Annotated in this window: 197 protein-coding genes, 1 tRNA gene, 3 rRNA genes, 2 pseudogenes and 1 riboswitch; of the genes and pseudogenes, 63 read left to right on the top strand and 140 right to left on the bottom strand. The window is 43.3% G+C overall.

Annotated elements, in window-relative coordinates:
- Positions 1-340: 340 nt before the first annotated feature.
- The 4 genes from E5260_RS01500 to E5260_RS01485 all read right to left on the bottom strand — a co-directional run bounded on the left by E5260_RS01500 (position 341) and on the right by E5260_RS01485 (position 5,995).
- Positions 341-601: a DUF2187 domain-containing protein gene (locus E5260_RS01500; protein ID WP_024002888.1), complete on the bottom strand. Its 261-nt coding sequence runs from the start codon at positions 599-601 to the stop codon at positions 341-343.
- Positions 602-1,114: 513 nt separating this feature from the next.
- Positions 1,115-1,231, bottom strand: a 5S ribosomal RNA gene (rrf, locus tag E5260_RS01495).
- Between the two features lie 71 nt (positions 1,232-1,302).
- A 23S ribosomal RNA gene (locus E5260_RS01490) occupies positions 1,303-4,223 on the bottom strand.
- Positions 4,224-4,428: 205 nt separating this feature from the next.
- Positions 4,429-5,995: ribosomal RNA gene (locus tag E5260_RS01485) — 16S ribosomal RNA — on the bottom strand.
- The 16S, 23S and 5S rRNA genes sit together here, the layout of an rRNA operon.
- Before the next feature lie 471 nt (positions 5,996-6,466).
- Between E5260_RS01485 and E5260_RS01480 the strand changes: the two genes are divergently transcribed.
- Entirely contained in the window at positions 6,467-6,982 is a 516-nt protein-coding gene (locus E5260_RS01480) for a VanZ family protein (protein ID WP_003642834.1), read from the top strand.
- A gap of 167 nt (positions 6,983-7,149) precedes the next feature.
- On the opposite strand, the gene E5260_RS01475 is transcribed toward E5260_RS01480, so the two are convergent.
- Positions 7,150-8,139, bottom strand: a complete 990-nt coding sequence (locus tag E5260_RS01475) for a serine hydrolase domain-containing protein (RefSeq protein ID WP_003642835.1) — start codon at positions 8,137-8,139, stop codon at positions 7,150-7,152.
- Positions 8,140-8,556: 417 nt separating this feature from the next.
- On the opposite strand from E5260_RS01475, the gene pflB reads away from it, so the two are divergent.
- Together pflB and pflA are read left to right on the top strand one after the other, a co-directional pair.
- Complete coding sequence (gene pflB, locus E5260_RS01470; protein ID WP_003642836.1) at positions 8,557-10,815, top strand: formate C-acetyltransferase; 2,259 nt, start codon at positions 8,557-8,559, stop codon at positions 10,813-10,815.
- Between the two features lie 36 nt (positions 10,816-10,851).
- Entirely contained in the window at positions 10,852-11,673 is an 822-nt protein-coding gene (gene pflA, locus E5260_RS01465; RefSeq protein ID WP_003642837.1) for a pyruvate formate-lyase-activating protein, read from the top strand.
- Positions 11,674-11,897: 224 nt separating this feature from the next.
- Here pflA and E5260_RS01460 read toward each other — a convergent pair whose 3' ends face one another.
- Positions 11,898-12,209 carry a metal-sulfur cluster assembly factor gene (locus E5260_RS01460; protein ID WP_003643490.1) on the bottom strand — a complete coding sequence of 104 codons (312 nt, stop codon included), beginning with the start codon at positions 12,207-12,209 and terminating at the stop codon, positions 11,898-11,900.
- A 1,060-nt stretch (positions 12,210-13,269) separates the two neighbouring features.
- On the opposite strand from E5260_RS01460, the gene E5260_RS01455 reads away from it, so the two are divergent.
- Positions 13,270-14,190 (top strand): aldo/keto reductase, encoded by a 921-nt coding sequence (locus E5260_RS01455; protein ID WP_003642839.1) that lies wholly within the window; start codon positions 13,270-13,272, stop codon positions 14,188-14,190.
- A gap of 169 nt (positions 14,191-14,359) precedes the next feature.
- Positions 14,360-14,884, top strand: coding sequence for an HIT family protein (locus tag E5260_RS01450; RefSeq protein WP_003642840.1), 525 nt, complete (start codon positions 14,360-14,362; stop codon positions 14,882-14,884).
- A gap of 94 nt (positions 14,885-14,978) precedes the next feature.
- Here E5260_RS01450 and E5260_RS01445 read toward each other — a convergent pair whose 3' ends face one another.
- The gene (locus E5260_RS01445) at positions 14,979-15,224 is read right to left on the bottom strand and encodes a YdeI/OmpD-associated family protein (RefSeq protein WP_003642841.1); all 246 of its coding nucleotides are present in this window, start codon (positions 15,222-15,224) and stop codon (positions 14,979-14,981) included.
- 172 nt (positions 15,225-15,396) lie between these two features.
- Here E5260_RS01445 and E5260_RS01440 point away from each other — a divergent pair, with 172 nt between their 5' ends.
- Positions 15,397-15,825 (top strand): hypothetical protein, encoded by a 429-nt coding sequence (locus E5260_RS01440; protein WP_003642842.1) that lies wholly within the window; start codon positions 15,397-15,399, stop codon positions 15,823-15,825.
- Between the two features lie 102 nt (positions 15,826-15,927).
- Here E5260_RS01440 and E5260_RS01435 read toward each other — a convergent pair whose 3' ends face one another.
- On the bottom strand, positions 15,928-16,569 hold the full coding sequence (locus tag E5260_RS01435) for an SGNH/GDSL hydrolase family protein (protein ID WP_003643493.1): 642 nt from the start codon (positions 16,567-16,569) through the stop codon (positions 15,928-15,930).
- Positions 16,570-17,584: 1,015 nt separating this feature from the next.
- Positions 17,585-19,252, bottom strand: coding sequence for a BCCT family transporter (locus E5260_RS01430; protein WP_003642847.1), 1,668 nt, complete (start codon positions 19,250-19,252; stop codon positions 17,585-17,587).
- Positions 19,253-20,022: 770 nt separating this feature from the next.
- Between E5260_RS01430 and E5260_RS01425 the strand changes: the two genes are divergently transcribed.
- Both E5260_RS01425 and E5260_RS01420 read left to right on the top strand, forming a co-directional pair.
- Positions 20,023-21,867, top strand: coding sequence for a heavy metal translocating P-type ATPase (locus E5260_RS01425; protein WP_003642848.1), 1,845 nt, complete (start codon positions 20,023-20,025; stop codon positions 21,865-21,867).
- A gap of 2 nt (positions 21,868-21,869) precedes the next feature.
- A complete protein-coding gene (locus E5260_RS01420; protein WP_003642849.1) occupies positions 21,870-22,049 on the top strand; it encodes a hypothetical protein in 180 nt (59 codons plus the stop codon).
- 143 nt (positions 22,050-22,192) lie between these two features.
- On the opposite strand, the gene E5260_RS01415 is transcribed toward E5260_RS01420, so the two are convergent.
- Entirely contained in the window at positions 22,193-22,861 is a 669-nt protein-coding gene (locus E5260_RS01415; protein WP_024002708.1) for an MmcQ/YjbR family DNA-binding protein, read from the bottom strand.
- A gap of 486 nt (positions 22,862-23,347) precedes the next feature.
- On the opposite strand from E5260_RS01415, the gene E5260_RS01410 reads away from it, so the two are divergent.
- Positions 23,348-24,532: a DUF2325 domain-containing protein gene (locus E5260_RS01410; protein WP_024002709.1), complete on the top strand. Its 1,185-nt coding sequence runs from the start codon at positions 23,348-23,350 to the stop codon at positions 24,530-24,532.
- 163 nt (positions 24,533-24,695) lie between these two features.
- Here the strand turns inward: E5260_RS01410 and ade are convergent, their stop codons facing one another.
- Positions 24,696-26,387 (bottom strand): adenine deaminase, encoded by a 1,692-nt coding sequence (ade, locus tag E5260_RS01405; protein WP_013355992.1) that lies wholly within the window; start codon positions 26,385-26,387, stop codon positions 24,696-24,698.
- Positions 26,388-26,464: 77 nt separating this feature from the next.
- Positions 26,465-26,563, bottom strand: a riboswitch (purine riboswitch).
- 451 nt (positions 26,564-27,014) lie between these two features.
- On the opposite strand from ade, the gene E5260_RS01400 reads away from it, so the two are divergent.
- Positions 27,015-28,115, top strand: coding sequence for an SIS domain-containing protein (locus E5260_RS01400; protein WP_003642853.1), 1,101 nt, complete (start codon positions 27,015-27,017; stop codon positions 28,113-28,115).
- A 173-nt stretch (positions 28,116-28,288) separates the two neighbouring features.
- Positions 28,289-29,941 carry an IS1182 family transposase gene (locus E5260_RS01395; protein ID WP_013355994.1) on the top strand — a complete coding sequence of 551 codons (1,653 nt, stop codon included), beginning with the start codon at positions 28,289-28,291 and terminating at the stop codon, positions 29,939-29,941.
- Here E5260_RS01395 and E5260_RS01390 read toward each other — a convergent pair whose 3' ends face one another.
- From E5260_RS01390 to E5260_RS01375, 4 genes are all read right to left on the bottom strand, one after another.
- Positions 29,942-30,247 (bottom strand): hypothetical protein, encoded by a 306-nt coding sequence (locus tag E5260_RS01390; protein ID WP_003642949.1) that lies wholly within the window; start codon positions 30,245-30,247, stop codon positions 29,942-29,944. It abuts the gene before it with no gap.
- Positions 30,248-30,285: 38 nt separating this feature from the next.
- On the bottom strand, positions 30,286-31,710 hold the full coding sequence (nhaC, locus tag E5260_RS01385) for a Na+/H+ antiporter NhaC (protein WP_003642950.1): 1,425 nt from the start codon (positions 31,708-31,710) through the stop codon (positions 30,286-30,288).
- Between the two features lie 434 nt (positions 31,711-32,144).
- Complete coding sequence (locus E5260_RS01380; RefSeq protein WP_003642951.1) at positions 32,145-33,527, bottom strand: amino acid permease; 1,383 nt, start codon at positions 33,525-33,527, stop codon at positions 32,145-32,147.
- Positions 33,528-33,814: 287 nt separating this feature from the next.
- Positions 33,815-34,729 carry an alpha/beta hydrolase gene (locus E5260_RS01375; RefSeq protein ID WP_003642952.1) on the bottom strand — a complete coding sequence of 305 codons (915 nt, stop codon included), beginning with the start codon at positions 34,727-34,729 and terminating at the stop codon, positions 33,815-33,817.
- Positions 34,730-34,918: 189 nt separating this feature from the next.
- Between E5260_RS01375 and E5260_RS01370 the strand changes: the two genes are divergently transcribed.
- Positions 34,919-35,419 (top strand): phosphatidylglycerophosphatase A family protein, encoded by a 501-nt coding sequence (locus E5260_RS01370; RefSeq protein WP_003642953.1) that lies wholly within the window; start codon positions 34,919-34,921, stop codon positions 35,417-35,419.
- 204 nt (positions 35,420-35,623) lie between these two features.
- Here E5260_RS01370 and E5260_RS01365 read toward each other — a convergent pair whose 3' ends face one another.
- From E5260_RS01365 to E5260_RS01315, 11 genes are all read right to left on the bottom strand, one after another.
- On the bottom strand, positions 35,624-36,484 hold the full coding sequence (locus E5260_RS01365) for an NmrA family NAD(P)-binding protein (RefSeq protein ID WP_003642954.1): 861 nt from the start codon (positions 36,482-36,484) through the stop codon (positions 35,624-35,626).
- A gap of 4 nt (positions 36,485-36,488) precedes the next feature.
- Positions 36,489-36,908, bottom strand: a complete 420-nt coding sequence (locus tag E5260_RS01360; protein ID WP_003643503.1) for a MarR family winged helix-turn-helix transcriptional regulator — start codon at positions 36,906-36,908, stop codon at positions 36,489-36,491.
- Positions 36,909-37,078: 170 nt separating this feature from the next.
- Positions 37,079-37,483: a Spx/MgsR family RNA polymerase-binding regulatory protein gene (locus E5260_RS01355; protein WP_003643504.1), complete on the bottom strand. Its 405-nt coding sequence runs from the start codon at positions 37,481-37,483 to the stop codon at positions 37,079-37,081.
- A gap of 207 nt (positions 37,484-37,690) precedes the next feature.
- Positions 37,691-38,065: a DUF488 domain-containing protein gene (locus E5260_RS01350; RefSeq protein ID WP_021356477.1), complete on the bottom strand. Its 375-nt coding sequence runs from the start codon at positions 38,063-38,065 to the stop codon at positions 37,691-37,693.
- A gap of 269 nt (positions 38,066-38,334) precedes the next feature.
- Positions 38,335-38,658, bottom strand: coding sequence for a hypothetical protein (locus E5260_RS01345; protein ID WP_003642958.1), 324 nt, complete (start codon positions 38,656-38,658; stop codon positions 38,335-38,337).
- A gap of 89 nt (positions 38,659-38,747) precedes the next feature.
- Positions 38,748-39,848, bottom strand: coding sequence for an A/G-specific adenine glycosylase (mutY, locus tag E5260_RS01340; RefSeq protein WP_003642959.1), 1,101 nt, complete (start codon positions 39,846-39,848; stop codon positions 38,748-38,750).
- 67 nt (positions 39,849-39,915) lie between these two features.
- Positions 39,916-40,281 carry a hypothetical protein gene (locus E5260_RS01335; RefSeq protein WP_003642960.1) on the bottom strand — a complete coding sequence of 122 codons (366 nt, stop codon included), beginning with the start codon at positions 40,279-40,281 and terminating at the stop codon, positions 39,916-39,918.
- 34 nt (positions 40,282-40,315) lie between these two features.
- Positions 40,316-40,822, bottom strand: a complete 507-nt coding sequence (locus E5260_RS01330; protein WP_003642961.1) for a putative immunity protein — start codon at positions 40,820-40,822, stop codon at positions 40,316-40,318.
- Positions 40,823-41,054: 232 nt separating this feature from the next.
- Positions 41,055-41,498, bottom strand: coding sequence for an Hsp20/alpha crystallin family protein (locus E5260_RS01325; RefSeq protein ID WP_003642962.1), 444 nt, complete (start codon positions 41,496-41,498; stop codon positions 41,055-41,057).
- 95 nt (positions 41,499-41,593) lie between these two features.
- Complete coding sequence (locus E5260_RS01320; RefSeq protein WP_003642963.1) at positions 41,594-41,950, bottom strand: hypothetical protein; 357 nt, start codon at positions 41,948-41,950, stop codon at positions 41,594-41,596.
- A gap of 211 nt (positions 41,951-42,161) precedes the next feature.
- The gene (locus tag E5260_RS01315; RefSeq protein WP_003642964.1) at positions 42,162-42,305 is read right to left on the bottom strand and encodes a hypothetical protein; all 144 of its coding nucleotides are present in this window, start codon (positions 42,303-42,305) and stop codon (positions 42,162-42,164) included.
- A gap of 164 nt (positions 42,306-42,469) precedes the next feature.
- Between E5260_RS01315 and E5260_RS01310 the strand changes: the two genes are divergently transcribed.
- A complete protein-coding gene (locus tag E5260_RS01310) occupies positions 42,470-43,108 on the top strand; it encodes an SDR family oxidoreductase (RefSeq protein WP_003642965.1) in 639 nt (212 codons plus the stop codon).
- Positions 43,109-43,434: 326 nt separating this feature from the next.
- Positions 43,435-43,893, top strand: a complete 459-nt coding sequence (locus E5260_RS01305; protein ID WP_003642966.1) for a GNAT family N-acetyltransferase — start codon at positions 43,435-43,437, stop codon at positions 43,891-43,893.
- 186 nt (positions 43,894-44,079) lie between these two features.
- Here the strand turns inward: E5260_RS01305 and E5260_RS01300 are convergent, their stop codons facing one another.
- The 7 genes from E5260_RS01300 to E5260_RS01270 form a co-directional block, all read right to left on the bottom strand.
- On the bottom strand, positions 44,080-44,988 hold the full coding sequence (locus tag E5260_RS01300) for a DMT family transporter (RefSeq protein ID WP_011102124.1): 909 nt from the start codon (positions 44,986-44,988) through the stop codon (positions 44,080-44,082).
- A 385-nt stretch (positions 44,989-45,373) separates the two neighbouring features.
- Positions 45,374-46,072, bottom strand: coding sequence for a VIT1/CCC1 transporter family protein (locus E5260_RS01295; RefSeq protein WP_003642968.1), 699 nt, complete (start codon positions 46,070-46,072; stop codon positions 45,374-45,376).
- A 25-nt stretch (positions 46,073-46,097) separates the two neighbouring features.
- On the bottom strand, positions 46,098-46,775 hold the full coding sequence (locus tag E5260_RS01290) for a VIT1/CCC1 transporter family protein (protein ID WP_003642969.1): 678 nt from the start codon (positions 46,773-46,775) through the stop codon (positions 46,098-46,100).
- A 278-nt stretch (positions 46,776-47,053) separates the two neighbouring features.
- A complete protein-coding gene (locus E5260_RS01285) occupies positions 47,054-48,040 on the bottom strand; it encodes a choloylglycine hydrolase family protein (protein WP_003642970.1) in 987 nt (328 codons plus the stop codon).
- A gap of 96 nt (positions 48,041-48,136) precedes the next feature.
- Positions 48,137-50,176: a heavy metal translocating P-type ATPase gene (locus tag E5260_RS01280; protein ID WP_003642971.1), complete on the bottom strand. Its 2,040-nt coding sequence runs from the start codon at positions 50,174-50,176 to the stop codon at positions 48,137-48,139.
- A gap of 319 nt (positions 50,177-50,495) precedes the next feature.
- The gene (locus E5260_RS01275; RefSeq protein ID WP_003645550.1) at positions 50,496-50,924 is read right to left on the bottom strand and encodes a CopY/TcrY family copper transport repressor; all 429 of its coding nucleotides are present in this window, start codon (positions 50,922-50,924) and stop codon (positions 50,496-50,498) included.
- 197 nt (positions 50,925-51,121) lie between these two features.
- Positions 51,122-51,394 (bottom strand): hypothetical protein, encoded by a 273-nt coding sequence (locus tag E5260_RS01270; RefSeq protein ID WP_003642973.1) that lies wholly within the window; start codon positions 51,392-51,394, stop codon positions 51,122-51,124.
- Positions 51,395-51,524: 130 nt separating this feature from the next.
- Between E5260_RS01270 and E5260_RS01265 the strand changes: the two genes are divergently transcribed.
- The 4 genes from E5260_RS01265 to E5260_RS01250 all read left to right on the top strand — a co-directional run bounded on the left by E5260_RS01265 (position 51,525) and on the right by E5260_RS01250 (position 54,470).
- Complete coding sequence (locus tag E5260_RS01265) at positions 51,525-51,941, top strand: hypothetical protein (RefSeq protein WP_003645549.1); 417 nt, start codon at positions 51,525-51,527, stop codon at positions 51,939-51,941.
- A gap of 332 nt (positions 51,942-52,273) precedes the next feature.
- A complete protein-coding gene (locus E5260_RS01260; RefSeq protein WP_003642975.1) occupies positions 52,274-53,707 on the top strand; it encodes a DHA2 family efflux MFS transporter permease subunit in 1,434 nt (477 codons plus the stop codon).
- A 235-nt stretch (positions 53,708-53,942) separates the two neighbouring features.
- Positions 53,943-54,125, top strand: a complete 183-nt coding sequence (locus E5260_RS01255; RefSeq protein WP_003642976.1) for a hypothetical protein — start codon at positions 53,943-53,945, stop codon at positions 54,123-54,125.
- 51 nt (positions 54,126-54,176) lie between these two features.
- Positions 54,177-54,470 (top strand): hypothetical protein, encoded by a 294-nt coding sequence (locus E5260_RS01250; RefSeq protein ID WP_003642977.1) that lies wholly within the window; start codon positions 54,177-54,179, stop codon positions 54,468-54,470.
- Positions 54,471-54,544: 74 nt separating this feature from the next.
- Here E5260_RS01250 and E5260_RS01245 read toward each other — a convergent pair whose 3' ends face one another.
- Complete coding sequence (locus E5260_RS01245) at positions 54,545-54,928, bottom strand: DUF1398 family protein (protein ID WP_003643516.1); 384 nt, start codon at positions 54,926-54,928, stop codon at positions 54,545-54,547.
- 48 nt (positions 54,929-54,976) lie between these two features.
- Positions 54,977-56,350, bottom strand: coding sequence for a cytosine permease (locus E5260_RS01240; RefSeq protein ID WP_025015654.1), 1,374 nt, complete (start codon positions 56,348-56,350; stop codon positions 54,977-54,979).
- 144 nt (positions 56,351-56,494) lie between these two features.
- Here E5260_RS01240 and E5260_RS01235 point away from each other — a divergent pair, with 144 nt between their 5' ends.
- Positions 56,495-57,718 (top strand): MFS transporter, encoded by a 1,224-nt coding sequence (locus tag E5260_RS01235; RefSeq protein WP_003642980.1) that lies wholly within the window; start codon positions 56,495-56,497, stop codon positions 57,716-57,718.
- Positions 57,719-57,888: 170 nt separating this feature from the next.
- On the opposite strand, the gene E5260_RS01230 is transcribed toward E5260_RS01235, so the two are convergent.
- The 3 genes from E5260_RS01230 to E5260_RS01220 all read right to left on the bottom strand — a co-directional run bounded on the left by E5260_RS01230 (position 57,889) and on the right by E5260_RS01220 (position 60,484).
- The gene (locus E5260_RS01230) at positions 57,889-58,827 is read right to left on the bottom strand and encodes an alpha/beta hydrolase (RefSeq protein WP_003643518.1); all 939 of its coding nucleotides are present in this window, start codon (positions 58,825-58,827) and stop codon (positions 57,889-57,891) included.
- Between the two features lie 124 nt (positions 58,828-58,951).
- Positions 58,952-59,422 carry a DUF1836 domain-containing protein gene (locus tag E5260_RS01225; protein ID WP_003642982.1) on the bottom strand — a complete coding sequence of 157 codons (471 nt, stop codon included), beginning with the start codon at positions 59,420-59,422 and terminating at the stop codon, positions 58,952-58,954.
- An 807-nt stretch (positions 59,423-60,229) separates the two neighbouring features.
- On the bottom strand, positions 60,230-60,484 hold the full coding sequence (locus tag E5260_RS01220; protein ID WP_003642985.1) for a hypothetical protein: 255 nt from the start codon (positions 60,482-60,484) through the stop codon (positions 60,230-60,232).
- Positions 60,485-60,511: 27 nt separating this feature from the next.
- On the opposite strand from E5260_RS01220, the gene E5260_RS01215 reads away from it, so the two are divergent.
- Complete coding sequence (locus E5260_RS01215) at positions 60,512-60,985, top strand: nucleoside 2-deoxyribosyltransferase (protein ID WP_003642986.1); 474 nt, start codon at positions 60,512-60,514, stop codon at positions 60,983-60,985.
- Between the two features lie 87 nt (positions 60,986-61,072).
- Here E5260_RS01215 and E5260_RS01210 read toward each other — a convergent pair whose 3' ends face one another.
- Positions 61,073-63,685: a cation-translocating P-type ATPase gene (locus E5260_RS01210; RefSeq protein WP_003642987.1), complete on the bottom strand. Its 2,613-nt coding sequence runs from the start codon at positions 63,683-63,685 to the stop codon at positions 61,073-61,075.
- Between the two features lie 241 nt (positions 63,686-63,926).
- Between E5260_RS01210 and E5260_RS01205 the strand changes: the two genes are divergently transcribed.
- Positions 63,927-65,477 (top strand): bifunctional metallophosphatase/5'-nucleotidase, encoded by a 1,551-nt coding sequence (locus E5260_RS01205; protein ID WP_003642988.1) that lies wholly within the window; start codon positions 63,927-63,929, stop codon positions 65,475-65,477.
- A 201-nt stretch (positions 65,478-65,678) separates the two neighbouring features.
- Here E5260_RS01205 and E5260_RS01200 read toward each other — a convergent pair whose 3' ends face one another.
- The gene (locus tag E5260_RS01200) at positions 65,679-66,611 is read right to left on the bottom strand and encodes an AEC family transporter (protein WP_003642989.1); all 933 of its coding nucleotides are present in this window, start codon (positions 66,609-66,611) and stop codon (positions 65,679-65,681) included.
- A 263-nt stretch (positions 66,612-66,874) separates the two neighbouring features.
- Positions 66,875-67,735, bottom strand: coding sequence for an aldo/keto reductase (locus E5260_RS01195; RefSeq protein ID WP_003643521.1), 861 nt, complete (start codon positions 67,733-67,735; stop codon positions 66,875-66,877).
- A 140-nt stretch (positions 67,736-67,875) separates the two neighbouring features.
- Between E5260_RS01195 and E5260_RS01190 the strand changes: the two genes are divergently transcribed.
- From E5260_RS01190 to E5260_RS01180, 3 genes are all read left to right on the top strand, one after another.
- Positions 67,876-68,628 (top strand): threonine/serine exporter family protein, encoded by a 753-nt coding sequence (locus tag E5260_RS01190; RefSeq protein WP_003642991.1) that lies wholly within the window; start codon positions 67,876-67,878, stop codon positions 68,626-68,628.
- Between the two features lie 12 nt (positions 68,629-68,640).
- Positions 68,641-69,102, top strand: coding sequence for a threonine/serine exporter family protein (locus E5260_RS01185; protein WP_003642992.1), 462 nt, complete (start codon positions 68,641-68,643; stop codon positions 69,100-69,102).
- 444 nt (positions 69,103-69,546) lie between these two features.
- On the top strand, positions 69,547-69,888 hold the full coding sequence (locus E5260_RS01180; RefSeq protein ID WP_003642993.1) for a YxeA family protein: 342 nt from the start codon (positions 69,547-69,549) through the stop codon (positions 69,886-69,888).
- Between the two features lie 181 nt (positions 69,889-70,069).
- On the opposite strand, the gene E5260_RS01175 is transcribed toward E5260_RS01180, so the two are convergent.
- From E5260_RS01175 to E5260_RS01160, 4 genes are all read right to left on the bottom strand, one after another.
- Positions 70,070-70,897 (bottom strand): undecaprenyl-diphosphate phosphatase, encoded by an 828-nt coding sequence (locus E5260_RS01175; RefSeq protein ID WP_003642994.1) that lies wholly within the window; start codon positions 70,895-70,897, stop codon positions 70,070-70,072.
- Between the two features lie 147 nt (positions 70,898-71,044).
- A complete protein-coding gene (locus E5260_RS01170) occupies positions 71,045-71,563 on the bottom strand; it encodes an O-acetyl-ADP-ribose deacetylase (RefSeq protein ID WP_003642995.1) in 519 nt (172 codons plus the stop codon).
- 1 nt (position 71,564) lies between these two features.
- Entirely contained in the window at positions 71,565-72,137 is a 573-nt protein-coding gene (locus tag E5260_RS01165; RefSeq protein ID WP_003642996.1) for a TetR/AcrR family transcriptional regulator, read from the bottom strand.
- A gap of 31 nt (positions 72,138-72,168) precedes the next feature.
- Entirely contained in the window at positions 72,169-72,492 is a 324-nt protein-coding gene (locus tag E5260_RS01160) for a membrane protein (RefSeq protein WP_003642997.1), read from the bottom strand.
- Positions 72,493-72,740: 248 nt separating this feature from the next.
- On the opposite strand from E5260_RS01160, the gene E5260_RS01155 reads away from it, so the two are divergent.
- Complete coding sequence (locus E5260_RS01155) at positions 72,741-73,709, top strand: DUF1002 domain-containing protein (RefSeq protein WP_003642998.1); 969 nt, start codon at positions 72,741-72,743, stop codon at positions 73,707-73,709.
- 96 nt (positions 73,710-73,805) lie between these two features.
- Here the strand turns inward: E5260_RS01155 and E5260_RS01150 are convergent, their stop codons facing one another.
- The 3 genes from E5260_RS01150 to E5260_RS01140 all read right to left on the bottom strand — a co-directional run bounded on the left by E5260_RS01150 (position 73,806) and on the right by E5260_RS01140 (position 79,163).
- Complete coding sequence (locus tag E5260_RS01150; protein ID WP_003642999.1) at positions 73,806-77,213, bottom strand: WxL domain-containing protein; 3,408 nt, start codon at positions 77,211-77,213, stop codon at positions 73,806-73,808.
- A 44-nt stretch (positions 77,214-77,257) separates the two neighbouring features.
- A complete protein-coding gene (locus E5260_RS01145; protein WP_003643000.1) occupies positions 77,258-78,292 on the bottom strand; it encodes a DUF916 and DUF3324 domain-containing protein in 1,035 nt (344 codons plus the stop codon).
- A 61-nt stretch (positions 78,293-78,353) separates the two neighbouring features.
- On the bottom strand, positions 78,354-79,163 hold the full coding sequence (locus tag E5260_RS01140; protein WP_003643001.1) for a WxL domain-containing protein: 810 nt from the start codon (positions 79,161-79,163) through the stop codon (positions 78,354-78,356).
- A 301-nt stretch (positions 79,164-79,464) separates the two neighbouring features.
- Here E5260_RS01140 and E5260_RS01135 point away from each other — a divergent pair, with 301 nt between their 5' ends.
- Entirely contained in the window at positions 79,465-80,202 is a 738-nt protein-coding gene (locus E5260_RS01135; protein ID WP_003643527.1) for a helix-turn-helix transcriptional regulator, read from the top strand.
- Positions 80,203-80,683: 481 nt separating this feature from the next.
- Here the strand turns inward: E5260_RS01135 and E5260_RS01130 are convergent, their stop codons facing one another.
- Complete coding sequence (locus E5260_RS01130) at positions 80,684-81,187, bottom strand: MarR family winged helix-turn-helix transcriptional regulator (protein ID WP_003643003.1); 504 nt, start codon at positions 81,185-81,187, stop codon at positions 80,684-80,686.
- A 160-nt stretch (positions 81,188-81,347) separates the two neighbouring features.
- Positions 81,348-81,986, bottom strand: coding sequence for a TetR/AcrR family transcriptional regulator (locus tag E5260_RS01125; protein WP_003645533.1), 639 nt, complete (start codon positions 81,984-81,986; stop codon positions 81,348-81,350).
- A gap of 337 nt (positions 81,987-82,323) precedes the next feature.
- Between E5260_RS01125 and E5260_RS01120 the strand changes: the two genes are divergently transcribed.
- From E5260_RS01120 to E5260_RS01110, 3 genes are all read left to right on the top strand, one after another.
- Complete coding sequence (locus E5260_RS01120) at positions 82,324-83,985, top strand: phosphoenolpyruvate carboxykinase (ATP) (protein WP_003643005.1); 1,662 nt, start codon at positions 82,324-82,326, stop codon at positions 83,983-83,985.
- 101 nt (positions 83,986-84,086) lie between these two features.
- On the top strand, positions 84,087-84,284 hold the full coding sequence (locus E5260_RS01115) for an LBP_cg2779 family protein (protein ID WP_003643006.1): 198 nt from the start codon (positions 84,087-84,089) through the stop codon (positions 84,282-84,284).
- 172 nt (positions 84,285-84,456) lie between these two features.
- Positions 84,457-85,860, top strand: a complete 1,404-nt coding sequence (locus tag E5260_RS01110) for a glutamate decarboxylase (RefSeq protein WP_024272222.1) — start codon at positions 84,457-84,459, stop codon at positions 85,858-85,860.
- Positions 85,861-85,991: 131 nt separating this feature from the next.
- On the opposite strand, the gene E5260_RS01105 is transcribed toward E5260_RS01110, so the two are convergent.
- Both E5260_RS01105 and E5260_RS01100 read right to left on the bottom strand, forming a co-directional pair.
- Positions 85,992-87,059, bottom strand: coding sequence for a C40 family peptidase (locus E5260_RS01105; protein WP_013356016.1), 1,068 nt, complete (start codon positions 87,057-87,059; stop codon positions 85,992-85,994).
- A 325-nt stretch (positions 87,060-87,384) separates the two neighbouring features.
- Complete coding sequence (locus E5260_RS01100; protein WP_003643009.1) at positions 87,385-87,720, bottom strand: hypothetical protein; 336 nt, start codon at positions 87,718-87,720, stop codon at positions 87,385-87,387.
- Positions 87,721-87,835: 115 nt separating this feature from the next.
- Here E5260_RS01100 and E5260_RS01095 point away from each other — a divergent pair, with 115 nt between their 5' ends.
- Positions 87,836-88,207, top strand: coding sequence for a hypothetical protein (locus E5260_RS01095; protein ID WP_003643010.1), 372 nt, complete (start codon positions 87,836-87,838; stop codon positions 88,205-88,207).
- A gap of 53 nt (positions 88,208-88,260) precedes the next feature.
- Positions 88,261-88,333: transfer RNA gene (locus E5260_RS01090), tRNA-Ala, on the top strand.
- Between the two features lie 203 nt (positions 88,334-88,536).
- On the opposite strand, the gene E5260_RS01085 is transcribed toward E5260_RS01090, so the two are convergent.
- The 3 genes from E5260_RS01085 to E5260_RS01075 are packed head-to-tail and all read right to left on the bottom strand — an operon-like array spanning position 88,537 to position 90,478.
- Positions 88,537-89,130, bottom strand: coding sequence for a nuclear transport factor 2 family protein (locus E5260_RS01085; protein ID WP_003643011.1), 594 nt, complete (start codon positions 89,128-89,130; stop codon positions 88,537-88,539).
- A gap of 21 nt (positions 89,131-89,151) precedes the next feature.
- The gene (locus E5260_RS01080; protein ID WP_003643012.1) at positions 89,152-89,463 is read right to left on the bottom strand and encodes a DUF2316 family protein; all 312 of its coding nucleotides are present in this window, start codon (positions 89,461-89,463) and stop codon (positions 89,152-89,154) included.
- Between the two features lie 13 nt (positions 89,464-89,476).
- Positions 89,477-90,478: an amidohydrolase family protein gene (locus E5260_RS01075; RefSeq protein ID WP_003643013.1), complete on the bottom strand. Its 1,002-nt coding sequence runs from the start codon at positions 90,476-90,478 to the stop codon at positions 89,477-89,479.
- 119 nt (positions 90,479-90,597) lie between these two features.
- Here E5260_RS01075 and E5260_RS01070 point away from each other — a divergent pair, with 119 nt between their 5' ends.
- The 4 genes from E5260_RS01070 to E5260_RS01055 all read left to right on the top strand — a co-directional run bounded on the left by E5260_RS01070 (position 90,598) and on the right by E5260_RS01055 (position 93,933).
- On the top strand, positions 90,598-91,176 hold the full coding sequence (locus tag E5260_RS01070; RefSeq protein ID WP_003643014.1) for a TetR/AcrR family transcriptional regulator: 579 nt from the start codon (positions 90,598-90,600) through the stop codon (positions 91,174-91,176).
- 160 nt (positions 91,177-91,336) lie between these two features.
- A complete protein-coding gene (locus E5260_RS01065; RefSeq protein WP_003643015.1) occupies positions 91,337-92,290 on the top strand; it encodes a Dyp-type peroxidase in 954 nt (317 codons plus the stop codon).
- Positions 92,291-92,523: 233 nt separating this feature from the next.
- Complete coding sequence (locus E5260_RS01060; protein WP_003643016.1) at positions 92,524-93,237, top strand: demethylmenaquinone methyltransferase; 714 nt, start codon at positions 92,524-92,526, stop codon at positions 93,235-93,237.
- Entirely contained in the window at positions 93,238-93,933 is a 696-nt protein-coding gene (locus E5260_RS01055) for a YdcF family protein (RefSeq protein WP_003643017.1), read from the top strand. It begins immediately after the preceding gene.
- 97 nt (positions 93,934-94,030) lie between these two features.
- Here E5260_RS01055 and E5260_RS01050 read toward each other — a convergent pair whose 3' ends face one another.
- Positions 94,031-95,002, bottom strand: a complete 972-nt coding sequence (locus tag E5260_RS01050; protein WP_003643018.1) for an SGNH/GDSL hydrolase family protein — start codon at positions 95,000-95,002, stop codon at positions 94,031-94,033.
- A 949-nt stretch (positions 95,003-95,951) separates the two neighbouring features.
- Here E5260_RS01050 and E5260_RS01045 point away from each other — a divergent pair.
- On the top strand, positions 95,952-97,856 hold the full coding sequence (locus E5260_RS01045; protein WP_003643021.1) for a heavy metal translocating P-type ATPase: 1,905 nt from the start codon (positions 95,952-95,954) through the stop codon (positions 97,854-97,856).
- A gap of 152 nt (positions 97,857-98,008) precedes the next feature.
- Here E5260_RS01045 and E5260_RS01040 read toward each other — a convergent pair whose 3' ends face one another.
- Positions 98,009-98,761, bottom strand: a complete 753-nt coding sequence (locus E5260_RS01040; protein WP_003643022.1) for an MIP/aquaporin family protein — start codon at positions 98,759-98,761, stop codon at positions 98,009-98,011.
- 384 nt (positions 98,762-99,145) lie between these two features.
- On the opposite strand from E5260_RS01040, the gene E5260_RS01035 reads away from it, so the two are divergent.
- Entirely contained in the window at positions 99,146-99,466 is a 321-nt protein-coding gene (locus tag E5260_RS01035; RefSeq protein ID WP_003643543.1) for a thioredoxin family protein, read from the top strand.
- Between the two features lie 23 nt (positions 99,467-99,489).
- Positions 99,490-99,759 carry a metal-sensitive transcriptional regulator gene (locus E5260_RS01030; RefSeq protein WP_003643024.1) on the top strand — a complete coding sequence of 90 codons (270 nt, stop codon included), beginning with the start codon at positions 99,490-99,492 and terminating at the stop codon, positions 99,757-99,759.
- A 99-nt stretch (positions 99,760-99,858) separates the two neighbouring features.
- Here E5260_RS01030 and E5260_RS01025 read toward each other — a convergent pair whose 3' ends face one another.
- The 3 genes from E5260_RS01025 to E5260_RS01015 form a co-directional block, all read right to left on the bottom strand.
- Complete coding sequence (locus E5260_RS01025) at positions 99,859-100,062, bottom strand: hypothetical protein (protein WP_003643025.1); 204 nt, start codon at positions 100,060-100,062, stop codon at positions 99,859-99,861.
- A gap of 128 nt (positions 100,063-100,190) precedes the next feature.
- The gene (locus tag E5260_RS01020; RefSeq protein WP_003643026.1) at positions 100,191-100,742 is read right to left on the bottom strand and encodes a Dps family protein; all 552 of its coding nucleotides are present in this window, start codon (positions 100,740-100,742) and stop codon (positions 100,191-100,193) included.
- A gap of 12 nt (positions 100,743-100,754) precedes the next feature.
- Complete coding sequence (locus tag E5260_RS01015) at positions 100,755-100,976, bottom strand: heavy-metal-associated domain-containing protein (RefSeq protein ID WP_024272221.1); 222 nt, start codon at positions 100,974-100,976, stop codon at positions 100,755-100,757.
- A gap of 200 nt (positions 100,977-101,176) precedes the next feature.
- Between E5260_RS01015 and E5260_RS01010 the strand changes: the two genes are divergently transcribed.
- Together E5260_RS01010 and E5260_RS01005 are read left to right on the top strand one after the other, a co-directional pair.
- Entirely contained in the window at positions 101,177-101,842 is a 666-nt protein-coding gene (locus E5260_RS01010) for a Crp/Fnr family transcriptional regulator (protein WP_003643028.1), read from the top strand.
- 310 nt (positions 101,843-102,152) lie between these two features.
- Positions 102,153-104,069, top strand: coding sequence for a M13 family metallopeptidase (locus E5260_RS01005; RefSeq protein WP_003643029.1), 1,917 nt, complete (start codon positions 102,153-102,155; stop codon positions 104,067-104,069).
- 109 nt (positions 104,070-104,178) lie between these two features.
- Here E5260_RS01005 and E5260_RS01000 read toward each other — a convergent pair whose 3' ends face one another.
- Positions 104,179-104,370, bottom strand: coding sequence for a hypothetical protein (locus tag E5260_RS01000; protein WP_003643030.1), 192 nt, complete (start codon positions 104,368-104,370; stop codon positions 104,179-104,181).
- An 852-nt stretch (positions 104,371-105,222) separates the two neighbouring features.
- Here E5260_RS01000 and E5260_RS00995 point away from each other — a divergent pair.
- The gene (locus E5260_RS00995; RefSeq protein WP_003643547.1) at positions 105,223-105,696 is read left to right on the top strand and encodes a GNAT family N-acetyltransferase; all 474 of its coding nucleotides are present in this window, start codon (positions 105,223-105,225) and stop codon (positions 105,694-105,696) included.
- Positions 105,697-105,754: 58 nt separating this feature from the next.
- Here the strand turns inward: E5260_RS00995 and E5260_RS00990 are convergent, their stop codons facing one another.
- From E5260_RS00990 to E5260_RS00965, 6 genes are all read right to left on the bottom strand, one after another.
- Positions 105,755-107,107: an FAD-dependent oxidoreductase gene (locus tag E5260_RS00990; protein ID WP_003643033.1), complete on the bottom strand. Its 1,353-nt coding sequence runs from the start codon at positions 107,105-107,107 to the stop codon at positions 105,755-105,757.
- A 316-nt stretch (positions 107,108-107,423) separates the two neighbouring features.
- The gene (locus E5260_RS00985) at positions 107,424-109,574 is read right to left on the bottom strand and encodes a lectin-like domain-containing protein (protein WP_003643034.1); all 2,151 of its coding nucleotides are present in this window, start codon (positions 109,572-109,574) and stop codon (positions 107,424-107,426) included.
- A gap of 21 nt (positions 109,575-109,595) precedes the next feature.
- The gene (locus E5260_RS00980; protein WP_003643035.1) at positions 109,596-110,609 is read right to left on the bottom strand and encodes a DUF916 and DUF3324 domain-containing protein; all 1,014 of its coding nucleotides are present in this window, start codon (positions 110,607-110,609) and stop codon (positions 109,596-109,598) included.
- A 97-nt stretch (positions 110,610-110,706) separates the two neighbouring features.
- Positions 110,707-111,399: a WxL domain-containing protein gene (locus tag E5260_RS00975; protein ID WP_003643036.1), complete on the bottom strand. Its 693-nt coding sequence runs from the start codon at positions 111,397-111,399 to the stop codon at positions 110,707-110,709.
- Between the two features lie 37 nt (positions 111,400-111,436).
- Positions 111,437-112,009, bottom strand: a complete 573-nt coding sequence (locus tag E5260_RS00970) for a WxL domain-containing protein (RefSeq protein ID WP_003643037.1) — start codon at positions 112,007-112,009, stop codon at positions 111,437-111,439.
- Positions 112,006-112,284 (bottom strand): hypothetical protein, encoded by a 279-nt coding sequence (locus tag E5260_RS00965; protein WP_003643038.1) that lies wholly within the window; start codon positions 112,282-112,284, stop codon positions 112,006-112,008. The genes E5260_RS00970 and E5260_RS00965 overlap by 4 nt, the downstream gene beginning before the upstream one ends.
- A 661-nt stretch (positions 112,285-112,945) precedes the next feature.
- On the opposite strand from E5260_RS00965, the gene E5260_RS00960 reads away from it, so the two are divergent.
- Positions 112,946-113,533, top strand: a complete 588-nt coding sequence (locus E5260_RS00960) for a TetR/AcrR family transcriptional regulator (protein ID WP_024971634.1) — start codon at positions 112,946-112,948, stop codon at positions 113,531-113,533.
- Between the two features lie 125 nt (positions 113,534-113,658).
- Here E5260_RS00960 and E5260_RS00955 read toward each other — a convergent pair whose 3' ends face one another.
- The 3 genes from E5260_RS00955 to E5260_RS00945 are packed head-to-tail and all read right to left on the bottom strand — an operon-like array spanning position 113,659 to position 116,508.
- Positions 113,659-113,958: a hypothetical protein gene (locus tag E5260_RS00955; RefSeq protein ID WP_003643553.1), complete on the bottom strand. Its 300-nt coding sequence runs from the start codon at positions 113,956-113,958 to the stop codon at positions 113,659-113,661.
- 1 nt (position 113,959) lies between these two features.
- Positions 113,960-115,297, bottom strand: coding sequence for a vWA domain-containing protein (locus E5260_RS00950; protein ID WP_003643042.1), 1,338 nt, complete (start codon positions 115,295-115,297; stop codon positions 113,960-113,962).
- A gap of 17 nt (positions 115,298-115,314) precedes the next feature.
- Positions 115,315-116,508 (bottom strand): ATP-binding protein, encoded by a 1,194-nt coding sequence (locus E5260_RS00945; protein ID WP_003643043.1) that lies wholly within the window; start codon positions 116,506-116,508, stop codon positions 115,315-115,317.
- 385 nt (positions 116,509-116,893) lie between these two features.
- Between E5260_RS00945 and E5260_RS00940 the strand changes: the two genes are divergently transcribed.
- A complete protein-coding gene (locus tag E5260_RS00940) occupies positions 116,894-117,544 on the top strand; it encodes an MIP/aquaporin family protein (RefSeq protein WP_003643044.1) in 651 nt (216 codons plus the stop codon).
- 211 nt (positions 117,545-117,755) lie between these two features.
- Here the strand turns inward: E5260_RS00940 and E5260_RS00935 are convergent, their stop codons facing one another.
- Positions 117,756-119,492: an ABC1 kinase family protein gene (locus E5260_RS00935; RefSeq protein WP_024971788.1), complete on the bottom strand. Its 1,737-nt coding sequence runs from the start codon at positions 119,490-119,492 to the stop codon at positions 117,756-117,758.
- Positions 119,493-119,987: 495 nt separating this feature from the next.
- On the opposite strand from E5260_RS00935, the gene brnQ reads away from it, so the two are divergent.
- Positions 119,988-121,379 carry a branched-chain amino acid transport system II carrier protein gene (brnQ, locus tag E5260_RS00930; protein WP_003643047.1) on the top strand — a complete coding sequence of 464 codons (1,392 nt, stop codon included), beginning with the start codon at positions 119,988-119,990 and terminating at the stop codon, positions 121,377-121,379.
- 143 nt (positions 121,380-121,522) lie between these two features.
- Here brnQ and E5260_RS00925 read toward each other — a convergent pair whose 3' ends face one another.
- Together E5260_RS00925 and E5260_RS00920 are read right to left on the bottom strand one after the other, a co-directional pair.
- Positions 121,523-123,469: a PTS sugar transporter subunit IIA gene (locus E5260_RS00925; protein ID WP_003643048.1), complete on the bottom strand. Its 1,947-nt coding sequence runs from the start codon at positions 123,467-123,469 to the stop codon at positions 121,523-121,525.
- An 18-nt stretch (positions 123,470-123,487) separates the two neighbouring features.
- Positions 123,488-125,539 carry a beta-galactosidase gene (locus E5260_RS00920; RefSeq protein WP_003643049.1) on the bottom strand — a complete coding sequence of 684 codons (2,052 nt, stop codon included), beginning with the start codon at positions 125,537-125,539 and terminating at the stop codon, positions 123,488-123,490.
- Positions 125,540-125,785: 246 nt separating this feature from the next.
- Between E5260_RS00920 and E5260_RS00915 the strand changes: the two genes are divergently transcribed.
- A complete protein-coding gene (locus E5260_RS00915) occupies positions 125,786-126,796 on the top strand; it encodes a LacI family DNA-binding transcriptional regulator (RefSeq protein ID WP_003643050.1) in 1,011 nt (336 codons plus the stop codon).
- Between the two features lie 94 nt (positions 126,797-126,890).
- Here E5260_RS00915 and E5260_RS00910 read toward each other — a convergent pair whose 3' ends face one another.
- The 4 genes from E5260_RS00910 to E5260_RS00895 all read right to left on the bottom strand — a co-directional run bounded on the left by E5260_RS00910 (position 126,891) and on the right by E5260_RS00895 (position 133,105).
- Positions 126,891-128,849: an alpha-L-rhamnosidase-related protein gene (locus tag E5260_RS00910; RefSeq protein ID WP_003643051.1), complete on the bottom strand. Its 1,959-nt coding sequence runs from the start codon at positions 128,847-128,849 to the stop codon at positions 126,891-126,893.
- Positions 128,850-128,925: 76 nt separating this feature from the next.
- Positions 128,926-130,206, bottom strand: a complete 1,281-nt coding sequence (locus E5260_RS00905) for an MFS transporter (protein ID WP_003643052.1) — start codon at positions 130,204-130,206, stop codon at positions 128,926-128,928.
- A gap of 14 nt (positions 130,207-130,220) precedes the next feature.
- On the bottom strand, positions 130,221-131,798 hold the full coding sequence (locus tag E5260_RS00900) for an alpha-L-rhamnosidase-related protein (protein ID WP_003643053.1): 1,578 nt from the start codon (positions 131,796-131,798) through the stop codon (positions 130,221-130,223).
- 29 nt (positions 131,799-131,827) lie between these two features.
- Positions 131,828-133,105, bottom strand: a complete 1,278-nt coding sequence (locus tag E5260_RS00895; protein WP_003643054.1) for an MFS transporter — start codon at positions 133,103-133,105, stop codon at positions 131,828-131,830.
- Between the two features lie 220 nt (positions 133,106-133,325).
- On the opposite strand from E5260_RS00895, the gene E5260_RS00890 reads away from it, so the two are divergent.
- Positions 133,326-134,225: an AraC family transcriptional regulator gene (locus E5260_RS00890; RefSeq protein ID WP_225442961.1), complete on the top strand. Its 900-nt coding sequence runs from the start codon at positions 133,326-133,328 to the stop codon at positions 134,223-134,225.
- 89 nt (positions 134,226-134,314) lie between these two features.
- On the opposite strand, the gene E5260_RS00885 is transcribed toward E5260_RS00890, so the two are convergent.
- The 6 genes from E5260_RS00885 to E5260_RS00860 all read right to left on the bottom strand — a co-directional run bounded on the left by E5260_RS00885 (position 134,315) and on the right by E5260_RS00860 (position 140,469).
- Positions 134,315-134,947 (bottom strand): Fic/DOC family protein, encoded by a 633-nt coding sequence (locus E5260_RS00885; RefSeq protein ID WP_003643056.1) that lies wholly within the window; start codon positions 134,945-134,947, stop codon positions 134,315-134,317.
- Positions 134,944-135,390 carry a helix-turn-helix domain-containing protein gene (locus E5260_RS00880; protein WP_016511055.1) on the bottom strand — a complete coding sequence of 149 codons (447 nt, stop codon included), beginning with the start codon at positions 135,388-135,390 and terminating at the stop codon, positions 134,944-134,946. The genes E5260_RS00885 and E5260_RS00880 overlap by 4 nt, the downstream gene beginning before the upstream one ends.
- 238 nt (positions 135,391-135,628) lie before the next feature.
- Positions 135,629-136,636 (bottom strand): LacI family DNA-binding transcriptional regulator, encoded by a 1,008-nt coding sequence (locus tag E5260_RS00875; RefSeq protein ID WP_003643058.1) that lies wholly within the window; start codon positions 136,634-136,636, stop codon positions 135,629-135,631.
- A 137-nt stretch (positions 136,637-136,773) separates the two neighbouring features.
- Positions 136,774-138,237 carry a UDP-glucose--hexose-1-phosphate uridylyltransferase gene (locus E5260_RS00870; protein ID WP_003643059.1) on the bottom strand — a complete coding sequence of 488 codons (1,464 nt, stop codon included), beginning with the start codon at positions 138,235-138,237 and terminating at the stop codon, positions 136,774-136,776.
- Entirely contained in the window at positions 138,237-139,241 is a 1,005-nt protein-coding gene (gene galE / locus E5260_RS00865; RefSeq protein WP_003643060.1) for a UDP-glucose 4-epimerase GalE, read from the bottom strand. The genes E5260_RS00870 and galE overlap by 1 nt, the downstream gene beginning before the upstream one ends.
- Positions 139,242-139,305: 64 nt before the next feature.
- Positions 139,306-140,469 (bottom strand): galactokinase, encoded by a 1,164-nt coding sequence (locus tag E5260_RS00860; RefSeq protein WP_003643061.1) that lies wholly within the window; start codon positions 140,467-140,469, stop codon positions 139,306-139,308.
- Between the two features lie 283 nt (positions 140,470-140,752).
- On the opposite strand from E5260_RS00860, the gene E5260_RS00855 reads away from it, so the two are divergent.
- Positions 140,753-142,633 carry a glycoside hydrolase family 2 TIM barrel-domain containing protein gene (locus E5260_RS00855; protein ID WP_003643062.1) on the top strand — a complete coding sequence of 627 codons (1,881 nt, stop codon included), beginning with the start codon at positions 140,753-140,755 and terminating at the stop codon, positions 142,631-142,633.
- Positions 142,617-143,576, top strand: coding sequence for a beta-galactosidase small subunit (locus tag E5260_RS00850; RefSeq protein WP_003643063.1), 960 nt, complete (start codon positions 142,617-142,619; stop codon positions 143,574-143,576). The genes E5260_RS00855 and E5260_RS00850 overlap by 17 nt, the downstream gene beginning before the upstream one ends.
- Positions 143,577-143,675: 99 nt before the next feature.
- On the opposite strand, the gene E5260_RS00845 is transcribed toward E5260_RS00850, so the two are convergent.
- The 5 genes from E5260_RS00845 to E5260_RS00825 form a co-directional block, all read right to left on the bottom strand.
- A complete protein-coding gene (locus E5260_RS00845; RefSeq protein WP_003643064.1) occupies positions 143,676-145,892 on the bottom strand; it encodes an alpha-galactosidase in 2,217 nt (738 codons plus the stop codon).
- A 96-nt stretch (positions 145,893-145,988) separates the two neighbouring features.
- Complete coding sequence (locus E5260_RS00840) at positions 145,989-147,947, bottom strand: glycoside-pentoside-hexuronide (GPH):cation symporter (RefSeq protein WP_003643065.1); 1,959 nt, start codon at positions 147,945-147,947, stop codon at positions 145,989-145,991.
- 327 nt (positions 147,948-148,274) lie between these two features.
- Complete coding sequence (locus E5260_RS00835; protein ID WP_003643066.1) at positions 148,275-149,309, bottom strand: aldose epimerase family protein; 1,035 nt, start codon at positions 149,307-149,309, stop codon at positions 148,275-148,277.
- Positions 149,310-149,431: 122 nt separating this feature from the next.
- Complete coding sequence (locus tag E5260_RS00830) at positions 149,432-150,427, bottom strand: LacI family DNA-binding transcriptional regulator (RefSeq protein WP_003643067.1); 996 nt, start codon at positions 150,425-150,427, stop codon at positions 149,432-149,434.
- 325 nt (positions 150,428-150,752) lie between these two features.
- Positions 150,753-151,775 (bottom strand): aldo/keto reductase, encoded by a 1,023-nt coding sequence (locus tag E5260_RS00825; RefSeq protein WP_003643068.1) that lies wholly within the window; start codon positions 151,773-151,775, stop codon positions 150,753-150,755.
- A 183-nt stretch (positions 151,776-151,958) separates the two neighbouring features.
- Here E5260_RS00825 and E5260_RS00820 point away from each other — a divergent pair, with 183 nt between their 5' ends.
- Positions 151,959-152,327, top strand: a complete 369-nt coding sequence (locus E5260_RS00820) for a pyridoxamine 5'-phosphate oxidase family protein (protein ID WP_003643069.1) — start codon at positions 151,959-151,961, stop codon at positions 152,325-152,327.
- A gap of 64 nt (positions 152,328-152,391) precedes the next feature.
- On the opposite strand, the gene E5260_RS00815 is transcribed toward E5260_RS00820, so the two are convergent.
- From E5260_RS00815 to E5260_RS00800, 4 genes are read right to left on the bottom strand one after another with little or no spacing between them, the layout of a single operon-like run.
- Positions 152,392-154,683, bottom strand: coding sequence for an FAD-dependent oxidoreductase (locus E5260_RS00815; RefSeq protein ID WP_003643070.1), 2,292 nt, complete (start codon positions 154,681-154,683; stop codon positions 152,392-152,394).
- Entirely contained in the window at positions 154,676-155,632 is a 957-nt protein-coding gene (locus E5260_RS00810; RefSeq protein WP_003643071.1) for an FAD:protein FMN transferase, read from the bottom strand. The genes E5260_RS00815 and E5260_RS00810 overlap by 8 nt, the downstream gene beginning before the upstream one ends.
- 33 nt (positions 155,633-155,665) lie before the next feature.
- Positions 155,666-156,424 carry a type I 3-dehydroquinate dehydratase gene (gene aroD, locus E5260_RS00805; RefSeq protein WP_003643072.1) on the bottom strand — a complete coding sequence of 253 codons (759 nt, stop codon included), beginning with the start codon at positions 156,422-156,424 and terminating at the stop codon, positions 155,666-155,668.
- 23 nt (positions 156,425-156,447) lie between these two features.
- The gene (locus E5260_RS00800) at positions 156,448-157,332 is read right to left on the bottom strand and encodes a shikimate dehydrogenase (RefSeq protein ID WP_003643073.1); all 885 of its coding nucleotides are present in this window, start codon (positions 157,330-157,332) and stop codon (positions 156,448-156,450) included.
- A 138-nt stretch (positions 157,333-157,470) separates the two neighbouring features.
- Between E5260_RS00800 and E5260_RS00795 the strand changes: the two genes are divergently transcribed.
- On the top strand, positions 157,471-158,400 hold the full coding sequence (locus E5260_RS00795) for a LysR family transcriptional regulator (RefSeq protein ID WP_003643563.1): 930 nt from the start codon (positions 157,471-157,473) through the stop codon (positions 158,398-158,400).
- A gap of 33 nt (positions 158,401-158,433) precedes the next feature.
- On the opposite strand, the gene E5260_RS00790 is transcribed toward E5260_RS00795, so the two are convergent.
- From E5260_RS00790 to E5260_RS00770, 5 genes are all read right to left on the bottom strand, one after another.
- On the bottom strand, positions 158,434-159,675 hold the full coding sequence (locus tag E5260_RS00790; protein ID WP_003643564.1) for an MFS transporter: 1,242 nt from the start codon (positions 159,673-159,675) through the stop codon (positions 158,434-158,436).
- A gap of 1 nt (position 159,676) precedes the next feature.
- Positions 159,677-160,561, bottom strand: a complete 885-nt coding sequence (aroE, locus tag E5260_RS00785) for a shikimate dehydrogenase (protein ID WP_003643076.1) — start codon at positions 160,559-160,561, stop codon at positions 159,677-159,679.
- A 17-nt stretch (positions 160,562-160,578) separates the two neighbouring features.
- Entirely contained in the window at positions 160,579-161,463 is an 885-nt protein-coding gene (locus E5260_RS00780; RefSeq protein ID WP_003643077.1) for a shikimate dehydrogenase, read from the bottom strand.
- 87 nt (positions 161,464-161,550) lie between these two features.
- Positions 161,551-162,390, bottom strand: coding sequence for an SDR family NAD(P)-dependent oxidoreductase (locus E5260_RS00775; protein WP_003643078.1), 840 nt, complete (start codon positions 162,388-162,390; stop codon positions 161,551-161,553).
- Between the two features lie 27 nt (positions 162,391-162,417).
- Positions 162,418-163,269 (bottom strand): sugar phosphate isomerase/epimerase family protein, encoded by an 852-nt coding sequence (locus tag E5260_RS00770; protein WP_024971378.1) that lies wholly within the window; start codon positions 163,267-163,269, stop codon positions 162,418-162,420.
- Positions 163,270-163,492: 223 nt separating this feature from the next.
- Between E5260_RS00770 and E5260_RS00765 the strand changes: the two genes are divergently transcribed.
- On the top strand, positions 163,493-164,398 hold the full coding sequence (locus E5260_RS00765; RefSeq protein ID WP_003643080.1) for a LysR family transcriptional regulator: 906 nt from the start codon (positions 163,493-163,495) through the stop codon (positions 164,396-164,398).
- 267 nt (positions 164,399-164,665) lie between these two features.
- On the top strand, positions 164,666-165,889 hold the full coding sequence (locus tag E5260_RS00760; protein WP_003643081.1) for an MFS transporter: 1,224 nt from the start codon (positions 164,666-164,668) through the stop codon (positions 165,887-165,889).
- A 122-nt stretch (positions 165,890-166,011) separates the two neighbouring features.
- Here the strand turns inward: E5260_RS00760 and E5260_RS00755 are convergent, their stop codons facing one another.
- The 3 genes from E5260_RS00755 to E5260_RS00745 are packed head-to-tail and all read right to left on the bottom strand — an operon-like array spanning position 166,012 to position 167,928.
- Positions 166,012-166,383: a hypothetical protein gene (locus E5260_RS00755; protein ID WP_003643082.1), complete on the bottom strand. Its 372-nt coding sequence runs from the start codon at positions 166,381-166,383 to the stop codon at positions 166,012-166,014.
- Positions 166,376-167,167 carry an alpha/beta hydrolase gene (locus E5260_RS00750; protein WP_003643083.1) on the bottom strand — a complete coding sequence of 264 codons (792 nt, stop codon included), beginning with the start codon at positions 167,165-167,167 and terminating at the stop codon, positions 166,376-166,378. The genes E5260_RS00755 and E5260_RS00750 overlap by 8 nt, the downstream gene beginning before the upstream one ends.
- A 29-nt stretch (positions 167,168-167,196) precedes the next feature.
- Positions 167,197-167,928, bottom strand: a complete 732-nt coding sequence (locus E5260_RS00745; protein WP_003643084.1) for a GntR family transcriptional regulator — start codon at positions 167,926-167,928, stop codon at positions 167,197-167,199.
- A 220-nt stretch (positions 167,929-168,148) separates the two neighbouring features.
- On the opposite strand from E5260_RS00745, the pseudogene E5260_RS00740 reads away from it, so the two are divergent.
- The 4 genes and pseudogenes from E5260_RS00740 to E5260_RS00725 all read left to right on the top strand — a co-directional run bounded on the left by E5260_RS00740 (position 168,149) and on the right by E5260_RS00725 (position 172,600).
- Positions 168,149-169,488: pseudogene (locus E5260_RS00740) on the top strand (PTS sugar transporter subunit IIC).
- Positions 169,489-169,692: 204 nt separating this feature from the next.
- Complete coding sequence (gene murQ, locus E5260_RS00735; protein WP_024971380.1) at positions 169,693-170,595, top strand: N-acetylmuramic acid 6-phosphate etherase; 903 nt, start codon at positions 169,693-169,695, stop codon at positions 170,593-170,595.
- An 11-nt stretch (positions 170,596-170,606) separates the two neighbouring features.
- Positions 170,607-171,515 carry an N-acetylglucosamine kinase gene (locus tag E5260_RS00730; RefSeq protein WP_025015653.1) on the top strand — a complete coding sequence of 303 codons (909 nt, stop codon included), beginning with the start codon at positions 170,607-170,609 and terminating at the stop codon, positions 171,513-171,515.
- Positions 171,512-172,600: a DUF871 domain-containing protein gene (locus E5260_RS00725; RefSeq protein WP_003643089.1), complete on the top strand. Its 1,089-nt coding sequence runs from the start codon at positions 171,512-171,514 to the stop codon at positions 172,598-172,600. Before E5260_RS00730 ends, E5260_RS00725 begins: the two co-directional genes overlap by 4 nt.
- Positions 172,601-172,821: 221 nt before the next feature.
- Here the strand turns inward: E5260_RS00725 and E5260_RS00720 are convergent, their stop codons facing one another.
- The 18 genes and pseudogenes from E5260_RS00720 to E5260_RS00635 all read right to left on the bottom strand — a co-directional run bounded on the left by E5260_RS00720 (position 172,822) and on the right by E5260_RS00635 (position 197,369).
- Complete coding sequence (locus E5260_RS00720; RefSeq protein ID WP_003642875.1) at positions 172,822-174,282, bottom strand: glycoside hydrolase family 1 protein; 1,461 nt, start codon at positions 174,280-174,282, stop codon at positions 172,822-172,824.
- Complete coding sequence (locus tag E5260_RS00715; protein WP_003642876.1) at positions 174,275-176,149, bottom strand: beta-glucoside-specific PTS transporter subunit IIABC; 1,875 nt, start codon at positions 176,147-176,149, stop codon at positions 174,275-174,277. Before E5260_RS00715 ends, E5260_RS00720 begins: the two co-directional genes overlap by 8 nt.
- Positions 176,150-176,273: 124 nt before the next feature.
- Entirely contained in the window at positions 176,274-177,119 is an 846-nt protein-coding gene (locus tag E5260_RS00710) for a PRD domain-containing protein (RefSeq protein ID WP_003642877.1), read from the bottom strand.
- A 246-nt stretch (positions 177,120-177,365) separates the two neighbouring features.
- Positions 177,366-179,114, bottom strand: coding sequence for a putative frv operon regulatory protein (locus E5260_RS00705; protein WP_003642878.1), 1,749 nt, complete (start codon positions 179,112-179,114; stop codon positions 177,366-177,368).
- Positions 179,115-179,117: 3 nt separating this feature from the next.
- On the bottom strand, positions 179,118-180,281 hold the full coding sequence (locus tag E5260_RS00700) for a MalY/PatB family protein (protein ID WP_003642879.1): 1,164 nt from the start codon (positions 180,279-180,281) through the stop codon (positions 179,118-179,120).
- Between the two features lie 91 nt (positions 180,282-180,372).
- Positions 180,373-181,831: pseudogene (locus tag E5260_RS00695) on the bottom strand (PTS fructose-like transporter subunit IIBC).
- A gap of 18 nt (positions 181,832-181,849) precedes the next feature.
- Entirely contained in the window at positions 181,850-182,293 is a 444-nt protein-coding gene (locus E5260_RS00690) for a PTS fructose transporter subunit IIA (RefSeq protein ID WP_003643571.1), read from the bottom strand.
- A gap of 375 nt (positions 182,294-182,668) precedes the next feature.
- The gene (locus E5260_RS00685) at positions 182,669-183,151 is read right to left on the bottom strand and encodes a PTS sugar transporter subunit IIA (RefSeq protein WP_003642883.1); all 483 of its coding nucleotides are present in this window, start codon (positions 183,149-183,151) and stop codon (positions 182,669-182,671) included.
- Positions 183,152-183,217: 66 nt separating this feature from the next.
- Entirely contained in the window at positions 183,218-184,012 is a 795-nt protein-coding gene (locus E5260_RS00680) for a MurR/RpiR family transcriptional regulator (protein ID WP_003642885.1), read from the bottom strand.
- Positions 184,013-184,049: 37 nt separating this feature from the next.
- The gene (locus tag E5260_RS00675) at positions 184,050-185,546 is read right to left on the bottom strand and encodes a PTS transporter subunit EIIC (RefSeq protein ID WP_003642886.1); all 1,497 of its coding nucleotides are present in this window, start codon (positions 185,544-185,546) and stop codon (positions 184,050-184,052) included.
- A gap of 14 nt (positions 185,547-185,560) precedes the next feature.
- On the bottom strand, positions 185,561-186,451 hold the full coding sequence (gene murQ, locus E5260_RS00670) for an N-acetylmuramic acid 6-phosphate etherase (protein ID WP_003642887.1): 891 nt from the start codon (positions 186,449-186,451) through the stop codon (positions 185,561-185,563).
- A complete protein-coding gene (locus E5260_RS00665; protein WP_097567946.1) occupies positions 186,448-187,446 on the bottom strand; it encodes a MupG family TIM beta-alpha barrel fold protein in 999 nt (332 codons plus the stop codon). The genes murQ (E5260_RS00670) and E5260_RS00665 overlap by 4 nt, the downstream gene beginning before the upstream one ends.
- A gap of 241 nt (positions 187,447-187,687) precedes the next feature.
- A complete protein-coding gene (locus E5260_RS00660; RefSeq protein WP_003642889.1) occupies positions 187,688-189,130 on the bottom strand; it encodes a glycoside hydrolase family 1 protein in 1,443 nt (480 codons plus the stop codon).
- A gap of 88 nt (positions 189,131-189,218) precedes the next feature.
- The gene (locus E5260_RS00655; protein ID WP_003642890.1) at positions 189,219-190,682 is read right to left on the bottom strand and encodes a glycoside hydrolase family 1 protein; all 1,464 of its coding nucleotides are present in this window, start codon (positions 190,680-190,682) and stop codon (positions 189,219-189,221) included.
- A 19-nt stretch (positions 190,683-190,701) separates the two neighbouring features.
- On the bottom strand, positions 190,702-192,699 hold the full coding sequence (locus tag E5260_RS00650; RefSeq protein ID WP_003643572.1) for a beta-glucoside-specific PTS transporter subunit IIABC: 1,998 nt from the start codon (positions 192,697-192,699) through the stop codon (positions 190,702-190,704).
- A gap of 170 nt (positions 192,700-192,869) precedes the next feature.
- Positions 192,870-193,718 (bottom strand): PRD domain-containing protein, encoded by an 849-nt coding sequence (locus E5260_RS00645; protein WP_003645673.1) that lies wholly within the window; start codon positions 193,716-193,718, stop codon positions 192,870-192,872.
- A 221-nt stretch (positions 193,719-193,939) separates the two neighbouring features.
- A complete protein-coding gene (locus E5260_RS00640; RefSeq protein WP_025015652.1) occupies positions 193,940-196,144 on the bottom strand; it encodes a glycoside hydrolase family 65 protein in 2,205 nt (734 codons plus the stop codon).
- 247 nt (positions 196,145-196,391) lie between these two features.
- Complete coding sequence (locus E5260_RS00635; protein ID WP_003643574.1) at positions 196,392-197,369, bottom strand: LacI family DNA-binding transcriptional regulator; 978 nt, start codon at positions 197,367-197,369, stop codon at positions 196,392-196,394.
- 169 nt (positions 197,370-197,538) lie between these two features.
- On the opposite strand from E5260_RS00635, the gene E5260_RS00630 reads away from it, so the two are divergent.
- Positions 197,539-198,960, top strand: a complete 1,422-nt coding sequence (locus tag E5260_RS00630) for an SLC45 family MFS transporter (protein ID WP_003642895.1) — start codon at positions 197,539-197,541, stop codon at positions 198,958-198,960.
- A 30-nt stretch (positions 198,961-198,990) separates the two neighbouring features.
- Entirely contained in the window at positions 198,991-201,291 is a 2,301-nt protein-coding gene (locus E5260_RS00625; protein WP_003642896.1) for a glycoside hydrolase family 31 protein, read from the top strand.
- Between the two features lie 91 nt (positions 201,292-201,382).
- Here E5260_RS00625 and E5260_RS00620 read toward each other — a convergent pair whose 3' ends face one another.
- The 8 genes from E5260_RS00620 to E5260_RS00585 form a co-directional block, all read right to left on the bottom strand.
- Complete coding sequence (locus tag E5260_RS00620) at positions 201,383-201,619, bottom strand: hypothetical protein (protein ID WP_003642897.1); 237 nt, start codon at positions 201,617-201,619, stop codon at positions 201,383-201,385.
- Between the two features lie 113 nt (positions 201,620-201,732).
- Positions 201,733-202,707, bottom strand: coding sequence for a choloylglycine hydrolase (bsh, locus tag E5260_RS00615; protein WP_003642898.1), 975 nt, complete (start codon positions 202,705-202,707; stop codon positions 201,733-201,735).
- A 207-nt stretch (positions 202,708-202,914) separates the two neighbouring features.
- A complete protein-coding gene (gene yidA, locus E5260_RS00610) occupies positions 202,915-203,730 on the bottom strand; it encodes a sugar-phosphatase (RefSeq protein WP_003643575.1) in 816 nt (271 codons plus the stop codon).
- 72 nt (positions 203,731-203,802) lie between these two features.
- Positions 203,803-205,800: a transketolase gene (tkt, locus tag E5260_RS00605; protein WP_003642900.1), complete on the bottom strand. Its 1,998-nt coding sequence runs from the start codon at positions 205,798-205,800 to the stop codon at positions 203,803-203,805.
- Between the two features lie 29 nt (positions 205,801-205,829).
- Entirely contained in the window at positions 205,830-206,483 is a 654-nt protein-coding gene (gene fsa / locus E5260_RS00600) for a fructose-6-phosphate aldolase (protein ID WP_003642901.1), read from the bottom strand.
- A 66-nt stretch (positions 206,484-206,549) separates the two neighbouring features.
- Positions 206,550-207,920: a PTS ascorbate transporter subunit IIC gene (locus E5260_RS00595; protein WP_003642902.1), complete on the bottom strand. Its 1,371-nt coding sequence runs from the start codon at positions 207,918-207,920 to the stop codon at positions 206,550-206,552.
- 23 nt (positions 207,921-207,943) lie between these two features.
- Complete coding sequence (locus E5260_RS00590) at positions 207,944-208,240, bottom strand: PTS sugar transporter subunit IIB (RefSeq protein WP_003642903.1); 297 nt, start codon at positions 208,238-208,240, stop codon at positions 207,944-207,946.
- A gap of 12 nt (positions 208,241-208,252) precedes the next feature.
- The gene (locus E5260_RS00585; RefSeq protein WP_003642904.1) at positions 208,253-208,711 is read right to left on the bottom strand and encodes a PTS sugar transporter subunit IIA; all 459 of its coding nucleotides are present in this window, start codon (positions 208,709-208,711) and stop codon (positions 208,253-208,255) included.
- A 170-nt stretch (positions 208,712-208,881) separates the two neighbouring features.
- Here E5260_RS00585 and E5260_RS00580 point away from each other — a divergent pair, with 170 nt between their 5' ends.
- Positions 208,882-210,933, top strand: a complete 2,052-nt coding sequence (locus E5260_RS00580; protein WP_003642905.1) for a BglG family transcription antiterminator — start codon at positions 208,882-208,884, stop codon at positions 210,931-210,933.
- A 139-nt stretch (positions 210,934-211,072) separates the two neighbouring features.
- On the opposite strand, the gene E5260_RS00575 is transcribed toward E5260_RS00580, so the two are convergent.
- From E5260_RS00575 to E5260_RS00555, 5 genes are all read right to left on the bottom strand, one after another.
- A complete protein-coding gene (locus E5260_RS00575; protein WP_003642906.1) occupies positions 211,073-211,696 on the bottom strand; it encodes an HAD family hydrolase in 624 nt (207 codons plus the stop codon).
- A gap of 105 nt (positions 211,697-211,801) precedes the next feature.
- Positions 211,802-212,911 carry a zinc-binding dehydrogenase gene (locus E5260_RS00570; RefSeq protein ID WP_003642907.1) on the bottom strand — a complete coding sequence of 370 codons (1,110 nt, stop codon included), beginning with the start codon at positions 212,909-212,911 and terminating at the stop codon, positions 211,802-211,804.
- Positions 212,912-212,940: 29 nt separating this feature from the next.
- Positions 212,941-214,212 (bottom strand): PTS galactitol transporter subunit IIC, encoded by a 1,272-nt coding sequence (locus E5260_RS00565; RefSeq protein WP_003642908.1) that lies wholly within the window; start codon positions 214,210-214,212, stop codon positions 212,941-212,943.
- Between the two features lie 34 nt (positions 214,213-214,246).
- Positions 214,247-214,543: a PTS sugar transporter subunit IIB gene (locus E5260_RS00560; RefSeq protein WP_003642909.1), complete on the bottom strand. Its 297-nt coding sequence runs from the start codon at positions 214,541-214,543 to the stop codon at positions 214,247-214,249.
- 34 nt (positions 214,544-214,577) lie between these two features.
- Positions 214,578-215,048: a PTS sugar transporter subunit IIA gene (locus E5260_RS00555; protein WP_003642910.1), complete on the bottom strand. Its 471-nt coding sequence runs from the start codon at positions 215,046-215,048 to the stop codon at positions 214,578-214,580.
- A 323-nt stretch (positions 215,049-215,371) separates the two neighbouring features.
- Here E5260_RS00555 and E5260_RS00550 point away from each other — a divergent pair, with 323 nt between their 5' ends.
- Positions 215,372-216,139 carry a DeoR/GlpR family DNA-binding transcription regulator gene (locus E5260_RS00550; RefSeq protein ID WP_003642911.1) on the top strand — a complete coding sequence of 256 codons (768 nt, stop codon included), beginning with the start codon at positions 215,372-215,374 and terminating at the stop codon, positions 216,137-216,139.
- A 168-nt stretch (positions 216,140-216,307) separates the two neighbouring features.
- On the top strand, positions 216,308-218,698 hold the full coding sequence (locus tag E5260_RS00545; RefSeq protein WP_003642912.1) for a phosphoketolase family protein: 2,391 nt from the start codon (positions 216,308-216,310) through the stop codon (positions 218,696-218,698).
- A gap of 79 nt (positions 218,699-218,777) precedes the next feature.
- Here the strand turns inward: E5260_RS00545 and E5260_RS00540 are convergent, their stop codons facing one another.
- The 7 genes from E5260_RS00540 to E5260_RS00510 all read right to left on the bottom strand — a co-directional run bounded on the left by E5260_RS00540 (position 218,778) and on the right by E5260_RS00510 (position 226,510).
- The gene (locus tag E5260_RS00540) at positions 218,778-219,176 is read right to left on the bottom strand and encodes a YueI family protein (RefSeq protein WP_003642913.1); all 399 of its coding nucleotides are present in this window, start codon (positions 219,174-219,176) and stop codon (positions 218,778-218,780) included.
- A gap of 81 nt (positions 219,177-219,257) precedes the next feature.
- On the bottom strand, positions 219,258-219,818 hold the full coding sequence (locus tag E5260_RS00535; RefSeq protein WP_003643578.1) for a sugar O-acetyltransferase: 561 nt from the start codon (positions 219,816-219,818) through the stop codon (positions 219,258-219,260).
- Between the two features lie 80 nt (positions 219,819-219,898).
- Positions 219,899-221,323 (bottom strand): L-arabinose isomerase, encoded by a 1,425-nt coding sequence (gene araA, locus E5260_RS00530; protein WP_003642915.1) that lies wholly within the window; start codon positions 221,321-221,323, stop codon positions 219,899-219,901.
- Positions 221,324-221,374: 51 nt separating this feature from the next.
- A complete protein-coding gene (locus tag E5260_RS00525; protein ID WP_003642916.1) occupies positions 221,375-222,103 on the bottom strand; it encodes an L-ribulose-5-phosphate 4-epimerase in 729 nt (242 codons plus the stop codon).
- A 17-nt stretch (positions 222,104-222,120) separates the two neighbouring features.
- The gene (locus E5260_RS00520) at positions 222,121-223,722 is read right to left on the bottom strand and encodes a xylulokinase (protein WP_003642917.1); all 1,602 of its coding nucleotides are present in this window, start codon (positions 223,720-223,722) and stop codon (positions 222,121-222,123) included.
- A gap of 16 nt (positions 223,723-223,738) precedes the next feature.
- Positions 223,739-225,139 carry a sugar porter family MFS transporter gene (locus E5260_RS00515; RefSeq protein ID WP_003642918.1) on the bottom strand — a complete coding sequence of 467 codons (1,401 nt, stop codon included), beginning with the start codon at positions 225,137-225,139 and terminating at the stop codon, positions 223,739-223,741.
- A gap of 294 nt (positions 225,140-225,433) precedes the next feature.
- A complete protein-coding gene (locus E5260_RS00510; RefSeq protein WP_003642919.1) occupies positions 225,434-226,510 on the bottom strand; it encodes a GntR family transcriptional regulator in 1,077 nt (358 codons plus the stop codon).
- A gap of 402 nt (positions 226,511-226,912) precedes the next feature.
- Between E5260_RS00510 and E5260_RS00505 the strand changes: the two genes are divergently transcribed.
- Positions 226,913-227,599 carry an N-acetylmannosamine-6-phosphate 2-epimerase gene (locus tag E5260_RS00505; protein ID WP_003642920.1) on the top strand — a complete coding sequence of 229 codons (687 nt, stop codon included), beginning with the start codon at positions 226,913-226,915 and terminating at the stop codon, positions 227,597-227,599.
- Positions 227,600-227,737: 138 nt separating this feature from the next.
- Here E5260_RS00505 and E5260_RS00500 read toward each other — a convergent pair whose 3' ends face one another.
- On the bottom strand, positions 227,738-228,943 hold the full coding sequence (locus tag E5260_RS00500) for an NAD(P)/FAD-dependent oxidoreductase (protein ID WP_003642921.1): 1,206 nt from the start codon (positions 228,941-228,943) through the stop codon (positions 227,738-227,740).
- A 467-nt stretch (positions 228,944-229,410) separates the two neighbouring features.
- Here E5260_RS00500 and E5260_RS00495 point away from each other — a divergent pair, with 467 nt between their 5' ends.
- Complete coding sequence (locus E5260_RS00495; RefSeq protein ID WP_003642922.1) at positions 229,411-229,782, top strand: TIGR02328 family protein; 372 nt, start codon at positions 229,411-229,413, stop codon at positions 229,780-229,782.
- A gap of 195 nt (positions 229,783-229,977) precedes the next feature.
- On the opposite strand, the gene E5260_RS00490 is transcribed toward E5260_RS00495, so the two are convergent.
- A complete protein-coding gene (locus tag E5260_RS00490; RefSeq protein WP_003642923.1) occupies positions 229,978-230,526 on the bottom strand; it encodes a folate family ECF transporter S component in 549 nt (182 codons plus the stop codon).
- Between the last annotated feature and the right edge of the window lie 160 nt (positions 230,527-230,686).

The following is a 230,686-nucleotide window of genomic DNA, read 5'->3' as shown; positions in this document are numbered from 1 at the left end:
TTAGAACAGTTATCAACTACTAATATCCATTGTACCATTGAAACCAATGATGTACAGGCTAAAAGTCAGATTGCCAACAAAAAAGTTTGCTACACCGAATAAAGAGACGTGCACAATTAGCTTGTAACAACACCCGCGTGAATGATTGTTAAATATCCAATCTGTTAAAGCTCTAACGGACAGATTCATTAAGTCAGTTGGCCTCTAATCATCATAAAATCAGTCCCAACCAGGGCACTCCATCACACCGAAAAGCTTTGCAGCCAAACTAAAAATGGGTTGTTCAAGAATCAAATTCTTGAACAACCCATTACCTACATGTTGCATCGATATTCTTAATTTATTCAGCTAACATGGCCGCACTAACTGCCTGTAGCTGCTTCGCTTCACCAGTAGTCGGTTTAGCGGGTTTCATCTTCTTTAAGGCGATCACTGCCCGATATTGAAGTTCTGCCACATTAATATCATCCCGCAAATCATAATGAGTAATTGTGACGAAGGCGGAGTTCTCGTAAATTTTTTCAACTTTAGCATAAAAATCATAATCGGTATTGCCGTTCTTTTGACATTTAACCCGATCCCCCACAGAAATCTGAGCCATAACTATCACTCCACTTCATAAAATATGATAATAACATAGCACGTAACTGCTAGAATAACAATTATTGCTCCCGAATTTACATGATTTTTACATGGTTATGACGGATACTGTCCAAATTAAATGACATTAGGCCCACGAGCCCGTATTAGCGGTTAGTAATGGCCAAGTTCGTAAACCAATACCTAGTACCTTAGACTGAGCTGAATCACTTTATCGCTTGAAACTAGCATCGATTTTTCTAACCAACCAAACGTACGCCATTTACGCCTGACTCTCAAAATCCGAACGCTACTGTCTCTCGTTTTGACAGCTCCCCCATCACTGCCAGCTACCCCCAATAAGTAGATCGTGCCGGTGATTAATAGTATGGGTTGAATTCCAAATGCGCTGATGGGTACCGGGATTCCTAATAATCCGACCCGCCGTTTGAATTTCAAAATTTAGTCTTAGTTCGCCCAGTAGGCTAATTTTTGGCAACAAAAAAAAGGAATCGAATTAACGATTCCTTAGGTTGCATGGCAACGTCCTACCCTCGCAGGGAGCGATCCCCCAACTACTCTCGGCGCTAAGAAGCTTAACTTCTGTGTTCGACATGGGAACAGGTGTATCCTTCTCGCCATCGTCACCACACTATTGAGAAACTTGTGCTCTCAAAACTAGCTAATATCAAATATCTTCATATGAACCGGAACACCAATTACTTGGTTAAGTCCTCGACCGATTAGTATTAGTCCGCTTCATGCGTCACCGCACTGCCACTTCTAACCTATCTACCTGATCATCTTTCAGGGGTCTTACTTCCATAAAGGAATGGGAAATCTCATCTCGAGGTGTGTTTCACACTTAGATGCTTTCAGCGTTTATCACATCCATACGTAGCTACCCAGCGATGCGCCTGGCGGCACAACTGGTACACCAGAGGTATGTCCATCCCGGTCCTCTCGTACTAAGGACAGGTCCTCTCAAATTTCCTACGCCCGCGACGGATAGGGACCGAACTGTCTCACGACGTTCTGAACCCAGCTCGCGTACCGCTTTAATGGGCGAACAGCCCAACCCTTGGGACCGACTACAGCCCCAGGATGCGATGAGCCGACATCGAGGTGCCAAACCTCCCCGTCGATGTGGACTCTTGGGGGAGATAAGCCTGTTATCCCCAGGGTAGCTTTTATCCGTTGAGCGATGGCCCTTCCATACGGTACCACCGGATCACTAAGCCCGACTTTCGTCCCTGCTCGACCTGTCTGTCTCGCAGTCAAGCTCCCTTGTGCCTTTACACTCTACGAATGATTTCCAACCATTCTGAGGGAACCTTTGGGCGCCTCCGTTACTTTTTAGGAGGCGACCGCCCCAGTCAAACTGCCCACCTGACACTGTCTCCCACCACGATTAGTGGTGCGGGTTAGAGTGGTCATACAGCGAGGGTAGTATCCCACCAACGCCTCCACCGAAACTAGCGTTCCGGTTTCTATGGCTCCTACCTATCCTGTACAAGCTGTACAAACACTCAATATCAAGCTACAGTAAAGCTCCATGGGGTCTTTCCGTCCTGTCGCGGGTAGTCCGCATCTTCACGGACAATATAATTTCACCGAGTCTCTCGTTGAGACAGTGCCCAGATCGTTACGCCTTTCGTGCGGGTCGGAACTTACCCGACAAGGAATTTCGCTACCTTAGGACCGTTATAGTTACGGCCGCCGTTTACTGGGGCTTCAATTCTGAGCTTCGCCGAAGCTAACCCATCCTTTTAACCTTCCAGCACCGGGCAGGCGTCAGCCCCTATACGTCATCTTACGATTTTGCAGAGACCTGTGTTTTTGATAAACAGTCGCCTGGGCCTATTCACTGCGGCTGATCTTGCGATCAGCACCCCTTCTCCCGAAGTTACGGGGTCATTTTGCCGAGTTCCTTAACGAGAGTTCACTCGCTCACCTTAGGATTCTCTCCTCGACTACCTGTGTCGGTTTGCGGTACGGGTAGTTAAGTACTCACTAGAAGCTTTTCTCGGCAGTGTGACATCAGACGCTTCGCTACTAAATTTCGCTCCCCATCACAGCTTGTCCTTAAAGTGAAAAGCATTTGACTCTTCACAAGACTTACTGCTTGGACATTCTAATCCAACAGAATGCACATCTTAGCCTCCTGCGTCCCTCCATTGCTCAAACGCACTTAACTAGTACAGGAATCTCAACCTGTTATCCATCGTCTACGCCTCTCGGCCTCGACTTAGGTCCCGACTAACCCTGGGAGGACGAGCCTTCCCCAGGAAACCTTAGTCATTCGGTGGATAGGATTCTCACCTATCTTTCGCTACTCATACCGGCATTCTCACTTCTAAGCGCTCCACAAGTCCTCACGATCTTGCTTCACCGCCCTTAGAACGCTCTCCTATCACGCGACCTAATGGTCGCATCCATGGTTTCGGTAGTATGCTTAGCCCCGGTACATTTTCGGCGCAGGATCACTCGACTAGTGAGCTATTACGCACTCTTTAAATGGTGGCTGCTTCTGAGCCAACATCCTAGTTGTCTATGCAACTCCACATCCTTTTCCACTTAGCATACATTTAGGGACCTTAACTGATGGTCTGGGCTGTTCCCCTTTCGACGGTGGATCTTATCACTCATCGTCTGACTCCCGGATATGAATCAATGGCATTCGGAGTTTATCTGAATTCAGTAACCCAAGACGGGCCCCTAGTCCAAATAGTGCTCTACCTCCATGATCCTAATTCCGAGGCTAGCCCTAAAGCTATTTCGGAGAGAACCAGCTATCTCCAAGTTCGTTTGGAATTTCACCGCTATCCACACCTCATCCCAGCAATTTTCAACTTACACGGGTTCGGTCCTCCAGTGCGTTTTACCGCACCTTCAACCTGGACATGGATAGGTCACCTGGTTTCGGGTCTATAACCTCGTACTCAAAACGCCCATTTCAGACTCGCTTTCGCTACGGCTCCGACTTTTTAGTCTTAACCTTGCACGGGATCATAACTCGCCGGTTCATTCTACAAAAGGCACGCCATCACGCATTAACGCGCTCTGACTTATTGTAGGCACATGGTTTCAGGAACTATTTCACTCCCCTCCCGGGGTGCTTTTCACCTTTCCCTCACGGTACTGGTTCACTATCGGTCACTAGGTAGTATTTAGCCTTGGGAGATGGTCCTCCCGGATTCCGACGGAATTTCACGTGTTCCGCCGTACTCAGGATCCTGAACTGAGAGAATTTGATTTAATCTACTGGGCTATCACCATCTATGGCGGATTTTCCCAAATCCTTCGACTATCAAGTTCTTTGGTAACTCAAATGTTCAGTCCTACAACCCCAAAGTGCAAGCACTTTGGTTTGGGCTGTTCCCCGTTCGCTCGCCGCTACTTAGGGAATCGAAATTTCTTTATATTCCTGCTGCTAATGAGATGTTTCAGTTCACAGCGTTTACCTCCAACTAGACTATGAATTCATCTAGTGGTAACAGTTGATTAAAACTGCTGGGTTGCCCCATTCGGAAATCTCCGGATCATAGCTTACGTACAGCTCCCCGAAGCATATCGGTGTTAGTCCCGTCCTTCATCGGCTCCTAGTGCCAAGGCATTCACCATGCGCCCTTGTTAACTTAACCTCATTTACCTAACGGTAAATGCGATTAATGAGTTTAGCGATAATTAAACTTCAATAAAAAACTCAAAAAACGCGGTGTTCTCGGTTTCATTATGAAAAAATATATTTGATATTATCTAGTTTTCAAAGAACAAGTTTTGAGAGTTAAATCTCTCAAAACTAAACAAAGTTTCGACGCGTGTGTAGGTTTCCGTAATATTCCTTAGAAAGGAGGTGATCCAGCCGCAGGTTCTCCTACGGCTACCTTGTTACGACTTCACCCTAATCATCTGTCCCACCTTAGGCGGCTGGTTCCTAAAAGGTTACCCCACCGACTTTGGGTGTTACAAACTCTCATGGTGTGACGGGCGGTGTGTACAAGGCCCGGGAACGTATTCACCGCGGCATGCTGATCCGCGATTACTAGCGATTCCGACTTCATGTAGGCGAGTTGCAGCCTACAATCCGAACTGAGAATGGCTTTAAGAGATTAGCTTACTCTCGCGAGTTCGCAACTCGTTGTACCATCCATTGTAGCACGTGTGTAGCCCAGGTCATAAGGGGCATGATGATTTGACGTCATCCCCACCTTCCTCCGGTTTGTCACCGGCAGTCTCACCAGAGTGCCCAACTTAATGCTGGCAACTGATAATAAGGGTTGCGCTCGTTGCGGGACTTAACCCAACATCTCACGACACGAGCTGACGACAACCATGCACCACCTGTATCCATGTCCCCGAAGGGAACGTCTAATCTCTTAGATTTGCATAGTATGTCAAGACCTGGTAAGGTTCTTCGCGTAGCTTCGAATTAAACCACATGCTCCACCGCTTGTGCGGGCCCCCGTCAATTCCTTTGAGTTTCAGCCTTGCGGCCGTACTCCCCAGGCGGAATGCTTAATGCGTTAGCTGCAGCACTGAAGGGCGGAAACCCTCCAACACTTAGCATTCATCGTTTACGGTATGGACTACCAGGGTATCTAATCCTGTTTGCTACCCATACTTTCGAGCCTCAGCGTCAGTTACAGACCAGACAGCCGCCTTCGCCACTGGTGTTCTTCCATATATCTACGCATTTCACCGCTACACATGGAGTTCCACTGTCCTCTTCTGCACTCAAGTTTCCCAGTTTCCGATGCACTTCTTCGGTTGAGCCGAAGGCTTTCACATCAGACTTAAAAAACCGCCTGCGCTCGCTTTACGCCCAATAAATCCGGACAACGCTTGCCACCTACGTATTACCGCGGCTGCTGGCACGTAGTTAGCCGTGGCTTTCTGGTTAAATACCGTCAATACCTGAACAGTTACTCTCAGATATGTTCTTCTTTAACAACAGAGTTTTACGAGCCGAAACCCTTCTTCACTCACGCGGCGTTGCTCCATCAGACTTTCGTCCATTGTGGAAGATTCCCTACTGCTGCCTCCCGTAGGAGTTTGGGCCGTGTCTCAGTCCCAATGTGGCCGATTACCCTCTCAGGTCGGCTACGTATCATTGCCATGGTGAGCCGTTACCCCACCATCTAGCTAATACGCCGCGGGACCATCCAAAAGTGATAGCCGAAGCCATCTTTCAAACTCGGACCATGCGGTCCAAGTTGTTATGCGGTATTAGCATCTGTTTCCAGGTGTTATCCCCCGCTTCTGGGCAGGTTTCCCACGTGTTACTCACCAGTTCGCCACTCACTCAAATGTAAATCATGATGCAAGCACCAATCAATACCAGAGTTCGTTCGACTTGCATGTATTAGGCACGCCGCCAGCGTTCGTCCTGAGCCAGGATCAAACTCTCAAATTAATGATGAGTTCTAAAAAGCTCATTTAATGTTGTACTAAAATTTATTTGCTAGCGAATTGACTTCGCAAATGTTTTGCTCTTGATTCAAAATCAAGAGACCCTACACATTTGATTCGTCGAAACTTTGTTCAGTTTTCAAAGATCTAATTCCGTGCGTTAATCGCTTAACACAACTTAATCATCATAACATCTTAATCAATATCTTGTCAACAACTTTTTTTAAGAAGTAACTTGATTAATTTGTCATAGTTGCCGTTGCGACAACAGAAACTATCTTACCAATTACTGAAGAAATTGTCAACAACTAATTTCAATAATTATTTGGTGGTGAGATGCATCTGCCGTAGCAGCAACGTTTACTAATATACCAATTGAAGTAAAAAGTGTCAACACTTTTTCTGAATTTCTTTTTATTAATAGTCAAACCAGCTTTTTTTCTCTATACTATTTAATTAAAGGAGCGACTAAATTATGCTAGCTTGGCTACCATTCTTTTTGATTTCATTAATGTTTATTGTTCTACTATACGCTTGTACGCGATCAGTGCGCACAAATATCCAGCGTTTTAAGCAACTCAGTTTAATTGCCTTTCTCTGGGTCTTAACTGCTTTTTGCTATACACCTACCAGTTACAATTTTGGTACCCAACTCGTTATTCAATATATTCAATGGGGACCCGTTAAGCTGAACGTGATTCCTTTCCAACAACTTGACATTGAATTTTGGCTCAACGTTCTCCTCACTGTTCCATTGGGCGGTTTACTGGCATGGAATTTTCCCGACTTGCCTTGGCGTCGTTTTATTTGGTTGGGATTTCTTACGGGGCTAACACTCGAGCTGGGACAATTCATCCTTGACTGGTTGGTTAACCTCAAACGTTGGGTTGATATCGATGATGTCATCACAAATTGGGCTGGTGTCATTATCGGTGCCGCTGGTTATAAAATTGCACGTCATGTTCCCGGACTTCGCTGGTTGCAAAAATAACGTATATATAGAAGCAAAAAGCAAAATAGCGTTTGCTTAGCACCCACAAGTGCCAAACACTTCAGCGGTCTAGCTGTCATGAAATCGTAATTAAATAAGCGTCGCAGCCTTAAGTGGCTGCGACGCTTATTTAATTTAACTACTAACTATTAATGAAGCTGCCATCATCAGGATTCAAAAAACAGATCGAATACTCGCTTACGATCTTGGTTCCAGACCTGATTGTCACTAGTTGGATAAACTCGATTTGTTAACACAACCAGCCCAATTTGACGATCCAAATCAAAAGCAACTGCCGGGCCAGTAAAACCAGTATGGAAATATTGATGTCGTCCCGCACGTCGTTCCCAACCTAACGTCCGGCCATTTTCGTCATACTCGCCTAACCAGTCAAAGACATTTTCATCCAGCACCCGTTTGCCTTGATATTCACCAAAGTTTAACATCATTTCAATAAATACGGATAAATCCGTCAGCGTTGAGAACAAGCCTGCGTGACCACTCTCACCATTCAACAAAAAGGCTTTATAATCATGCACCTGTCCTTGAATCTGACCCCGCCGCGGATCAAACTCCGTCGGCACAAACCGAATCTTCGGACGATTTAAGTTATAACCCGTATTGGTCATCGCTAGTGGATAGCAAACGTGGTCTTGAATACTCCGAGCCAATGAGCCGTCAACCGCACGAATAATCCATCCCAATAAAATAAATCCCAGGTCTGAATAGACATACGTTGTCCCTGGTGCCGTGACGAGTGGCGCATCATAAACCGCTTTGATCAGATCTTCACGTTGCATCTTATCCAGGTTATCAATATCTGCCGGTAGCCCACTATTATGAAGTAACAAGTTTTTAATCGTTATTTCAGGATGAGTGAACCCAGGTAAAAACCGGGCAACCGAGTCCGTTAAATGAATCGTGTGGTCCGATAACAACTGAAAAATCCTCGTCGTGGTCCCTACAACCTTAGTTACCGATGCTAGGTCATAAATCATCGCAGGATCTAAGCCCACGGCAAACTCATCGCGGCCCTGCTTACCATGATAGTATTGATTGATACCTTTAGGGGTGATCAAGCTAAACGACGCCCCATAAATGTCGCCAGCTTCAATACAACTGTCAATATATTGTTCAATTTTTTCGAGCATCCGCATTACGCCCACCTTTCACTACATTCACTAGTTTCTGCTTATCTTCTTTATGATAACGAACTTCCTCATAAAATCAACGGCAAACGCTTTTAACACCCTCCACACCTCGTTGCACTTTTTATTAATTAACTAGTTAAACACTTGTTACATTATGGACAATATTCCACTTATATATCAAAACGAGTCTTGTTTTTAGCCGTTTTCTAAATATAATTAAGTGAATTACCAATGCCTATCTAGCTATGTAAGTACTGTTATATCAACGTTAATAGTCAACTTTTCAATAATAGATTGCAAAAAAATAACCCAAACGTGAAATAAATCACCTGAAAGCGGTTACAAATCCAGCAAAAAATGTTATGATTCAAATATAGAATTTTATCAATCATTTGATTGGATTCAAATTATGGAGGCGAGAAAATGATTACATCAGAAAAGACAACAAAACCAGCAGCTTGGAAAGGTTTCAAAGGCGGGCACTGGCAGGAAGAAATCAACATTCGTGATTTTATTCAAAATAACTTCACACAGTACAATGGCGACGAAAGCTTCCTGGCCGGACCAACAGCCGCTACTAAGACCTTGAATGACAAAGTCTTAGAATTAAAGAAACAAGAACGTGCCGCTGGTGGTGTGTTGGATGCTGATACTAAAGTCGTTGCAACGATTACTTCACACGGCCCTGGTTATATTCAAAAAGATCTCGAAAAGATTGTTGGTCTCCAGACTGACAAGCCTTTGAAGCGGGCCTTCATGCCATTTGGTGGTATTCGAATGGCTGATGACGCTTTGAAATCATACGGTTATACCCCTGATGAAGAAAACGACAAGATTTTCACTGAATATCGCAAGACTCATAACCAAGGCGTCTTCGATGTTTATACTCCTGACATGCGGAAAGCACGTCACTACAAGATCATCACCGGACTACCAGATGCATACGCACGTGGCCGTCTCATTCCTGATCTTCCACGGGTCGCTGTTTATGGGATCGATCGTTTAATGGAAGACAAAGCTAATGACTTTGCCCACATTGGTGATGGTGAATTGACTGATGATGTTATTCGCCTCCGTGAAGAAGTTCAAGATCAATACCGTGCTTTAGCAGATATGAAGAAGATGGCTGCCAGTTATGGCTACGATATTAGCAAGCCTGCAACTAATGCTCAAGAAGCTATTCAATGGATGTACTTCGCTTACTTAGCTGCTATCAAGACCCAAAACGGCGCTGCAATGTCCGTTGGCCGGATTGATACAACGATGGACATCTTCATCCAACGTGACTTGGACAATGGTGTTCTGGACGAAAGCCAAGCTCAAGAATTAATTGATCAATTCGTCATGAAACTACGGATGGTTCGGTTCATCCGTACTGAAGAATACAATTCTCTCTTCTCTGGTGACCCAATCTGGGCAACCTTATCAATGTGTGGTTTAGGCGTCGACGGTCAACACCATGTGACTAAGACTGCTTTCCGGATTTTAAAGACTTTGGACAACATGGGCGCCGCACCAGAACCAAACATCACGATTTTATGGTCAGACCGCTTACCAGAAGACTTCAAACGTTACGCAACTGAAGTTTCAATCGACAGTTCAACCATTCAGTATGAAAATGATGACTTGATGCGGGTACAATGGGGTACCGATTATTATGGCATTGCTTGCTGTGTTTCCGCACAACCAATTGCTGATGGAATCCAGTACTTCGGTGCCCGGGCAAACTTAGCCAAAGCGATTCTTTATGCCATCAATGGTGGCCGCGACGAAATTGCTGGAGATCAAGTTGGCCCTGCTTACGAACCAATTACTTCAGAATACATCGATTACGACGAATTCATGAAGAAATTAGACAAGCAAATGGATTGGTTAGCTGACACTTACGTTAACTCACTGAATGCAATTCATTATATGCATGATAAGTACTACTATGAAGCTGCCCAATTAGCTTTGAAGAATACTGATCTTGATCGGACCTTTGCAACTGGGATTTCTGGCTTATCACATGCCGCGGATTCAATCTCAGCTATCAAGTATGGTCACGTTAAAGTAATTCGTGACGAACGTGGTATTGCCGTTGACTTCAAAGCCGACAATGACTACCCACGTTATGGGAACAATGACGATCGCGCTGATGACATTGCTAAATGGTTAGTCAAAGAATTATACAGCAAGATGAACACGCATCACCTCTATCGGAATGCCAAACTTTCAACTTCTGTTTTGACGATTACCTCCAACGTTGTTTATGGTAAGAACACTGGTACCACACCAAATGGCCGTCAAAAAGGCGAACCATTCTCACCAGGTGCTAACCCTGCATACGGTGCTGAAAAGAGTGGTGCATTAGCTTCACTTCTTTCAACTGCCAAATTACCATACCGTTACGCAACTGACGGGATTTCCAACACGTTCGGCGTTACCCCTAACACGTTAGGCCATGACCTCGAATCACGGAAAGACACGTTAGTAAACATGTTAGACGGTTACATGAAGAACGATGGGATGCACTTGAACATCAACGTCTTCAATAAAGACACTTTGATTGATGCTCAGAAACACCCTGAAGAATACCCAACATTAACGGTTCGGGTTTCTGGCTACTGTGTCTACTTCGCAGATTTAACCAAGGAACAACAAGATGACGTTATTTCACGGACATTCTTCGAATCAATGTAACATTTAATCTTTAATAGTTAAGAAGGCGAAAGGCTCATGGAAAACAAACAAGTTTCAACAACGCAAGCGGCGGCAAAGGAGCCTTTGATAGGCTACGTTCACTCCATCGAAACGTTTGGCTCCGTTGACGGACCAGGTATCCGTTACGTGGCATTCCTTCAAGGATGCCACATGCGTTGCCAATACTGTCACAACCCTGATACTTGGAAACTCAACGTTGGCGATCAAATGACGGCCGACGAGATTCTCGAAGACGCGGCTAAATACCGGGCTTTCTGGGGCAAGACGGGTGGCATCACAGTCAGTGGTGGTGAATCACTGGTACAAATCGACTTCATCTTGGACTTATTCGAAAAAGCCAAGGCGATGAATATCAGTACTTGTCTGGATACCTCTGGACAGCCTTTTACCCGAGAACAACCTTTCTTTGACAAGTTCGAACGTCTAATGAAGGTCACGGACATTTCGTTGGTCGACATTAAGCACATCGATTCTGCCAAACACAAGCAGTTGACCCAGTATGGGAACGAAAATATCTTGGATATGATTCAGTACATGGCCCAACACCACGATGATATGTGGATTCGTCACGTCCTGGTTCCCCAACGGACTGATTACGATGAAGACTTGAAGAAACTCGGCGATTACATTGCTAAAATTCCAAACGACGTCGTTCAAAAAGTCGAAGTATTGCCGTACCATACTTTGGGCGTTAAAAAATATCATGAAATGAAGATCAAGTACCGGCTTGAAGGAATCGAGTCTCCAACCCAAGATCGGGTGGCAAATGCCGAAAAGCTACTGCACACTGCTGATTACAACGGGTACAAGACATGGATGCCATTGCCAAAACTTTAAATCGGCATTTCTAGCATGACTAAAACACCAGCGATACAATCGTCTACGGATGGTTGTGTCACTGGTGTTTTTTTGCTGGCTCGACGCATACACGTATTGCTGGCTGGAATTAGTACAGCGGCACGCAAAAAAGGCGCCGCGAGCCTAAACCAGCAACGTCTTTCCTTAATCATGCCCTATCCAATGACCGTCAGCCCTTGGACTGGCTGCGAACAGGCCGGCCACTAACTATGAATGCCTAGTTCCATTCGAGCTTCGCGGGACATCATACTTTCGTTCCAAGCAGGTTCCCACACAATCTCAATCTCGATATTGTTAACTTCTGGTAATTTGATCAGTTCATCGTGAATGTCCTTAGCCAACCATTCGGTCAAAGGACAGCCCGCAATGGTCAACGTCATGGTAATTTCAGCGGTCCCCTCCGCCGTCAATTGTGCATCATAGATCAACCCCAAGTTAACTAGATCAATTCCTAATTCAGGGTCAATGACATGTCCTAGCGCCTCGAAGGCCCGGTCTTTAAACGTTGTTGTCATCGTATCTCGTCCTTCCATACCAGCTTGAATTCACTGATTAATCACGCCAACGTTTCGCGGTATAAGTGCCACCACACTTGATACACGTCATCGTTATATAAAGCGCTTTCTTGTCTACTTCTATTGTACCGTATGTCAGCCCATATTCAATCAATTATTAGCGCTAATTAACCGACTTTTCAAACGGTCGGTCAATCAGCAAATTATGCGACTATTTCTCGAAAAAAATTCACTATAATCCCCGATATAGCAGCGTTTTGAGTCACTATTGATTTTTATTGCGAATTCACGGTTGTTTTTGTTGTAAGCGTTTGCGGTTTATGCTATTATACTAAGTGAGGAAAGGAATTAATCCTCGATTAGCAAAGCTTCTCAAAAGAGTTTGGCTGTCGCTGTAATGTTAGACAGCTAGTATCACAGTTTGGGTCGTTATCGAAACCGTTTTAAGCGCCGTGAAGCGTTATCGGTCTAGCGAGTGTCGTGAGATTTACGTTGGATGACTGAACGTTGACCCTTAGATAAACGATAACCGCAAAGAATTAATTGGCATTAGAATGACGAACAGATTTTAACTAAGTTTTAGTTGGAAACAGGTGTCTCCGATGACCAGTTGTTAGTTCCACATTACCAGTTCCATTTGTAGACTCAGGTATTACAAAGTTTAAACGGAGGTGCATGTCTGTTACGAAGACATTCCCAAGTTTTAAACGCGAGTTTGACTTTCGTTAAAACCCGTCTAACGAGTCGCAATCAAGTAACAACCTTACTTTAGATCGACTATAGCAGATAGTTACAATAAATACGGGTTAGTCCGTTAGAAGTTGGACACGCGTAAAATTGAATAGCATGAAGGTGTATCATATTAACACTGAACAATTTTTCATTGCTAATCAGGATTATTCCTCATAAGTAGAACTCAAGCAGAGAAGCCTTGGGTTCTATTTTTTTGCTCTAAAATCAGATTTACCAACAGTCGGCACCAGACGTAACCGTTTACATCCTCTTACGAAAACCGTATACTGAATTTAAATCAAGTTGCACATTGAGGAGGACTTTAGTTTTGAAAACGATTAATTTAGGTCACAGCAATATTCAAGCTTCCAGCGTGGCGCTTGGCATCATGCGCATGGACGCCTTGGATGTCGCTCAAGCCACCAAGGTTATCGATACCGCTGCTGATTTAGGCATCAATTACGTTGATTCAGCTGATATCTACGGTGGTGGTCAATCATCGACCATCTTCGGTCAAGCACTCAAGCAGGCTCACGTATCGCGTGATCAGCTCTATATTCAGTCAAAAGGCGGCATTGTTCCTGGCAAGCGTTACGACTTTTCCAAACAGCACATACTGGCAGCCGTGGATGGCGAGCTTCAACGCTTAGGTGTTGATTATCTCGACACCTTCCTCCTCCATCGACCGGACGCCCTGATGGAACCCGAAGAAGTTGCTGCCGCTTTTGACAAGTTGCAAACTAGCGGCAAGGTGCGCCACTTTGGCGTCTCTAACTTCAATCCCATGCAAGTTGACATGCTTCAAGCGGCACTAAACCAACGGCTCATCATCAACCAACTCCAATTTGGTATCATGCATACCGGTGCGATCGACTTTGGCTTGCACACGAACATGCAGGACGAACGTAGTCTTAACCACGACGGCGAGATGATCGAATACTCACGGCTCCATAAGATGACGATTCAAGCTTGGTCGCCTTATCAATACGGTAACTTCGCGGGTATCTTCTTAGACAATCCGAAGTTTCCAGAACTTAATAATGCCATGCAAGCACTCGCCGATGAGAAACAGGTCACTAAATCAGCTATTGCGACCGCATGGATTCTCCGGCACCCAGCCCACTTCCAAGTCGTCCTTGGTACGATGAATCCGGAACATCTAGCTCAAAATGCTGCTGGAGCAGACGTTACGCTTTCTCGGCAAGAATGGTACGACATTTACTTTGCAGCTGGCAACGATTTACCTTAATCACGATCGACCTAACAGAATTGACGATTAGTTTTTACAATCAAAACGACGACCCCAAATCAGGATTGATTTTCAGGTCGTCGTTTTTTAGACGTTTCACTAACATTTTTGATGTACTCACCACATCTACGCGTATACTTAATCTTATCAAGACTCAGGAGGCGAGCGAATGACATCCACTTGCACGATCTGTGAACGAATCAAACTAATTCAGGCACATCAGAATCCTTATTTCGTTTACGAACTCACAACGGGCTACGTGGTCCTTGCTGATAGCCAGTACTTTGAAGGCTACACGCTCTTTTTAGCCAAACATCACGTTACCGAATTACATCATTTACCGGCACACGAGAAGTTACGATACCTTGAAGAGATGAGTATCGTCCAGGAAGCTTGTGCGCAGGCCTTTCATGCAGACAAAATGAACATTGAACTACTCGGGAATGGTGACGCGCATGTTCATTGGCACTTATTTCCTCGCCATAACGGTGATACGCTCAACCCCGGTCCCGTCTGGTGGACACCGCTGGAAACAATTTATGGTGATGATGTCAGTCTAGACATTCCCCGTTTAAGCCGGTTGAAGCGCACGCTCAGCGTAGCAATTGAGGCCACGCTTAATGCTCGGGAAGCAGAATTGCAGGCTTTAGAGGCACTCACAAGGCCTGCTAGCCACAGAATTGACAGCAATTAGACCAAATCAGGACCCAGACCCGCTTAGATCTTGGTGGCTACACCCCAATTCTTAATCGCAATCCGTCACCGTATTTCAAATTGCCAAAATCCACCTATTTATCCGGCCGACTATCATACGCTCGCTTAGATTTATAGCCAGCTCGAAAAACCGTCTTCATAACTTCAATGTGCCGTTCCTTAGTTGCTTGTGCCTTAGTTCCAAAAATAAAGCGGGCCCATTCGCGCTGATAACCAGGTGTCAAAGCCACAAAGAACGTTTGCAATTCAGCATCAACCGCTAACAATTCGGTTACCGCCGGAATATTTTTTTCAAATGAACTGAGGGGTGCTGTACTCATAATCAAACCTCCGATTAGTTTTACTTAAATTTACTGTAAGAAAGGGAAAATCCCTAATTTTCAGGTTTTTATATTTCGAATTTTCATAAAATTGCGCTATCATTATAGTATAAGTATTATTATTTGACTACTATAATTAACCATACTGCTATTCACCAAGGGGAGCCCTGCTATGCCAAAATTTGATATCACCCTCATCAGTCCCGAACGCGCTAAAGCGATGTTGACTGAATATAAAGAACAACGTAAGAACTCTGTCCCACATCTGGCCCATCCTGGCCGCTATATCTTGCCGGATTACAAATTAACTCGTCGCCGGGCCGCATTCAAAATTGTTAAACATACCTTTTTAACGCCCCACTACAAGTCTTACGTTGCCATGGACTCTGACAACGGCCACACACTCTGGTTTCATAATTTCGGTTCCCTAACCGAAGCTTTATTCTGGTTAGAAACCGGCCTTAAAATCAGCGATACCGACTCCCATTCTAACTACAAGGAATGGATGGCTAAGCACACTACGGAAATCGAAACCTTCAAAGACTTGCTGCGCGAGCAGAAGCATAAACAAGGGCCCAAGACTAAGAAAAAAGCCAAGTAGCCCGTTTTGACACCTAGATTCAGATAAGCAGCAGTACGCTCATTAGCGTGCTGCTGCTTTTATTTACGATCAACTGTGCCATTCATTACTGACTAGGCCAACCTAAAAGTGGCTATCCAAAAACGACTGCAGCTTGCGTGCAATCACGCGATGACCGGCATTGTTCGGATGCAAAGTATCCACCGAATAAATGGCCGCTTGAGTGGGAATCGCAAACGTCATTCCCGCATCACGGTACAAGCTCAAATGTGGGACGCCATAGTCCGCAGTCATCTGGGCAATCGCTGCTTCATAATCTGACTGACGATACCCGAGACCATTAGTCACCGCACTAAAACTGCCGCCAAAATCAGAGCCAATATGAATTGCTGAAATAAATAACTTCGGCACGGTCGGCCAATTCGTCTGTAATCCCGTCAGTAACACCATTAACGCGCCATAAAATGTCGTCATATCGCAATCACCGTATTGCCCTAACGGCTGATTCCGACCATAGTCATTGACGCCCCCAAAGACAGCAATAAAATCAGCATCTTCAGGAATAGCTTGATAGCGCGCCGCCATCGCATCGTAGCGACTCCCAATCGTTGAACCAGAGATTCCCAAATTATCGCTCCGCTCGACATCCCAATCAGCCGCCAAAATATCATGATAATGCACCGTCGTCAACCCATTATTCGCCGTAATCGAATCTCCCAACCACGCCGGCCGCTTAAAACTAACGTGCCCATTACTAATCGCCATAGCCAATCCTCCCTTTACTATCATCGCTACCATTCTAATCCATCCCATCTGAATTATGGTAGAAAGATGCCTTTTAGGGTTGGTTTTCTGTTCGTCAGCCGGTGAGCGTCCTATTCCGACCTCCGGGGCTGGGTGACAATTGCTGGAACGCAGCCGACATCGATTTGAGCTAACGCATAACCCGCGTCATCTCAAATACGAGTCTTATTCTAAGCCGGAAGGAAATCACTTCCGACTAAGAATAATTTGGCTACTGAGCATTGTCACCCAGCCCCTCCAGTCTCAAGCCACGGGTTGAAGCCGAGCATTGTCTAGCCAACGGATTAATGCGGTTTGGGCATTTGTCCGTTGGCATAGCAAGCACAGACTTTAGTGGCACCGAACACGTTTCAGGAAGCCGCTCGAATGGCTGATGAACGGCCACTTAACTCGGCACAATTGGTCGTTGGTTATTTTGATACAGGAACTTTAAACGAGACGTTAGGGTTACCCTAACCACTTTGTTGAGGTGTTCTATTATTACTATAGTAATTCCGAAATAGCGAGCTATCCCAATATCTTTTCGACCTAACAGTTGATTAACAAAATTACTGTTTATGGAGAACAATGACAAATTCATCAAAAGTTGGGTACATCTTCGTCCGCCATTCGAATACTGTCCCGACTGGAAGGCGTTTCGGCCAATGCTCAGCGGTGAAATTCCACTTAGCAAGCGTCCTTGGCTTGGTTAGTGGAAGACCAGTATTTAAGACGTGGTCTTCGGCTTAAATCTGTGTCCACCGCGTTCCAGCAATTGGCAGAAATGCCTGGAGGGCGGCGTAGGACGAACGAACTAAGCAGGTTTACGCTAACCGGAACTGTTTCCAGCGGGCCTAAGCTGGTGGCTGTTGACTTTAAATAAAGGCATCTTTCTACCATTATTTCAAACAGGTGGGCCAATCTTAAAAGGCTCGTATTATGGAAATCCATAATACGAGCCTAGTTTAATTGATATATTTAGTTCAACTGAGTAGCGCTAATCGGCTTCCGTTTCACGTTTCCGTGCAGTACGCCGTTCGCGTGCGTAGTCAGTTTTAGTTGTGATTTCAACGTCACGTGCTAGCCGTTTCCGGCGTGCTAATTCAGCTGCTTTGGCATTGGCTTTCGCAGCTTCCTTGACTGGATCAGTCGTTAAGTCGTGATGGATCGAGTACAGTAAGACGAGCGCGACAATCGTTAATGGGAAGCCAGACATCGCACAGATGGACTGAATCGATTCAAAGCCACCGACCGTGACAAGCCCCAATGAGAAGACTAGGAAGATAACGACCCAGCTCATCCGATTGAAACGACTTGGTTGTTCCCCCGCGGCCAACTTTTTACTAGTAAATGACGAGGTAATGAAGGCAAATGAAGATACCGTCGTTGCTAAGAAAATAAAGCAAGATAGGCAGTACAAAGCCAGCATAATCATCTTCAATGGTAAGGTCGACAATACTGCTGCAATCACAGCGGCTTGTCCTTGCGTATTTAAGATATGAACTAAGTTAACGATGCCCATCCGTTGCAAGTATAAGGCATAACCACCCAAGATGGCGTAGAAACTGACACAACCTAATGAGCCCCATAGCAACATACCACCGAGTACCTGACGAATCGTCCGGCCCCGAGAAATCCGGGCAATGAATAAGCCCATGACTGGCATAAAGGATAACCACCAGCCCCAGTAGAAGATCGTCTGCCGTTGCATGGCCGTTGCGTGACCATTTGGTGCAGTATTCGTGCTCAACGTAATAAACTTATTGACAAACAAGCCAATACTATTAGTTTCTGAGTTTAAAATATACAAAGTTGGGCCAACAATTAAAACAACGATTAGGAAGCCAATCGCTAACCAAACATGGGCAGCACTTAGCCGACCGATTCCCTTCTTCAAACCATTAAAAACAGCCATGGCGAAAATTACGAATAATAAGGCAAATAACCCTAACTTTAAAGTCATCGTATCGGCAATCCCGGTAACGGCACTCAAAACTTTTGAAATGACGGGGATTTCCATCCCGACTGAAGTACCAACACCACCCATAATCCCAATAATAACGAGAAAATCAATCGTGTTCCGGGCAATTTGCTTACCCTTACCAGGACCTTGTAGTACTGAAATTGCGGCACTGAGCCGCTGAACCTTGATGTGTTTAACATACATTGCATAGGCAATTGCAATCGTGGCTGGCGCAAACATCATCCACGCCATTGGTCCCCAATTAAATTGTCCCAGCATGTGCGCATAATTATATGCAGAAGTTGAAAACGGCTTGACGCCGAATGAAGGGCTTTGGAGGTACCGTAACGGGTCAACCATGCTCAACATTAAGATGCTGGCATCGATCCCGGTCGCGTAAACCATACTGCCCCAGTGATACGTTGAAAATTCTGGTTTGTCATCAGGATCACCAAGTTTGGTTTTCCCTAACTTACTAAACCCTAAGTAAATGAAAAAGATAAAAGTGATCACATATACCGACATATAAAGCCAGCTCATGTTATTTGTGAGCCAGTTCAAGATGCCACTTAAACTCGTCTCCAGCGAATGGCCCCCCATTAATAAAACAACGGAAGCCGCCGCAAAGAGCCCAATTGTTGGTAAATAGACCCACCAATCAATATTCTTACTTTTTAAAATAATAAACCTGCTACTGAGCATATACTCTCTATATTTAGATCAAATTCGTGGTTCTTCCTACCAGCAATGGTAGTCCCCACGCGTAAATTTCCGACTAGCAATCGGTACACCCCTCCGAGTTAATCCTCGGAGCACTCAGCACCCTGACTGTATCAGGTTTGACCGGCATTGTCATCCGCATTCTGTTTGTGCTAACTCAAAATCAGTAGCAGAATTTCCTTCTTTCCGTTGGTTGAATCCGGACAACGCCATACTGACAAATGATTTTTAATTGCTTAATCGACGTTGGTGTTCATCTTGTTTAGCTAGTGTTTCTATTACCATCGTGCCTTTAGCACACGACCGTCGTCACACCACGTAACGATTAATGGTTACACTGCTCTTGCTAATAGATAACCCCCTTGAATCACCAGATAAGCCCACCGCACAACTGTTAGATTAATTGCTTGGTGCACCAAAAAAGCGCTTAGTACCGGGTAACAAGTTACCACCTGCACAGCGCACGTTGGCTTATACAAATGCTGATTTCAGTATTTTCTGATATCTGATGTTCGTTTATAAGTATACTAGTATTAAATCAGAAGTAAAATCAACCATTTTGAGCCGTCGAGGCCTAACCCGTCAAGGATTAGACGAGTTTTGCACCCATATTTTTTCTGAAACTTTTTAAAAGTTTTCGTAATAATTAGTTTTTTAGTTTAGAATCATTCTTATCTGTTTCAATTAAACCGATTTCATGTTATTCTTGTAACAAGTAAAAAAACGTTATCATCTAAAAGGAGGGGAACTGCATGCGGCACTACTATAAATTAATTTTAACGGTCAGCGTCGGTATCATTGCGGTTATTTTACAGTTTGGTTTGCACTACCAATTGGCAGCACAAATCATCATTACATTAATGGGGTCACTTATGGCCTTATCAATGTTAGTTGAGATGATCAAAACCTTACGTTCAGGTAAGTACGGGGTTGATTTATTAGCAATTACGGCGATTGTGGCAACACTAGCTGTCGGCGAATATTGGGCTAGCCTTGTCGTTCTAATTATGCTCACTGGGGGTGACTCGTTAGAAGATTATGCGGCCAAACGAGCGAATACCGAATTGAAAGCCTTGCTCGATAATTCACCACGTATTGCCCACCGCTCAGTCGCCGGCCAATTAACAGATATTGCCGTTGAAGATGTCCAAATTGGTGATCAGCTAGTCGTCAAACCTGGTGAGCTAGTTCCAGTAGACGGTCACCTTATTCAAGGAACGGCACTCTTTGATGAATCTTCATTGACGGGTGAATCTAAGCCAGTCGACAAGCACGTTGGCGATGACATTATGTCTGGTGCGGTCAACGGCGATAGTGCTGTTACAATGGTTGTTGATAAATTAGCCATTGATAGTCAATACCAACAGTTAGTCAAATTGGTTAAAGAATCCGAATCACGACCAGCCAAATTCGTACGGCTGGCCGATCGCTATGCAGTCCCATTCACCTTGGTAGCATACGTCATTGCCGGAGTAGCTTGGGCATTCAGCGGTGATCCCCACCGATTTGCAGAAGTCCTCGTAGTGGCTTCACCTTGCCCGCTGATTCTCGCCGCACCCGTTGCACTCGTCTCAGGGATGAGCCGAACTAGTCGGAACGGAATCGTGGTCAAGACTGGGGACATGTTGGAGAAGTTATCTACGGCTAAGTCCGCCGCGTTTGATAAGACGGGGACCATTACCAGTGGTCAATTAACAGTCAACCAAATTGTTCCTCAGCCTGGTTTTACTGCCGAACAAATCTTGCACCTCGCAGCGAGCGCTGAACAAAACTCAAGTCATATTCTGGCCCGCTCACTCGTCAAGTATGCGAGTGCCACTAGCCTCAGCCCGGCAACACAATTAGCAGAAGTAACGGGTAATGGGGTCACGGCAACGATTGAGCAGCAACAGGTCAAAGTGGGCAAACTTAAATTCGTCGCACCGACTACAACCGCCAAGCCACTTGCTACCACTGCTATCTACGTCGGCATTGATGACCAGTACGCGGGTTACATCACGTTTATCGACAATGTCCGCCCCGAAGCAGCCGCCACGCTTCAAGCACTCCACGCTGAGGGCGTTCAAAACGTCATGATGCTTACTGGTGACCAACAGGCAATTGCTGATCATATTGCCGCCGATGTCGGTATCGATACCGTTGCTGCCGACCTCCTACCCGCAGATAAAATTGCCCACTTAAAGGCTGTACCAGCGGGCGAACGCCCCGTTATCATGGTTGGCGATGGTGTTAACGACGCGCCTTCCCTGGCTGTTGCTGACGTCGGCATCGCCATGGGCGCCCATGGCTCAACTGCTGCTAGTGAATCGGCCGACGTCGTCATCTTAAAAGACGATCTTAGTCGCGTGGTCACGGCGGTGCGCATTGCTAAAGATACCATGCAAGTGGCTAAACAAGCCGTTTGGATTGGGATTGCTATCTGTACGATCTTGATGTTGATTGCCAGCACTGGTATCATTCCGGCACTCTTTGGCGCTATGCTTCAAGAAGTTGTTGATACGGTCTCAATTCTTTGGGCGCTACGTGCATTACGGGATCGGCCACAATCATCAGTCTCATCAACAACCACAACTCCCATAACAAAGGATGTGAGCTAACCATGCCAGAATGGCTCTTACGATGGGCACAATCGGCACTGACTTTTGTCGTTGTTTTAACGTTCGTTTCAGTCGTTTTACTCAACGTACCACTAAAAGAAGCAATTCTCGTTGATTTTGCTTACATGCTATTAACGCTCGCCTTCGATTGGTACCGCAGTCGGCACCATGCCTCGCGCTAATTATTCAATCTAATAGTCACTAACGATGGTTTTACCAATCATTAATCAAAAAAATCGTTCCCAGATGTCTTCTTGGGAACGATTTTTTTAGTTAATGCTCAATGCTTCGGTTTAGGGTGAGACCGTCCACTTACATTCAAGCCTTACTTGGCCAACATATAACTAACTTTTACGTCGTCCATAATCGTGGCAAGTGGTACCACATCATCAAGCAAAATTGAATACCAATGTTTCTTATTCATATGATAGCCCGGTAAATAATGTTGTCCATCAATCAGCATAGATAAGTCTTCTGGGCGCGCTCGCAAATCTAATACCGTCACAACATGTGTTGCGCCCGGCAATGCCAGTTTATCGGAAGTTACCGTCAATAATGCGCCATACCATTTGTGCGTGTCTGAGCGTCGCCAAACCGCGTTTTGTGGAAATTTAGGCCACAAGAACTCAAGATCGTCACCATAAGCAGCTTTGACTTGCGCAATCAGCTTACGCTCCGGGGTCGATTGGAAGACGTCATTATCGTAACAATGCTGTTCGATGTTGTATAAAATATCTTGATAGGCCTGCGCTACTTGACCTACAAACTGACCATGGGCTTGGGATGTCATGTGTAAAACATATACTTCACTAGTCGTCGTATCCGTTAATGTCGTGTTCAGACTGCCATCAGTGTTCAACTCGATTATCATTTCAAATTGGCCTTGCATAATTAAAGTTCGGAACTGATACTGACCATTCTGATTGGGTTCAAATCCAAACTGACTGAGTTTGCTCATATTGACCCGTTTATTCTCAAATCTAACTGTTGCCATCTGCTGCGCCTCCAACTTCATTCCCACTTATCCTGAATGTGATGTTCGACTATTGCAATCCACAAACAAGTCAACGCACTCGTTGTCGTTTGATAGCCGCTATATCATTTTATAAGTAATCACCCGTAAAGCCAATTCAATTGACCATTGCTGTGTTAGTAAGCCGACCTTTCACAACAATTACCATTGTTCCAATCAGCCAATACTTGCGCTAAAGCTCAGCTAATCTTGAAAAAACTTCACTAACTCGTTTTTATTGTTTTTTTATACCCGTCCAGCCACAATCTATGGCACAATAGTTGATAAGTACTGGCAATTGATGACCTACTTGGTTCTTTAAACCAGCATAACACAATCATTTTGGCTCGTGGTATTAACACATACATATCGTTGGTTATGACCTGACCCTGTACCAAATATCTTTTTGGTCAGCACAGAACCATGTCTGCGCTGACCAATTTACTAAATAATAACGGAGGTCCTAATTTGAAAAAATATCGCGATTATCGTACCGCCATTGCCCGAACATTGACCATGATTCAACCTACCGATGAAGGCCTCGCCAAGGGTGCCAAAGCGATTCAGGAAATCTTAAACCTGGCGCTTGATCCTGATACCATCGTAGATTCGGATAATGCACGCATAGCTAGACTAGCCACTAGTAACGCACACAATGAGACCAGCGGCCACGCTACGCAAGCAAACGCGGAAGATTCATCATCATCCGTCAAAACAACTTCTGCACAATCCAATGGGCAAACAATCATGCAAGTAAAGCGCGATTTAAAGGGGTTTGATTTAGTCGACCCCAATGATCCGACCGGCACACCACGCTACCACTACGATGAAATTTTGGCCCGACAACTGGTGATTCACCACGATGATCAGGTCCTGTTAGAACAAAATTTACGGCAACATCGACAACCTTATATTGATAAAATCGTTAGTCACGCTACTACAGCGGATCCGATTACTGTCGCAGCATTTTTCGTTGTTCATTATCAAGACACCGATGATACTTATCACATCGAACAAGATTATAACGGCACAACCTTATCGTCGCTCAATCCGGCAATGAACGATGTTACGTTCACTAGTCAAGAAGCGCAGTATCAGCGCATCAGTAATGGTCAATTAGTCGACCTAGCTTGGTATAAGGAGCGGCCTGAGAAGGTGGTTATTCGTTACGTTCATCATAGTTCGAGTCAACCGACCTCGAATAAAGCAGCCAAACCAGCTAAAAAGGCCACTATCCACACAACCACCGTGCCAGTGACGCTGCGCACCTTAGACTTTGATCTGCACGAAAAAACAGTTGCCATCGTCATGGGCGACGTTGGTACGCGCCGAACACAGATCACGCAACTCATTGATGAGCACAACGGGCACACCTTATTGATTGATGCTTTTAAACACAGTAATAGCACCAACTTCTATTACCGGCAAATCGGTCAAGCAGACCTCGTGGTCATGATTCAGAATCAGAATAAACACGCCACTTCCAAAACACTGAATAAAGCTGTCAAGCATTACGGTATTAAAATGACGATTGCTGATGGCGGCGGGCTGCAGCAGATTGAACGAGCCGTTTACCGCGGAATCGCTGATCTTCCCGCTTATGAGAGTGGCAATCCCATTAGCTACCCCCGCATTAATGACGCTTCACAGTAGCAGCCATTTAGCCCATTAAAACCACAGTAAAAGCCCCGCAGCAGCTAACTAAAACGTTTAGCTATTGCGGGGCTTTAAACATATTTCGGCACAAGCCTTAAACTACATCGTTGTTCAGTAGCAGACACATCATAGCCTAATTTCAGTCACCGAACGATTGTACTTAAACTGTTTGGCGCTGGTTATCCTGAATCGCAACTGGAATAAAGTCAAAGGTCGCGTAATCGAATAACCCCCGTGCCGTTAACTTCAACGTTGGAATCACGGGTAATGTCAAAAACGATAGCGTAATGAACGGATCAAAGCTAAGTGGCCGCTCGCTAATGACCTCATACGCTCGTTTAAGTTCGGCCAACTGTTCAGCAACTTTTTGATAGCTCGCTGCAGACAGCAAGCCCCCAATGGCAAGCGGCATGGTCGCTAGCACTTGTTCATCGTCAACGACCGCAATTCCCCCGTTATCTTGGGTAATCTGGGCTACCGCCCGTAAAATTGCAGCATCCGACGTTCCGACCGCAACAATATTATGAGCATCATGCGCCACCGTACCAGCGATAGCTCCCTGTTTAAGTGCGAAGCCATGAACTAAGCCGACGCCCACCTTGCCCGTGTTATGATGGCGCTCGATGACAACCATTTTGAGAATATCACGTTGGCAATCCGCTTCAAAATTCTGCGTTGCATCAATCGGGAGTGTTAAGTGATCCGTCTCGATATGGTTCGGCTGCACACCAATTACATTTGCCAACCCGGTCGCTAGTGGTAATTGGAAGTCGGCTAGTTGTGCATGGTGCTGAACACGCGTTGCAGTAAACGGCAATGGTTTTGTCGTGCTTGGTAATATCCACTGTCCCCGCTTCATCGTCCGCGCAATCCTAACGTGTTCGAGATCATCTAAGACCACTAAATCTGCCAACTGCCCGGCTGACAGACTGCCTCGATCACTTAAACGATGCGCCATCGCGCCGTTGAGACTAGCCAATGTGTAGGCAAGTTCAGGACGCATCCCGCTCTGCATCGCTAGGCGCACGTTATAATCAATCGACCCTTCTGTGAGCAAGTCACTAATCGTCTTATCATCCGTACAAAAAGCAAACCGGCTAGCATTAGCTTCGGTCACTGCACCAATCGTCGGCAAAACATCGCGTTCAACCGTCCCTTCACGCAAGAAAACAGCCATACCAGCCCGCACACGATCCTGTGCTTCCGCCACTGTCATACATTCATGATCAGTATCCAGTCCCGCATTGCGCATCACATTGAGCTGGTGCGCATTCAAACCGGCAGCGTGACCATCCGCATGATAGCCATACGCATAGGCATCACTAATTTTAGCCAGGGTGTCAGTATCACCACGCGCAACGGCCCCATAGTCCATTACTTCCGCCAGTCCCCGAACCTCCGACTGTTGGTAAAGTGGGCGCAAGTCAGCAGCATGTAGCGTTGCCCCGTTATCATCAAAGGGAACACACGGTACCGATGACGGTAGCATAAAACAGACATCTAGTGGTGTTTGGCGCGCATCATCAATTAGGTACTGAATGCCAGCAATACCCGCAACATTGGCAAGTTCATGTGGATCAGTCGCAATTGTCGTGACGCCGTGCTGTAGTAAGACTTTTCCCAACTCGCTAGGTGCCACCATCGAACTCTCCATATGCACATGTGCATCGATCATGCCGGGAACGATCCACTGACCGGTCGCATCGACATGCTGGGCCGCTATGTACGGCTCGTCACGCAAGTTACTAATAATCCGGCCGTGATCGATCCACAAACTGGTGGCTTCAAATTCACGGGTATAAACGTTTAACACTTGTGCACCAGTAATCACCATTTCAACTGTCTTCGTCATCGTTATTTTCTCCTCACTAGTCAGTCTGCCTACGGAGAAAGCAAACGGGTCCACACGGCAAATTAAGCAGTGTAGACCCGTCGACTCAATTCGCTTATAGTCCAGTGTTTACGGCACTGGGTAGAAACTCGCCATCCATATCATGGCATTATATAGGCAATTAGTTGTATTGATAAATTGTTCCTTACTTTACCAGCCTTTTCAGTTACATGCAAGCCCTAATTATCATAAATGATTGGTACAATGAACTTAGAACTAGACATGAATATTCACCTAAATCAATGTCGGGTCTGCCACAAACAGCGCTGGCATTTTAAATGAACGGCATACGATTTGCGACAAGGTCCCTTACTGGTGACGCCATCTAACCAGAATGCTGATTAGGATGTTGTTCTGCGTACATTGAAACGCAACATGTTCCGATAATGGCAAGCCCGTGAATAAAACTGTTGGCCGTTAAGTCGTCTTTTATGATGATTTGCGAGCAGTCGCCTTTGATTTAAAGCGGACCCGCTACGATTAATCAACAGTCATATTTTTAAACATTCTTTTGCTGACTATAAGTTCATTTACGTTTACAATAAAGCTAAATTAATATTAATATACATAACTATTTTTTAGGAGCTGATGATTTTGATGATGATGAATAATCCGACCATGCTCTCATACATTCGTCGGGAACAGCCAGTACTAGAGCGGTTGTTAACCAATTATCCCAAACAGATTACGGCGGCCTTGACTGCCACCCCTGATCATCCACAACACTGGTTGATCCTCGCAACTGGTTCAAGACTCAACGCCGCCAACACCGCCCGCTTATACATGCAAAAGACGGCCGCCCTCCAAGTGACCATTGCTGCGGCCGACCTCTACGTCACTTATGAGGAAGCTGATCCCAGTGTCGATGTTGTTATCGGGATTTCTCTAAAAGATGATGATCCAACCATGCAAGCGGCAATCGAAAAAGCCCACACGGCCAGTCAAGCTCATGTCATTATCGTGACTAATCAAAAATCGACTGCTCTGACCGCAATGGCCGATGCAACTTGTGACTTACTAACTGGCAAAGAATCAGTGCCCTATATTACACTAAGCTTTCAAGCCATCGTGCTCACTTTAATGTTGCTTGCCGTCCGCAGTGCTGCCCTTCAAGCACGGTTAACCGAATTAGCAGTCAATCAAGAATTAGACGAGTTCAGTTTTCTGATTGAAAGCATGAATCCAACTGTTCAACGGGCGAACGACTTCTACCGTAAGTTCACTATTGATTTCACTAACGCCCCTCAATTTACAGCTATCGGTGCTAACGTCCTAGCTGGAACACTAACTGAAATGCAAGCCAAATTCACCGAAATCCTCCGGGTACCAACGCATGGTTACTCATTAGCCTCATTTACCCACGGTGGCTTTATGGGGACGCATGAAGATCACTGTCAGTTCTATCTTGAAATCAATACAGACCCGGCTGTCATGACCCAATTACAGGCCGTCAAGACGTACGAATCGCGATTAACGCCCCACATTTATACCATCAGTCTCACTGGTGACCAACCGACCGTCAATGATGATCAAACCCTCCAGCTCGAAGCCGTTGCTGATCCGTATAAAGCCCCACTACTTGCGATTATCCCGTTCCAAGTCTTAGCTTGGTTCATTGCCAAATCACGCGGGATCAATTTGAACCATCCCATGTACGCAGATTTTCAAGCGGCTACTAAACTCAAGTAAAGATTACTAAATCAACGCAAAATGAGGCTGTGACATAAGTCTCTAGAAACAAAGCAGGTCTGGAAAAATCTTCGGATTTTTCCAGACCTGCTTTTGATATAATAGAAAATAAAAAAAGAGCATCGGTCGCACCCGATACTCTACGAAATTATCCTCGAAAGGACATTCCTAATATGCAAGATTATTATAACATGAATCAAACCACTTTGAGTATTGCCTTGGATTACCAACCAGAAGATCATCATTCTGCTCGTTACATCAACCAGCTTGTTGAGAGTTTAAAACTAAAATATGATTACCAGTTTGGCCGTCCGCGGGAATATAACCTCGGTGCCATGTTAAAACTGGTCCTTTTAGCGTACAGCTATGGCATTTTCAGCAGTCGTAAAATTGAACGGTTTGCCCGTGAAAACAAGCCAGCTGGGTGGTTAATTGCCGACCAAATTCCGTCCTACCGGACGATTTGTCGCTTTAGAATTTCTGATGAACTGGCCACTTTGACAACCGATAGCTTATCACAGCTAACCCAATATCTTCGTCAAAATGGCATGATTGATGATGTTTCATTTATTGATGGAACTAAGATCCTAGCCGACGCCAACAAGTATAGCTTTGTTTGGAAGAAGAATACGATACGATTTGACAAGATGAATCGCGAAAAACTCGTTGACCTGTTAGGCGAGCTTCATGAAGCTAAAATTGTCGGTGAAATTCCGGCAGGATCAGAGCTGACTCCCGAACTATTGGATATCATGATTAGCAAGGTTGAGGATCACTTAGTGGTCCTTAATGAAACCGTGGAAGCAACTAAGCAGGTTTCCCCGAACCCAGCCAAACAGCAACGCCGGACTGTTAAATCACAAAAACGTAAGTTGGATAAACGACGTGATAAAATGCGTGAACACCAAGCACAGCAAGCAATCTATGGTCAGCGTAACAGCTACTCTAAGACGGATCACGATGCCACCTTTATGCGGGTCAAGGAAGATCCGATGCAAAACGGTCAATTAAAACCTGCCTACAACGTTCAAATCGCCACGAGTAATCAGTTCATTACGGGATATCGGCTTTTCCAAAATCCAACCGACACACGAACCTTACAACCGTTTATTGAACATTTAAAGGCCAACAATGTGTTAGGTCACACCATCGTTACCGATGCCGGATACGGTTCCGAAAGTAATTATCGGTACTTGGAAGATGAATTCGGTCAGCATACCGTTTTGATTCCCTACGGCACAATGCTTAAAGAGAATAGTCGAAAATGGCAAAGTGATGACCGTAAGGTTATGAACTGGGACTATCATGAAAAAGATGATTATTTTATCAATCCGCAAAACGTCCGGTTTAATTTTAATGCTTATCGTCGACGGACTGATAAGTATGGTTTTACCCGTGACTTTAAAGAATACATTGCCGAAAAGTATGATGAAAATCATCAACTAATTGCCGCGGCACTAACACCAAAAGGATATCTTAAAAGGATTTCCGTGAACGAAAATTGGGAATATTTCAAATCGAAACAACGAGAATTACTTTCAGCTCCAGAAACTGGTCAGATTTACGCTCAACGTAAGATCGATGTTGAGCCAGTTTTTGGCAAGATGAAGGCTTCTTTACATTTCAATCGATTCTCGGTGCGAGGTTTCGACAAGGTCACCAAGGAAGCCGGAATCGTAATACTGGCGTTAAACATTATGAAACTGGTCACGGTAGGGACCAACTTTAAAAATCAAAGGCGTAAGCAAATGGGACGAGAAACCAAAATTCGGTTTCTCGTCCCATTTGCTTATACAGAGGCTAGTTATGTCACAGCCTCATTTTAATTAATGCTCGTTTTCCGTAACTGCGTAATACCGAATTCTCTTATGTTGACGCTGTGCATAGCCAATTTCTTGCCTAGTCCGCTCACCAATGTAGCCAGCGACATTAATGACCACTACTTCATCTGCCAAGTCGATTTTTTTCAAATGTGTCTGGCGTAAATTCTGAAGTTCAATCGGTGTTAATACTTCATCACTGAAAACTGGCTTTAAAACAATAACACCTTGTTTACTCAGAGCCAGTTCAACCGTTTCAAATACTGCCGCATATTTTCTAGACCCACATAAAGTAACTATTTTAACAGCCATTCGTCAACCTTCCCTAAAGTGAACTGATCGACCAACGATTAAACCTCCGTCGCAGTCACATGCTTAGTTTTCACTGCAGTTCGCTGATTCAAGTGCGCCATACCAACACCAGTGAAACCGCTGATTACCGAGATAACTGGACAAAGTAAACTGAAGAAAACAAACGGTAAGTATTGGACGGTTGGTACTCCCAGCGTCGTCGTCAGGAAGACGCCGCCAACGCCCCACGGGACTAGGTAATTGATCACCGTACCGCCATCTTCAAGGACCCGCCCCAGTGCATTTCCGGATAAGCCACCATCATTGAATGCCTGGCGAAAAGCGCGCCCTGGTAAGATAATCGAAAGAAATTGTTCACCAACAAACACGTTGACACCAATACAAGTTAATACACCCGCCAATACTAACTTGCCATCGCTATTCAAGTGCTTAGCAACCGGGGTCATAATTTGATTGATCAGTCCAAACTTGACCAACAATCCTCCTAAGGATAGCGTAACCACAATTAAAGCGACCATACTCATCATGCTGACGATTCCGCCCCGTGAAAGCAACGTATCAACACTCGTATTCCCCGTCTTCGAAACAAATCCCGTGTTAATAATGGCGGTTAACTTCGCCAGTGATAACTCAGGCTGTTCAAATAGAATCAAGCCCGCCGAAATAAAAATATTTAAAAGCATCGTTGGAATGGCTGGCATTTTAAACCCGGCACAAATGAAGACTAAGACGATTGGTAATAATGCCAAGGCTGAGATACTGAAATGACCATTTAAAACCGCAACTGTTTGATTGATCTTGGCTAAGCTTGTCTCCGTATTACTGTGCCCCAGCATAGCAAACAAGCCTAATGAAATGAGCCCGGCCGGTAGCGTGCTCCATAAGATATGTTTAATGTGCGTAAAAAGATCAGTATCCACTACGGCTGAAGCTAAATTATTGGTTTCTGATAATGGTGATAATTTATCGCCGAAGATTCCACCACTGATAATTGCACCGGCAACTAAGGCTGGATTCAGATTCATGGTCACGCCCATGCCGAAAAAGGCAATTCCGACCGTCGATGTTACCGTAAAGGCACTGCCGATCGCCGCACCGACTAGGGTACAAACAATAAAGACTGATGGCAAAAACCACTGAATATTAATGATTTTGAATCCAATCACCATGAGTGTGGGAATCGTTCCCGCCGCAATCCAAGTTGAAATCATCGCACCAATGAGAATAAAGATGAAGATTGGCACGATTCCTTTATCAATGCCCTCTTTAATCCCGGCATTAACTGCTGACCATGGAAAACCGCGCAACATCGCCCAAGCAGTGACAACGCCCATTGCGAGTAATACGGGAACTTGGGGCGATAATCCCCAACCAATCACACCCGCACTCATAATTCCGAGGACGACCAGTAAGACAATGACTGCTTCTAAGGTACTAATTTGTGGTGCTTTTGTTTTGTTCATAATTTATTACCCCTTCGATTGATAAAATTCCAGTGACGCATATTCATCATCAAAATTTTAATATCGTGCAATCCCACCACAGCGTTGATTTGTCATTATTCTCATCCTCTTCATCAAAAAAATCGTCCCCATTGTTCATATGAACAACAGGGACGATTAGACTAGTCGCGGTACCACCCAGGTTGCGGATTATTGACACTTAATCCACCACTCACTAGAAGATAACGGTTCTAGTTATTATCCGTTCAGTCGAAACTCGGTTACCGTATTTCAATCATAGTAGCTGACCGGTTCGCAGCAACCACCGGCTTCCTGACACCTACCACTATGTCTACTTGATGTAACGTTATCGTACAGTTATTAACTTGTGATTAACAATACCACCATCTTTTATCATCGTCAAGCCATTTTATAATATAATTCTCATTTTAAGATTACGACCGTGTTACAGCTCGCAAGCGCGCTTGGTGGGCAAAAGTGATGCCACCAAATAGTAACGTCCAAATAATCGCACCGATTGCACCGACAATATCAGCTTGAATGAAGAATAGACTGGCAAAAATGAGAACAAAAAAGGCAATCGTCAGTGGGCTCGTGATTCGGTACGCCGGCATCTTAAACCCATCCGCCAGATAGTCATTAGATAGCCGGTACTTCCGGTGGGCCAGCATCGCCAGCGTGTAAACAATCAGGTACATATCACTAGAGATCCCGGTCACGACGGTAAAAACTGCCGTCGTTGCAGCACTTAAACTCATGATGGGGGTCACTAGCACTAGTACCGCGGACAACACGATTGCTGCTGCCGGCACACCACTTTTCGAAATCTGACCAAAGATTTGGTGCATGCGACTCGTAACTGGCATTTCAGTGGCTAGCTGATAGAAGTGACGTCCAGCTGAGAACAAACAACTATTTAGCGATGAGGCTGCCGACGTTAAGACGACAAAGTTAATGATGGCGGCCGCTGCTGGGTATCCTGCCAACTTGAAGACTTGCACAAACGGACTGCTATCGGGTGACAGTGATGTCCACGGAATAATGCCCATAATGACAATTAACGCACCAATATAAAACAACAAAATCCGCAACAAAGTTTCATTGACCGCCTTTTTGATAACGCGGTGAGGGTTCTTGGCCTCACCAATCGTTATACTGACAAATTCAATGCCCTGAAAAGCAAAGAAGACCATTGGAAATGCCGAGATAAAGTTAGCTATCCCATTGGGAAAGACCTGATAATTATGGAACAAATTGCCGATTGAAGCCTGGCCTAATGGGGTTGGGTGATGTCCCACCATCATGAAAATACCAGTGACAATCAGTGCAATGATTGCGACGATCTTAATCATCGCAAACCAGAACTCTGCTTCGCCAAATAACCGTGCAGCCGTTAAATTAACGCCCGCCAAAATTAACAGGAAGCTAATCTCAATTAGCCAGGCGGGGACATTTGGTAACCAAAATTTGACATACGTTGCCGTAGCCGTCAGCTCAGCCATACAGACAAAAATCAAACCGATCCAATAGGTCCACCCTGTAAAATGACCAACACTCGGTCCCAAATAGCGGGAAATAAACGCCACGAATGTGTGTTGGGTAGGATCAGAATAGAACATCTCACCAATTGCCCGCATCATTAAAAAGAAGAAGAAGCCCAACACCAAGTACACCCACATGACTGACGGTCCCGTCTTTGAAATCGTACTCCCTGAACCAAGAAATAATCCTGTCCCAATCGTGCCACCAATTGCAATCATTTGGACATGCCGGTTACTAAGCGCCCGGATTGTGCCATCAGCATTAGTTATTTTCATAAGATCCCTCCACAAATTTTAATGACTTTGTTGTAAAATCTTAATGTTGTGTCATTATAGCACGCTCTAACTTTCACTTAATTGCGATTTTTAACTATTAACCCCTGTTTTTAACGACGAATAGGTCGCAATACTTTGTTTTCTAAAGCTGTCTTCCTTATTGAAAACGTCACCAAAGCTGTAGTTGCTGCGTTTGACCGCCTAATTTGGCGCTACAAAAAAAGCCGCCCGAGTATTTACCCGAACGACCTCATTTATTTAATGCACCCATCCTGACACAATAACACTTACCACAAAAAGGCAATCATCTTGTGAGCGACACTTGGATTCTGATTCAACGCGCAATGCGCCGCCTGTTCCCCACTGTAGAAAGCTTCTTGATACTGTGCTAATTTTCCGCGCAACAAGTACCGAATTGAGCGCGCTGAAGCGACACCCACAAAACCATCATTGTTATACCCCGTGTTTGTATCTCCATAGACATTGAGTAGTTTCACGTTGTCTGGAAAATTGTGGCGATACTTGAGCATTTCTGAAAAATGCTTCGTGAAACGACTTGGTTTAACATCCAAGCGCCGGACCGTTGCTTCCGTCTGCGTGCTCAGAAACCCGGTCAGGCCATCGAACGGTCCGCCAATCGTCACGATTTTATTCAACGTTGGTAAGCGTTTGTCATGCCCATACTTCAATGCCTGATTGACAATATCATTGGCCCCGAGGGAATGACCAACCGCATTATAAGCTTTGACGCCATACTTCGCTTTTAGTTGGACTAAGACTTGGTGTAACCAATAGATCTGGGCTTTTTGTGAGGCGTGATTATCTTGAAAAACAACTTGAACCATCGGATTCTTGATTGACTTTTGCCAATAACCCTTAAAGGCCATCACACCATTCTTGTACACGTGCACCACTAACGCTTTTTGGGCAGCCCCCGCTTTTTCGGCTTTACGAATCAGATAGTTCGTCGAATACGCCCCACCATTGTAGCCATGTAAAAAGACCGTCGCTGTCTTTGACTGGTCATATTGATTCTTTAATATTCGTGCAGAACGCGGTGTCAATTGACTCGTTACTTTCGTAATCTTGGTATCATGATTCCGGGCCCCAACTAAAATCACAGCCGCACCGATAACAAAAACAATCAATAACAATTGAATCACCGTTCGCCAACGTTTCATCAAAATTATCTTACCCTTCATTATGTTTAACAGTCTTATTTTACGCGTTTCAATTAAAATAACCAGTCATCGTTTTCAACAATCGCCTTTTTAACCCGCACCAACGAATATTGAACCCAAATCATATTCTTTAGCCACTCATCTCGTTATAATGGACTTACTAGGTTAAATAACTAACCTACTCAAATTGTTTATTTCTGGAGGGTAACTATGGAAAAACCAACGTTTAAATATCCTGATAAGGCTGCGTATGAGTTCGTCATTCAAGCCTTAGCCGCAAAAGGGATTACTTATCATGAAATTGCGCATATCACTTATAACTTACAAACAAAATACGTCCCTAACTTAACAATCGAAGAGTGCGAAATGGAGACGCAAGAAGTACTGCATAAGCGCGAACTATTGAACAATGCGATGGTTGCGTTAGAACTCGACCGCCTTGCCACAGAAGGCCAGCTAAACGAGCCGCTCCAATCTATCATTGCCAGTGACGCCGGCGTCTTCGGTGTTGATGAAGGCTTAGCACTTAATATGGCGAATATTTACGGCACCATCGGCGTCACTAATTATGGTTACGTGGATAAAGTTAAAGAAGGCGTCATTAAGAAGTTAGATACTGATAAGTCAGGCGTTGTTAACACGTTTATTGATGACCTAGTTGGTGCTATCGCGGCGGCCGTTGCGGCTAAAATTGCACATAAGTATGCCTAAGCATTGTATTTGCTAGTCGTTATCGCTTATAAAAATCAGCAGGCATCCTACTTCAATGCCTGTTTGCTTGAATTAGCTAGTCTGTACTGGATATGTCCGCTAAAAAACAGTTACTTCAAAATGAGGTAACTGTTTTTTTGTTGACCATGCTCACCACTAAATTAACCCACAACTGCCAAATGACATGCCTACTCCTCGACCTAACTACTGTAACTGATCTGCATAATCTCGTAAGTAAGTTGTCATCGTATGCGGGGCGTGACCCAGCACTTTTTCAGCCGTATCGGTCACGCGTTTAGCGTTGCCCAACTGGGTAATCAAATACAGCATTACCATAACATTAACATAGTCCTTCTTGATTCCCCGCTTCAACATCACGCGGCGAAACCGCCATAAGCTCGGTCGATGATACGTTACCGGGTGACCAAAGGATTCAGTCATTAGCGCCGCAATTTGCTGATAAGTCAACGCTTCTGGACCAGTCACAGTCAATTTCTGTTGTAAATATTGTGTATCTAGTAACGCCACGCCCGCAATCTCACCAATATCACGTGTATCAATAAAACTCGTCTTCGACCGCCCGGCTGGGATAAACAAATCGTGATTTTGCTGAATGTCGACGCGATGCGTGGTATTCAAATTTTGCATAAAGAAGCTCGGTCGAATGAATGTGTACGGTAACTGTAACTGTTCGATCATCTGCTCGATTTGATGATGTGGCGTCATTGGATTATGCTCAACACCCATCAACGAAACAAATACGACCTGCTCAATGTGGTGTGCTTGTAAGCATTTTAGGAAGGGCCACATATCTTGCTTGGGTTTAGCAAGTTGTGGTGGCCGCACGAAAAACACCTTTTGGATTCCCCGTAACGCCGCATCAAAGGTCGTCTCGTCTAAAAAATCAAAACGTCGAATTTCGACGTTCGGATACGCAGCCAATAGTTGCTCGTCTTTATGTAAGTTGTGGGCACCAGCAACAACTTGCACCCCCACCTGTTGATCTAGATATTGAATTAACGGTAAGCCAATATTTCCCGTCCCACCTATCACCAGTATTTTCATTTTATTAATTGCTCCCTAGTTTTTTTAACAGTTGTCTTAAAGACTGTTTTTCAGCAGCCGTCAATTTCTGAAGCCCCGTCGCAACAACCTGATCGCTAATACGCTGGCCGGCCTGCAATTCTTGTATGCCAACTTGGGTCAAGCGTAGTAGCTTTGCTCGCTGGTCCGCTGGATTAACTTCCTGTTCAACCAATCGCTTGGCAGCTAAGCGTCGAAGAATTCCTGACATCGTCGGCCGGTCCATATCGAGAACGTGGCACAGCTGGTTGGCAGTCGGCTGTTGCGCCGTTCTTTCGACCCAAAGACTGATTTGTTGCATCACAGCCCATTGTTGAATCGTCAATCCGTTAGCAATTAGCCGTTGATTTAGCTGATAACGTAACTGTTTGGAAAACTGCATTAGTAAATAACCAATATTATCCATTTCATCCTCCACTATTTAGTTAGTATACTAACTAAATAGCTGTAATTTGTCAATTTACACACAAAACAGCACCGCTTAACTGTGCCAATCAGTTTATACTGGCAAGTAAGTAGTACTGTTTTATAATGTTTCGCCCCAAAAACACGGCATCAACTCATAAGCCGATCATTTTAAGCCATCTGATGTTCTGACATTGCTTGCATCTTGAGTACGCGCTGTTCACGTGGAATAAACATCCGAATCTCATCTTGGTTAAAGCCGCACAGAAGTCGGTGATCGTCAAAAATAATTGGCCGCCGCAATAATTGCGGTGTTTGGCTTAATACCCGAACAGCTTCGCTTAATGGCATATCTTCAATCGGTGTCGTCTTACTCAGTTGGTGATAAGCATTGGACTTAGTACTGATCAAATCATCAATGCCATTGTACGTGTACTGTAGCAGGTGCTTGATTTCAGTCTCCGTTAACGGCTGTGCATTCATATTACGTTCATGAAACGGGATCCGGTGTTCGAGTAACCACCGGTGGGCCTTGCGACAACTTGCGGTACTTGGTAACACACATAAGTTTATCATAAAATTATCCCCAATCTTGCTTGCCTAACAATGCAGCCCCCATTATTGTGCACTGTAATAGTTGACGTCATTAATTAACAACATAATCATAGCAAAATTCGCAGCTAATTGCTAGCGTTTTCAAAAAATAATTAAAATAATTTGATGGTCGCAGTTTATTGCAGGTCTAATCCCAATTTCATCTATACCAATATTACGCAATTTATATTAAGCGGTTGGTAATTGACCACTATCCTTCAGGTAATCACGCAGTACCACTGCCTGATTATGTTGTTCGTCCTTGGCACCGAACAATAAGATCACATTCGTCTTCGTCAGTTGTTCAGCAACTTGACTAATAAAGCTGGCCGTCAGGGGATTCTCATCCAATTCAGCCCGGTAACGCTCGACAAATTCGGGATATTTCGCCGGTTCATGATTGAACCACTTACGTAACGTGGTCGACGGGCCAATTTCCTTTACCCAATTGTCCAACTGAGCGTTAACCTTCGAAATACCCCGGGGCCACAAGCGATCTACCAACACCCGATAACCATCCGTATCAACTGGTTTCGTGTAAATCCGTTCTAATTTTAATTGCATAATGAGCACTCCTCCTATCGTACGATGCGGTAAACAATCTATGACCATTTACAATAACCTATCACATTTCATGACCATAAGTTGACTCCATTATAACGCAGGTGCCGGTATCGTTAAATTGAACCAACACTTTCCCGCAACCACATATTGATCAGTCCTCGTGACAGCCACTATCATCAATTCAGCACAAAAAAATCAGGTCCCACGAATGGCCCTGATTTTCATCACAATGAGTTGACTAACATCTTATCATGATTATGACAATCACGTTAGCCTTCACCGATCACAACTTCAACTTGGCCCCTTTTCGGCACAAAATTAATGTTATAAATCGGTTCCCGCAATACCTTTTCATATTCTTCTAAGACATCTTGTGGCAATGGCGTATGGGCGGCCAATGCGCGCATTAAGTCATCGACCGAATAAACATCTTCCATGTTAATAAAGATCCGCATATTTCCCACAACATCATTCAATAATTCTGTCAAAATCGCATTGGGCTTACCGTTACCATCTGTAACAACCACTTGATTACTGTCGACTTCTTTATGGTCTATCTTTGTTAACTTAACGATATCAAATACATTTAACATGCGCGACCCTCCGTCACAATATTGATTTGCTATATTCTACCACAACCATAGCACATCTGAAGGGTGAAAAGTATTTAATGTTGACTGAATTAATCAATTGAATAGCGTGCAAAAATTTTTTCTTGAACCTTAGGCATTGGAAGTTTCTGCCGCTCAATCAACGTAAAAGTCTGACCAGCAAAGTAGGCTAAGTCACTTAAACCAACTTGACCACTCAAACCTTGAATGGTCCACTTCTGATGCGTAAACGTATGGGTCACAGGGCGGCCGGTCAGATAATGGGCCGTTAGCTGGAGCTGATATTCACGTTTAAAATAATTTTCTACCGCCGTAACTAGTTCTTCAGGTTGGTAATCATCATCTAAGTCTAAATCTGCAATCGGAATCAAGGGAACCGTCCATAAATTAGCCAACATCCCGTTACTCGGTCGCTTCGTCATCAACCACTGATCCTGCATCTTAGCTAATACCGCCACGTAAGCAACCGGCTTGGGCCGCGGTTTCTTCGTCTTGACCGGATAGGCTAACTCATCCCCATCCAAATAAGCTTGATTAAAGCGTTTGACCGGCGAATGAGCCGTATCTGGTTGCCGCGCTGTCATGTAGCTTGAACCGAGGTCCATAATCGCCTGGTTAAAATCTCCAGGTCGCTCTTGTGAAATAATCTGACTGATTACCCGTTCAAAAACAGCGCGGGTCTGGGGCTTCGCAATATCCGCATCAATCTTGAGCAACCGGCTAAAGACGCGATAGGCATTACCATCCACAGCTGGAACTGGTTCATTGAACGCAATGCTGGCAATCGCTCCTGCAGTGTACGGGCCAATCCCAATCAACTCCGTCAGCTCAGCGGCAGTTTGAGGCCACTGTGCATCGTAATCGGTTAACAATTGTTTGGCACACCGTTGCATGTTGCGGACACGTGAATAATAACCCAGGCCCTCCCACGCCTTTAACAACTGTGACTCAGGTGCGGCAGCTAGGTCCGCTACCGTTGGAAAAAGTGCCATAAAGCGCTGATAATAAGGAATCACAGTTTGAACCTGCGTCTGCTGTAACATAATTTCAGAGACCCAGACGTGGTAAGGCTCATGGTCATGTCGCCATGGTAAATCGCGGCCTTCGTGATCAAACCAATCTAATAGCGTCGTCTGAAAATCTTTAATTGTTGCCGCATCCCATTCAATCATTACTAACCCTCCAAAAAAGGCCACGAGGCTTCGTCTATCCGAAGTTCGTGACCACCTTATTTACAAATTAATCCAAAGTGTTAGCCAAATCTACGAGTGTTTTTTCGTAGTGATCCGTCACACTTTCATCCTGGAAATCGGCATTGAAAACGGCCAATGTCAAATACTCGGGGTATTTTAAGATGACCGCTGCTAGCCGCTTATTAATATCTGGATATTTTTGATCTTCATTATTCAAAATATCCAGACTCGCTTGGTAACAAACATTGGCTAAAAACAAATAATCCACAAAATAATTAAATCCTGGTTCGTTTTTTAATTCAAAATGCGCCTTCACGTCCACTGTTTCCGAAATATTCGTTAAATACTTCGTTACAATTTCTTGATACTGACGTAACAACTCCGCCTTTGCTTCTGCATGTACCGTTGCCATAAAATATCCCCACCTAATTTAATCTCTGTGAAGATTATAGCATACGGCGTAACCCCTGCTGAATGTTAGCTGCTAATCCAGCTAACTGATCGTACTGCCACTGACGCTCGGCAGTGACCGCAACCATGTCATTTGGTTGCGTTAAATTAACCAATTTAATTGCTTGGTCCGAGGCCCGCAGCGCATTTTCATCCGCATCTGCGGAAGCTACGGCCCAGCGAACGCAGTCCAGTGCCGCCGCGCCAATGGAACTCGTCGTCGTTGCACTTAACTTAGTCAATCTTGTCAGTGCCTGCCGTACCTGGTAGCCACTAACAAGATTAACTTGCCACAATTCATTAGCATCAATTGCGAGTCGCAATTGTCGATCATATTTCTGTTGGTTATCAACATACTGCAAGGCTTTCTTGGCGATAATTAACGCCCATTTAGCCAATTGTTGTTGTGAGAGTTCACCAGTCAAAGCTTCGATTTGAGCCCGTATTCCAGGGTCATCGTCAATCTCAATCTTAGGGTGACTCGGTCTAAAACCTTCCGTCATCACGCATTCCTACTTTCTTACAAATCCGACAACAAACATATCCTATCATTATCAATATTCAGTTCAATTGATATATCGATAGGATTAAATTGTACCAGAAATCCAGCAAAGATGTGAGTATCTGACTCCAGATTTCATCAAAAATTTACAAATTCTTGTAACCGTTTCATCCACTATAAATACAATAAAAAGACGCCCTGCCACCAATCGCGGCAAGTCGTCATATAAACCATTACTGAATTTCAATATGATGGGTATCCGCAGCTGCCTTCTTTGGCAAAGTTAACTGCAACACCCCATTTTCATATCGTGCTTCGATCTTGTCAACATCAACGTCGGGTAAAGAATATTGCCGGCCAAAGCGACCAGTTTGACGTTCGCTCGCGATAATATTACCATCTTTATCGCTTTCATCACTAATACTATCGCGTTTTACAGCAATCGATAATGTGCCATCCCGATACTTCAAGGCAATATTCTGTTTATCGATTCCAGGAACATCGACTTTCATCGTGTACTGATCGTCATTTTCTTTAATATCAGTCTTTAGGACCGACCCATGACTACCAGCATTTAAGAATGTCCGACCGAATCCATTAACCAAATCGTCCATCTTAGTCCAGTCATTCAACCGATCAAATAAATCATTGTGCCAATTCATCATATCGTTAGCCATTATGAAATCACCCTTTCAATTTGTTTACATCATTAATAATAAGCACTTTCATCAAGATTGCAACAATTTAGCACTCTCCGCATCAGAGTGCTAAATCACTCCACTTGATATGCCCGCATATCAACTGGGATCACCCTGACCATTTTATGTGGCGTGATTGTTAGTTGCTGGGTCGTCATCTTCGTAGGCCAGCGAGACTGCGGGCGATCAGCTAATTCCAAACCGACCAACATTCTGATTCGATCCAGAATATCAGGCACCCCAAATACATTATTACCCTGATTAAATGAAGTTTGGAGCATATTAATGGCAACCTGTAAGCGCTGATTATGGAAGCTAAAGGTTACTGGCACGTACACCAGATCAGTAGACGATAATTGCTCTTGTGCCAACGTCTTATCAAGCTGCGCCATAAACGCTGTAAATTGATCCATTTGCGTCACCCCCATCATTAATTACCGCTATTATACTGCAAGACTGATGTGACAGCTATTCAAATGGATGGCTGTCATAGCATTGCTAACAACCGACCATCAGTCTCCGTGCCAACTGCAATTTTGCTCGAACCAGTCAATCATCACCAGGCGATCCCGTGCACTCATTTTGGACAAAATAAAAGGGCGCGACCAATGTCTCGCCCTAACTGAAGAATCACGCTAATTATTAGTTATTAGATAACTTTTTAGCATCTTCATCGATCGTTTCGAAACCGGAAACGCCACTCTTCTTCTTTGGATGCTTTGCACGTTCTTCTTCGGCTTTTTGAATCATAGCCTTTTTTTGTTCCTTGCTAAGCTTTTGTGCCATGATTATCGCCTCTTTTATCTTGGACAGCGAAGTACAACTTCGCTACATGTTTATTATAAGTCTAAATTCAAAAAGTGGCACAAATTTGCTTAACTTTTTTGAAACTGCTTACTTGAATTCTGTAATAATTAAGTTTACAGTTAAGATGTTCAGGAGGGGATTATATGACAAATGTATTGATCTTAGGGGCTGCGGGCCAAATTGCTCGTTTAGCCGAACAGCAATTTTTAGCCAACACAACTGATAATTTGACACTTTACTTACGTAATAGTAGCCGGGTCGCAGACCAACAATCTGACCGGGTGACGATTATCGATGGTGACACGACTGATGAAGCCAAATTAACCCAGGCGATGACGGGACAAGATGTCGTTTATGCTAATTTGGCTGGTCAAAACATCAAACAGCAGGCTGAAACAGTGTTAAAAGCCATGCATACCAGCGGCCTCAAACGGCTCATTTGGATCTCAACTTTAGGGATCTATGACGAAGTTCCCGGCAAGTTCGGTCAATGGAACAACGCAACGTTGGGTAGTTACCTGACGCGCTACTACGCCGCGGCTGAAGTCCTAGAAAATTCCGATCTCGACTACACAATCATTCGCCCTGCGTGGTTGACTAATAAGGACGAAATCGACTACGAAATAACCCAGCGACACGATCCGTTTAAGGGAACTGAAGTTTCTCGTAAGAGCATTGCGGCACTCGTCGTTAAATTAACCCAAGATCCCACAAGTAACATTCGCACGTCTTTAGGTGTTAACAAACCTAATACCGATGGTGACAAACCTGCTTGGTATTAATTAATTACCAGGCCGTCAAAAAAACAATTTAAAGATCAACCAGAATCACCACAATAGGCAATGCGTGGTGGTTCTTTTATTATCCATCAAATTATGAGAAAAATGATAATATCTAGACAGTTAACTAACGATGACTGATAATCAAGCTATCAATTCACTGGTACAACCAGCAATCCGTTCTCATGTTTTTTTCATCAAAAGCAATACCTGTAACCATTGATAAATCGCGGGTCTTTGCAATTGACGGTCAAAAATACAAGTGTTAAATTATAGACTCAATTTGAAAATAACTGGCGATATTCTTCAGTTTTCAAGGAGGCTTTCACTTGAATTTGAAATGGTACGTTAAGCAATTTAATGGTCTAACCACCACCCAACTGCACGATATTTATCAACTTCGTGCCAAGACCTTTATTAAAGAACAAGATCGGTCTTACCAAGACCCTGATGATACTGACTTGGACGCGCGTCACGTCTTCGCCTACGATCAGGGGCAACTCGTCGCTTATGCACGAATTTACGAACATGCTGGGGTCGTTTCGTTCGGCCGGATAACGACTGACAGTTGCTATCGTGGGACGGGCCTTGGCAAGCAACTCATGAATCACGTCATGGCAATTCTTAAAGTGCATTACAGCGCCGCCACCATTGAAATCGATGCCCAAACGCACGCCCAGAAGTTTTACGAGAAGTTCGGATTGATTGCGGAAGGTCAGCCTTATATTGACCTGGGTGCCGAAGTTATTAAAATGCACGCCCCCGCCCGGAAACTGGTGTTGGCGTAGCACAACTTACCAACCATCGTCCCCCAAGATAACTTTAATCTACTCAAATTATGATTAAAGCTGCGCATCAGAATGTTAAAATTCTGACACGCAGCTTTTATTTTTGGTCATTTCACAAATGGTCAAGTCCTGCTGAGCCCTTATTCAAGGGCCCTAACTAAACAAAAATGATAACTATCATTACAACTAATCACTAGCCGGATCACTCCGATACTGCTGCAAGATATAAATCGCGACAATCACCAATAACGAGCCGAGGATTTCGACCCATGTCACTTGTAAGCCTAAGAAAATAATACTTAGTACAAAAGTCACTACTGGTTGGACGGCATCAACAATACTGACCACCGCAGACGGCGCGTACTGTAGACTATGTAGCAACGATAAGAAAGCAAAAATCGTCCCGATTAAAACGATGGCGCCAATTGAAGTCACTAGCGTTGGTGTAATTTTTGGTGCACCGATCCAAATTGGGTGATATAAATTAAATAGGATTCCCGCAATCAATGTCCCCCAACCAAGAATCACGACCGGTGAATTTTCGGCTACAATCTTTCGCGGCAAGACTACGTACAAGGCCGCTGTTACCCCCGAAAGGATTCCCCAGACGAGTGCATCCATCGGAATCGCCAACTCATGAATGTTACCCTTAGTGATTGCTAAAAACACCCCCAACAAGGAGACCGCAAACGCAATTAAATCAGTTCGTAAAGGCAGTTCCCGTTTAAACAGCAACGTTCCTAGTACAATAAACAAAGGACTTAAGTATTGTAAAATAGTGGCGGCAGCGGCTGTTCCGCGCTCAATACTGATGTAAAAAGTATACATATTCGCCATCAATCCCACTGTCGCGTATGCCACTAATTGTCCAACCGACGCCCAAGATCTAAAGACTTTGAAGATTTTGGTACCCTGTTGCACAAATCCAATCGCTAACAGAATGATTCCAGCAGATAACGTCCTTACAGATAAGAACCAATCAGCCGGGATGGCTTGGTTTTGTGATACGAACTGCATCACTGTACCTGAGACTCCCCACAGGGTCGAGGCCAACATCGCCCACATGATGCCCTTCATATAACGGTTAGTTGTCATATTTTTCAATTTCGCTCTACCTCAATTTAATTAATGGCAATATTATACCGAGACTTAATTAAAACTCACTGAAAATCGAGCGTTGTTTTTTAGGAAGATTCAGTAATCTTTATCATAATCAAGTTCTATCATCTATAAGCAACGATAAATCCGAACTTTTATTACTCATTGTGCGCAATTACACGGAAACCGCCCTCAACTAAATAGCACTGGGGCAGGTAACTACAGTAATTGCCCGCCCCAGTGCTATTTAAGTTCGTACCGATCCTAACAATTTGCGCCCATACTGATGCCGTTTCCAGCACACCGTACTTCAAGTGCCGTTTGGTTAGCTATTGTTTCACTGTTGACAATCCCTAGTCCGAACTGACCAGGACAGAAGTACTTAAAAGAGCGTCCCAACGTAGTAGTGAATGAACATCGTCACGATCCCAACGAGCACGTTGCGAATCACCGCCGTCTTCACATTGCCCTTACCTAATACGGCCGATAAATATCCTGTTAAGGCCACGGCAACGGACACCGCGATAATTGTTGCCGGCCACTGCCAATGAGCCGGTGCAAACGTCATCGCGAGCAACGGGAAGACGCCTCCTGCTGACGCTGAGAATAGCGATGCAAACGCTGCATCCCAAGGATTCATATAGTGTCCTAGTTGCATATCATATTTGATGCTGACAACGGTTGCCAATGGTTTTTTAGTTAATAAATCGCGTGCAATCGCCATCGCCGTCTCTTCCGTCACGCCAAGAGTCATATAGTGGCGTTGAACAGCATGCAATTCACCCTCAAAATCCGTCTTCAGCAATTGCCGCTCCTTTTCAACCACGGCTTTTTCAGTGTCCTTCTGCGTGCTGACCGAAGCATATTCTCCTGACGCCATCGAAAAAGCACAGGCTAATAAATCAGATAATCCAGCAATAAAAATCGTGAACTGATTAGTCGTGGCGGCCGCCACACTAAACAGCACCCCCACAACGGTTAAAATACCATCATTAGAACCTAAGACACCTGCTCGTAATGAGTTTAACTTCTCATCCATCGTTTGTTTGGTCTTCTCAGACTTTGTCCTTGTCAGTTGCATAAGCTCGCTCCCCTTGACCCTTTAATTAAGCAAATAAGTGACCAATAAAGTACGTTACGATCATCGTCAATAACCCGGCAACGACGTTACGAACCATTCCACGCCGACGATTAGCATTACCCAGCATCGCCGCTACGTATCCCGTAATCATTAATGCAATTCCGACAGCCAACACCGTTGCTAACACCTTCACCCGTGGTGGGAAAAAGGTGATCGAAACTAATGGCAAAATTGAGCCAGTGGGAAAAGCAATCATCGACGCAATACCAGCCGCATACGGACTGATGAACTGGTTCGGATTGAAACCATAGCGCTCACGCACCGTCGTAGTCAGCGCATCTTCCGCCATCATTTCCCGGGTTGCTTGTTGCGCCAACGGTTTACTGATTCCTTGATTGACATATTTTTGTACGACTAGCGACGCTTCTGCTTCATAATCATCGGCAAGTGCTGCCTTCTGCTTAGTAATCGCCATTTTTTGTGAATCTTTTTGCGTATTCACGGAGACGTATTCACCCATGGCCATTGAAATCGTCCCAGCCAACATCCCGGCTAGTCCAGATATTAAAATCGAAAAACTATTGGTGGTTGCCCCCGCAACGCCAACAACAATGCCGGCAACTGATAGAATTCCATCATTCGCTCCCATGACACTTGCTCGCAAAATATTAACCCGCTGTGCCAAAGACATCCTTTTTTTCATGTTTGCCGCCTCCGTAAATACTTTATAATCATTATTACCTAGTAAATATTATATCTTTCAGAAAGAAAATGCAAGGCTTATTTGTAATCATTATCGAGTATAAGTTATGTATCCCTAAACTATAATATAGTGTACCACCATTTAATTATTAAAGTTAATTTGAATAATTATTATAGGTCATTGAAAGTACTATTCTGCCTAGAATCAAAAAAAGCAGCACCGTTAGCATAAAATGCTAACGGTGCTGCTTTCATATTTTGACCCTAATATATTCCAACTTAGTTTGCTAACCGGAACTGTTGGGTTGTCTTTAATTCAAATTCAGTCGGTTGCGCGGCCGTCATTAAAGCTGGTGTCAATTCGACCCGCGTAATCGTCTGATCCGCGTATGGTTGCATGTAAAATGCTGGTTCATTCATGCTCATATAGGCGCGGTACTGGGTATAATCTGGCGTCCCGTTATCTTGCATCTTAACGCCCTTAGGAATCTCCACTGAGTTCAGCATGTGTGATAATGCGTTGACAGCTTCTGCATCAGTCGTTACTGCATCCGTATGTTCACGCATGAAGACCGTCCGAACGAAGCGTGCAACTGACGTATAGTCACCATGCATTCCCAACGCCCCAGTTCCAGGACCGAAAGGATTCACCGTCATGTCACCGTATTGACGACTAGGATGAGGGCCGGGTTGTAAGTTGACGTAATTACTCAAATTCTTGAGATGCCATTCAAAATCTGGTGTGTTCGTCATGACGCCCACCGGATTCTTCATGTAGTGAACACCGTCATTTTCCAATTCTAAGACGTAAGTAGAACCACTCTTGTCACTAATGATCCAGTGTAGTGGTACCACAATATTCAATAGTGGTGCGGCGGCTTCCATCACGTTCAAGTCAGCAATCCGTTCGCCTAATTCAGCAGTGCTCTTCACGTTTCCTAAAATCCACATTAAAACTTCGTGGGGTGCCAAGTTAACCTTGCCAGCCTTAGTCTGCTGAGTAAAGTGAGCTTGTCCCGAGAAATAGAGTGCAGCAGCACTGACCCCGTGCTCATTGACACCATCGACAAAGATATAGCCATTTAAGTCACGGCCCGTTCCAACAAAGCTATACGGGCTATCAAAACCGTCCGCATTGGTAACACTGTCAAAGTGGTGATTCCGTGGGATTGCCACTGGTCGACCACCAAGTTCAAAAGCAAAGTCCATGGTGCGTGCTAAAAACTGATCACCCGCCGTGGTTTGAATCGTTAAACTAGTACACATGGGTTTCACATCCTTGATTTAAATACTATTATTCTAGCATCTAAACCCATTATAAACACACATTTGCACAAATTAATTTACGCCAATCAGTTTACCTTAGTCTTTTAATCGTAACGTCATCGCATTAATTGCCACGATTACCGTGCTTAATGACATCACTACCGCACCAAACATCGGGTTCAAAATAAAGCCGAGTGGTGCGAGAATACCAGCAGCCAAGGGGATTGTGATGACATTGTATCCAGCACCCCACCATAAATTTTGCGCCATCTTCCGGGTCGTTCGCCGGGCCAGAGCCAAGAAATCGACCACATCATTTGGATTACTCTTAACGAGAACGATATCAGCAGAATCAATAGCAACGTCAGTCCCAGACCCAATGGCAACGCCAATATCTGCCCGGGCCAGACTAGGGGCATCGTTAACACCATCGCCAATCATCATAACGTGGCTACCATCAGCCTGATACTGTTGAACGAGCTTAGCCTTATCTTCGGGCAATAAACCCGCATGCACTTCTGTAATTCCGAGCTGCTTAGCAACGACTTGGGCGCTCTGCGGATTATCACCGGTTAGCATTACTGGGGTAATGTTTTGGGCCTTCAAACTATCGATCAAGTTCTTGGCTTCCGGCTTGATCTGGTCACCCTGAGCGACAAAACCTAAGACTGTCTGCTCCTGAATCAAAAAACTGACTGAGTTACCGGCACTTGCCAGTCGATTGAACGTTTGCTGGTCATAGGCTAAATTTTGTTTATCCAAGTAAGCTGCCGAAACGATCTGATACGTCTGCCCATCAATCGTGCCGCTTAACCCGACACCAGTAATCTGATGAACATCCTGACTAACCTTAGGGGTTAACTGATGTTCCTTAGCGGCAGCAAGAATTCCGACAGCTAAGGGATGACTAGAGCCATTTTCCAAACCGGCCATCATCGCCAAGACTGCGTCCGCAGTTAGCCGGTCGGCGCTACTTTGATAATCAGCGACCTTAAAGTTACCAGCTGTCAATGTCCCGGTCTTATCCATCAACGCGTAGTTCAACTTTTTGACTTGTTCCATCGCATCCCGATTACGAATCAGTAACCCGTGGCTGGCCGCAATCGCCGTACTCCGTGCCACTACCAATGGAATTGCCAATCCTAAAGCGTGAGGACAAGCAATCACGAGCACTGTCACCGCAATTGATAGTGCTAACGCCAGATTGCCCACGAGTAACCAGACGATAAAGGCAACGATTGCAACGGTCAAGGCAGCGTAGAACAAGAGTCCGGCCACTTTATCCGCCATATTTTCTTGCGACGATTTGGCCGCCTGTGCGTCACTGACTAACTTCATGACTTGGGCTAAGTATCCGGATTCACCAGTCCCGGTGACTTTCATCTCAAACGTCCCATCACCATTGACTGAACCACCCACAACTTGATCCTTAGCGCGTTTTTCAACTAACTTAGCTTCACCAGTAACCATCGCTTCATTCACACTAGTCGCACCATTTAACACTGTGCCGTCAGCTGGAATTTGTTCACCAGCCCGGACCTGAACTTGATCACCATTAGCTAGATCAGCAATTGCCACGTCATGGACCTGCCCATCAACTAACTTATGTGCCGTACTTGGTAATAGTTTTGCTAGTTTATCTACCGCCGATCCCGCATTCATGACCGTATTCATCTCGATCCAGTGGCCTAACAACATGATGACGATCAAAGTCGCTAGTTCCCAGAAGAAATCGGTCACCATTGGTTTTGCATTTAACAAGTCATTGGCAACCACAGCATAGATACTGTAAACGTACGCCACACTGATACCCATTGTAATCAACGTCATCATGGCAGGCTTATGATTTTTGACCTCCGCCTTGGCACCGCTGAAAAACGGTTGCCCACCGTATAGAAACAGGATTGTGCCTAAAATTGCGACGATATAATCGGACCATGGCCGAAAAACGATTTGAAATGGTAAATTGACCCCCATCATCGGACTCATAATGATAATCGGAATCGTCAGAACTAACGCTACCCAAAACTTCAACTTGAGATTGCCCATGTGCATCATCTCACCGTTACCCATATCCATATCGCCCATGTCATTTGAATCATGGTGCGCCATGTGTTGCATATCCATGTCTTTCATAATAGCGACCTCCCCTAGTCGGATTGTCTACATCTGTAATTTATGGTTAAAGTTTACAATTGTAGACGATAAAAGTCAAGAAAAACACTTTCTTGACTTTTTGTCGCCATTCATCTGTTTTCTGAGTATCCTATCTTGAAAGTAAGTCCCTTCCATTAGGCGCACTATAACTGATGGTTCCGATTAAGGCCTGCACGAATGCCCCATGTTCAGTTAGCCAAGTATCTTTAAGATCATTTCCCTCAAAAAATGTCATGTTCAGATTAAGAAAATCCAAACATGACATTCAGTGTTATTTCAATATTCGTTTATAACCACATTAACACCGCGTCCCCGGCACACAATCGCAGTCCACCATTTCTGGCGCATCCTTGGCTTTTTCAGCCAATACTGCCTGTAAAGCGGCGATATCCGTTTGACTCAATTCCGTTTGGTTAACAAGGTCCACCAACGTTTGACCAACGCGCATCTGACATAAATGACCGAAGAGGGTGCCCACGGCCTCATCCATCGATGGCTGTTCCTCAACCATTGGATAATAATTGAACGCTCGACCATTCTTTTCAGCACGTAACGCACCTTTTTTGACGAGCCGTCCAAGCAGTGTCTTGACCGTTGCTGTCTTCCATCCCATCTTATCCGCCATGATCTCAGCGACCTGACTACTCGTGACATTGCCCAACGTCCAAGCAACCCGCATGACTTCCCATTCGGCATCACTGATTTCAATTTTAGTTTGTGCTTCCAATGGTTTGACCACCCTTCGAATTAAATTAACTGTAGTTTACAACCGTAAACGTAAAAAAGCAACTATCACTCTCGCATGGTTCACCATCTAGCATAGCGCAATTTTCTTTCTAATAACAACATTGACTGCCATTAACCACTACCCAAATCATCACTAGTTAGGTTAATAACTTGATTGGCGCAAAAAAACGGCCCTAATTACTGAGCCGCAACAAAATGATCTAATAATGATGATAACGCCGCGACGCTATCTGGATAATTGCTCGGATGTTGTAACAGGTAACTCTTGATTTTGCCGTGATACAATACCGTCGTGGCGGCCTGTCCGCTCGTCTGCAATAAACTCCGCCGAAATTCATTGAGCAACAGTTGTAACCCGCTTTGCGCTGCGTCTTGGCGCTCCAACATCAGTGCCGCACGGCTGATAGCATCGAGAACCTGCGTTTGCGTGATTTGTGATTGTGTTGACATGTTTTTCCCTCTATTTACTGTAATATGCTTAAGTATACACCGTTAGTGGCACAAACAGGTATTATTTATCTGTTGAAAAACTATGTTATGCTACTAAATATTAATTATTTTAGTGACGGGGGTTCAGCATTTGAAACCAAACTCAAAACTATTACAGCGACTACGATCATGGATGCGTGGGCGGTACGGTCAAAACGATACGTTAAACCGCTTTTTAAACAATCTCGCTTTACTATTGATCGTCATCAGTTTTTTCATTCGCACCGGGTGGCTACTCTTAATTGCCGTGATGCTCATCGGTATTAGTTACTGGCGTTTGTTCTCTAAAAAGATTTATCAGCAAGTTGCGATCAATCGCGGCTTTCAGCGCTTTTGGTCACCGATTATTCGCCCATTCAGCCGTTTAAAATACCAGGTCAAGCAGCATTGGCAATACCGCTTTTTCCGCTGTTCACAGTGTCACCAACGGATTCGGATTCCGCGTCATCATGGTCGCGTTCGGATAACTTGCCCCCAATGTGGACACCAATTCGAAGCTAAAGTGTAACCATCGTGCTTGGATGAAAACATAACGATTGTTGAACATAACTGATCCGCCTGCAGACCTGATTTTGCTTAGCAACCACCTATAATAGGCCACCTTAGTTTGACACTGAGGTGGCCTATTTACATACAAAAACACTATTTTAACAACCATTACGTGCTACCTTTCTCGCTCAATGAAACTGCCGACAATTGCAGTCACAGACGTACTAGTTGAGTGATGGTTTTCAAACTACCGTAAATCAATCCTCTTTTTTCAGAAAAAACACTTACGAAAAAAATAATTTTCTGGTATGCTAACCCATTGTATTCAGGAAAGTGAGTGTGAACAATATAATGGATTCAGTACAAAGTAGCCCGCAAGCTAAACAACGGGCCCGCGTTCCCGTTGCCCATCCCATGCTAGCCATGATGGGGATGTTAATTGGTGGTTTTGTTGGGATGTTTAGTGAAACATCACTGAACATTGCCCTCCCCCAATTGATGGCTCAGCTACACGTGTCAACGGCAACTGTGCAATGGCTAGTAACCGGTTACATGCTTATGATTGGGATTGTCCTTCCACTTTCAAGCTTAATTACCAAATGGTTTACGACCCGCCAAGTGATTTTATTTGCCCTGATTGACTTCGCCGTTGGTGCGATTATTTCGGCTTCAGCGCCTGGCTTTGGCGTGTTATTATTCGGTCGAATGATTCAAGGTATCGCAACTGGCCTGATCTTACCACTCATGTTTACCGTGGCTATGCAGATTTTTCCACCCTACAAATTAGGGGCAGCTATGGGGATGGTCGGTTTAGTCATCATGTTCGCACCGGCCGTGGGTCCAACGATTGCTGGAGCCATCTTAGGACTAGCTTCATGGCGGTGGATTTTTTGGCTCTTTATCCCATTCTTGATTATTGCCTTTATCTTTGCCGTCACTTCACTTAACAACATTGCGAAAGTAACCCGGCCGAAAGTGGACTTCTTATCCATTTTACTTTCAATGGTTGGCTTTGGTAGCCTTGTTGTTGGCGTTAGTCTTGCTAGTGATCAAGGTTGGGGGTCGCCCGCTGTACTAGGTGCCTTAATTTTGGGACTGGTTATTCTGGCTTGGTATGCCCATCGACAACTCACCATGGAATCGCCAATTCTGAACCTTAAGACATTTGCTATCCCTGGTTTTCGGGTTGGCGCTTGCCTCGTTATGATTAACTTTGGGATTATCTTATCAGCCATGTATTTACTCCCAATGTACATTCAAAAGGGGCTGTTGATTCCCGTTGCCTTGACTGGGGTCATCATGTTACCCGGTGGCTTGATGAACGCAATTGTATCGGCCGTCTCGGGTCGCTTATATGACTCGATTGGCGCCCGCACTCCAGCAATGCTGGGGTTCTTGATTTCAATGGTTGGTGCCCTCATGTTGGCACTGACAACCACGCAGAGTGCAACGTGGTACGTTATTTTGGCCCACGTTATCTTAATGATTGGGGCGCCATTAGCGATGTCCCCTTCACAGACGCATGGTTTAAATTCCTTAACGGGACCAATTGCCGCCGATGGTAGTACAATCATGAACACACTACAGCAAGTCGTTGGTGCCATTTCAACCGCAATTGCAACGAGCTTATTAGGCATTGGCCAAGCTTCTTACTACGCCAATGGGGGTCATCAAGCTTCTAGCGCGTTCGTCAACGGTGCCCATTACGGGTTCTACTTTACGTTTATTTTAGCGCTCGCCGGTTTGTTGCTTGCAACCCGTTTGTCTAAAAAAACGACTAACTAACTGTCATTAATCAAAACTAGCGCTGTTAATCATAAGCAGCCTAGTTTTTTTATTTTACGATCGATTATCATTGAAGTAGTCTTGGGTGGCTTCTCATCAGCAAGCCACCCAAGACTACTCAGTCACCATGCAATGCTTAGCGTTCTTACCACACTAAGAATCCTGATAAATAATTGCACTTTATCGCATTTTAATGCACAATTAAAATGATAATATGAGGAGTCGAAAGTAATTTATGGAATTGACAATTGGTTTAATTATTGGCACCAGCATCATTCTTGCCATACTGTGTGGCATACTCAGTATTTACTACTATCACCACACCAAAAAGCTGAACGGTACGATCTGGGCACTCATTGGTATTGCGCTATTGTGCCTGGCTGGCTTTTTTGTTTGGGTCGTCTGGTTTGGGTTATAAACTAAACTGCGGCTCACCGTTACTAGTAACCAATCCGAGGAGGAATTGCTCATGAACCCAGAAGACATGTTTCAACGTTATCTCAACAAATATCAGATCACGTATCAACATCCTGAACATGGTCTAGTTATGCTGACCTCCCCTGTCTGGCCCCAACATCCCGAGCTCCAGCAGGCCATTCAAAGCGCTTTTCAAGGCCTAAACGGCGTCACTAGTATTACAATCAATAGTCCCGAACAATTAGTCATGCGCTATCACTCTGATCAGTTACGGCGGCTAAGTCCGCTGACTTTACTTAGCTTAGAACGCCAGTTAAGCAAGCAATATCATCAAGCTGGCTATTAAACTTAATGGAACGCAAAAATGCAGGCTACCCGGTTAAAAGTGGTTAGTCTGCATTTTTGCACTTTATTATTGATTTAGAATGTTACAGCTGCCATGATTTTACCTTCATCGCCGCTAAAATCGACGATGTGGCGTTTTAAGTTAGCAGTCCAAGCTTGACACCCAGCCTTGGCAAACTGCTTGACAGCGTCTGCTAGAGCCAGCTGGCCAGCAATATATTGCTTCGCGATTTGTTCAACTGCCGCGGCATCTTCTTCACGAGCGACCCGGACTGCTAAGCCATTCGTCCGCCGTTCCACGAGATAACCGTTCTCACCAAAGTAAGTTGTGGCACCAGTAGCAACATCATATTGAAAATGTTGAACGCCCAAATCGGCTTCTTTTTTGGCAATCGTGGCAAAGTCTGCGTGGTCACCTAAATTATTTAATACGTCATCGATCTCAGTTAATTTAAACATCATGACACCCCTCGTTCTAATTTCGTTTACTTATCTATTGTAATCCAATTAGACACGTTTGGCAGGTAACGGGTAGAAAATTCGCATTAAAGCCACGTAAATGACCCCGATAAGCGCCATGTCAATGAAAGTTGCACCAGTCACCGTCGCAATCCAAACAACGTGCTTCAATAACAAGAAGATGGCCACACCTAGTACCCAACATAATAGCGCAATCCAGTTCACCCCATGATGATACCAATACTGCCCCTTAGAGCTCGCCAGTTCGTTGATATCATAGTGCTGACGATGCCGCCAATAGTAATCGACTAACATCACGCTGATCATCGGTCCAAGCACCATCCCAATATAATCTAGGAACGCCGTGAATGCAGCTAAAAAACTCCCCATGATTAATGGAATCAGTGTGACTAACGTGGCAATGATTGTCACGGCCCACAGTGCTGGTCGTAACCGAATCCGTGGGAAGATATTCGACAGCGCCGAACCAGCCGCCAATAAGTTTACCGCGTTCGCCGTCATACTCGTTAAGACAATCACCAGTAGTGCTAATACCCCCAAGCCTAGTCGACTCGCAATGGTACTCGGGTCAGAGTTATTAGGATCATAAGTTCCAGAAGTAATCGCGATACTGATCGTCGCGGCAAGCCCGATAAAGGCGAACCAGAACAAGCCGGTAAAGGCCCCTAAAAATGGCATGCCAGTCGCGCCACTCTTTTTGCGCGTAAACCGCGTAAAATCAGCACCCGCTGTCACCCAAGACAAATTGAACGCCGCTAGCGTATCCATCCCAGCCCCCGCCGTCATATGTAAATGTGTCGGCGCCTGCCACGTTAACAAATCATGCACTGAGACCGTCTGGAACACGACGACCGTCTCCCCTAAAACAAATAAGATGACAAGAATAATACCTAAACGTTCAATCATCTGAACCGACCGTTGACCGACCGAAACACTCAATAAATGCAACACACTCATGACAATAATTCCGAGGATCAGTCCTTTAGCCCCACCGGGTTTACCATAGACTGGCCAGCCAACTAGATCGTGTAATAAATAGCTGACAGAAGTTGCTGCAATGAACGTGTTTACCGCTGTCCAGCCAATATACTGGGTCAAGTTCACAAAGGACGGAACGTAACTGCCCCGCACACCAAAGGAACCACGAATCAAGCTCATCGTCGCCGCCCCGGTCTTATACCCCATGAAGCCGACTAACGATAAACATAAATACGATAGCGTGGACGATGCTACAATCACTTTAAGCGCCGTCAATAAACCACACGCAGCCAATACACCACCAACGTACCACGTGCCATTATTGGCATTGGCGCCAATCCAAGTTGCAAACATGTCCCAATTAGACATGTGTCGGTGCTTAGGCGCCACCATTTCTATTTGATACTTTGACTCTTGCTGCACATCGTTCACCCTTTCTACAATGTTTTCCATTGTAGTTTTTTTAGTGACGCTTGGTCAAGTCTATTTAACTAAGTTAGTTAATTGCACAAAACTTAAATTCGCATTAAAATAATCTTAATAAGTTAATTAAGGAAGTGACAGATTGTGAAGGGCGCATTGACAGGCTGGCGCCGGAATCTCGCTGTTCTCTGGCTAGGAACATTTATCGCCGGAATGGGATTTTCTGAAGTCATGCCATTCTTATCATTATACGTTGGTCAAATGGGGGATTTCTCCAAAAACGAACTCACGATGTATAGTGGTATTACATACGCAGTGACTTTTTTTGTCGTCGCTGTTGTCTCACCATTATGGGGTAAACTCGCTGACCGGCGTGGTCGCAAAATCATGCTGCTGCGTTCTTCGCTTGGGATGGCCTTTGTTATCGGTGCGATGGGATTTGTCCATAACATTTGGATACTCATTCTACTTCGGTTCTTACAAGGCCTGTGTGCCGGCTACATTCCCAATGCTAGCGCCCTAATCGCCACCGAAACTCCCAAGGAAAGTAGTGGGACCGCAATCGGTATCCTAACAACTGGCTACGTGTCTGGTAACTTGATCGGCCCGATTCTCGGTGGCGTACTCGCCCAAGTTTTCTCTATTCGTTTGACTTTCATTATCACCGGAATTTTGCTACTGATCGTCTTCGTATTGAGTCTGACACTCGTCCACGAAAGCTTTAAACCCAGCGACGCGCCGATTGCTAAACGTGACGGCGGTCTACTCAGCCAATTTAAAAATCCAACGTTGATTATCACACTGCTCGTCTCCACGATGATTATTCAAATGGGGAATAATTCCATCACGCCCATTATTAGTCTATATGTCAAAGAACTGATGCATAACGTCGGCCCAATCACCGTCGTTGCTGGAATCATTGCCGCTCTACCCGGAATTTCGACGCTATTATCGGCGCCGCGACTCGGACGGCTCGGTGATCACCGGGGGGCTGACCGTATCCTTGTCTTTGGTTTCGTCTTTGCCATCCTGATGTACTTTCCACAAGGCTTCGTCTCCAGTGTGTGGACATTAGGGCTATTGCGCTTCATGATTGGGATCTCTGACGGGGCCCTCTTTCCAACGGTGCAAACATTATTATCCAAAAATACACCCCGCGAGTTAACAGGCACTATTTTCAGTTGGAATCAATCTTTCCAAGCGGCTGGCAGCATGCTCGGCTCCTTACTTGGTGGCGCCGTCTCCGGCTGGTTCGATTACAACGGTGTCTTTATCTTCACCGCCTTGTCATTACTGCTTAACTTCATCGGCGTACTGATCTTTATACCAAGTATGCGGCACCCATTTGCAAAACACTCGGTTGATTAACCGCGCTATTTATCAAGTTCAAAAGCTATCAGCTTAGTCCCGGAGATCGGACCAGGACGCGGACCGGCTGACAAACACTAATCCGACTAGCATATTTTAACCATAATAAAGGTCACCAATCAGCAATCGCTGCTTGGTGACCTTTATTAGTTATTCTATTCCGTTAGCTCTTACTTCAAATATTTTGCCATGAACTGGCTTACTTTTTGTTGATATAATTGCGGATAACGCGTGTATGATTCCGCGTGACCAGCTCCTGGAGCCACCCATAATTGCTTTGACTTGACCGTCGTAGCGCGGTAGTTCTGATATACCATCTTCGTGGGGACAAAAGTATCCTTAGCACCATGAATAAAGAAGATTGGCAACTTATTCTTCTTGAGCTGGTTTACTGAACTCGCCGTCATAAAGTTGAAGTGGGCCTTCGCTTGAGCTACCCAGCTTGCCGTATACAGCAGTGGAAACTTCGGTAAGTGATATAGTTGATTCAGCTCATATCCCAATTCATCACCAACACTGGTATAGCCACAATCTTCAATAATCGCTTTAACTTGTGATGGAAGTTTCTCGCCACTCATCATCATGACAGTCGCACCACCCATTGAAACGCCAAAGAGTCCAATCTGACTATTTTGGCCTACGCGGCGAATCACCTGTCGCGTCCACTTTAGATAGTCCAACCGGTCAGGCCAACCAAAACCATAGTAATCCCCCTGACTCTGACCATTGCCACGATCATCCGGTGCCAGCACATTATATCCTTGGCGATGCCACAATCGAATATAGCTCGCCATCTGCTCCTTGTTACCCATGTAACCATGCGCCACAATAATCGTTTTGGTGGTTCGGTGCGCAGCTGGTACATAGTCCGCAACTAACTTCAAATGATCCGTTGCGGACGTCTCATGCCAGGTCTGCTTGTTGACCCGTTTCAGCCACGCTTGGTTCTGCTTCAACTTACTTTTACTCTTACTAGAACTATGGTTCAAAACTTTCGGGGTGGGTTCAAATGCAAAGTGATATAAATAAAAACTACCGCCCGCGACCCCAATGACGATCACGGTCAAGAATGCAATGAGCGCAATTGTCCATTTTTTGCGTGTTGTCATATTCTCTTTCTCTCTTTCATACCTAATCATATCTGCTAAGCCTAATTCGCTTTAATTCGAATACGCTACAAGCAGCCATAGCGATATTATCAAACGCTATTCTCAATTATGTGCCTATCTCAACTCAATCTACCAATTCGTTAAGCGCTCGGATCGTTAATAAATGTGCCGCCACCGTTTGAGCTGCTAATTGAATTGCCCGTGCTAACGGGTCAACCGTCGACAAGACGACCGGTTGTCCAGCAAGCGTAGACTCGAATGCTTGCCGAAATTGCTGGTACCGCGGCTCAATCTGACGCGAATCACGAATTTGCAAAATTGCTTTACTAATTACTGGTAATGAAAAATCAGTCTTCAAAATTGAAACGACTAGTACCGCCACAATCTGATTCCGGGTATACCGATGTCCAACCGGCCGACTGAAAAAATGTTGTTTCACGTAACTATTAATCATCGTCTTCGTTACGGCAGGTAACCCCAGCGGCTGAATTGTTTCATTAACAAGTTGCAACAACTGTTCCATATAAACGGGCACCGCGGGCAACTCTTCCCACGAAAGTAAATAGTTACTAGTTGATCCAAATTCCTCCATCATCCAATCCTCCTCACTACCCTATTTAATTTAGCCCAATTTAGATTTTAATTCAACAATATCTAATCATCACCTTGTTATAAATAGAATTATAATCTATATATCCACTCTGCTAATTATTATTCGCCTCAAAAATTATTAAAAGGTGCTTATTTTTGGATTGCTGTTCGTCAGCAATGATCGTCCTATTCCGACCTCCGGGGCTGGGTGACAATTGCTGGAACGTAAGCCGACGTCGATTTGAGCCCGTGCACAACCCGCCCGGTCTCAAATACGAGTCTTATTCTAAGCCGGAAGCAGACCACTTCCGACTAAGAATAATTTGGCTACTGAGCATTGTCACCCAGCCCCTCCAGTCTCAAGCTTGCGAGGGGCCACGGGTTGAAGCCGAGCATTGCCTGCCAACGGATTAATGCGGTTTTGGCATTAGTCCATTGGCGTAGCAAGCACAGGCTTTAGTGGCACCGAACACGTTTCGGTAAGCCGCTCGAATGGCTGATGAACGGCCACTTAACTTAGCACAATTTATCGTTGACTATTTTGATATTAAACAAAGACAAAGGGTTAGGGTGCACTAGGCACTCTGTCAGGAGTTTGAATCTTACTATGCCGATTCAGGATTAATGAGCTACCTCAATATCATTTTCAGTTTGACAGTTGATTAACAAAATTACTGTTTACAAAAAGCAACGGCAAATTCATCAAAAGTTAAGTACAGCTTCGTCTGCCATTCGAATGCTCTCCCGACTGGAAGGCGTTTCTGACAATGCCCAGTGGTGAAATTTCACTTAGCAAGTGTCCTGTGCTTGGTTATTGAAAGGCCAGTATTTGAGACGTGATTTTTCGGCTCAAGTCTGTGCCCACCACGTTCCGGCAATTGGCAGAAATGCCTGGAAGTCGGTGTAGGACGAACCAACCAAGCATGTTTACGCTGATTCGAACTTTTTCCAGCGGGCCTAAGCTGGCTATTTTTGAACTTTCAAAATAGGCACCTTTTAATAATGATTCACGCCAAATCAAGGCTTGAAAGCCACCCCATATTTCCGCTAAAATAGGCTTATCCAAATTTTGTTATCCAGAAAGGAAATCATTATGAATAACGTTTACCTAGCTGCACCGTTTTTTGACGAGGCTCAGAAGGAACGCATCCAACAAGTGAAGTCGGCGCTGTTGGCTAACCCGACGATCAACCCCGATGGTATCTTCATCCCAGAAGAACATCAATTTGAAGAAGAACCTTTTGGTAGCCGTGCTTGGCAACAATACGTCTACGCATCCGATATGCGTCAAGTTCATCGGGCCGATGTCGTTGTTGCCATTCTTGACTTCGACATGACTAGTGCAACCAATGAGCCAGATTCTGGCACAATGTTTGAAATCGGTGCGGCCGTGGCTGAAAAGACACCCGTCATCATCGTTCAGTTTGATGCGAATAAAGAACTCAATTTAATGATTGCCCAAGGATTAACGGCCTATTTCGATGCTAGTAAAGATGGTCTGAAAGAATTATCTGCCTACAATTGTGATGACTTACGTTCTAAGCCCGCTCACCGGCCAGTATTTTAGGCACACAACTTAATGACACGAAAAAATGCTGCTTGCAAACGAATAACGTTTGTAAGCAGCATTTTAACTAACTTGAATTGATCATCCTTATTCAGCAGTATTCACGACTAATCGTGACTGTCGCCGCGCCTGCCAGCGCTTATTCAATTCCAGCACGAATGTTGGAATCAGCGTAGCTACTAGCACCGTTAACCAGCCTAACGCTGGTAGTGTCACTAAGCTAAAGAAACTACGGAACGGTGGTATCACTGCAATTGCCAAGACCACCAGAATTCCTAACAGCAATCCTCGGTTCAGCATTGGATTACGCATCATGCTTGACCAGCTGAGTGGTCGGCGATCCTTAATTGCATAGATGTCGATCATTGATCCTAATGCCAATACTAGAAAGACCATCGTCATCCCGACTGGGGCTTGACCATTTGTTAAGCCAAAGCGGCCAAACGCGTAAATTCCGAGGGTTAGTACGGTAAAAGTAGCTGCCCGGATAAACAACCGTTGACCAAGGCCCCGAGCTAAAATACTTTCGTCATTGGATACTGGTGGTTGTTGCATAGCTTGGGGTTCACCTGGCTCTTGGCTAATAAAGAATCCTGGAATCCCATCAGCAAGTACGTTAATAATCAGCAATTGTTCTGCTAACAGTGGCGCCCCCCAACCGAAGAGGACTGCACCAACCATCAAGAAGATTTGTGCAAAGTTGACACCTACCAAGAATTCAACGGCTTTAATGATATTCTGATAAACTGTCCGACCTTCCTTAACTGCTGCCATGATCGTCGCAAAATTATCATCCGTTAACACCATGTCAGCGGCTTCTTTAGATACTTCGGTACCCGTAATTCCCATTGCAATGCCAACATCCGCCGCTTTCAATGCCGGCGCATCGTTGACACCATCACCGGTCATCGCAACCGTCTTACCAAGACTTTGCCAAGCCTGAACGATTCTAATTTTGTCACTCGGCGACACTCGGGCGTACACTGCAATCTGATCGATTTGAGCCGTCAATTCTTCATCGCTCAATTGGCGTAACTCATCACCGCTAATTGCTTGCAGCTCAGGGGTTAAAATGCCAATTTCCTCAGCGATAGCCTTCGCAGTAACCAAATGATCTCCCGTGATCATAACTGGAAAAATACCCGCCTGTTTGGCTGCTCGAATGGCCGGAATCACTTCTGGTCGTGGTGGATCAATCAAACCAATCAATCCTGCCAATTGGAGGTCAGCTGTCAGGTCGTCCCAGTCAGTAGTTTGGACATCCGCGGGAATGATGCGATAGCCAACAGCTAAAACGCGAAGCGCCGCCTGCCCAAATTCATCATGGGCCACTTGTCCAGCAGCTAGGCTAGCTTGGTCAGGCTTCAGTGGTAACCGATCCCAAGCCCCTTTGACGATAACTAACCGTCGACCATGCGCTAATTCATGCACCGTCGTCATCATCTTCTTAGTTGAGTCAAACGGGTCTTCCGCAATTCGTGGGGTCTGCGCCTCCAAGCTGGGCCGATCTAAATCATGCTGAGCCAGCCAACGAATAACGGCTAATTCCGTTGCGTCCCCAATGGCTTGTTCTTCACCGTCAACGTGGTTAATCTCGGCATTCGTCGCTAATCCTAAGTAACGCATCAATGTTTGTCCCGCTGATGGCAAGGGCTGTTCGGTCGTCATAATGCCCGTGGTCGGCGTCCAATACTTTGTAATTGTCATTCGATTTTGCGTCAAGGTTCCGGTCTTGTCAGACGCGATTACATCGACACTCCCAATCGTTTCAACGGCACTAACTCGGCGCATGATGGCATTTCTGTCTGCCATCCGTCGAACACCGTGTGAAAGACTAATGGTCACGATGATCGGCAGAGTCTCTGGCACGGCCGCGACCGCTAATGAAACCCCAATCATCAAGCTATCGGCCAAACCTTGGTTTTGCACCCAAACACTCAGCGCAAAAATCGTAATACCACCTAAGACGGCAAATGTCGTTAACCAGCTTGATAGCCGATTAAGCCGCCCCTGTAATGGCGTGGCCCGTTGCTTCGTCTTGTTCAACAAACCTGCAATTTGACCTAACTCTGTGGCCATTCCGGTCGTTAAGACCTGAATCAATGCAGTACCGGCTGTGACGGCCGTTCCCGCATACACTTGACAGTTATCATCCAACTCACCGGTGTCCTGATAAATACTTTTTTCAACAGCTTCACTTTCACCTGTCAAGACTGCCTCATCAACGGCTAAGTTCGTGGCCTCTAACACGACCGCATCGGCTGGAACCTGGTCACCCGCTTTTAGTAGCACTAAATCACCGGGAACGATTTCTGGTGCCGCAATCGTTTGTACCTTCCCATCCCGTCGAACATTAGCTGTGGGTAAACTCATTGACTTCAGTGCCGCCAACGACTTTTCTGCGGAAGCTTCTTGGTACAAACCAATACAGACATTAATAACTAAAATGGCGCCAATCACAATGGTCTTTGTCCAGCCCCCATTCTGGGCAAGAGCCAAGTACGTGGCTAAACCAACTGCAAATAATAACACTAGCGATGAAACGTCGCTCATATGTTGCCAAATTTTACGCCATAACGGTACGGGGCGCGCAGCTACTAATTCATTTTTGCCGAATTTAGTTAGCTGGGTCGTCACCGCTGTGGTCGTTAAACCGGACTCGGGGGTAGGTTTGAATGGTGCATTCTGATAATTCTGCATCGTTTATTCCTCCGTAATTCGATTATCGTTGTCATTCGTCACTATTAATGATAGCGGAAACATTTTGTCGTTTTACGTACAAATTGTGAAAAAGTCGTGAAGATTAGAACGTACAATTAAAGCAGCCATTAAACATTAACCACAGGTCATCATCAAAAAACTGTTCAATTTATGACTAAAATCAAGTTACCAGCCATGAATATTGTTATAATAGAACACAAATATTCCTTGGAGGCACGTTATGAAAATCAAATTAATCTCAACTAGTGATGTGCACGGTTACCTCGCGCCAACTGACTACAGTCGTCGTGATAACATCGCACCATTTAGTCTTAGTCGTGCCGCTACTGTTATTCATCAACTGTCACGTGAAGATACGGCTGATGTCTGGCCAATCGTGATTGATAATGGCGACTACGTACAGGGATCACCGTTGACCTATTTCATTGCTCGCCACCACCAAGAAGCTGCACCGTTATACTCGCGCCTTGCAAATTGCAACCACGTTCAAGCCGGTATTTTCGGTAACCATGAATTCAACTACGGGCTCGACTACCTCGACCTGTGTGAATCAAGCCGCCAATATCCGATGCTGGCCGCTAATATTCATGATGACCTGCACCGCACCTTATTCTCCAAACCATACACAATTCTGGAACGCGCCGGAGTTAAAGTGGCAATTTTGGGTCTAACGACGCAATTCGTTGCCCACTGGGAACAACCACATCACATTGCCGGCCTGCACTTTGAGGACGTGGTTGCAACTGCTAAACATTGGGTGCCCAAATTGCGCCAACTGGCTGACGTCGTTGTCATCGCCTACCACGGTGGTCTTGAACGCGATCCCCAAACTGACCGTCCAACCGAACGCATGAATGGTGAAAACCGAGGTTCCGCACTATTAGCTGAAGTACCCGGCATTGATGCCATGATTACTGGCCACCAGCATCGACAATTAGCCGTTACAGTTCACGGTGTTCCCGTGACACAACCTGGTATGAAAGGTACTAATGTTGCTATGATTACCCTTGAGCTCGACCGCAATCATCAAGTGACGACCAGTCATCCGGAAATCTATCCGGTCGCAGATGCCACCCCCAATACCCAGGTAATGCAACTAGTTGGACCAATCAATGACCAGATGGAAGACTGGTTAGACACACCACTTGGCCAAATTAACGGCAATATGCTCGTACACGATCATCTTCAAGCACGGCTGCATAATCATCCTTACATCGATTTTATTAATCGCGTTGAAATGGCCGCAACCGATACCGATATTGCCGCAACAGCATTATTTAATGACGACGTACCAGGCCTCAAACAACACGTGACGATGCGGGAAGTCATGAACAGTTACGTCTACCCAAACAAACTTGCCGTTGAAGCCATTACTGGTGCTGATTTACGCGCCGCTCTTGAACGTTGTGCGAGTTACTTTCTCCTCCAAGACGGTCACGTTCGGGTCAATCCCGAGTTCATGCACCCTAAGTTGCGCCACTATGTCTATGATATTTACAGTGGCATCGACTATACTTTCGACCTTACCAAACCTTTTGGTCAACGTGTCGTTCAACTCGATTATCATGGGGCCCCAGTCACCGCTGACCAAAAATTAACGGTCACTCTGAATCATTACCGCGCTGGTGGCGGTGGGAATTACCCAATGTATCAAACAGCTAAGATTATCCGGCGCTTACCTACTGATATGACCGTATTAATTGCCGACTACTTTGCGCAACATCCCGTCGTCAACGCAACGCAACCGACTAATTTTCAAGTTCACTATTAAGACTAACGCGACAAACCCGCTCAAATATGCCCTATTTGAGCGGGTTTGTCTATACTGACGTTCACAACGTCTGGCTTAGTATCGTCGTTAAACCGTGCCAATTAACCTTTGTCAATCGGGAATCATAACAGCACTGACCGCAAGTCGTGACCTCCTTTATGGGCGTCTCACAAACCCAGCATGGTAATCAAAATGTGCCCGTCATACGAGCTGCAATCCCCACATTAAGAATCCCATGGTCAGCGGCGCAATGACCGTACTTAACATTTGCGTCGCCACATACTCATCTGGTGCCAAGTGGTTTTGGACGGCCAACATGGTCGCGATGGTTGCAGTGGGGATTGCGAGCGTCAGGACGACTAATTGTTGGTTACTTAATGACACACCTAGACTAGCCATAATCCCCCAAATGAGCACCGGTAAGCCTAAATTTTTCAGTAGCACGTTTAAGACAACCATGCGCGTCAGTCGCCACGGTCTAGTCGTTAACAGAAGTCCCAGCGCAAATAACGCCACGCCCCCAGCTGCTTGTCCCAACTCCGTAAAATTCGTTAGCCAAGCACTGGGCAACCGCAATCCGGCCAAATTTAAGAGAAAAGCACTGATTGGCGCCCACACGACTGGTTGCCGACTCGCACGACACAGTTTCTGCCAACCGGCTCGCCAACGTTGCTCAGGTGTCGAACCGCCCGCTAGCGTTAACAGCAACACGCTCACTGGCACTTGTACCAAATTCATGTACAGGCCGCCTAACGCGACCAATAAAACACTGATTTTACCAAAAACCACCAGTAAAACGGAAACACCCATGAATGGAATTGAAGGACTGGCGATCACTAGCGCTCGTAATGTCCCCGTTTCTAGTTGTTGATGGAAACAGCATTGGCTCACAATGACGATAACCATGCCACCTAGCATGCCTAGCGCCAACCACAGCGCTACCGAGGAGTTTTGAATAATGGTAGCGCGCTTTAATGACAAGATTCCTCCGAAAAGACTTAACGGCAAGGCGTAATGCATGACCAACTGAATCAAAATATCACTGGTCGTTGGCGCAAATTGGTGACGTAGCCCCGCAAACACGCCTAATCCCACCGTCACAACAATTGGTAAAATTGCTAATATCAGTAACATTCACAGGCCCCCAGACTTAATAATTAAAACTGAGTGTACCATAGTCCAATCGCTGTGATAGTCAGGTTGCTAGTCAACAATCGGACATCTTATGACGTTTCATTAGTCTAATTAGGGGCCTACCTCATATTATTAAGCGGCCGCGCCACACTTTTTACGATAACAACGAATTTTCTAATTTAACTAGCTGACTCCCGACAATTAGGTGATTAGCCAAATAAAAAGGATGCTGCCAGTGGCTGCATCCTTAATAACAATGAAACTTAGAAATTAACTTGATCAGGATCATTAGCTAACCCGGCAACACCGTGGAAACCATCAATGACCTTCATATCATCATCGCTGAGTTCGAAATCAAATAATTCCGTATTTTGTTTAATCCGATCCGCATGAACTGATTTTGGTAATGGTAAGAAACCGTGTTGTAATGACCAACGTAGCACAACTTGGGCAACGCTCTTATCATACTTATCAGCCAACGTCTTTAATTCTGGGATACTGAAGATCTTACCAGTACCTAATGGACTATAAGCTTCTGATAAAATGTCATGTTTGCGGTTGTAGGCCACAACTTCATCTTCCATATCACTAGGATTGAGGAAGATTTGGTTAACGGCTGGCACAACCTTGGCTGTCTTAAGCAGCGCGTCTAAATGCTTAGGACGGAAGTTAGAAACCCCGATAGCCCGTGCTTTACGTGCCGTGTAAGCTTCTTCCATTGCCCGCCAAGTATCGGCGTTCAATTGTTCCCAATTGTCGCGCATTGCGGCTGGGTTTGGCCAGTGGATCAAGTAGAGGTCAACATAGTCCAAACCTAACTTAGCCAACGAGGTATCCAGCGCCTTCTTGGCAGCGTCATAGCCATGGTCGGCATTCCATAATTTGGTCGTGACAAATAGGTCTTCACGTGCCACACCACTATCGGCAATAGCTTTACCAACACTTTCCTCGTTACCATAGGCCGCCGCCGTGTCAATGTGCCGGTACCCCGCCTTTAATGCGGCTAATACGGAATCGTAAGCAACCTGACCATCAGGTGTTTGCCACGTTCCAAAACCAACAATCGGAATCTTAGTGCCGTTATTTAACGTGTACGTATCGGTGAGTTTAGTCAATGCAGTCATCAAAAATGCCTCCAAGAATTTATTTGTTAAGATAATTCTACCCATAACCGACCACTTCCGGCAAACATTCTGTTCCAAACTAATGACGATACGCAAAATTCGTGAGAAAATATAAACATTCTGATGTGGGAGGGGTTTTGATGAGCGATACGGCAGTTATGTTAAAAACCACGTTATTGGCCGGCGCCATTTTGCTAGAAAATGGGGCTGAAATCAAACGAGTTGAAGACACGATGCAACGAATTGCAACCAACGCGGGCTACCCTGACGCGCAGGTCTTCGTACTGTTAACAGGGATTACCGTCTCCTTGCCGGAAAATGCCACTAGCGAAGTGCGAGCAATCCATAATCGGGGTATGGACCTCGAAAAAGTGGATCAGGTCAACAGCCTGTCACGGCAGTTTGCTAATCACGATATTGATTTAACTGAATTTGCCGCAGCCCTCGAACGGGTCAATCAAGCCGTACCGACCTTCCCATTCAGCTGGTTATGTCTAGCGGCCGTTGTCGTTAGTGTGCCGTTGATGGTCGCCTTTACTGGACGGACAACTTCTGCCGACTTGATTACTTGTGGGCTAGCCGGGTTGGCTGGTTTTGCTGCCTTTTATTGGATCAATCGGCTGGGGTCAATTCGGTTTCTCAGCGAATTTATGGGCGCTTTTATTATTGGTCTAATTACCCTACTCGGCTTTTATCTCACTAACAGTCATTATCATCCCGACGCCATCATTATTGGCGCTGTGATGCCATTAGTGCCGGGTGTCGCCATTACTAATGCCGTCCGTGACACAATGACGGGTAACTTGCTGAGTGGTCCTGCCCGCGCTGTAGAGGCCGTTTTATCCGCGTGTGCGATTGGTGTTGGTATCGCACTGACTTCATTTTTCTACTAAAGGAGGCGTGACATGCTACATTGGCTCTTAACAACCGGTTTATTTCAAATTATCTTAGCTTACTTAGCTACGGCTGGTTTTGGGGTACTTCTCAATATTCCGCGTCGCGCCGTTAACCTCAGTGGTTGGGTCGGTGCTGCTGGCTGGTTTACGTATGAGATCCTCTATCACATCCTGCCATTAGGAATCGACGCCAAACTTGCGATTGGTAACCTCGTCGCAGCTATCGTGATTGGCGTCGCTAGCGGTATGGCCGCACGCTACAAACGAATGCCGATGATCATCTTTAATATCCCTAGTCTGGTCCCACTGGTTCCTGGTGGCCAGTCTTATCGAGTCGTTCGTAACTTGGTCACTGGTCAACCAGACTTGGCCTACCAGTACTTTGTACAAGTTGTCATTATTGCTGGCGTGATTGCAATTGGCTTTCTCGTCGCTGAATTTATCAATCGCATTACTTTACACTTTGTTTAATCAGGAAAATCAGCTAGTGCATCTTTGTCGGTTAGCAAAATGACACCACGTTATCTTGATTTGCAGCTGTTATACTTCTTAAATGATTAGCAAAAAAATAGATAACGCCTTTTACTAAGTACTTACAATAAAAGTAAGTTAATAGGTCTAATATAGTTCAAATTGTGGGCTTATAAGCCTGCAACATTTACAATAATAATTGTATTTAACCCGAGATTTTCTAACTTGGAGGGAGAAAAGCTCAATTTATTATTTAGATACTGACAAAATAAGCTTAGAGAAAAAGAAAAATACCCTTGGTAAGATTGGCATAAAATTATTACCTTCATTAATATTTTTCAAAACTGAAAATTCAATTAAAATACTGCCTAATTACGATTCTACAGCTGCAATTTCAATGTGGTTGCGAAGCCTTAAAAGGTAGTATACGAGGAGAATACTACAATGAATACTAGGTCTAATCATCTCATCGAATGGCTGCTCACCTTATTATTAATAATCACAATTCTGATAAATGTTGGTTGGTTTATTTTTCGATATGGCGGTCATTACTACTACATGAAAATATCGAGTAGTACCGGAACTTCCCCAATTACACTACCGGTCAATGTCTCAGCTACTGGGTATCAATACCAAGGACTAGCAACTAATTCTAAGGGCGAAAAAAAGTATCTTCATTTTAATACAGTTGCTGCTGATCCAGCCCCATTCAAACGCGGACAAATTGTCAGAATCACATTCAATCAAAGGTACGGCGTAACCAACTATAAATTAGTTCATCGGTAACACGATTACTTCAAAAAAGCCGTCATAACGATTGGTCTATCACTTATCCAATCGTTATGACGGTCCATCCATTACTAGAATGATATAATCTAAAAAGTCAGCAACTAATTTATAGTCGCTGACTTTATTTATTCATGATATTTGCGGCAACAAGCTTAGCCAAAAGTGACGCTTCTAGTATTTAATGAATCAACGTAAAGTAGCCAATCACAAGTACCCCCAGGACAATTCGGTACCAACCGAACGCCTTGAAGTCGTTTTTCTTGATGTAATCCAACAAGAAACGAATCGACAAGTAAGCGACTATGAAGGACACGATCACCCCAACGGCTAAGACTGCTCCTTGCAAACCAGCTAAAGAACCACCGTGAGCAAAGAATTTCACAAGCTTCAGTAATGACGCCCCAAACATTGTTGGAATTGCCATGAAGAATGAAAACTCAGTTGCGACGTAGCGTGAAGTTCCAATCAAGATAGCCCCTAAAATGGTTGCACCGGAACGTGAAGTCCCTGGAATCAACGAGAGCAACTGGAAGCACCCAATGAACAATGCCGTCGTATAAGGTAACGTTTGTAGATTAGCGAAGCGGGGTGTTAAGCGCTTATTATGATTTTCAATCACAATGAATAGGACCCCATAAATAATCAACGTGGCAGAAACGACCGCCCAATTCATTAAATGTTCGTCCATCCAATCATTTAACGGTAGCCCCACGATCACTGATGGAATGACCGCTAATAACACCTTACTCCAGAGAACCCAAGTATTTCGCTTTTCCGTGGTATCCTTGCGTGGTGACAACGGATTTAGTTTATGGAAATACAGGACAACGACCGCCATGATCGCCCCTAATTGAATCACAACGTTGAACATATCCGTAAACTGCGTGGACTGTTGCATCTTGATAAATTCGTCAACTAGGACTAAATGCCCCGTTGAACTAATTGGTAAGAATTCAGTAATCCCTTCAACAATCCCCAAGATTACCGCTTTAAAAATATCTAACACAATGGATTCCTTTCTTGTTGGCAATGATTATCGCTTGATAATCCCAATACATAAAGATTTACGACCATCCCCGATGACCGGTATATCAACATTATAGCAAGCAGCTACTCAAGATAGTAGCGTCCATGTGTATTTTTTTGGTAAAGATTAATTTGTCAGCGCTACCAACGCCGTACTAAATGCATTTTGTGTTTGGTCATCAAAACAAACAATCGTGATTGTCTGAACCGTGTGGGCCGTTGTCTGCGCGGTTGCTTGTAACGTTTTTAACGCTAACGGTGCCGCAATTGATAGCGGAAAGTGATAGACGCCGGTACTGATAGACGGAAAAGCAACCGTTTGACAATGATTCTCAGCGGCCAAATTCAGACTGTTGCGATAACTGTTCGCTAACAATTGTAATTCATTATGCTGGCCACCTTGCCAAACGGGACCCGGCGTGTGAATCACATACTTCGCCGGTAGTCGAAAGCCCGGCGTAATTTTGGCTTCACCAGTTGCACAACCGTGTAATGGGCGACAGGCAGCCAGCAATGCTGGCCCAGCTGCCCGATGAATGGCACCATCGACGCCGCCACCACCAAGCAAACTCGTATTGGCCGCATTAACAATTGCATCAACGGTCATTTTGGTAATATCACCGTGAATGACTTTAATCTCAACCATCTTAAACTGCCCCCATAATCAGATTAACACTCGTTTGGGCCTGTTGTTTTAGCTGTGCCCCACTAGGATCCTGTTTTGCCAATAACTGAATGCCACTGCGAACCTGCATTAAACTTGCTGCAGCCTCAGCGACCGTGGTCGGTAAGGTTTTAGCCTGAGGTGAAAGTAAACCGACGAGTCGGGTCTGTAAATCAGCATAGATCGTTTGCAGTTGGGCCATCAAGGACGCATCCTGCGACCCAATTTCGGCCATCAGGTTCACCATCAAACATCCTGCTGGCCACCGTTCACTCTGAAACGGCAGTCGCAAACAAGCCGCAATTAAAGCGGGCAATGGTGTTTGCCGCGCCCGCTCACGTTGAATCAATTGATCAAGTTGTTCATCTAACGTTATTTGATAGCGTTCAAGTGAACGGCGTAACGCAACCCGCTTACTGTGATACTGGCGATAAAACTGCGTTCGTGACAACTGGCTAACGGTGAGCAAGTCGTCAACTGTCGTTTGATAATAACCACGCTGCCAAAATTGAATCATCATTGCTGTTTCAACCACTGATGCGTCCTTAACAACCATGCTAAACCCTCCTGAACCTAACGCTACTACATTAATCAGCAATTAAATACTGAATTCCGCGAATAATCGACCATAAGTAGCTAGCCACTGCGACTAATCCAAATACCGCTAAAAGAACCACGGCCAACCAGCCACTATTAACGATACTGTCCATATAAATACCGCTAACGCCTAAAATAACGAGCAGTGTAATTCCTAAAATTGTCGGCAACAAATGTAACCAAAAAGCCCGTCCTGCAACCCGATGTGCTTCTGGATTAGTACTCGTCAGCAACCAAACAATTAATGGAAATAAAACTGGTAAGAATAAAATGCTTAAATAGCTCAACGCGTTAATCACCCGATTTTGTGTCATTGTTATAACCTCCCCCGATATTTATTTCGAGTATAGCGAAAGTCTGGTACTTCGGCAAATAATAAACAAATTGTTAAAATACTTAGGACTCTCCCAAGGTTACGCGCCGAATGTTAACTTACGACCACGGTCTGCTATAATAATGACATAACCTAACCTTGCAATCGCTAGTTGCCACTGTACAACCCGGGAGCGAACGGTTCATGTTAGGATTTAGGTGCATTAGTTAAGATGCGGAGGAAAAGAAAATGACGAAACGAATGAGTTTCAAATTTAAATGGGTTGCCCTCGTTGCCACCCTGATCGTTGGGCTTGGCAGCTGGCAAGTCCTTGCGCACGCTGACAGTAGCAGCGATGAACCAATTGTCACATTAGGCAGTAGCCTGACTAGCAGTCAAAAGACTGGGACGATCAACACGTTAACGGCTAGCTTGAACGGTGCCGATTATCAGACGCTAACTGTTAACGGCGATACTCTAGTTAAATACCTCAACCCATCAGGTGAAAGTTTCACAAGTAGCTCAGGTGTGTGGTCCAGTGCGATGATTCAAAAAACAAGTTCTGGTTCTGGAATTAATGTCAAAATTTTAAATTATAATGGTAGTAATAACATCACCACTATTACGGCTAACCAGTATAAAAACGCCGCACTAACGGCTGGGATTACCGATGCTAATATTTACGTCACATCAGCTACTCCAATCGACGGTTCGGGCGCACTAGCCGGTGTTTACGCAGCGTACGCAAAATCTGGTAACAGCTTAAACACGAAGCAAGTAACCGCCGCCCAAGATGAGTTAAGTACTCTCAGTGGCATCACCCAAGCAAATAAGAGCAAGGATGGTTATACTGATTCCCAGTTGAACAACGCTGTGGCTGGTGCCAAAAAGGAAATGGCCCAAAAAGGAAGTAACATCACTAAAAACGAAATCACGACCATTGTCAATCAACAAATTACCAATAACAATTTAACAAATGTCATTACTAATAATCAAAAGACTGAAATTATTAATTTGTTAGTCAAGATCCGTGATTCAGGTGCATTAGATTCTTCAAGCTTTAAGACTCAAGCCAACTCGTTGATGAAGAACATTCAATCAAATGCCAAGGGTGTCTTCAGCAAACTCAATACTAAAGAAAATCAAAACTTGCTCCAAAAAATGTGGAGCGCGATTGTTAACTTCTTCAGCTCTATTTTCAAATCAATCTTTGGCTAATTATTAATCTCGGATACTCAAAATCGGACGACAAAACTGCAATCAGTTTTGTCGTCCAATTCTTTTTAAGCCTTGAAGCATACCATTAAATAACGATCACTGGCTTGGCAAACTATTCAATTGCCAAGTGATAGTTCCAGAATAATTTTTAGCCATCACACGACCACCCTTGACGTGCAACGCAACGTTATTAACATTCCAAATTTGTTGATTAGTCCCGACGCCTTGTTGACTAGTCGTCCCAGCTATTAACGTTTGTTGGGTAGCACCTGGGGTTAACTTAATCACGGCTGGTAAGGTTGCCTGATTTTGGTCAGTTGCCGTAACCCATTTACTAGTACTAGCATTCAAATATTGCGCTGTTCCTGATGTTAACGTCACGTAACTACCCGTCATGGTCGTCCCATCAGTAGCTGTCAACGCTGATAATTGGGCCGTCAATTGCCAACCACTTGGGGTGTCCCGTGTATCAGTCACTTGTGTATACACACTATCCTGCCCATTTTTCTGACCACCAACTGTTGCATACTTCTGTCCATCAGTAGCAGTAGCCAATTGGTCTTCAGCGGCTGATGGTGACAACAATGGGTACGCTGTATCCATTGTTGGAATGCTGTGCTGTCCAAAGTTCAAATGTGTAGGTACAGCGTCCAACGATAATGGGCCCAAATTGTTCGTCCCGCCAGTCCCAGGCTTGCTAGGATCATCAGGATCAATTGGATTGACGATTAAATCCTTAGCTACTGTAAATATCGGTGCTGGTTGGAAAGTCGCATCATGATACTGCTGCCCATTTGGATAACTATTAGGATCAGGATTACGATTTCCTAGACTATCAGCCATATAAATAATAATCTTGTCACCAATTTTTAACGATAATCCGGTTAAGTTCAGTGACCAAGTCCCATTGGCATTGACAACCGTTTTGACATTAGTTTGAATCTGCCCATTCAATGCTAATGTGACCTGCGCACCTGGCTCTCCATTTTGACCACTCACCGTTCCTGTTGAAACTCTAATGGGGTCCGGTGATACCATTGTGGCCGGATTAGGCGGCGTCACATCAACCACCGTCCCGGTAGCCGTGACCGTCGTTCCACTGGTATTGCTAGTCGATGCTGTGACCGTCGTTCCAGCTTTTAAAAAGGTCCCGACATTAGCTGTTGCGTAGCCATTACTATCAGTTTGGGCAGTGATTGTCTTACCATTAACGCTATAACTCACGGTTAATTGCCCTGCACTAGCATACTGTGGAATATAATTAACCGTTCCGTCATCTTGAACACCATTAGTATCAGGAACCATCGCCACAATGACTCGCGTCCGCAGCTTCTGATCCGCATCTGTTAGCTTGGTTGTCCCATCATACGGATTATTAAATGCTAATTGTGGCTTCTGGTTAGTGGCACTAATCCGACGCATTTTAGAAGATAAATAATTACTTTGCAAATTACTATCCGTGGCCGTCACTGCTGAACCCTGTTGTAATAACTGAGATACGTTACTATACGAATAATCCGCACCGCCCGTAACCGATGATGCTAATTTCCACAAGCTAATATTACTATCTTGGATTTCAAAAGTGCCCACATTATCTTGGTTAATCGAACTAGCCGCTGCAGTCGTTCCAGTTGAGCTATTACGTAAATCCAAGTTGTTCGGATTAATAAATCGAACAGTAGCCAAACGCGCGTAATTTCCCGAAATAAGCGGTGCTCCCGTAGCAGCAATTACATAAATATTGGCACCACTACTACTTTGAATCGTCGAAGTTGCATTATCAGAAAAAGAGATTGGCGATTGACTTCTAGCTAGTGACGTTAGATTAACGGTGCTACCAGTATCCGCGTAAAAATTACGATGATATTGTGACCCATAAAAGTACTTGTTAGAGTATGCATTTCCTGGAACGCTAGCATTAAACGTGGCATTTTTACCCACATTAATACTTTCATACGCATCAAAAATAACCGGATAGGTAGTATAGGCGGTTGACGTAGAACTAGCAGGTCGTCGAATACAATTTAGCGTCGCGCCTTCTTCAACATTAACTTGCCGATTACCAGTTCCTTGATAGTCATAAACAAACCAGATAAATGAATTATCATCACCATTGGCTATTTTCGATCCAGTGAATGTCTGTCCAGCAGCTACATCAAGGCCACCACATAAGATGTTTTCTCGAACCGTTGTTACTCGGCAATTGCCGGTAATATTGACTTGGTTCCCTTGCGCACTGACAAATCGCCGACTTGTATTGGTATAACTAGTCCCACTTGGGACCGTAATATTACTAACATTAAATGTCCAATTCAAAGCCCCACCGGCACCATCGCCACCGGTGGATGAGCCAATCAAACCCGCATCATTTCCAAAAGATCCGATTAATGATGCAAAATTCATAAAAGTGGCCGTATACATCGTACCGCTAGTTGCAGTATTATTTCGGGTATGAAAACCAGCCCGACCAATATTCACGCTATGACCATTTCCATTCACAATAATATTACCGGATAATCGTGAATCCAAAGCGCCTGAAGCGGCAGTCGGATTACTAATATCAGCCGTAATATTAATTTCATCAACACTCGCATCCTTCCAAGCATCGACTAATTGAGACCACTGACTAACATCAACCACATTCGAACTCAGCTGAGCTAACCGAGTGACTGGTATTAATGGACTAGATTTGGCACTCGCCGTTGCTTGCTTAGTTGGTGCTGATGAGAACACTTGACTAGCAGTGGATGACGATGAGATGCTGGCCGAACTATCAGTTGTCTCACCCGCAGATTCCGTGACCGCTGACGATTGATTAGCAGCAGTTTCTTGTGAAGGCTCGCTACTGCTAGCACTCGTTTGGTTTACCGCCTGACTTGAAAGCGTCGTTGCAGCTGAACGTGAACTGTCCAAACTTGCTGCTGATGATGTCGCTTGTCGACTTGACGATGCCGTCGAACTATTTGTATCGGTTGCCGCTGAAGAACTAGCTGAACTCGTACTGGCCTGATCAGCCTGCGTTTGTGGTTGCTTAATCTCGACATTCAACGCCGGCCCTTTTTGATCATCGGCTACAGCAACTAACGCCAGTTTTTCTGCTTTAACAGCTGTTAATCTAATTGGTACCTTCGTTTGCGGATATTCATCTGACCACTGAACCGTTATCCTGCGCTTATCAGGATTGTACGCAACTGTCAGATGCTTAGCCGTAATTGTAAAGGCACCATTATCCCCCGTTGTGTACTGACTATCATCGAAAACTCGTTTTATTTGCTTAAACTCCTCTGGCCCATCTAAATTAACCTCGTTCGGTAAATCAATCGTATTTATTTTAGAGGCCGTATCACCAACCTGTAGTTCAACATCAAAATGTTGATTCGTTAAAATATTATCGCTAGCCGTTGATTTTGCAAAAGTTAACTGTGGTAACGTAGCTGCTTGAGCGGTCATATCAGCGCCTAAGCTTACCGTTGCACCAGCGGCTATGACTTGTAACAATACCATCAATATGACAACAATTGCTCTTAGCTTTTTGATAGTATCACCCCTTAGCGCTTATTTTGACGCCGTTTAATTACCCAGAATATGATTAAAGCAATGAGCAATAATACTAACAACACGATACCAATCAACCAACCCCAAGTAGTTGGAGACGTGACGTTAACAGCATCCGTAGCGCCAACTACAAAATCTTGCTTTAGCGACCAGACATGCGGCTTAGCGAACTTTTCATCCGTAGTTCGATACTTGACGTATAGAGTGTAAGTCCCAGGTAAAATGATCCCCCGATTAGTACGCCACTTTAATGGTAAGTCAAAGTTAGAATTAGGAGCCATCGAACTACTTTTTAGATCAGCCACCGCGAGCTTTTTGGTCTGCCCAGCTTTGCTAACGTAGGCAGTGACAGTCCCTTTGCCTAGAATTGAAGCGTGGTAATTTTGAATATTACCGATAACTGTCTTGATGCCACTCCGCTTTTTTAATTGAACATCAGCCAAGCGTAATTTTGGCAATGGATCACGATTTGACGTTAGTTTGATCCCCACATTGTAGGCATATTCGCTAGTTAACGTCGCCCCCTTGGTTTTAAGATGTTGATCTGCAATTTTAACTTGCCAACTTCCTAAAATAATCCCTTTGTTCAATTTCGTTGGCGTTTTTAACTGTGCCCGCACGATCCGTGACTTATTAGCTGGGATCGTCGTTTCCTCATTCGGTACGGTAATAATATCAGCTAGTTTTACTTTTAAACTAGTGTCATCATTCAGATTAGCAGCACCATAATCAATAACACCTTTCGCATTAGTATACGATTGTAGGAATTGATTTTTGACTTTAATTTCATGATTTGAGCGATTATTAACACGCATCGCTAACGAATATGTTCTCTTCGGTTGAATTTTAAAATCCCAATAATAAGCGTCCTTTGATAATTGTTGCTTTTCATTAAGCATTGGCTGAACATCAAAAGTTACCGCATTATTGGCCGTGTCAGCAGCATGGCCAATCACAGTCATACCAGCCAACAAAGTCATTATTAGGGTTAACATCCCTAATAATAGCTTCTTATTCCAGCCGTTCATAAAAGGGCCTCCCTTCAAAAAAACGAGTTAACTATTCAACATAGCCACTCGTTTTCGTTCATTAAGCCGTTGGTGTCGAGTTCAATGTCCAAACAATATTCCCTGAATAATTCTTAGCGGCTGCGTGACCACCTTTAACATGTAATTGCACATTATTAATATTCCAGTATTGTTGGTTGACCCCCATACCTTGACCGTCACCAACTTTAGACCCTGCCGTGGCTGTTGCAACATCGGTTGTCGATGAAGCGCCGGCATTGAGCACAATTGGTGTTGCAACGGTTGCCTGGTTCGCATCCGCCGCAGTGACCCAAGATTGTTGATTAGCTTCCCCTGTCAGATATTGTGGTGTCCCACCACTTAAAACAACTGACGCGTTCGTTAACACTTGGCCGTCAGAAGCCGTAATATCAGAAAGCTGTGCCTTTAATTGCCAGCCAGCACCAGTCCCCCGTGAGTCAGAAACTTGCGTGTAAATGATATCATTACCATTTTTCTTACCACTAGTCGTCACATTTTGGGTCTTATCATCATTAGCTGTCGCAAGGCTCTCCTGACTAGCATCTTTTGAAAGTAAAGTGTAGGCCGTATCAACATTAGGTTGCGTATGCGTCCCAAAATTAAGATACGTTGGTACCGCATCTAACGAAAGTGGCCCGTTGTTCCCAGTACCACCGCCGCCAGGATTATCCGGATTGTCTGGATCAACAGGATTAGTCGAACCACCGTTAGACGTAAACGAAACATCTGCTTGAGACTTTCCAGTTGAAGGCAAGGTGTCAGCGGAAGCTCCTAAATTATTGAATGATAAACAAGCAATACTGGCTACTGAAACCAACATAGCTGCTTTGAGCGTACGTGACTTTGTCATAAGTCAATTCCCCCTAAAATTTAATTAGCATATTAATCTTCTTCATCAATAGCGCGTAATACCTTTTTGTACAAACATATTAATATTTAAATCAATATTATAAATTCATCTTTATTAACAAACTTTTAGCAAACTAATTGACGAAGAATATTTATATGTCTATACTGGATAACTTAAATCAGTCATTATCCTTGAACCAATTAAAGCATACCAATTAAAGTTAATCAAGTACACTATTATGTACGTTTACTATTTGTATAAAATTCACTATTTTTGTAACTTATGGGGGAGGAACTGTCTATTGAATTTTCCAGAGCTCAAACTTTCTCAAACAGAACGCGATTTCAATTTTGATTTTGCTATATTGGAACATGATTTAAGTTATTTTTTCGAAAAGCGTTGTCTTGACTACGCCTTGGAACATATCAATAGATTTAATCACAAAATCAAGGATAACTTATACAACGTCCGCCCACTCATTCTAAAAGAAGCCTTAATTTCACTAACCTGTGATCTAGCAAGTGTCAGCTTTTATCATTATTTGAACATGATCACATTCGTTAACTTAAGAAAGGACATTTTGCATTACCTCACAACAACAACACTAACGAATGATGATTTTATGCCACTTTTAGAGTCAATCGTTAACAATTATTTTAGCAATCTTGATACACTTGATATTCCAATTGATGGTACCCGCCTCTCTAAGCAAGTCGCGCTAGTTGTCTATTATATTGATAATCATTGTGATGAGCCATTAAGAGCAAATACCATCTTAGAGGAACTGACGTTAGATCCTGAATACACTAAGCGTAAATTTCGTAAAGAACTAGGGTTTACCATCAACTTCTACATTCGCCACGCTAAATTACAGCGGGCAAAGCAATTATTAATTAATACCCATCTTCCTATAGGTGAAATTGCAGAAAGAATCAACTTCTACAATAGCGCCGAATTTGCACGCCAGTTTCAAAAAGAATTCGATATTACTCCGAGTAAATATCGCGAGTTAAATCAAATTTTTTATAAAGAAGAATAAATAGGATATTTACTTTGTACAATAAAATATTTTTTTGTGTTTTAAAATTCGCATATAAGTTTAATCACTCTTAAACTTGATATTAATTCTGCAATATCAAGCAAGCTCCTAACCAAACCTTGAACGCGCTATTAGGTTAAAAGGCAACCAAAGTTCATATGAGTAAGACGAGTGTTTGTCCGCTCGTCTTATTTATACAAATCACCCAATCATTGTGACTACTATACAAACAGTAAGCGCTCACTTTTTCCAAAAATAATTACTAATAAGTCTTATTTTAAGTACAAGCACGGATTATATCTGATAGCGCAAACAACCAGCTTGACACCTATTACCATCGAGACTTCATAGCACCTATCGTCTTGATCATTTCCGAATCACGATCAGTGGTCATTAATGATTATAAAAACAACCCTGTTAGCACCAAAAGACGCCAACAGGGTTGTTTTTGTAATTATCTTTAATTATAACTGACACTCAATTAAGCTTCAGCCCGCTTCAAATCAGTATCAGCATACGTTGCCTTTTTAGTTTGCTTGCTAGCATCTTCATTAACAAACTTGTCCATAAACTCTTCAACCAAGTTCAAAGTCTGATATTGTTTAGCTAAACTGAAGCTTTGACGCCATTCCCGGTTGCGTTGAATCAATTCAGTAAAGACTTCATGTTCAATCCGAGCGCCTTCTGGTGTTAACTTTAAAACTTTGTTACGACGGTCATGGTCTTCAGCTTCTTGATATAAGTAATCTTTCCGTAATAAGCGACCAATTAAGCGTGAGATTGCTGAACGCGTCACACCGTGACTTTCGGCAATATCCATCAGACGGATCTTACCTTTTGCTTCAGCAATATCATATAAAATGTAAAATTCATCCAAAGTAATCCCATGTTCCGTTGCAGGTTCAGCAAACATATCTGATAAGTTTTTAAAGCCATGTAAATACATATGGCTAAAGCGATTAAAAAATTCCATATCTTCATTCATTATTCAAGTCTCCCTTTCACTAGTCGAATTATCATTAAATTCCCAATCATAATTCGCCCCATACTTTTTTCATAAATTAGTAAGCGTCGTTTATCATTTCCCCGCTTTAAAGTGTACTAGTATATTTTACGAAATACAAGTAATTTAGATTACTTTAATATTAAATTTTTATTTCAGTACTCAAGTCAAGGGTCGCGTGTTTATGCAGATACGTGATGAATTGCTGATAATAATAGTCAGTATTATACTTGGCTGTGCTCAAATAAATTTGATCAATTTTCTCAGTATTCTCACCTAATAACAAGTAAAACGCTTGGTCGATATTTTCTGCAATCATGCCAACACTAGCTCTTAGAATTTTACGCTTGAAAAAAACAGCCATACCACCAGATAACGCGAAGTTCAACGCGTATCTAATCATAGCAGCTTCACCTTCTACGCCGATAGCTTCTAGCCAGTCTAGTGTCACTAGCACCATTTCAGTCGTCAGTTCCGGACTCTCGAAGATGTCCTGAATAAAGTGTTCCATGGTCGGATTTTCATCTAACATCCGCAAAACAAAGCTCATTTGAATCATTGTTCGCTGATACGAAGACAGCATGGTCAGCTGTTCATTACTATAGATAAAAGCACTAAGCGTCAACTCATTTAACATCGTACTTAATAAAACGATTTTCTTCGGGAAATAGTGTTGTAGCAACGACTTACTGATATCACAGGCAATGGCAATGTCCTTCATCTGAACGTTCGCATACCCCTGCTCGGCAAACAAGCGAAACGCTGTATTAACAATCTCCATTCGCCGTTGCGTGTTCCTTCTTCGTGGCAAGAAAGGTGCCTCCCTATCACTGATTTTCAATCATTCTCTTTTAATAAACTATACTAATATAGCTTTGAACGCAAGTGATAATTTAATTGGAAAGTTAATTAATAACAGCCTCAACTATCAAAATGATCATTACTTATCAATAAAATCCGCGAGTACTTCCAACTACAAGTTAGTTAACAACCACTGCGGCTTAACGTCTTAATCGTCTAAACGCACTAGCAGCTATTCATCAGCCAAAAAAGAAAACGCTTTCTTATGTGAAAGTTTGTGCTAAAATTAACTTATCAACTTGCAGGGAGGCTACAATATGAGCACTAAAAATTCTTATCAATTAGCCGATATCGGTCGCCATAATCCGATCTTTTCACAGATCCGTTCTACCGTCGAAACGGCCTTTTACGGTAATAATATGCACCACGTTGATGATATCGCTGCCGCTTACCACCGCGCTACTAAGGACCCCGGAACCGTTATTACGGACCTCCCAATCTATCGCGCAACGGATTTAGGCTTACCAGCTGATGCAAAAATGTTGATTGCCAATACGGGTAAGGTTGTTGGCCGAACCGCACAAGCGCGCCGGATTCTAGGCAACCCGGGCGTTAGCGAAGCCGATATGGCCGGTCGCCTACGCCAAGCACTATTTGCTAGTGCTCACAAGGACTTCATCACGACGGACGTTCTGGTCGGTTTAGACGAAGACTTCATCGTGCGGGCCCACCTCGCGATTCCGGACGGTTTTGCCAATAATCTACTTTCTTACATGCTTAACTTCCAGCCCATCACCGCTGCTTATCAAGAAATGTTCGATCGGTCCGTTGCTTATCCAGAAGGCGATATTTACATTTACGCTGACCCTACTTACCATGATCCAGATTATCCAGACGGCCTGGCTATTTTTGATCCGCAACATAATACGGCTGCCATTCTAGGAATGCCATACTTTGGTGAGTTGAAGAAATCGACTTTGACCTTAGCTTGGTCGATCGCCCATCGTCACGGCTTCGTTGCTTGTCACGGTGGCTTGAAGGCCTTCCACTTCAAGGACAAGCAAGACCAAGTCTTCGCCATGTTCGGGTTATCAGGTTCCGGTAAGTCAACACTAACCCACGCTAAACACGGCTATAAATACGATATCACCGTTCTCCACGATGACGCCTTTGTCATCAATCGCAAGGATGGTAGTTCCGTGGCCCTCGAGCCTTCTTACTTTGACAAAACCAACGACTATCCGATGACGTCCGATGAGACCAAGTATTTTATGACGATCCAAAACGTCGGCGTCACCTTAGACGATCAGGGTCGCAAGGTCCTTGTCACTGAAGATCTGCGCAACGGTAACGGCCGGACGATCAAGTCACGGTACGCTTCGACTAACCGGGTTGATAAGGAAGCCGCTCCCATCAATGCAATCTTCTGGATTATGAAAGATGATAGCTTACCACCCGTGATTAAAGTAGATGATCCCGTATTAGCAGCGACATTCGGCGCCACTTTAGCGACCAAACGGAGCTCGGCCGAAAATATTATTGGTAATGTCGACCGTAACGCCCTAGTGATCGAACCATTTGCAAACCCATTTAGGGTCTATCCACTATCAGAAGATTACCATGATTTCAAGGCACTCTTCGAAGAACGCCATTTAGATTGTTATCTATTGAATACTGGCTTCTTTGGCGATAAGAAGATTCCTAAGGAAATTACCTTGGGTGCGCTGGAAGCCATTGTCAATGATACGACCGAGTGGGAGTCATTCGCAGGCTTGGAGCACATGCAAAACCTAAAGTTAGCTGATTTCCCAGTTGATTATGCCAATGCAGACTACCGTAACTTGGTCGCCACTCGTTTAGGAATTCGGGCTAACTTCATTGATCAATATCAACACAACAATCATGACCAGCTTCCCCATGAGATTACTGATATTCTAGTCCACCTACAAGATCAATTAAAACAACCAATTACAAAATAGGATGGCATTCGTTCCCCGCTTCAGACCAATTAAGGTTATAATAAAAGTAGCGGGTATATGGCACTGAACTTTTACGAATTCTAAAAATCGGGGTGAGGAGCATGGAACTACCATTAAGTCAATTATCAGAAAAGCTCATCAGTTTTGAACGCGAGCACCATCTTACAGATAACGACCTTGCGTTTGGCAGTCAATTATCAGTTGAACGGATTCACAACATTAAATCTGGTGAAGCAACGCCAACTCAGGAAGAACTGCAACTGTTGAAGAAATTCATGAATAGCAAAGCCAAAGCTTAACTGCTAGTTCAGCGATAAAGCCTAATTGGGGCAAAGATCCTCACTAAAAACTGGTCGTCCATTCGACCAGTTTTTTTGTTACCTACCATCCAGATTGCGTTTTAATTTACCCTGTTATCACCTCGTGCTATACTCGGCACAACTTATAAAGATAAGGGTGACCAACATGGCAATGTTATACGGTAAACACAATCATGAAGCTGAAGAATACTTGGAACCAGTCTTTGGTGCGCCTTCTGAACAACATGATCTTCCTAAGTATCGGTTACCAAAGCATTCATTATCCCCTCGAGAAGCCGATCGCTTAGTTCGTGATGAATTATTAGATGAAGGCAATTCACGACTGAACCTGGCAACTTTTTGTCAGACCTATATGGAACCCGAAGCCGTTGAATTGATGAAGGATACGCTGGCTAAGAATGCCATCGACAAATCTGAGTACCCCCGCACGGCCGAGATTGAAAATCGGTGTGTGAACATTATTGCCAATCTGTGGCACGCACCTGATGACGAACACTTTACGGGTACCTCTACGATTGGCTCCTCTGAAGCTTGTATGTTAGGCGGTTTAGCAATGAAATTCGCCTGGCGTAAACGCGCTCAAGCGGCAGGTTTAGATCTGAATGCCCATCGACCTAACCTCGTTATTTCGGCTGGCTATCAAGTTTGCTGGGAAAAGTTTTGTGTCTACTGGGACGTTGACATGCACGTGGTCCCAATGGATGAGCAACACATGGCCCTTGACGTTAACCACGTCTTAGACTACGTGGACGAATACACAATTGGTATCGTCGGTATCATGGGCATCACTTATACCGGTCAATATGACGACCTAGCCGCACTCGATAAGGTCGTTACTCACTACAATCATCAGCATCCCAAATTACCAGTCTACATTCACGTTGACGCAGCGTCAGGTGGCTTCTATACCCCATTTATTGAGCCGCAACTCATCTGGGACTTCCGGTTGGCTAACGTCGTTTCGATCAACGCCTCCGGGCACAAGTACGGTTTAGTTTATCCCGGGGTCGGCTGGGTCGTTTGGCGTGATCGTCAGTTTTTACCGCCAGAATTAGTCTTCAAAGTTAGTTATTTAGGTGGGGAGTTGCCGACAATGGCGATCAACTTCTCACATAGTGCAGCCCAGCTCATTGGACAATACTATAATTTCATTCGCTTTGGTATGGACGGTTACCGCGAGATTCAAACAAAGACTCACGATGTTGCCCGCTACCTGGCAGCCGCTCTGGATAAAGTTGGTGAGTTTAAGATGATCAATAACGGACACCAACTCCCCCTGATTTGTTACCAACTAGCCCCGCGCGAAGATCGTGAATGGACCCTTTATGATTTATCGGATCGCCTATTAATGAACGGTTGGCAAGTACCAACGTATCCTTTACCTGCTAATCTGGAACAACAAGTCATCCAACGAATCGTCGTTCGGGCTGACTTTGGCATGAATATGGCCCACGATTTCATGGATGACCTGACCAAGGCTGTCCATGACTTAAACCACGCCCACATTGTCTATCATCATGACGCGGCACCTAAGAAATACGGATTCACACACTGAATCATCACGTTATTTTGATAAAATAGTTAAACTTCAGAAAACAATTATTATCACTCGTGTATACAAAAAATAGCACCATCCAGATTCTGACGAACCGGGATGATGCTATTTATCCATTTAAGGGATATTAATTACATGTGGATAGCAAAGCTTGGTGTGTAGTAAGCTGTGCTCTTAATTGAAACAGTTTCACCATAAGTTGGCGAAGCGATGTATTGGCCACCGCCTAAGTAAATCCCAACGTGGTAAGGTGCTGAATCAGAACCCCAGAAAATCAAGTCGCCAGCTTGGGCTTGGCTGAATGATACGTGAGTACCAATCGTAGCTTGAGCATATGTGGTCCGACCGATTGAACGACCAACCTTAGCAAAGGCAGCTTGCGTGAATGCAGAACAATCCATTTGTTCGTAAGGTGTGCCAATGAAGGTCTTAGCAGCAGCAATTACTGAACTGTATGATGCAGTTGAACTAGTCGTTGATGTACTAGTTGATGCTGAAGCACTGTAGGCCGTTGCAGTAGCAGTCGTTGTTGATGAACTAGTCGTGTTACTTGCAGTTGAGCTAGCTTGTGAGCTCGTTGAAGTAGCAGCTGATTGCGTACTAGTTGCAGTCGTGCTAGTAGACGATGCTACTGAAGTTGAGCTTTGTGATGCTTGTGAAGCTGAACTTTGGCTAGCTGAGCTTTGTGAAGTTGCTGAACTAGTTACAGCACTTGAGCTAGCTTGTGAAGCTACTGAACTCGTTGAAGCACTTGAAGTGACACTGCTTGCACTAGCAGTTGAAGTGCTACTTGATTGAGCAGCTACTGAGCTACTTGATACTGCTTGGCTCGTACTACTTGCACTAGTAGTTGATGAGCTGGTAGCAGCAGCGCTAGTAGCTTGTGAACTAGTTGAAGTTGCGGCACTAGTTGACTTAGCACTGCTTGCACTAGCAGTGGTCGTCTTAGTCGTAACCTTTTCACCAGTTTTAACGCCAGGAATATTGATGGTTTTACCAGCAATAATTAAGTTAGGGTTGCTTAAGCCATTAGCTTCAGCAATCTTGTCAACAGAAACATGGTACTTTTGTGCGTACGCCCAAACAGTATCCCCTGCTTTGATTGTCATTGAATCGGCATTGGCAACTGCTTGACTAGTAACTAACATACCAGCTAAAGCAGCAGTTCCTAACATCACTTGTTTAATATTTACTTTCACTTTAATAATGATCACTCCAAAAAGAATGTCACGTATGTACTTCAAGCCAACGTCTATACTACTCAATTTGTGTTACATACCAATACCAGCAAAATAACAATATGTTACGAAAGTTACAAAACCGTAACAATAATTAGCCATCGTAACATTTTCGCGCTGAAACCCTATCATACCGGCATCGTTTTATTACTAAAATTTGAAACTATTTAGCAACTTTGACGAAAAAAAGTTATTTTTATTTTAAAAAGCCGAATTTCCAGTGACAATTCCTGGAAATTCGGTTAAATTTCAATTTAATTACGACCAAACGTTCGGCTAATTTGGACTATTTAGATATTCGTTGGCGATGATGCGTTCGCGGTAATCCTAATAGCCATCGAATATCATTACCCGTAAAGTTCAACTTCAAGAATTCGCCACTTTGTCCCTGTTGATACATGGTCGGTAATACCTGGTCTTGCAACTTGATCACTTGCTGTGCGATCTCTTCGTCAAATAAATATTGCCGTGTCGCGGCAGCAATTTCACCGACCGTAAAAATCTGAGCAGCGTTAGCAAATATCTGCTCTTTGCTCAGCGCCAACTGGGCTTGTTTAAACTGGGCGTAGGACTGATCCAAGACTTGGCCTGCTTGAGTTTCCAATGCGGTTACTGTGGTCATGATGCGCACCTCCTAAATTTATCCCTATTGTAACCGCCACCGCTGACTTTGACCACGCTAAACCATGCTTTTTAAATAAAATTTGCTATACTAAAATGACAAAGGGGAAATTAACTTGACGAATACAGACAATCGTTATTATCAACCAACCGACATCAAAGATGCACTTCAAACAATTCAAAAATTATTTAATACTTATACCGATGCCCCATTAACACCCGAATTAATGACTTACCATCAAAAATTAGTTAATCAGTTAGCTACTAATTTATTACCACTAGCACAACAACAACATGACAAATTACGGATCACCCAAATTAATTCAATGATGGCCGTTATGCAAGATTGGCTAAAATTAAGGCTGAATGGTCAAGTCTTCGGCGGCAAAATGCAACACTTCAAGTTTGTCAGCAACCAAAAAGCACAGTACAAACGACGAGTGCATAAAATTCGTGGCAATCAAAATCATCGTGCTAGTCGCCATTGATGACCAAACTAGACTTGCACGACTAGCATTTTGCGGTATACTAAAAGTGTATTGGGCCCTTAGCTCAGTTGGGAGAGCGCCTGCTTCGCATGCAGGAGGTCGTCGGTTCAAATCCGGTAGGGTCCATTTTAATAGACGTCAAAAACAAGGTGTGTTGCAATCAACTTTCGATTGCAACACACCTTATTTTTTGGATCATCATTTATTTATATTTATCAAAGTAACGGTCTGTTATTTTAACGAATGTACTAAATTATTTTCGTTTTTGGTTACAAGACGCTAAAAGTATTTGATTTTACATGATATCGCTTTTTTTATTTTACCTTCAACTATGCTCCAGCTCGCAACCACGCATTCGTTTCCTTGTACAATCGCTCAACTTCTTCTGGTCGATCCGTCCCTAATAAATCCTGACTAATTTGACCACCGACAGCTTGTCGGACATAGGCTAGGAATTGATACGAGGACCGTAAACCGTTAAAATCTTGAGGTATCACGTGTAAATCCTGTCCCACAATGACTGGTCGTAAATTATCACTTTCGTTAATTGAGGTCAATCGACTAATCTTCCACTTAGTATCACGGCGTTCGACGCGGTAAATCAGTCGCCGATATGATTCTAATTCCGCTAAAGTACCATTGACCATCATGCGCATATGCGTCGTGGTTGGTAGTTCCACGTATGCCTTATCGCCATTCAGATGAACGACAGGCGTACTGACGCTCCCCACAATAACAAAGCGCGGATCAACTTCCTTCGATTCTGCGCCAATAAATGTACTTAGTGGTCCTTGTTGCCAACTAGTTGCCACAGTCGCGTCGGCGTAATAGCAATCTCGGATTTCAGGGTTATGCCGGGCACGAAATAAGCGCTCACGGGCCACTAGTTCACTAATTAGTGCCATATCAGTTCCGTTACTCATTGACGATTTCCTCCAATCATTTTAGCAATCACCGGCCGACATTTCGCGACGATCAATGACAGCGCTATTCAAAAACCAATGACGATGCCAGTCGCCACTTAATGCCGTAAATGGCACCGGCGTCTTCCCGCCTGCTTCCACCTTTTCAATCAAATAATTACGTAAGATCCACGGATCGTTCAAAGATTGTTGTGTTAAGTCAAATAAGTGATCGAGCTTAGTTGAACTAATCCCTAAATCATCAGCTACCTGGGCTTTCGTAAGACCAGTCAACGCAAAGTTAGCTTGTAATTCATCCCGGGTTGCCTGCATTTGTTGTGCGTTTAATGACATTATTTCGTTCCTCCTATAATTTAAATAACGTGGTTGCCGTGCCAAACGCGATTTGAGCTCGTTGTTCATCGGTCAAGTCGGCGATATCCAGGAAACTTCCACTCGTCTCCGGCTGCTTATACGGGTAATCGATCGAATACATCAGGTGATCCGCCCCCATCTCCGCTAACATAAATTGCAACTGAGGCGCACTCAAAATACCACTTGGCGTCACGTACACATTATGCCGATAATAAGTACTAAACGGATACTGTAAGTCTGTATATGTTGTTAACTCATCATCCAAACGTTCCAAAAATAGTGGGACTAGTTCGCCCCAGTGTCCTGAAATGAGCTTCAAGCCAGGCAACTTATCAAAAATACCACTAGCAATCATCCGTATCACTTGAATCCCAACATCCATATGCCAACCATAACCGGCAGATGATAAGATCCCCGTGACAACGTCAGACCATTGGTTACTTTCAAAATAATGACTCGTTACTGCTTGCGGAATAAATGAGGGGTGAAAATACACAGGGACATCAAGCGCCGCAGCTGCTTCAAAGATTGGTAAGAAGAATGGCTCATCAAAAAATTTATTCTGATAATTTCCTTTCAGCAACACACCCCGTAATCCCAGCGTCGTCACCGCTCGGTTTAATTCAGCGACCGCAGCTTGCGGATCACCAACTGGTAGAACGGCTAACCCAGCATAACGATCAGGATGAGCTACCACTGCTTTCGCTAATTCATCATTAGCTAATTGTGAGAGTGGAACTGCTTGTTCCGGCGATAAGTTCTGTGGTGATGAATTACCATAAGATAACACCTGCATATCAATGCCATATTGAGCCATAAATGCCAGACGTTCATGCTGGGTGTCTTGCATAATTGCAGGACTCGGTAAATTGTCCCGCATGTACTGGCGTAGCGCTGGACTAACTGCTGGTAACACAGCGTTACCAACAGCTTGACGCATTGCGGCAGTCACAGCTGCCGATTCAAAATGCTCTTCAACGGTAATTAATTTCATTAGTCCACAATCTCCTTAATTGGTCAGTTATATCTAACTGTGACAGCTATTATAGACGCTTTCATATGCTAAAAAAGGGACGTTTTGAGACATATCGTAATCTGGTGTATCATTAACATATGACAAAATTAATTATGAACAATCAATTGCATATTGATCAGCGAACTCATCAAACTCATCGTAAATTGATTACTGCCCTGCAAGCGAATTTTAAGTCTCAAAAGTCCTTCAACGAGTTGACTGTCAAACAACTTTGTCTGGATGCCCACGTTGGACGTGCCACCTTTTATCGTCATCACCAGGATATTGAAGATATCATTGTGATTGAATACTTAATTGCCTTACAACAGTTAGGACACGCGTTGAATGACTTAACGACCACATCTTACGCGACCATTGCTGGTGCGATCGTCACGACGATTCGTGCACATCTGGGCCTCCCCTTACTCGTGTCATGGGCCCAGTGTCGCGAGCGGGTCATCCCATTAGAGGTTGGCTTTGCCCAACAGCTACTAACTAGCTTAGCCATCCATCCTAAGCAACGGCATTTTATGGCAACCTATCTCGGCAACTGTCTTCATCAGTTAGCTTGGCAACTTGCAACCACACAGACAACACTCAGCAAAATTGAGACTTACCGGCTATTTATTCAATTAATTCCTAATGTCTTACAAGCACCAACGATTCCAACCGACTAGTCCGTTTAGTGATTAGGATACACACCACGTTAGTTTGGCCGCCTACCCCTGATGCTAGCGAATGTCGTCATTATTCACACCCGCCGTTTGCCTTTATTTGACGCTACCCTTACCACCATGTACGCTAACAATATCAAACAATTTATGGAGGAAATATGTCATGCCAATCAATCCAAATCGCGCCCAAGATGTCTGGAAGGATGTCGGTGAACACGTTCAATTTACCGTTCTTCAATTAAATCGGCAGGATCAGCAACACGACCGTGAAGTCTTTCAAGAATTTGCAGATCGGTCACAAGCCATCATTCGCTCATTACGCATCCGGGACGCCAAACCTGAAACTGGCACCCAATTAAAAGTTAGCATCGGCATCAGTAGTGCCGCTTGGGATTACCTGTTTCCTGGCGCACCCAAACCTAAAGAATTAGAAACCTACACCACCTTAAGTGGGCCCAAATACACCATGCCAGCAACACCCGGCGACCTCTTCTTCCACATTCGCGCAAGCAACGAAGCGGTCGTCTACGAATGCCAAACGCAGTTCCAGCGGGTCTTAGCGCCAATTACGACCGTCCTCGATGAGACGAAAGGCTTTCGTTACTTCGAGGGCCGGGCCATCATTGGCTTTATCGACGGTACGGAAGCGCCGGCCGTAGAAGATGCCGCTGATTATGCCTTAGTTGGTGACGAAGACCCCCAGTTCATCAACGGTTCTTACGCCTTTGCACAGAAATGGCAACATGATATGCCCGTGTGGGAACATATGCACACCGAGGATCAGGAAAAAGCCGTGGGCCGCGAAAAATTCAGCGACTTCGAGTTAGAAGACGAAGACAAGTTTAAGAATGCTCACAACGTTGCTTCAAAATTGGAAATTGATGGTGTCGAACAAAAAATCGTTCGGATGAATGTCCCGTACTCCAATCCAGCAGCTGGTAACACAGGGACGTACTTCATTGGTTATGCCCGTCACTGGACGGTTACCAAAGGCATGCTGCAAAACATGGTCGACCAAAGTGACTTTTTACTAACTTTCTCAACTTTACTATCCGGACAAGCGTTCTTCATCCCATCACGTGACCTGTTCGCTCAAATTGCAGATAATGATTTTTAAGCTATTACTAGCGTACTCGTTTTGACGTTAAGGCTTCGACTAGGAACACGCTGTTAAAAAAGGCAGTCTTGATTGGTACTTAATACATACCGATCGAGACTGCCTTTATGTTGTTTTAACTTTAGTTTAACGGTTTATTCACGAACAATATTGATTATCATTCCTTTTCACGGTAACTGGCAACCAACATCTGCTATAGTAGTAAGTAAAGCAACTATCAGGAGGTATCATTTATGGCAAATCGTTATTTACATAATGTCCAAGGTTTGTTCGACACCATCGCGCCGAACTATGATCGGATGAATAACATCATCAGTCTCGGAACGCATCGTCATTGGCGCAAGCAAACGATGGCCCAGATCCATCTAGCGTCTAACGCCCATATTCTCGACCTCTGTTGTGGTACGGGTGATTGGACGATCGCGCTGGCTAAAGAATTACAGGCACCCGGTGAAGTCATCGGATTAGACTTTTCAGCCCCAATGTTAAAACTGGCACAACAAAAAGTGACCCAGCAACAGGTTGCCGATCGGGTCTGGTTGCGCCGCGGCAATGCGATGCATCTTCCGTTTAAGGACAACACCTTTGACCTCGTCACGATTGGCTTCGGACTCCGCAACTTGCCTGATAAAGCCCAAGCTTTAACTGAAATTTATCGCGTACTAAAACCGGGGGCTCGCTTGGTCTGCTTAGAGACGTCTCAACCCGATCAGCCATTGATTAAACCAGTCTGGCAGTGGTATTTCACAAAAGTAGTCCCACTATTCGGGCGCTTATTCGCCCATCAATATCAGGAATATTCCTATTTACAGGAAACCACTCGTCACTTTGCAAGCTACCAACAGTTAGCAACGATGTTTCAGCAAGCAGGCTTTCAAAATGTTCACTTCCAACGGTTCAACTTTGGAGCCGCAGCGGCTCACTTTGGGACTAAGGAGGCCAAGTAATTGGACGAACTGACCGCTTTCAATCAATGTCTGGCTTGGTTGACACACACCACCGCCTTGCCTGAGCACCTCGATGGCCTGGTCCTTTGTGGCAACAGCCTCCCAGCAACAGCCACTGCAGCGGGCCAGTTAGCCCAAGACTATCAATTACCACTACTCATTATTGCGGGCGGCATCGGCCACGCCACTAAGTATTTGCGGCAAAACTTAAACCTGCCAAAATCTCAAGCTAGTGAGGCTGAGTTGATGGCGACGCTTGTTCGAAAGACTGGCTATCAAGGTAGTATCCGCCTCGACAAGACTTCTACCAATACTGGTAGCAATGCCACGCATGCCCGCGCGTTAGCCCCCACCGATTGGCGCCACGTCCTACTCGTACAAGACCCGTTACTCGCGCGGCGGACTACCCTAACGTTCTCAGCCAATTGGCCCAATGCCAACTTTATTCGCTATGCGCCGGCGACCTTGCAATTAAACCGGCTACAACCAATGCAATTTACGCCAAACACAATATTAGCTGGCTGGCAACCCGCTTACTTTACTGAACTCTTACTCGGTGAATTTCAACGCCTAGTGGATACCCCCAACGGTTATGGTCCCCGTGGTCAGGGCTTCATCGCCCATGTGGATATTCCCGAAAAGGTGCTCGCTGCGGCCCGGTATTTACAGTCGCAATCACTACACCGCCAGCGTTAACGTTTATTTTTAAAATCTAGTAGTGCCACCAAAAAATCCCGTTTCACTGCAGCAGAACATCGCTACAGTAAAACGGGATTTTTATAAGATGGGTTGATCACGATTTAAAAACATCTGGATACTGTGTCCGCAACGCTTGTGCTGTTAATTCGCCCGCCATCCGGGAGCCAGCTAAATCTAAATGCACCCCGTCCGTGGTACTGAGTTGCCAAGTAGCCGTTTCAATGAGTTGCAATTGCATAAATTCGGCCACGACCGCGCGAATAATCGCTGCAAAATTCTGATTAAACGGGATCATTACAGCAAGCCGGCTATTCGGGTAAAGCGTCTGCACCTGATTAAGGAAGCGACGCAAAACTACCGTGAACGTCGTATCATCCGTGTGCCGATCATTAGTACCAACATTAATCACAACTAAATCCGTGGGTACTGGTTGCCACGTCGTTTTACTATCCACGGCTGTTAAAACCTCCGGCAGTACCGGTACGCCACCAGTTCCTGGTTTACTGAGACCAACGGCACTATAAGCAATGCGGACATTCCGTGCATTCAACAAGTCACTCGCAACCGCCGCATAGTTGGCTTCCGCGCGATAATCTTCGGCAGGGTACTTACCCATGACCCAGCAACCGGCCGTCAGTGAATCCCCAATCCACGTCACGCTGTGTCGGCCTAACTGAACTGGCTGTAACTCACCATCTGTCGTCAGGGCTTTCACTGCAAAACCTTGATTGCCATCCCACACACGGTCCTCATCAGTATTACCACTCAAAACTACCCGTACCACGTGAGGCCGACCATCCAGTGTCAACCATAGGGGGGCATTCGTCACCGCCTGCCGTTGAAAAGGCAAGCCATCAATCTGAATCGCCACCCAACTCGGTAGCTCATACGCCAACGGCAAGAATGTCAACCTCACAAAACTAGCATCAGTGACTTGAAAATCGATTTCTGCACCCAAATTAGTGCTATACATCACGTCTCGATCCGCAATTTGCTTGACCGCCCAACGCCCCTGAAAGTATGCCGGCATCAAGGGCTGATTGGCCTGCGTTATTTGATAATCCACGTTTTTCCCTCCTATACCTCTTGTTTACTCAAACTTGATCATCCTACCCATTCTTCCGTTAACTTGTCATGAAACATGATTAAAACATGCCATTTAGTTGGCTTACTGTTCGTCAGCCGGTGAGCGTTCTATTCCGACCTCCGGGGCTGGATGACAATTGCTGGAACGCAGCCGACGTCGATTTGAGCTAACGCACAAACCGCGTCATCTCAAATACGAGTCTTATTCTAAGCCGGAAGAAAGGCACTTCCGACTAAGAATAATTTGGCTACTGAGCATTGTCATCCAGCCCCTCCAGTCGGGAAGCCGCTCGAATGGCAGATGAACGGCCACTTAACTTGGTACAATTGGTCGTTGACTATTTTGATAATGGAATTTTAAACGAGACTTTAAGGTTACATTAACCACTTTGTCGAGACGTTCGATTATTACTATAGTGATTTCGAAATAGTGAGCTATCAAAATGTTACCTTCTACCTGACAGTTGCTCGACAAAATTACTGTTTATAAAGAAAAATGATGAGTCCAATAAAAGTTGGGTACATCTCCGTCTGCCATTCGAATACTGTCCCGACTGGAAGGCGTTTCTGACAATGCCCAGTGGTGAAATTTCACTTAGCAAGCGTCCTTTGCTTGGTTAGTGAAAGGCCAGTATTTGAGACGTGTTTTTTCGGCTCAAATCTGTGCCCACCACGTTCCGGCAATTGGCAGAAATGCCTGGAGGTCGGCGTAGGACGAACGAACTAAGCAGGTTTACGCTAACCCGAACTGTTTCCAGTGGGTCTAAGCTGGCTGCTTTTGAATTTAAAAAATGGCATGTTTTAATCATAATCACTGCCAGCAATCCAGAATTAATACTGTTATTTTGCAAAACTTGACGCCTATCAAGTTGCCATCAAGCTGAACTCACTATACTAGGGTCATCAAATCAAATAAGGAGTTGCAAATTATGAAATTCCAATTATTTCTCACTAAACATACGAATCAAATTACATTAGTTACGGGGATTCTGATTGTCCTTGGGATGCTCAGTAAATATCTCTTACAATTTACGCTCGGTTACCAAGTCATTTTAGCAGTTGCTTCAATTATTGCCGTCATTCCGATTGCGGTTCGTGCTTGGAGCGCACTTCGGAACAAAGTTTTCAGTATTGAACTGTTAGTTAGTACCGCAGTGATTGGGGCATTCATTATTGGTGAATTCAACGAATCCGCAATCGTTACTTTCCTCTTCTTGTTTGGCTCCTATCTCGAAAGCAAGACCTTGCAGAAGACGCGGACCGCAATCAAAGGCTTGACTGACATGTCACCAACTACCGCAACTTTAGTTACTGATGATGGCACCGAAGAAGTCGACGTTGATGATGTGGACGAAGGTGACGTTGTCCTAGTTAAAACCGGGAGTCAGGTTCCCGTTGACGGGATTGTTGTTGAAGGTAACGGCTACCTTAACGAAGCCTCAATTACGGGTGAAGCACGCCAAATCAACAAGCAACTCAAGGACTCGGTTTACTCCGGAACAATGGTTGAAAATGGCTATCTGAAGATCAAAGCGACTCAGGTTGGCGACGACACGACTTTTGCAAAAATTATTGAATTGGTTGAAGAAGCTCAAGATACCAAGTCCAAAGCTGAAAAGTTCATCGACCGCTTTGCTCAATATTATACGCCTGCCGTCCTCGTTTTAGCAGTCCTAGTCTTCGCCTTCTCCCATGACTTCCGCTTAGCAATCACTGCACTAGTTCTCGGTTGCCCAGGTGCCTTAGTTATCGGCGCCCCAGTGTCAAACGTTGCCGGAATTGGGAATGGCGCCAAGCGCGGTATCCTAATCAAGGGTGGTGAAGTCGTCGATACTTTTGCCAAAGTCGATACCCTGGTCTTCGATAAGACCGGTACTTTAACGGAAGGTAACACTGCCGTTACAACCATGCACACTTACACAAACAATGCGGATAATCAACTAGCTCTCGCCGCCGCTATTGAGGGGGTTTCCGACCATCCGTTAGGCCAAGCAATCGTCAGTTATGCCGACCAGCAGTCAGCGGGGGGCGCTCCCGTCCTAGATGACACTGAAACCGTTAAGGGCCAAGGAATCTGTGCACAAGTCGGTAAGCAAGAAGTTGTCATTGGTAATCAAAAAATGTTGACGGCTCATAATATCAAACTAAATCCTACCCAACTCAAAGATCTCAATGATTTACAAGCTGGTGGTCAATCAACCGTTATCATGGCAGTCGACGGACAAGTTCAACTCATCTTCGGTATTGCCGATACGATTCGTCCAGGCGTGAAGGATTCCCTCGCCGCATTAAAAGCCCAAGGAATCAAGAAACTCGTTATGTTAACTGGAGACAATGAACTCACTGCCCAAGCCGTTGCCAACGAATTGAACCTAGATGAAGTTCACGCTAACCTCTTGCCAGAAGAAAAAGTCGAATACGTTAAGAAACTAAAAGCAGCCGGTAACACGGTCGCCTTTATTGGAGATGGCATCAACGACAGTCCTTCAATCGCTAACGCCGATATTGGAATCGCAATGGGTAGTGGGACTGATGTTGCCATCGACACATCCGATGTCGTCTTGATGCAATCAAGCTTCCCCGCATTAGTACACGCCCACGGTCTCGCCAAGAAGACTGTCTTGAACACTCGTGAAAACATCTTCATCGCCATTGCCACCGTGGCCTTCCTACTGATTGGGCTAATCTTCGGTTATATCTACATGGCCAGTGGGATGTTTGTCCATGAAGCTAGTATCTTAGTCGTTATCTTCAACGCTATGCGGTTAATCAATTTCCAAACCAAGTTCGACAAACACCAACCAACTAAAACCATTCAAGCAGCCACAGCTTAATCAAGTCTCCCCAACTTGGTTACAGGCCTAGCAACCAATAACGGTCCGCCGACTAGTCTTCCCAGCTAGTCGGCGGACCGTTTTAGCATATTGCAATCAAAAATGATAGACCAATAATAATTTCATAAATACGCTCGGTTAATTAATTGCGATTATAAACCAAAAAAGATCTTATAAATCCAAATTCCAATAACGGCACCAACAATTGGGGCAACCACGGGAACCCAACTATATTCCCAGTGAGAACTACCCTTGTTCGGTACTGGGAATAACGCGTGTACTAGCCGTGGTCCCAAGTCACGGGCCGGATTTAGGGCCGGACCGGTTGGACCGCCTAACGAAATAACCATGGCAGCAATCAAAAGTCCAACGCCAATATTGGCGATATCGATATTTTGATGAAAAAACATCCCGCGATATAATCCCATGGCACCAAAAATCAGGACTGCGGTTCCTACCATTTCCGTAACAAAACCGTTTAACTGACTGTTCGCATGATCACTAGTTGCAAACGTCCCTAAGACCGCCTCATTATCAGTCGTTTGCCGATAATGGGGCCAGTACAGTGCCAAAATCAAGCATTGGCCTGCAATTGCTCCTAGAAATTGCCAGATTAAGTAAGGCGCAACGTGCGCCCAGGGAAAGATTCCAATCACGGCTTGCCCAATCGTAATCGCGGGGTTTAAATGGTTACCAGAAATCGAGCCAAACATCATGGCTGGGAGCATGACCCCCAGTCCATATCCCGATGCAACCAGGAGCCATCCTCCATTGGCGAGTCCTGGATCATCGTTACCAGTCGTGTTCTTCAGGAATGCGTTAGCGACAGCACCATTACCTAGTAGTACTAGGATCAGCGTGCCAAAAAATTCAGCGGCGTAGCGTGCTTCCCATGAACCTGTCATCTGTAAATCCTCCTCGTAAGGTACCGAGCATCTATGATAATTTGAAGATACCAGATAAAACCGTTTATGTAAACGCTTTATTTTGCTTAAATAAGCGGTTTCTAATAATTCAACATAATTCTACCAGATACCCTGGGTTGTATAATTATGAAGCGCTAGTATAACACGCTCGCGTCAACATGAGATCTTCAACGTTAATGCTCGCGATCACAACTAGAAGATTCTCAGGTGACGCTAGCTTCCACAACAAATCGTTAGTATCTAATTACCCAATACATCAGTCCTTTTTAAATCCCTCCACGGCCAGAAGCAGAATACTTGCTTGCGTATACCTATGGGGGTATATTGTTTAGTGACAAATACTTACTAAAGGAGTCAACTAAAATGATTAAAGAAATACATGATCAAGATTTTGCCAAAGAAACAGATACTGGTATCGCCGTTATTGATTTTCGCGCAGACTGGTGCCCACCATGTCGCATGATGGACCCAATTCTTAAGTCCCTTTCTGAAGACCCAGCTTACAAGGATCAGGTCAACTTCGTTTCATTGAACATTGACCATGACCAAGCTACGGCCAGTCAATTCCAAGTTCAAGGAATTCCAACCTTCCTGATTAAGAAAGATGGCCAAGTCGTCAGTCACATGGTCGGAGCACGTCCTAAGCCTGATTTTGAAGCCGAACTCAAAAAAGCACTTGCCTAATTACGAAGGGGGCATCATGAATCATGGCAACTACTGAAGAATATGTCACTAGCAAGCAGATCAAGACCCGACTGAAACGCTCGGCTGGTCAGCTGGACGGCGTTTTACGTATGATGGACGAAAATCGTCCTTGCGAAGATGTCTTGGTTCAACTTTCAGCAGTGAAATCAAGTATCGACAAGGCCATGAAACTCGTCATCGCCCGTAATATTAATAATTGTGTAGATGCGATGACCACGGCTGATGTTCAGAATCTTGAACACTCATTGGATCTACTGCTAAAAACCAAATAACGCCAAAAAAGACGGTGTCGCCAATCTCAGTTGGTTATACCGTCTTTTTAGTGCCAGTTGACGCAGTTAAACATCGTATCTGTCAGGCAACTTATCGAGTCAATCTTTCCAATCGCCCTTTTTCCAGTCATCATGGTTCCAATCATCTTTTTTCCAGTCATCGTCGTCATCACTGTGGGACTGCTCGGCATCCTTGGGCGCTCGTTTTGCTCGCTTCAACAGTACCGCCGTTGAAACCACCGTTACGAACCCAGTCGCAATAATAAAGACAAATGTCCACATCACAATGTCACTAATCGCCATCTCGGGGCCCTCCCATATAATTTAATTGTCGTTAGTATAGCGCAGGCCCGTTGTAATAGCAAAAAAGCCCTGGATAGTTTGCCCACACAATCGCTATCCAGAGCGTTTAATTCTTCTGCGACAACGGCCTAATCGTCATCCTCATCTTCTTCATCCAAACCAGTTCGAGCATCGTTACCAAGATAAACTTGTAATTCCCGAATATTGCGATTGTTACTGCCACGATAAGCAACTAACCAAGCTGCCAGTGCCGGCCGGGTTTCTTTTTCAGCAAGCTTGATAGCCCGGTCAACGAATAGGTTTTCCGTATCAAAATCCTTGATTGTTGCGGCCACGAGTTCATCAGCAGATTGATACTTGAAAGCCCCATTTTCTTCCAACATAGAATACTTGGTTAATTCAGCCGTTGTGGAAGATGGCTTTTGGTTTTCATCTAGGAGTAACTCGCCTAATTCAGCAAACTGACGGACATTCTGATCTAACAAACGTTGATATGCTGTCCGCAATGCCAATGATTGTGGTCCTTTAACGTACCACTTCACTTGGGTCAACTTAACGTAAGCAACCATTAAGTTAGATAAAATGTGATTCGTCATTGCGCCCGCTGTTGGGACATGATGATCAATGTCACTCTGTTTTAATTCCGCTGCGTATTGTTCGTCGATCGTTAGTTCACTCATCGTTTATTCCTCCTACTTAACCTTGACGTTTTCAACTTCGTAACCAAGTCCGGTAACAACTTGTGCCAAATCATCGGCATTCGTCACTTCAGGATCAAAGTTAGCCTTGACCTTGCTGGCATTGAATAGCACCTTAACATTCTCAACGCCGTCATGGTTAGCAACGGCCTTTTCGATCTTAGTCATGCATGATGGGCAAGTCAACGTTCCTAATTGCATAATAATTTTCATAATCAATTACCTCCGTGTCGTTCATTTGATGGTTCTATCATAACCGGATTTGATTGACCAGAACTTGACGGCCGTCAAGAAATTCAAAAAAGTTTTACGCTACAATATAGTTATTAAAATAGCAGGAAATTTAAAACGTCAAACCCTATCTACCAAGCAAAATCTGTTATAGTTAGGGTGAATTTATTCAGGAGGTGGGCCTTATGGCAGAACATGAATGTGTGCAGTTAGTCCCAATTTTTAGCGAACTCGGTAGTGAACAATTAGACACTATCGAATCGATCGTTCGTCACCACCACTATCCAGCCGGCAGCACTTTATTTGGTGCTGACGATCCACTGGATTCACTGATGATTGTTGCCAATGGGCAGGTTAAAGTCTATCAGCTAGCTGCCAATGGTCGCGAGCAGTTACTATATCTATTACAAACTGGTGATATCGATGGCGAAGCTGCCTTATTTGAAAATCAACGGCGAACCTCATTCGGTGAAGCCTTAGTACCGACGGATGTTTGCAGTATTCGCCGTTCAGACTTTCAAGACTTGATGCAAAAATATCCCAGTATCAGCATCAACGTCTTAAACGTCTTTGGCAAACGTCTCAGTCAACTGGAGCGTCAAACAACCAGCACGGCCACTGAATCCGTCGAAGCCCGTTTAGCGAACTATATCACTGAAACAGCGGCAGCGCTCAAAACCGACACGTTTAAACTACCATTAAAGAAAAAGGACCTGGCGACGTTCCTCGGCACCACCCCTGAAAGCATCAGCCGTAAGCTCGCCTTATTCGAGCGTCAAGGCCTAATTACGCAAAAGCCTGGCAAGATCATCGAAATTAACGATGCCGACCAGCTATTATTAACTGAATAATGACTACTAATTAAATTATCCTTAATCCCCCGGATGACTAGCGAAATCACCGTTAGTCATCCGGGGGCTTTTACGTCAACCCTCACGCTGCCTCATAAGGTGATTTACAGGCACTAACAGCTCCTGCATGCCGATAATTCAGAAGTAATCTTGACCTTTACATTAACATTCACAACCCATCAGCTACTGATTCAGGACTATTAAGATGATTAGTATCATTTTTTACTGAGTCGGTACCAGATGATACCACTGAGAATAATCTAAGGTATAATTAACTTAGTATTAGAAAATTTATTAAGGAGTGGATTTAATGGCAACCATTAATCAAGCAGCAGTAAAACAAGATCTCTACGATGCCGTCAACGGCGAGTGGCTCAAAACCGCCGTCATTCCGGATGACCATTCTTCAACCGGGGGCTTTATGGACTTAGTTGATGCCATTGAAAAAACGTTAATGCATGACTTTGATGCAATGGCGGCGGGAACAGTTACCCCCGACGATCCTCAGCTAACCGAATTCATTAAGTTTTACCGCTTAGCTAAAGATTTCGACCAACGCAATGCCAATGGTGCGGAACCAATTCTGCCGTGTCTCAAGCAAATTGATAGTTTAAGCGACTTTGCTGACTTACAACAACGGATGCCCGATTGGATCTACGACGGCCTCCCATTACCATTCAGCTTGGATGTCGACGCTGATATGAAAAATACCAAGGTCAACGCCTTATTTGCCCAAGCACCTGGGACTATCTTGCCAGACAAGACATACTACGACGAAGGCAACCAGGCCGGCCCTAAGTTACTAGCAATTTACGCTAAAATGATGACCGAACTGTTGCAAAAAACTGGTTACGAAAAGGACGAAGCACAAAAAATCGTTGATGACACGCTGCAATTCGATCGTTTGATCGTTCCGTGGATCAAATCCGCTGAAGAGTCGGCTGATTACAGTAAGATGTATAATCCTCGCAAATTCAACGATTTTGTTAACACTAGTCGTTATTTAGACTTAGCCGCCATCACCTACTCCGTCATCGATGGTAATCCCGACCTCGTCATCTTGCCAGAACCCGCCTTCTTCGATCACTTTAACGAAGTAGTCAATCCTGATAACTTCGGTCTGATGAAGAACTGGATGAAAGCTAAACTCGTTCAACGGTACAGTGGTTACCTCAGTGATGAAATGCGGGTATTAGCCACGACTTATTCACGGGCATTGTCTGGTCAAAAAGAACCGCGGAACCAGGCTAAGAGTGCCTACTATCTAGCTACCGGAACTTTTGATCAAGTCGTTGGACTCTATTACGGCCACAAGTATTTTGGTGAAGCGGCCAAAGCGGACGTTCATCAGATGGTCGAAAAGATGATTGCCGTCTACAAACGCCGATTGCAAGCGAACACTTGGCTCAGTGCAGATACGCGTGCTAAAGCCGTGACCAAGCTTGATAAACTCGGCATTCAAGTCGGTTACCCTGATAAACTAGAAACGATTTACACGAAATTCAAGACGCACACGCCCGAACAAGGTGGCAACGTATTGAGCAATGTCCTCCACTTTAACCGTTTGGCACGCCAAGACATGTTCTCAAAGTGGGGCAAAGCCACTGATCGGACCCGCTGGGAAATGAGTGCGGACACCGTCAATGCTTACTACCACCCATTTATGAACATTATTGTCTTTCCAGCTGCTATCCTACAAGCACCTTTCTACAGCTTAGAACAATCTTCTAGCGCTAACTATGGTGGTATTGGTGCAGTTATTGCTCATGAAATCTCGCACGCTTTTGACAACAATGGTGCCCTATTTGATGAATTCGGTAACTTGCATAATTGGTGGACCGAGGAAGATTCTGCCCACTTCAAGGAACTTGCCAAGTCCATGATCAGTGAATTCGATGGCTTAGACTTTGCTGGTGCGAAAGTTAACGGGACGTTGACCGTATCCGAAAACATCGCCGATGCGGGAGGCTTAAGTTGCGCGGAAGAAGCTGCTAAGGGCGAAGATGACGTTGATTTGAGTGCGTTCTTCACTAACTGGGCCATGGTTTGGCGTATGAAGGCCACGACTGAATACATGCAACTCTTACTTTCAATCGACGTCCACGCTCCAGCTAAGCTCCGAGCAAACGTACAACCTAAGAACTTAGATGATTTCTACACAACCTTCGACATTCAACCCGACGATGCCATGTATTTGGCACCAGATAAGCGGGTCAAAATCTGGTAAAAAGCTTTAATCAATGAACACTAAGACCGACTAACAAGCGGTGCGATTGCTTGTTAGTCGGTCTTTTATCTGTTCCATCATTATGGGTCTTATTCATTCAAATTACGCGTTAGTATATTACAATAGAACTGTCGTCTGATGCCGTTACATCGTTATTGGACTGTGACCCAGTCTCAATCACGACTGCACCGCAAATCACACCAGCAGACGCGTTATTAGTCGACTTAACGCCATTTTCAGTGAGGGTCATCAACAAGGCAATCCCAGTCCACTTGACGCTTAAATCAGCATATTTGGACACTGGTAACCATCGAAAACAACTAGCATTAACTATGATTAAAACGTGCCATTTAGTTGGCTTATTGTTCGTCAGCCGGTGAGTGTCCTATTCCGACCTCCGGGGCTGGGTGACAATTGCTGGAACGTAAGCCGACGTCGATTTGAGCTAACGCCCAGCCCGCGTCATCTCAAATACGAGTCTTATTCTAAGCCGGAAGCAACCCACTTCCGACTAAGAATAATTTGGCTACTGAGCATTGTCACCCAACCCCTCCGGTCGGTAAGCCGCTCGAATGGCAGATGAACAGCCACTTAACTTGGTACAATTTGTCGTTGGCTATTTTGATATTGGAACTTTAGGTGAAATATCAGAGTGCCTTCTTCACTTTGCCAAAACGTTCAGTTGTTACTACGGCGATTCAGAATAACGAGCTATCACAATATCATTTTTAGCCTAACAGTTGATTGACAAAATTACTGTTTATAAGAAACAACGACAAAGCCATCAAAAACTGAGTACGCACATGTCCGCCATTCGAATACTGTCCCGACTGGAAGGCGTTTCGGCCAATGCTCAGCGGTGAAATTCCACTTAGCAAGCGTCCTTGGCTTGGTTAGTGGAAGACCAGTATTTAAGACGTGGTCTTCGGCTTAAATCTGTGTCCACTGCGTTCCAGCAATTGGCAGAAATGCCTGGAAGTCGGCGTAGGACGAACTAACTAAGCAAGTTTACGCTAACTCGAACTGTTTCCAGCGAACCTAAACTGGCTGATTTTGAACTCAAAAAATGGCACGTTTTAATCATGATTCATAACAGTTTAACTAGTACAATAGGAATTACTAAATATTCATGACGCATTTTAAAGGAGGCACTATGTCACAATTTGAAAAGTATCATCCCATTCTAACGCCACACTATACGTTCGATTGGTTAACAAAGGTGCGCGTTATCGACGTTTTCAACTTATATCAGACCAGCAATGCGACAGCCACTATGGAAACAACCGCTGCACAAATTAACCACACCATGCGCGAGATTTTTCATGACCACCAGCTTGTTTGGGGCGTAACGGATCGAGACACGAATGCGTTCGTCGGTCAGGTCGGCTTTGCCCCAATCGATACGGCTAAGCATGAAGCAACTCTCAGTGTTGACCTGACTGCTACTTATCAGCAAGTAACTACGCTCAGGGAAATCTTAGAACGGTTGGTGGCATTTGGTACCGTTGAGTTAAAGTTGAACCGACTCACATTGATTTTACCAAAGCACGATGACCTAATGGCACAAATACTGGCTGGCCTTAACTTTAGTACCACCGACCACTTAACATTCAATTATCACCAATAAACAAATAACGCGATGCTACCTTCATGAAGCAAGGTAAGCATCGCGTTATTTTAACTTATTATTCAGTGACAGCTTCGGCCGCATGGGCAATCGCTGCTTGACCAAGTAAGTTCAAATAGTTAAATGGCCGGTCGTAAATTGGTTGGAAGAACATATCTACGAACCCTAAGTCGTCAATGGTATTGTGATTTTGAATCATCACTGAAATCACATTGGCTGATTGCGAAACATCATGTTCACTCATGAATTGTGCACCTAGGATTTCGCGAGTTTCAGGATTGTAAACCAATTGCATTAAAACAGGCTTAGTGGTTGGCATAAATTCTGGCCGGTAGTTGTCTTCAAAAGTGACAGCGGCTGCCGGAACATTTTCGGCCTGTGCATGTTCTAGGGTCATCCCAGATGAAACGATGGTTTGGCCGAACAACATTAACCCAGAAGTTGATTGTGTCCCCATGTACTTCCGCGTTGGCTTGAAGATGTTCAAACCAACTAAGGTTCCTTGGCGAACCGCATTCGTTGCTAATGGGATATAAGCATCTTTCTTAGTTGGGTTATAGTGAACAGCAACCGAGTCACCAGCCCCGTAAATGTCTGGATCAGAAGTTTGCATGTAGTCATTGGTCTTGATCGAGCCATTAGCGTTCATATCGACCTTGCCCTTGAGTAAGCCGGTATTTGGCCGGAAGCCAACACAAAGAATCGCCATGTCGGCTGTGTAGCTGCCCTTGTCAGTCTTGACCGTAACTTCTTTACCATCATCACTGAAGCCTTGCACCATTTGATTCAAAGCCATCTTGATACCGTGATCAACAAAGTCTTGTTCAACCCGGTCAGTGAATTCTTTGTCTAAGTATTTATTTAAAATCCGTGGTAAACCATCAATTAGTGTGACTTCCTTACCTTGCTTCTGGTAAGCTTCAACTAATTCAGTACCGATATAACCGCCACCGATCACAATGACCCGCTTAGCTGGTTTGGCTGCTTCCCATAAATTCTGAGCGTGCGTCCAGTTCTTGCATAAGTAGACATTGGGACTATCGATGCCGTCAATTGGTGGAATAACAGGCCATGAACCAGTAGTGACAACTAACTTGTCATAGTGATCAGTCTTAGATTCACCAGTCTTTAAGTCAGTAACCGTAATTTCATGTTTGTCAGTATTCACATCCGTCACATCATGTTGCATATGAACAGTTGCGCCTAACTTAGCTAACTGTTCAGGACTGGAATAAAATAGGCCTTGAGGATCAGCAACTTGGCCGCCAAGGTAAAGTGCGATCCCACAGGATAGGAACGAGACATTGTCATTTCTTTCATAAATCGTCACTTCAGTATCTGGATTTGATGCTAAAATCTGATTAACGGCAGCAGTGCCGGCATGGGTACAACCAATTACAATAACTTTCATTTTTAAATCGCTCCTTAAATGTGTTTATATTCACAATCATGCTTGTGCAACATGTATTTGGTAACAATTACATTGTACTAAAGTAAAAAGAAAACGCAACCAAAAACACGTAAAAAGTGTAAATACTTCACTAATCACACGATAAACAAATGCCTTGATTACAACGTTCTCAGTCATTCAGGCTGATTATTCATTCACTTAACTGTGGTAATTAAAATTATTATTATCTTTAACCATTATGGCTAATAACTAGAAAGCAAAAGCACTCACAATCTTGCGTGTGAGTGCTTTTGATTCTCTTATACCAACCCGATCATTACTTAGGTGCATCTGTTAACGTCCACGTAATATCCCCCGTGTAAGAACCCGGAGTAGCTCCCGCATTGCTTTGATATAAAATGCCTGACTTATTCGTCCAGTCTGCCAAGACATCATAATCATCGTTATCACTAGTAGCCGTGTGACTGTCAATCACCGTACCCGCAGAATTCAGCGTGGTCGTCTGCTCGCCGTCGCGGAAAATCACGTCGCCCGCCAAATTCTGACCACCGGTTGTTTTAAAATTAGTCGCACTAGCTTGTAGTTGCCAACTAGAGCCCTTACCACGACTATCCCGTACAACTAGTTGCCAATCGTCTTCCCGGTCTGTCGTTTGAGCCGAACCATCTAAAGTAATGGTTTTAAACGTGCTGCTTTTGGCAACCGTCTTAAAACCAAGTTCACCTGCAGTAACAATAATCTGCGCTTTATCAACTGGTGAGACGTTCTCGTAACGGTCAGATGCCCATAGTTCAATCTCATTATCATCACCGACGTGTAAATCCTCTGCTTTGACCTTGTAGTAGAAGTAACCTTGTTCGTCATCATCCGACATTTGAACCGTTGGCATTTCCTTGCCATTAAGCGTTGGGTGTAGTGTCACTTGACCGTTAGTTAATTGTTCCGAATCCTCGGCTGCAACAATCCCTCTGATGATCACGTCTTCCCCATTGGCGACAGTATACGGACTATTACGAATTTTAAGGTATAGCGGCTGATCGACTGTAATCATGTAATCCGGTGCTTCCGTCGTTGTTTCAAACACCTTATTTTTAAATGTCGCCGTCGTTGCAGTTGTCTGTTCATTGACAACGACATTCTCGGCCGTCCCATTGAGCGTGATCGTCGCGGTCGGTTGACTAGCCGATACTGCTTTATCTAGAGTATAGTCAACTTTAGTATCACTACTCGTTGGCGCCGTCAAAGTCTGCTCACTACCATCCGCATACGTTACCTTGGCACTGTCAAACGTAATATGCTGTGGTAGATTGAGTTCAGCCGTAATGTTATCCCAGTCAATTTGACCACCTTGGTAAGTCAATTGATAGTCGTACTGAACTTTATGCTGAGCTTTGAGCTGGCCGCCTGTCTTGATTTCACGATTCTTGGTCTTATCCGTAACCTTAACCGCCGCCTGTACGTCAACTAAATTCGGCGCGCTTTCAATCACGACCATGTTATTACCAGAATTACTACCAGTCGCCCCCATGAATCCCCAGCGAACCAGGCCATCACTACTGTTGAATTGGCTAGTATCTAACACTTCACTCTGAGTAAAGCCGCTACCCGTCGCCGACCCATCTGGATTGATGTCATTATAAGTGTACGTCATCGTTTTAGTCGCCGCATGCCAGTCCATCACCAGGTGGTGCCACTTGCTATCTCCTAATGACATATTCGTCACTAGGTTGGTATGTTTTTGCGTAAAGTAGTACCGGGTTGACCAAATTATCCCGGTAACGTCTAAACTCCTGACAGACTGATTTTCATACTGACTAGCCAGCCCAGGATACCCGGTCGCAATGTGTTGTTTCTTAATACCATCATCAAACGAATCACCCTTACCAGCATTACTATAGCTAGTTGAAGTATTGGTATAGGTATCAAACTCTAAGGCCCAACTATTTTGGATGGCCGTTTTCGCAAATTCTTCGCCGTCCTTCAATTTATTATCCGTATCAACACCCCAAACACCGAGTGTCTCACCAATAATGCTGGACGAACTGACTTGTGCGGATGCGGCAGTACCATTTGGATCATTTTGTAAGACAAAAGCCATCCCATCGCCGGCCTTACTAGTACTCGTGGATGTTCCCAAATACACCCACATTTTAAACGTAGCATCTTTATTTAAATCTAGGCGATTGGCGTCGTTCGACCAAAAGCCACCCACTTGCTTCTTGCCGTTAATAACCTGAACGGCCTGCGTATTTGGCGAGCTTGCATTGGTCACATTCCCAATATTCGCACTATTACTAATGCCACTACTGAATGCCGCTGGTAGCGTAAAGAGTTTATCCAACTGATTCAGGCCAGACGGTGCCGTTGCCAACGTCGCTTCGTCAGCAGCCTGAATTTGGGCGGTCCCGGCCCATAATCCCATTAATGCAGTTAATGCAACTAGTATTTGTTTCGGTCCCTTCCACATGTTGAAAACTCCTCTCGCTAGTTAGTCCTGACGACGGCGGTTTTTCAATAGTAGCCAGATAATTGCGCCTAATAGGACAACAATCAGTGCGCCCAACGCAACAAACCACCAGAAATAGTTCGATTGTTTTTCTGTAACAGCTGTATCATTTAAAGTCTGAGCTTCTTTATCAGTAATGGTAAAGTTCTTTGTAAATTGCCACTTACCCTTATCAGCCGTTGCCGTTAAATGTAAAGTGTACTTGCCCGCCTTCAATTGTTGCGTCCCGTCACCAACTGCAAAGTCAAAATTACTATTCGGCGCCATTGACATGTTTTCCTTAGTCGTCGTCAATAATTTTTTAGACGAACCAGCTTTAGTCACGTAGCTTTTGATCTTTAAGCCATGCATAATAACGGGCTGGTTGTTTTGCAGATTAGCCGTAACGTAATTACGATAGTTACGTTGCTTGGCTTTTACCGCGTGCAACTTCATCACAGGTTTGATCCCGCTTGGATCAGATTCACGTAACTGCAAGCCAATCACGTACGCATATTGATTATTGATGGCCATGCCACTACTAGATTGTTTCGCCTTGGTACTGAGTTCCTGGATGATATTGATTCCACCCAGCGCCACGCCCGCAAACTTTTTCTCGGGTACCGTCAATTTAATAGTGACTTTTTTGCTTGACTTAGCGGGAACGGTCACGACCTGTGACTTTGAAAGTGCTGTCTTGATGTTAAACTTCAAGGAGTCATCGGCCTTAGCCTTTGCTTGGCTGTAATCGATGATACCGTTATTATTTGTAACCGCCAGATTAGGTGATACCGTGTATCGATGTTCTTTACTATCACTATTTTTAATGGTTAAAGTGAGATTTTGCGTTTGACCTGGTGTGACCTTCAAGTCAAAATAGGACACTTTTTGATTAATTTGGTTATCAGGCAAATCAGCCTGGACCGTGTAATTGAGGTCATCCGCTCTAGCAGTCATTGTCAAACCTGCCATAACGATGCTCACAACGGCAATTAACTGCCAAAATATTTTTTTCATAGGCTTTACCCTTCCTTTATTCAACGGTAAGTGACGAGCTATGTATGATTGAAGCTGCCATTCTTTACAAGTAGCAGCTTCACATCAAACCATTTAATTAACTAGGTGCGTTCGTTAATGACCAAGCCAGCGTACCCGTGTAGTCGCCAGCACGCAATTGGCGATCATGGACTTCAAGTTCCGTGGGTACCTGCCCGCGATTCAGAACGACCAGCCAAGTACCTAGACCAGTATTAGGCGGGGCAATCACGACATTATTCGCTAAACCAGCAACTAATTCACCAGTATTAACAACGTTAGGTGCAGTACTAACATTGCCAGCACCTGGCCGTAATTGGACTGCGCCTAATTTTAAAGACGTCGTTAAGGTCTGCTGACCACTTTGCAACCCGCTTGGCGTGACCTGTAACGTCCATCCAGCAGCCGTGGCGCGGCGATCAGTTATTTGAATCATCGCCCGCTCATTCTTGGCAGTCGTCTTAAACGGCCCACCCGCGGTCGTAATTGCATTGAATTTCAAATTACTGACGAAATCAATGGTTAACTTTCCCCGTGAGCCCGTACCAGCGACATTGTCTTCATCGACCGGGTCACCCGGGTATGGTTTACTGGGATCATCAGGGTCGACCGGAGAAACTGCATTGTCATCATCCGAGGGGGTCATTTCTACCTGCACCTGTGACTGTGTCGTTGCAGCTTGCGTTGCGATAAACCAGCCCCAGTTACTAATGATGAGACAACCTATCACAGTCATTAATAACCGACCTGTTACCAACAATCCCTTTTTCATCGGTCACACCTCAGTTCTCCTCTGGCGCATTAACTGGTTAGCTAGGGGCGTTACCTAATGTCCATGTCAAGGTTGAAGTGTAAGCGCCAGCCGCGTTACCAGCAGGGATCAACAGGCTAACTTCATTGGTTGCATACTTACTCGTAAACTTACCGATCCCTTCATTAGCTTCTGCGTCCATGATAATTTGATTTTGGTCAGTGATATCCACCTTATAAGCTTTTGCTTTAGAGATGTTATTAGCATCATCCGCAGTTGCATTAACTTGTGCAAAAGTTAACGCGGCGCCCCGTAATTCACGAGTATCATCTGCATTCATGAACTTCGAACCTTTAACTTGTACTAACCATCCGTCCGTATTCCCAGGGTTGGTCACTTTCAAGTCGCCAGTAACGTTCTTAGCATCATAGGTTTTACTGTCATTAGTGATTTTTTCGGTCCCAAAGCTAACACCAGGTGCTTGATCCAAGGTAATATCTTTATTAGTGTCATCCTGGATTAATTCAACTTCAGCTTTGGTCGTTGTCTCCGTATCTGCAGCTTGGCCAACAAGTGGTAATCCTGCCATTAGTGTCATGCCTGCAACGAGAGTTCCGAGATATTTTTTCATTTTGGCTGCTCCTTTATTGTTTGACGGTTGCGCCACCAGATTAGAATTAATAATATTAATAAACTAAGTCCACATACGCCGATACCGAACAGAATCCATTGCTGGGTCCCATTCATTTGCGGTAATACACCTTGTAGCGGGCTCGCAATTTTATCGGCCGCCGCATTGCCACCTGAATTAGAAGTGATCGTTAAGTGGTAAGTGCCTGATTGCGTATCAGCTACTAGTGGTAACTTGACTAGCTGACTAATACCTAAGTCTTGAAAGCTGCCCATCCAATTAATATGACCACATCCTTTCCAGATATTGACTTAAGCTTAGTATCATTATTAACGCTTAGTACCAATAGTGAATCGTTGTGAGTAACCCTATCAGCAACGAAAATATATCATGGTTTTGGAATCGCTGTCAATTGATGACGCCCCTTAACTATTGATTAAAATTCCTATTTTAACGGACTTCTGAGCCATTTTTAATATTATAGTGATTACAAATATTTTAATATAAACTACTGTAATCAGTTTAACGGCAAGCTTTCCTACTGCTTTCATTTATCCGATTAGGTCCAACTAGTTGGCGTGTTCAACTAAACAAGCCGTCAACATTATATTATCGTTAGACTTTGATGAGGCCACACATAAGTTAAAAATTTTGATAATTATAAATATTGAAATCCTATATATATTTAGAATATCGTTGTAACAGCAAGCTATTACATAAATTATCTTCAATTTATAAAATTATGTAATCGATTTAATGTGGAAATCTTTTATCAATTTTAAAGTGCAACACAATCAACTAATTAAAATCGGCTTTAAAAACAGTAAAAGCCCCCTAATCAAATAATTTCAAACGTTAATATTCATTTACCAAACAATGAAGTGTGCTGTGGTATACTTAAAACACTTATTTTTAACCAGAAAGGCGGTTCGAATCATGCCCGCTAAAAAGACATTTCAAGACGATCAAGTTATCGAAAAAATCATGCACTTATTTTGGCAGCAAGGCTATTATCATACTTCCATGGACGAAATCGTAATAACTAGTGGCGTCAAGAAGCAAAGTTTATATAACGCTATCGGGGACAAGCACACACTTTACCTGCGTGCACTCCAGCGCTATCACCAACAAGCTTTAATGCGTTGTACCCAAGCAATGCAACGCTTAGAGCAAGATGGCGCCGCCCCCTTAGCTATCCTGAGTATGCTCTTTAGCCACGATTTAACGACATCCGAACAACCAGCCGGTGACCTAATGGCTAACGCCGTCGCTGAATTTGGCACTACTGATACTGATGTTCAGCAAGCCGTCAGCTGGTTTTACGACGACTACCTGACCCTCATGGCTGCGGTCATCCTCAAAGGTCAAGCTAACGAGCAAATTATCAATAATCAGTCAAGTATGACACTAGCTCAGGCACTGCTAGAAGCCCGCATTGGCCTTCAAACGCGACTCCGTCAAGGCAGTCAGCCAGATATTCAAGCGCAGCAACAAGCCTGGATGGCTTTTCTAGCACGTCGTTGAACCTAAAGCAGTTAATCAGCGCATAAAATAAGCAAGCTTCTCACGAACACTTTGGGAAAAGCTTGCTTTATTTTTTCATCTATATAAGTCACAGTCATACTTTTGGGTCATAACTAGCGATTGACTTATAAATATTTTTGCACTAACCAGTGCTGTGCTGAACTCGTCAATTGACTACCATAATGTTGTCGCAACCGTTGCACACCCGCGTAATGGTCAAATTCAAATTGACTTGTCAGCGTCTCACTAGCTAGCAACGCCTTAGCAAACTGTAAATCGTCAATCGTAATCTGTTGTCGGTAAGCCAAATCTTCATCGGCTATGATTCGTTGCCACTGATCCGTTAAGATGGCACTGGCCCGCTGATAACGACGGTCATGGGTTAACAAGGATTGCATATCATCTGGATTAAGTGGTGTCCCCATATTATTCATCCTCCAAGTTCAAATTAACTACATGACCGATTGCTGGCTCAATCGACAATCGATCTTCAGCCCGCGCTAACAACCAAATCACATTTGTAAAACGGTGTGACTCAACGTGCCGTTCACCACGGCCATCCGTTAAGATCAGCGCCAAGGTCGTCGCATTCGTCTTATGATGTGTTAGTAAATCATCAAAAATACTTTGATAAACGGTTCCACCACCGCCACGGCGCGTAAAGCGAATCTGCTGTGGCAAACTCACCTGATACGTTTGACCAGGCTGTACGATTGCATCAAACGGCTTAACGGTGATGGTTGCTGCAAATAATCGGGTTAAAGTAGCCACCTGTGCCAGTAATCGTTGCAGCATCAGATCACTGATAGAACCTGAATTATCAACATAAACTTGCAAGTCCAAGCGCGTATCGCCAATTTGACCGGGTATTTCCATCCGCGCGGGTTGCCGTCGATTAAAGCGCGCGTGCGAGGCCTTAGTACCGCTCGGAATCTGACCCAGGCCCCGAACTAGTAATTGTCGCCAATCAAGCTGGGCCGGCTGCGTCATTACAGTGAGCTGAGCTCGAACATTGCCGGCCACTAACCCTCGGCCAGCTTCATTTGTTTGCTGCCAAGCATCTTTCGCCAACTGTTTTAAACGGGCAGTTGCCAAATTGGGATTCGTTAACTGTTCAGAGGCTGACCAGCCACTTGGATCATCGATCAACTGTTGCGACTTTTGGTCGCCAGACCCTTTTGCTGGCTGCCGCTGGTCCTTATTTCGCGAAGTGGCGGTGGGCGCGCCATTCGGCTGAAGTTGCGACCGCGACTGCTGCTGTAATAATTTCAAATAACAGCCAGAATCTGCTCGTCGCGGTAGCTGGGCATCGACTAACGGCTGGACAGTCGTTAAACTGACCGCATCTTTAGGCAGACCGTCGACATACTGGTTAACGGCCAGGTCGGTCGCCAACGTCACTAACTCCGGCTGCTGCTTGACCTGATCACGATACCGAACGGGGTGTTGCCAGACAATGTGTAGTGCCACGTGTTTTAACCCCGCTTGTAAGTAAGAAAACTGTGAAAAAGCTCGAGCAATTACTGTTGGCGCATATTGTAAGACCAACTGATTATTCTGCCAAGCTAAGATAAACGGCGCCGTTAACGTCGTATTTAACTGTCTGGGAAGTCGGGTCAACAACTCGCCATAAAATTGATCGGTGGCTAGTAACTCAATAATGGCCCGATCAATCATGGTCGCACCTGCCTGGATCGTGTCTGCTGTTGGCGTCACTAACATCGCTTGTTGCCAACGTGTGTACTCATTGGCATTGTTAATCATGATGACTCACTGCTTTCTTACTGATTTGACCAACTGGCGACCTGTTGTAAATACTGATACAAAGCGGTCACATACGGACTTTGCTTGGCAACATTTGCTGTATATAATTGCTTTAATAAGTCGCGTTCATGGCCGATTTGTTGAACCAATGCAAACTGACCATCTTGACTGAGTGTTTGTAGGAGTTGCATGAACCGACCAGCGTGCTGATCGTCCGTCAACGGATACGTGGTTGTTAGAGCCAAACAGCTTGCCAAAACCGTTCGCTTTTGAATTTCATTCATCGCCGTAAACTGCTTAAGAATCGGTGCCGGCACCACGGCCCCCACTGGTTGACTGTCATAAATCATCGCTGGTGTCAGATGAATGGCTTGTTGTTCCAAGAATTGCTCGAATAAAAGCCCTAGCTCAGTACCCACATCTCCTTGAAAGATATCCAGTGCCACAGCCGTTTGTTGATGCACAGGAAGTTTTTCAATCTCATATAAATTAGCCGAAACACGCGCCCACGCACGTGGCGTCGCTGTTAAATCAGCCTGGACATCAGCCTGATTAAGCCGCGTTACATCTTCACTAATAAACTGCTGGACGAGTGGATGAATGTTTGGTCGGTTCATGCGCTCATCCACTTGTTTGGCCCAAGCAAGCCAGTCTGCCGCATCTGCTCGCATAACTAGACGCACGGTACGATCTTTGATGGCCGCATCGCCAGCAGTAACACCATACGTACTACTTTCGAATCCAGTCATACTAGCATCTGGATTTTCAGCAATGATCAATTGCACCTGTTCTGGCAATTTCAATGTGTTAATCGTCCGTTGCAAGACCAGATTCATCAATTCACTTTGAACAGCCTGCGTCCCACGATTAAATTCGTCTAAAAACCATAAAATTGGCTGCTGAGGATGCTGCTCAGCATACTGAATAATTTCAATCAACGTGTGTGCATAGCCGAATTGTACGTCAGCCAACTGGCCATAGCGCTTCGTTTGAATAAATGAGTCGCTCGTTAGTGGTGGGACTGGGATCGCTAAATCCCCCTTTTCGGACAGGCTCACAACGGTCGTGTATAATTGCGCCCCCATCCGCTTAGCAACCTCGGCTACCAAGGCCGACTTTCCAATCCCGGCTTCACCGACAATGTTCGGTACGTTCCCCGCTTTTAAAACGACCGGAACTGCTGTTAATAGAGCTTGATATGATAACGCCATTAATTAAACCTTCCTTTACTGTTCCACGTGAAACAAATTTAATTCGTTTTCAAAAACATCAGCTTACTTGTCCTAACCATTATAAAACAGAAGCCACCATTATCGACAATTAGCGTTCACAGTCACGTTAGGTCACACACCAATCATACTGACTACTATCAATAGTGACTATGCAAAAATAAAATTTTTATTTATTATAGTTTTAACAATCCACAACTGCCATAAAACGTTTTTATACCAACGTTTTACCAGTGTCTTATCCATTAATATAATTATAAAAATCTTATCAGAAATATTCACAAATCAAACAAATTCCGTCGTTTTCACGAGCAGGTATTGTAAAATAGGTTAAGTTAGCAATTATTCAAAAAGGGAGTGTGCAACTATGCGCAAGTATCTCGCCGAATTTCTCGGCACATTTATGTTAGTTTTCTTAGGGACTGCAACCGTTGTGATTGCTAAGGGTGACGTCCTCGCTATTGGGTTAGCCTTCGGGTTAGCGATTACCGTTTCGGCCTATGCCTTTGGTGGTATTTCTGGTGGTCACTTTAACCCCGCCGTTACGACTGCGATGTTAATCAACCGTCGAATCGATGCCGCCGATGCCATTGGCTATATCATCGCCCAAATCATTGGGGCCATCGTTGCTTCCGCAGCAGTTAAGTCGTTTGTTAGTGCATTAGGCTTATCCGCAACATCGCTTGGTCAAACCGATTTTCCAAAAATCGGCAGTGGTATGGCCTTCTTTGTAGAAGCACTAGTCACATTCTTATTCTTAATGGTTATTCTGAACGTTACTAGTAATGACCATGGTAACGCAGACTTTGCTGGTTTGACCATTGGGGTGACCTTAGCATTCTTGATTATTGTCGCTCTCAACTTAACGGGCGGTTCTTTGAATCCTGCCCGTTCAATCGGCCCCGCTATTTTTGCTGGTGGTAGCGCCTTATCACATCTATGGGTCTACATCTTAGCACCAGAAGTCGGCGCCATCTTAGCCGCATTCTGTGCTCGGGTTATGGGATCAGAAGACTAGTTAGCAATTGACAGTCGTACCATTAACCACGATCAATTTGATACTGAAACATGATTAATAAAACAGCGGTACCGTGATGATTTTATGGCTTGGAATCATCACGGTACCGCTGTTTTTCGTATGCTTATATTTTAGGCAGTCTCAATTAGACGAATCTACGTTGCCAACTTCTCATGACGCATGGCCCTATAGCCTAACCCTACGCCAAGTTTTACTTGCGTCGCCAATGCGTGTACCAGGAATGGAGCGTTCCAATCAATAGGCCAATAATGACGACAACTGCTGAAACATAGCCAAAAATACCAATGTTTGTAATCCAACTATTATCAGGATGGCTTTGAACTAGTAGTGATGATCCAACAATCAGCGCTGCCAGAATAACGGACAGTACAATCTTATTGACCATCGAATCAATCCGATCAATAAACATCTTGCGGTGTGCAAAGACCAAGTTGACCCGCGTCTGACCATTCTCAAACGTATCTAGAGCTGATAATAAGCGTGACGGAATCTTCGGGGCATCACGCAGGCTTTGAAGGCTAGACAACATGCCATCTTCCAGTTCATTGCGCCAATTAAAATTCTCGCGGATGTACTTGCGCGCAAACGGCCGCGCCACGTCCATCATTGATAAGGTTGGGTCGAGCGTCTCCACAATACCTTCGATCGTTCCAAACGCCTTACCTAACATGGTAACCGCTGGATTCATTTGAATATTATTACTGCGACAAACCTTGACCATTTCAAACAACAAGCCTTGAAAATCAATGTCGCCCAGTCCCGAATTATAATACTGACTTAAAAATGGTGCTAACTCACTAAAGAACGCTTCTTCATCAACCACGCCAGTTCGGTTTGAAATCGCTAAGATTGCTTTGCCGACTTGATGGGTATCTTCGGTTGTCACTGCCACGACAACATTAGCAATTCCTGCCATCAAAGCTGGACTGATCTCACCCATCATGCCAAAATCCAGATAAACTAACCGGTATGGTGGTAACTGCCGTTTGCCAATTTTCCCGCCATGCTTGGGAACCGTATCGTGATACCCAATATCATCTGGTTGCAATTCCCGCAATAAGATATTCCCTGGATGAGGATCAGCGTGAAAAAAGCCATCTTCAAAAACCTGCTTCAAGAAATTTTGCACCAAGACATGGGCCAAATAGCGGCGTTCGTCATCATACTGGTGATTTCCGTCTTCATCGGCCGCAAGCATTTGCGCCATAAAATGCTGAATCGTCGTTCCCGGCATATACTGGTTAACAAGCACTTTTTGCGTACTATACTTCGCATAAACCCGGGGTACCCGAATAATATCGTCCGCATTATTCAATCGGTAAAACCGTAATCCATTTTTTACCTCAATACTGGTATCCAATTCATTGAATAGTGACCGTTTGATTTCACCAACCATTTCGCGCAAATCAACAACTGAAGATTCCGGAATATATCGCAATAGGGGTAACGCCCGCTCAAATAATGAAATATCTAGGGCCACCTCGGCGTCAATACCCGGATGCTGCACCTTCACCACGACCTTCTGCCCATTGAGCAGCGTCGCATGGTGCGTCTGGCCCATTGATGCTGATGCAAACGGTCGCTCGTCAAACTGGGCAAACATTTCATTGATTGGCTTCCCTGTCTGCTGCTCGATCGTTTGCTTGACCACACTAAAATCATCGGCCCGGACATTATTTTGCAATTTCTTGAATTCGTTAGCAAATTCTGGCTTAACGATATCTGTACGTGAAGAAAGAATCTGGCCAATTTTAATAAACGTCGGTCCAAGTTCTTCAAACGCCGCGCGCACTTGATCAGGATTTTTCTGACGTGCAAGGTTGCTCAAAACGTTATAGCGCCGCAAGACACTGACAATCGTCCGAAAACGGGTATGGCGGTTCTGATTCACTTGCCATTGGGGCCTTTCCTCATTGTTGTTGGTCATCAGCGGACCCTCCTCACAAATTTCCTTATTACAGCTATTATCCATCTTTATTTAAGAATCCGCACTAGCTAACTAACTTTTTTTGAAAAAAGATTGACAAATACTAATCGCGGTTGTAAATTAGAACCACATTAAAAATCGATTAACAAACACGCCGATGAACAAAGTAAACCTTCTGGAAATGCCTAGAGAGTGTCAGTTTGGTGCAATGACATCATGACCAGATCGTTGAAAATCAGTTCTGAGTGGCAGTGACGAGCTTGATGTTAGTTGCTGTTGGTTGCTCCCATTATTGAGCCGAAGTATCGCAAGTGGCCGGCCACTTGCCGTACTTTTTAAGGTGATTCGTCGTAAGGCAGTCACAAAGCTAAGGTGGTAACACGTGTTCAAACGTCCTGGTTTCTGAGTCTAACTCAGATATCAGGACGTTTTTTGGTTAATCGCAACTTTTATTTAATGATTATTGTCTCAATCAAATAAGGGAGTGCTGTTGATATGTTAAATCGAGTTCAAAAGCGAAACTTAACCAAACGTGATTACGTCACCTTAAGTTCAATGATTTTCGCCTTATTCTTCGGGGCTGGCAACCTCATTTTTCCACTTCACTTGGGTCAGCTAGCGGGCGGTCACTGGGGGATTGCTGCGGCCGGCTTTCTCATCACGGCGGTTTTATTGCCCTTACTATCGGTTTTAGCCGTCTGTGTCACTAAATCTAAGGGCGTTTATGACATTGGTAAACCACTAGGCGCAACCTTTGCCGTTGTCTTCATGGTTCTCATACACTTTACAATTGGCCCCTTCTTTGGAACACCACGGACAGCCACCGTATCATTCACCGTTGGTCTGGCACCGTTTTTCCCAGCAAAGTATCAATCACTCGCATTACTGCTGTTTTCCGCCGCATTTTTCGGACTCGCCTACTACTTGTCCGTTGAACAGAGCAAAATTATGGCTCGGGTCGGCAAATTATTAAATCCATTATTTTTGCTATTATTAGTCGCCATCTTCGCCGTAGCTTTCAGCAGTCCGCTAGCTCATGCCGGTAGCACCAGTGCAACTGCTGCCTATCAGACCGCAGGCTTTACCAATGGTTTCTTGCAAGGCTACAACACGATGGACGCCTTAGCTGGGTTGGCGTTAGGTGTCACTATCGTCACTGCCGTTAATTTCATGGGCCAAACCGACCCGAACAAAGCCGCGTGGGTGACCGCCCGAGCTGGCTTCTTCTCAATGGCCTTTGAAGGCTTGATTTACGTGCTCTTAATCTTGTTAGGCGCGCAATCGTTAGGTCAATTCAAATTATCCGATAACGGCGGGGTCGCCTTTGACCAAATCGTTAACCACTACATGGGTAATGTCGGACAAGCCATTTTAGCCGTGTTGATCATTACCACTTGTTTGACCACCGCTATCGGGCTCGTCGCCGCCTTCGCTCAGGACTTCCATAAGCACTTCGGTTTCTTGAGTTACAAAGCCTGGTTAAGAATCACGTGCCTCGCCTCATTTTTAACTGCTAATGTGGGATTAAATCAGATCATTGCCTGGTCCACCCCCGTCCTGATGTTCCTTTACCCATTAGCCATGGCACTAATCTTCTTATCGATCCTTTCGCCACTCTTCCACAAGTCAAGTGTCGTCTATGTTTGGGTCGTCGTCTTCACCGTCGTCCCCGCCGTCTTTGATATGGTTGCCGCTTTCCCCGCCGTTGTTAGCCAAAGTACTTTCGGCCAAGCAATGGCGCATGTCCAAAGCTTCTTACCACTTGCCAGCAGCGGAATGGATTGGTTAGTCCCTGCGCTAGTTGGTGCCGTCTTTGGCACGGCCCACTACTTGTTGTTACAGCGGGCAAAGGCCAGCACTGGCATGGAAGTACCGATGAAACGCTAACCGGTACCGTACTTGTTAAACAATTTAACGAATGCCAAATAAGCACTGCCCACTATTTTGTGAGCAGTGCTTATTTGATACCTCAAGTCTAACACGAACAATTATCGCAATGAGTCGGCGTTGTCATGACCGACAACTCCAATCTATTTGAATGTTACTTTCATTGCTGATTGACCATGCTGTACTTCTGTTGACCAATCTTCAGTGTGTGCTGTAACGCGACCAGGTTGCGTAAAGAAAGTAACAACCACATCGTCATAACCACTCTGTTTGATCAGATCACGATCAAAGGTCATCAGTAAATCACCAGCGTGTACGACTTGCCCATCTTGATAATAAGTCGTAAAGCCAGCACCACGGAGGTTAACCGTCCCGATTCCCACGTGAATAATTGTTTCAAGACCGTCAGCTGACACGATTCCTAACGTATGTTTAGTTGAGAACGTAAACCGAATCGTCCCATCGAATGGCGCATAGAGGCGACCATCACTTGGCCTGATGGCGAAACCAACTCCCGGTAAGCCTTGTGGCTGTGCGGCACTTTTGACATCCGCTAATGCGAGCGGTTGACCGCTTACTGGTGCTAAGATTTCAGTGGTCAGAATGTCAGATGCAGGCGTTACCGCAACATCCGCTGCTTCCCCTGTTGCCAATTTGGCCTGTAACTCTTCAACAATTTCGGCATGTTTCTTTTCGGTAATGGTTACTTTGAATGTAAAGACTAACAATGACAAGATTGCACATGCTAACGGCAAGTAAAACGCTAAGAGTTCAAACGTATGAATATTACTTGCAGTCATATCGGCGGCCGTTGCACTACCAGTCATACCAGCAACTAAAGCAATGGCACCGACGATACCGTTGGAAAAGGCACCAGTAATTTTGTCGAGCATCGGCCGAACGGCAAGCACCACCGCTTCATTACGATTGCCATTCTTCAATTGACCGTATTCAATGGCATCGGTCATTGATAGGACCGTGACTAATTGGGCAAAGTTAATATTGAAAAGGACTAATCCGATGATCAATAAGGTCAAATTCGTCTGCGCAACAATAAAGATAATATAGGCTAAAATCATTGAGCATTGACCGAGTGCAAAGAGCACTTTCCGTGGAATAAACCGGTTCAAGATTGGATATAGTGGTGACGTCACAAAACCGATCACAGTTGCGACCGCCCCAGCAATCCAAAATTCACCAGGTTTACCAATCACGAATTTAAAAAGATAGAATAGAACCCCGTTGGTTGTCACGTATGCTAATGAATAGAATAAGTAACCCAGACTGACCCACATAATTTGGTCATTCTTGATAATGCCCATAAAGACACCTTTGATCGTCGTCTTTTGTTTGGCTGCTTCCCGAATCGCATTGTGCTTCTCACTGGTTCCAAAGGCGACAAATAGTGCAGAAATGACTGCCACAATACCGACAATAACGGCAAACGCTAGCCAGCCTTGTGGACCTTGGGTATGCTTACCAGTTGCGATAAAGGTAAAGTACGTGGTAATTGGTACAACGACCATTGTCAGGCCGTTCCAACCGATCGTCCCAGTAAAACTGCCAAGAGCCGTGAAAATTCCCCGGGCATGACTATCTTCACTAATCGCTGGAACCATGCCCCAATACGAGACATCTGTTAACGAATAGAAGACATCCAAGATAATAAATAAAATCACAAAAACAATTGCAAATAAAATCCAGTTTACCTTTGCTAATCCAAAGATTCCTGAGAAAATAACGACTAATAAGACCGAACTGATAATACTCCCAATGACTTGCCAAGGCTTAAACTTACCCCAACGTGTTTCCGTATTATCAACAATATTTCCTAAGATTGGATCGACAACGACTTCCGCTAAACGAATCACCACCACCAGTCCTGTGATTAAACCAATCAACCGATTGGCGATAGCTGGTGCAACGCCGCTAAACATCCCACTAGTGACAAAGACAATAAAATAGGTACTCAACGCACCATAGAATGCCGAGTGTCCTAAGTTACCTAATCCAAAGGCAACACCTTCATTAATTTGATGCCATGATAACTTTTTCTTGGTTACTGGTTGTTGTTCAACATTTTGTGCCATTAATTTCACCCCACTTAATTATTTATTCATCATATAGACTTGAACACCATAGCTGGCTAAGTCTTGCTTGCCACTGACCACTTGATTCTCAAAAATCTGCCGTAACGGCACTTCAAGTGTCACCGTCGTTGGTCGATGACTAAAATTGATCACGAAGTAATAGCGCGTCGTCGCATTCTCTCTAACTTGAATACTTACCTTGGCATTCGCTTTGATCACTGGCAAGGCCGGTTTAAGTGCCAAACTTGTGGCAAGCCGTTCATAGAAAGCATCCAAGAAGTCAGTAGCGGTCCGCGCAGCCAAATAATACGCCGCTCCCTGGCCCAATTGATTGACCGTTACAGCCGGCGTTCCAGCATAAAAGTCTTTTTGATACGTGCCGAGGACTTGTGCTGTTGTCGTCTCAACTACATCACAATAATCATTCACTTGATACGCTTGGTGATAAGCAGTCAGTGCATTATGTTGTTGCGGATATAATGTATCAGTTTCCTGAACTTTAATTCCGTAAGTTGCTTCTAAGTCAGCTAACCCATCACCTTGATAGGCTAAGAAGTCATGATCAACGACGCCCGTAATATAGGTGCCGATCAGATGGCCGCCCTGTTGCACATATGCTTTAAGCTTAGTCGCAAACTGGGCGCTCATCATGAAGTGCATCGGATCAATCACCAAATCATAGGCCATCAAATCATCAGTAGTCGCAATAATTTCAACTGGAATATCATGTTTCCAGAAATACTGGTAATGTTCTTGAATCGTGCGCCAATACTTTTTAGTTTCGTTAGCGTAGTTGCGGGCATCATCTAACCCCCACATGTTGTCATAATCAAAAACAATAGCGACTTTAGCTGCAGTTCTGGTCGTTCCATGCGCGGCCTGTAAGCTTTGTAAGTCCTGACCAACTTTTTGAACGTCCTTAAATGCCCGCGTATTTGAGCCACGATGGTTGGCAATGACGGCGCCATGAAACATTTCAGAAGCTCCTAATGATTGATGTAGTTGGAAATACAAAACTGAGTCGGCGCCATGGGCAACCTGTTGCAAGCTCCCCATTTCGTGCATGCCTGGTCGTTTGGCACGATTATATGGGTGCCAATTAACCTGTGACGGTGTACTTTCCATAATCAAGTAGTTATCATGCTTGAGGCTCCGCATCACGTCATTCATCAAAGCAGTTTTCATGGCCAAGTGGGCCGTACTTTCGTAACCATTACTCCAATTAGGATATGAATCCCAACTCACAATATCGACATGCTTCGCAAACTTCTGATAATCTAAATCATAAAAGACGTGTGATTCTGATGGGTTGCCACCCATAAAATTGGCTGTCACAGGGATATTAGGTGTCAGCGCTCGTAACGGTTTAATTCCATTATCAAAAAAGTCAATCGTCCGGTCTGTTACAAAACGATGCCAATCCAGGTTAAGTCCCATTACATTCGTATCACCCAGCGGCGACGGTGCCTGAACCTGATCCCAACTTGTATAATCGTGACTCCAAAAAGCACCACAGTAAGCATGGTTCAAATTGGCTAACGTTTGATACTTTTTTTGAACCCAATGACGGAAGGCTTGCTGGCACAAATCACAGTAACAAGCACCGCCATATTCATTAGAGATATGCCATAGCAGCAAGCTTGGTCGTTGACCGTAACGTTCCGCCAACTTCTGGTTAATCATCTGAACCTTTTCTCGGTAAACTGGCGATGTGTAACAGTGATTATGTCGCTCGCCGAATTGATTTCGCTGTCCGTGTTCATTGACACGTAACACTTCTGGATATTTCTCAGCTAACCAGCGTGGACGAGCCCCGCTTGGCGTCGACAAAATGATCTTAGTCCCTTGGGCTTCGGCACGATCGAAAATTTGATCTAACCAGCTAAAATCATACTGCCCCTCAGCAGGCTCTAACTTGTCCCAAGCAAAGATTCCCAATGTCACCGTATTTAACTTAGCAGCCTTAAACGCTTTAAAATCCTGCTTAATCACCTCGGGTTGGTCAAGCCACTGGTCTGGATTATAATCACCACCATGCAAAAATTCTGTTGTCTTTAATGGATTGGACATTCAAACGCACCCTCACTTCTATCAACTTAATTACGCTTTAACAGCTCTTATGATAAGCGCTTTCATTTGTGAATGTAACCCGTTTTACTAAAATAATTACTAAATATCGGTAAACACTATTTACGTTTTGTTTATATTCATTACTGCTTTTATTAGCGCTAATAAAAGCGTATTATTATAAGTGAAGCTTTTTAACTCTGGTAATCATCTGTTTAGCAACTTGTTTGTCGAAAGGAGTCTTCCACTGTGCCGACTATTCGTGAAATTGCCGCTAAAGCGGGCTATTCACCGGCAACCGTCTCACGGCTGTTGAATAATGATCCGTCATTTTCAATCTCGGATCACGCTCGCAAAAAAATACTACAAACTGCTCAAAACTTGAATTACGAACAACCAAACACCACTCACGGCCTTGCCTATCAGATAGCTACAATCTTCGCTGTCCAACCAAAACAAGAACTTGAAGATATTTATTTCAGTAATTTGCGTCAGAGTCTCGTTGAACACGGAAAACAGGCTAATTTAAAGCTCACCTTTTATCCGGATATCGACCACATTCCCCACGACATCGACGGTGTGATGGCAGTTGGCGAATTCGATTCTGATGCGCTCCATAAATTGCGCCAGCTAACACCCCACAGAATCTTCGTTGATTCCAATCCAGACCCGCATCACTTCAATTCTGTACAGCCTAACCTCCAAGCAATTACCGAACAAGCCATCGATCAATTGATAGCCGCAGGTGATACGCCCATTGGTCTCATTAACGGCGGCTACTGGAATAAAGATCAACAAGTCACCCATCAACAAGATCCGCGCCAAAAATACTTTGAAAGTCGGCTACGCGAGTTACAACTATTTGATTCGCGGTTTCTATTCATTGGTGGTGAATTCTCCGTTGCAAGTGGCTATCGCTTGGGACAACAAGTCGTGCAATCGTTGAGTAAACAAGCATTGCCCAAAGGGTTCTTAGTCGGTTCAGATCCGTTGGCCGTGGGTGTCTTACAGGCTTTCAATGAAAACAAAATCACAGTCCCCACTGATACCGCAATTATTAGTATTAACGATATCGACATTGCGCGCTACGTTTCACCACCATTGACGACTTTCCACATTGACACAGACGACTTAGCCGCACAGGCTATCACAACATTGAAAGATACGATTATTTTTGACCGTTCACAGAAGCGCATGGTATTAGTTGATGCTAAATTAATTTATCGGAAAAGTTTTGTGAAGCCGACGAATAAATCATAGTTTGACACAAATCAAAGACACTTTTGGTATGCACTTGCTTCAACAAGCGCATACCAAAAGTGTCTTCTAAATTAACCCATTAAAATAATGACGGCTACACTGGGACCACCGCAGTTCTATTAGGTTCCAAAGATTGTCTTTGCCCATCCACAATCAATGTCCCACCAGCTCGGCTAGCAGTGACTGATAGTTGGTGTTGATCTTTTACGACAGTCACGGTACCGCCTTTAATGGGTAACACGGTGTGTAAATGATGAAATTCTGATAACTCAGGCTTGATCTCAAAAGTCTGGTATCCTGGAGCCGTGGGCCGTAATCCTACAAAATGACGACCTAATAAATATATCGGACTGGCTCCCCAGGCATGGCACAGGCTCTTACCATAGGGATCACCATACATGGCATACATATCCTTGCCATGCTGCGACGGATCGAATTCTTCCCAGAAGGTCACGGCCCCGCGATCTAACATGCCGCCCCAATAGTCTAATAAAACTTGGTAAACACGGTGTTGTTCCCCCAGCTTACATAAAGCATCTTGTTCAAAAAACTTAAAATACGGCGTGGTAATTTGAGTAATCGCATTATTCAACAAAACATTCTTTAAAATTAATTGTTGTTTGTTCTCATCAACAACGTCAAACAAAATGGCAAAAATATTAGCATGACGAGTAACGTGCCGCTTACCCGATTCATAACTATCAATAAATGCTCCTTGTTCATCATCCCAAAAGTATTTCATTAAGTTCTTAAACAACTGGTCATACTTCGCTTGGTAGCCCGCCACATCTTTGCCTAAGACCTCACCACAAGTCATAATTGTCTTGTAATCTTCAAGTAATAAGATTTGTTCAGCCGCCACGGTACCCTGTTTATCCATTTCTGACCAATCGACAAAGATCCAGTCATTTTTCCGACCATAAATAAAACCATGCTCATTTGTCTGTTGAATAAAGTATTGCACCATACTCTCTAACTTAGGGTAAATAATTTTGAGAAATTCACGGTCACCCGTCATCTGGTAATGATTTAGAACACCAATCACCCACAACATGGAATAGTCGACAATTGTATTCATATGTTGCTTAATATCATCTTGCCCACGCAACGCTAATAACGTCCGTTTATCAATATCTTCGTTGAAGAAAGAATATTGATTGATAAAATTAGCTTGGTACGCGTCACCAGCCCAAATCCACCGATCACGTTTGATCCCATCGATAAAGAACAAGTCACTGCAAAGGTTTAACGTTTCCGTCGCTACATTCCAAATTTGATTGATCAACTTATTATCAGAGGTAAAACTGGAGGGATTATTTTTAGGAATATATTCGTGCATAGCAGTTAATTCAATGTCACCTAACTGACAATGAGGCACAAAGACATATCGAAACGCACGTTTACGAACCTTTGTTGTAGCTGTAACGTCCGACTGCTTGTAATAACACATCTCAACATCCCGTGCTTCAGTTTCGGACTCCCCGTAACATAGTGTAACTGGCCCATTCGTTTTGACTGTGACAGTTCCATTCACAGCGCGACCAAAATCATATAAAACGCCACCATCAACTGCTTGTTGTGCTTTGGCCACTACTTTTTCTGTCCGATATTCAATCACATTAGGATCCTGGTTACGGTCAGTGTAGAGAATATCGTGACCAGCGGGTAATGTGGTGACAAAATTGCTAGCTAGCCAACCACTATCAGATTTGATAATCTCACCAACAATATAAATTGTCGGCAATCCCTGAACGTTACCAACAAACACTTGAATATCAGTCGCACCCGCATCACAATTAATCGCATGATTTAAGCGATATTTAGTGCCATTAACATCAACATAGCCCGTTCCTTTGGCGAGTACTGTAAATTGTGTGGATTCTTTTAAATCATAGTGCCGTTTAAAATTAACATTACGATTGCAATCATCAATATACCAATAGGCAGGCCAACCCATCCCACGTTCTTCGCGTTTAAAATTTTGTAACATCCCTTGGTGGATTTCAAAATCACCAGGATACCATAACCAAACAGCCTCTTTTGACATGAGCATTATCCTCCTTGATTTTAAATAAATAAGCCCGACAATGCCCGGCTTACATTTTTAATTCTTAGTAATATTAATCAATTTATTCAGAAACCGCTTTCATCATTGGGTCTTTTAAACCGGTCTTCTTAATAATAGCGACAATGATCACTGCACAGGCACCGAATAGCACCGTACATCCAACCATAATCCATAATAAGAGTTGCGGCGAATATCCCATTAATGTTGGCGTTACTAGTGAGAAAGCAGCGGTCAGCACCCGAACTAAGCCATAAGAAAAACCCGTCATCGTTGCCCGTGCATCCACTGGATAGAAAGTCTGACTCCAAATTTTATAAAGGGCCTCACCACATAATACTGTGCTACCAGAGTAGAAAATATAAACAACGGTGAAAATCTGCCAGTCATCACTAAAGATCCCTGCAGTCACAAAGGAAAGCAATGCTACGGCAATACCTAAATACATCACTCGGTAGCGATACCTAGTGTCTGAAACCTTTAAATAGATCAGGTTAACTAACAGACACACGATATTGGCAATTAATGCCACGATTGTCGAATAGGCTTGCGTACGGCCATCAACAGTCACTAAGAAATAGTTAACAAATGACCCCCACGTATTGGCCGGCAAATTCCAAAATAGATAAAAAACAGTTAGTAGAATCATTGGTACTAACAAACCACCTGTTCGCAATAGCTGACCTAATCGATACTTCTTAACCGATTGACCGTTAGATGCACAGTCCACATGTTCATGGTCAACTAAGTCTGTTTCAATCTGTTTAAAACGCTTTGAAAAGACCCGCACGCACCAATTAATAATTGCCACTAATCCAATCCAACCAAATAAGGCTGCCGGGCTTCCCATACCACTGTTAGCAGTTATAAAACCAATAAACTGTGACAACAAAATGCCCATCGTCCAAAAAATCTGAGTTGAAGAAATTGCCCGACCATAAACTTTACTAGACATCCGTTCCGAAATAACCGCCAATGACGTTGGTAAATCAGCACCAGAGGCCAAACCAGCAATCACAACACCAATAATCAATATCGTCGTATTTTGTGCAATCGCAATAATAAACGAGCCAATCGCGACAAAAAAGATATCAGCATTAAACACCGCGACCCGGCCAAATTTATCCGACAGCCAGCCGCCCACAAATGAACCAATTGCAACCGCGACCGTCAGCATAGTACTTAGTAGTCCGACCATCCAGCTATTCAGTGCTAAATATTTTGTCCAGATAGGTAGCGCTACTCCCAGACTAACGAGCAACGCTGCATCCATATAGGAAGCTAGACCAGCAACAATTATTAAGAGTACGTTTGCTTTACTCAGCTTTACTTTTTCGTCAACCATCGCAGACACTCCTCCTAAACGAGGTACTTATTAATCAAGTACACCGGTGTACAGCTCCAAGCATGACAATAACTATTTAAAATGGGACTCCCATACGGCGAATAATCAGGTTGATTAGGATCAAATGCTTCCCAATAAGTATCCGCACCTAGCGTAATCATTTTGCCCCAGTAATCTTTCATTAATTGGACGGCCTCTTGCTTTAAGCCTGCTTCAAATAATGCTTCCGTAATATGGTGATACATATACGGCGTTGCAATACCAGTAATTGGAAACAGTTTCGTGACGGTCGTTTGCATAAGCGCCGTGGTTTGCTCAGGATCCAAAACATGTGCTAGTGTCATCCACACTTGGCTTGCCACATTAACTTCACGCTGATCCCCTGAGACAAATAACCCCGATTGCGAATCAAACAATTGAGTTTTAGCGTACTGGTTTAATTTACGCAGTATCGCTGTATAGGTCTCTAAGCTTGTATCATTAACCAGTTCCGCAAGCGTAATAAATTGTTTTAGCGTATAAATAATAATGGCCTGCCCAGCCGTTTCTTTGTCAAAATCATTTGACCAGTCGATGAAAACCGGATTTTCTTCAGTCAATTTCAATTTACCTTCAGAAGTAACTTGTGCCAACGCCAAATCCATTTGATTTTTAGCAACACGATATAAATCATTCAAAACTGTTTTATCAGAACTAAACGCCTCATAATCAGCCAAAATTGAAATAAAGAATAGACTGTAATCAAACAAGAAGGTGTCATCTGGAACTGCCGTTGGTTTAGTAAAAACATTGGCAGGAATCCGGCCAGCCGTTGTAGGCATCGCACCGAACAAATACAGACACCGCTTGACCAGATCTGTATCTTTGAACGTTGCATAATTGGCCAATGCTTGTAGCCGAAGATCACCAATCCATAATCGCCGATCGCGCTTTGGTCCATCTTCAAAGACATCCTGCATACAATCAGCTAATGTTTTCAAGCCAACCTCATAAATCCGTTGTAATTGTGCATCGGCTAATTTCGGTTGATGCACTGTCGCAGTGTCTACCGCACTTGTCGCCGTGACCACTGGATTGCTAAAAACAGCTCGCCATTTTGGTGACGTATCAACAACTGTGATCTCAGCATAACGAAAACTATAGCGTCGTGGTAACGTCAGCGTGGTTGGCAGCACATCTAAGTGAACAGTTTCTTCTTGAATCCAAGATTTGCTCAACCAACCGTCGTAATCTTCACTCTTGCGTGCTAATTCTGCAGGCATTTCAGCAAACTTAATCTTAAAACATAGTGGTGCATCCATTGGTGAACCAACAGCGTTAATATTAATACTAAATTGACCAACCTGATGATCGCCAAAATCTATGATAATTTGGTCGTCACGTTTCAACTCATAACTTGATAATCGTTCAATAGGTGCAATTTGTTTAACACCCCATCCTTCAAGGTATTGCGTATCACGCTCGAGCGCCACAATCGATGCCGCCTTAACTTGGGTTTCTTTCAGTATTGGCCGATAGCTTGCCGACTTGTCTAATAATGCTTGATTATGCCGAAATTGAACATCATTATTGATTTGAAAAGTAAACGCCATCTCTTCCACTCGCTTTCTAAATACTTTGTTTAAAAGTTATTAATACCATGTTTCTTTTCCAATCGCATCATTGTCAGCCCTGCTACAAAGCTAATAAAGACAATGGCAGCGAACCCAAACATCGTGTTACGAATTGCTGATGGCACAACTAACGCAGGTGTAATTAAGGCAAATAGGCCACAACATACCCGTGAAAAGCCATTAATAAATCCTTGAACTGATGCCCGAACTTCAACTGGAAATGCTTCCTGTGTCCAAACTTTATACATCGCTTCACCAGCAATATTATTCCCAATGTTGTAACAGCCAATCGTGATGACAATTGGCCATAACGAATGACTACTCATTGCTAGTCCGAGCATTGCCAAAAATTGAACGGTAATCCCAACTAAGAAGAACTTATTACGATACTTACCCCCAGCGACTGATGCAAAAGCCATGGTTGCCAACAACGAGATAAAGTTTAGGACTATCCCAGCACCAGTTGCGAAACTTTGACTCGCATGTGCTTGAACCAGCGTAAACGTTTGAAACTGTCCGAACGTATTGGCCAGTAGATTCCAGCAAACATAGAAGATTAAAATACTGAAGAAGAATGCCATAAAGCGTCCCTTGTTGGCACCAGCGAAGACCGTCTTAATCGAGACCTTCTCTGTTGTCTGTGAAGCTGCTTCGCGATCAATACGCCGTTGTTCACCTTCTTCATGAAATGCTCGGAACTTAGTTGAAAAAGTCCGCCATGCCCAAGTAATCAAGGCAAAAATTGCTAAAATCGAAAAAACAATCCGAGCACCGGAAGCACCGGCCATTTTAGAAACAATAAAGGCACAAACATAAGACATGAAAACCCCAATTTGCCAGAAGATTTGCGTCGACGATACTAAACTAGCCGAGGTCTTATCATCCGGTGCATCATGCGAAACTACGGTTAAACTAATTGGTAAATCAGCACCCGAAGCTAACCCGGTAATGATGACGCCAATCAAAAGCATGATATAATTATTCGAGAAAACACAGATCAAGGCGCCAATCGCATAAATCAGGTTTAACCAATTAAACGATTTAACTAGACCAAAAGATTTTGTTATCTGTCCTGCTAATAAGGATCCAATTGCAATTGCAAAAGTTAGTGCACCTGAAATAATACCAACTTGACTGTTAGTAAGACCTAGTCCGTTCTGCCACACTGTAATAGTCGCGGATAAGCCAACGATAATTCCTGATCCTAGAATTGAACCAATTCCTGCAGCTACTGCTAATGGCCGATATTTTTTTACCATTGAAGTTGACGTCTCGCCGTTATTCATATGAAGAACCTCCCTTTATTTATACGAATATTGTAAGCGATTACTGTAAGGGGTACCATATCTCGACTACATGAATGATCGTGCAAAATCACAGGTTCCACTAAACGATAAATATTAAAGAAGGTTAGTATTAATGACTAGTAAATTTCTCAATTACGAATTATTTGCTCTGACACCGGTTGAGCTAAAGCAACGCCAATCACATGGTAACGTTAACTACATGGACTTAGATTATGTGAATAATCCGATTCCCCAGATGCCCCGCTCAGATTTTTTTAAGCACGGTGATATTGCTGTTACCAAAAATAATCGCTTTTCCTATGTTCCAGCTCACACGCATAGCTTTATTGAGCTTAATTATATGTATGCTGGCACTTGTACTCAGTATATTAATGGCGAAAAAGTGACCCTCCATCAGCACAACCTAATTTTGATGGATAAAGACATTGTTCAGCAAATTGAATCAACGGGCAGTAATGATATTTTGATTAACATCTTGCTCAAGAATGACTCAACGATGAACCAACTTTTCGACTATATTGCCGTTTCAACCAATGAAATCACTCAATTTTTATATAATGCATCCCACATCAATACGTTGCACAACAACTTTATTCTGTTTGACTTAACACACCAAGAAGTTGCCATCAATCTAGTTGAAAGTTTAATTATCAAGGGCCTTACAAAGAGCCGCCAACGTAATAAATCAATGGGCCTGCTGCTATCTACATTAATTCTTGAATTATCGCAATCGATTGAGCAAGAATACATTAACTTTTCTGACAATACGGACGACAATCTTTTGCCAATCATTCAGTACATCAATCAGAATTTCGCCAGCGTGACATTACGTGATGTCAGCGCCAAGTTCTCTTATAATACGAATTATCTGGGTAACAAATTAAAAGAAGCGACAGGCAAGACCTTTAAAGAACTTGTTGACCGCCGCCGAATTTCTGCTGCCCAAAACCTGATGATCAAGACTAACTGTACACTCGCTGACATTTGCGACATCATCGGATATCAAAACACCTCATCACTCTTTCGTCTGTTTAAAAAATACCTAAAGACCACCCCATCCGAATATAAACGAAAAGTTAGTGGCCCACTCAAGCAGTAAAATTGACCGCTGCAACAAACGTCATATATCTCACTAAACTAAAACAACAAGTGCACTCAGATTAGAAATTCCCGAGTGCACTTGTTGTTTTACTTTAAGACCATTCTTAGTATCACGACTAACAATAATTGATCTATTTGGTTAGTACTTCCAGGAACACCTGTGCCATCATCTTGAATTAACGCTTGCATGTAAGCATCCTGCTGTGCCTGGGTATAGTTGATGTCAAAACCATGCTGCCAAGCCAAAACCTCAGTAAACAGCCGCGTCGTGCGGCCATTACCTTCCCGAAACGGATGAAACATGTTGATTTCGGTGACAACTTGCCCTAACGCCTGTGCAACTTGTTCCCGGTCATCCGGTAACAGCGCAAAATTATCGAGTTGGCGTTGAATATCTATCTCAGCATTACCAAATAAAGCCACCGGGTGAAAAAACGTCACTACGCCATTCGCGGTCTTGTTGAAATCAACTTCGCGATAGTGACCGGCCCAGTCGTAAATTTCACCGAGCAAAAACCCATTGATCAATTTTAGCTCTCCAATTTGACGTCCTGTCAATTGATGAGAGTCTGGCAGAAGATAGTGATTGCGGGATAATTGCTGTTGCCGTTGCGTACTCACTTTGTACTCATTTTTCTGCAAAGTAGCCGCTTCAGTAATGCCTAAGCGATTTTTCAAAGTACCGTTTGGTTGTAGGTAGTCCGCCCATACCTTTCTCATTCGGCTTTACGATTGGTCGAAGTACGTATTCTTGCTAGCATCTCTTGTGCGCTAATCGGGCCTTCGTCATAGAAACGACGAGCGTCTTGAACATCTTCCTTAGTCGGCTCAAAACCCTCATACATATTGCTGATAATTGCATTCATGGTCGCCCGGTATTCCTCTTGATTCCGAAACTGCACACCCATGATGGTGAACTTCTGATCATCGTGTTCTAAATACATAATCGTATTCTCCTCCTCGAGGTTTGTCAGTGCGGTATACACCGCATCGTCCGTAGCCAAAATCTGAATCAAACGTACCGCGGTGCCACTTGGTTGGTAGTCCGCTTGTTCCCAGTGCTGTACCGTTCTAACCGATGTGTTGAGTAACTTTGCCAGCTTTGCCTGACTAATTTGGTAATGTTGCCGAATCTCCTTAAGGATTGTGGCAGTTGTTTTCATTTTCATCACCTCACTCACAATTATACCCTTGAAGGGTACAATTGTCGTTATTATGGCCTCACACCTTAGCAAAACAGACCAACTAATCAGAAAGTAGTAGCATGACCAATCAACCCATTCACGTGCGCTATTCAATACCAACCAGTGCCCATCAAAGTCATGCACCACTTTTTAACAATCGGGTGGCACATTAATTAATTACGATATTTCTGCCAAATTTCACGAACACTCGATGATTTCATTTGGTGCTTTCACGTTCTACCAACGTCGTTCCCAGTTCAATGCGCTGGGCTGCTTGACGATCATCTTGGAATCGGCTCACCAACAAATCGATGGCCGTCTTTCCCATCAGTTCAGTCTCAACATTGACCGAGCTAATCTCTGGATACACATATTCGGCCAGCGTCGTGTTATTGAAACTAAACAACTTGACCCGCTGTGGCACAGCAATATCAGCTTGCTGTAACGCTTTGAGCGCACCGGCTGCCATCGGATCATTAGCGATAAAGAAAGCGTGTGGTAAGCGGTCACCTAACATTTCAATGGCCCGTTTCATCATCAGATAACCAGATTGACTAGTGTAATCACCAGCTAATACATACTCAGCATGATAGGCATGATGCCGCTGCAACGCCTGTTCAAAGCTTTGCTGACGTTGATTGGGAATCTCCACCTGCTGATCAGTGGACCACTCTTTGCCATAAATCATACCGATATCTCGGATACCACGCCGCCAAAAATAATCAACGACGCGGTTAGTAGCAAACGTAAAATCAGTCACCACACTGCTGAATCCCTGAGCAAAGTGATCGTCATCAACAAAAACAAGCTGGCTTGACAAACGACTCAACTGTTGTACTTGGACAGGGCTAAATTTTCCCACCGCCACGATTGCATCAATATCATCGCCAACCTGATCTAAATTATTCTGGAAGATACTAGTCGTCGTAAAACCACACACTTGAGCTTGATGCTCAATTCCTTTACGAATCGCTAAATAATATAAGTCATCATGTTCTTGAATCTTAGAGTACCACTGAATCACAGCGATATTTTTCCGCATTAGCGCCTTTATATGCTGACGTTTACGCTTACTGTACCGCAGCTCGCCAGCAATCGTAAACACGCGCTTGCGTGTCTGCTCGCTCACTGATAGTGTCTTGTCATAATTTAAGACCCGCGATACCGTCGCCAATGAGACATCTGCTCGTTGCGCAATATCTTTTAACGTTACGGCCATCGTCATTCCTCTTTTCTCTTAATTAATTAGCACTGAATAACAAACGTGGGGCAACTGGGCGTGACACTATTCACCAATCATGACTCATCGGTAAATCGCGTCTGCAACACCCCGTTGCCCCACGTCTTCATTTGATTAACAACTTAATCGTGCATTGCTGCGACAAAACGATCAAAGGCTGCCTCACCAGCGTCATCCCACTTAAAGACCCCAGCATCGGCCAGAACCCGGGCAAAGACGTTGCCGACCGCCGTATCAATGACAGTCGTCACATTGTCAGCGGTGATGGTATTAGTGGCCTTCAATTGATCAGCCCATGCTTGATGCATCGCGACCATTTGATTAGGCTGATCCAACAAGTATTTGCCGACTTCAGCTAATTCGGTCTTCAACCGGGCTGGTAAAATGGCCCGGCCCATCACTTCAATCAAACCAATATTTTCCTTCTTGATATGTTGAACATCCTGATGTGGATGGAAGATGCCATCTGGAAATTCAGCAGACGTCTGATTATCACGCAAAACGATATCTAATACGTAGTCATCGCCAACTTTGCGTGCAATCGGTGTCGTTGTGTGATGACGTGTGCCATCCGTATAAGCACGAACATCCACACTCTCGTCCGAATAATTCTTCCACGTCTCATGAATCTTCACAGCGGCATCCGTTAATGCAACCAAGTCCTGACTCGTCAGCCGAATCGTCGACATTGGCCATTTAACAATCCCAGCCTTAACACCCGCGATACCTAAGTCAATCGTGCGTGCAATTGGCGCTTTCATCATTGGAAATTCGTGCCGACCACCTTGGTAATGCTCGTGTGACAGCATTGAACCACCAACAATTGGCAAGTCCGCATTACTGCCCACAAAGTAATGTGGAAATTGCTGAACAATTTCAAGTAAGTTGGTAAAAGTTTGCCGGTTAATGACCATTGGCCGGTGCTCTTGATCCAAGAAAATCGAGTGTTCATTAAAGTAAGCATATGGAGAATATTGGAAACCCCAAGTATTGCCACCAAGTGTTAACCGAATAATTCGGTGATTGCTCCGTGCTGGGTAACCGAGCCGGCCTAGATAGCCTTCATTCTGCATACATAGTTGGCAAAGTGGATAGCCATCTTGCGGTTGGTTACGCGCTGCCGCAATCGCTTTAGGATCCTTTTCAGGCTTTGATAAGTTGATGGTAATCTCTAAGTCACCAAATGGCGTTTTTGCTGGAAAGACCACGTTTTTCGCAATGGCCCGCGTCTTGATATAATCATTAGCTTTGCTTAAGTTAAAGAAATAGTCGGTTGCCGTTTGCGGACTAACCTGATACTTATCCCAAAAACGTTGGTTTAATACGGATGGTAACGGGGTCACAAGATCCATCAATTGATCCGCTAAGATATCTTCATCCGATTGGGTCGCTTCGATCTTGCCATTTTGAATCGCCGTTTTAACCAAGGCATCGGTTAAACTTGTTAATTGGTCATCGCTTGCCGCAATCGGATCACCCTCGCCGACCAAACCAAGAACCCGGTTATGCACATAGATTCGATCTAATTCAGTATATTGCGAAGGCGACGCGATCACCGCCGTGACAAATTGATCCAAACTCGTCATTATGCTTGGCCTCCCCGATCATCATAGCCGGCCGGATGACTTTCTTTCCAAGTCCAAGCCGTCTTGATAATTTCTTTCACATCATCATACTGAGGTGTCCAACCTAAAACAGTACGTGCCTTGTCGCTAGCTGCAACCAATGTGCTTGGATCACCAGCGCGGCGTGGTGCCATGATTGCTGGAATTGGCTTACCAGTGACTTCACGAGCAGCGTCCAACATTTGTTTGTTGGAGAAGCCAGTTGAAGAACCCAAGTTAAACGCATCACTATCGTGCCCCTGCTTTAGGTATTCCAAGGCTAAGATATGTGCATCAGCTAAATCGACAACGTGAACATAGTCCCGAACATTGGTCCCGTCTGGAGTGGGATAGTCGTCACCGAAGATTTGTAATTGATCCCGTTCACCAGCAGCTACTTGTAAAATAATTGGGACGAGATGCGTTTCTGGTGCGTGATCTTCGCCGATGCTGCCGTCAGGCTTAGCCCCCGCCACGTTGAAGTAACGTAAGGCCACGAACTTAATCCCGTAAGCCACATCTGACCAGTGCATGATCTTTTCCATCGCTAATTTACTTTCGCCGTATGGGTTAGTTGGCACTTGTGGGTCCGATTCCTTGATTGGCACCTGCTTAGGTTCACCATAAGTTGCTGCGGTCGATGAGAAGACGATTTTCTTCACATCGTGCTTAGCCATCACTTCGAGCAACTTAACCATCCCTGCCGTGTTGTTATCAAAGTACTTGAGCGGATCCTTCATCGATTCAGGAACAACTGAGAAAGCTGCAAAATGAATGACACCTTCAACGTTTTCTTGGTCAAACACGGTATTCATGAACACCGTATCCCGGACATCACCTTCATAAAAACGCGCGTGTTCATTGACTGCTGCCCGGTGCCCCGTGACCAAGTTATCAACAACCGCCACGTCATACCCCTTTGCAACCAACCGATCAACTGCGTGTGAACCGATGTAGCCGGCACCACCTAAAACTAAAACTGCCATTCTAATTCCTCCTCAATATTTCTCAATGCTTACTGCTAATTTGTATTTTAAATCAATTCTTTTATTAAAGTTCCTTAGGGCCGTCTGCGATTTCAGCAATGTAGAAATCAGCGTCGTAACCAATCGTGTCGCGATAAACTTTACCGACGTTTTCCTTAAAGGCATCGACTTGGTCCTTATCAACGATGGCAATACCACAGCCACCAAAGCCAGCACCAGTCATCCGCGCACCAAGCACGCCTGGTTGTTTCCAAGCTGTTTCGGCCAACGTATCCAATTCTTTCCCAGTCACTTCATAGTCAAAGTGTAGTGAAACGTGGGAAGCCGTCACTAATTCGCCAAAGGTCGTTAAATCATCGTCAGCCAAGGCCTTAGTTGCGCGAATGGCCCGTTGATTTTCGAAAACGGCATGCCGGGCACGTTTGATTAAGGTTTCATCATTGATTAAGTAGGCCGCTTCGTCAAACTGGTCGTTAGTTAAATCGCCAAGTGATTTGATGTCTAACTTAGTTTGTAATCGGCGTAATGCTTCTTCACATTCGGAGCGGCGTTCATTATATTTTGAATCCGCCAATTCGCGCCGTTTGTTCGTATTCATGATAACGATTACGTTGTTGCCTAACTTTACGGGTGCATAAGAATAGTCCATGGTGTTGGTATCAAGTAAAATTGCTTGGTCCTTTTTACCCATTCCAACAGCAAATTGATCCATGATCCCGGAGTTAACACCAACATAGTTGTTTTCGCACTTTTGACCAATCTTAACAAGATCTAATTGGCTAATACCGAGATTAAAACCAGTGTTTAACATGATTCCAGTTAATAACTCAATTGACGCAGATGATGATAATCCAGCACCATCAGGCATGTTGCCATGGACGTAGAAATCAAAACCATGATCGAATTTAACGCCGGTCTTCGCGATTTCGTCCATCATTCCCTTAGGATAATTTGTCCAACCAGCGGCTTTGTCATATGAAAGGTCGTTGACATCAAACGTGACGATCCCAGCATCTGGAATATTAGCTGAGTACATCCGCACTGTCGTATCTGTCCGGGGTGCATAAACACCATATGTCCCGATTGTAATCGCACATGGGAAAACATGGCCCCCGTTATAATCAGTATGTTCACCGATCAAGTTGATTCGACCAGGTGAGAAAAAGACCCGTTCTGGCTTGGTATCAAAGGCTTCGGTAAACTCCTGTTTTAAGTCGCTAGTATTCATGAAAAATCCCTCCGTAAATAGTTTTACTAAAATTTTATTAGTTTGACTATAATGCTTTTTTTGATTGTTGTCAACACCCCATAAGACCTTTAGAACAAGATTTGGTAACGCTTTACAAATTTATCACGTTATCGATTCAAATTCTTCTTATCGCCCGTTGTCGTTGTCAGTAGTTGTTGTCATTTAGTTAAAATTTAACTAAAACGACATATACAAATTTAATATTTTGTTTTATGATAATTGTAAGCGTTTTTATTTATGTAACTTTGAAAGGATCTTCCTCATGCAAGCTAATCTTCAATGGTTAGATGACCCAGAAGTCTTCCGGGTCAACCAATTACCCGCACATAGTGATCACCATTATTATCACGACACAGCAGAATTCAAAACGGGTAGTCGCTTCATCAAGAGTCTCAATGGCGCTTGGCGTTTTAACTTCGCCAAGACACCGGCTGAACGCCCAGTTGATTTTTATCAACCCGATTTCGATGCAACCGACTTTGATACGATTCAAGTTCCCGGTCATATTGAACTAGCCGGCTATGGTCAAATTCAATACATTAACACGCTATACCCATGGGAAGGTAAAATTTATCGTCGCCCACCGTATACCCTCAATCAAGATCAATTAACACCAGGCCTATTCAGCGACGCTGCGGACAACACCGTCGGCTCGTACCTCAAAACCTTTGATCTCGACGATGCTTTTAAAGGACAACGTATTATCATTCAGTTCCAAGGGGTAGAAGAAGCCCTGTACGTCTGGTTAAATGGCCATTTTATTGGCTACGCTGAAGATAGTTTCACCCCTTCAGAATTTGATTTGACGCCGTATATTCAGGACCAAGGTAATGTTTTAGCGGTTCGGGTCTACAAACGCAGTACTGCTGCCTTTATTGAAGACCAAGATATGTTCCGTTTCTCTGGTATTTTCCGTGACGTCAATATACTGGCGGAGCCTGCTAGCCATATTACTGATTTAGACATCCGACCAGTTCCAAATGCCAATCTCAAAAGCGGTGAGCTCAACATCACTACTAAAGTAACCGGCGAACCAGCCACTTTAGCGCTGACCGTTAAAGACCATGACGGGCGAGTACTGACGAGTCAAACGCAAACCGGTAGTGGCAGTGTAACCTTTGATACCATGTTATTCGACCAACTGCACTTGTGGTCACCACAAACGCCGTATCTCTATCAATTGACAATTGAAGTTTACGATGCTGATCACCAACTCTTGGAAGTCGTCCCATATCAGTTTGGGTTCCGGACGGTCGAGCTGCGCGATGACAAAGTCATTTACGTCAACAATAAACGGTTGGTGATCAACGGGGTTAACCGGCACGAATGGAACGCCCACACCGGTCGCGTTATCAGTATGGCTGATATGCGCGCTGATATCCAAACCATGTTAGCTAACAATATCAATGCCGATCGGACCTGCCATTATCCTGATCAATTACCTTGGTATCAATTATGTGACGAGGCCGGTATCTACCTAATGGCCGAAAACAACCTCGAATCGCACGGGTCATGGCAAAAGATGGGGGCTATCGAGCCTTCTTACAATGTTCCTGGCGATAATCCACACTGGTTAGCAGCGGTGATCGACCGGGCCCGTTCAAACTACGAATGGTTTAAAAACCACCCATCGATCATTTTTTGGTCACTTGGCAATGAATCGTATGCTGGCGAAGATATCGCGGCGATGCAGGCTTTTTATAAAGAACACGATGATTCACGACTCGTCCACTACGAAGGTGTTGTCCACACACCAGAATTAAAAGATCGCATTTCTGATGTTGAAAGTCGGATGTACGAAAAGCCCCAAAATATTGTAGCTTACTTGGAAGATAACCCAACCAAACCTTTCCTAGATTGTGAATATATGCATGACATGGGGAATTCTCTGGGCGGTATGCAATCATATAATGATTTGATCGACAAGTATCCGATGTATCAAGGTGGCTTTATTTGGGACTTTATTGATCAAGCCCTCTTCGTTCATGACCCAATTACCGACCAAGACGTGCTCCGGTATGGCGGTGATTTCGACGAACGCCACTCCGATTATGAATTCTCCGGTGACGGCTTAATGTTTGCCGACCGGACACCAAAACCAGCAATGCAAGAGGTGAAATATTATTATGGCTTACACAAATAATCAACTACACGTTATTTACGGCGACGGGAGTTTAGGACTACAGGGGGCTAATTTCCACTACCTCTTTAGCTACGAACGTGGCGGACTTGAATCACTCGTCGTCAACGATAAAGAGTGGCTCTATCGTACACCCACGCCCATCTTTTGGCGGGCGACAACCGATAATGATCACGGTAGCGGCTTTTCAGTCAAATCCGCACAGTGGTACGCGGCCGATAAGTTCTCAACTTGTCAAGATATCGAATTGACGGTTGACGACCAACCAGTCACACCGTTACCAATCGCGCCACTCAATAACAAATACACGGATCACGAAATCGCCACGAAAGTCTCACTGGCTTACCACTTCGTTACCACGACCGTTCCTAGTACCATCGTCACAGTGACTTATACGGTGACGGCAGACGGTCAGATCAATATCGCCACCCATTATAGCGGTCAGTCTGATTTGCCAGAGCTACCCGCATTTGGTCTGCGGTTTATCATGCCAACTACCGCGACCGGCTTCGACTATACCGGTTTGTCCGGTGAGACTTATCCTGACCGGCTGGCTGGCGCAACGCACGGACAATTCCACGTTGACAGTCTGCCAGTCACACCATACTTGGTCCCACAAGAATGCGGCATGCACATGCAAACTGAACAAGTGACAGTAACGCGATCAACAACACAAAATAACGCTGACCACGACAACACACCGTTCAGTTTGACATTTAGCCAAGCCGATGCACCATTCGCCTTCAGCTGCCTTCCCTATACCGCCGCTGAACTAGAAAACGCAACGCACATGGAAGAATTACCATTAGCACGGCGAACGGTCTTATCAATCTACGGTGCCGTTCGTGGGGTCGGTGGCATTGATAGTTGGGGAACAGACGTAGAATCCCCATATCATATCCCCGCTGATCAAGACATTGACTTCAGCTTTAATATTCATTTCTAAAAGTTATTTTGATTTCAAAAGAACGCTCCGGCGAGTTATTTGCCAGAGCGTTCTTTTAGATTAACGATGATTAAGTTTTAATATGTTTAATGGCTGAGCTTAGTCCTTAGCCTTGAAGTAATGTACCTGCGCCGTAAAGTCACTAGTTTGAACGGGAGTCGTGTAGAGTCCTAGTTGCATCAATTCATCGCCACCGTACATTTTGTTTGTGTCGGTCTCAACGTAGGTCTGCTGAGGGTCTAATCCCGCTAACTTCGTAATATGCGGTTCTGGTTGAACTGCACCTAAAATAACGAAGGTGAGCAGCAAGGCTTCTTTCTGATCCGGACTAACAAACATCCACGCCACCGTATTAGATTCAAACGGGCTCTCTAATCGATAAAAGGTCCCGTATTGAACTAACTCACGGTGCTGCTTATAGAAGGCAACCTGTCTTTTAACGGCCTGCTTGTCCGCATCACTTAGTTGGGCCGCGTCCAGTTCATAGCCCAAGGTACCACTCATTGCCACAGCACCACGCATCTTCATCGACGTCGACCGTCCTAACAATTCATCCGGGCTCGTCCCAACATGGGCGGTAATTGCAGAAATTGGATAAACGAGTGAAGTCCCATATTGAATTTTGAGCCGTTCAATCGGGTCATTATTATCTGATGGCCAACTCTGTGGCATATAATACATTAAACCAGCATCAAAGCGGCCACCACCGCCAGAGCAGCCTTCAAATAAGATCTGTGGATAGCGTTTTGTTAAACGCTCCATCAAGTCATATACACCTAAGATAAAGCGGTGGCTAGTCTCACCTTCATGAGTTGAATCGCTATGTGGCGAATAGACTTCCGTTAAATTGCGGTTCATATCCCACTTGATATAATCAATGGGCACCTTATCAAGAACTGCGGTCATTTGTTCAAAAATATTGTCGACAACATCCGGCTGGCTGAAATCAAGCACGTATTCGTTCCGCGATAACGTTCGGCCACGATCTGGTACGCCTAACACCCAATCAGGATGGGCCCGATAAAGATCGGAATCGGCTGAAATATTTTCTGGCTCGAACCAAAGTCCGAACCGCATCCCTTTATCATGGGTCCGTTTGCTAATATCCGCTAAGCCTCCTGGTAACTTGTTCCGATTAACAAACCAGTCACCTAGCGAACTATTATCATCATTTCGATGACCGAACCAACCGTCATCCAGCACAAACATTTCGATACCCAGTGGTGCTGCAGCATCCAAGATTGATTGAATCTTGTCCGCATCAAAGTCAAAGTAAGTGGCTTCCCAATTGTTGATCAAGATCGGCCGGAGATCGTGCTTGTAACGACTGCGCGCCACGCGATCACGCAATAAATCATGGTAGGTTTGCGACATACCATTAAGCCCCGTCGTCGAGTATACCATTGCAACCTCGGGCGTTTGGAAACTATCACCGGCCGCCAATCGCCAGTCGAAGTTATATTCATTGATTCCCATAGTCAAGCGTGTCTGACCAATTGGGTCCCGTTCTAAACTAATCTGGTGGTTACCTGAATAAATTAGCAATGCACCAAGGACATTGCCTTGAAATTCATTAGTATTCGGATCAGCTAGCGCCACAAAAGGATTCATATGATGAGAACTAGCACCCCGGCGACTTTCAAACTGAGTTACACCTCGATGGAGCCGTTCACGACTAAGCTGGCGCTCACGCGCATAGCTTCCAGGTAACGAAATGGCATCTAATGGTTGGGTTGGCAGGTCCATCTGCATCGAAGCCACTTTTTCTAAGTCGACAGCTTGCTCACTGTGATTAATCAACCGGGCGCTACGCGTGATAACTGGCCGATCCCGATAAATCGTGTAGGCTAATTCGAGTGTCACGCCTAATGTGGCATCTCGCAACGTCACAATCAAAGTTTGGGCTTCATCCTCATCTTCGACATAAGTTTGTGGCAAGCCCTTAAGTTCCGGCTTACCGGCTTCCATCCGGCAGTCTTGATAACGAAAATCAACTGTTCGAGCACCATTGGCCGCGCGAATAATCGCGGCGGGTTGCCGATAATCACCGGTATTATTGCCACCGTATTCCTGTGGCAAATCATCCTTGGAATAGCTTCGATCAGTCGTATTCGGTAAATTTCCTGAGAACCCCCGATCAATCCGGGGATACTGACGCTCGCCATGATAACCCCGAACCCGTGGGCCAAAGTACAAGTGGGCCAACACGTTGCCTGTCTCCACACCTAGAATATACGAGATTTGATCGTTATGCAGGTGAAAGACAAGTTGTTCTTCATCAATGTCAATTAAAGTTTGCTGCAACGTTACTGCCATAGTAAAATCTTCCCTTCGCTATTAGCTTTTTCTATTTCAGTTCACAAAAAGAGCTATTAATGGCTCGCGTCATTAATAGCTCTCCTCGTAAAGAAACTATGCTTGATCCGGTAAGCCGACATTCGATAATTGTAAGACATCTTCATCATCTTGTACGGTGGTTCCTGAATCTTTAAGATACGTAAATTCGGGCATATCTTTATAGTTTGTAATAACGACCATAACGGTATCATCCAAGCCAGCCTTTTCAATTGCTGGTTGCCAGAATTCAATTAATTCTTGCCCTTGTGTGACATGGTCGCCCTTCTCAACGTACTGAACAAATCCAGTCCCACGCATCTTAACGGTACCAATCCCAATATGAATTAGCGTTAAAATACCGGTATCAGAACGTAATCCGATTGCATGGCGAGTCGGGAAGGTTGCAACAACTTCACCATCAAATGGTGCGACAACGCGACCATCCGTTGGTTTAATGGCGAAACCTTTACCCATACTACCGTTTGCGAAGGATTCGTCAGCAACATCTTTCAAACTGATCAGTTCCCCGGCAACAGGATCTTGATAAACCGTCGTCTTGGCATCGGCTTCTGCTTCAACTTCAGCAGGAGTTTCATCGGTTTCCAAGTGAGTTGACCATGTTTTTTCAAGTTCATCAACGATTTGTGCATGCATCTTTTCATCCAACTTAACCTTCTTGAAGAAGATGAATGTCCCAATCAAAATCATAGCAGCAGGTACACCGAACATCATTAACTTGAAGATGGCAGCGCCATGGCTAGTCACATCACCAGCAGTGGCACCAGCTGTCATCCCAGCCCAAACAGCAGTTAAACCAACGACACCGTTAGAAATCGCACCGCCTAATTTATCAAGTAAAGGCCGAACGGATAAGGTTAAAGATTCGTCACGATGACCAAACTTCAACTGCCCATATTCAACAGAATCACTCAAAACCATCAAAACAACTAAGAAAATTAATGGTTGTGGAATGTAGAATAATACGGCCGCTGTTAAGATCATTGGTAATGACTGACCAGCAAAGGCAAACATGATCAGTGAAATCATCATAATAACAACTGCTAAGAAGAACACTTTACGACGACTAAACTTCTTTGCTAATGGTGGGAAGGCCAATACGGCAAAAATCCCAATAATCGCATTTAGCGAACCTAATAGTGTAAACTTCGAGGCGTCACCCAAAATATAGGTGAAGTAGTAAAGTTCTAGTGAGTTCGTAATGGCAATCCCTGCCGTGTAGATCCCATACATCAATGATAACCACATCAATTGATCGTTACGGGCTAACACTTTGAAGACTTCCTTGAAGCTAGTCTTTTCAGTGTTCTTACGCAATTCAGAATCATTTTCTTTGGTTCCAAGTGCAACAACTAAGGCAGAAATCAAAGCGATTGCGGCAATAATGATCCCAAATGCCATCCAACCACGGTTGTCACCTTGACCACTGTTAGACTTAACAGAAAACATTAAGACGATTGGCATAACGATAACCCCAACGATGTTGGCACCAATGTTAGAGCCAACCCGGGCGTATGTCGCCGTCTTTTCACGTTCTGCTGAGTCAAATGAGATTGCTGGAATCATTGACCAAAAACCAACATCTTTAAACGAATAGAAAATATCCATTGTAATGTATAAAATTGCAAAAATAATTAAATATAGAATGGGGTTTGAGGTATTTAATCCGCCTAAACTCGTGAATAAAAGTGCTAAAACGACGGAACCTATAATTCCACCAATGACAATCCATGGTTTAAAGTGGCCCCACCGAGAATTAGTATTATCAATGGCATTCCCGATCAAAGGATCAATTGCTAGTTCCACGAACCGCAAACCTGCAATAATCATGGTGATCCAAGCAATCATTTGTGTTCCTTGAGCCCCACTACTCTTATCGAACAAGTGGGAGGTCACAAACATAATAAAATAAGTTGATAAAGTGGCATAGAAGGCATCGTGCCCAAACGCCCCAAACGAATAAGCAAGTCGCGATGTTATTTTACGACCTTTACTCTGCTTTGTCTCTGCATCCATAATCTCGCCTCACATCTTCCTTGAATAATTTACAAGTTTAAATGTAATCGTTTTCAGAAGTAATGTCAATGATTTTTAGTAAAATTTGTTCAAAAGTTTTATCTATACCGCTTTTGATTAGGACCTGCTAATGCGCCTATCGACACTGATTGCCCGCTTTCCAAGGGCTTAAGCAGTATAGTACTCATTATCTTACCAATGATCATCGTTTTACTAATCACGGTATTAATCAGATGCTCGGGACTTTGTTAACTAAATTAAACATTGTTTACTCATACGTTTACAAAAAAGGCGCCAGGCAGAACTCGCCTGACACCTCAACTAGTATTAATTTAACCGTTCATATTGGTACCGAATCGTATGCGTCACTGGTGCTCCTGGACGTAACACAATATCACCAAAATCAGGATGATTGATTGCATCAGGAAGTGTCTGGGCTTCCGTCGCTAACGCATTATATTGATGCGCGTCTTCCTTATCAGCATCAAACGGATTAGCCGTGAAGATAATAAGACTATTGCGATCTGAATAAATTTTTACTTGGCGCTTATCATCAGTATCCCCAACGATAGCAATTGGTTCTGCCGCACTTGGGGCAACTTCATACGCATCGTCAAATTCAATGCCACCATTCTCAGTCTTCAGCTGGTCTAATGCCTTTTCAACTGGTTGTGCCTGGTTAAAGTCATACGCTGTGCCTTTAACTGCTAATTTCTTACCAGTTGGGACTTTTTCATCATCAAATTCCAAGTGAGCTGCACTCGTAATCTGTAATTTTTGTTGGGCCAAACTGGTCCGATCATCAGTTGTGTTCCAATAAACGTGATTAGTTGGATTAAAGAGGGTTGCTGCATCAGTATCACCGGTAAATGCAATGGATACTTGATCCTGATTATCTAATGTAAACTTGATAGCGACATCCATATTTCCCGGGTAATTATCATCACTGGCGTTGATATGCTTCTTCAAAGTCACACTGACACTATCATTGGTTTGGCTAAAAGCACCTTCAAAGTTCAGCGTGTTAAAACCATGATTCCCGCCGTGTAGCGAATGGGTTTGTTCGTTCATATCAACTTGATAGGATTGATCATCGATTTTGAACTTAGCGCCGCCAATCCGGCCAGCAACCCGACCAATTGATTGACATAGGCAGTATCCCACTCGTTGATAGTCAGTCATGTTATCAAGGCCCCAAATCAAGGGATGTTCAACGCCGTCTTCATTGACGACGAATTCTTGCCACGTCCCACCATAACTAAGGACCGAGATACGAGTTTGATGGTCATTGACCAGCGTATAACGCATTACATCTTGACCATCTAGTTGGTCAAACACCGTTTTTTTAGTTTCCAAAATCATGCACCTCCGTGTTATTTAAACCGCTTTCATTTAGAAGTATACCAGAATTTCTTGAAGTTGAGTAAAACTTTTAGTTAAAATACTAAAAGAACGATCTGGTTTCTATCCCAGATCGCCCTTCACTACTTGGAACTTGCTCGCTCAACCAGATTAGTACCCAGCTCAACCCGTTGTGTCGTTGTTCGCCCTGCTAGTCGACTGATGACCAAATTAACTGCGGTCGCCCCCATTAACTCAGTATCTACGTTAACTGCGCTTAATTCGGGATAAACGAATGTCGCCAGCGAAGTATTGTTAAAGCTAAATAGCTTCACTCGTTCTGGCACCTGGATGCCACTAGCTTGCAACGCTTTAAGCGCACCTGCCGCCATCGGATCATTTGCCACAAAAAAGGCTCCTGGTAGTTGATCTCCCAACTTACGAATGGCTTTTTGCATCATTTTAAACCCAGATTCACTAGTATAATCGCCCTTAAAAACGAACTTAGGATCAAACGCATGCCGTCGTTCCATCGCGGCCCGAAAACCTAGCATGCGTCGATCAACTACCGCTAACTGATGGTCGGTTGTCATTTCTTGACCGTGAATAAAGCCAATATGATGAAAGTTGCGTTGCCAAAAATAATCGACAACTTTTTCTGTGGCCAACCGAAAATCAGTAATGACACTATCAAAACCAGCATCAAACTGATCATCATCTACGAATACTAAGTTGTCAGTTACTGATGCCAAGTCCTTGACTTGTGGCTCGCTGAACTTTCCAACTGCAATCACTGCATCTACGTCTGGTCCCAATTCTTGTAAATTATTTTGGAAGATCCGAGTCACTTCAAACTGATTATCTTGTCCACGACGTTCAATCCCCATCCGGACTGACATATAATACAAATCATCTTGTTCCTTAGATTCCGAATACCATTGAACAATAGCAAGTCGCTTACGCGCCGTCGTGACAGTATGCCGTTTATTTTTTGAATACTGTAATGCTTCTGCTGCATCTAGAATTCGTTGGCGCGTTGTATCACTAACAGACAATGACTGATCTTTGTTTAACACGCGCGATACCGTTGCCAATGATACGCCAACTTTATTTGCAATATCTTTTAGCGTCGCCGCCATGAATTGGCCCCCTTAAATTCAAACTAATTCTTACTACCATCTAAAGTCGCTATCGCATGATTTATTTGCAAATTATTTTAATTTTCAAGTATTGCGCCGAACTTCAACGCATAATCGTGATAACTATCATGTAAAACTTTATCATTAATTGTGAAAATTGGCGAATTTAAACACTAATTTATTTAGTAAAGGCCCCCCTGTGCGTGCAAATCTGCAAAATTATGTTATTATTAACTTAACTATTAGGTACAGAAAGGCCATATCCTCGGATATGGCCCTTTCTTTTGCGGCTCTATAACATTGACTATAGCGAATTGTGCAAACGCTATGATCGACCAGCATTCCAATCAATTGCCGGTTGTTCGGTAAGAATCTGTTCAATCGTTGCTAATTCTGATTCACTAAATTTCAACTTTTCCAATGCAGCAACGTTATTAACCACCTGCTCTGGCCGGCTAGCACCAATCAAGACACTTGCTAAGGCTGGCTGACGTAGGTTCCAAGCCAAAGCCATTTGAGCTAAGCTTTGCTCCCGTTGTTGCGCGACTTCATTTAAGCGCTTTACCGTAGCTAGTGTCTGTTCTACCTGGACTGGACTCAAAAATGGAATTGTTTGCTTATTGGCCCGTGAATCTGTCGTGATTCCGTGCAGATACTTGTCCGTCAATAACCCCTGTGATAGTGAGCTAAAGCCAACCGCCGCCTTATGAGTTGCTTGTAGAACGGGGAACAAGTCCTGTTCCACCTGTCGATTAAACATATTATAGCGTGGTTGGTGAATAATGTATGGGGTTCCTAATGATTCAAATATCTTGGTCATAGCAGCCGTCTGCTTGCCATTATAATTTGAAATGCCTACATACAGTGTCTTACCCTGCCGTACTAGCTGATCAAGCGCAGTGGCCGTCTCCTCCATTGGTGTTTCAGGATCAGGACGGTGACTATAAAAAATATCAAAGTAGTCTAAACCAGTTCGCTGCAGACTCTGATCAGCACTGGCAATAATACTTTTTCGTGACCCCCAATTGCCGTATGGTCCCGGCCACATCACATAGCCCGCTTTACTAGCAATGACCATTTCGTCACGGTATGGCCGCATATCGGTAGCCATAATACGACCAAAATTAGTTTCTGCACTGCCGGGCTCCGGGCCATAGTTATTGGCTAAGTCGTAGTAGGTAATTCCCAAATCAAAAGCTTGATGAATGATTGCCTTTTGATTAGCGATCGGATCAACGCTTCCAAAATTATTCCAAAGACCTAGCCCGATTGCTGACAGCTTCAAACCACTATTGCCTACTCGATTATAAATCATATGGTCATAGCGCTTCTGGCTTGCTTGATACATATTAAACACCCTCTCGTTATTCGTTCCTAGCTAAAGTTACCGCTTTCATTAGTAAAAAGCAACGCCTGGTTTTACCATGCTACCTCCGCTAAGATTATTGAGACATCGAACACTCTCACTTGATAATTTATATATATCAATTACAATATATTATGAGAATATAAACGTAAAGGAGTACTTATTATGGACCCTAAATTTATTGAAGTGATCAAAGACACGACCCCCGCAACCATCGTCACGGTCAACGCCGCACCAGCACACGTCGTCAACACCTGGAGTCATTATATGCAGCTTATTGATGATCATACCCTATTGATCCCATCGGCTGGCATGCACTCAATTGAGGCCGATTTTGCTACCGACAACCACATTACAATTGCTGTCGGTAGTTACAAGATTCCCGGCACAACTGGTACTGGCTGTGGTTTCCACATTCATGGTACCGGCAAGTTTGAAACTAGTGGCGCTTATTTCGATCAAATGCATACTAAGTTTGATTGGATTCGCGCGACCCTGGTTGTCACAATCGACGATGTGGAACAAAAGATTTAACAACTAAAATCTAGACTAAAAGAACGTACACGAGTTGTGTACGTTCTTTTAGTCTAGACAGTAGTTAATTCGTCACTGTCTTCTTAGATGCTAATTCAAGCCCCTCTAAAAAGTGCCCAAAGCACTGCTTCAAGAAGTGTTCACTACCGTCATCATTCAGATGATCGTTCTCATCAAACTTATTGCCGGCTTGAGGTAACATGAACTCGTTACCAGGCATAACTTTGGCATCCACACCGGGTGAGTCCAAAATCTGTCGTAAGTTCATCTGAGCACGTACCGTACCTTGAATACCTAACGAAGTCCCAACAATCATCACTGGTTTGTCTTTGAATGGATGTTCTGCACAGGACAGCCATTCAATGGCACTCTTCAAGGCAGCTGGAATCGAATGATCATATTCTGGCACGCCAAAGACGACACCATCAGCGGCTTCAATCTTAGCGGCTAACGCTTTTACACTTGCCGGTTCCCGATCCATATCATCTTCATTGAATAGCGGTAAATCTTTAATTTCACAAATTTCAAAATTAACTTGCGTTTCAAATAATTCTTTCATGGCATACAACAACTTACGGTTATATGATTTTGAAGCGTTAGTCCCCACAATGGCCACAATATTGGCTTCGTCATCGCCCGCGGTTGCCTGCCGCTGAGCGTTTTCGCTAGCCGCGGCGCCGGCAACGTAACCCGACGAAATCCCCCAAGTATTCATCATACTTGGCATTGAATCATGTCCGTTAGCGCCGCCGATGATTTCCCCCGCACCAAAGTAATTAGCTACCGGTGCATTTTTAGTCGTTACCAATTGCAAGTTATCAGCATCAACACTATAGCCACCTAAAGTCGTCGCAAAGCGATCACGTTGTTCAATGATGTAGAATGTTTCACCTTCAAATTGGTGCAAGTACTTCGGATCACGACCGAAATCATGATCGTGACCATCTTGAACATAGCCTTGATAATTTTTGACCGTTTGGACTAATTCATCAACCACAATTCCGGCCTGCTCAGCAGCACTTTCCAAAGAACCCTTAACAAATACTGGCCGTTTACCCTTATTCTCAAAGAAGCTCTTAATTTCTTCTGGTGTGAAATCATGCAGGATCAGTAGGTCGTAAACTTTCTTCCAAGTCCGTTCATCCATTACTAGGTAAGCAACTTTATCCGCTTGTTTAAGGATGGCATTCCGAAAAGTCGTATAAACATTTGATTCGTTAACGATTCGATCACCCTTAGAGTTAACGTAAATTGCACCCATATCAGTTGCTTGTTTCGACGCGTACGTGGTCAATTTAGCAACGCCTGGTTCCACTTCAACACCATGTGGATACAGCTTGTACCAACCTAAATCGTGCGTTTGCAAATCCAAATCACCATTAAATTGATAGGCATCCCCAGTGGAAGTCATTGGGCCATAATAATCAATGCCTTCGCTTTCAGTACCACGCATCTTTTGGTTAGCGCCATGACCACCTGCAGCAAGCACAACTGAACGTGCCTTGATGTTGACTGTTTGGTCCTTTTGAGCAGCAATCACACCGCGTAACTTTTTATCGTTGTCCAACATAAGCTTCTCGACTCGAGTATCCAACATAATTTGACCACCCGCAGCAGCAAACGCCTTCGAAACTTTTTGAATGAATTCATAGCTACTTGCTGAAGGTAGTTCAATCTGACGGTTAATCGAATGTTCTGGCGTTTGCGTCTGTGCTTTTTGATAATGTAAATCTGCAAACTTACTAATAAAATCAATGGCTGGACCAATGTTATGCACCATTAGGTCGGTCAAAGCTGGATAGTTCGTCTCCAAGCTTTCACGAGCAACATCTTGTGCCAACATTTCTGGCGTATCATGATTATTATCAAAAATTTGCGCAGCAACATCAGACCCGGTACCAACAACGTTAGAACCATTCAGAATCGTCGCACCACCAAGATAGCCGTTCTTTTCAACTAAGATAACCTTCTGACCCATTGTCAACGCTCGACAGCCAGCGACTAAGCCCGCTTCTCCGCCACCAATAATGAGCACGTCGGTCCGCAAGTTTTGCGTCTTGGGGGCTTTTTTCTTAGGAACTGGCTGCACATCAACACCAGCATCGGTTACAGCCTTATCTGCCGACTTAAGTAACGCTTGGGTCATCACCGTTGCACCACTAATTGTGTCAACATTGAATGATTGTTCCGTAATGATATTTTGTTTCAATTTATCAATGACTTGGTTAAAGATCCCCGACGTTTCGGAATGCTTTAATATTTTCAAATCCTCAATCTTATTATCTTGCACGTCAACTTCATAATTGATAATACCGTTGTGGCCCATTGCTTGGCCGGTAATTTGTTTTTTACTCAATAGTAAACACTCCTTTGCGTCGCGGCGTTAAGCCACTGGTAACTGTTACCTGTTGTTCATGATCAATAAAAATTGCTTCCGTATGTGGCAACTGTTCGATTAGTTGACAACCACGGTTTGGCCCTTCAAAGTAGGCCACCGTTGATAACACTTCAGCTAATTCTGACCGTTCAGTTATAATCGACACCTGATCAACTTGATTTTCAACCGGATAACCAGTTCGCGGATCAAGGATATGGTGGTAGCGGTGATTGCCAATTTTAAAATATCGTTCGAAGATACCTGACGTCACTACCGTTCTAGCAGGCGTTTCAACCTGTAGCGCTGGATAGCCACGTGGCGCTTCGGGTGCTTGAATTCCAACTTGCCAACGCCGATTATCGGTTAGCGGATTGGCCCCTAATAGCTTAACGTTACCACCAAGATTAACAATAGCGCTGGTAATGCCAGCCTGCTGTAACTGCTTAACGACCTGATCGGCAAAATACCCCTTGGCAATCGCACCAAGATCTAATTGCATGCCAGATTGACGCAAGTAGATACTCGATTGGGCTTCATCTAGGATAACTTCGTGCGTATCTAATAAGGCTAATCGTTGGCTAATTCCCTTGGCCGCTGGTACTTGATGCCCACCAAAACCAATCTTCCAAAGTTTAACCAACGGTCCAATTAGCACATTAAAACTATCCGCATATTGCTTTGTGTACTTAATAGCATCCGACACTAGTTGAAAGCATTCAGTGCTAACCAAAACTGGATGAATACCGGCATATTGATTGATCGCAGCTAATTCTGAATCGGCACGATTGACAGAAAAGACACCATCCATCCGCTGCAAGTAATCATAGACCGCTTCGACCGCTAACTGATTCGGCTCAAATAATGTCAGCGAGATGACGGTTCCCATCATCGTAAATTGTGAAACATACTTTTTTTGTGTCCCAATCATCACTCTGACCTCACGATTTCTTTCAGTTATGCTTTAATTTAACTTCAGATCTTCCAATTCCGGCCGTAAATTTTCAAGTGCAATTTGCCCAGGTGCCGAAGCCGCCCCGACCGTTGCAAATGATAAACAAGAGCCGAACACTTCACCAGCAAGCCGTGACACTTTTCCTAAGTCACCCATCGACATTGTGATTACTGGCTGTGGTAGTGTTTGGCGTGCAATATTAGTCGCTGTCAGTAATGTTAAGACATCCTCCACCGATTGTGGCATCACAGCCATCTTAGCAACGTCAGCACCATAATCGACCATACTAGTAAGGCGCTTAACGATCTCAGCAACCGCCGGCGTTTTATCAAAATCATGATTACTCATGATCACAACTACTTGATGCTCATGAGCTGCTGCAACAATTTGTTTAACAGCTTGTTCGTCATGGTAACGCTCAACATCTAAGGCATCCGTGAACCCACCATCTAAGACCGTCTCACACAGTTTAAAATACTCAGTATCTGATAGTGCTAATTCGCCGCCTTCACCTTTAGTTCGGAAAGTAGTTAATAAGGCAATATCACCTAAAGCCTGACGAAGTTGCTGACCGGCCGATTTCAACTTTTCTGGATTAATTACATCCTTGAAAAAATCAATTCGCCATTCAACGACATCTGGCTGTGCAGCTAAAATCGGTGTCGTCGCTGCTAAAATATCATTAATCGTCGTTCCTGTGATAGGCACTGCCAACTTAGGTCGACCACTACCAAGTTCAATATTTCGTAGCTTTATCGCTGGTTGCATCTTAACTTGCCTCCTGTCATCAATTATTTATCCTGATCATCACTAAACAGAATCTGATGAATGTAATCAACTGGCATGTCTTCGCCAGTCCACAGCTTAAAGGCTGCTGCACCTTGTTCAAGCATCATACCTAAACCATTGTAAACATGCTTCAATCCTGCTTGACGAGCTACCTTCATTAATTTAGTCGTTCGTGGTGCATATACTGTATCAAACACAATTTGGTCTGAGCTGAACCAACTAGGATCGTCCACAAGCGTCTTATCTTCAAGTGGTTTCATTCCAACACCTGTCGAATCAGTATAGATATAAGAGCTTTGGATTTCCCGTTTGAAATCATCACGATCTTCTAATGAGTGTAAAGTGGCGTGACAGTCGGTCTGCTCATTAATTAGTTTAACGTTCCGTTCGGCATTTGCCCATGTTGCATCGTGCATATTAAAAATAGATATTTCTTTGACACCATCCAATGCAGCCTGCACTGCGATCGCAGTCCCGGCACCACCAGCACCAGCTAGCGTCATTTTATGTTCGCGAATATCCAAGCCTTCATCCGCGAGCGCTTTCATAAATCCGATGCCATCAGTCGTATAACCTGTTAAAACACCATCATCATTAACAATTGTATTAACCGCACCCACCATTTTAGCTGCTGGATCAAGCTTATCAAGCAATGGAATCACTTTTTGCTTGTTTGGCATTGAAATATTGGAGCCACGCATATCAAGTGTTCTGATTGACTCAATTGCACTTGGCAGCGTTTCATTCGTCACTTCAAATGCTAAGTAAGCGTAATTTAGTCCTAATTTAGCAAAAGCATTGTTATGCATAGTTGGGGACATTGAATGACGAATTGGATACGCCATTAAACCAATCAGTAAAGTATGCCCATCAATTCGTTCTGCCATGAAAAACCACTCCTAAATATTATTTTTATCTGTTTGTTACTCAATTCACTTGTTATGTTAGCAAATTAGTTTAATATAATAAATATGGATGAGTTGTTTAAATCATCAAAGTTATCTATGAGTAAAGGAGCATTCCTCATGAATTTAAGACATTTAGTTTTTTTCAAAGAGCTAGCTCGAACACAACATATGGCAAAGGCTGCCGAAAACTTAGGTATCTCACAGCCTTCGTTGAGTTATGCCATCAAAAAACTCGAACACGAATTGGGTGTTCCACTTTTTGAAGCAGATGGCCGTAATATCAAGTTAACATCAATTGGCGGTGTTTATTTGAAATACGTCACTGCTACTTTAAATGATTTATCACAAGGCAACGAACTCGTCAAACAACTTATGGATCCAGATACCGGTCATGTTAAATTAGGATTTACCTACACCCTTGGACAGCAACTAGTTCCTGAGTTACTGTCCCATTTCAAAAATCAAAGCGAAAATCAAGCAATTACTTTTGAGCTTGGTCAAGGAAACTCCGGTGTGCTCCTGCAAGCACTAGCCGATGAAAAATACGACATCGTTCTAGCCTCTAACGTCGATAGACTGGGTGAGCAGCTAACTGCCCATCTCTTTGACTTTATCCCACTAGTTCAACAAGAAATTGTTGCAGTTGTTCCAAATGATCATCCCGCGGTACAAAAAAATCCGCTACACGTTGAAGACCTAGCACCTTATCCAATGATCTTATTTTCACAGAATAGCGGCTTGCGACCATTAATCGACCAAATCCTATCAGCAGCCCACGTTCAGCCCAAGGTAGCTTATGAAGTAGAAGAAGATCATACTATGGCTGGGTTTGTTCGTTACAATATGGGTGTTGCGCTAATGCCCTACTTACCACTTTTAAATCCCGAGCGTGTTCAAATCAAACACTTAGCTGATCAGCCATTACAACATCAAATTTACTTAGTCGTTCGTCGCAGTGGTTTTATTACACCTGCCGTCCACCGTTTCCAAGAGTTTATTCGCAGTTATTGTTGGCAACATTACACTAATCAAGAACGATCAATCTAAAAATTGCGCCTTTATTGAAGGCGCAATTTTTAATTAACTTTCAACACCGGAAGCAGCCGACGTACGTGTTGACCGACCACCATGTTTCACAATCAATGCTAAACCAACCCCAATTAACGTAATCACAATGTTCATTAGAATTATCATCCGTGGCGCATCAGCACCGGTAACTTTTGTCAAGTATGCCGCAGCTGATAATACAGCATAATTAGCCACGCTTGAGGCAATCATTACAAGGGATGTCGCTAGACCTTTACTATCTGGAAAGAAACCAATGGTCGTAGAGGTCGCCAATTGTAGTACCCCACCAGCAGCAGCGTAACCAATAACAAAACTACCAATATAGAGAATGACTGGATTATTAATGAAATAACATAACATTAACATGACGATTGAAATACTTGGATATAGTACTAATACGGTCGTCTCTTTCAGCCCCATATGGATAAACTGAGCAGTTAATAAGACCGCTACCGTTGCACCAACCGCATAAAATGATTGCAGGATACTGGGGTCTTTGATTCCGTAACTAGCTCCTAGCTCTTGATTGCAATTCAACCAAATCATAAACGTCGCTGAACTAGTAAAACCAATTAAAATTGATGCAATCGCAGCTGGTGTGAAACGATGCTTCGGTTTGTCAGTAGTCGTTTTAGCCTCAGCAGTTGCTTTATCTTGCTTAGGAAATGGTAAAACCAGAACTAAGATTGCATCAGCAATCATTAAAATTCCACACCCGATAAAAATGACTCGATATGACATTTGAGCACTAGCAACCAAACCAATAACGAACGGCAATACAAACTGAGCAACCGTTATGGCAAACTTTGTAAATAGATTTGCAATTGAGGCCGATTTAGGAAAGATTTCCATCACACTTGGTGACACACAGGTATCCAAGAACGAATTAGCAATCCCGTTAATAATACCAATAGCATACGCCCACCACATGCTGTGAACTGTGATCATCCCAAAAAAGAATACGGCGTACAACGCAATTCCAATGAAACCACTGATACGACGCCCAATCCTATCAGAGACTGGACCAGCAAATGGGTAAGCAATCAGCCGTCCCAGACCATAGGCAGCAATGACAGAAACTACCATACTAACATCAATGGTTCCGTTAGCCAGCGTGGATGCGCCCCACGCCTTTGCAAACTCAGTTTTATACTGTCCCATTATTGAAGAGGCAATTCCTAAAATAAAGTAAGCAAAGTACAATGCCAATGCTGTTACATAATATTTACGGTTTGAATTTGTGTTACTTGTCATCTTAACGTCCCCCATCATCTGAGAAGAACCGTTGCGTTACTTCTTCAACGGGCATTTCTTGGCCTGTGTACAATTTGAACGCTGCGGCACCTTGCCAAACCAGCATCCCCTTACCGCCAATTGTTTTGCTTCCATGTTCAGCTGCATCTGCTAACATTTTTGTGGTAACAGGATTATAAACAGTATCTGTCACAACTAAATCAGAACGAAAAACGGTCATATCCTTAATATTAGTTTGTTCAACATTCGGTGCCATACCGGCCTTGGTTGCGTTAGCCAAAATATCACTTTGTGCAATTGCTTGTGTCAAGACTTCCTGGTCATTAATATCGCCTACAGTAACTTGGCATGCGGGAACTTTATCCATGATCTTTTGAGCCGTTAACTCAGCATTTTGATAAAACGAGTCCTTAGGATTAAAGATATGAATCGCCTGAGCGCCATCTAGTGCCATTTGAACGGCAATTGCTGTAGCAGCACCACCAGCACCTAACACCGTAAGGCGCTTTCCCTGTGGGTCAACACCATGCTGGCGTAGATTTTCAACATAGCCCGCACCGTCCGTATTATGACCAACTAACACGCCATCATTATTGACAATCGTATTCACAGCACCGATTAATTCTGCAGCTGGTGACAATTCATCAACTAATTCTGCAGCAACCTTTTTACAAGGCATCGTTACGTTAGCACCACGCATATTTAAAACGCGCATTTTAGTTAACGCACTGGCCATTTCATCAGCCTGAATGTCAAAAGCCAGGTATGCATCATTAATACCTGCCTTTTCAAAACTGTAGTTATACATTGCTGGTGAGCCTGAATGGCCAACCGGCGAGCCGAAAAGGCCTAGCATAGTTGTGTGTCCATCAATTCGTGCTTCCATCTTTTTATTGCCCCTTTCTAATGCTGCTTAGCTGCTTGACGTGCCTCGTAGGCTTGATATTCGGCCGTTGGCATAGCCTTACCTGTAAAGAGTGTGTATGCTGCATCACCTTGCCACAATAACATGCCTTTCCCCGGCGCTACCGTGCATCCTAATGCCTCGGCGTCTTCAATTAACTTGGTCTTTAGGGGGTTGTAAACAGTATCCGCAACAACCAAGTCTGAACGTAAATAGCTTGGATCGACTAATGATTGACCGTCCAGCGGCTTCATACCAACAATAGTAGCGTTAACCAGAATATCAGCCTTCTCAATCTCAGCTTTTAACTTGTCTTGGTCTTCTAGATGATAGACGTTAACGTCGACTTCTGGCTTTGCTTCCTTAATCTTCTTTTGAGTGTTTTCGGCATTCGCATAAAAGTCGTCCTCACGGTTAAAAATAGCCAATGATTTAGCACCATCTAATGCACATTGAACTTGTAGCGCCGTAGCAGCACCACCAGCACCAATCACGACTAGCTTTTTACCAGCAATATCTACACCGTTCTCTTTCAGATTGCGTACAAAACCAATGCCATCCGTAATATGACCTGTCAACTTACCATTATCGTTAACAATGACATTAATAGCCCCCACAATCTTTGCGGCCGGTGACAACTCATCAACAAGTGTTGCGGCAACGCCCTTACATGGCATCGTTACGTTGCTACCGCGAACCTTAAATAATCGTAATGCATCAATCGCTTCTGGCATTTGTGCTTTTTTAACATCAAAAGCTAAATATGCATAGTCTAATCCTTGCTCTTGAAAGCTAAAGTTATACATTGCCGGTGAACCTGAATGACCTACTGGAGAACCGAGTAAGGTAAATAAACCAGTGGTACCTGAAATTCGTTTTTCCATAATTGTTATCTCCTCTTAATTAATAAAGAAAGAGACCGAGACAGTCGTCCCAGTCTCATCCACGAGTTCATGTAACTGAATTAATTTCTATTTTTTCGCTGGTTGATGATGATCAATCGCGTATTGACGACGACCACCTGGCTTTGGAATCATGTCAGAAATCATCATATTCAAACCACCATCAACGGTCACTTCACCACCATTAGTGTAGTCAGAACGGTCACTAGCCATGAATAAGACCGTATTAGCAATATCATCCAAAGTCCCAATGCGGCGACTAGCCACTAACCGCTCACGGCCCTCTTCAACTTTAGGATCACTGTAAAAGTTCTCAGATAACGGCGTCTTAACCAGACAAGGTAAGACACAGTTACTCCGAACACCATACTGTCCCCATTCAGCAGCCATTTGCTTAGACATCATATTAACCGCTGCTTTAGTTGTACTATAGGCCCCACTATATGTTTCAGGATAACGTGACGCTACGGTTGAGATGTGTACCATCGCACCATGTTTCTGTTGAATCATGACGCGACCAAACCGTTGTGACATTAAGAAGTAACCCGTTAAGTTAACATTCAAGGCAGCTTGCCATTCATCCAAACGCAAGTCTTCAAGTGGTGAGAAGCGTAAAATAGCAGCCGTATTAACTAGCACATCGACTTCACCAAACTTATCAGTCACGGCCTTAACAGCAGCATCAACTTCCTCTTCGTTAGTCGTATTGCACTTAACGGCCAACGTTTCAACGCCATACTTTTCTGTCAATTTCTTTGCGTACGCTTCGGTTTTATCCGCAATCATATCAATCAAGACAATTTTGGCACCCTGCTTAGCAAACTCTTCACAGAACTTGGTACCCATACCACCAACAGCACCCGTAATTGCAACAACTTTATCCGTTAATCCTAACCAATTATTATTCATTAATAATCACTCCTTATAATCAAATATCTAAGCTTGAACTGGGGCTTTTAAAATTTCAGGCCACGCTTCCTTTAAAACAGACACAGTCTGCTTATAGGTGTAATCCGCAACATAATCAATACCCTTAGCCATGTATTGATCAGAGATTACTTCGACACCAATCACCTTAGGATCAACACCTGCATCTTTTATCATCTTGACAAACCCAGCGGTATCCAAATCACCAGCACCTGGAGCCAACCGATCATGCATTGATTCATCCCGTAAGATAGAATCAGCATATGGCCGAGTATATGCATCATCAATTTGAATTGAAATAACCCGCTTTGCTTGTTCCTCGGTCAACAAGTCATATGGTTGGTTGGCTCGTACCCAATGCCACATATCTAGTAACATATATACATTGTCACAGTTGGCTTTTTGCATAATCTTCCAAGTCTTGTCCAAGTTAGGTAAGCCACTGTAAGGCATTGGTTCCAATGCAATAATTAAATCACCCGCCCGGGCTGCTAATTCTTGTAACTTCTTTGCTGTATAGTCAATATCATAATCTTCCATCAATCCGGTATTAATATGCTTTACACCAAATAATTCACACATATGGAAGCAAGCCTGTTCCTTATATTTTTGTTCGTATGTGCGCGTTGCTTCACACCACTGAACAATATATTCGACTTCGGTGCAACGAATATTATACTTATCCAAAATAGCGAGAATATCATCGTCCGTTAAACCTTCGTTCAAGGCATCCACGTAAGTTTCAGCGCGTAACCCAATGCCATCGTAACCAGCAGCACTAGCCGCTTTGCAACGATCTTCAAATGTACATTGATCACCAAGTGTCCAGGAACTAATTGTAATTGGATGTGATTTTGTCATAATAATTTCCTCCAAATAGTGGATTCGACACATGCATGTTTTGTGATTCACATAATTTATTTTACAAGTTAAATGTAATCGCTATCACTCGACTCGTCCAATTGCTTTTAGTTGGGGCTATCCATAGCCAAAAGTTATTAATTCTGTTATATTAACCGTAGTTGTTAACTTTTGAGTATCAATCGTTACCCGTCAGAATGAACTTCGGGAGGTTATTTCTATCATGAATTTGGATCATTTACGATACTTCGTCGCATTATCAAGAACTGAAAACTATACACAAACTGCCAAGCTGTTACATATTACACAACCAAGTTTAACTAAAGCCATACACTCCTTAGAAGCAGAATTGAACATTGATCTCTTTCAAAAAGCCGGACGTAGTGTTACTTTAACTCCTGCTGGTAAGGTTTTCGCTAGTGATGTCGAATCCGCACTCCTACTACTCGACAAAAGTGTGACTAATATTAAACGTTTTGATCAACAAAAAGCCCCCATTCGTATTGCCGCACTCCGAACACTAAGTATTAAGTGGTTGCCAGATATTGCCCAGCGTTTTCTTCAACTAAGCCCCCATGCCGCTGTCCAATTTCAATTCAACACTGATACTGGCCTGTCCCCAGATATTCTGAACGGTTTACGTAACAACAAATATGATGTTGCTTTTTGCTCAAAGATGGATCACTTTAGCGATATCGAGTTTTTTCCCGTCGCTGAACAAACTATGGTTTGCATCACACCAACTACACACCCACTGGCAAACCGCTCCAGTATCAATTTGGCAGAAACATTAGCCTATCCCCAAATCACTTTTTCGCAACGCAGTGGACTTCATCCAATTATGCAAAAACTATTTAACGACTGTGGCGGTCAACCCATTAGTGCATATGCCGTAGAAGAAGATCAGGCCATCGCCGGTTTAGTGGCCAGCGGTTTTGGAATTGCCGTTGTACCTAATATGTCTATTCTTCAAACCATGCCAGTCAAGATTATTCCATTGTCATTTCCAACATGGCAACGAATTTTGTACATGGGTACCCTTAAGCACCGTACACCTCAACCCGCTGTTGAAGAGTTCATCACCTTCGTTCGTGATCAAAGCAAAACACTCTCTGTTAACAATATTTAACTCTGAACCAATAAAATCGCATTCGATTAATAGCTTCTAGCTATCGATTGAATGCGATTTTGTTATTAGACACTTCTCGAGACCGTGTTAAAATTTGAAGTGAATCAACGATTGTGAATTTAGTATCAATTAAAAATATTAATAATTATAAACCGTTTACTTGATTGATTTTTCAACATTTATATTGGATATTAAAAATGCCATTTTTGTTGCTTATAACGTTTAAAAATGCACACTTTGTGAAAATAAGAATTGGTGGGTGATACTATGGAACTTAAAGAAAAGCAGGATATAACCATGAAACATAAGACATATTTACCATTAGCTGCCGGAATTTACTTAAATTATGCTATTTTAGGAATGGCTACTATTATTGTGTCTCAATACGGGACTCAATTCCAAGCACTATGGCACACTGATGTTAAAGGGCTCTCAACTGTCATTGCAATGATTGGAATTGGCCGCTTATTGACAATTCTCATTGCGGGTTATCTTTCTGATCGCTTGGGGCGTAAGGGAACTATGTTAATCGGTATGGTTGCACAAATTCTATTTCTTATGGGCCTGTTCTTTAGTACTAATCTCATCAGTGCTTGCATCGCTGCACTCTTTATGGGCGCAACCAATTCCTTTGGTGATACAGCTAGTTATCCAGCACTGACAGATGCTTTCCAAGAGCAAGCTGCTAGCATGAATTCGTTAGTAAAAGCGGCCATGTCTCTTGCACAATTCGTCCTGCCGTTCATTGTTGCTGCTCAGCCAAACGCTCAAATCACACTAGTCGTCATGGTAGTTGTGATGGTTTTAGATATCATCTTAATTGGACTTGCCAGCTTCGCACCACAAACATTAACTCAAAAACACACTAAAATTAGCGACGAGCCTAAAACAACCATTAATCCTAGTGGCAATCAGCCTTCGATGTTAATTGATGGTAGTTTGCTAATAATTGTTGGTTTTACACTTTCATTTACGTTTTACATTTTCTCTCAATACGCACCAAACTTCGGTAGTAGCGTCTTAAAGTTGGGGCTAAACAGCTCTAAATCACTAATTTCATGGTATGCAATGGCCTCACTAGTATCCGTTTTTATTACCTCCTCATTAGTAACTCGCATTAAGCCAATCAAGTTGATCTTTGCTTACACTCTGATTTCGTTCCTAGCATTACTCCAAATGGTGGTTATCCCTAGTGCTGACGGTGCTCGGTTAACTGCCATTGCAATTGGCTTCTTCGCAGCCGGAGGTATTTGGCAATTAGGATTAACTTTACTAAGCCAATACTTTCCAGCTGAGAAAGGTAAGGTGACTGGCTACTATAGTTTTGCTACTGCACTGACATTCTTTGTAGGTCCATTAGTCTCTAGCTTCATCATTGATGACACAGCTGTCAGTGTTCTACATGTTTTCGAAATCGATACTGGCGTGACGCTGCTCAGTCTTGTAATCGTTATCATTTTAATGATTCGAAATCGCAAGTTTTCTATGTAAAACAGCACAAAAATTAGTAAAATGGCTATAGTTTGAGGAACTTGATTGCTCAATCTGTAGCCATTTTACTATTCAATAATATCGTTAATCTCATAGTGCCAACTTCACACCTGACAAACCACTCACCGACTAACACTTACCAAGATTTGAACCACCACCATCAAAGTCGCCAAAATATCCAACACCCAGCTGCTCCACACATAGTAGTTCTCCATTGGCCGATATTTTTGGCGGGTTACCTTGAGATTTTTTTCATATAACCGGTTGAAGAAGATAAATAGCCAGATAAAGAACCACAGAATCAGGCAAAAGACGGGATAAATGAAGATATTGCTCTTGATTCCCCACGGCGTCAGACTGGTGACAGCGGTTGGCACGTAGACACGATTAGGTAGCAGTGGATATGCGATAATTGCCAATAATAGCGGTAATAACGCTAATCCCGTCTGCCGCCACAAATTATAGTGGCCGTGCTCATCTTTAACATTAAACATTGCGCCAACCTCCCTTAATTAACCAGTGCATCGCAAATGGTAATTGATGATTCCAGAGCCGCCAATCATGGTGACCCGGTTGTAACTGCCATTCAAACTGGTCTTTAAACACAGCCGCCAACTCTGGCTTGAAGGCTTCATCCATTGACCGTAACATATCTTGATCACCCGTCGCCATTAGAACACGTAACGTCCCCCAGTTTGTCGGTTGCTGTACCAAGTAAGACAAATCCGCTGGCGTCCCTTGCATCTGTGCTGGTGAGAAAGCCAGCTCAAGGTCTGGCATAATTGCCGATTGTTCCACGTGAAACCTTTTGAGATCCGTCACCGGTGATAGTGCCGCGACAGCCGCAAACCGCTGCGGATAGGTAAAGGCATAACGTAATGCCCCATAGCCACCCATGGAGTTCCCCAACAAATAATTGTCTTCCGGTCGTGCCGACAACGGGAAGATATAACGCATTCGTGTTGGTAACTCGTGGGTCAAGTAATCCCAATAGCGTGGACCATGGACCATATTCGTATAAAATCCCCGCCCCGTTTCCGGCATGACGACCGCTACTCGGTATTGCGTTGCCAGTAGTTCGATTTCCGTTCGCCGTAACCACGACGTTGCGTCCCCACCTAAGCCATGCAACAGCCACACAGTTGGAAGTTGCTGTTCACCACTACTGTAGTCTGGTAAAATTTGTCCGACCGCGTTCACTGGTTCCGGCAAGATAACTTGGACTTGCACTGACTGTCGTAACACGTTGGAATAAAAGTTATTGCTATGAATTGACATTGTGTGCCACTCCTCTCTTTATGCATCGATCATCGAATTCGGTTAGGATCTACCGACTTGGAATCACTAGTTAGCGCCAGCCCAAAATAGTTAGGCAACATGTAACTAACGGTATATTCCAGCGTTTCTTCCCCTTGAAATACCCACCGTTCGATCTTAATCACCATCGTATCCAGACTCACGTGCAAATAATCCGCAATTCGTTGATTAGGAACGCAGGTCGCCGCATATTCTTGCTCAAAGGGCTGGCGTGATAAATCAAGCTGCGCATGTTTCCTAATTAGTGCATAAATCGAATGTACGGCCCGTAACTTCTTCATTGCTGTGGCAGGAATCAGCGTCGCCAAATACCACGACTGCGAAAATTCAAATGGTGCGTGTCTAATTTCGCGTAATCGCTCTAAATACCAGGTTGTCGATTCAGCCGTAAACTTAGCCCGTGTTGGTAGTGGCGTCGTCTGATTGGCCACTAAGATTGCAACCTGTTCCTCATCAACATCGTATGTATGGGTATCCGTAATTCGTACCGCAGTCCCCCGATTAAATTTGGAAACAAAGCTGCCCTTACCCTGAATACGATAGATATAACCCTGATCGGCTAACATATTCAGTACCCGCACGACTGTCGTGGAACTGACTTGATACTTCTTCCGTAGCTCACTCTCACTATAAAACGGATCATTCTTTCGAAAATGGTTCGTGTTCAATTCCAGAATCAAGGCGCTTAAAATGGTTTGATAAATTGGTTCTTTACGACTCATGGCTGCCCCCCTTATTATTAACTTAATACATTAAATGTCTATACTTAATCAAAATTTACCCATGTCAATTAACTAACAACAATGAAAGCGTTAACTATACTGTTATATTATGCTATACTCACTCATGAAATCAAGTTAATGTGTTAACTCAAATCAAAAAGGGAGGACTTAATTCAACACTAACTTGTCATTACTAATTTGTTAAGGAGATGAATGAATTATGGATAATTCACGTACGTGGAAAGATAAGACGATTGATGTCATGAGTAAGATCGCAGCCAACCGTTATTTACGTGCTATTCGAGACGGAATGGCCGTCATTATTCCAGTTACCATCGTTGGCTCATTCTTTACGATCGTCACGCAACTACCTATTACTGCTTGGACAAACTTTATTAAACCCTATGCCGCTGGTTTAGCAATTCCAATTAATTTTTCAATGGGGTTTATGGCTATTTACGCCGCGTTTGCCATTGCAGGTCGGTTAGCTGAAGATTATCACTTCGATCATATTTCAACCGGGGTCGTCTCAGTGATGGTCTTTCTATTGTTGGCAGTTAAACCAATTACGACCACCCCAGCAGCTTTCAAAGCGTTAGGACTAAAGGCCGCTGCCACCGTGGTGCCGCTAACACACTTCGGGGCTGCGGGGTTATTTACAGCAATGCTCGCTGGGATTCTAACGGCCGAAGTGACTCGGATCTGCCGCGATCATCACCTCGTCATCACATTACCAGATGGAGTCCCACCGGCTGTTGCAGCTTCATTCTCAGCTTTGATTCCCGCGACTTTTTTAATCGTTGGTGCTTGGGTCATTCACGTTGGTTTGAACTTTGACGTTAATGCTTTCCTACAATGGGTCTTCAGCCCATTAGCCTACTTTGGTCGTGACAATTTACTTTCAGTTATCGTACCAATCCTCTTAACTGATATTGTTTGGCTATTCGGGATTCACGGTGCTGCTTTAGCCACCCCAATCTTCTGGCCATTATGGTATCCAAACCTGAACGATAACTTAGCTGCCATTTCCAAAGGTGCAACTGCTGCAACGGTTCCTCACTTCATGACTGAACAATTTTTCCAATGGTTCGTCTACATTGGTGGTGCTGGGGCAACACTGTCTCTCTGTATCTTATTAGCATTTTTCTCTAAGTCCGCTTACGGTAAAACAATTGGACGGGTTACCATTATCCCAGGAATCTTCAACATCAACGAACCCGTTATCTTTGGTGTTCCAATTGTCATGAACCCATACTTTGCAATCCCATTTGTCCTCGCACCGTTAACCATGGGGATTATCACTTGGGCTGCAACTGTTCTACATCTCGTTAGTCGGACAGTAGCTTTAGTTCCATGGACATTACCAGGACCAATTGGGGCGTTGTGATGACCACTGCTTGGGACTGGCGAGCAGCCGTTCTATGTATTATTAATATTATTGTGGCCACCTTTATCTATTACCCATTCTTCAAGATCTGGGATCGTAACCAATTGAAGGCTGAACAAGACGCTGCTAAAGCCGATGCTGAAAAAGCAGCTCAAGCAGCCGTTGCCGAATAATAGCTTGCACAAAAATCACACGGATTTGTCATTACGGTATGCTTAAACTAACGACTACTTTCAATGAACATGATTGCTTATTTGCTGACAATCGGTCTGACTTTAGCGCCAACCGTAATTAGCCATTATGATCATGATTCTGGGAGGACTGCTGCATTGGCCGCAGTCCTCTTTGTACATATTCTAAGAAACGAGGGAAAACGATTGAAATCTGATATTAACCAACTTACTACTGAGGGTCGTAATCCTGCCAGTAACGACTTAGACGAAATGTCGATCCTGGCAATTGCCCAGTTAATGAATCAAGAAGACGCTAAAGTCAGTCAAAGCATCACACCCGAACTACCACAAATTGCCGCTGCTATTGCCCTTATCGTCACTGCCTTTAAAGCTAACGGCCGCTTAATTTACATGGGCGCTGGTACTAGCGGTCGCCTAGGCGTTTTAGACGCTGCTGAATGTGTCCCAACATTTGGTACTGAACCAGAGATGGTTCAAGGACTCATTGCTGGCGGGGCTCAAGCTATGACGGTCGCCGTTGAAGGTGCTGAGGATAATCCTAATTTAGGCGCACAAGACTTGAAAGATCTGGCCTTAACTGCTAATGATGCCGTGGTCGGCCTGGCAGCAAGTGGTCGCACACCTTACGTTATCGGTGCACTGGACTACGCACAAAAAATCGGTGCGGCAACGATCAGTCTAGCCTGCAATAATCAGGCACTAATCAGTCAACACGCTCGGGTTGCCATCGAAGTAACCCCCGGCCCTGAAGTTCTCGCTGGTTCAACCCGTTTGAAAGCCGGCACAGCAGAAAAGATGGTTCTTAACATGCTATCGACAATTTCGATGGCCAAGATCGGCAAAGTTTACCATAACTTGATGGTGGACGTTAAACCAACTAACGAAAAACTCGTGATTCGCGCGAAACACATGATCGAACTGGCCACCGGCGTTTCTGCCGATGAAGCCAGCGAACTATTCGCTGCAGCTCATCAAAACGTTAAGACAGCGATTGTCATGGACTTGGCTGGCGTCTCTGTCAGCGACGCCGAGCAGCGTTTACAGCGCGCACACGGTGTCGTTCGTGACGCACTCGCACTGCAATGAGGAGGTCTAAAATGACATATTTAATTGGCGTTGACTGTGGTGGCACGCACATCGTTGGCCAAACTTGGACAACAGCCCCCGAGCATCTGGTCCAAAGCGTTACGGGTGGCCCTGGTAACGTTGTCCTAGACTACTCTGCTGCCGTTACTAACTTAACCACTGTCTTAGACCAGCTCACTGCCGCAATTCCAGCTAGTCAGATTGGGTTGATTTTAATCGGAATTGCTGGCATTGAAACTGCTGGCCGGGCTGATCAGGTCCAAAAAACCATCACCCAACGTTACCACGCTAATACCCAGGTCATAAGCGATGCAAAACTGGCCCTACTGAACGGTCTTGCAGGAGCAGACGGCGCCTTAGTGATTGCCGGCACGGGTTCGGTCGTTTATGGCCGCCAAGCCGGGAAATTTCTGCGCGTTGGCGGCTGGGGTTACGTTTTAGGTGACGAAGGCAGTGCCTATGACATTAGCAAGCGGGCACTTAAACAGGTTCTGACCCAGACTGATAACGGTCAGACTAGTCAACTAACAGCTCCCCTATTGGCACAACTTAAAGTTACCGATATTGCTGCCGCCGTCCAGAAATTTTACGCTCAAGATCGACAAACTAACGCTCAATTAGCACAGTTAATCGCCAAACTGGCCGAGCAACAAAATTCTGAAGCCATCACGGTATTAGTCACGTCAGCCCAAGCACTGGCACAACAAGTCGTTACCTTATATCAGCGGTTTGCAGAGTCCCGGCCACAACGGGTCGCCCTCTCTGGTTCCGTTTTACAACACAATCGCCTGGTCCGCGACACGTTAACGACGACAGTGCACCAGTCAATACCAACAATTGCATTTAACGATATTACAACTAACAACGCCCACGCCGTCATCTATTGGCACCGGTGGACTCAGGAGGAAATTAATTCATGACAATGCGTCAACTAGGTTTATCCATTTATCCCGATCATAGCGACTTTGAAGAAAACGCCGCTTATCTCAAATTAGGCCAACACTACGGCTTCACTCGAATTTTTATGAGCATGCTGGAAGTATCTGGTACGGTCGCCGAAACCAAAGCTAAGTACCAGAAAATCATTGACGTTGGAAATCAGTTGGGTTACCAAACGATTTTGGACGTTTCACCACGGATTTTTAAACAACTAGGAATTTCCTATAAAGATCTAAAGTTTTTCGCTGATTTACACGTCGCCGGTATTCGACTAGATGAGGGTTTCGATGGCGCGACCGAGGCGCTGCTCTCGTATAATCCGTACGGCTTGATCATCGAACTTAATATGAGTAATGACGTCGATTATCTGAATAATATTCTCAGCTACCAAGCAAACGTCCCATTTATTTATGGCTGCCATAATTTCTATCCCCAAGTTGGAACCGCACTACCTTACAACTTTTTCGTTAAGTGTAGCGAACGTTTTCGTAAGTTCGGCATTCACTCCGCCGCTTTCGTGGCAAGTCAGGTTGGTACGATGGGGCCATGGAACGTCAACGATGGTCTGCCAACATTGGAAGCTGATCGGCGCTTACCAATCGCCGTCCAGGCCAAGCATCTCTTCGCTTCCGGACTAATCGACGATGTAATTATCGGTAACGCTTATGCGAGTGAAGCCGAACTGGCCGCATTATCAGCAATCAATCGGTACCAAGTACAATTTCACATTGAATTTGAAGCTCAGACGAATGCGATCGAAAGAACCATTGCCTTGACCCCACAACATTTTCGCCGTGGCGATATTAACCCAAATGTCATCCGTTCAACCATGCCCCGTGTGACCTACAAGGAAACGCCCAACAGTCCACACGATAATGATGTGGAATTTCAGCGTGGCGACGTATTAGTAGGCAACGATAACTTCGGCATTTATAAAAATGAATTGCAAATCGTCTTGCAACCCCACTGTGAACCCCGAAAGAATCGGATTGGTCGGATTGCACCTGAGGAACTGTTACTGCTTGACTTTATTAAACCTTGGAGTAAATTCCGGTTTGTGGATTGAATATAGTAAAAAATATGTTACTGATTATAAAAAAGTCTATCTCGAAATTTTAATAATTTCGAGATAGACTTTTTTAGTTTAATCCAACTTATCAAAGCAAATTTCTGAAATTCACATGCTATTTTAAACTGGGTGGATGCTAACAGTATCATTTCCCATCAGTTGATCACACCAGCGGCAAGTCAGTTCTTATACCACGTAAATCCACCGTCATTAACCAATTAAGCTAGATCTTCACCATTAGATTTAATGACCTTCTGATACCAGTAGAATGAATCTTTCTTATAGCGTTTCAGACTTCCTTTGCCGGCATCATCCTGGTCAACATAAATAAAACCATATCGCTTGGACATCTCTGAGGTAGAAAAACTAATCAAATCGATTGGCCCCCACATCGTATAGCCCATTAGTTGTACGCCATCCTGAACTGCAGCTTTCATTTGCGCAATATGTTTACGTAAATAGTCAATTCGATACGTATCATGCACTTGTTGATCAGTTGTTAATTGATCTAGAGCGCCTAGCCCATTTTCAACAACAAATAATGGCTTACGATAGCGATCCCACATCTCATTCAGTGTCACTCGCAACCCCACCGGATCAATTTGCCAACCCCAATCGGATTCCTCAAGGTAAGGATTACGACCACCAGTAGCCATATTACCGTTCACTTGTTCAGGCGCATCAGCTTGAGTTACCGTTGTCATATAGTAACTAAAACTAATAAAGTCAACCGGATACTTCGCTAAAATCTTCTGATCATCTGGTGCCATTTGAAGTTGAATATCATTCTCTGCAAAAAAACGATTCATGAATTCTGGATATTCCCCCCGAGCTTGAACATCCGTGAAGAATAAGTTCTTATCGTCTTCCACTTGAGCAGCCTGAACATCTGCAGGATTAGGTGTCGCTGGGTAAGTTTGCATTCTTGCCAGCATTGACCCAATCTTAGCATCCGGGTCAATAGCATGTAATTGTTTGGTAGCCAGTGCACTAGCGATAAATTGATGGTGCAGCGCTTGGTAACGTAACTGCATCTGATCATGCGCCGAATTCTCAGTATCAACAGCTCCAGTGGCATGAAACCCCCAAGTTCCGGTATTAATTTCATTAAAAGTTAAATAGTACGGAACGCGACCTTTAAAATGTTTAAAAACAACTTCAGTAAACCGATTAAAATCGGCAATGGTTGCCCGGCTGGCCCACCCATTTTGCTTAAGCGTTAATCCAATGGGCATTTCATAATGTGACAGTGTAACTAATGGTTGAATGTGATAGCGTCGTAATTCATCAATGACTCTATCATAGAAAGCAAGTCCGTCTGAATTTGGCTTGAGTTCATCACCTTTTGGAAATAATCGCGACCAAGCAATAGAGAAACGATAAACTTTAAATCCCATCTCAGCAAATAGTTTGATATCTTCTTTGTAATGATGATAAAAATCAACACCTCGACGCTTAGGATACATTGTATCAGTTTGATCATCTAGCGCCGTTTGAATTGAAGATATCGTTACATCATCCATTGACATATGCTTGCGATCCGTCGTTTTTTTCACTACTTCTGCCGTTGTCAGGCCTTTACCTGCTTCATTCCAGGCACCTTCAACTTGATTAGCTGCTGTCGCTCCGCCCCACAAAAAGTCTTTAGGGAACGTTTTAGGATAAGTTGGTTTATACATTAGCTGGTGCTCCTTCCATGATCTCCTTAGGTTGTAATTCTAAAATCCAATTATCACTAGCCTCCGTCGCATCAGTTGGCTTGACCATTTGATAGTCAGCCGTATTCGTAATAATGACCATGACAGTTGTATCGTAACCAGCCGTTTTGATCTTATCCACATCAAATTTAGTTAATAAATCACCACGTTTGACTACTTGGTTTTGCTTAACCATTGTTTCGAAGTATTGACCATTTAATTGAACCGTATTAATACCAATGTGAATCAGAATTTCAGCACCACTATTGGCCGTAATTCCAATCGCATGACCAGTGGGATATACTGCCGTAATTGTCCCATCAACGGGCGCTGTGACCGTCCCTTTATTTGGAACAATGGCTAATCCTTTGCCCATTGCTTCAGACGCAAATACTTCGTCATGAACACTAGTCAATGGAATAATTGTCCCTTCAACCGGAGCCATTACTGTGTTATCACTTTGATCACTTACTACTGAGTGATCAGCCTGCTGTTGACGAGCGAATCCAAAGAAGTACGTTAAGATCGCACCACCTAAGAATGCTACAATCAATCCAATGACTTCACCCATAAACCCATGTCCTAGAAAAGTTGGTACCGCTAATAAGCTAGGGAGTGTAAATGAGCTAGCGTGCGTACCAGCGGCGCCAATAATTGCACCACCAAGGGCACCACCCACAACGGCACAATAGAATGGTCGTTTTAACTTAAGCGTTACCCCGTAAATCGTCGGTTCGGTAATTCCAAACAATGCTGTGACAAAAGAAGACCCTGCTAATGCTTTCATTTTTTGATCTCGTGACTTCAAAAAAACAGCTAACGCAGCACCAGCCTGTGATAATACGGCCGCACTAAGAATTGGTAACAACGGGTCATAACCCATCTTAGCAATATTATTCATCATCAACGGTACGAACGTCCAATGTACACCAAAGATAACAAAGACTTGCCAGAAGGCACCCATGATAACACCAGCACCAATTGGCATGAAGTTATAAATTGCCATAACACCACTTGCTAATCCATTACCAATGAGTCCCCCAATTGGGCCGACAACTAACAGCGTCAATGGCACCATGATAATTAATGAAAAGAGGGGCGTGAAAATATTCCGAATTGCCGCTGGAAATAGCTTGTCCAGTACTGGCTCTAAATACGACAATACCCAAACTGCCAGCAGAATTGGGATAACCGTTGACGTGTATGTTGTTGGAACCACCGGAATACCAAAGAAATGTAGTGTTGTTGAATTCGTCATAACAGTTACTAAAGTTGGGTATAGCAGAGCTGCACCAAGTGACACCGCTACAAATTGGTTAACCTTCAACTGCTTAGCAGCAGTAAATGCTAGAAAAACAGGTAAAAAGTAAAAAATAGCATCACCAGCAGAATACCAAATCTTATAAGCCCCACTAGTCGTTGACATCAAATTAAAAGCAACCGCTAAAGCTAGCAACCCTTTCAAAATACCAGCACCAGCCAAAGCACCTAAAAACGGCGTAAAGATTCCGGAGATAAAAGCAATAAACCGATTAATGATGTTTTGCTTTTCACCCGTATCTTCCGTTGTAGTAGCTGCATCAGCCGCCGTATCAGGATTTGCTAATCCTGCTAAATCTGCTAAAACGGCAAAGACCTGCGCCACAGCATTACCAATAACAACTTGATACTGGCCCGCGCTTTGAACAACCGTAATGACACCATCTAAGTTTTCAATCGCCTCAGTATTCGCTTTGTCCGTTGACTTTAAGTTGAAACGTAGTCTGGTCGCACAGTGCCATGCTTTGCTAATATTATCTTTTCCACCAATATTGGTAAGAATTGATTGTGCTAATTCTGAATAATCCATACACTTTTTCCTCCCTTTATAAAACGACAAAAACCCAAGTAGGCCCGTTATCAACACTAAAAATACAGGTTGACTGGTTGCTACTTGGGTTTTGCCTAATCGAATAGTTACAATCCCAAAAATATTATTGATTCTCGTTCAACATCCGCTGAATGTGCATGATTAAGTAAATACGCTCATTCACCGAAACAGTCTGTTCCGTCGACTTCTTCACAAAAACAGCGATTTTTTGGACACAGGCAAAGGCTCGGGGGTATTGCTTAGATAAATGTTCAAATAAGAAATCATCATCTGCCCCTTGGGATTGATCAGGTCGTTTCAGCGTTAAACGCTCCGCAAAAAAGCGTAGATGAACTAAAAATCGTTGCAAACTAACACTCTCATCTGGCATCGTTAATGACAGCTGATACTTAACAATATTCAAAATATCATTAATCAACTTAGTCATTGCAAGTGTTTGATCAGTGTTAGAGTCAGCCATACTATTCTCAACAAACTTCATTGCAATAAATCCAGCTTCATCTTCCAACAACGTCATATCAAAATGCTTTTTAATCAGTGCCAATGCTTGCATACCGACTTGAAACTCACGGTGATAAATTCGCTTAGTTTCCCACAAGATTTCATTATGAATATCCATCTGATGGTGGTGCCGATAGACAGCAAAGTGAATATGGTCAGTCAATGAAATCAACAAATAAACATTAAAAGTCGTTTGCAATTGTTGTTCTGCCAACTCAATAATTTGCGAAGCAACTTCAAAATATTCCGGTTCAATATCTGCCATCAAGCTTTGGAAATTACTAATCCAATTATCTCCTTCTGGCGTATAAATCTTAGTAATCTGTTGTTGCTCAACATCGTCACCAGTATGCTTTTTGAACCCGATTCCTTTACCAATTAAGACAACTTCCCGTCCATTTTTTTCAGCCAATAGGACGTTATTATTAAAAACCTTTTTGATTCGCATGCGCACGCTCCTCGACTCTCATACCTAAATAAAGAAAAAAACCTAATAACCCACTGCATCCGTGCTATCAATCACGAATACAATCGATTAATTAGGTTTTGCCCACTAGCTAATGTTAGCGGTAACAATCCTTATTTACAATTAGCTAGTATAGCGGTTTCGGAAAACGATTGCAAGCGTTAAATGTCAATTTCTATCATCTCAGCAATGATATATTGCTGTCAGATATCACTAATTGCATTTCAACTACTTCAAATATTTAATTAACGTTTCATACGTATCAACATTTTGTAGCTGCACATTACTGAGCTGTTTAAGCCTAGTGTATAAATAACTGAATACCTGCCCACTATCTGCACGTTTTTCGTTAGCAAGTACTATTAGAATTAAGTAAATGGGGTTACCATCAATTTTCATTATTCCATCAAAAGTAATCGCAAAGACTTTATATGCATCACTCAATTCCGTGGAGGCGTGCGGCAACGAAACATGGTTTAATACTAATTGATTTCCGGCCGCCTCTCGTGCCAGCAAGGCCTTACTCTGATCATTGGTCAACAGTCCCTGTTCTGCAAAGTTCGTTAACCCGGCTTTCAATGTTTGGTTAACGTTTATATATTTAGTAGGAGCATGATAAAAATGACTTTTAGGCAAAAAGCTAGACAAGTTTTTCTGAATATAACTTTCACTACTCAGGCTTTTAAGATGCTCAAGCTCATCGAGACTAATGACACCATTGAATGTACTATCAAAATTAATTGGCAATTGTAAGTCGTTAGGATGAACGCCATTGCCAATAACTAAATTATAATTGATATAATTTAGACGTGATTCTAACTGTTCCTTTGAAAATACCATCTCAATATCAATATTGGAAATTTTCTGGGTAATAATCATTTTATTGATATTTGCTACAGATTGTTGTGTTGCATACATTAATGTACGTACATTTCTCGCAGTTGGCGATTCAATCGCATGTAAAACATACAACGCAATATATTCATCATCAATCTGAACGCTTTCAAAACACTGTTGCAACTTTTTTGATAGATCAAACGCAAAGTCAAAAGCAAACGGATTTTGAACTTTCAAATAACTAATCTGTTCTGACAAAGAGGCAGGTGCAATCGTTGGAAACATTGCGCTACGACAAAGATGTTTAAAAATCTCATTAACAAAGGAATGATTAAACGCTGCAAGTGTATAACGAGATCTGGTCGCTCTAACTGCCAACTGCACTTGACGAATTGTCATATGATTAAGCAATTGCTTCTTAGCATCAAAAAACACTGCCAGTGTGGCTGACTGCAAGTGCGGGACACCGCTTTTGAGCAATACTTTATAAAGCGTGCTTTTCATTATCACAGTATTATCTTTACTAATTAGTGTACAAGCCATAATTTGGGCACTTAGTTGTGAATCAGTTAAATAATCAAACATTTTTTCCGGTATTTGTTGTTTAACAATCATCCTTATCCTAGCAAGATCCTCTGACTGATTAATTAATTTAAACCTTTTTTCTACTAATTGATGATCGTCTGAAATCAAAGCCGCTAGTATGTCAATCTTTGAAATATGATTGACGCTTACAGAAATTCCTATTCGTGGCCGTAATCTGATTTTTAATATCTTTGCATATTGCCGATTTATCTTCTCAATACAGTTCATAATACTTTGTCGCGACATGAATGTTCGCTCAATAAGTTCGCCCATCGTAATATTAGGAGACACTAGAAGATTTAGCAATACTAACACACTCTCATGGTTGGACTGTGTCAGTAATCGATTTAGATTTGCCCTATTTAAAACAAGAAGATGATATTTTTTTACACTTTCAATCGAGCCAATACTTTCACTACGAAGTAAACCATTAATTCTAGCAATATCTCGTACAACCGTTCGACGTGATGTCTCTAAGAGTGCTGCCAAGTCCTCACCAGATAAATCATGCTCTTGTAGTAATAAAATAATTCTTAATTCTCGTGAATTCAACATACCTTACGAACGGATCCCGTACTCCATTCTTTTCAGTCCTTCCTGCAATTTAGAAATAGGACAAGCAATATTCATACGTAAATAATGACTGTCACCATATGTTGTCCCCGACATGATCCCAACTCGACCCGTATTAACAAGTTTATCTTGTAGTTTTTCAGCCGTTAGACCCAATTGCGAGACATCCATCCAAGCCAAATAAGTCGCTTCAGGCTGCTTAAATCTAATCTCTGGTAACTGACTTTTTAAGAAAGTAGATAGATAATCAAAGTTATTTTGCAAATACGTTATGAGTTGTACTAAATAGTCACTTCCAGTATTATAAGCAGCCATCTGAGATTCAATTCCAAGGATGCTAGCTGATGATAAAGCATTTTTTTGCTTTAATTCACATAAAAACATCTCACGTAGTTCAGCCTCAGGCTCAAATAAATATGCGCCAATCAACCCAGGGGTATTAAAAGTTTTAGTAGCTGAACAACATAGGACCACATTCTTAGTTGTAAATTCGGTTACAGGCGTATATGCTGCCTTTTGATACACAATGTCCTTATGAATATCATCTGAAATTATAAAGACATTATATTGTTGACATAGTGCAACTATATGCTTCAATTCATCATCTGAAAAGACCTTCCCGGTAGGATTATGTGGATTAGTCAAAAGTAAAATTTTTGTTGCTGTTTGCTTTAAAACAGCTTTCAAAGTATCCCAATCGATACTATAGTCTTGTTGTGCACTGCCCAGTCTGACCGGCGCTAACACCCGCTGATTATCCTCAATCACATGATAAAAGGCGTCATACATAGGAGTGAAGACCGCTACACTTTCTCCAACGGCTGACTTCATTCGAATAAAGGTGGCAATTGAAAAAACAACACTGGGACTATATAAAATCCAATCTGGGTTTATAGTAACTTGATTTTGAGAGCTAAACCAATTAATAATACTATTTTTGTAATCCTCATTATTCCAGCGTGTATAACCATAAATAGGATGTTTAATACGCTGTTCAAGCGCCTCTTGGACGCCAACGGGAACCGGAAAGTCAGTATCTGAAATTGAAAATGGTAGAATGTCAGAACGACCAAAGCGATCTTGAATATAATCCCACTGAGTACTGTATGTCCCTCTACGATTTATAACCTTATTAAAATCATATTGCATGTTTACCGCTCCTATTTTATACAACAATAAGCAGGTGTGTTAATTATTCACACCTGCTCGTGGTCATTTCACTATGACAGGTGATAATCACTTATTTATCGTCAACCTGTGCTAACTTTTCTTGTTCCTTTTTCTCACGACGACGTAACCAAGCCGTTTTGAAAGTAATAATAAAGAATACGTTCAATACCAGACCAATTATGACAGACAAGTAAAACCAATACCACGGCTTCTCCAAACCAATTAACGGATCAAAAATACCAATTCCAGGTGCCATACGCTCCACATTTAACATTATTGTAATCGCCCCAGTAATCCCACCGGCTAAAGTATTAGCCGCAATCATCGGCAATGGTGCTGCTAACGCATATGGAATTGCCGGTTCGGTGGCAACCGTCATACCAACAAGAAAAGCGCTCCAACTTGCAGCCCGTTCTTGCTTTGTAAAGAGTTTAGGGCGAATCCAAGTTGAAATTGCCGCAGCCATCGGTGGCAACAAAGTTACAACCCCTACAATCCCATACCAGTTATAAATTCCAGAACTGAGTAACGAAAAACTGAAAAACCATGCTGTTTTATTAATTGGCCCCCCCCATATCAAAGGCAAGCATACAACCAACTAGGAAGCCACCACCTATCTTCATCGACGTTGGAATATTCTTCAAAAATGCTAACAGAATACTCATTAACCAGCCCATGAACGGCCCCAGTAGATAATACGTCAGTAGCCCAAAAACTAGTAATGTTACAAAAGGAATAATCATAAAACCTAAAATAGACTGAAAGTTCTTACCAAGACGTACTTTTTTAAAGTATTTAACAAAATACCCAACGGATAGCCCAATTACAATTGCACCTAAGAACCCTGCACCAGACTGAGTACCTAGCAAGTCAGTATCATTAGCCAAAAAAGTTACTAAGAATGCTGGTGCAAAAGCTGGCTTATCCCCGATTGCAAACGCAATATATGCACCCATGATTGGAATCATAAAAGTAAATCCCAGATTCCCAATACTGGTGATCACCCAAGCCAACGACGGTGATACACCTTTAGCTAAAGGTGTATTCGGCATTCCAAATTGAACCATCATGCTGCCAATTGCAATCAATAAGCCACCGCCAATTACAAATGGCAATGCGGCGGATACACCTGCCATGAGATAACTCATGATACCGTCAGTAACCGCATCCTGCTCACTGCCCAGTTTCACTTTTGAAGCCGTAAAGATTTCTGCCCGATCCTCGATATTATCGAATAACGTATCAATCTCTTTTAATGCTTCTGATACGGGAAGTTCAACGACCCTTTTGCCATTAAAACGTTGTTTGTCCTCATCAGTCATTCCTTTACCTAATGCTAAGATGACGTAGTTGGCGGTAGCAATCTGTTCTGGTGTCAGTTTATTTTCAACACCACTGGCTCCCTGAGTTTCAACGTGAACCCCATAACCTAATGATTTAGCCTTTTCTTCGATTGCTTCAGCTACCATGTAAGTATGCGCAATTCCAGCAGGACAATTAGTAACGGCCACAATTTTTAGATTTGCCATATAGATTTACCTACCTTTCTAACTGATTGCTTGATTAATAATTTCCAAAACTTCTCGTGTATCCCCTCGTTTTAAAATCTCTACAAAATCTTGATGCACTAATTTTCGACTTAACTGCGCTAACAGTTTTAAGTGCACATCGCCTTCATTTGCGGGCACAAGCAAACTAATAAACGTATTGACGGGTTTACCGTCTAACGACTGCCATTCAATATCAGTAGTACTACGACCGAATAAAATAGCTGCAGTTTTAACATTATTTGATTTTGCATGTGGTATTGCAATACCATTACCAAATCCAGTAGTTGATTCTTGCTCACGCTCCTGATAATCTTTCACTAAAGAGTCACGATCAACAACTAAATTCAGTGACGTGGCTAACTCCGCTAGACTAACTAAAATTTCTGCTTGCGTATGTCCTTCCAAGCTCATATTCATATTATTAATTGTAAACATTGCCATCTTGATAAAGCCTCCTCTTTCGTTTTCAAATTTATCGTATAAGAAAACGCTTTCTTTATTAATGAACAATATGTCACAATAAAAGTGACACATCTAATACATATCAGTTACTACACGCTCTAGCGCACTTTTATACCACTGTAAGTTAATTTGAATAATGTTCTACACACAAATTAACGGCACCATAAAAGGCACTACCAGTCTATTTATTGGCTGGTAATGCTTTTTAAAAATCTTATGCGTCGTAGTACGCTTAATACTTATTCAAGTTTAAGCTAATAAAAGTTTTGACGATATTATTTCTTAATTAAAAGCGAAAAAGATAGCGCTTTCCGAAAAACGTGTAGAGCTTTTAATAGATCCAAACTATCTCAACTAGCTTAGCGTAATCTTCGCTACTGTATCCATCGCCGTCACATTTTCCGTCGAATTAACTTCTATGTTCGCCACTTTGTCCATATTAGTCACAACTGTAATGACTGTTGCTTTTTTACCAGCAGCACGAATCGCTTCGAGATCCATAGTTACTAGTGGCGTTCCCGCTTTGACTTTGTCACCAATCTTGATTAGGGCATCAAATGGTTTTCCATCTAATTCGACCGTATCTAATCCAAGATGTAACAACAGCTCCAATCCATCTGAAGTTGTCATCATCACTGCATGTTTTGTATCGGCAAGTGTCTTAATTTCACCGTCAGCGGGTGCCGTAATAGTACCTTGCGTTGGCTCAATAGCAAAACCATCACCCATCATTTTCTGTGCAAAAACCTCATCGGGGACCTGCGTAATGGGAACCATTTTCCCACTTGCAATCGCCTTTAAATCAAGACTCACTGGCTTTTTCTTAAACCCAAACAATGAACTCACCTTCTAATTAAAATTTTCTTTAATTGCTTCGCGTGAAGCAACCAGTTGTTTAATATGTCATTCATAATCATTCGTAATAAAAGTATAATAAAGTAAATCCACAACATATAATTGAGCCATTAAAGATGTAGTAGCAGCAGCGCGTGCTGTTTGATTTTCTTCGCTGTCATCATTTATTAAGATTATATCTGCTAACTTACCTAGTGTACTGGTTGCATTTCTACTCAGCACAATCACAGGGATATTAATTGAATGTGCCAAGTTAGCCAGACGAATACTTTCTGATTTTTCACCAGAATTAGAAATTAGTAACAACACAACATTTTGTCGTTGCGTTGTCATACCTACCGCTAACAAATGCGGATCCTGTGAATGAATAACAGCTTTTCCAATACGAATGAACTTTTGTTCAAAATCTGTTGCCACTACATTGGAGGCGCCTAACCCATAAACATAAACACTTGCTTTGTCAGCAATTAATTGACTAGCTGCTTGTAAGGCTGCATCATCCAATGAACGATTAGTTTCATCAATCGTATGTGTGATTCGCAATGCTAGTTTAGATTTAATAGCATCCAAGCTATCTTTGGGGTTAATTTCATCATATAACGTTTGATCAACGGTGCTTTCAGCTGACAACCGTAGTTTCAACGCCGGATACCCACCGTCTGGGATAAGTGTCTTCCCAAATCGCGCCACCGTAGCTGTGCTGACGCCCGTGGCTGCAGCTAATTCAGCGGTACTCATTTTAATCACCGCATTAGTATGGTCTAAAATATAACGGCCAATCTTTTGTTCAGCTTTTGAAAAATTCTCTAGTCTATTATGAATCGTAAATAAGACACTCGTCATATGGTGCCCTCCCAATTACAATTACTCGATTAGTTAGCTATGCCTCGATAACATGGCCTTCCTTATCTTTAGCAATTTTAGCACTACTTGGGATTCCAAAGAAGTAGGTCGCAACAAACCCACCAGCATAGGCTGCTAATAATCCAATCACGTAACCTAACCAATGACCGTTAGCAATCAATGGTATCAAAGCCACGCCAGAAGGACCGATTGCAGTTGCACCAATATTTCCTAGACCACCAATAACGGCACCTCCAATACCACCACCAATACATGCAGTAATAAATGGTCGGCCAAGCGGCAAGGTTACTCCATAGATTAATGGTTCACCAACACCTAACACACCAACCGGTAAAGCACCTTTAATCATATTTGATAGTTGCTTGTTATTGCGACACCGAATCCATAAAGCCAGTGCTGCGCCAACTTGACCGGCTCCAGCCATTGCTAAAATTGGTAGAAGTGGTGTCATTCCTAATTTATTAATCATTTCAATATGAATTGGTGTCAAAATTTGATGTAATCCAAACATAACCATTGGTAAGAAGAGTAAACCTAGGACAAACCCAGAAATAGCGCCACCAACATTCAGGATCCATTCAATCGCACCGACTAAGCTATTCGAAATAACACCAGCAATCGGCATAACTAAGAAGATTGTAAAGACCCCAACAACCAATAACGCAATAGTTGGTGTAATAATGATATCAATTGAATCTGGAATAACCTTGTGTAGCCATTTTTCAACAATCGCCAATACCCAAACAGCAAAGATAACCCCAATAATCCCACCTTGACCAGCAGACAACGCTTGTCCATTGAAGATGTTGTGGATTGGTGCTTGCGGTGTCACACCTGTTAACAACGTAACGGCCCCAATCACGCCGCCTAATCCAGCGGTAGCCCCAAAAACCGTTGCACTATTAATACCAACATAAATAACTAAGTATGAGAACAGTCCACTATTAATTACTTTTAATACTGTTATAAAATCTGTCCAGCTCTTACTAATGTCTCCTGCTAACATCATGTTAGAAAGAATTGAAGCAATCCCAGATATTAACCCAGCACCAACAAACACCGGAATTAATGGAATAAAAATACTAGAAATGGCACTCAACACTTTACGAACTGGTGTTTGTTTGATTTTAGCTTTTTGGGCAGCGTGAACTTCCTTAGCCTTCGCTTCAACCATTTCCTTGTCACGTTGATGTTCAGACTTAGTAGCCGTTGCATCACTAGTAAACGTGCTAGGATCAGGAAATGGCTCCCCGAGTCCAACCCCAACTTGCTTAACCATTACGTCTGCAACCTTATCAACAGTTCCAGGGCCAACAATAACCTGTAAGGTATCTTCTTGGACAACTCCCATCACGCCATCAATAGCCTTTAATCCATCCATATCAACTAATGAGTAATCGCGAATTGTCATCCGAACACGTGTCATGCAATGAATCAACTTCTCAATATTCTGTGGCCCACCTACATGCGCATAGATAGCATTTGCAATCCGAGTATACTTATCTTCAGCCATATGAAACCCCTCCTTTAATTAACTGCTTGTCTTACAAAACCGTTGGCATGATCTAATCGAACACTAGCTTCAGCTTTGCTCATATTGGTCAAAACCATTACAATGGCCAACTTAACGTTCTGATCAGCAGTCATAAAGACTTTCACCGCTGTCTCATCCGAACAGTCCGTAGCTTGAACGATAATTCTTTTAGCACGTTCTACCAACTTTTCATTCGTTGGTTTGACGTCAACCATCAAGTTCTTATAGACCTTACCGATTCCGACCATTGATGCAGTCGATAACATGTTCAAAACTAATTTTTGTGCCGTACCTGATTTCAACCGCGTTGAGCCTGTTAATATTTCCGGTCCAACTTCAACTTCAATCGGAATTTGAGCATGCTGACTAATACTAGCATCAGCGTTACAAGCAATACTTACAGTTGTTGCACCTACTTCGCATGCATAATCTAATCCACCAATCACGTAGGGTGTTCGACCGCTTGCTGCAACCCCAACAACAGTATCATGGGACGTTAAGTGAAGATCAACCAGGTCTTGCTGTCCCAGCTCAATTGAATCTTCGGCACCTTCAACAGCCACCGTCATTGCTGACATTCCACCAGCAATAAGCCCCTGTACCATTTCTGGGCTAGTGCCAAATGTTGGTACGCATTCAGCGGCATCTAGAACACCCAATCGGCCACTAGTCCCCGCTCCCATATAAATTAATCGACCGCCAGCTTTAAAATTAGCTACAATTTTATCAACAGCACATTCAATTTGTGGCAATTCTTTAGACACAGCCACTGGTACTCGTTGATCCTCCTGATTCATTAATTCCAGCATTTCTTTAACCGATAACATATCCAGTGCCATCGTTTTTTGATTACGTGTTTCAGTCGTTAACTTTTCCAAATTCATTGCTTCTCATCCTTTCTAATAAATTGGACCGCTTGATTGCTGCCTATTAATGCCAATAAAGATAAGTCAGTCGTCACCACTTGTCCCACAACATTCACTCGCGGGTCCGCACTCAATGACTGTTTCAAGATTTCTAGCTCACCCATATACCGACCATAACGCGAATTATCTACAGTAATTGTTCCTACCGGGCGTTTTCTTGTCTGCATCGGTGGCATTGTCTTTATTTTTTGTCGCCCTTCGACCAAACGAATTACATCACGGGCGACATCTGGACGATTATGCCAGATATCTTGGTAAAGGCTTGCCATTGAGGTTTGAATGGATAGTTGCAAAATATTATGTTGGAAATACAATCGAAATTGTTCCAGAGCCGCCCTGCTTAAAGCAATGTCGCCGATATAAACTTTATCCGTTGCCAACTTTCCTAATAAATTCAATGTTGAGGCCAGTGGGTGCCGGTAACGATCACCTTCAAGTGTAGGTAACCCAGCAAATACAGGCCCGCGTAATTCCTCATCCCCGGCTACGAATGCCATAGTAGTGAAGCCTTGTTGCTTTAACCAATTATTTTTACTTTGGTACCACTCATAATCCAGTCCAGTCGCGGGACGTGGATAATAATTATGCCAAGCTTCCAAATGTTGAAAATTAGCATCACACTCATGTAATTTAGCAACATCGCTCGCACTGATCGTACTAGCATTTAGTGCGACTGGTAGCTGTCGTGATAATTGTGCAATCTGCGCCGGATTCAAGCCATCATCTACTCGCAGAGCTGTTAGACCAAGATCTGTTAATTGCTGAATGTTATTGATATCAATCGATATTCGTTTCAAGCCATTAGCGGAGACATCAGCAGTAAGTGTCAGCCCCAGCTGACGGCAAACTGTTCCCAACTCTTTCAATCGTGGTACATAACAACTCGCATCATCTTCTGGAATATGCATCGAAGTAAAAACACCTTCGAAGCCGGCATTCCTCATTGCTTTCATCTGTGCAATTCTCTCGTTAGTGAGCGATTCATTTAAATAAACTGAAAATCCCAGCATAACTTCCTCCTGAATGATAGCGTTTTTATCAACAAATAAAATATACCACCTTTGTAATTTAATTACAATAAAATCAGAAAAAATATATTATTAAAGAAACTAAATTACTTTTATTCTGATTTTTGACAAAAAAATATTACCGGCCAGTACTGCCAGTAATATTTTTGTATATCCATTAAATTTTCTATTTCTTTGTCAGCCCATTATGCTTAATCACATCTTGATACCAGTAGAACGACTTCTTGGGATAGCGAGCTAACGTCCCGTGGCCCTGATCATCTAGGTCCACGTAAATAAAGCCATACCGCTTACTCATCTCGCCAGTTGATGCACTAACAAGGTCGATGCAACCCCATGGTGTGTAGCCCATCAAATCGACGCCATCATCAATGGCACCAGCCATCGCTTCAATATGTTGCTTCAAATAATCAATGCGATAATCATCTTCAACATAGAAATTCTTATCAGGTTTATCAATCGCACCTAGGCCATTTTCAACCACAAACAACGGTTTCTGATAGCGATCATATAGCTCATTTAACGCAATCCGTAACCCGGTTGGGTCAATCTGCCAACCCCAGTCACTCGCCTTCAAAAATGGATTCTTGACGCCGCCCATCAGGTTACCAGCAACAGTATCGGTTACACTACCCGTGGTTTCCACCGCGCTCGACATATAATAACTAAACCCAATATAATCAACTGGATATTGTTGTAGTAATGCCAAGTCGCCATCTGTGGTCTCCAGATCATCAAAGGTCAGATTATATTCAGCCAGCAGTCGCTTGGTATAGGTCGGATAAGCTCCACGTACTTGAACATCCGCACAGAAGAAGTTGAAATCTTGATTATGCTGCAAATTAGCCAGCTGGTTAACTGGGTTCGAATCATAAGCATAACTAGTGGCATAGAGAATCATACAGCCAACCTGAATATCGTCTCGCAATTCGTGGGCGATTTTGACTGCCTTAGCACTGGCCACAAACTGATTGTGCCATGCCTGAAAAACGTTCTTTTTGTCATTAGCACCCGTCGATGGCACTAATCCTTGGCCCATCACCGGAAAATGTGCCGCACTATTGATTTCGTTGAAGGTCATCCAATACTTAACCTTTGAAGCATAACGCGTTAAGATGGTCCGCGCGAAAGTTTCGTAGAATTCAATCAAATACCGGTTCTTCCAGCCACCATACCGTTTGGCCAAGTTCAATGGCAATTCATAATGTGAGATTGTAATCACTGGTTCAATATTATTGGCCAAGCATTCGTCAATCACATCATCATAAAACTTTAATCCGGCTTCGTTAGGTTGCGTTTCATCACCGTTTGGAAAAATTCGTGACCATGCAATTGAGAAACGATAACACTTGAAACCCATTTCGGCAAACAGTGCAATATCTTCTTTGTAATGATGATAGAAATCAATACCTTCATGGTTCGGATAGGTGTACTTATCTGTATCGATCGTCCAGTCAAAATCTGGTTGACTAACGATTTTAAATCGGTCTTTGCCACCTGGTAACGCATCCGCAATCGATAAGCCACGACCACCTTCTTGGTAGCCACCTTCTAACTGGTTGGCAGCAGTCGCGCCGCCCCATAGAAATCCTTCTGGGAACTCTGACATTTAATCAACACCCTTTCTAGTTAGCTAATAATGATAGCCCTTACAACAAGTATAATCAATCATTGGTCTGAATATCAATTATTAATAACTATCCCAAATCTTCCCCATTCGAAGCAATTACTTTCTTATACCAGTCAAATGAGTCTTTCTTCATCCGCTTCAAACTACCATTACCTTCATCATCTTGATCGACATAGATGAAGCCATACCGCTTAGACATTTCGGATGTACCGGCACTAATGACATCAATGCAACCCCAGGTCGTGTAGCCCATCAAATCAACACCATCCTTGACTGCTTCTTTCATCTGTTCAATATGTTGACGTAAGTAGTCAATCCGATAATCATCATGAATCTTACCATCGGCGCTGATTTCATCTTCGGCACCCAAGCCGTTCTCAACAACGAATAATGGTACCCGATAGCGATCCCAGAACTCGTTCAAGGTAATCCGTAAACCAACTGGGTCAATCTGCCAGCCCCAGGCACTGGATTTCAAGTATGGATTTTTACCACCCATTGATAAGTTACCACTGGCTTGTTCAACATCATCAGTCGCCGAAGTAATCGTCGTCATATAGTAACTAAAACTTAAGTAATCGACCTTGCCTTCAGCTAACAATTGTTCATCGCCAGCTGCCATCGTTAATTCAATCCCGTTTTCTGCAAAGTACCGGTTCATATATTCTGGATATTCACCACGTACCTGTACGTCAGTAAAGAACAAATTCAATTGATCTTGCAATTGGGCCGCCCGAACATCAGCTGGATTAGGCGTATTGGCATAAGTTTGCATCCGCGCAAGCATTGAGCCAATTTGGGCCTCAGGATCAATCTCGTGACACTGCTTAACTGCAATTGCACTTGCAACAAACTCATGATGTAGCGCTTGGTAGCGTAATTGCATTTGATCATGTAAGCTTAGATCACTATCAATTGCACCAGTACCAGTAAATCCCCAAGTTGAAGCGTTAATTTCATTGAACGTTAGCCAGTACTTCACAACACCCTTATAGCGTTTGAATAGCACTTCAGTATAGCGAGTGAAATCTGCAATTGTCTTGCGACTTGCCCAGCCATTATTCGTTAATGTTAGGTTTAATGGCATTTCATAGTGGGAAATGGTCACTAGGGGCTCAATACCATACTTGTGACATTCAGCAAAAACATTGTCATAAAACTTCAAACCAGCTTCATTAGGTTCAGTTTCATCACCTTTAGGAAAGATCCGAGCCCATGCTAAGGATAGGCGGTATACCTTGAAGCCCATTTCCGCGAATAGCTTAATATCTTCCTTGTAGTGATGATAGAAGTCGACGCCACGGCGCTTAGGATAGAGCTTATCCGTTTGATCATCAATGGCAGCTTGGACACTCTCTTTAGTAACCTCGTTCATCGACATTACTTTGCGGTCAGTAGCCTTCTGAACAACTTCAGCAGTTGTTAGGCCCTTCCCATCAACGTTCCAACCCCCTTCAACTTGGTTGGCAGCAGTCGCGCCGCCCCACAAAAAGTTCTTTGGAAAGCCAGTTGGCATTGTTTTTGAATACATAATTGAAAACTCCCTTTAATTAGTTTAATTGTAATAATGGTTCAGTTGCATTAACTTCCGTAGCAGCTGGAAAAGCCAGTTTAACGTCATGATAGTTCTTAGAATTAGTCACAACCATTGGCGTTGTAACGGGATACCCTGCCGCCTTAATCGCTTCAATATCAAACTTCACTAGCGGCTGACCAGCTTTGACCGTCTCGCCCTTTTGAACTAGCGTTTCAAAACCTTTGCCCTCTAATTCGACAGTATCCATTCCAATATGCATCAAGATTTCAGCACCATCTGTTGTGTTTAAACCAACGGCATGTCCAGTTGGGAACACGAGTGCTACTTCGCCGTCAGCTGGAGCGTATAAGACACCATCAGTTGGTTCGATTGCAACACCTTTGCCCATTGCACCTGATGAGAAGACCTCATCCTTAACTTCACTTAGTGGGATGATTTGGCCCGTTTCGGGGCTACTTAACTTAGTGGCCACATTGTAAGTGACGTTTGGTTCTACTTTAGTTGCTGCACCAGTTGGTGTCGTTTCTACTGAAACACCACCGGCCATGACTGGATCAGCCGTTGCCGCAGTTTCTACGACCTTAGTTTGCTTGTCATTACTATCAACACTCTTGTAACCAAATAACATTTGTAGGGCAAAACCAAGGACTGCAGCAATGGCCATCGCAATAATTAAGCCATATACAGAGCCGTCTACCCCAGTTTTAGAATTAATCGCAGCTGGGATTGAGAATAATCCCATACCGCCCATCATATACATTTTTGTACCTGCAAAACCAATAATACCGCCACCAATTGAAGCGGCCACACAACTCAGAATAAATGGGCGCTTACGTGGCAATGTTAACCCATAAATGGCAGGCTCCGTAACACCGAAAATACCGGAGATAAAGGCTGGTAAAGCAATACCGCGTGTCTTTTGATTTTTCGTTTGTAATAGAATGCCTAATACAACTCCAGTTTGGGCAAACGAAGCGGCTAATGATAATCCTAAAATAGGGTCAAAGCCTTGTGAGGCTAGGTTGGCCATCATAACAGCTACGAACCCCCAGTGAACACCAAAGATAACGAAAACTTGCCAGAAAGCACCCATCACAAGCCCAGCAACGATCGGACTGAAGTTATAGATTGCAACACATACTGTTGAAATACCATCACTTAACCAACTTGCAACTGGTCCAATAATTAAAAAGGTAATCGGCACTGCAATTAATAACGTAATAAATGGGACTAAGAACGTCTTAACTACCGTTGGCACGATTCGTTTTGCAAATGCCTGAACTTTAGATGCAAACCAAACGGCCAAGATAATTGGAATTACTGAAGAAGTATAGCTCATCATCACAACCGGAATACCTAAGAAAGTCGCGTGAATCTGTGATTCAAAGATACTACCACTGAACAACGTGCTTAATACTGTCTTACTGCTGTTCAAAGCGACAATACTTGGATAGCAAAGCGCCATCCCAATCGCCATTCCGACAAATTGATCAACATGAAACTTTTTGGCTGCTGTCAATCCCAAAACAATTGGTAGGAAATAGAAGAAACCATCACCGATCGAGTAGAGAATCTTGTATGTTCCTGAATTCTCTGACAACCAATTGAACGCGACAAACATCGCAACGAACCCTTTGATCATCCCAGCCGCACATAAAACACCTAACATCGGCGTAAAAATACCAGAAATCAAATCGATGAACCGGTCAAAGATACTCATCTTTTCCCCGTCTTCATAATCATCAGGTACACTACCACCATCGGCAAAACCACCGACGCGAATGAGCGTTTCATAAACGTCTGCAACTTCATTTCCAATGACTACTTGGTACTGACCACCGGACTGAACAACTGTAATAACACCATCTGTATCTTTTAATTCATCAGTATGGGTAGCGTTTTCATCTTTGAGCTTAAACCGCAACCGGGTTGTGCAGTGAACCACGCTCTTAACATTATCCTTACCGCCAACTCCGGCGATAATCTTTTTACTTAAATCTTCATAAGCCATCATTGTTCCTCCTCATTTATCTATAAATCAATAATTGCAATTTGAGTAAACAAAAACCCAAATGTCCTTTCTTCAAACCACGCCACTAGGGCCCTAGTGACTGCTGCTCTCAAGAAAAGATATTTGGGTTAATGCCTGCATAACCAGTAACACACCGTTAATAATCTTATTTATTCACTTTTTTGTCGGTGGGTGACGCGCCAGATGTGAAGGGTCAAATAGACTTTGTCATCCGGCTCTAGTCGCCAGCCAGCCTTACTTTGTAAAAATGTATCGATCCGTTCCACTGTTGCATAGGCATGCGCATATTTTACTTGCATCAACTGCAGTAATGACTGATCTAATTCACTGCCAGTTCCATTACTGCGGCTAACGCGTTGCACCATTAGCGCACGTAAATGCGCAATGAAACGATTGTAATTGAAGGACTCTGGGTCCAGATGCATCTGGTATTGATATTGCACGATATCAATGATGCCACTGATCAATTTCGTGATTTTAATCGTTTCCTGCAACTTGGAACCATCTGAACCAGCATTGATGAAATGATAAGTCATAAAAACCACTTCACTTTTAGGAAGGATCACGTCCGCCGTCACATTAATTAAATCGACCGCTTGACTGGCTGCGTGAAACTCCTTAGGAAACAATTTTTTAACTTCCCAACGGACTGTGCCGTTATCGACATCGATTCCATCATTGGCTCGCTTCAACGCAAAGTCAATGTGGTCTGCAAGCACAAAGTACTGATAATCACTAAAACTGACCTTCAACAGCGGCTCCACTAGGTGAACCACCTTTGTTGTAATCACAAACGATTGGGGTTTTAAATCTTGAAAAGCGTCAATATCAACATTCTGTTTCAAAGTTGCCACAAAACGCCGCTGAATTTTCTGATCATCAATCTGATCACCCTGATGCTTACCAAAACCTACGCCATTACCAATTACAATCCATTCAACATCCTGATCGTCCACCACTAAAGCGGCATTATTATTGAAGTTCTTTAGAAATTTCACCACTCACGCCTCCTGGATTTTCAAACAAAAAACCTACTTAAAGAGTATCACATCTCACTGAAGAGACTGTGAATACAGATATGAGTAGGTTTATGCCTGATCGAATCAGTAACACGCTTTAATTTATGTTATTTATACTAGCAACAATTGTAAGCGGTGTCAACCGCATGTGAATATTTTTTTGTCATACTTCCATCTGGTCAATTCGCTATAATCCTTCATCATTCGCTACGGGCACCTTGCAATACATCATATTCTTTTCCAGCCACTACCACTACTAACGGTAAGCCAGTGACAAGCTTAACTTGCGTTTTATCTTGATATAGTTGAACTTCTAGCACTCGACCACGAAAACGCAACCGATAACTAAGATGCGTTATCTGAGTTGGTAAATGATTGGTAATGTGTAACTTACCGTCAGCGACATACATCCCAGCAAATCCATACGTTAATCCCAACCAACTGCCGCCCAGATTTGCTTCATGAAGCCCATCTTTGGCATTGCCTTGTAGATCAACCAAATCCATTAACGATGTATCCATATAATAACTGAACGCCTTATCATGATCACCTAGTCGGCTCGCCAAAATACTGAAAATCGATCGTGATAAAGAGGAATCATGCGTCGTAATTGGTTCATAGTACTCGTAATCTCGCCGCAATTGTTCCAGTGATTGATCTTCTGGAAACAACATTTCCGCTAATAACGTATCTGCCTGCTTGTTGACCCGGTGACGATAAATCATGAGCGGGTGATAATGTAACAACAATGGATATTGCGTTGCCGCCGTCGTCGCAAAAGGCCATACCGGCATCTTTGGTGAATTATCATCTTGTGCAGTGACTTGTTGTTCTTGATCATACGGTAGGTACATGTTCGTACTTGCCTTTGTGAACTGTGCTTGCTCATCAGCATCGCCGTCAATATAATGATTTTCAAGTAACCAAGCTGCAAAAGCCATATTTTCCTTAGCCATCCGATTCGTGTAGTAATTATTATCTACCAAGGCGGTATATTCATCCGGCCCCGTCACCTTGTATAAGCAGAATTGCGACCGGCCATCACGCTGTTGCCAGCTACCAAACTGCAACCAGAAACGTGCGGTTTCCAGGACAACTGCTGCACCTTGTTCTCGCAAGAAGTTCTGATCATTAGTGACATCAAAATATAACTTAACCGTATGCGCAATGTCCGCATTGATGTGATATTGCGCAGTGCCAGCAGGAAAATAGGCACTTGCTTCTTCACCATTAATCGTTCGCCATGCGTACAATGCGCCCCGTGTCACACCCAAGCTCCGCGCCCGCTCTCGAGCTTGCGGCAAGATACTAAACCGATAATGTAACAGTTGCTTGGCAATTTGTGGCTGCGTATAAATGAAGAACGGTAACATATACATCTCGGTATCCCAGAAATAATGGCCCTCATAGCCCGGTCCAGTAATCCCTTTAGCTGCAATGTTCGTTAACCCGTTACGACCAGCTGATTGAAATAACTGGAACAAGTTATATTGAATCCCAGTTTGTAACTTTTTATCACTAATTTGCACTTGCGACTGTTGCCAAAAGTCCGTTAAAATCTGCCGATTACGAGCCACAATATCGTTGGTCCAACCCGTTATCTTATCCGGCAGCGCTTGATTAATTTCACTGATTTGACGCGTAAACGACCAGCTCAGCGTTGTCTGTGCTTCGATGGTACCACTGCCATGAAAACCGGCATGATCGCCATATACTTCAAAGCCTGTCGGAAAGCTGGTCAACCAATCCCGTTGCGTTATTTGTTGGTGTGTTGAAGCTACCAACGTCTGCCACTCTATTTGCTGCTGACGATCAGCTGGTATAAATTGGTTGGTTAACCCAGATTGTCGTTGCGCCACTCGCGGATCGTCCGCGTCCGCCGTCGTCGCAGTTACATCATGAATAATCGGCCGCGTGAACCGCAACGTCCCCGTATAATCAAGCGAAGTCAGTTCGTAGTTCAAGAATAGTTGATGCGAATTATCCAACGCAATCATTGATTTAACGACCAGTTCAAAATGATGGTGGTCGGAGGTAACAATCTGAAACTTTTCCGTTAGTACGCCCGTATCAAAATCAAGCACGGCATCGTCGACCGTCATATCCCAGTCACCAGGAATCTCAGAACTTGTCTTCTCAGTTGCAAAGTCTAAGTACCGCGGGCTTGTTAATGAAATAATCGTTTGATGATTTTTCGCATATCCATAGGCACTTTCTCCATATGTGATTGGATTCGTCGCATAATAGCCATTGATGAGCATCACTGGTAGTGTTGCTTGTTGATTACCTGTAAACGGTACTGAGTCCCGAACACCCATGTGACCATCACCCAAGGCAAAAATCGTCTCCAGATACTGCCGATTCGTCGTTGCCACATCTTTTAATGTTAACTTATCAATTTGCATAGTCTCCCCCACTTTCGACTTCATTTGCTGTAGTATAGCATCCGAAATAAAGCGGTTTCATCGATTTGAGAATCACTTTGCTGCTTTTCGCATAAAACAATCGCTTAGTACCGACAATATACTAACGTTAATGAGAACGTATTTAAAGTGACGGAATAATCTCGTTGTAACCAAAAAGCTTCGCTGACCTGACAATCAAGTTCTCGATTATCAGGTCAGCGAAGCTGAAATTATTTCTCAGTACGCTTTATATAGTTGCAACACTCTCACGTTCAACCAATGTGACTGGGACTAACCGCGTGGCAGATTTGCCAACCAAACAATTAACACTTTCAATACCAATCTGGACAAAATTCTGGGTAACACTTGTCAACGCAGGAGTCGCAATATCGCAGATGAGCGTTCCATCAATGCTGACAACAGAAAGCGCCCCAGGTAGCTTCACATTACTCTCCTGAGCAGCCTTTTGTAGTCCGGCCGCCGTCATATCACTAGCTGCAACAACCCCAGTAATGCCCAGCTCTTGATAAGCATTAAAAACATTATAACCAGCCTGATAACTATAATCTCCGGGTTGCACCCATTCAGCTTGCCCATGAATCGAATAATTTTTTAACGCCGCTTGATACCCAGCAAGCCGTTGACTACCTGTATGATAATGGTCGATTCCGGCTAGGCCAATTGTCCGATGACCATGCGAAATTAAATACTTTGTCGCCAAATAGGCCGCCTGATAATTGTCAGAGCTAACGGATTTGACGCGTTCATCTGCTAGATTGATCGAAACAAAACAAAACGGTGTCTTTGATTCTGTTAATAATTGTAAGTCTGCTTTATCTGGTTCAATCGCCATTAACAAAATACCTGAAACAGTACGTTCCAAGGCGGTCACAATTGCTTGATGTTGTAACTCGGTATTCCGATTACCAGCATATAGAATAATAACCTGTAACCCGATCTCAGTCGCGCGCTGTTGAATACCATCAATAATTCCACTTGAAAAATTCGTCGGCGTGACGTTGACAATAACGGCAATCACGTCCGTCTTCTTTTTAACCAATTCCATGGCTAGTGTATTCTTCCGATAGCCGAGATCCTTAGCAACTTTTAAAATACGCTCCTGAGTCTTGTCGCTATATGTACCCTGTTTTTTCGCCAACACTCGTGACACTGTAGCAATTGAAAAGCCAGTTTTAGCGGCAATATCTTTGATTGTTGGCTTCATTTTTCCAGCTCCCCTCCGATTTAAATTAATTATAGCGCTAAAAGCCGGTAAAATCATTGTCAAAAGCGTAAACGTTTACTTTATTATTAAATCGGTATTGTAAACGTTTACGCCAAGTGCTAGTATTGCCCTGTTGAAAAGTGATTAACTTTTAAGGAGATGGATTCTCATGAACCAACCTGCAGTACACCCGAATAAACCAATCGCTGATGTTTCCAGTAAGCCTAAGACATCCACTATTGCTAATTCGCTGCCCAACCTCCCATTAAAAACCATCTTTGCAATTACCTTTGGTTTTTGTGGGGTTAATATGGCCTTCTCATTACAATCATCACAGATGAGTCGGATTTTCCAAACCATTGGCGCTGATCCGACCAAACTAGGACTCTTCTTCATTCTGCCACCATTGGCTGGATTATTCGTCCAACCACTAGTCGGTAAATACTCTGATCGAACTTGGACGCGCTTTGGTCGTAGAATGCCCTACTTACTATTCAGCGCACCATTAGCGGCGTTGGTCATGGTGTTATTACCAAATGCTGGTTCATTCGGCTTTGGCTACGCTTCAACTGCTGCATTACTATTTGGTGCTATTGCTATTTTATTTATGGATTTATCAAGTAATGTTTGCATGCAACCATTCCGCATGATTATTGGAGATATGGTTAATGAAAATCAGAAGGACAAAGCATGGTCTTGGCAACAAGCTTTCAGTAACCTAGGAGGCGTACTTGCTACTATTCTACCGTTCGTCCTAACTTACTTTGGTGTTGCAAACACGGCGCAAAAAGGCGTTGTCCCTCTTTCTGTAAGAATTGCGTTTTATATTGGTGCCATTATTTTATTAGGCATCTCAGCATATACTATTCATACGGTTAAGGAATATGATCCTGACACGTACGCACTTTATCATCATATCGATCCTGAACAACATAAGCACACCAAACCTATTTGGCAATTAGTAAAAGAAGCCCCGAAAGCTTTCTGGGAAGTTGCCCTCGTTCAACTATTTGCCTGGATTGGTATTCAATATATGTGGACTTATACTACTGGTGCTATCGCCGAAAACGTTTGGCACACAACTAATGCTGCTTCGGCTGGCTATCAAGCTGCCGGTAATTGGTATGGAATCTTGACCTTCATTCAATCAATGGCCGCCGTTCTATATGGTTTCTTAGTTCTTTCACGGACTAATCCATACAAGCGAAAGTTTTGGTATCGCTTTGGCTTAGCTAGCTTCGCAGTTGGCCTCGTTTGGGTATTCTTCATTCACAACCAGTACCTATTAATTGCCCCATTCTGTTTAATCGGTATCGGCTTCTTTACGGTGCATGTCGAGCCCTTTAATATCTTTACTTCTTCACTAGATGGTGCCAATGAAGGCTCATATATTGGAATTTTTAACGGTACGATTTGCTTGCCACAAATTCTCGCATCCGTTGCCAGCTTTATGGTCTTTAAATTCGTTGGTAATTCGATGCCTGGAATGATGCTTATTGCTGGTATCTCAATGTTCATCGCAGTACTTGCCATTAGTATTATTAAGCAAGACAAGCCTCAAGAAGATTTGTCAGAGAATCCAACTAAATAAAAGTCATTTTACTAAGGAGTGTTTTTTAATATGAGTGCATTACCAAGTTACACACAGAACGGCCAAACGATCACGTTTGCTTTCGCCCAACCATTACAATTAACTATTGTTACGTCGGAAATCATCCGCGTCTTTATTAATCGCGGTGAGCAAGGTGAATCCTATGCAATTGAGGGTCATAAAATTCAGGCGACTGATTTCACTATTGAAAGTGCTGGTGATCATTACATTATCCGGACATCAGCTTTAACGATTCACCTCGATTCCGAACGGCATCTTGATACCTTTGATAAAGATGGCAATGCCTTGATTACCGATTATCGTGGCGAACGCATTCACTTGAAAGGCGTCGACAAAGTCCATGAACGATTAGTTGAGGCAGAAGGCCATTCAGTGACTAAGGCACCTACTAAATCTGATCAAGGTTACTACGAAATCATTAAATCGCTAGCACCTGATGAATATCTTTATGGACTTGGTGACAAGACCGGATATCTGAACAAACGTGGTTTTGCCTATGATAATTGGAACGTTGATAACCCCGCTCCCCAGCTGGAGATCCTACCTAATATTTACAAGTCAATCCCAGTGATGTTGGGGCTAAAAAATGGACATCCTTACGGTATCTTCTTCGACAATACCTACCAGAGCCATTTAGATATGGGTAAGGAAAGCAACCATTACTACTTTTATTCAGCTGTCCAAGGTAACCTCGACTACTACATTATTGGTGGTACCACGTTAAAAGACATTGTCACCAATTACACCTACTTAACTGGTCGAACGCCACTACCTCAAAAGTGGACGCTCGGTTACCAACAATCACGGTGGGGTTACAGTGCTAGTCAAGAAGAAGTGCAAGCAATTGCAGATAACCTTGCAAAGTACGACTTACCATGCGATGCGATTCACTTTGACGTCGATTACATGGATGGTTATCGGGTCTTCACCTGGGACAAGGATAAATACCAGGGTAATCCCAAGAAGTTTATTACCAAGTTGAACCAACAGGGTCTCAAGGTCATCCCAATCATCGATCCCGGTGTTAAACAAGATTCTGACTATCACATTTATGCCGAGGGTCTTAAAAAAGGCTATTTCGTTAAATCTGCTGACGGTGATGTCTATATTAACAAAGTATGGCCAGGTAACGCTGCTTTTCCAGACTTCGGTCGTCCAGAAGTTCGTCAGTGGTGGGCTAACAACGGTAAATTTTTAACTGATTTAGGTGTCGCTGGTATTTGGATCGATATGAACGAACCCGCTACGTTCGAAGGTCCGATTCCAGATGACGTGGTCTTTAATGATCAAGACACGCCTTCAACACATAAGAAGATGCATAACGTTTATGGCCATAATATGGCTAAAGCAACCTATGCTGGACTAAAAGAGCAAACTGGCAACCGACCATTTGTCATCACACGGGCAGCTTACGCCGGAACTCAGAAATACTCGACTGTTTGGACCGGTGACAACCGCAGTATGTGGCCACATATCCAAATGATGATCCCACAACTCTGCAATCTAGGATTAAGTGGCTTTAGTTTTACTGGAACTGACATTGGTGGCTTTGCCTCAGACACGACATCTGAATTACTGACACGGTGGATTGAAGGGGCAATTTTCAGTCCACTGTTACGGAACCATGCAGCATTAGGGACTCGCCAACAAGAACCATGGGCATTTGGCGAGCCAACGTTAAACATTTATCGCAAGTATCTCAAATTGCGTTATCGTCTGATTCCTTATCTATACGATTTATTTGCTAAGGAAACCAAAACTGGCTTACCAATCATGCGTCCCGTTGTCTTAAACTACGATCAGGACCCTCGTGTACGCGACTTGAATGACGAATACATGGTTGGTGACGACATACTAGTTGCCCCCGTTGTTCAAAAATCTCAATTTAAGCGGTTAGTTTATTTACCAGCTGGGAACTGGGTTGATTTTTGGAACGGTGCTGAGTATGCCGGTAATCAGGATATTGTAGTCGATACCCCACTCGATAAACTACCATTATTTGTAAAACAAAACACCATTTTGCCATGGGGACCCGCTGTTAGCCACATTAGCGATGAACCGTTGAAAGCGATGACGTTTAGAGTATTTGGTACTCAAGGGACCTACCAACACTATCAAGATAATGGACGTGACTTTAAGTATCAGTCAGGTGAATGGAACAATTACACAATTACCGTTGATCATAACAAGGTTAATGTGCAACTCACTCATCACGGTTATCAACCAGTTTATCAGCAGATCACAGTTGAATTGTCTGATCATGTTGTTAAACTCACTTACGATAATGACAGTAGCTGTTATCGAGAATAGTAGCTTAATATTTTAATCCTTAACTTTAATAAACACCTTAGGATACCAATCACTCCTAAGGTGTTTATTATTTCAATTACTATTGGATATATTAACGTGCTCTTTTCCTAAATAAACTTGTCATTAATATCTTAATGTCTATCCAGTCGCTCAAATTAATCCCCTTATTCAAAACATGATCATATAAAATTTGGTAAAAATGTATTTTAGTAGGTGTTTCAAGCATCTCATAACTATTATGTTTTCTATCAATTAAACCCAACTTACCATCGAGCTTAACATGATAACTTATATCATCTAGTGTCATATTAACAGCAATGCCAGCCATTGGAACTTACTCTGAAAACAGTGATACATAAAAGAGGAAATCAACTGATTAACAAACTGATTAACAAACTGATTTCCTCTTTTAAATAATTTTAACTATTACAGTAGTGGCTTTTAGTTAACTGCATAGTACTGTGCTTCTGATCGTAATGGATAAGAAATTAATTCAGTCGTATCCAAGTGCTCATGGCTTAAATTGACACTGTTAATTTGACTATTGTTATAAGTTCTATAGTAATAAACTCCCTTGTCCATATCACAACAAGAAGAATAGATTGTATATTCGTACTTTCCTTTAGTGACTTCACAAAGCCCTTTTTGTTGTTCTACAGACCCTAGTATATGGAAAAACTGACTAACACTGCCAGTCTCTGTCTGCATCGGCAACGAGTTTAATTTAGTAAAAGCGGCTCTAACAAATCTAGACATTGAGGACAAGTCTCCAGGTAATCCTAGTCCGCCCATTCCTCTACTATAACTATCTAAATCCACTTTTTCTGAAAAACTATTTTGGGGCGTGCTATTTGATAACGCACGATAGTTGTTCAAATTAAATAATTGGTAGTCAAAATTAGGATTGTTTGTTAACACACCTACTGGATTGTCGTAAATTTTTAGTCCTTCTTTAACACTTTCAATAACTATCGATTCCTGTTTATCAGCAACCAACCAATGTAGCGGTGATAATGGTAATTGTTCACTAAAATTAATATTAATCAAGTTTAGTTTTTGTATGTTCTTTTTCACTTCTCTAACACTTGAAAATTGTCCCAATAACCAAGGAATTAATTCAAATGGTGTGATATTAACTTTATCAGCATCATATTTTTTATAATCAGCATAACCTGCAAAATTCAATCCCGCAATACACAATCCTTTTTCATTCATCGCATCGTAGTAAAGTGGGTAGCTTTCTACATCAGCAGTAATTCCAATTATTGCATAATGGTGATCTAAGTTCTCCACCTTACGAAATACTAGTGGATATTTTCTAGGCGTAATCGTAACCATTTCATTGTATGAAATTTCATAATCGAAATTTCTACCGAAGTAATTATTATAAGATTGATAAGTTATGGCAGTACACATAACTAGTAATCCTCCTCGAAAATAATATTTAGATTTGATAAGCCAATAAGCTTACATCTTTTTAGTATAATATCATTGCTGAAAAAATAAAGTTTTTTTCATGAAATCATCTCTAAAATAATTTAATCTATTCCAAACACTTTAAGAGTCAATAATCAATTGTAACCCTTATAGCCGATATAACAATGCTGTTATACCTACTTATCCTTATCTCGTGATTGCTTCAATAGCCTTTGCAACCCCATCATGTTCATTATCGACAGTTATTTCATCAGCCACTTGCTTCACTTCAGGAATAGCGTTGCCCATCGCTACTCCATGTCCTGCAAACTTAATCATGCTCAAATCATTAGCTTCATCACCAATTGCCATCACGTTGGCAGCAGTCAAACTTAACTTTTCACAGAGTACTTGCAAAGCGTTGCCCTTACTAACACCATTAGTGTTGGCCTCGTAATAAAATGGTGCACTTTTCGTGAAAGTAACCTGCTTTTTCAACGGTTCAAATAGTTTTTGCTGTTTAATGGCGGCGTCTAAAACTTCAGGTTCATCAACATACATCGATTTAATCAGTTTAATATTCCGCATCTCTTCTGGCGTCCGATATGAGATACCCATTGAAACGAGATTAGCTTCATAGAGTGTATAATCACCAATATTACGGTCGGCCGTATACAGCCGATCCTCAGATACCGCGTGAAAATGCAAGCGTAACTTACGTGCTAGGGCTTCCAAGTCAATATAATCTTCATAACTAATCGGTCGTTCATCAATCAGTTCGCCACTAGTTGTGTAGGTTGCAGCACCGCCAAAACAAACAACGTATTGATCATCTTGAGCATCGAGTTCCAACTCCTGCAACAATGCTTTAACACCTGTTAATGGCCGTCCCGTGCAGATAACCACTTTAATCTTCTTTTCCTTCGCCATTTTAATCGCTTGCTTGACTCGCAATGTCACCTGCTTTTTTGAATTAACTAGTGTGCCATCGATATCAATCGCAATCATCTTAATATTTTCCATCATAGCCATCCTCATTCTTTATCGAACACGAAATAGAAACCGAGCAACGCCCCGTTTCTATTTCTTCAATAATTATTTTAATTTCAGATAAGTATTCACAACATTAGTTACATTAAAGCCATACTTATCAAGTACCAAGTCACCAGGTGCCGAAGTGCCGAAGCGATCCACACCGATCTTAGCACCATGATCGCCAGCATACTGATCCCAGCCAAATGTTGATCCAGCTTCAATTGTCACCCTTCTTGTGACCGCGCTCGGAAGCACACTAGCGCGATATTCTGGTGATTGTTGCGCAAACCGATCAAAACTCGGAATTGAAACGACCGCGACATCTTGATTATGCTTTGCTAACTGGGCTTTGGCCTCCAATGCTAAGTTAACTTCAGAACCAGTCGCAATTAGTAAACCATCTGGTATTTCTTTTTGAGCAGCACTGACCACATAGCCACCCTTTTCAACGCCAGCAAAGGCCGTATCAACTGATACAGGTAAAGTCTTCAAGGCTTGTCGACTCAATACCAGAACGGTTGGTTTATCAGTTGTTTTCAGTGCTTGCTCCCACGCAGCTGAAGTCTCATTACCATCAGCTGGCCGAATCACTTGTACGTTCGGCATGCATCGTAAACTAGCTAATTGTTCAATCGGTTCGTGGGTCGGCCCATCCTCGCCGACCGCAATTGAATCATGCGTTAAGACGTAGATAACCGGTGCGTGTTGCAGTGCGGACAACCGGACTGCCGCACGTAAGTAATCAGTGAAGACAAAGAATGTTCCCCCGAATACCCGAGTGCCGCCATGTAATACAATTCCGTTCATCGCAGCCGCCATGCCAAATTCACGTACGCCGAACCAAATATTACGACCATCGTAGGATTCTGGTTGAAAGTCTGATGTTTCCGCAATCATTGTTTTGTTCGAACTCGACAAATCGGCTGCGCCACCCCATAAGCTAGGTATTACTTTGGCAGCAGTGTTAATCGCCTTAGCGCTTGCCGCCCGACTAGCCAATGCATCTGTTAATTGATAGTGTGGTAAAGTAGATTTCAAGTCATCAGAAAATTGTCCGTTGAACGCTTGCTTAAAAGACTGCGCCTGATCTGGATACTTCGCCTCATATTCTTCAAATAGCCGTTTCCATTGCTGCTCAGCACGCGCACCATTTTCCTGAATAGTTACTTCAAACCGGTCTGAAACAGCTAACGGCACTTCAAAATCCGAGTAATTCCAGCCATATACTTTTTCAGCTGCTTTAATGCCATCCGCACCAATTGGGTTACCATGAACAGCATTAGTCCCTTGTTTAGGTGCGCCATAACCAATCACCGTTTTCACTTCAATCAAAGAAGGACGATCAGTTGTCTTTTTTGCAAGTTCGATTGCCGCGTCAATTGCATCAAGATCATTCCCATCTTCAACCACCAGATGCTGCCAGCCATAAGCAGTGAACCTGTCACCAACATTTTCAGTAAACGCTTGCGACGTCTTACCATCTAATGAAATGCCGTTCGAATCGTAAAGTGCAATTAACTTTCCCAGCTTAAGATGCCCAGCTAGTGAGCCAGCTTCGTGCGAAATTCCTTCCATTAAGTCGCCATCACCGACAATTGTATAAGTGTAATGATCAACAATTGGAAAATTAGGTCGGTTATATTGGGCAGCTAGATGTGCCTCCGCCATTGCCATTCCAACGGCCATACCGAATCCTTGTCCCAACGGACCAGTAGTTACTTCAACGCCATCGGTATGTCCATACTCTGGATGCCCCGGAGTCCGACTGTCCCACTGCCGAAAATGCTTGAGATCATCAATCGAAACATCATACCCGGCTAAATGTAACAGGCTATATAACATAGCTGAACCATGCCCCGCAGATAGAATAAATCGATCACGATTGACCCAATTCATGTGAGTCTTGGGATTAATATTTAAATGCTTCGTCCATAGTACGTAAGCCATTGGTGCAGCTCCCATTGGTAGTCCTGGATGCCCCGAGTTAGCTTTCTGAATCGCTTCAATACTAAGTGTACGAATCGTGTTAACACCTAATTCATCAACTTTATCAAACATTCCACTTACCTCCTAAGCCGTCATTGCAACTATTTCTGTGCCGCCTGAAATGCTTTCCAATCCGAAGCAAAACTGGCTAAGCCCTTATCAGTCAGTGGATGAGACCATAATTTACCGAATACTGTGGCCGGAATTGTGGCAATATCAGCACCAGCCAACGCAGCTTCTTGAACATGTTGTGGCCCTCGAACACTGGCAGCGATAATTTCCGTCTTGAATCCATAAGTATCTAAAACTTGGCGCAAATCCTTAACTAGCTGAATTCCACTGCCACCAATATCATCAAGACGTCCTAAGAATGGTGAAATATAAGTAGCACCAGCCTTTGCCGCTAATAAGCCTTGCGAAACTGAGAATACAAGGGTCACATTCGTCTTAATTCCTTCTTCACTCAGCACCTTGACTGCTTTTAAGCCTTCTTCCGTCATCGGAATCTTCACCACAATATTTGAAGCCCACTTAACTTCGTTACGAGCCTGGGCAATCATCTCTTCGGCCTTGGTTGCCGTTACCTCAGCGGACACTGGACCTGATACAATCTGCGTAATTTCTTTGATAACGGTTTCAAAATCACGACCTTCACGTGACACCAACGTTGGATTTGTTGTTACCCCATCTACTAAACCAAGTTCCGCGAAATGTTTAATATCTTCAGTATTCGCAGTATCTAAGAAAAATTTCATGATTAGATTTATCTCCTTTATTATTAGTTTTCATAAATTATTGAAAGTAGTACTCATAATTACTGATTACTTAGTTCCATCAGTCATACGTTTAGCACGCCGGGTAAGAAAAATACTGCAAAGAATCACAATAATTGTAAACAAGATAATTCCTGTAATAACTGCTACACTTCCGTAACTCCCTAATTTTCCTAACAAGATTCCTGGAACCAAATAGTCGGTATCTGCAAACGTTGAAGCTGCTAATTTCAAGCTTCCCAAAACTGGTAAAATAAACAATGGCAACCAACTAATCAACAAACTATTTACTGTAGCGCCAATGATTGCACCACGCCGACCACCAGTAGAATTACCATAAATTGCTGCTGCAGCACCACAGAAGAAGTGCCCCACTACACCTGGAATAATAACAGTAGTTCCTAGCGCAATCATGATAAACATACTTAGCGTCCCAACAATGAAACTGACAAAGAATCCTAATAAAACTGCATTTGGTGCGTATGGGAAAATAATTGGAACGTCTAATGCAGGCTTAGAATTAGGAACCAACTTGGTCGCAATACCTTGAAAAGCTGGCACAATTTCGGCCAAAATCATCCGAACACCTTGTAAAACAACCACGAAACCGGCAGCAAATGTTCCTGCTTGTACTAATGCATAAACAATATAATTAGTCCCACCACTCAATTTCGATTCAATGTAAGCTGGACCTGTCACAATCGCCAAAATAATGTAGACAATACTCATCAAAATCGTAATTGAAACTGTCGAATCACGCAGAAAGCCCAAACTCTTAGGGATTTCTAGATCCTCTGTAGACTTTTCTGCATTACCAAACCATTTACCCATCAATCCTGAGAGCGCATAGCCAATGTTACCCGTGTGTCCCATAGCAACATCATCGCCACCCGTGATTTTACGCATAAATGGTTGTGTCAATGCTGGTGTTACCGTTAATAATGTCCCTTCAAATAGACCACCAAGTACAATCGTTTGCCAACCCGTGCCAATGTTAGCGCTTACCAATATAACTGCAGTTAAACAAGAAACATATAACATTGCTTGCCCTGTCAAGAAGATATACTTAAAGCGAGTAAAACGAGCTAATAAAATATTAACAATCATCCCAACTAACATAATTAGTGCTGTTGTTGAGCCGTATTTAACCAGGGCAATTGCAACAACTGCTTCATTACTAGGAACAACTCCTTGCACATGTAACGCAAACTTAAACATGGAAGCAAAGGGTGACAATGCATTTTGAAGAATTCCGGCACCACCAGTTAAGACTAAGAAACCGGCAAAGGTCTTAATAGTTCCTTGAACAACTTCCGTACTTTTCTTTTTTTGAAGTAGTAGCCCTAACATCGCAATTAGCGCTACTAAAATAGACGGTTGGGTCACAATACCAACAAATAAGTTCAAAACAGTCTTCATGTGATTCTCCTCCTTTTCAGCGGCTAATCATGTTCAATATTTTCTTGATCCAGAATTGTATTGACATGGTTCCGGACTTCTTGCTTATCAATCAAGCTTTTTAGTAACACAACCTTATTCTCAGGAATACTTCCTAATGCACTTTGAAGCGTTGATTCAACAAAGAAGTAATCTGCTGAATCAGCGCCAACGCTCCCAACATCAGAATGATCCACTTGGATATCTTCTTTAACATTCTCGTCCTTTAAAATACTCTGAATGTTCATCTGAACCATAAAACTACTTCCCAGACCACTTTGACATACAGCTAAAAATTTCATAATAGTACCCTCCTATTTTTGTAATTCTTGCTCATGTGCAATAACTTCTAAAATATCAACTTCACTAGTTGCATTTAACATAGCTGTCACCGCCGACTCATCGGTTAACAACTCCATTAACTCTTTAATAACGGCTAAATGGCTGTTATTATCTACCGCGGCCAATACGAACCATAAATTGATGGGGTGTTCATCATTAACTAGACTAATGCTATGATTTGTTTTTAAGATAGATAATCCGATTTCATGGACGTTACCCGCTGGTCTAGAATGTGCGAGTGCGATTTGTGGTCCGATATTGATGTACGGGCCTTCTGATTCCACCACATTGAGCATTTCCTTGATGTATCCATCTTCAATCGTCTTATTATTAATCAATGGTTCCGCAGCTAATTCAATTGCTTGCTTCCAATCTAGCCCTGTGCCTTCTGATACTTGCACAGTCTTTTTATTCAATAAATCCAACAGCATTTTTATTCATCCTCCTTTCTTGATATCGCTATTTATCTGACAATGACCAGTATAAACTTGAATAATAGCGCCACAAGTGCAACAATGTTTTTGAGAATAGTGCAACTTTGGCACTTTGGTACCTTAATGCTTTAATTTTTTAGTAGACTTAATACAGGGAGGATACTGAATTGCGTGTAAATTTCAGCAAACGAAAACATGGTAATGAATTATTAGAAATTCTATTGACGTCATCGGGCTACACCACAGCTAACTTCTTACAACAACATCTACATATCTCACGTCGTAGCCTATTCTATCTAATAAATAAAGTAAACGATGAGCTTGATCAGCATGCAGAATTTCCGATTACTAATGTTAAAAAACTAGGATATTACCTTCCAACTGACACGATCAAATTTCTGCATAAAATGACAGAAAAAGAAACTTCTAGCAAGATCATGACCAACAATGCTAAGCAACGCCAACTACTAATTGCATTTAGTATCCTCAACACTAGTGGTTGCTCGTTAGCGGACCTAACTTACCAATTTAATATTTCTAAGAACACAGTTATTAGAGATATCAAAGTACTACACTCACAACTAGCGCTATATCATTTACAAATCACCAATACAGAATCCGGTAAAATAATCACGGGTTCCCCGACAGCAGTTCGCAAATGGGTGTACGATCATGCTACTCAACTGAAGACACTCATTGAACAAACTAGGCGGGCTACCATTAAGCCCACTACCATAAACGACCAGATTAAACTCTTTGAAAGAATAACTGGAAAATATTTAACCGACGATGCAAGTATCACAATTCGACTATTTTTATATTGGTACTTAACTAACATTAGAGACTGTAATAACCAACTAAGTGATGTTATATCCGCACAAACTGACTTAACACTGGATCACATTTGGGCTAAAAGTTTTTTGAACGATTATCATATCGATAACTCTAATGAGGTTGACTACTTAGTCAAGTTGATCAATTCTAGTCAATTTGCTCATGTCAATTGGAATGACGACTTGATTCAAAAGTTAAAACCATTCTCAGTTCGAATGATTTCTAGTTTTAACCACCTCTCCGGCGCACATGTTTCAATCAAGTCGATTAGTGACAGTTTAACGGTTCACTTGCTTTCAACCTACTATCGTGCTCAATATAATATGCCATTTGAATACCCTGACTTAAAAAGTATTCAACAGCATTATCACCACACTTTTGAAATCACTCGTAAAGTTGTCGTACCATTTGAACAATATATTCATCACACACTTTCTGATGATGAAATCGCATTAATTGCCATTTACTTTGGTGGTGCTATTCGTGAGCAAAAAACAAGCACCCCAACACAAAATGAAGTACTTGTCGTTTGTTCTAGTGGCATCGGTACCAGTCGTCTATTACTTCAACAACTAGAAAGCCGTTACCGCGGTATTCATTTTTCTAGTCCAATGAATGTGCTTCAATACGAAAATTCAGATCTAAGTAATGTTCAGCTTGTCATCAGTACAATCAAATTGAACACCCAGCGCAACATACCAATAACTACCGTATCTGCTTTTCCTTCCGAGTTGGAGTGGAAGATCATCGATAATGCTATTATTAAGGCTGGGTTGGCAACTTCTGACACACTCAAGTTATTTAATGTGGATACACTATTGGATATTGTAGGCAACTACGCTATGATAAGAAATCCTATGGGTCTGAAACTCGCACTCAACGACTATTTGACCCAGCTAACTCAGGAACCACTATTAGCCGCACCCCAAGAAAATTTATCAGAATTAATCAAACTACTGCCGCCAGAACATGTTGGTTTTCTAAATCATCAAAAATCTTGGAAGCAGGCGGTGCGTACAGCACTGTCCCCCCTACTTGAAGACTATAGTGTTGAAAAAAATTATATCGATCAGATCATTCATTTAACTGAAAGTAACGGACCATACATGGTTATTGGGTCAGGCGTTATGTTGGCGCACGCTGCTCCACGTGATGGCGTTAATAATCTCGGTGCTACTTTCTTTTTACTTGATAAGCCGCTACCTGTTATGACAAATCAAAAAATGGTCCATGTAATTATTGGTCTAGCCCCCATAGATTACGAGAAGCATCTATCATTTATCAGTGACTTGATGACACAATTACAACAAAAGGATTGGTTAACTAATCTGTATCATTTGAATAATAAAAGGGACTTATTCAGATATTTGTATAAAGATAACTAGCTCGTCTTCATTTCATTTATTAATGTATCTAAAAGCAGAAGCCAAGAAACGAAAGTTGCTATCTTGGCCTCTGCTTTTAGAGTTAAAAAGGATTTTTTATTATTAAATAATGCGCTCTTTCCAGTCTAATCTCATTTACTTACTGAACTATTCCAACGATATCATTCGGGGTCTTAGCTTGATATTTCGCATTATTAAAATCGACATTCGGTAATGCTCCCCATTTAGCAACTACAAAATCAACGCCTGCATTCTTTGAAGCCTGCATATCAAAGATACTATCACCAACATACAACGTCCTTTCACGTGCTAAGTTAAATCTCTCTAATGTGTAGGTAATCGGCTCTCCACTTGGCTTTGGATTTTTAGTTAAATCAGCAGTAGTCACAATTGGCATCTTTGCGATAATCGGAAAATGACTGACTTCTTTATCAAATTGAACACGATCCTTAGATGTAACCACTCCCACTGTGAGATTCATTGCCAATAAATCATCTAACATTTGTTCAACTCCCACAAAATACGTTAGTTCATTCATATTCTCGTTAAATTCAATTAGATATCTGGCTAATACATTCTGCCAATTTTGAACACCAAATTCTCTCAGGATCATCTCACCGGGCTGGCCAATTCTCTTACGATATTCTTCAATTGGCATATCAACACCCTCGCGAACTGCCCCCTCCTTCAATAACTTAGCAATTAAGTCCGCTGAATTAATCAAGGTATTATCAATATCGAACAAGATATTTTGATACTTCATAAAGAACCCCCCCTGCTCCCAAAAAAGAGCACTAAGACAAATATCTCAGCGCTCTAAATTAAGGAGGTTATAATTTTAATATTCTGTCATTCAACTACAATTAGTTTAGTCTGCTAAATCTGGATCATCAGGATTAGAGGCAATCATAACTTTGAGCTCTTTACCGGCCATCATTGCATCAAAAGCGTCACGCCAGTGTTCAAGATCAAAGACCTTCGTAATCATTGCATCTTGGTTAATAGCACCCTTGCTTTCAAGATGTAAAGCAATCGCCCAATCATACGGATTTTGTGACCGTGAGCCACGATACGTAATTTCATGCTGAATAATTGAACGTTCATCTAATTCATTCATCGGCTTTGCAAAAAGACCAACCTGTTGGAAAGTTCCACCCTTACGGATCAATGGTAATGCAGAGTTAACCGCTGGCGTTGCACCTGAACAGTCATAAACCTTGGTAACGCCAACGCCATCTGTCGCATCCATCACGACCTTGGCCAAGTCTTCTTTTTGGGTATCTACAATAATGTCAGCACCTAACTCTTTAGCAATTTGTAAACGATCAGCATCCTTAGTGATCCCAGAAACAATAACAAAGGCACCAATTTCTTTGGCAATCTGCAATGAGAGTAGCCCCATTGGTCCTGGTCCCATAATTAATAAAGTGTCGTGTAACGTGAATGGTGTCTTTTGATACATAGCATGAACACAAGATGCTAAAGGTTCCGACATTGCAGCCATCTTGTAGGAAACGTTATCTGGTAAAATGTGAGCACTTTCCTCACGAGTTAGAACATAATTTGCCATTGAACCATTAGCTTTAGTTCCGATTCCTACACGGTTAGGACATAAATTATATTCTTTATCTTGGCAGTAAACACATGTGCCATCCGTTGCAAAAGTCGTTTCACTAGTCACCCGGTCGCCAGGCTTTAGCGTTTTAACATCTGGTCCCACTTCAACAACTTCACCTGAAAATTCATGGCCCAAAACAAGTGGTGTCACCGCATTGGCATACTGACCCTTAAATGTATGAATATCAGTACCGCAGATCCCAGTGTAGGCCACTTTTAATAAAACTTTGTCTCCTGTTACTTCAGGGATTGGAATTTGCTTCAGTTCCATATTGTCGTAACCAGATTCCGTCTTAACGACAGCCTCCATAGTTTTAGCGCCCTTTAATTCGTCAGTTTTAGTTGTTTTTACAGTATCCATAATCCATTTTCCTTTCTACGGATAATCCTTTAATTAAATAATGGTTGTACTAACTGTGATAGTTTCAAAATTAACCAGTTCAAGATGTTACCACCCGTATCCAAGTTAGTGACCTCTGATGCGCCCTTTGGAAAGGCAACAATACCGTGCATCATTGATGTCAACGTTGGCCCAAAGTCAGTTGCCATCAACAATGCAAATACCATTACGATAGTAGCAGAGAGTACAGAGTGGACGATATTTCCTTTACGACTAGGAACAATCAAGGCAGCAAAGAATGGAATTGTTGCTAAATCACCGAATGGCAATACCCGGTTACCAGGTAAAATAATGGCTAAGAATAACGTAATTGGTACCATTAATAGTCCAGTTGCCAAAGTAGCTGGTGACCCGGTTGAAAGAGCAGCATCCATTCCTAAGTAAATCTTCCGGTTCCCGTACTTCTCTTGAAGTAACTTTTGAGCACCTTCTTGAATTGGAATTAACCCTTCCATTAAGATCTTAACCATACGCGGCATTAAGAACATCACACCACCCATGGACATTCCAAGCTTCAAAATGTTCGGTACGCTGTAACCACCTAAGGCTGCTAGTAACATCCCAATGACAATCCCCATGACCATGGGTTCACCAAAGACCCCAAACCGTTTTTGAATTGTTTGTGGATCCACATCCCATTTTCTGATTCCAGGAATTTTGCTGACAACCCATCCAATTGGAATACCAAGTAGGCCATAAGCCGCAGCAGAACCAGTTGGAAAGCTAATGCCATCCAAGCCATAAAACTCAGCGACCTTTGGCGCAGTTTTATCAGCAATAATTAAGACAGCGATTTCATAGATAATCCCGCAAAGAATTGCAAACCACCAGTTTTTCGTCACCACATAAGCCGTAGCCGCGGCCGCAATCATATGCCAGTAATTCCAAATATCGATATCAAGTGTTTTAGTAAGATTTAACAAAATTAAGCCAACGTTAACGACTAAAATAATTGGAATCATGATAGCTGAGATCGGCTGTGCCCATGTCCCAGCAGAAACGGCAGGCCATCCAGCATCAATAATCGTTAAATGAAACCCAAACCGTTTAACCATCGCCTGCGCAGCAGGACCAACACTAGTTGTCAACAAATTGATGACTAGGTTAATCCCAATCATACCGATACCAACAGTAATCCCAGATGTGAGTGCCTTACCCGGTTTAACCCTAAAGATTAACCCAACAATAAAGATAATAATGGGAAGCATAACGCTGGGGCCGACATTAATGATGCTTTGTACAACATCAGATAATACTTTCATAATGCATCCTCCTGCTTAAAACCCTAGCTCTTAATTATTGTGCTTGAATTTCGCGTGCTTTAGTCAAGATTTCATCCTGCAATTTATCAACACCAAGACCAGTTAAAAAGCCCATTGCTTTAATCGCTGGAATCTTATATTCAGTTGGTAGTACAGTTGTTGAAATCAACATATCCGCGTCATCCTGCTTAGAAGCAGCTTCAGCAATCTTAATTTGAATCAAATTAGCGTCAATATTATTTTCGGCAAACAAATCTTCAACTTTTTTCATAACAACCGTTGAAGTGGCAATTCCGGCACCGCAAGCTACTAATACATTTAATTTTTTCATAATAATCTCTCCTCGTATTTCTTCTATTTATCTTTTATTTGCTTAACAACTGATGAATTTGGTTAAAGTTCTCGGCATTTTCCAATGAATTTACTAATGAATCATCTTGAATAATTCCCATTAATGCTTGCAGCATCTCTAACTGAGCATGTGGTTTATTCAGACCAAGCACAAAAACTAATTTTGCATCAACCTTTTGCTCTGGATCATCCATCCGACTAAAAGCAATTGGAGCATCATTAACAACCACGGCAACAAATTCTTTGTTGATTGTATCCGCGTCAGTATGTGGAATTGCAACACCTCGATGTTCCAGTTGCAAGCCAGTTGGAAAAGTTGATTCTCGCTTGATTATTTTCGGTAAAAATTGATCAGTTACAAACCCATTTTCCTGTGCCTTCGCGTTAATCGCTGTAAATAATTCCTTCGACGTTTTAAAAGAGGTGTGTAGAAAAATAAGTTGGTCTCTCAAATAATCACTTACTTCAACAAGGTTCTCACTCAAAATAAATCGCTCCCTTCGTATTTATATAAATGTAATCGCTTTCAACAGTTCAAATTGTATCATTTTGCAAATCTTTTGCAATACTTTTCTTTAAAAACTTTTTAAAGTGCTCTTTGCAAGCGATACTTTGCAAGGCAATTTACATAAAAAACACCAAATTATTATATTCACAAAGTTTATATAATCAGTATGTTAAGCGCTTACAAATCTGGGACAAAATTAATTATTTCATTCACTTTACTAAAACCAGATGCAAATAAATGCAAAATATATGATATTATTACAAATAGAAAATACTTTTATATTTTAGGGAGGTTAGCCCGATGGAAGTCATGCAACGTCAAAAATATATCCTAGACCAACTAAGGCAACAAGGAACAATCAAAATCACAGATATTAGTAAAGAAATTAGTGTCTCTCGCGAAACTGTTCGTAAAGATATTTACACTTTAGATAAACAGGGGCTAGTCCAAGCCATTCGTGGCGGGGCAACAACGCCACAAAGCGTCAATGAGACCAAGTATGGCAAACGACAGCATGAAGCCGTTGCGGAGAAGAAAGAGATTGCTACCAATGCACTTCGACTTATCCATGACGGCGAATCCATTTTCCTAGATTATGGCACCACGGCATTTCAAGTCGCTGAAAAAATCAAACATAGTCAACTAACTAACTTAACAGTTATTACTAACTCGACTTTCGTTTTAAATTCGTTACAGTTCGTTAAAGACATTCAATTCGTTCTATTAGGCGGCACTATGCGAACTAGCGAAGGGTCTCTATCAGGGCCAATTACATTAGATAACATTGATAATCTCTATGCAGATATCGGATTTTTTGGCTGTGGTGGCGTTGATCTGCAAGCAGGCATTACCAACCACTACATCGAAGAAGTTGAAGTTTCAAAAAAAATGATGTCACATTGTCGGATGAAAGTTATTTTGGCTGATCATACCAAATTCGAAAAAAACGCACTTTATAAAACTACAGACATTAGTAACGTGGACGCCATTATCACCGATGAACAATTAGATAGTCGGCTTGCGAAACAAATTCGGTTGGCTGACATCTCATTGATCAGCGGTAAATAAACAATAGAAGGACAAACAGTCAAGGGTACTTACATACCGCTTCCCTGTTTGTCCTTTGATGTTAAACTGATAGATTTGCCAAATATTGCTTGACTTTACAATTGAAACCGCTATCATAATAACCGTAATGATAAATAAAACAAATATTTGCAAAGGAGTTGCAAAATAATGAGTGAAGCAATTAAATCCAAAACAGTTGATTACTCTTCTGATGAATATCTAAAACGCGTTGATGAATATTGGCGTGCTGCTAACTACATCTCAGTTGGTCAACTCTATCTACTAAATAACCCGTTACTTCGGGAACCACTAAAGGCGACCGACGTGAAAGTTCATCCAATCGGCCATTGGGGCACGATTGCTGGTCAAAACTTTATTTATGCCCATTTAAACCGGGCAATCAATAAGTATGGCTTGAACATGTTCTACATTGAAGGCCCTGGTCATGGTGGTCAAGTAATGGTTTCTAACTCCTACTTAGATGGCACCTATACGGAAACGTATCCTAAAATCACCCAAGACAAAGCTGGGATGAAACGCTTATTCAAGCAATTCTCATTCCCAGGCGGGGTTGCTTCCCATGCCGATCCTAAGACGCCTGGTTCGATCCATGAAGGTGGCGAACTTGGCTACTCAATCCTGCATGGTGCTGGTGCAGTATTAGATAATCCAGGTTTAATTGCCGCTACCGTTGTTGGTGATGGTGAATCTGAAACTGGGCCATTGGCAACTTCTTGGCAAGTTAACAAGTTCCTTAACCCAATTACAGACGGGACAGTCTTACCAATCTTGAACTTAAACGGCTTCAAGATTTCTAATCCAACAGTTCTTTCACGTGAATCACATGAAGAACTTGAAGACTACTTTAAAGGTCTAGGCTGGGATCCACACTTTGTTGAAGGTACAGACCCTGCCAAGATGCACAAAATTATGGCTGAAGAATTGGATAAAGTCATTGAAGAAATCCACGCAATTCGTAAGAACGCCAAGGATAACAATGATGAATCTCGTCCTAAGTGGCCAATGATTGTTTTCCGGGCACCTAAGGGCTGGACCGGTCCTAAGAGTTGGGACGGCGAACCAATTGAAGGTTCATTCCGGGCTCACCAAATTCCAATTCCTGTCGATCGCAATCACATGGAACACGCCGACAAATTAGTTGACTGGCTCAAATCATACAAACCAGAAGAATTATTTGATGAAAATGGTACTTTAAAACCAGAAATTGCCGCAATCATCCCTGAAGGCCAAGCTCGTATGGCTGCTAACCCCGTTACTAACGGCGGTAAGTTAACTAAAGACTTAATTACACCAAATATCGATGATTATGCTTTGGACAACAAGAGTCACGGTAAGGAAGACGGTTCAGACATGACTGAACTTGGTAAGTATATCCGTGATTTAATTGAGTTGAACAAAGACAACAAGAACTTCCGTGGCTGGGGTCCTGACGAAACCTTATCTAACAAACTAGGCGCTGCTTTTGAAGATACCAAACGTCAGTGGATGGAACCAATCCACGAACCTAATGATGCTTTGTTAGCACCTCAAGGCCGGATTATTGACTCCATGTTGTCAGAACACATGGATGAAGGGATGTTGGAAGCTTACAATTTAACCGGACGTTACGGTTTCTTCGCAAGTTATGAATCATTCCTGCGCGTTGTGGATTCAATGTTAACCCAACACTTCAAGTGGTTACGGAATTCTCACGAAGAAACCCCTTGGCGGGCTGATGTACCTTCACTGAATGTGATTGCATCATCAACAGCCTTCCAACAAGATCACAATGGTTACTCTCACCAAGATCCAGGTATCATTTCACACTTGGCTGAAAAGAAGACCGAATACGTTCGTGCCTATCTTCCAGGTGATGCCAATACTTTGATTGCAACCTTTGATAAGGCTATCCAAAGCAAACAATTGATTAATTTAATCATTGCCAGCAAGCACCCTCGTCCACAATGGTTCACAATGGACGAAGCTAAGCGCTTAGTTCGTGATGGCCTTGGTGTTGTTGATTGGGCAAGCACTGATCATGGTGAAGAACCCGACGTTGTCTTCGCAACTGCCGGCTCTGAACCAACGACTGAAAGCTTAGCTGCCGTATCAATCTTGCATGCACGCTTCCCTGAAATGAAGATTCGCTTCATTAACGTTGTTGATCTTCTGAAGCTGAAGAAAGACGACCCTCGTGGTTTATCAGATGCTGAATTTGATGCTTTCTTCACTAAGGACAAACCAGTTATCTTTGCTTATCATGCATACGACGACTTAGTAAAGACCATCTTCTTCGATCGCCATAACCATAACTTACACGTTCATGGTTACCGCGAAGAAGGCGACATTACAACGCCATTCGACATGCGTGTTCGCAACGAACTCGATCGTTTCCACTTAGTCAAAGCTGCCTTATTAGCAACGCCAGCTTATGCCGAAAAAGGTGCCCATGTCATTCAAGAGATGAACAGCATTTTAGACAAGCATCATGACTATATCCGTGCTGAAGGTACCGATATTCCAGAAGTTGAAAACTGGAAATGGACTGCATTGAAGTAGAGTTTTAATCAATAATTCAGCGTAAATTAAAAGCGACTTTCAAATGAGAATTCATTTGAAAGTCGCTTTTTGCACATTATTAGTATTGCGGGTAACGCTTCATAATATCAATTTCTTTGCGATTCAGCGCATGATCAGCACACAAAATGATTGCAGCGCTTTCAGCATTATGCCGATAATGCTGACTATTCTTAATTGCAAATGGCATTGCACATCGATTAGCTAATCTGATATATTGTCCCAAAATCTCCATATCAAGACGACCATTAAATAATAGTTGATAATTACGTTTCTTTTTCATAACCTTCTCAAGAATCGTCGTCCAATCATAACGCATTGCTTCACTAAACGTTATTTTAAGCTCGATCCGCTCATAAAAAGTACCTAAGCAGCGATTTTGTTCATCAGGCTTTAGTAATGGCAGCCCTAAAACTGCATTTTTGACACGAGCGTCAATGTCTAAATCTTTATTTTGCATTTTCTCACCCCAAGAAGATAAGCGACTACACTAAAGATCACATTTCCAAATTACACGTTCAATAATAATCACTAATCCTTCTCATAATTCCCGAATCACCCGCGCTGGATTACCACCAACAACCACGTTATCTCCAAAGGACTTGGTGACCACACTCCCCGCAGCAACAATCACATTATTTCCCAATGTGACCCCTGGACAAATAATCGCGCCACCGCCAACCCATAAATCATCTCCTAGATTCACAGACTTACCAATACCCATGGCACCATTGCGTCGTAACTGAGGGTCATCAGGATGATTCACAGAATAAATTTGTACTTTGGGACCTAATAGACAGTGTTTTCCAATCTTAATCGGGGCCACATCTAAAATCACGCAGTCATAATTAGCAAAGAAATCTTCACCAACGAATAGGTTATACCCGTAATCACAACGAAAGGTAGCATGAACTTCAATTTTATCACCAGTCGCGCCAAATAATCGTTTAATTATTTGTTGGCTTTTATGGGGATTCGTCTCACCGAGCTGATTGAAAGCTTCTACTTGTTGCCGTGCTATGGCTCGCTCACCGACTAGTTCTGGGTCATAAACATTAAACAACTCACCAGCAATCATTTTGGCCTTTTCACTCTTAATCACACTAATCACTCCACTTCTGATTCTGAATAAAAATGGTTATGGCCACAATAAGTAACCACAACCATTTTGTGATATTCACTTTACTTTAAGAATGCCTTAGTCATGCCAACCATGGTTGCATAGTCTTCCATTTGTTCTTCAGTTAACGAGAAGGACAGCATCGTGTGGTGACCACCACCAGCTTGCATCCATTCTAGTGCACCTTTCTTTAAGCCCATCTTTGGGGTCCATAATTGCTTAGCAACTGGTAAATTAGGTGTTTCGGCTTCTGGCTTATTCGCATCTACCGCGTAGCTAATCATCTTGAACCCATCACGGAAATCGGCAACGGTGACATCAATTGCTTCACCTTCTGAACCAGTAAATACTAGGCGAGCAGGATCATCTTTACCCCCAATATCCAATGGATGAACTTCGACCCGTGGTTTATCACTTGCGATAGACGGATCAACTTCCAACATGTGTGAACCTAAGATCGCTTCATGACCATGACGCAAGTCTAACGTGTAGTCTTCCATAAAGGCGGTTTGCTTGTTGTGAGACATAATCTTCATAACCCGTCCTAAAGCAGCCGTCTTCCAGTCACCTTCAGCACCAAAACCATACCCATCACGAATTAATAATTGTGAAGCTAGACCAGGTAATTGCTCCATCCCCCAAAGATCTTCAAAGTTCGTGGTAAAGGCTGTGTAACCGCCTCTTTCTAAGAACCGCTTAATACCCAGATATTGTGCCAATTGAACCCGAACTGAATGTTTATACGTGTCCGCATCGTTATCACCTTGGACCATTTCATACCGAGACTCCAAGTCAGCGTATTCCTTATCAACATCAGCATCCGAAACCTTATTGATCTCTTCAACTAAGTCACCGATACCATAATAGTCAACTGTCCAGCCCATCTTAATTTGAGCCTCAACCTTGTCACCTTCAGTAACGGCCACATTACGCATTGTGTCGCCAAAGCGAGCAACCTTAACTTTAAAGCTCTCATTGTACGCTACGGCGACGTCTTCCCAACGTGCAATCTGCTCTTGCACATCTTCATCGCCCCAATAGCCGTAAACAATCTTATTATGTTTCTGCAACCGGGCGTTAATGTAGGCATACTCGCGGTCGCCATGGGCACTTTGGTTAAGGTTCATGTAATCAAAGTCAATGTCTGCATATGGAATATTATTCAAATATTGCGTTGCTAAGTGTAATAATGGTTTTTGTAACAGTTCAGTTCCACGAATCCAGTTCTTAGCTGGTGAGAATGTGTGCATCCAAGTAATAACACCGGCTACCTTATCATTGTAATTAACTTCTTTCATAAAGTTGGTGATACTTTCAGCCGTCGTCATAACATCCTTAAAGACTACTTTATAAGGTAACTTGCCGCTTGCATTCAATTTATCCGCAATATCTTGCGCATCCTTAGCAACAGACTTCAATTGTTCTTCACCATAAAGGTGTTGTGAACCGGTAACAAACCAAAACTCATAATCAGGTACTGATAACATAATTAAGCACTCCTCGTCTATTTGTATGTTTTTTAATTCAACTAATCCTTATTACTTGCGAACTGCATGATCCTTAGAATGCGCATTATTTTGACCATAATAGGCACTTGCACCATGCTTACGTAAATAATGCTTATCTAATAAATATTGTGGTAATTCGCTACTTGCACGGGTCAATTGCGCAGTATGATAATCTTCTTCGGCAACCACTTCCAACACTTTAGCATTGTAAACGGCTTTAGCTGGCGTTGGTCCCCAAGCAAATGGGCCGTGCTGGCTGACTAATGAGGCTGGTACAGCTTCATAATCGAGGCCCCGTTCTTGGAACGTCTTCACAATGGTTTTACCCGTGTTGCCTTCATAATCTGCTTCAATTTCTTCCTTAGTCAGCGCATCCGCGGCCGGCACGTCACCATAGAACGTATCAGCATGGGTCGTGTTCATAGCTGGCACATCCATTTGGGCAGCTGCATAGGCAACTGCCCATGGCGAATGAGTATGGACAATTCCGCCAATATTAGGAAAAGCGTTATATAACACCGTATGAGTCGGCGTATCACTAGACGGATTTAGTTTACCTTCAACCACTTCACCCTGTAAGTTAACAACGACTAAATCGCTTGGTTTTAATTCACCATAATCAACACCAGATGGCTTGATCACGAATAGGCCTTTTTCCCGGTCAATGCCCGAGACATTGCCCCAGGTAAAAGTAACCAGGCCCAGCTTCGGAAGCTGCATGTTAGCCTCATAAACTTCTTGTTTTAATGCTTCTAGCATTTTATTAACCCTCTTCTCTAATATTTGATTGCTTGCCCAGCCGCTGCTTCAACTGGTAAGCCAGCTTGATAACGTTGAATAAATTCACGATATCCGGCCACCCGTTCCGGTTCTGGACTCAACGTCATACTTTCTGGCTCTTTAAAGACTTCTTGATCTAAGAAATCTTCTAGGTTCATTGCAGTTTGCCGACAAGCAAAGTTGGCTAACACTGCCATCCCCCATGGGCCGCCTTCACCAGCAGTACTCATTACAGTAATCGGAATGTTCAGTGCGTTGGCCAATACTTGTTGGCCAATTACCGGCGTTCGGAACAATCCACCCTGTGCAATCATAACGTCCGTTTGAACATGTTCTTCGTTAACAAGAATATCCATACCAAGTTGGAGGGGTGCGAACGCCGCATATAATTGGGTCAACATAAAGTTCGGTAAACTAAATTTACTGTTTGGTGTCCGTACAAATAGCGGCCGACCAGCTTGAATCTTAGTAATATTCTCACCGGATTGATAACTATAATTAGCCAACCCTCCAGCATCCGCATCAGCGCGAGTTGATTCCAAGAATAACGTTTCATATAATCGATCCGGTTTCAATTCCATTCCCAACCGGGCTGCAAACTCACGAAAAATCGTTGCCCACGCATTAATATCTGATGAACAATTATTAACATGCACCATTGCAACTGGTGACCCATCTGGCGTCATAACAATATCAATATCGCGATAGACTTTAGACAATGGTTTATCTAGAACGTTCATCGAAAATGCTGAGGTTCCCACCGAGATGTTACCCGTGCGTTTACGGACGCTGTTCGTACCGACCATTCCTGTTCCAGCATCCCCTTCTGGCGGTGCAATAACACTGCCAGCGTCGAGCGTGCCGCTCTGATCAAGTAAGCTCGCCCCGGCAGCCGTTAACTTTCCAGCAATGGCTCCCGCTGGTAAAACCCGCGGTAAAATATGCTGGATATCCCATGAATACGGTTTAACTTTGTCAAGTTGGCTAAACTTGGTTAACATCGTCTGATTGTATGTGTCAGTCGTTTCATCAATTGGGAAAACGCCAGACGCATCACCGATTCCTAGAACTTTCTCACCCGACAATTTCCAGGTTACATAGCCAGCCAGCGTTGTTATGAAGTCCACCTGTTTAACGTGCGCTTCATTATTTAAGATTGCCTGGTATAAGTGCGCGATACTCCACCGTTGTGGAATGTTGAAATCAAATAATTCGGTCAATTCATCTGCTGCTTGCCCCGTAATGTTATTACGCCAAGTCCGAAACGGAACTAATAATTTCGCTTGTTGATCAAATGCTAGGTATCCGTGCATCATGGCACTAATGCCAATAGCATTGATATGCTTCAAACTCATGTGATATTTACTGCGGACATCTGCTGATAATTGCGTATAACTTTGTTGAATTCCGGTCCAGACATCTTCAAGTGCGTAAGTCCAAGTACCATCAACAAATTGGTTTTCCCAAACGTAACTTCCCGAAGCAATCGTATTAAAATCGTCCGTGATCAAAACGGCTTTAATTCGAGTTGAGCCAAGCTCAATTCCTAAAGAAACTTTGCCAGTTTTAATCGCTTGGGCTGTTTCAACTAAATTCATCTGACCTGCCTCCTAATTAATGACTCGCTTGTTGTACGGGTACTTGTTTGTGATGATTCGTTCCTGCTGCTTCAATCTCTTCAAGTGAGTGACCACGAGTTTCTGGAACACAGAATCGAACGAATAGCACTCCTAATACACAGATCACACCGAACACCGCAAAAACTGCTTCTTGTGACATTGAAGCCGTCATAATTGGGAATAATAACCCCACAGCCCATGACCCAATCCAATTGAATGAAGAAGCTAAGCCTGATGCCCGACCGCGAACTGCAAGCGGAAAGACTTCACCCACGAGCACCCAAGTCAATGGTGCCCAAGTGAATGAGTAGAAAGCCACGTAAATCGATAAGAAGACAACAATCATCATTGGACTTGCATTTGGCACCAAACTATTAATAACAGCTGGTAGCAGGAATGATAATGCCATGACGGAACCACCCAACATCAATAAAGTCCGCCGATTGAATTTTTCAGCAATCCAAATGTAAAGTAATGATCCTAAAACTAATAAGATGCCTTGAACAATTGGCCACATTAGTGCTGAACTTGCAGCACTACCGGTTGCCTTTTCAACGATTAACGGAATGTAGTAAAAGATTGCATTAGCACCTTGAAATTGTTGAAAAGCTGCAACCCCAACACCTGCCATGACTAAGTACCGATATTTCCCATTGAACAAGGTCGCCCAGGAGGTCTTTTCTAAATTGTTAGCCTCCGTTTGGGCTGTTGATTGAATCGCTTTAACTTCACTGTCAACTTCATCTGGTTTACGAACAAAAGATAAAACTTGACGGGCTTCGTCTAACCGATTGGCTTTAATTAAGAACCGTGGGGATTCCGGCAACTTCAAGACTCCCAGAAAGAGAATAATCGCTGGAACCGCTGCCAATCCTAACATTAGCCGCCATGACATATTCTCGGGTAGATCCTTCAGAATATAATCAACAATGTAAGAAATTAACATCCCCGACACAATCATGGTCTGATTAATCCCAGATAAACTACCGCGCAATCGTGCTGGTGCCATTTCAGACATATATGCAGGTACTAGTGCAGAAGCAGCACCCACGGCTAACCCCAAGAAGATTCGCATGCCAATCAAATAGTAAGTTCCGTTGTTAGGTGAAAAGCCACACAGAATCGAGCCAATTGCAAAAATCAATGATGACATCAAGATCATCCGCCGACGACCTAGTCGATCCGCCAACTGACCGGCAATTGCAGCACCAAAAATTGCGCCAAACATTACTGCTGATGTCACCCACCCAACCAATGTTGCATTAGTCAATGCCCAATCGGTTTTCAGAAACGGTAATGCGCCTGTCATTACCCCAATGTCATACCCAAAGAGAATGCCACCAAACGAACCAAAGAAGAAAATAAATTTACTGGAAACCTTTTTCTGCTTATCCAAAGTTGTTCCTCCTCATATCTGGACTTGTTAATAATTGCAAACCATTTTAGAAAGCCCTTTCAAAAAGAGTTGAATTTTAATTAACAACGTTATTACGATTCACCTTTTGATAAAACGCTTTCATTTTCGAACAACTACAGTCTAATATATTTATACGTATAAATCAACACAAAATTGTTTTATTAGTACAAATTATTTATTTCTTTTTCGATTTGTCACGGCTACTGGCTGTTTCAGGCACAAAAAAACTGTCCTAATCCGTTTTCGATTAAGACAGTTATAAGTTCAATAGGGTTAATTTAAGTCTGCTACTGAAGTGCGAACAATCAGTTTAGGCGTATAGACGATCGACTCTACTGGCTGCTTGTGCAACAACCGTAGCATTTGCCGCCCCGTATCCTCGCCCATCGTCGTCTTCTCATGATTCATCGTGGTAATTCCTGGACTCATGTACCGTGACATATGGTAATCATCAAAGCCAACAATGGATATGTCTGTTGGAATGTTTAATCCCTTCCCTTTGAGATAATCCATCACCCGAATTGCTAGTTGGTCATTGTAACAGGCGATTGCTGTTGGTCGCTCATTATTTTGCAGATAAGTATCCAGCCGATGCGCTAATTTTTCAAAAGGATCACCAGACTGATACATCAAAATATTACTCTTATATGAAATCTCAGGCTGCTCTTGATAAGCTTTCACAAAACCATTCATACGATGAACCCCCTGAGCATCATCCACCTGAAAAATACCCAGAATGCTCTCATGACCCATTTCAAACAAATATTCAATCATCCGCTGTTCGGCCTCTTGATCACTGGTTGTGACGGCTTGAAAGTCCAAATTAGGATAACTTGCATTAATGAATAACACGGGAATACCATTATCCTTAATTTCCTGATACAAGTCCATATTAGGATTGTCCAAAGCACTCTGAGTTGGTTCAATGATTAGCCCCGCAACCTTGCTATTGAGCATATTGATCAAATTTTTACGTTCACGTTGATGATTATTATGCGTATTGCCAAGTAGCAACGAGTAACCACCCTCCGAAATAACTTGATCAATCCCATAAATAATTTGCGGAAAGATATAATCTGCAACATGTGTCGCAATCACACCAATAATTTTACTGTCATGTTCACTCGACCAGTCCTTATGCCAATCTTGAACAAACATTCCCCCGCCTTGAATACGATAAATGAAATGCTCCGTTTCAAGGTCTCCTACAGCTCGTCGAATCGTATATCTTGAGACGGCAAAACGTTTCATCATTTCCGTCTCCGTAGGTAATTTTGCATCAATTGCATATTCTCCCGAAAGAATGGCTTCTTTCAGGGCATCTTTGACTTTTTGATATTTATTTTCCATACACTACTCCACTCAGTACTACCTATTTATTTATTCAAACTCAGGTCTGAATCTTCATGTTGCTCTTAACCACCGAACCAAAGCGCTAATATTATTGCTATCATTAAGCCAATTATCCCACGCCATTTCGTCAGTCAGCAATTATATTTGCTATTACTATTATAACAAACACAATTAATCATATAATTAGTTCTGACTCTATCAATTCAGATACTAGCGCTCCTAATTTATTAGCATTAATTTTATATTTATAAATTGTGCTGATAAATAAACGTGCTCTGGTCAATACACGCTAATTACTAGCGGAATTCCACCACTAAAAGATTAGCCTTGTCATATACGTCCCACTCAATTTATGATAACGTTATCATAAGTACAAATAATACGGGGAGAGACTATCCAATGAAAAATACATTCTTAAATACAGTTAAGGGATCATTAATTATCTCGTGTCAGGCGTTACCCAATGAACCACTGCATAGTTCATTTATTATGTCACGAATGGCCCTTGCCGCTAAGGAAGCTGGGGCCGCGGGTATTCGCGCTAATTCCGTTGTTGATATTCAGGCCATTCAAGACGAAGTTGATCTACCGCTCATTGGTTTAAGCAAAGTCGACTATCCCGACTCACCTGTTTACATCACGCCAACAATCAAAGAGATGCGGGGCGTTGCTGCTACAGGCTGTGCCGTAGTTGCCTGCGATGTCACGGGTCAGCCGCGCCCTAACGGTGAGAAATTGGCGGAGATTGTGACCACCATGCGAACAGAATTCCCTGATACCCTCTTGATGGCTGATACTGATACCATCGAGAACGTCAAAGTAGCGGATAAGTTAGGCTTTGATATTATTGGGACCACGATGCACGGCTACACACCAGCCACGACTGGTGCCAACATTGCTGATAATGACTTTGCCTACTTAAAGGAAGTCCTCCAAGCCACATCACGCCCTGTTATCGCTGAAGGTAAGGTGGATACGCCCGAGAAGATGAAACGTTGCCTTGACTTAGGGTGCCACGCGGTCGTTGTCGGGGGCGCCATCACCCGGCCACTCGAAATCGCACAACGCTTCATTAGCGCCTTATAATTTTAGACATTAAAAATAAAAGCCAGTCGTAAACAAAATAACTTACGGCTGACTTTTCATTTGTTACTGAACCATCGTTAATGATGGTCGATTTGTCCTGACGTATATTCACAATAGCGCAAATGTCTCATCCAGATACTATCCCGCTTGCTCTCTAATGGAACCTACCAAATCATCCGTGGCTGGAGCGTTCGCAAGCAATGCGCGAACATCATCAAGGTTCACCTTAACATTCCAGACTAAAACACCAACTAACTTACCGGCATCTATGAAATAGACAAGCGTTCCATGCGTTCGCCGATCAAAAATCAATTGCAATTTAGGATCAATATTACCGATTGCTTGCCAGGAAATATCAAAAATCATGGAATAGAAGTATGGGGTATGTTGATAGCTCATGTGAGCACCTGCCATATTACGGCCAACTAATTCACCAGAAAGTCGGGCATGGTCCACGTGCTCAATCCGTTGCCGACCCAAGATGTGATCTGGATAAGAGGCAATATCTCCAGCAGACCAGATGGCTGGGTCACTAGTATTGAGATACTCATTAACTTTCACACCACCATCAGCTAAATCCAAACTACTATCTTCAGCCAAACTAATCCGCGGCGTAACACCTAACCCAACAATAATTGTATCGGCTGCGATCACCGTACCGTCCTTTGTCAATAGAGTCAAATGATCACCTTGGCGTTGATATGATTGGACAAACTGACCACTCATCAGTGTGACACCATTACGTTTGAACGTTGCTTCATACTCAGCCCGAATGGACTCAGGAAATTTACCCTCGCCCAGCGCTTTTTCTGGGAAAATCATCGTAACTTTAGTCCCATTTTGAGTCAGTGACGATGCGAGCTCTGTACCAACATATCCACCACCAATGATCACAACTCGCTTGTTCGGACCACTAAATTTACGTAACTTGCGATAATCTGACCACTGTCTAAAGACTAGCACATGTGGATCAGCAGGTCCCTGGATTTGTCGAGGTTCTCCGCCAGTTGCCAGCAATAGCTGTTCATATTTGATTTGCTCACTATCAGTCACTGTAATAACCTTATCTTGCCGATTAATAGCCGTAACCGTTGTCTTGAACTTAAAAGTCACATTAGGATAATTTTCAGCACCAATCCGAATGTTCTCTTCAGTAAACTCATCATCTAGCCATAGCTTTTTACTCAGTGCCGGCCGTTCATACGGAACATCCGCCTCTTGCGAAATAACTAAGATTGCGCCCTCTGGATCTTCCTGTCGAATTCCCTTGATGGCATAGCCAGCAACCATTCCGCCACCAACAATGACGTATCGATAATTGTTTGTCTGATCCAAATCACTCATTTAATCGCCTCCATAACTTTACTTTTTCTAGGACCATTGTAATATAAAAACGCCATGATTCGAAAAATGACGCTCAAGATTATTAATCATTGATTCCTTTTATCAGAACAATAATTTTATTTGCATACCGCCAAACATCTATCAAACACCGCTGTGATCAAAATTTAGAACTGCTGCTAACACAACATAAAATAATGTTATTTTTAATTACTCAACCCAACTTTCAAGGTAAGCATTCTAAGGAATGTTTGATCATATCAGTTGTTGCTATGGCCGTTTTTTTTGATCTTGTACTAAACTATTGATCAATTCGCTATGCTATAATAATTGCGAATATTCACTTTAACTATCCGTCGTTTACAATCATCACCCGTTCAAAAGTATCAGTATATTCGGCATCATAATGATGAGTTGGTCCTTTTAATATTCACCTGTTAATTTTAAAATTCGATAAGGGAGTGTGGCCTATGCGTCTATGGCATGAACAATTAATCCATCAATTACCACGACAACAATTACTAGGTCAACACCGTGAGCTTGCCGCATTGAGAGGCAATGGTTGGGGTAAAAATCATGCAACCGTTAATTATGTTTTCAAATATTCCCCTTACAAGTTGTATCAATTTCATGTATTAGTGATGGATGAAATGCAACTTCGCGGCTATCATCCTAATAAAATATGGTATGATCCAAATTATCGTGGGCAGTTTTGCCCGCCTTATGATCACCTCACTCCTATTGCATTAACAACACCAATCTATCCAGAACACAACGCCAGCTACTTAGCAGAATGTGTCCGCAATTTAGCTGCTAAGGGAATTATCATGCCCACCACATAGCCGCTCTTTTATTTTGCTGGGTACCAACTCAACCATCGATACCCAAATTGTTTTTCCGCAGTCATAATAAGGCCAGTTAATATTAAAAAAGGTTGAACTAGACTTGAAGTGCAATAGAAAAGTTAGACTTATTTGTTTAACGATTGTAGCGCATTTCATACCATGTTCAACCTCTTTTTGTGGCATCCATCGATGTTATCTAAGCCCCATTCTATCAAAAACGTGTCGTTTTTCTAACGCCTTAATGAAGTAAAAAATAGCAATCACCTGTAATGGTATCTGAATGATGACGCGTGCCAATCTTCCCAACAATAACACTTTAAAATTAGTGCCAAATAGTACTGAAATCAGCCATGAGTCCATCATCAGACTAACAAAAATCATTACAAGTATTTGCGTCATCACAACGGATAACCAATTGACTGATTTACGATATAAAAACAAACCGTCAATAAATCCCCCTAAAAATGCAGTTAACAAAAAGGCAATCTGAAACGCGCCGGAACCAAAAATAGTAAAGCTTAATATATCGGAGATCATCTCCAAGAGACCACCCCAAATGGGACCATATAGATAACCAATACAAGCCATAGACAAAAAGCCAAAAGATAATTGAAAATACGCTGGTCCGATAGCAATTTTGTATAAAATAACGTCTAAGGCTAATAAGAAAGCCGATGTAGTCAGCACTAATAAATTCATTTTTGGCAACTGAAAAACATTTTTCGCAATAAGTTTAGACATAGGACAATCCTCTTTTTTTGATTTTAATCATACCCTCATTCTTAATAAAAGTAAATATTACTTTTATTCGATTGAAGGTAGTTTAAAATCGTCGCTCTTGATTTAGTTCCTTGAACTCAATGATATTACTCATACTAAAAGCCACTAACAGGTCAACTAG

It is taken from the genome of Lactiplantibacillus plantarum, from assembly GCF_014131735.1.
GTDB classification, from domain to species: domain Bacteria; phylum Bacillota; class Bacilli; order Lactobacillales; family Lactobacillaceae; genus Lactiplantibacillus; species Lactiplantibacillus plantarum.
This window is presented reverse-complemented; position numbering and strand designations above follow the sequence as displayed.

Coding starts and splice junctions, on each gene's coding strand:
- E5260_RS01500 (WP_024002888.1), bottom strand. CDS start 601: ATGGCTCAGATTTCTGTGGGGGATCGGGTTAAATGTCAAAAGAACGGC.
- E5260_RS01480 (WP_003642834.1), top strand. CDS start 6,467: ATGCTAGCTTGGCTACCATTCTTTTTGATTTCATTAATGTTTATTGTT.
- E5260_RS01475 (WP_003642835.1), bottom strand. CDS start 8,139: ATGCGGATGCTCGAAAAAATTGAACAATATATTGACAGTTGTATTGAA.
- pflB (WP_003642836.1), top strand. CDS start 8,557: ATGATTACATCAGAAAAGACAACAAAACCAGCAGCTTGGAAAGGTTTC.
- pflA (WP_003642837.1), top strand. CDS start 10,852: ATGGAAAACAAACAAGTTTCAACAACGCAAGCGGCGGCAAAGGAGCCT.
- E5260_RS01460 (WP_003643490.1), bottom strand. CDS start 12,209: ATGACAACAACGTTTAAAGACCGGGCCTTCGAGGCGCTAGGACATGTC.
- E5260_RS01450 (WP_003642840.1), top strand. CDS start 14,360: ATGACATCCACTTGCACGATCTGTGAACGAATCAAACTAATTCAGGCA.
- E5260_RS01445 (WP_003642841.1), bottom strand. CDS start 15,224: ATGAGTACAGCACCCCTCAGTTCATTTGAAAAAAATATTCCGGCGGTA.
- E5260_RS01440 (WP_003642842.1), top strand. CDS start 15,397: ATGCCAAAATTTGATATCACCCTCATCAGTCCCGAACGCGCTAAAGCG.
- E5260_RS01435 (WP_003643493.1), bottom strand. CDS start 16,569: ATGGCGATTAGTAATGGGCACGTTAGTTTTAAGCGGCCGGCGTGGTTG.
- E5260_RS01430 (WP_003642847.1), bottom strand. CDS start 19,252: ATGCTCAGTAGCAGGTTTATTATTTTAAAAAGTAAGAATATTGATTGG.
- E5260_RS01425 (WP_003642848.1), top strand. CDS start 20,023: ATGCGGCACTACTATAAATTAATTTTAACGGTCAGCGTCGGTATCATT.
- E5260_RS01420 (WP_003642849.1), top strand. CDS start 21,870: ATGCCAGAATGGCTCTTACGATGGGCACAATCGGCACTGACTTTTGTC.
- E5260_RS01415 (WP_024002708.1), bottom strand. CDS start 22,861: ATGGCAACAGTTAGATTTGAGAATAAACGGGTCAATATGAGCAAACTC.
- ade (WP_013355992.1), bottom strand. CDS start 26,387: ATGACGAAGACAGTTGAAATGGTGATTACTGGTGCACAAGTGTTAAAC.
- E5260_RS01400 (WP_003642853.1), top strand. CDS start 27,015: ATGATTTTGATGATGATGAATAATCCGACCATGCTCTCATACATTCGT.
- E5260_RS01395 (WP_013355994.1), top strand. CDS start 28,289: ATGCAAGATTATTATAACATGAATCAAACCACTTTGAGTATTGCCTTG.
- E5260_RS01390 (WP_003642949.1), bottom strand. CDS start 30,247: ATGGCTGTTAAAATAGTTACTTTATGTGGGTCTAGAAAATATGCGGCA.
- nhaC (WP_003642950.1), bottom strand. CDS start 31,710: ATGAACAAAACAAAAGCACCACAAATTAGTACCTTAGAAGCAGTCATT.
- E5260_RS01380 (WP_003642951.1), bottom strand. CDS start 33,527: ATGAAAATAACTAATGCTGATGGCACAATCCGGGCGCTTAGTAACCGG.
- E5260_RS01375 (WP_003642952.1), bottom strand. CDS start 34,729: ATGAAGGGTAAGATAATTTTGATGAAACGTTGGCGAACGGTGATTCAA.
- E5260_RS01370 (WP_003642953.1), top strand. CDS start 34,919: ATGGAAAAACCAACGTTTAAATATCCTGATAAGGCTGCGTATGAGTTC.
- E5260_RS01365 (WP_003642954.1), bottom strand. CDS start 36,484: ATGAAAATACTGGTGATAGGTGGGACGGGAAATATTGGCTTACCGTTA.
- E5260_RS01360 (WP_003643503.1), bottom strand. CDS start 36,908: ATGGATAATATTGGTTATTTACTAATGCAGTTTTCCAAACAGTTACGT.
- E5260_RS01355 (WP_003643504.1), bottom strand. CDS start 37,483: ATGATAAACTTATGTGTGTTACCAAGTACCGCAAGTTGTCGCAAGGCC.
- E5260_RS01350 (WP_021356477.1), bottom strand. CDS start 38,065: ATGCAATTAAAATTAGAACGGATTTACACGAAACCAGTTGATACGGAT.
- E5260_RS01345 (WP_003642958.1), bottom strand. CDS start 38,658: ATGTTAAATGTATTTGATATCGTTAAGTTAACAAAGATAGACCATAAA.
- mutY (WP_003642959.1), bottom strand. CDS start 39,848: ATGATTGAATGGGATGCGGCAACAATTAAAGATTTTCAGACGACGCTA.
- E5260_RS01335 (WP_003642960.1), bottom strand. CDS start 40,281: ATGGCAACGGTACATGCAGAAGCAAAGGCGGAGTTGTTACGTCAGTAT.
- E5260_RS01330 (WP_003642961.1), bottom strand. CDS start 40,822: ATGACGGAAGGTTTTAGACCGAGTCACCCTAAGATTGAGATTGACGAT.
- E5260_RS01325 (WP_003642962.1), bottom strand. CDS start 41,498: ATGGCTAACGATATGATGAATTGGCACAATGATTTATTTGATCGGTTG.
- E5260_RS01320 (WP_003642963.1), bottom strand. CDS start 41,950: ATGATGGGGGTGACGCAAATGGATCAATTTACAGCGTTTATGGCGCAG.
- E5260_RS01315 (WP_003642964.1), bottom strand. CDS start 42,305: ATGGCACAAAAGCTTAGCAAGGAACAAAAAAAGGCTATGATTCAAAAA.
- E5260_RS01310 (WP_003642965.1), top strand. CDS start 42,470: ATGACAAATGTATTGATCTTAGGGGCTGCGGGCCAAATTGCTCGTTTA.
- E5260_RS01300 (WP_011102124.1), bottom strand. CDS start 44,988: ATGACAACTAACCGTTATATGAAGGGCATCATGTGGGCGATGTTGGCC.
- E5260_RS01295 (WP_003642968.1), bottom strand. CDS start 46,072: ATGCAACTGACAAGGACAAAGTCTGAGAAGACCAAACAAACGATGGAT.
- E5260_RS01290 (WP_003642969.1), bottom strand. CDS start 46,775: ATGAAAAAAAGGATGTCTTTGGCACAGCGGGTTAATATTTTGCGAGCA.
- E5260_RS01285 (WP_003642970.1), bottom strand. CDS start 48,040: ATGTGTACTAGTTTAACGATTCAAACCACGGCGGGTGATCAGTTTTTA.
- E5260_RS01280 (WP_003642971.1), bottom strand. CDS start 50,176: ATGAAAGACATGGATATGCAACACATGGCGCACCATGATTCAAATGAC.
- E5260_RS01270 (WP_003642973.1), bottom strand. CDS start 51,394: ATGTCAACACAATCACAAATCACGCAAACGCAGGTTCTCGATGCTATC.
- E5260_RS01260 (WP_003642975.1), top strand. CDS start 52,274: ATGGATTCAGTACAAAGTAGCCCGCAAGCTAAACAACGGGCCCGCGTT.
- E5260_RS01255 (WP_003642976.1), top strand. CDS start 53,943: ATGGAATTGACAATTGGTTTAATTATTGGCACCAGCATCATTCTTGCC.
- E5260_RS01250 (WP_003642977.1), top strand. CDS start 54,177: ATGAACCCAGAAGACATGTTTCAACGTTATCTCAACAAATATCAGATC.
- E5260_RS01245 (WP_003643516.1), bottom strand. CDS start 54,928: ATGTTTAAATTAACTGAGATCGATGACGTATTAAATAATTTAGGTGAC.
- E5260_RS01230 (WP_003643518.1), bottom strand. CDS start 58,827: ATGACAACACGCAAAAAATGGACAATTGCGCTCATTGCATTCTTGACC.
- E5260_RS01225 (WP_003642982.1), bottom strand. CDS start 59,422: ATGATGGAGGAATTTGGATCAACTAGTAACTATTTACTTTCGTGGGAA.
- E5260_RS01215 (WP_003642986.1), top strand. CDS start 60,512: ATGAATAACGTTTACCTAGCTGCACCGTTTTTTGACGAGGCTCAGAAG.
- E5260_RS01210 (WP_003642987.1), bottom strand. CDS start 63,685: ATGCAGAATTATCAGAATGCACCATTCAAACCTACCCCCGAGTCCGGT.
- E5260_RS01205 (WP_003642988.1), top strand. CDS start 63,927: ATGAAAATCAAATTAATCTCAACTAGTGATGTGCACGGTTACCTCGCG.
- E5260_RS01200 (WP_003642989.1), bottom strand. CDS start 66,611: ATGTTACTGATATTAGCAATTTTACCAATTGTTGTGACGGTGGGATTA.
- E5260_RS01195 (WP_003643521.1), bottom strand. CDS start 67,735: ATGACTGCATTGACTAAACTCACCGATACGTACACGTTAAATAACGGC.
- E5260_RS01190 (WP_003642991.1), top strand. CDS start 67,876: ATGAGCGATACGGCAGTTATGTTAAAAACCACGTTATTGGCCGGCGCC.
- E5260_RS01185 (WP_003642992.1), top strand. CDS start 68,641: ATGCTACATTGGCTCTTAACAACCGGTTTATTTCAAATTATCTTAGCT.
- E5260_RS01180 (WP_003642993.1), top strand. CDS start 69,547: ATGAATACTAGGTCTAATCATCTCATCGAATGGCTGCTCACCTTATTA.
- E5260_RS01170 (WP_003642995.1), bottom strand. CDS start 71,563: ATGGTTGAGATTAAAGTCATTCACGGTGATATTACCAAAATGACCGTT.
- E5260_RS01165 (WP_003642996.1), bottom strand. CDS start 72,137: ATGGTTGTTAAGGACGCATCAGTGGTTGAAACAGCAATGATGATTCAA.
- E5260_RS01160 (WP_003642997.1), bottom strand. CDS start 72,492: ATGACACAAAATCGGGTGATTAACGCGTTGAGCTATTTAAGCATTTTA.
- E5260_RS01155 (WP_003642998.1), top strand. CDS start 72,741: ATGACGAAACGAATGAGTTTCAAATTTAAATGGGTTGCCCTCGTTGCC.
- E5260_RS01150 (WP_003642999.1), bottom strand. CDS start 77,213: ATGGTATTGTTACAAGTCATAGCCGCTGGTGCAACGGTAAGCTTAGGC.
- E5260_RS01145 (WP_003643000.1), bottom strand. CDS start 78,292: ATGAACGGCTGGAATAAGAAGCTATTATTAGGGATGTTAACCCTAATA.
- E5260_RS01140 (WP_003643001.1), bottom strand. CDS start 79,163: ATGACAAAGTCACGTACGCTCAAAGCAGCTATGTTGGTTTCAGTAGCC.
- E5260_RS01130 (WP_003643003.1), bottom strand. CDS start 81,187: ATGAATGAAGATATGGAATTTTTTAATCGCTTTAGCCATATGTATTTA.
- E5260_RS01125 (WP_003645533.1), bottom strand. CDS start 81,986: ATGGAGATTGTTAATACAGCGTTTCGCTTGTTTGCCGAGCAGGGGTAT.
- E5260_RS01120 (WP_003643005.1), top strand. CDS start 82,324: ATGAGCACTAAAAATTCTTATCAATTAGCCGATATCGGTCGCCATAAT.
- E5260_RS01115 (WP_003643006.1), top strand. CDS start 84,087: ATGGAACTACCATTAAGTCAATTATCAGAAAAGCTCATCAGTTTTGAA.
- E5260_RS01110 (WP_024272222.1), top strand. CDS start 84,457: ATGTTATACGGTAAACACAATCATGAAGCTGAAGAATACTTGGAACCA.
- E5260_RS01100 (WP_003643009.1), bottom strand. CDS start 87,720: ATGACCACAGTAACCGCATTGGAAACTCAAGCAGGCCAAGTCTTGGAT.
- E5260_RS01085 (WP_003643011.1), bottom strand. CDS start 89,130: ATGAGTAACGGAACTGATATGGCACTAATTAGTGAACTAGTGGCCCGT.
- E5260_RS01080 (WP_003643012.1), bottom strand. CDS start 89,463: ATGTCATTAAACGCACAACAAATGCAGGCAACCCGGGATGAATTACAA.
- E5260_RS01075 (WP_003643013.1), bottom strand. CDS start 90,478: ATGAAATTAATTACCGTTGAAGAGCATTTTGAATCGGCAGCTGTGACT.
- E5260_RS01070 (WP_003643014.1), top strand. CDS start 90,598: ATGACAAAATTAATTATGAACAATCAATTGCATATTGATCAGCGAACT.
- E5260_RS01065 (WP_003643015.1), top strand. CDS start 91,337: ATGCCAATCAATCCAAATCGCGCCCAAGATGTCTGGAAGGATGTCGGT.
- E5260_RS01060 (WP_003643016.1), top strand. CDS start 92,524: ATGGCAAATCGTTATTTACATAATGTCCAAGGTTTGTTCGACACCATC.
- E5260_RS01045 (WP_003643021.1), top strand. CDS start 95,952: ATGAAATTCCAATTATTTCTCACTAAACATACGAATCAAATTACATTA.
- E5260_RS01040 (WP_003643022.1), bottom strand. CDS start 98,761: ATGACAGGTTCATGGGAAGCACGCTACGCCGCTGAATTTTTTGGCACG.
- E5260_RS01035 (WP_003643543.1), top strand. CDS start 99,146: ATGATTAAAGAAATACATGATCAAGATTTTGCCAAAGAAACAGATACT.
- E5260_RS01030 (WP_003643024.1), top strand. CDS start 99,490: ATGGCAACTACTGAAGAATATGTCACTAGCAAGCAGATCAAGACCCGA.
- E5260_RS01025 (WP_003643025.1), bottom strand. CDS start 100,062: ATGGCGATTAGTGACATTGTGATGTGGACATTTGTCTTTATTATTGCG.
- E5260_RS01020 (WP_003643026.1), bottom strand. CDS start 100,742: ATGAGTGAACTAACGATCGACGAACAATACGCAGCGGAATTAAAACAG.
- E5260_RS01010 (WP_003643028.1), top strand. CDS start 101,177: ATGGCAGAACATGAATGTGTGCAGTTAGTCCCAATTTTTAGCGAACTC.
- E5260_RS01005 (WP_003643029.1), top strand. CDS start 102,153: ATGGCAACCATTAATCAAGCAGCAGTAAAACAAGATCTCTACGATGCC.
- E5260_RS00995 (WP_003643547.1), top strand. CDS start 105,223: ATGTCACAATTTGAAAAGTATCATCCCATTCTAACGCCACACTATACG.
- E5260_RS00990 (WP_003643033.1), bottom strand. CDS start 107,107: ATGAAAGTTATTGTAATTGGTTGTACCCATGCCGGCACTGCTGCCGTT.
- E5260_RS00985 (WP_003643034.1), bottom strand. CDS start 109,574: ATGTGGAAGGGACCGAAACAAATACTAGTTGCATTAACTGCATTAATG.
- E5260_RS00980 (WP_003643035.1), bottom strand. CDS start 110,609: ATGAAAAAAATATTTTGGCAGTTAATTGCCGTTGTGAGCATCGTTATG.
- E5260_RS00975 (WP_003643036.1), bottom strand. CDS start 111,399: ATGAAAAAGGGATTGTTGGTAACAGGTCGGTTATTAATGACTGTGATA.
- E5260_RS00970 (WP_003643037.1), bottom strand. CDS start 112,009: ATGAAAAAATATCTCGGAACTCTCGTTGCAGGCATGACACTAATGGCA.
- E5260_RS00965 (WP_003643038.1), bottom strand. CDS start 112,284: ATGGGCAGCTTTCAAGACTTAGGTATTAGTCAGCTAGTCAAGTTACCA.
- E5260_RS00960 (WP_024971634.1), top strand. CDS start 112,946: ATGCCCGCTAAAAAGACATTTCAAGACGATCAAGTTATCGAAAAAATC.
- E5260_RS00955 (WP_003643553.1), bottom strand. CDS start 113,958: ATGGGGACACCACTTAATCCAGATGATATGCAATCCTTGTTAACCCAT.
- E5260_RS00950 (WP_003643042.1), bottom strand. CDS start 115,297: ATGATTAACAATGCCAATGAGTACACACGTTGGCAACAAGCGATGTTA.
- E5260_RS00945 (WP_003643043.1), bottom strand. CDS start 116,508: ATGGCGTTATCATATCAAGCTCTATTAACAGCAGTTCCGGTCGTTTTA.
- E5260_RS00940 (WP_003643044.1), top strand. CDS start 116,894: ATGCGCAAGTATCTCGCCGAATTTCTCGGCACATTTATGTTAGTTTTC.
- E5260_RS00935 (WP_024971788.1), bottom strand. CDS start 119,492: ATGACCAACAACAATGAGGAAAGGCCCCAATGGCAAGTGAATCAGAAC.
- brnQ (WP_003643047.1), top strand. CDS start 119,988: ATGTTAAATCGAGTTCAAAAGCGAAACTTAACCAAACGTGATTACGTC.
- E5260_RS00925 (WP_003643048.1), bottom strand. CDS start 123,469: ATGGCACAAAATGTTGAACAACAACCAGTAACCAAGAAAAAGTTATCA.
- E5260_RS00920 (WP_003643049.1), bottom strand. CDS start 125,539: ATGTCCAATCCATTAAAGACAACAGAATTTTTGCATGGTGGTGATTAT.
- E5260_RS00910 (WP_003643051.1), bottom strand. CDS start 128,849: ATGCTCATGTCAAAAGAGGCTGTTTGGTTATGGTATCCTGGTGATTTT.
- E5260_RS00905 (WP_003643052.1), bottom strand. CDS start 130,206: ATGGTTGACGAAAAAGTAAAGCTGAGTAAAGCAAACGTACTCTTAATA.
- E5260_RS00900 (WP_003643053.1), bottom strand. CDS start 131,798: ATGGCGTTTACTTTTCAAATCAATAATGATGTTCAATTTCGGCATAAT.
- E5260_RS00895 (WP_003643054.1), bottom strand. CDS start 133,105: ATGAATAACGGCGAGACGTCAACTTCAATGGTAAAAAAATATCGGCCA.
- E5260_RS00890 (WP_225442961.1), top strand. CDS start 133,326: ATGGACTTAGATTATGTGAATAATCCGATTCCCCAGATGCCCCGCTCA.
- E5260_RS00885 (WP_003643056.1), bottom strand. CDS start 134,947: ATGAGAAAGGTATGGGCGGACTACCTACAACCAAACGGTACTTTGAAA.
- E5260_RS00880 (WP_016511055.1), bottom strand. CDS start 135,390: ATGAAAACAACTGCCACAATCCTTAAGGAGATTCGGCAACATTACCAA.
- E5260_RS00875 (WP_003643058.1), bottom strand. CDS start 136,636: ATGACGATGGCCGTAACGTTAAAAGATATTGCGCAACGAGCAGATGTC.
- E5260_RS00870 (WP_003643059.1), bottom strand. CDS start 138,237: ATGACGAGTTTGGATCAATTTGTCACGGCGGTGATCGCGTCGCCTTCG.
- galE (WP_003643060.1), bottom strand. CDS start 139,241: ATGGCAGTTTTAGTTTTAGGTGGTGCCGGCTACATCGGTTCACACGCA.
- E5260_RS00860 (WP_003643061.1), bottom strand. CDS start 140,469: ATGAATACTAGCGACTTAAAACAGGAGTTTACCGAAGCCTTTGATACC.
- E5260_RS00855 (WP_003643062.1), top strand. CDS start 140,753: ATGCAAGCTAATCTTCAATGGTTAGATGACCCAGAAGTCTTCCGGGTC.
- E5260_RS00850 (WP_003643063.1), top strand. CDS start 142,617: ATGGCTTACACAAATAATCAACTACACGTTATTTACGGCGACGGGAGT.
- E5260_RS00845 (WP_003643064.1), bottom strand. CDS start 145,892: ATGGCAGTAACGTTGCAGCAAACTTTAATTGACATTGATGAAGAACAA.
- E5260_RS00840 (WP_003643065.1), bottom strand. CDS start 147,947: ATGGATGCAGAGACAAAGCAGAGTAAAGGTCGTAAAATAACATCGCGA.
- E5260_RS00835 (WP_003643066.1), bottom strand. CDS start 149,309: ATGATTTTGGAAACTAAAAAAACGGTGTTTGACCAACTAGATGGTCAA.
- E5260_RS00830 (WP_003643067.1), bottom strand. CDS start 150,427: ATGGCGGCGACGCTAAAAGATATTGCAAATAAAGTTGGCGTATCATTG.
- E5260_RS00825 (WP_003643068.1), bottom strand. CDS start 151,775: ATGTATCAAGCAAGCCAGAAGCGCTATGACCATATGATTTATAATCGA.
- E5260_RS00820 (WP_003643069.1), top strand. CDS start 151,959: ATGGACCCTAAATTTATTGAAGTGATCAAAGACACGACCCCCGCAACC.
- E5260_RS00810 (WP_003643071.1), bottom strand. CDS start 155,632: ATGATTGGGACACAAAAAAAGTATGTTTCACAATTTACGATGATGGGA.
- aroD (WP_003643072.1), bottom strand. CDS start 156,424: ATGCAACCAGCGATAAAGCTACGAAATATTGAACTTGGTAGTGGTCGA.
- E5260_RS00800 (WP_003643073.1), bottom strand. CDS start 157,332: ATGGCAGAACGAATTGATGGGCATACTTTACTGATTGGTTTAATGGCG.
- E5260_RS00795 (WP_003643563.1), top strand. CDS start 157,471: ATGAATTTAAGACATTTAGTTTTTTTCAAAGAGCTAGCTCGAACACAA.
- E5260_RS00790 (WP_003643564.1), bottom strand. CDS start 159,675: ATGACAAGTAACACAAATTCAAACCGTAAATATTATGTAACAGCATTG.
- aroE (WP_003643076.1), bottom strand. CDS start 160,561: ATGGAAGCACGAATTGATGGACACACAACTATGCTAGGCCTTTTCGGC.
- E5260_RS00780 (WP_003643077.1), bottom strand. CDS start 161,463: ATGGAAAAACGAATTTCAGGTACCACTGGTTTATTTACCTTACTCGGT.
- E5260_RS00775 (WP_003643078.1), bottom strand. CDS start 162,390: ATGAATAATAATTGGTTAGGATTAACGGATAAAGTTGTTGCAATTACG.
- E5260_RS00770 (WP_024971378.1), bottom strand. CDS start 163,269: ATGACAAAATCACATCCAATTACAATTAGTTCCTGGACACTTGGTGAT.
- E5260_RS00765 (WP_003643080.1), top strand. CDS start 163,493: ATGAATTTGGATCATTTACGATACTTCGTCGCATTATCAAGAACTGAA.
- E5260_RS00760 (WP_003643081.1), top strand. CDS start 164,666: ATGGAACTTAAAGAAAAGCAGGATATAACCATGAAACATAAGACATAT.
- E5260_RS00755 (WP_003643082.1), bottom strand. CDS start 166,383: ATGTTTAATGTTAAAGATGAGCACGGCCACTATAATTTGTGGCGGCAG.
- E5260_RS00750 (WP_003643083.1), bottom strand. CDS start 167,167: ATGTCAATTCATAGCAATAACTTTTATTCCAACGTGTTACGACAGTCA.
- E5260_RS00745 (WP_003643084.1), bottom strand. CDS start 167,928: ATGAGTCGTAAAGAACCAATTTATCAAACCATTTTAAGCGCCTTGATT.
- E5260_RS00730 (WP_025015653.1), top strand. CDS start 170,607: ATGACATATTTAATTGGCGTTGACTGTGGTGGCACGCACATCGTTGGC.
- E5260_RS00725 (WP_003643089.1), top strand. CDS start 171,512: ATGACAATGCGTCAACTAGGTTTATCCATTTATCCCGATCATAGCGAC.
- E5260_RS00720 (WP_003642875.1), bottom strand. CDS start 174,282: ATGTATAAACCAACTTATCCTAAAACGTTCCCTAAAGACTTTTTGTGG.
- E5260_RS00715 (WP_003642876.1), bottom strand. CDS start 176,149: ATGGATTATTCAGAATTAGCACAATCAATTCTTACCAATATTGGTGGA.
- E5260_RS00710 (WP_003642877.1), bottom strand. CDS start 177,119: ATGCGAATCAAAAAGGTTTTTAATAATAACGTCCTATTGGCTGAAAAA.
- E5260_RS00705 (WP_003642878.1), bottom strand. CDS start 179,114: ATGTTGAATTCACGAGAATTAAGAATTATTTTATTACTACAAGAGCAT.
- E5260_RS00700 (WP_003642879.1), bottom strand. CDS start 180,281: ATGCAATATGATTTTAATAAGGTTATAAATCGTAGAGGGACATACAGT.
- E5260_RS00690 (WP_003643571.1), bottom strand. CDS start 182,293: ATGGCAATGTTTACAATTAATAATATGAATATGAGCTTGGAAGGACAT.
- E5260_RS00680 (WP_003642885.1), bottom strand. CDS start 184,012: ATGACGAGTGTCTTATTTACGATTCATAATAGACTAGAGAATTTTTCA.
- E5260_RS00675 (WP_003642886.1), bottom strand. CDS start 185,546: ATGGCTGAAGATAAGTATACTCGGATTGCAAATGCTATCTATGCGCAT.
- murQ (WP_003642887.1), bottom strand. CDS start 186,451: ATGAATTTGGAAAAGTTAACGACTGAAACACGTAATCAAAAAACGATG.
- E5260_RS00665 (WP_097567946.1), bottom strand. CDS start 187,446: ATGAAAGCAATGAGGAATGCCGGCTTCGAAGGTGTTTTTACTTCGATG.
- E5260_RS00660 (WP_003642889.1), bottom strand. CDS start 189,130: ATGTCAGAGTTCCCAGAAGGATTTCTATGGGGCGGCGCGACTGCTGCC.
- E5260_RS00655 (WP_003642890.1), bottom strand. CDS start 190,682: ATGTATTCAAAAACAATGCCAACTGGCTTTCCAAAGAACTTTTTGTGG.
- E5260_RS00650 (WP_003643572.1), bottom strand. CDS start 192,699: ATGGCTTATGAAGATTTAAGTAAAAAGATTATCGCCGGAGTTGGCGGT.
- E5260_RS00640 (WP_025015652.1), bottom strand. CDS start 196,144: ATGCAAATTGATAAGTTAACATTAAAAGATGTGGCAACGACGAATCGG.
- E5260_RS00635 (WP_003643574.1), bottom strand. CDS start 197,369: ATGAAGCCAACAATCAAAGATATTGCCGCTAAAACTGGCTTTTCAATT.
- E5260_RS00630 (WP_003642895.1), top strand. CDS start 197,539: ATGAACCAACCTGCAGTACACCCGAATAAACCAATCGCTGATGTTTCC.
- E5260_RS00625 (WP_003642896.1), top strand. CDS start 198,991: ATGAGTGCATTACCAAGTTACACACAGAACGGCCAAACGATCACGTTT.
- E5260_RS00620 (WP_003642897.1), bottom strand. CDS start 201,619: ATGGCTGGCATTGCTGTTAATATGACACTAGATGATATAAGTTATCAT.
- bsh (WP_003642898.1), bottom strand. CDS start 202,707: ATGTGTACTGCCATAACTTATCAATCTTATAATAATTACTTCGGTAGA.
- yidA (WP_003643575.1), bottom strand. CDS start 203,730: ATGGAAAATATTAAGATGATTGCGATTGATATCGATGGCACACTAGTT.
- tkt (WP_003642900.1), bottom strand. CDS start 205,800: ATGTTTGATAAAGTTGATGAATTAGGTGTTAACACGATTCGTACACTT.
- fsa (WP_003642901.1), bottom strand. CDS start 206,483: ATGAAATTTTTCTTAGATACTGCGAATACTGAAGATATTAAACATTTC.
- E5260_RS00595 (WP_003642902.1), bottom strand. CDS start 207,920: ATGAAGACTGTTTTGAACTTATTTGTTGGTATTGTGACCCAACCGTCT.
- E5260_RS00590 (WP_003642903.1), bottom strand. CDS start 208,240: ATGAAATTTTTAGCTGTATGTCAAAGTGGTCTGGGAAGTAGTTTTATG.
- E5260_RS00585 (WP_003642904.1), bottom strand. CDS start 208,711: ATGCTGTTGGATTTATTGAATAAAAAGACTGTGCAAGTATCAGAAGGC.
- E5260_RS00575 (WP_003642906.1), bottom strand. CDS start 211,696: ATGAAGTATCAAAATATCTTGTTCGATATTGATAATACCTTGATTAAT.
- E5260_RS00570 (WP_003642907.1), bottom strand. CDS start 212,911: ATGGATACTGTAAAAACAACTAAAACTGACGAATTAAAGGGCGCTAAA.
- E5260_RS00565 (WP_003642908.1), bottom strand. CDS start 214,212: ATGAAAGTATTATCTGATGTTGTACAAAGCATCATTAATGTCGGCCCC.
- E5260_RS00560 (WP_003642909.1), bottom strand. CDS start 214,543: ATGAAAAAATTAAATGTATTAGTAGCTTGCGGTGCCGGAATTGCCACT.
- E5260_RS00550 (WP_003642911.1), top strand. CDS start 215,372: ATGGAAGTCATGCAACGTCAAAAATATATCCTAGACCAACTAAGGCAA.
- E5260_RS00545 (WP_003642912.1), top strand. CDS start 216,308: ATGAGTGAAGCAATTAAATCCAAAACAGTTGATTACTCTTCTGATGAA.
- E5260_RS00540 (WP_003642913.1), bottom strand. CDS start 219,176: ATGCAAAATAAAGATTTAGACATTGACGCTCGTGTCAAAAATGCAGTT.
- araA (WP_003642915.1), bottom strand. CDS start 221,323: ATGTTATCAGTACCTGATTATGAGTTTTGGTTTGTTACCGGTTCACAA.
- E5260_RS00525 (WP_003642916.1), bottom strand. CDS start 222,103: ATGCTAGAAGCATTAAAACAAGAAGTTTATGAGGCTAACATGCAGCTT.
- E5260_RS00520 (WP_003642917.1), bottom strand. CDS start 223,722: ATGAATTTAGTTGAAACAGCCCAAGCGATTAAAACTGGCAAAGTTTCT.
- E5260_RS00510 (WP_003642919.1), bottom strand. CDS start 226,510: ATGGAAAATAAATATCAAAAAGTCAAAGATGCCCTGAAAGAAGCCATT.
- E5260_RS00505 (WP_003642920.1), top strand. CDS start 226,913: ATGAAAAATACATTCTTAAATACAGTTAAGGGATCATTAATTATCTCG.
- E5260_RS00500 (WP_003642921.1), bottom strand. CDS start 228,943: ATGAGTGATTTGGATCAGACAAACAATTATCGATACGTCATTGTTGGT.
- E5260_RS00495 (WP_003642922.1), top strand. CDS start 229,411: ATGCGTCTATGGCATGAACAATTAATCCATCAATTACCACGACAACAA.
- E5260_RS00490 (WP_003642923.1), bottom strand. CDS start 230,526: ATGTCTAAACTTATTGCGAAAAATGTTTTTCAGTTGCCAAAAATGAAT.